Below are 230,686 nucleotides of genomic sequence, written 5' to 3' on the forward strand. Positions count from 1 at the left end.
AGAATTAGTTTAAGTAATGCTGTTAAAGGTTCAAGTGATGCTGTCAATCGTATCTTCAGTGTGTAGGGAAAAAACAGGCTCTTTTGCTTGCGAAGCGTCAGCCTTTAGCGCTGGGGCAAGCAAATGTGCCTGTTTGAGCGTTGGCTTTTTAAATGGGGCACAACGTTAGCTATCGTGCACTTTTATGCACGATATAAATCATATAATTTAATATTTATGCACGATAGCCATGCATTTCTGATGGCTATCGTATGTTTTCAATTTAGTCGTCCAGGTTTAAATTATCTAAAGGTGACTGTATTTTTCCCAACCCTTATGTGTTATATGTGTATAAATTTCTGTGGTCTGACTTGAGTTATGTCCCAATAAAACTTGGATATACCTGATGTCCACTCCTTTTTCTAAAAGATGTGTTGCAAAACTATGGCTTTGGGAATGTAGACTTACCGATTTGTTAATACCCGATTCTCTAATAGCAGAATGAAATACTACCGAAGCACATCCAGAGCCTTTTGAGAAAGTATATTTCACTCACTCGGGTATTCAGATAACCCCTTTCTCTAGGCATAAAGTAACTAGCTCGGCTGTGTTTTTTGTTCCTAACTTGTGCATGATATTGCGCCTGTGCGTTTTTACTGTATGAGGACTTATAAATAGTGCTTCCGCCACTTCATTACCTTTTTTACCAAGAGACAGCTGCTTAATTATCTCAACTTCTCTTTCCGAAAGCTGATTGACAAGATCTGAATCCGTACTCCCTCTGTTGCCTCGCAAAAATTCAAAAAGCTGGTCATTGACCTTTTTATGAAAATAGTTTTCTCCCTTCGACACATTCTGAATAGCTTCTACCAGTTCAGTTTTAGAAGCATCTTTGAGTATATAACCTCTTGCGTTATGTTCCAGAGCACGTTTTATCTGCCTTATGTCCTGATGCATAGTGAGCATTAGTGTAGGAGTGGCATACCCTGCATCTTGTATCAGTTTCATTGTGTCTATGCCATCAATTACTGGCATGCTGATGTCCATGATGACTACATCCACGTCATGGCGTTTGAGCAGGGAAAGAGCTTCGTGTCCGTTGGTAGTACTAGCCACTATATCTATACAGTCCTTGGGCTGAAACATAGTTTTGAGCCCGTGGGCAAACAAATGGTGATCATCAACTACTAAAACTTTAATCATCGTATGTCAGTTCAGGTTGGGTAGATAGCGGTAGGTCTACCAAAATAGTTGTTCCTTTGCCCAGTGTGCTGTCAATAGTAATTTCTCCATCAAACCCTTCAATACGTGTTATAAGGTTTTTTAAGCCAATACCTTTGTGTTTGACTGAAGCATCGTCCTTGTTAAATCCTCTGCCATTATCTTCTACAATTATACTAACAAGTTCTTCCAAACTGGTAAGCTGAATGGAGACAAGGCTTGCCTGAGAGTGTTTTAGGGCATTACTCAATAACTCCTGAACCATACGGTAAATAAAAACCTCCATGTTAGAGTCAAAACGATCGGTACTGTTAGTGGCGGTTACCTGTACGGTAATGCCATTAGTACTAGATACTGATTGAGCCAGATCTTTGAGTGCGCTGACAAGACCAAAAGATTCGGATATGCCCATATGCAGGTGATGTGCAATACCTCTCACATCTTCACAGGCTTTATCTACTAGGGTATTCACTGTTTGTACTTGTTCGTTCTCTTTCAGTGACTTTTCTCTGTCAAAAATACCTTGAAGGTTAACTTTGACAGTTGCCAGTATACTGCCAAGGTGATCGTGCAGGTCTTTGGCCAATCGCTGGCGCTCCTGCTCTTCACCTGCTATGCGAGCTTCTAGGTTTTTGGTGCGCTGCTGATCCAAAAGAGATTCTATATTGCGTTGGTGTTTAGCCTGCTCTTCTTTTTCCTTAAGGCTGGCCAGTGAAAGGCGCTGCCTATAGTAAAGAAATAGTCCTAAGGCCAGTGTAAATAGGGCGATAGTAGCCACCAAGTAGGTTGTCTTTTTGGCTTTTTGCTGCTCAGCTATCGCCTCGTTCTTTTCAATTTCTGTTTTTGCTAGGTCGTTTTCTAAGGCCAGTTCGCTAATGCGTTTGTCTTTCTGTACCGATTCGTATTGCTCTTGTAGTTCTGCTATCTGTCTGGCTTTTTCCAAGTTATCCAGGCTGTCTTTTACAGTCTCATACTGAAGCCTAAAGTCAAGTGCTTTTTTAGGGCTTCCAAGTTGCTCGTACACTTCTGATAGCCCGAGTAGGTTGGCGCGAGATAGCTGTGGTAGTTCGTACTTTCTAGCAAGTTGGAGTCCTTGCTGGTAATTGTTTAGTGCATCGTTGTATTGACCATTTTCGTATTGAAATACTGCTAAGCTAGTGAGTACCTTACCCAAGTTCAGATCGTCTTTGATTTCTCTTTTTAGTTCTAGGCTCATTTGAAAATATCTCTCTGCCAGTGCTGTTTTTCTGAGACCGGCAAAGGAACGCGCCATTCCGAAGTAAGACTCTGAAAGATCTTGTACTCTTTGCTGTTGTTCATAAATGGTGGCAGCATTTTGAAAAGATTCTAGTGCCTTCGGCCACTCATTGTTGATCTCCAAGACTTCTCCAAGGTTTCTATAAATATTTGCTTTCGTGGTTATTTCCCCAATTCCTGCTTCGCTTTTCAAGGCCTGTTCATAATAGTCTTTTGCCTCAATGGTTCTGCCCAAATCTTTCAATACTACCCCAAGGTTGATTAGAGTATTGATGCGCATATCATCAAGTTGCAGTGAATCGTAAATTTTTAGGCTCTTAACATAGTGGGATGCTGAAAGAGTATAAAAGCCCAACTTATAATAGGTTGCTCCCAGATTATTGGCCAAGCGGCCGATTCCTTCATTATACTCAGCTTCTTCATAAAGCGGTATTGTACGCTGGTAATAATCAATGGCCTTTCGGAATTCACCAACAGCGAAATAGTAGTTGCCCAGATTGAGTGTGGTCTTAGCTGTAGAAAGTGGGTCTCCCAAGAGCTTTTTGATAGCTATACTCTGTTCGAAATAATATAAAGCTCTGTCAGCCTGTCCTATTTGTCTATACACATTTCCCATGTTTTGTAGGGCCTTGGCCCAGGTGACCGAGTCTTTTGCAAGTTGTGCATAAACCATGCTTTGATCGTATTGACCAAGGCTCTTTGTAAATTGGCCTTGTCTTTTGGCTAGAACTCCCAGCAAATTGTGGATGGCCGATAGTGTTATATGGTCTTGAGTCTCTTTGCCAAGGTTTATAGCTTGGTGGCCGTAATAGATGGTGCTGTCATAGTCTTTCTGAAGGTACATGGTCTTAGCTCTGAGCCAATTGTTTACCGCCATTACTGTCTTGAGCTTTCTTTTCGGGCTAAGTTCTTCTGCCTTTTCTAGCAAAAGAAAAGTAGAGTCGGGGTGTGATTGAGCTAGACTTTCGGCTTTCTGCTGAAGCAAAGTAACCTGCCCGGGAATGTCCTGGGCAAGTACAGTTCGAGTTAAGCTTACCCCGATGATTAATAGTGTTATATGAAAATATAACTTTGATAAGTTCACTTTTAATGTTAATGAATTATGAGATTATATCATATTTCGTCTTCGTCTTCCACAATTACTTTAGAAGCGTCACCTTCTTCAGGATCTCCCGAAGCGGTAACAATGATTATCTCTTTTCCTTTGATAAAGCTGTTGTAAGACTCGTTGAACTCAATGCAGAAACGATAATTGAGGTAATTTGTGCTCTTAATGGCATCACCAATTTGGCTGAAGTTAAGGAACACTAGAATGTTCTTACCTACTGTTTTACATTCTACAAAGTTGTTTTCATCTGGTAAATGATGTGTATCTGCGAGCACGTTGATGTTGAGCTCATAGTTGCCTGCATTTGATTCAGTTGGTGATTTGAAACGAAAATGTGAAAGCGGTTTTAATATGAGGTGTGAAAGCGATAGTTTATCTTCAGAAGAGGGATAAACCCCTACACTATTGCCTGCTGATATGGTATTGTAGGTAATATTGACTGAAGCAAGCTTCTTCATTTTGGATCCTATTTTGATAGAATTGCTCATAATTATTTTGGTTTTGGTGTTAATGATACATCAAAAATAGAAGAGCCGCCCGGTTTACTACTACCCCCATGGGGGTATTCATCAAATACCACTGCCTAGCCCCATAGGAGTACTTTTAATATTCGCATTTGGTGGTATCAAACCCTCTTTTTAATCCTTCACCTTTGAAATGTCAACAGCGACAAAAGGAGTATCTCGAAAATCCTGAACAGAGTAGAGCACAATAAACAAATACAATTACAATGGACTTAAGACAGTTTTTTGGTGAATGGAGAGAAGGACAACCCATTCATGCAATGCAAGAAAGTAAAGAAGGTGCGAAGCCTTTTGTTTTGGAAGTGGTAGCTTTTACCCCTGACAGGGTTACGCTGCGATCAATCGAAGGTAGCGAGCCACTCAATATTCTGGTTGAAAGCGCGCCTAAGAATAACCTGTCAGCTTATTCTCTTGAAATCGACTCAGGAAGCAATCTGACACCAACTGATTTAACAGGTAGAGCTTTGCCTGGTGCGGTTTTGGTGAGCCCTCCAGCTCCATCCAAATTGATGATTCATGGTGAAATGGTTTTGTCTTCGAATACACTTTTCACCAAAGTGAATGGTCAGATCGCTTTAGTACGAAACTTTGTTGACTCCTCGGAAAGTTCGCTTTTCGTAGACTTGCGACAAGGTGGGACTAGTGTGAAGTACTTCTTTACAGGTATGGAGAAAAAATAAACATTCAGACAAAATGTGGAGCAGCACCCACTTGAAAAAACGGCCTTTTCCCGAAGGTTAATTGGGAAGGTGTATGCCGAAAAACCTTATGAGTAGGCACAAAACTAAACTTTAATAAACATGCCTTTTTTTCCAATTAGAAATTTACCAACAAACTCCCAACGTACATTACCAACTTTGACTTACACTAATCCGGATGAATTCGTAATTGCCGGAATCCATACGGATGGACAGGTTTTTATCAGAAAAAGTATGGATGCGGGGGAGACTTGGAGTCCAGAAATCCCTGTCACCAATGCTACATCAGGTCAGATGCCCGCTGTGGCCAGTATAGGTGAAGGACTTTTCATAGCATGGGTTGCTAATGATAGCTCTAACCGACTGTGTTACACGGTTTCTATTGACGGTGGAGATACTTTTTGTAAGGTTCAACCAGTGGATGGAGCTTTTACTAAGCATGCGCCTAACATGTCTGGCGGTGGGGCTGTTTTAGTTAGCTTCTTAGATCTAAATGGAGAATCGCAAATGGTTATTCCTCCATTAGAGATCAATTGAAGGTCACGCAAGCAAACTCTTCAGCTTTGAGTGTCTTTACTCCTGAATGATTGTATGTTTCAGTCAACCTTTCAATGAAGGAGTAGTGATCTTCTTAAATCTTAAAGCAGATGCCAATGTGAGGCCCCTGTGATTTAATGAGATATGAAATGTGGAGCAGAACCCACTTAAAAACAACGGCCTTTTCCAGAAGGTAAAGACCTGGAAGGCGGAAACCGAAAAGCCTTAAGAGTAGGTAATTTAAACCCAATAAACATGAAAATTCAATATCAACAGGTAGTAGCGATTCAGTCTTCCGAATACTGCAATTTCATAAGCGCAAACGGAAGTAAAAAACAAACCCTTTGCATGACAAAACCATGGCTTAATATAAATGAGCAGTGGAAAACTGAGCTAGTGAGTGACAACAGTTCAACAGCCAATATAAAGTTTGGTGATTACGTCAGGTTTAGCAGCGAACGATATGATTCGGCTTACCTTTCTGGTTACAATGGCTATTCACCTATGGCACTCACTACTATGAATGCCCCTCAAGATTACGAGCGTTTTAAGCTAGTTGATCCGAGCAATCCTTCATCTACTGCAGAAATTACAACCAACGATGAATTTGAGTTGTGGCTAGTCAATGGTGACAAGTACAGTGTTAAGGTGAGCGGCACCGAATTTGAAAAATCAATCCCGTTCGTTACCTCTGGCGGATCTACCTTTAGACTTATTCAGATCACCGTGAATGCTTAAGATAGAGGAGAATTATAAAGAGCCATGATCTTCACCATGGCTTCTCTTACAGGCCTTAATGTATCATTAAGGCCTGTTTCATTTTACACCTTCTCAGCTACCCAATTCTTAGCATTGATAAATGCCTGAATCCAAGGGCTTAGTAAGTCTGCTTTTTGCTCCGCAGGGTAATTACCCCAGTTCCAAGGGAAGATAGAACGCTCAAAGTGAGGCATAATCGCTAAGTGTCGTCCATCTTTACTGGCCAAACCTGCTACATGGTAGTCAGATCCGTTAGGAGAAGCAGGGTAAGCCTCGTAGCTGTATTTAGCAATTACATGGTAATCGCTTTCAGCTTCTGGTAGTCTAAAACGGCCTTCACCGTGTGCTACCCAAATACCCAGTCTTGTACCAGCTAGTGAACCAAGCATCACAGAGTTATTTTCAGGAACGGTAACGTTCACAAAACCAGACTCAAACTTATGAGCAATGTTGTGGTCTAACTTCGGATGTACTTTGTGTTCAGGGTAGAGCAAACCGAGTTCGCCCATCAACTGGCAACCGTTACAGATACCTAGTGAAATGGTGTCTTCGCGTGCATAGAAGTTGTCTAACGCAGCTTTTGCCTTCTCGTTATAAAGGAAGGCGCCAGCCCAACCTTTGGCAGAACCTAATACGTCTGAATTTGAGAACCCACCTACGAATGCAATGAAGTTTACATCACTCAAATCTTCACGACCTGCAATCAGGTCAGTCATGTGAACATCTTTTACATCAAAACCAGCTAGGTGCATGGCATAGGCCATTTCTCTATCGCCATTTACTCCTTTTTCACGAATAATGGCTGCTTTGATTCCGGTAGAAGACTTTCTATTCGGGTCTAGCCCTAGCGCCTCATATTGACCGCTGAAACCTTCAGGGAATTTAAACTGAAGTGGTTGCTTTTTATAGTTCTGAAAACGCTCGGTAGCCAGCTCCTTACCAGACTGCTTTTGGTCTAGCAGGTAGGAGGTTTTGTACCAAGTGTCTCTCAATGACTCAATGTCTAGCAAATAGCTTTGCGTGTTGGTCTGAACGGAAAGAATTGGTTCTCCAATTGGGCTCCCTAGTACATAGTGCCCAGAGCCTAGTGTCTGGAGTTGGCTTATAATTCCATCTACATCTGAATTAGCAACCTGAAGTACTAAAGCTGGTTTTTCTGAGAAGAACACCGAGATATCATCAGCACCTTTAATGTCTTTTAAGTCGGCTGAAATACCCAAGTCTACTTGAGCGAAGGTCATTTCGAGCAATGCAGTAATTAAACCACCAGCAGATACATCGTGACCGGCCAATACTTTACCTTCTTTGATTAATTGCTGAATGTAGTCGAAGGTTGCAGCAAAGTTGCTAGCACTCTTAATGCTTGGTGCTTCGGTTCCGATTTTACCCACTACCTGAGCGAAAGATGAACCTCCAAGCTTGAAGCTATCACCCGACATATCGACATAAAGCAAAGTCGACTCAAAGTTAGGTTGAAGTACAGGCTCAACTACTTGTTTCAGGTCGCTTACTTCGCCTACGGCAGAAACGATAACCGTTCCTGGGGCATAGACCACATCGTCTTTGTATTTCTGCGTCATCGACATGGAATCTTTTCCAGTCGGAACGTTGATTCCCAATTCACAAACAAAGTCAGAGAGCCCTTTAACACCTTCGTAAAGCCTGGCGTTTTCTCCTTCGTTCTTCGCTGGCCACATCCAGTTAGCAGATAGGGAAATACCTTTAATGCCATCAGAAATAGGAGCGAAGATGATGTTTGTTAACGATTCAGCCACAGAAAGCTGAGAACCAGCAACTGGATCAATCAAGGCTGAAACAGGTGCATGACCAATGGTGGTGGCAATTCCTTTTTCACCACGATAATCGAGCGCCATTACACCTACGTTATTCAGAGGTAACTGAATTGGTCCTGCAGTTTGTTGCTTAGCCACTCTACCAGTTACACAACGGTCTACCTTGTTGGTTAACCAGTCCTTACAGGCGACAGCTTCCAGCTGAAGAACTCCGTTTAGATACTCCTGCAGTTTCTTAATATCGTAAGTAACCTCAGCGTAATTGGCTTTGGCCGATTTGTCTTCCAAAATGGTTTTTGGAGAAGAACCAAACATGTGCGCCAAGTCCCAATTGATAGGGTGCTGGTTAGTTTCTTTATTCTCGAATTTGAATTTATGGTCACCAGTGATGTCGCCCACCACATAGATAGGAGCTCTTTCACGCTCAGCTACTTTTTGGATGTAGTCAATGTCTTTTTGCTTCATCACAAGCCCCATTCTCTCCTGAGACTCGTTACCGATAATCTCTTTGTCAGAAAGGGTAGGGTCGCCCACAGGCAATTTCTTCACATCTATTACTCCACCAGTTTCTTCCACTAGCTCAGATAGACAGTTAAGGTGTCCACCGGCACCATGATCGTGAATTGAAACAATTGGGTTTTTCTCCATTTCGGCCATGGCTCGAACGGCATTGTAAACCCTTTTCTGCATTTCTGGATTGGAACGCTGGATGGCATTTAGCTCAATACCAGAAGAGAACTCACCAGTGTCTACAGAAGAAACAGCACCACCACCCATTCCAATGCGGTAGTTGTCGCCTCCCATCACCACTACTTTATCGCCAGTTTCTGGGGTGTCTTTTAAGGCATCATCTTTTTTACCATAGCCAATTCCGCCAGCCATCATGATCACCTTGTCAAAGCCTTGCTTCTTTCCGTTCTCCTCATGCTCGAAAGTGAGTACAGAACCAGCAATAAGTGGCTGACCAAATTTGTTACCGAAATCGGAAGCACCGTTAGATGCCTTGATCAGAATGTCCATTGGGGTTTGGTATAACCAATTGCGCTCAGGCATGTTGGCTTCCCATTCTCTTCCTTCCTCCAAACGAGAGTAAGAAGTCATGTAAACAGCGGTACCAGCTAAAGGCATAGATCCTTTTCCACCAGCCATTCTATCCCTTATTTCCCCACCAGAACCAGTAGCAGCACCATTAAATGGTTCAACTGTAGTAGGGAAGTTGTGTGTTTCAGCCTTTAGAGAGATTACCGATTCAAAATCTTTAGTTTCAAACCAGTCGGCTTTGTCTTGTGTCTTTTGTGCGAATTGCTCAACAACTGGGCCTTCAATAAAGGCAACATTGTCTTTATAGGCAGAAACTAGCTTGTTAGGATTGTCTTGTGAAGTTTTCTTGATCAGCTTGAACAGCGATGATGGCATTTCTTGCCCATCGATTACAAAAACTCCATTAAATATTTTGTGTCTACAGTGCTCTGAATTCACCTGAGAGAAACCGAATACTTCACCATCGGTTAGGTTTCTACCCAATTGAAGGCTAACATCTTTTAGGTAATCAATTTCTTCTTCGCTTAGCGCTAGTCCTTCCACCGTATTGTAGGTGGCAATATCTTCTATATACCTTACTGGCTCTGGCTCAACGTTGATGGTGAAAAGATCTTGATCTAACGACTTATACAATACCTGGAGCATGGGGTCATAGGCCACATTGTCGCTTTCCACCTGTTCGAACTCTTCAATTCTCTGGATTCCAGAAATGCCCATATTCTGGGTTATTTCTACCGCATTGGTACTCCAAGGGGTAATCATCTCTTTTCTTGGGCCAATAAAATTCCCATTAAGGGTTTGACTGTCTATGGTTTTGGCATTTCCGAAGAGCCAAAGTAGTTTGGGAATATCTTGTTGAGGAAGTTCCTGAGAGAGACCTACAGCGTAGATTTTGCCGTGTCCGGCATCAAAAAACTGAATCATTTGAGCGATTGCTTTTGGGTACGAATTACCCGCGCAAAATTAGAAAAAGATTTGGGTTTAAGTGCAGCTAGTTTACCATGATTTGTCATTTGTCTTGAGCATAGAAGCCTGAAAATCGATATGCGTAAAAATACGTGTTTGTAAAGAACAGGTAAATTGGCTCTGCTAGACCAATTCAAAACCTGCCACCTTTGAATCACAGTCTAACAGTTCTGGTCTAGGTGACTAGGAGTTTCTCTCAATGATGAATACGCACGAATAACACACATACAGCCATGTCGGTCCTTTTAGGAGCGATAAATTATAATTGAGAGAAACATAGCCCTGTCCTGAAAAGGATGGGGCTTTAATTTTCATTGACGAAGAACTTTGAGGCCACTATGAATTGAAACTATATTTAAGCATCAATATTAATAGCACCCACAGTCAATAAAAATCAGATTCAACTATAACCAAACATCTCAACCATGAAAGTTATTTCAGAGAAAGAAGCCACGCTTATTAAGACTAACTGGCAAAGACAAAGGCAAGAACACATTATTTCCTCTTTTGAAGTATTTAATGAACAAGAGGGTGAGTACGACAGAATTACCGCTAGAGACTTCGGTGCTATTACGCAAGAATTCATGGATTCTATTAAAAAATTAGGAGATTCTCCTTCTGATGGACTCTCTTTAGTGTTGGGTATTGATGAGAATACGCAACATGCGGAGGTTTTTTGGGAGTTTAGACTAGGAAACGAGAAAACCTACATCAAGGGTGATGGCGATAGGTTTCTGACTTACATCTCTTCTAACTATAGACCAACTCAGCCAAGAATGGGAGAGTCGGTTAATTATAAAAATGAGGTTTGCTGTAATTGGGCCAATATCTCTTATTTTGAAATGAATGCCATCTTTTTTGTAGAGATGGAAAACAACAACTTTAAATCACATGGCTCTGAGTTGTTTTTGCGTAGACCGAGAAGAGTATTGAGCTTTACTATACCTCAAGATGATATTGATGTAATGAAGAAAGTTTGCTCTACCGAGAAAAGCTTACTTGTACACTACGGTGTGAATTACGGAGATGCGGCAAGACAAATGGTTCCTTTTGTGCCGTTGATTCAAGTTTATACTCCAATGTTAGAAGGTACTACAGATGAGGATGATCCAGGTTCTACATACCTAGACTTTGTGGACCCATGTCCTCCAACTTGCCCAGACGGAGATTTGTGATCTTTGATGATGTATAAGGATGAGTGAATTATTCAATGAGTCTACTAGAAGTCTAATGGTGGCCATTTATGGCTGGTATGTATTCGTGCCTGTTTTAGTCGGACTTATTTTTTTCAAAAAATTGAATAAGCCACAAGTCCTTATATTCTATATTACTTTACTTAGCGGTCTTAATCATTTGGCCTCCAAGATAGTAAGAAGTGTAGCCACTGATCATAATAATGCGTGGGTTTTTCATGTCTATGTACCATTAATATTTTGGTTAACATGGAGGCTCTATAAGGCCGAACTAGAGAAGATTTTTTTTAGAGGTTTTTTCAATCTTTTATTAGGCGTTTGTTTTAGTTTTTTTATTGTCAATAGCCTATTTATACAAGATTTAAAGACTGTGCCATCCAATGGGATTTTTGTTATCAGTGGTGTCTTTATAATGTTTGGTTTCTCTTACTTCTACTCCCTTTTAAAGCAAACCCAGTTTAAGTCATTAGAGAAGGAGCCTGTGTTTTGGTTTACTTCAGGTGTGATAATGTATTATTCAAGTACAATTTTAATTTTTCTTTTAGTTTTCTCAAATTTGGAGGTGTCTTATAGGTCTTTGGAAGAAGAAAAGTTGGCCACTGTGATCGTTTCGATTTTAAATGTTTTCTTTAATCTAGTTTTAGTTACATCTTATCTAATAGCCTTATGGGTGAAACCTCCCCGATTAGTGCTGAACAACTTCTCATAGGCTCCATGCTGGGCATGTTTCTACTGTCCCTGAGTATTGTAATTTTCTTTGTAGTGTATCAGAGGAGGTTGTTGAGACAGCAACAGAGTCACCAACAGAAAGAGGCCGATTACCAACAGCAGTTGCTTAGGGCCAACTTTCAAAGTCAAGAAAGAGAAAGAAACAGAATCGGAAAAGATTTACATGATGAGGTTGGCGCCTTGTTAACTACCACTAAACTCTATTTTCAACATTTAGATAGGAATACGCAGGAGGAGAAGTTTGCCGAAATTAAAAGTAAAGCCTTTAGCTTACTGGAAGAGACAATGACCACCGTACGTAGGGTCTCTCACGATCTTAGGCCAGTGGTTTTGGAAAGACTTGGACTAGTTGAAGCTATTCTTAATGTTGTAGATAAAATAAATCAAAGCGATCAGATTAAGATCGAATTTAAGCACTCTCTTTCAACAGAACCAGATGCTGAGTACTCATTAAATTGGTATAGAATAGTTCAAGAGTTAATCAATAACACGCTTAAGCATGCCGATGCTACTTTGATAGTTTTAGACTTGAAAACACTGCAAGGAGAACTTTGGCTAACTTACTCAGATAATGGTAAGGGGCTAACTCCTGAAAGTGATACCGCTAGCGGTTTAGGAATGCAAAATATTAGGAGTAGAATAGGCCTGATGCAGGGAGAGATGAATATTAAACAGAAAGAACAAGGCTTTGAAGTAGTCTTGAAATCAAAGTTAAAACCGTAAACACATGATTAAAATTGCTATAGCCGATGATCACAAACTTTTCAGAGAAGGCTTACGCTTTCTAATGGATCAGATGGATGATTTGGAAGTAGTTTTCGAAGCATCTAACGGAAAAGAGTTGTTAGAGCAAATGGAGAATCATGAACCAGATGTACTCCTCTTAGATTTGGATATGCCAGAGGTAGATGGGCTAGAAGCTTTAAAGCAGCTGAGGCCAAAGTTTCCAAACCTCGGCATCATTATACTTACCATGCATAGCGACTCTAAAATGGTAGCCTATTTAATGGAGTTGGGTGCTAATAGCTACCTGCTTAAAGATACTAGTCCAGAAGAGTTTCGAAAGGCTATATCTAGTGTAATTCAGGAGGGTTTCTACTTTAATAAAATGGTTTCTCAAGCAATGTTGACGGGCTTAAAGGGCCAGTCTAAGAAAAAGCCTACCCTTAACGATACTGAAACGCTAACCACTAGAGAGATAGAGGTGTTAGAGTTAATCTGTCAAGAGTATACAGCTAAGGAAATTGCGGAGAAGCTTTTTATTAGTCATCGTACGGTAGAAGGGCACAGAAAGAACCTAATTGAAAAATTAGGGGTGAAAAATACGGCTGGGCTAATTGTTAAGGCTATCAAGGAGGGCATTATTGAAGTCTAAAGAAGCCTTTTTTCGCTCTGTTATAGACTTATAGTTAAGTTCTATTGTATAAGTCAATGGTTTTTTTGGGAAAGCCATCAAAAATATTCTAACTTATTTAAAATTTAAGTAAAACTTTAAAACACCACAGTTATGGCCATCAAACAGAGTCTAGAGGCTAATAAAAACTTCATTTTAGACAGCTTACCAACTCAAGAACTTAAAGACGACTTTCTTAAAAGCCTTGAAAATGCCCCGGAATCAGTAGAGGCGCCTAGCCTTGAACAACAGGTAAAGGAGGCAGAGGCTCCAGATTATATTACTGAAGAAATGTATGCTGGAATTAAGACTGAATTAGAAAACATGAAACCAGTTCCTAAAATGACCCCAGAAGAGGAAAAGGCGGCTATTGAGGAAGGACTCAAAAATCCTCCAAAATCAGATGCTAACAATGAAGAAGAATAAACTCAACTAAACCGGTAATATCAAAAGGTCACTTGTCTTAAGTGGCCTTTTCTTATGAATTCAATAATTTCAATAAAACTCCATTTGTCCATCCAAACCCATCTTGTACTGGGTATTCTCCGCCACCACTCAGTAAAGAGGTGTCTACTACGTTGTACTTCTCCATCAGCTTGCCAGTGTTTTTAAACACTTTGATGTTAAGAGATACCCAACGGTCTTTAATTTGATTAGCCAGACCATTTATGCCGTAGTTCCTTAAGCCCCAAATAGCCATCCATTGTAAAGGCGCCCATCCATTTGGAGCATCCCACTGTTGGCCAGATTGGTAGTTTGTAGTCAATAAACCACCTTCCATTAAAAGTTCGTTTTCTAAAACAAGAGCAGTTCGTTCGGCTTGAGCTTTAGAAGCAATACCTAAGGCAAGTGGGAAAGTTGCTGCGGCCGTAATGCTAGAAGCTTGTGCACCTAATTGGTGGTTGAAATCGAAGTAAAAGCCCGACCCTTCATTCCAGAAATACTTCTGGATGGCCTTGGCTCGGTTTTCGGCCAAACTTAAATACATGTTGGCTTCTTTTTCTTCACCTTTGATTCTATAGCCTTTAGCAATCATTTGCTCTAAATGATAAAGCAAAGAATTGAGGTCTACCTGAACCAAGTCTGTAGTTCGAATAGTCCCTAATTCATTGGGGACTTCAAACCAGCGAGAGCTGAAATCCCAGCCAGATTCGCAGGCTGCTCTAATGTTGAGAAGCGTTTGCTCTCCATCACTTCCTTTTTCACGAATTAAGTCTACATCGTCTTGGTACATTTCTGCCCTTGGACTATGCACATTGTCATAATAGCGGTTCAATATTTCACCACTCGAAAGAAGCACTGCTCGCTTGTGATGAGGTTTTTCTTTGGATAGACTTTCTGAGCCTTCCATCCAAAACTCATATTCATGGACCATGGAAGGTAGAAACTCCACAATGCTATCATCACCTTTTTGTTCGGCCAGAAGGGCAACCATCAAAGAGAAAAACGGAGGCTGAGACCTGCCTAAGTAGTAAGTACGGTTGCCGTTCGGTATAAAACCAAAGTTCTCAATCATATAAGAGAAATTCTTCACCATATCTTCTACCAACTGAATTCTCCTACTTTCAACCAGGCCAAGCATGGTAAAATAGCTATCCCAATAGTAGATTTCGTTGAACCGTCCTCCAGGAACCACATATGGGTGGGGCAGAGGGATAAGGGTAGAGAAAAACTCTTGCTCTTCTGGTTGTCTAGAAAGAATAGGCCAAAGCTTCTCAATATGATCTTCTACAGGTTTCGAAGTGTCGCTTTGATAGTTTACCTCTCTGGTTGGAGCAGGGTAAAAGTATGTTTCAAAGAACTTTTTTAGGTCGAAGTTCTTGTTGCTTTTTTGTTTCCGATAGGTTGTAAGAATTTCTTCTGGGCTTTCAATAGTTACAGCATCGGAAAGCTCTTTGCCATCGAGCCACAAGCCAGAAGCATGTAAGTCCGTAAACAGTTCTTGAAAGTCTTTCTCAGAAAAAATAAGTTTATTCATGGTAACTACTGGTTTTACTGCTCAATGCCCGTCATTTAAGAATGGCGGAAAAAGAATCTTTTATACAAACGAATAAAGACCAGCTTTGAGCAATTTTTTAATTAAAAATTTCTAGTCTGTAATAAATCTTCATTTGGTTGGTACTAATGGGTTGACTGATTGAAATGACAAACTCACAGCAACAACAAATTTTTGAAAGCTGGCTCCAAGAGCATAAGGGCATATTCTTTAAAATAGTTCGCTCTTATAGTGCCGTGCCTCAAGACCAAGAAGACTTGTTTCAGGAGATTGCTGTGAACGTATGGAAGTCGGTTCCAAATTTCAGGAACAACTGCGCAGTTTCTACCTGGATTTACAGAATTGCTTTAAATCGAGCGGTTAAGTGGAGCTTAAAAGTAAGAAAGCAACAAGAAAGAGAGTCAGACGAAGAAGCCATTAAGGTGCTTCAACCTGTAGAAGAAAAGCCAGATGAAAGATTGGCTTGGTTGTATGAGCAAATTCAAAAGCTCGATGAGGTTGATCGCTCTCTCTGTCTGCTCATGCTCGATGGCTTTAGCTATAAAGAAATGGCTTCGATTGTAGGTATTTCTGAAAGTTATGTGGGTGTGAAGATTAACAGAATCAAAAAACATCTCACCGAACAATCTAAAAAGATGTAGAACAATGGAATTCGATGAAATGAAAAAAATATGGGATACTCAGAGCAATGTAGCAATGTATGCTATAGATGAGGAAGCTCTTCATAACAGAGTAATTAGTAAAAGGAATAAAGCTGCTAGAAATGCGAGTAAGATGGAAGGTATATTGATTTTTAGTTTACTCTTTGCTAGTGGAATAATTTGGTCTGCAATGATTTTTAAGGCCAACTATGAACTTCCGTCTCTGGTCTTGTCGGGTATTATGTTAGTAGTGGCAGGTGCAATTTTTTTAGGGAGAAGAAAGAGAATGTCTTGGCAAAATGGATTCGAGAATACCATGCTAGGCGATATCGATCAGGCTATTGCCAACGCTAGCTATCAAGTAGCTTTGTCAAAATCGAGCCGATGGTTATACCTGACTGTGTCGGTTTTTGCCGTACTCAGCGTGTTCAATGAGGCCAGTGAATGGTGGAAAGGGTTATTAGTTACGCTCTTCTTTATTCTAGGCTATTTCGCTGCTCGTTGGGAGCATAAAACCTTCTACGTTTCTCAAAAACGTAGCCTCGAATCTGTGCGAAAAAAGCTCCTTCAGTTTCAGGAACAGGGCAATGTAGAAACAGGGCTATAAAGTTCAGGTAGTTATCTAAATCACATAAAATCAATGGGTTAATATTCAAAGTGAAAGCTTTGCCAGATCCCCTATGTCAAAAATCTAAATCAAAATATCATGTTGAAAACTCTAATAACAATCAAACTACTTATTCTTTTCTCAGTCCTTGTGTCGGCACAAGAGATTACTGGAGACTGGAAGGGAGTACTTAAAGCTGGTGAAACCGAAATAGGTTTCATTTTTACCATTCAGGAAAGTGAAAGTGGGCTAGAAGGGAGTATGGCTATTCCTGCTAGAAACCTCAGAAATATGAAAGCGGGTAAGACCACTTTTGCCAATGGAGAATTGTTGATTGATGGAAGTAATAATGGCTGGCAATATAAAGCCACTTATAATCCATCCAATCAAACTTTCGAAGGGCATTTTAAGGAAGGAGTGAATATGCTGCCTCTGAATCTTTCCAAAGGAGCTCTGCTTCCAGAAGTAAAGAAAAAGCGTCCGCAAGAACCAAAGTTGCCCTTGCCTTATTTGGCCGAAAAAGTAAAGTTCGAGAATAAAAAGGCGAAAATTAAGTTGGCCGGAACGCTCACCTTGCCCAAAGTTTCAAAGCCATCACCTGCAGTGATTCTCATTTCAGGAAGTGGTCCTCAAAATCGGGATGAAGAAATCTTTGGACATAGACCGTTTATGGTTTTGGCCGATTACCTGACCAGAAATGGAATAGCAGTACTGCGATACGATGACAGAGGAGTAAATGAGTCTGAAGGTAATTATGCTGAAGCTACAACAGCCGATTTTGCAACAGATGTATCGGCTGCGGTTGAGTTTTTGAAGTCTAGAAATGACATCGATAAAAGCAATATAGGTCTTGTTGGGCACAGTGAAGGTGGAATTATCGCGCCTATAGTGGCTGTAGAGCATCCTGAAGATATTGCATTTATTGTGTCTCTTGCAGGAACTGGAGTCTCTGGTTATGAAACCAATAGGTTGCAAGGTTTACATCAGGTTAGAAACCTTGTTCCGAACCTTGATCAATACAATGACTTTATAAAAGGTGCCCTAGATATTGCATCAAAAGAAGGTGATTTGGAAAGTATTAGAGAGGAGCTTTCTGAGTACTATTTGGCATCTACGTTCTTTAATCAGTCTGTTCCGCCAGATGCAGATAAAGCTGCGATATTGAAAAGTTTGGTTGAACAACGAACCACGGTTTGGGCTAGGTACTTCTATAATTATAATCCAGCCGATATGTTTTCGAAGGTGAAATGCCCTGTTTTGGCTCTTTTTGGAGAGAAGGATACTCAAGTATTTCCAGAGCCAAATAAGTCGGGTCTGGAGAAAGCACTAGAGAATGGCAAGACAGAAAGTTATGAAGTGCTGTTGCTAGAGGGGAAGAATCACCTATTTCAAGATGCGGAAACTGGTGAGATGAATGAATATAATTCAATTGAAGAAACTATGTCTCCACAAGTATTGAACTTGGTAAGTAAGTGGATTCAAGGACAGATCAAGTAAGTAGTGTTTGATCAAACAAACCGCTTCATGAGCAGATCTTTTTGAGATTCATCACCTAGTTTGAACGGGTGATCGGCAAAAACTTCGAAGCCATAGCTTTTATAAAAGGCTATGGCTTTTTCATTTTTCTCCCACACGCCTAACCACAAACACAGCAAGTTTCTTCTTTTTACTTCTGCTATGGAGAAGTCCATCAGCAACTTGCCTATTCCTTTGCCCTGAGCTTCTTGAGTGAGGTATATGCGTTCAATTTCTAGGGAGCTATCCAATACTTGGTCTGTTTGTGCAGTTTTGGTATTCAGCTTTAAGTATCCCAATATTTTGTCTTCTTCTTTAACAAAGTAAAAGAAGGATTCTGGGTTAGATAACTCACTTCTTAACTGATCTGTATTAAAGGCTTTTTCTAGGTAAGCCTTCATTTGGATTTCATTGTTTTGCTCGGTAAAAGTATCGCTAAAGGTATCTACAGATAGCTTTTTTAGCTCTTCTAATTCGTCTGTAGAAACCTTTTTTATCTGATAACTTCTTGATTGCATTGGTGTTAATAATAGTGGTGCTGATAGCTTGAGCCTGCAATTTCGAAATCTTTTTTCAGCCTATATAAAAGAGTCAGAAAAATCACGAATTTGGATATCATATTCGTTAAGCAATGGGATTTGTAACGCAGTTGTCAAACCATTAAATTCCGAAAGCATAACTTTTTATTTATGGAGCCAAATATTCGAAAGTTTAAGAAACTACTTGTTGCCAATAGAGGAGAAATAGCCATTCGTGTATTACGAGCGGCTTCTGAGATGAAGATCAGAACTGTGGCCATGTATACGTATGAAGACCGCTACTCTTTGCACCGTTACAAAGCCGATGAGGCTTATCAGATTGGTGAAGATGACGATCCGTTGAAGCCATATCTAGATATTCCTGAAATAATAGCACTGGCAAAGCGAGAAAACGTTGATGCTATACATCCGGGTTATGGATTCCTTTCGGAAAATGTAAACTTCGTTAGGGCTTGTAAAGAAGCAGGAATCACTTTTGTTGGCCCAGAGCCAGAAGTAATGCAGCGTTTGGGCGATAAAGTACAGGCCAAGATAGTCGCAAGAAATGCCCAGGTTCCTTTGATAGAAGATAGTAAGGTAGATCTTGCAGATAGCTCCATCGCTTTAGCAGAAGCCCAGAAAATCGGTTTCCCAGTAATGGTGAAAGCTGCTGCTGGTGGAGGGGGTAGAGGCATGCGCGTTGTCCGTTCCGAAGATCAATTGGAAAAGGCTTTCAATGAGGCTAAAGGCGAAGCTAAAAAGGCTTTTGGAGACGATACCATTTTTATTGAGAAGTTCATTGATAGTCCTAAGCACATTGAAGTGCAGATTATGGGCGATAATTACGGCAATCTGGTTCATCTGTATGAGCGAGATTGCTCTGTACAGCGAAGGTATCAGAAGGTGGTGGAAGTGGCTCCTTCCATTGGTCTGAAAGATGAAACAAGGGAGAAACTCTATAAGTATGCCCTGAGAATTACCAAAGAGGTAAATTACAACAATGTAGGTACGGTAGAGTTTTTGGTTGATGCAGAAGAGAATATCTACTTCATTGAAGTAAACCCTAGAGTTCAGGTAGAACACACCATTACAGAAGAAATTACGGGTATCGATATTGTTCGTTCTCAGATAGAAATAGCTCAAGGTTACCCGTTAGATCACCCAAGAATATTTATCAAGAGTCAGGAAGATGTTCAAATGAATGGGTTTGCCATTCAGTGTAGAATCACTACTGAAGATCCTGAAAACAACTTTAAGCCAGATTACGGAACCATCATTGCTTACCGCTCTCCAGGAGGATTCGGTATTCGATTAGATGCGGGTAACTGCTATGCCGGAGTTACCATTTCTCCCTTCTTCGACTCCATGTTGGTAAAAATCACTGCCACTGGCCGAACTTTGAAAGGCTCAGCTCAGCGCTTGCAACGTGCACTTTCAGAATTCAGAATTCGTGGAGTGGTCACTAACAAAGGGTTTTTGGAGAATGTGCTGAATCACGAGACATTCTATACAGGAAAGGCTACCGTGAAATTCATTGAAGACCACCCAGAGTTGTTCAAGATGCCTCGTTATATGAACAGGGCAACCAAAATTTTGAATTACCTGGGAGAGGTGGCTGTCAACGGAAACCCGAGCGTAAAAAAGATAGATCCTAGCGTTAAGCTTAGGACTCCTAAAGTGCCCGAATTCGATAGGCTTGGAGAATTCCCTGCTGGTACTAAACAGATTTTAGAGAAGGAAGGACCTGATGGTTTGGCCAAATGGGTTAAAGATCAGAAACAAATTTTACTGACCGATACCACTTGGAGAGATGCACACCAGTCGCTTTTGGCGACAAGAATGAGGTCGCTTGATATGCTCAAAGTGGCCGAAGGCTTTGCCAAGAATCATCCAAATGTCTTCTCTTGGGAAATGTGGGGAGGTGCTACTTTCGATGTAAGTATGCGTTTCCTGAATGAGAACCCGTGGGACAGACTGAAGAAGATGCGAGCGGCAGCTCCAAATACTCTAATGCAGATGCTTTTCAGAGGTTCAAACGGAGTGGGCTATAAGGCTTACCCTGATAACCTGATTGAGAGATTCATTGAGAAGTCTGCTGAAAATGGAATGGATGTCTTCAGAATCTTCGATTCCCTCAACTGGGTAGAAGCCATGAAGGTGAGCATCAGGACAGTTCGAGAAAGGACTAATTCTGTAGCAGAAGCTTGTATCTGCTATACTGGTGATGTGCTAGATAAAAACAGCAAATACAACCTTCAGTATTACATGGATATGGCCAAGGCCTTAGAAGATGAAGGAGCTCACATGCTTTGTATTAAAGATATGGCTGGTCTGTTGAAGCCACTCGCTGCTACAGAGCTAATTGGTGCGCTAAAAGATGCTACCGATCTGCCAATTCACTTACATACGCATGACACGTCTTCCATGCAAGCCACTACATACTTCAAGGCTATTGAGGCAGGGGTAGACATCGTTGATGTGGCGATTGCCTCAATGTCTGGACTGACAGCCCAACCGAATTTTAACTCGTTAGCGGCTGCTTTACAAGGTCATGAGCGCGATCCGAAAATTGATGTTCATAACTTGAATAAATACTCTACTTATTGGGAAGATGTCCGCGAGTACTACTATCCGTTTGAGAGTGGTTTGAAAGCAGGTACAGCGGAAGTCTATGATCATGAGATTCCTGGAGGTCAGTATTCCAACCTTAGACCTCAAGCAGCTGCTTTAGGCCTAGAACATAAGTTCGAGGAGGTGAAAAGAAATTATGCCTTGGTGAATCAAATGTTTGGAGAAATTGTGAAGGTAACGCCATCGAGTAAGGTGGTAGGTGATATGGCCATTTTTATGACTTCGAACAATCTGACACCTCAAGATATAATGGAGAGAGGGCATTCCCTTTCCTTTCCAGAGTCTGTAATTAGTTTGTTTAAGGGAGATTTAGGGCAGATGCCTGGCGGATTCCCTCAAGAACTTTCAAAAATTATTCTCAAGGATAAAAAGCCATATACTGAAAGACCAAATGCACATTTAGAGTCGGTAGATTTCGAAAAGGAATTTGAAGAGTTTCAAAAAGAATTCGATGTGTACTGCGATGAACTAGACTTTCTTTCTTACAAGCTGTACCCGAAAGTATTCAAGGATTTTTACAATAGCTGGTTGAAATATGGAGCTATTTGGCAACTACCAACCAAGGCATTCTTCTTTGCTCTGAAGCAGAATGAGGAGGTCTTTGTTGAAATTGGAAAGGGTAAGCACATCATTATAAAGATGCTCTATATAGCCGATGCTGATGAAAGTGGAATGCGCAAAGTCTACTTCGAGCTGAATGGACAAACCAGAGTCATTGATGTGCGCGACCAAAACCTGAAGTCTACCAAGCCAACCAACCGTAAAGTTGATGGAGAACATCAGGTAGGAGCACCACTTCAAGGCCGAATTGCTGAAGTGAAAGTAAAAGTAGGAGACAAGGTGAAAGAGAATCAAGCACTGTTTGTCATTGAAGCCATGAAAATGGAGACTACAGTTTCTTCGCCAGAGGCAGGCACGGTAAAGGCTGTCTACCTAAATGGTGGAGATATGGTTGAGCAAGATGATTTAGTAGTGGAGTTGGAAGGGTAGTATTGAGTCTGTTTTCCGCTGAGGAGATGTCTGCCCCGATACTTCGGGGGATAGAGGAGGATTTCTGAAAAATGATTTTAATACTGTCAGTCCTCAAAGGGCTGACAGTATTATTTTAAACCTCGTTTCTCGATTTCATTCATTAAGTCTTTGTGCTGTTGCGGCTTCTTCAAGAATTTATAAATCAGAAAGAGGGGAATTACACTGAGAAAGCCCAAAGCGTTTACAATAGCGCCATAAACCACTATGCCAATAAGAAAACCTATGAAAAAGGCATCTATTACAGGCGAGGGTTTATTCTGCTTAGCCAACTCTAGCAATTGCTCATCTGTTAGTTGAGAAAGTTCTTCAGGTTTCATTGTTTGGTTTCTTTCAGCTACTGCTAAGTTAAAACATCAATCCAACTCCTCATCTCTATCAATAATTTGTTTGCGTTTCTTTCGATCGGCTTTTCTCTTCAGGGCTTTTTGCTTCCCTGAGTAAGGGTTCTTATCTGAGTCAAAGTGAATATGGCTTTCGGCTAATGGTGACTTGGGGTGAACCATCAATCCATCATAAGGACAATGAGGTACGCCACAATTATGCTTGGAGTAGGTGCCGAAACTGCGATGGTCAAACCTTTTGTCTTTCAGTATTTGCTCCTGCCGTTGTTCTACCTCATTCCATAAATCCCATTCCTGACCTCTACTGAGTTCTTTGCCCAAATGACTTAGTTGAAACCAAGTGCTTGGGTCTTTGAGTACCAGAAAATCGAAGGTCTTTTGGAAGTGTTTGTTGGCTAATTCAAATACCTCGAACTTCTCGTCAAGATTCAAATTTTCATTTTCTAGAATAGACCTGTAAAGTCCAAGAGTATTGAAGTCAGTGTACTTCTTGTGCTCGGGTACAATTTCCAAATACTCTGTCTTAGAAAAAGTATTAAAAGTACGATTGATCTTCATTGGATAGATAGACTTAGAGAGTTTTTTGGAATCAATTTAAAGTTAAAAATAGTAATAGACTTATCAGCTTAGGTAGAGTAGATTACTCTACCTAGGTGATTCACCAATATAAGGTTTTCTATTTTGCACTTCGCTTCATGATCAATATCTTATCGATAAAATATTTTAAGCAAGAGCTACCTAGTAAATAAACAATTTGTAACTAGCGCGACTTTTTTAAAGGTTGGAAAATTCATCTAAAGACAAACTAAACGTACTTCTCATTTCAGAGGGAACTTACCCTTTTTATGGAGGAGGTATTTCCACTTGGAGTCACATGTTGTGTGAGCGAGTGTCTAATGTAGAGTGGACCTTGTATTCTATCAATGCTGGGTTTGAGCCCAAGCCAATCTTTGACTTAAGCCCATCGATTAAGGAAGTGATTCAGGTGCCTTTATGGGCGCCAGATGAGCCTCAAGACTACATGAGTTTTAGCCAAGACTACTATAAAGTAGTTAACAAGAAGGAACATACTACTCCTATGATTATTAAGGAGAGGTTTGTGCCCATCTTTGAAAGGTTCATTCAGGCCGTATATCATGGAACCCAAGATATGCGAATGCTAGACGTGGTTTTCTATGATATGTGGGAGTACTTTCAGAAGTTCGACTACAAAGAAACTATGCAAGATTATGCGGTTTGGGAGGCTTTTAAAAAAGAGGCTACTCAAGAAACCGAAGCGGACGGCTCTTTTACAGCTACACTGTTTGATATTACTGTTGGCCTGCGGTGGCTTTATCGTTTTCTAATCCCATTTTCTAATCCCATTTTCTATTCCAATTCCCAAGGCAGACCTTTGCCATATTACTCTTTCTGGCTTTCCGCTAATCCCAGCATTGGTTTTAAAGTACAGGTACGGAACACCGTTAATGATTACAGAACACGGTGTATATGTGCGTGAACGCTTATTATATATTAATAGATCTGATTACAGCTACTTTATCAAAGACTTTCTGATTAAACTAACAGAAAGCGTTACCAGACTCTCTTATTATAAGGCAGATAAAATACTTTCTGTCAATAAATTCAATATAACATGGGAGTTGATGTATGGAGCTACAGAAGATAAGATTGAGATAACCTACAATGGTGTAGATCATGAAAAGTTTGCCCCCAGAGAAAAACCAGATCACCTCAAGGCGATACCAACAGTTGTGGCTGCGGCCCGAATTTTCGAGCTTAAAGATGTACTCACTATGATTCGCTCCTGTGCCGTGGTTAGAGAGCAGATTCCTGATGTTCAGTACTTGGTTTATGGAGATAAGAATGCCGTGCCTGAATATACAAAGCAGTGTGAGGAACTTATTAAAGAGCTCAAGTTAGAGAATAACTTCTTTTTGAAAGGTTATCATAGCCAACCACACCTTATTTTTAGTGAGGGCGATATTTCCATATTAACCTCTATATCAGAAGGTTTCCCCTTCACCGTACTAGAGTCAATGAGTTGTGGAGTGCCAGTTGTAGCAACTGATGTTGGAGGTGTGGCAGAGGCCATAGATGAAGGCTCTGGCTTTGTTTGCAAGCCTAGAGACCCTAAGGCAATTGGAGAAAAAGTAGTAAAGCTCTTATCAGACATTGATCTTAGGAAGCGAATGAGTGAACATGGACGACAACGAGTGATTGACAATTTTACTCTAGATATTTTCATAGACTCTTATGAAAAAATATACGAAGGTGTTTATAAGGCCCATCAACGTAAATTGAAGGAGTTGTTGCAATGAACCAAACTCAGAAAATAGAGCAACTTGGTTACGATGTCTATGATAAAATAGGTAAGCCAGTGAATGAGAATGTGGTTCGAGCTATGCTGGAATCTATGAGTATTAGAACCATTGATGCCAAACAAGACTACGGGATAAACGATCTGCAAGACTTGGCAAAGTTGGTATACAATCAAATAACTTCGCCAAGTTTTCTGGAACAAAACCCGAGTGATTTACCAGTCAACGAGCAATTTAGATCAGACCTTACTTCGGCTTCAGACTACCTTAAAATCAAGACTAAATACTTTTTTTATTACTATCCATTAGGCCTTTTTCATGGTGTGCCGGTGTTTTTGCAAATAGCCACAATAATTGCTTTTGGATACTCCATGTGGACCTATACAGGCTTTAATCAACTGCAGTCTACTGCGGTAGTATTAGGGGTGATTTTTGGACTTATAGGAACGGGAGGCTTTGTTCAGGTAATAGGTAGGCAAGTATCTCACTACTGGTTTAGCAATGATTTTCAACAGGCTAAGCGAAGTACCATCATGGTAATAAGAGATGGACTGCTGTTTATGGGGGTATTGAGCTTATTGGCTTTGATACTCAACTTTTTTGCCAATTTCTATCCATATAAATTTCTTTGGCTAGTTTACGCTTATGCCTTTTCAATAGGCACTTTACTTTTGTTATCAGCAGTTTTTCACCCCTTGAAAGAACGCTGGGTTATTACGGTGGCCTTTATATTGGCTGCAAGTTTATCTCTTACTCTTCACCTCTATACCTCATTAGAAACTTATTATACTCATTGGATAGGTATTTGGACTGCTATAGGTCTGATGCTGGCTTATTTGGTGTGGTTTTTCAAAAAGAAGGTAAAGAGTATAAAAACGTTTAGTAGAGCCACCTCTAAAAGTGCGGCTATGGTTTACAGAAACTACCGTTACTTCTTTTATGGCTTGGTGTTCTTTGTTTTCATCTTCACAGATAGATTTTTAGCTTGGTCTACCGCTAATGATGGAGCCTTACCTTACATTCTATACTACGAAAAGAATTATGAGATAGGCATGGATATAGCCATTCTTATCTTCTTTCTACTAGTAGGTGTTTTGGAATTTAGCATTGCCTCATTCAGTACGTTTACGGATATATTACAGAAACAAGTGGCATACAATAAAGCCCACGTCTTTAATAGAAAGTCGCTCAACATGTATTGGGAGCATGTCTTGATTTTGCTAATTGTTGGAGTAGTTATGGTCTTTATCCTTTACCTCATTATTTGGGAAAGATTAGGTTACGAAAGGGCGTTTGATGAAGGACTCAACTACATCAGCGTGAAGGTGAGTATAATAGGAGGGTTAGGTTATATTTTAGTGGCTTGGGGTATGCTTAATTCACTATACCTTTTTACCTTAAATAAACCCGCCAAACCGTTAAATGCTATTCTAGTGGCATGGTTGGTAAATGTGTTTGTAGGTCTGATAGCCAGTCGTTTGATATCATACGAATATAGTGTTGTCGGTTTTGCTGTCGGTTCGGCAGTGTATATGATCATGACCTTGAGGAGTACTCTAAGGTTCTTTAAAAATCTTGATTATTTCTATTATGCAGCCTATTAAAAGAATTGCATCATTGCTGGCGTTATTTTCATTTACCAGCATCAATTGCCAAGAAACTATAGCGCAGGCTACTGTACTTGTTTGCTATGGAGATGTAAACCCAGATAAGATTCGGGGTTATAAATATGTAATACTGGAGTCTGAACATTATAATCCATTCGATGTAAAACTTCTACAAGAAAACAATGAACTGGTTTTAGGCTACATAAGCATGGGAGAGGTGAGCCCTAGTCGGTTTTATTTTGAGAGTATTAGAGAAAAGACAGTGGGTAAAAACCCTATTTGGGATAGCTATTACTTAGACCTAGAAGACTCAACTACTCAAGCGGCTATTGTTGGGTTTGTAGATAAAATAAAGGGAAAGGGGTTTGATGGTGTTTTTCTGGATACTGTTGATGTTTATGGCCCATGGGGCCCACAGGCCAAGCAAGAAGCAGCTTATGCCAAACTCATAAAGTTCATTAAAGAGAAATACCCTGATTTCCATTTAATGCAGAACGCGGGGCTGGAAATAGTGCCACGGGTAAAAAATGAGATAAATTCCATTGCCATTGAGTCGGTTATAACCAACTACAACTTCAATAGAGATCAATACAAAATGCGTAAATCTAGAGAGACTCAAGAAAAGGCTATTGAGTTAAGCACTATTAATGAGAGATACGGTTTGCCGATTATACTTATCGAGTATGCAGATAGTAGGTCTATGTTCAATAAGGTGAAGACACAGGCCATAAACCTTAAGTGGGACTATTTTATTGGAAATATTGGGTTGGAAAGCTTGCCAAAGTTTAAATGAATATACCCTATACCGATACCATTTTTCTCGGAATCATAAGAATGCTCTTATGGATTCTTTTCCTATACGTTCTGAAAAGGCTCTTTTTTAAAGGGAAACCATCTCAGAATCAGGTGAAGACCATGGGTAATCTCTGGGCATTTTACGGTAGTATAGTGCTTGTTGTTATTTATCTGTTGGTACAATTCAATAGCTATGACTTGCTCACAGTAATGGCTTTGATGTTCGTTTTTCTGGTCATGCGGCTAGTGGGTTTTGAAAACCTAAGATTTAAAGGAGAGTCTTGGGTAAGAAAGCGGAGAACTATTTTACTGAACGTTATAGAAAATGTAGAAGATAAAGATCCAATCATAGACGTGAGAAAATCTGAGGCGTCTAAAAGGTTCAGTGTTAAAACAGGGTTTTATGTGGCTACAGCTGCTTCTATTGTGGCAGTAGCAGCACGATTTTACCTAATGCAGTACGATAATTATCAACTTTCTACCGCTTGGTTTCAAGAGTTGAATATTCTAAAAGCTTTAGAAGATCAAGAATGGTTCGGAAGTAACTTGGTGCTTACAGGGCAATATGCCTTCATGAGTTTTTACGGTCTAATTACAGGTATTAGCACAGAAATGGCTTTAGAGTCTTTTGCCTTATTTCAGGTGTTTATTCTGTGTTTTGTCATTTTCTGGTTTATTGATGCTATGACCAACTCATTGGTTACCATTCCACTCTTAGGTACACTGGCTTTTGCACTGTTTTTTAATTTGGCTCCCACTAACATGGCTCAAATTACGCACAGCAAGTCCACTTTTATGGCCATGAGCTTTCTGTTGCCCGCTATAATTTTCATCAGGAAGCCTTGGAAGTTATATAAGGAAAGACCCAATGGCTACTTCTTTGGAATGGTCTGCATATTTGCTGCCATAGCGTTAATAGACCTTTATACACTGGTAATTCTTTTGCCTCCTTTCTTTTTGGTAAGCTTGCCTTTCACTCGAAAACGGTACATTAAATATTACTTTAAAGCACTTGGAGCATACGTTTTGAGTAGTTCACTGGTATTGCTGTCATACGCTTATTCGGCTTATGAGAAAGGTATTGATTACGGCCTTTTCATTAGGTCTAACTTATTGTCGGTTTCGGCTAGTACTACTACCGTAAATATGGCTCTAGATTATGATTCAACTGTTTTTGCCTTTCAGGTTTTAAGCCTTGTGGCCGTTATAGTTATGTTCTTTCTCTACAGAAACAATAGCAGAAAGTGGGTAAGCCCTATGGTATTTATCATTTACGTAAACGCATTAGTGCTTTGGGGGAAAACGGGTTTCATCTATTTCGATAATGACCTGCTCAACGAGATATCACCCATGCTTTTGGCTTGCTCCTTGAGCTTTGTCTTTTATATAGCCTATTATTTTTTGAACTCTAAAGTGATCAGGGTCGAGATCTCGGATGCAGTTTCTGCACCTCTTATATTCATCCTGTTTTTTGCTTTAGCTTATTTCACACAGCAGCCTCTTTTACAGCGAACACAAAAGCGAGGCACGCTAAGTAAGAATATTCTGGAAGCCTACGAGAAGGTGAAAGATAACTATATACCCTATGGATATGCGGTGGTTAATGCTAATAATTTAATACCTATTAGTCGTGGTTCTCATCACTTTATCTCTTACAACGATTTTGTAGAAAACTATCCAGAAAGGGATTCGGTCTACTTTCAGTATAAAGATGATAAAGACTTTTTGGTAAGAAATACAGAATACATTCTCCCCAATAGTCTATTGATTTTTATCTATGAAAATGTTTCTTCAGAGTTTGCAGCTAAAGTAAGAGTAAGTAAGGAAACTAATAAAAATGTACTGATTGAGATCGATAGGCTAAGAAAGAAGGGGAGAGAGGTAAGATTGTTTTATAAGAAAGATAATCTCAGGGTTTATGAAATAGTGAATAACCCAGGTGAAGCCAAAATTGATGAGTTATTATAATGGGTAGAAGTAAGTATAGCTCTTATATATTCTCTTGGTGTGTGTTGCTTCTTGTAACCATGAGTTTTTCATGCTCTTCGGACAATGGACAGAGCGAAGGGGCGGTAACTAAAGCTGCGCAAGATCCGCTCGTAATCTATTTAGTAGATGAGCAAATGGAGTTTAGCTTAAGTTATTCGGAGCACATGGCAAAAGTCTTCGATTACACTAAAATTCCTTATGAAATACAGACAGTTCAGGAGTTTAATAGCTATCCATACTACGAGTCGGCATTAAGGGTAATTTATGTCAATAACACAGAACCACTTAACGCTAAAGCCAAAGATGCCCTTTTAGAGTTTGTTGCCGAAGGAGGAACTCTAGTCTTTCCTAGTGTAAATGAAGATCAAGAAGCAGGGTTTTTGTCAGGCATTAAACCAGATGCTTTTTATATCTACGATAGTGAGGCTACAGGTATAACCTTTAAGGCTAATATTTTGCCAGGAGTAAAAGGGAAATCTATTTACCCACTAAAAACTAACCTGAGTTTTAAGGGAGACAATTTTAAAGAAGATGTAATTGTTTTGGCTACTTCTACATCTGACCCCTCGCACCCTGTAATACTTGAAAATAAAATTGGCAACGGACAAGTAATACACTTTAATACTAGTATTCTTTTTGAGAAGCCAGATAGAGGGCTGCTTTATGCGGCAGCTCTGAAAGGGCTGCAAGGAGTGCCTTACCCCATAGTAAACGCTAGTACCATAATGATAGATGATTTTCCTAATCCAGTGTATGATGTTGAGCCTGAGCCCATAAAATCTGAATTAGGAATAACACAAGCCCAATATGTGATGGATGTGTGGTGGCCTGATATGCTTAAAGTAGCTGAGAAGTTCGATATTGATTATTCCGTATACCCTTGTTTCAATTATGACAGAATAAAGGAGCCTCCATTTGTATTTACAGAGTGGGATAGACACCGCTCAAAAAGAGCTCAAAAAGAGGTGATTAGTTCGAATTGGTTAATGGAACAGGTTCTTGAAAACCAATTCGAAATGGCATTTCATGGCTATAATCATGAATCTCTAATTGATAGTATATGGGGTGGTAAAGAATATATGGAAAGCGCACTTATTGCCGCTAGAAAGAAGTGGAAGGTCAATCGTTTTGGGCCGTTTCCTAAAACTTATGTGCCACCATCTAATGATATTGATAGTATTGGCCTAGTGGCTTTGGCCAATGCTATGCCCGAGATGGAGTTTATGTGTTCTATTTACGAGGGTGAGCTGGCTGAAGGTGGGGGGCGAGAATATGATGTAGACCCGTTTGAACCTAGGCTTTTCGATTTCCCTAGAGTGAGCAGTGGTTATACTTTCAACGATTTTAAAATCTACAATCAAGAATCTCTTTATCTGTTCACAGGTATCTGGAGTCATTTTATTCACCCGGACGATGTATATCAATTGCCAGTTGCGAGTAATACTTCTGCAGGAGATTATGGATATAGAAATGCTCAAAGATTAAATTGGTATAAACCTAATAATGGTAAAAAAGGGATGTTCCATCAGTGGAATGATTACCTACAGTTTGTAGTAGAAACACATCCTTCGACTAGATTTTTAGATGTTTATACTGGGGCCACAATTACCAAAGATTGGCGCCAGAGTGACTATGAGTATGAAGAGAATGGAAGTGTCTTTAATGTAAAAAAGAGCAGTAAGAACCAGTGGAGACATAGAGACTATTTCTGGAATATGTATGTGGAAAAAAATAATGAAACCAAACTTATTCAAGAATTGGAAATGCTTGAGGTTAATTATTCTAGAACCGCATTTTTTGGTGGCTTCTTATACACCATTGAAACACCTAATCCGGAGTTCATCTTCTCCAAAGATCCAGAATTTCAAGGTGGTTCAGAATATTCTCTAGACGAGGTTTATAGCCAAGTGAAGAAGCAACTAGATCAATATGCTATTGATAGGGCAGCCGCATCTAGTGGCGATTTATATGTAGAAACTTACGAGCCAGAGCAGCCAGAAGTGGTGGAAGACTCGGTAGCATGGTTGGTAGAAAACGAAAACCTGAAGGGTGCTACTGATATGCTTTATGAAAGACTTGATAAGCTTGATCAGATGGATACAGCAATATTTAATGACTATACCTTATACCTTGCCTATCAGGAAAGGGCAAACGAAGTTTGGTCATTTTTCGAAGAGGTTTATTCGGAGAAGTCTAAGCAACTGGCCCTAGATTATGTCAATCACTATCTCATTGAAGAGTACTATCCAAATGAAGAGCTGAACAGACTTTGGTTAGGCCGAATGATTGAAAATGATATGGCTAACACTGATTTAGTAAGGCAGTATATCAGCCAGTTTTACTCTACCGAGTATCAGGCAGAGCTAAGGAGAGTTATTCAAAGACATTATGAAGCAACTGGTTCGGCAGAAGCCTATGCAATGTTTATAAGGTATTTGCTAGACTTTGAGGTTGATGAGGTAACGGTAGAATTAAAAAACAAAGCTCCTTCGAGCTATCCTTTATTGTACCCAATGGCCACTGGTATCACTTATGCATTTTCAGATTCAGGAATGATTCAGGAGGCATTAACATGGGCAGATTATAGCTCAGAAATCGATATGAAAACCAAGCTTCAGTGGTGGGTAGATCTGGAAGCTTACAACAAAATGGAATCTGTCTACCTGGAATATATCAAGAACAATCCGTTGGATTATGAGGTAATGGCCTTTGTGAGCAAAGCCTGGTACGACATTGGAGAATATGAGAGGGGTTCGTTGATTGCGAAAAGACTACCAGAAGCTGATACTTCAAAAGTGAACTTTAAGAAGCAGTTCAATACCGATGCCAGATACTTTGAGCCAGATGTTCAGAAATTCCTGATGGTTAAAACACCATCGGTTTATTATCCCGATACGCTCAGTGCCTTACAAAAGGAGATGAGGTATAATGAGAACAATTCTATCCAATACAATACGGACTATGTAGTCGATAATTTTAAGCAGTCGGTTTGGAATAATTCCGTTACATATAATCTCAAGACAAAGAATTTCAATCAGCATAGTCTGTCGGTCACTTACAGTGATATCTCTGATTTAGTGTTGAATAATTTCGATGCGAATAATGTCTCTCATAGCCTTTATGGTTTAAGGTATCGCTACCAAACTAGAGGAAACACTGAGAAACCGATTTTCTATGCTCTAGGTGGCCTTGAGCAGGACGACCTGTCCACTACCTTTTTTACAATTGGAGCAGGGATTTCTAAGTCAAATCAGAAGAATTTTAAGTCTTTAGGTTATACTTTTAGCCCTGTTAAAACAGGCCCTGCAATCAGTAGAGAAGTTTATTGGGGCGAGTTAGTTGGCTACTACGAGAGTGGTTATGGAAAAACTTTCCAGACATCTTTCTCTCCGGTGCTGACTCATTACACAACTGGGGCTGTTGAAGGAGCATTAACAGGTCGCTTTTTCTTCAATACAAAGAAGGGAACGGGCTCAAGATTTTCTCCTTATGCTGAAGCCTTCGTTTCGGGCGCCAATGAAAACCAAGAAGATGGGAATCCATACTGGATCATCGATAGCCGATTCTATGGTGGTGGTGGTCTTGCTTGGACCTATGGTCAAGTTCAATCACGTAAACTATATGTTCGCTTAGAAGCCGGTGCGTTCTATGATTCTTATACTGATAATTTCATCCGTTTTACGGGGAACTTTGCCTTTCCAATCAAGGAATTCACCTACGTAACAGGTCAGTTCGAATACTTTAATCAGGCACTTTATTACTCTAATGGCTTCCAATTTGGAATCAAACACTTTTTCCGAAGAAGAAAGGAGTATGGCTACAAGCCACGGGAATACGAAGAGTGGTATGAAGAGTAGTTAGAATAGTGCAAGAGAGAAAGTCTGTAAAAGGATTAATGCTCTCAAGGGTTACTATCAGAAAGGGAGAGCCGCAACTTTTATAATAAATCTTATTGAATCAGTTTCCTTGGAGCTTGCTTGTATCGGAAATGCATCGTCTAATGTCCTCCTTGGCGAAGGTGGATTAAGAGAAATTCCTTAGCCCTTTGTAGGCTTCCAGGTATTTTTTAGGCAAGAGTTTGATAGCCTCATTTTGTTTATTGCTTCCGTCATCCATGTCAATATGCTCTAGGAAGGATACATAAAAGGCATTGTCAGTTTCAGAGTCAACTTTGTCAATAACTGCATCAAAGAATTGGAATATTCTGGATACTTCATCAAACCTGCTCTTCTGAATGCATTGGTTGGTATAGTCTGCCAAAACCCCAACCTGAAGATGAATTAAGCCTTCATAAATTTCATCTAAAATATCCTCCTTAGTGGGTGGAAATTCCTTGATGATTAGCTCAATGAGTTCTTCCTTGGAAAGTTGTGGTTTGACTATAATGAAGTTCATTTGGAATGGAGCTATTGATATGCTTGATACAACAGATAGTTCTCTTCATCGAAACACACGAAGAGAACTTCTTCGATAATCTCTGATTGATATTCCTCAACTGTCTTTAGAGCTATTCTTGCAGCTTGTTCCTTCGGGTAGCCATAGATTCCTGTACTGATATTTGGGAAAGCTATTGACTTCAACCCATTTTGTTCAGCAAGCTGCAAAGAGTTGATGTAACAATTTTTAAGCTTCTCTGCTTCATTCGAATTCCCTCCATTCCATCTAGGGCCTACGGTATGGATTACCTTGTTGGCTTTCATATTTCCAGCAGTGGTTATAACTGCCTCACCCACGTTGCAACCACCCTGACGGTTTCGAATGGCAATGCATTCCTCTAAAATTGCTTTTCCTCCGGCTTTATGTATTGCCCCATCAACGCCACCACCTCCGAGCAAGGAAGTATTAGCGGCATTGACTATTGCTTCTATTTCGACTTGGGTTATATCTCCTTTTATGATTTTAATTTTCATTTGAGTTACTCTATTACTGATGTGCCCAACCTCAAAAGTATGATTAGATGCTCATTTTGTTCAAGTTTCAACGCCTTCGTTACATAAGTATTATGCCCGAGATATCGAAAAGTAAGTATATACTTTCCCGGAGCTAAATCTATTGAAAACTCGCCTTTGTCATTTGTGGGAGTAGCGGATGACTTATCATAAAAAATAATCGCTTCCTCTAAAAATGTACTATCTGTTCTTGAATAGACAAGTCCGCTGATTTTGGATTTTCCATTAAGTCCCTTATCGTAAAAGGAGGTTTGTTCCATCTTAGTTCTAATATCATATCCTGATCTTTGGTACCTTGTTGGAGAGCAACCAATAAATGTAAGAGCCAAAGCTGTAACGAACAGAAATGTGGGCCTGTGCCAATTCATTATTCAATATATAGCTTGATATGGAAAATACTTAAATAATCTTGTAACTAGAAGACAATAAAAACTACAATTCTAGTTATTAAATCGGTGGGCATTTTTGCCTACCTTGATTTCTCTTAATCGTCCTCCAAATTTTTGTAAAATGCACAGCAAAATCACTTTTGTCCGAACCCTCTGTCTCCTCTCTCTACTCGTTTTTTTAGCTGCTTGTCAAACCCGTAAAAAGGCACCGGATGCCTATGACCGGGTGGCAGATGAGCAGTACTCTCAAGTTATTGCTGCCTACACTTCAGGTAAAATTTCCAGTCGATCGGTGATTACACTGCAATTGGCTGAGAATGTCGAACCTTCTAACCAGAAGAAGGATGTACTCTCTTTCTCACCTTCAATTAAAGGTGAAGTGCGTTGGGTGACACCAAAGGTTTTGGAATACAGACCAGCCAATCCATTGCCTAATGGGGCATCTTATGTCGGCACGCTGAAACTGGATGGATTGGGTATTGAAGAAGCCACCAACCTGAAACCTTTCGAGTTTGTCTTCGACATCATTGAGCAGGATTATGATTTGGACATAACGGGCATCAACAGCGATGAGGCCGATCCTATGCGCAAGCAGGTGGTTAAGGGTACTTTCACCACAGCCGATTTTGCTGATACCATTGCGCTGGCCAAGGCGGTTATTTTTAAGCAGGAGGGGAAGAGCTTAAAGGTTAATTGGGAGTTCGATGAAACCACTGGTAAAAATCACTCTTTTACCGTGCTATCTGTCGATAGAAAGGACAAAGCTTCCAAAGTAGATTTTAAGGTAGATGGTAAAAGCTTTGGGGCGAATAGGAGTCGTAATGGAAGCATTAATATTCCTTCTCTCAACGATTTTTCGGTCATCAGCACCCGGATTCAGAAAAGCGGAGATCCTTATGTGGTACTGAACTTCTCCGACCCGCTCAATGAGCGTCAGGACCTTACAGGACTCATTACGCTGGAAGATGACAACAATCCAAGATTTTCAATTGAAGGCAACGAGGTAAGGGTATACCCTTCCACCGACCTGAATGGAGATAAGTTGGTGCAAGTCTATGAGGGCATTCGCAACCAGCTGGATTTTAAGATGGCGAAGGGTTATCAGCAAGTCGTCAACTTCAGCCAGATTAAACCAGCCCTTAGACTGACCCATTCCGGTACCATTTTGCCTAGTTCCGATGGACTTATTCTCCCTTTTGATGCGGTGAATGTCCGTGCCGTTGACGTGACCATCATCAAGATCAATGAATCCAATGTTTTCCAGTTTCTGCAAGTGAACCAATTAGGTGGAAACGAACAACTAAGAAGAGTAGGTAAACCGATTGTGAATAGGGCTGTCTTGCTAGATGAAGCAGGAGTAACTGATTTCAGTAAATGGAACCGATTTACTCTCGATCTGGCCAATATGATCAACCCGGAGAGAGGTGCTATTTATCAGGTTCGGGTGAATATTCGTAAAGAATATTCTCTGTATAACTGTGGCGAAAAACAATCTGAACTGAGCCTGGAAGGACAAATTGAAGAGGACAACTGGGATGAATTTGACATCTCAGATCATGGAGATTACGATAGCTATTACAACTACAATTACGGAAGAAATTACAACTGGCGCGAGCGGGATAACCCCTGCCATGAGAGCTATTATGCCGGAACCGAAAGGATGGTTTCAACCAATATTCTGGCTTCAGACTTAGGGCTGATCGCCAAATTAGGCAATGACAGAAAGCTCACTGCTTTTGTAACCGATCTGAAAACCACCGAGCCTGTGTCAGGTATTCAGGTGAAGGTCTATGACTTTCAGCAGGAGGTGTTGCAAACCCTACAGACAGATGCCAGTGGAAAGATTGAACTGGATACTGACAGGAAACCATTTTTGCTGGAAGCTATCCGAGGTGTCGAAAAGGGCTACCTGAAACTGACTGATGGAACCTCACTCTCTGTCAGCAATTTCAATGTAGGTGGAGCCAAGGTTGAAAGAGGTATTCAGGGCTTTATTTATGGAGAAAGAGGCGTGTGGAGACCTGGAGACCCGATTTACCTCGATTTCATTCTCGAAGACAAAGACAATAATATTCCCGATGATCATCCGGTGGTACTGGAATTCCTCGACCCATCTGGAAACCTGAAAGACAGAAAAGTCAGCACTCAGTCAGTTGGAGGTTTCTATCATTTTCAGCTACAGACATCAGACGATGACCCGACCGGAAACTGGCTAGCACGGGTGAATGTGGGAGGCTCTATCTTCAATAAACGGGTGAAAATTGAAACCATCAAACCTAATCGACTCAAGATTAATTTCGATTTGGGTAAAGATAAAATCACTGCGGGCACTCAGGAAGTGAATGCTAAACTCAATGTGAAATGGTTAACTGGTGCTACTGCGAAAAGCTTAAAGGCGGAGTTCGACCTCTATCTGAATCCAGCCAAAACTACTTTCAAGGATTTCTCCGGCTACTCCTTTGACGATGAAGCCAAGGAATACTATCCGGAAACAGAGCGCATTTTTGAGGGCAGAGTGGATGCTACGGGCAATGCCAACGTGCCGATTAGCCTCGTTACTCAGCCCAATGCTCCCGGTATGCTGATGGCTACTTTCAGCGGAAAAGTGTATGAGCCGGGAGGAGATTTCAGCATCGATCAGTTTTCGGTGCCTTTCTATCCATACACTCATTTTGTAGGTCTCAAAAAACCTGAAGGCGATAGAAGAGGTCAGTTGCTGACTGATAAAAAACATGTAATGGACATTGTATCAGTAGATGCAGAAGGTAATCCTATAGATCGCTCCGATCTGATTGTCGAAGCCTTCAAGCTGCAATGGCGCTGGTGGTGGGATAGGTCAGGCGACAATCTGGCCTACTACGTGAGCAGAAATGAAAACAGTCCATATTTCAGACAAAAAGTGACTACCAAAAATGGTAAAGCTCAGGTGCAATTGAGCATTCCAAATAATGACTGGGGCCGCTATTATATCCGGGTAAGAGATACCAAATCAGGTCATTCTGCTGGTTCTACAGTCTACTTCGATTGGCCGGGTTGGGCAGAAGCTAATAATCGTCCGGGTGGGGCATCATTGCTTAATTTCTCAACCGACAAGGAAGATTATAAGGTAGGTGAAAAAGTAACCCTAAGAATTCCGGCAAGTACCAAAGGACGTGCTCTAGTCAGCATTGAAAATGGAAGCAAGGTGATTGATGCGCATTGGGTGGAGACCAAGAATGGATCGAATGAATTCAGCTTCGAAGTCACTCCTGAAATGGCGCCCAATGTCTATGTGAATGCCACTTTGCTGCAACCTCATGCGCAAACCAGAAATGACCTGCCCATCCGATTGTATGGCATTGTGCCCATTAATGTAACAGACGACAAAACCGTTCTTCGACCTGAAATATCAATGGCCGATGTATTGAAGCCGGAAGAATCATTCAAGGTGGAAGTAAAAGAAACCAATGGCAAGCCGATGACTTATACTATTGCTGTGGTCGATGAAGGTTTGTTAGATATCACCCGTTTCCAGACCCCAAATCCGTGGAGCACTTTCTATGCCCGTCAGGCTTTGGGTGTGAAGTCATGGGACGTGTATGATGAAGTCATCGGAGCATTTAATGGAGATTTGTCCAGACTCCTGGCGCTCGGAGGCGATGGTTCAGGGGCCAAACCTGAAAGTGCGAAGGCAAACAGATTCAAGCCCGTTGTCAAACATTTGGGTCCATTCAAACTGGAGAAAGGAAAAACCGCAAGTCACACCATCCAAATGCCGAATTACATTGGTTCCGTCAGAACTATGGTGATTGCTGGAGATAATGGTGCCTACGGAAATACTGAAAAGGCTACTCCGGTGAGAAAACCCTTAATGGTACTTGGTACACTTCCTCGTGTGTTGGGTCCTGGTGAACAACTGAACCTGCCTGTGAGCGTCTTCGCTTTGGAAGATTTTGTGAAGGAAGCTGAAGTGGAAGTGAAAGTCAGCGGCCCATTACAATTGGCTGATGCCGCGAAGAAAACTTTGACTTTCGCAGTTTTGGGTGATGAACTGATCGATTTTGGATTGGAAGTGAAGCCTGAACTTGGCGTTGGAAAGGTGGAAATTACGGCCAGATCAGGAAGAGAAGTGGCTACTCACACCATTGAGATTCAGGTGAGAAATCCGAATCCACCAGTTACATATGTACTTCAGGCCTCTATTCAACCAGGGGAGAGCTGGCAACAGACCTACGAAGCGATAGGAATGAATGGTACCAATTCCACTCAGCTGGAACTTTCTATTCTTCCTCCAATTAACCTTGGTAAAAGACTGAATTATCTGATCAGCTATCCGCATGGATGCATTGAGCAGACAACTTCTTCCGCTTTTCCGCAGCTATTCCTTTCAGATATCATGGATCTGAGTGAAAGTAAGCAAAAGGAGATACAGCGAAATATTATTGCCACTATCGACAGACTAAGCAAGTTTCAGACTGCTGAGGGAGGCTTTGCCTATTGGCCGGGTCAGAGCGATGATAATGACTGGGGTACCAATTATGCAGGACATTTTATGCTGGAAGCAAAGGACAAGGGATATAATATTCCCACGGCCCTTTTCAATAACTGGAAAAGCTATCAGGGCAAACGAGCCAGACGCTGGGCCCGACATGGTCAGTATAATGATGACATCGTTCAGGCATACAGACTTTATACCTTGGCCAAGGCACAATCCCCTGAATTGGGAGCTATGAACCGCCTACGTGAAGATTCGAATCTAAGTCTTGAAGCCAAATGGAGATTGGCCGCAGCCTATGCGCTCACTGGAAGAGCTCAGGTGGCCAGGGAGATGATCAACAGCCTGCCTAAAAGTTCGACTAAGAAGGATTACTATTATTACTATGGTTCTGTATTGCGCGATAATGCCATGATTCTGGAAGCTATGGGTTTATTGAATATGCAGCAGGAAGGAATGAACCTTCTCAGATCTGTTGCAGAAGGATTAAGCGAAGACCGATGGATGAGTACCCAGACCACTGCTTATGGATTATTGGGAGTTATCAAGTTTGTTGGCCTGAATGGTTCTGCTTTTGGAAATAGCCTTCAAGCTGAGTACACGGTGAGTGGAGGGAGAAAGGAAACGCTTAACACGGCCAAGCCTATTAAAGTGGCCGAGTTAGCCAATGACCAGCAAAGCGGTCAGGTGAATGTAAAAAACAATGGTCAGTCTATACTCTTTGTCAGGGTGATTCAAAGAGGCCAGCCCCTGACCGGCAATGAGACCAGCGGTAGTTCCGGACTGCGACTTCAGGTCAACTATTTCGATAGAAATAATGTGCCGATTGATCCTTCTAATCTGGCCCAGGGAACTGACTTTACAGCTGAGATCACAGTTTACAGCACCGGCAGTCAGGGAGTCTACCGCGACCTGGCTTTGTCTCAGATATTTCCTTCAGGTTGGGAAATTCTGAATGACAGGTTGAATGAAATCCCAGGTGCTTCAACTGCAAATAACTATACCTACCGAGATATCCGGGACGACAGGGTCTACACTTATTTCGACTTGAGAGCGAATGATTCCAAAACCTTCAAGGTGAATCTCAATGCCACTTATGGAGGAAGGTATTACTTACCTGCAGTATCGGTTGAGGCTATGTATGATAATACTATTTATGGCCGTGAGGCAGGTAAATGGGTTGAGGTGAGAGGAGTGAATTGATTTTGGATTGATGAATGTTGAATGATGAATGTTGAGTTCAGTGCTAGAGTGATTAAGAAAGCCCCCATCCAAACCTTCCCTCATGGGGGAAGGCTTAGCAGACTGCCAGAGTTGATATTATCAGTCAATTCTGGCAGTTGGTAGTGCCCCTCTCCAAGGAGAGGGGTTAGGGGTGAGGCTAAAAACGGAATTGTGATCAAACGAATCAAAAAATATCGAAAAGCATTAATGGTGACCCTGCTCATACTGGGAGTGGGCTACTATTTCTGTTTGCCGAAAACACTGTTCGATGATCCTTATGCCACTGTTGTTAACGACAGAAGTGGAGCGCTGCTCTCAGCCAGAATTGCCAATGACGGTCAATGGCGATTCCCTGAACTGGACTCCCTTCCTCAAAAGTATGTCACGGCTTTACTAAGTTTTGAAGACAAGAGATTTTATTATCACCCTGGAGTTGATCCGCTAGCATTTGGTCGGGCCATTAAGCAGAATGTGCAGGCTGGAAGAATTGTCAGTGGAGGCAGTACGCTTTCCATGCAGGTCATCCGACTGCATAGAAAAGGGAAGGATAGGTCGATTTTTGAGAAGTTGATTGAAATGGTGCTGGCCACCCGATTGGAGCTGCGATACTCCAAAGAAGAGATTCTGAGACTATATGCTTCACATGCGCCTTTCGGAGGTAATACAGTGGGGCTTAATGCCGCTGCCTGGCGATACTTCGAAAGAAATCCGGCACAACTTTCCTGGGCGGAGGCGGCACTGTTGGCGGTGTTGCCTAATCAACCTGCTATGCTCTATCCGGGTAAAAGTGTAGATCCGCTCAAGTCCAAAAGGGATAGATTACTCCAAAAACTATTTGAAGGAGGTGAGATGGATGAAACCGATCTTGAGTTGGCTCTATCAGAACCTCTACCGAGAAAACCCCAGGATTTGCCTCAACTGGCGAGTCATTACACTAATTTCCTGATCAGTTCTGGTCAGGAGGGCAAGCAGATACAATCTGGCCTGGATATTCATACGCAGCGAGATGTAGTGAATATTCTGAATGCGCACCATCAATTGCTGAAAACTGAAGGAATTCATAATGCTTCTGCCATTGTGCTCGATGTTCAAAGGAATGAAGTACTGGCTTATGCCGGAAATGTGATGGGTGCTGGTTCTGAGCATCAGGAATTTGTAGATGTGATTCAGGCTCCTCGAAGTACGGGTAGTTTATTAAAACCCATCCTTTATGCGAGTCTTCTGGATGGAGGTCAGATTTTGCCCCAAACACTAATTCCCGATGTGCCCATGTTCTTTGGAGATTTTGCTCCGCAGAATTTTTCCAGAACCTATGACGGTGCCGTTCATGCCGATATGGCCATTGCCCGTTCCCTGAATATTCCTGCGGTAGAAATGCTGAAGATGTATGGTTATCCGAAATTCCATCAGAAGCTCAGAGACATGGGAATGAGTACGCTCAATCGTCCGGCAGGACATTACGGATTATCGCTAATTCTTGGAGGTTCTGAAGGCACACTTTGGGACCTAACGAACATGTATGCTGGCATGTCCCGCACTTTGAGCCATTTCAATAGAGAGCGGTATAGGGAAGGGGATTTTGAGTTTGCTAGGTTACAGAGTTCTAAGTTCGCGAGGGATTCCGCTCCCGATGCCTCGGGACGTGGGAATGACAAATCAAAAAATGGGAATGACATTCCAAATCATCTTTCTGCCGCTTCCATTTGGTTTGCCTTTGAAGCCATGCTGGAGGTTTATCGTCCGAATGAGGATGCTGCTTGGAAGCTGTATTCCAGCGCCAGCAAAATTGCCTGGAAAACAGGGACAAGCTTTGGGTACCGCGATGGCTGGGCCATTGGTATTACCCCTGAATATGTGGTTGGTGTCTGGGTTGGCAATGCGGACGGAGAAGGCCGCCCGGGTCTCACAGGGATCAAGGCCGCAGCGCCCATTATGTTCGATATCTTTGATCGATTGCCTGAAACCACTTGGTTCAACATGCCGAGAGCGGAGCTGGTTACAGCCGCGGTAGACAGGGAAAGTGGCTATCTCGCTTCGCCTTATTCCAGCCAGATTGATACTGTTTTTATCCCAAAAGTGGGTTTGCGCACTGCTTCTTCACCTTTCCATCAACTGGTGCATCTGGATGCATCACAGAAATTTCAGGTAAATGCAGGTTGTGTGCCTTTGTCAGAAATGGTCACCAAGAGCTGGTTTGAGCTACCGCCTAAGCTGGCCTACTACTACAAGATGAAAAACCCGACTTATGCCGAACCGCCTCCTTTTATGCCGGGTTGCGAGACTCAATTGACAAGACTGAAAGCTATGGAAATGATTTATCCTGAGCCAAATGCTTCATTCTACCTGCCGGTGGAGCAGGATGGTCAATTAGGTAAGATAGTCTTTGAAGCTACCCATCAAAACCGAACCACCAAAGTACACTGGCATTTGGATGGTGAATACCAGGGCTATACCCAAAGTGAGCATGTTATGTCGTTCCAGCCCAACAATGGCAACCACCGACTGGTACTGGTTGATGATTTAGGGAATGAGTTGGTAAGGAGATTTGAGGTGTTGAAGAAAAGTGAAGAGTGATTGGTTGATGAGAAATCTAGTGTTAGTCCACCCCCTGCTTCGCTACCCCCGCCAGCGGGGGACAATGAGCCCGATGCGATGGCCGACTGCAAGAATGTCCTCCTCTGGAGGAGGTGTCCGCAGAACGGAGGAGGATTAATATAAATTCTTTTATTTACCCTTTGCGTTCTCCGCGTCCTTGGCGGTTTAAAATTTACCGCAGACTTCGCTAAGAACGCAAAGAAACTTTCGACCTCAGACTTCGTGTGATTTATTCCTAGGGATAACCTCGTCAGTTCCTTTGGAGACTCTTCGCTACAAGCGGTCTTGCTTATCAGCCGACCGCTTTACGCTCTGAGTGACGCTTACCAGAACTGCATTGACTGATTTCTGTTTTCTGATTTCTCTTCTGACTTCCGACTATTTCACCCCTAACCCCTAAAGGGGAATTACGGCATCGATCCTGTTGGAGACTCTTCGCTACAATCGGTCTTCCTTATCAGCGGACCTCTTTACGTTCTGAGTGACGCTTACAGCGGTCGCCTTCCTATTTTCTGATCAACTGATTTTCGGTCTTCGGTCTTCTGACTTCCGACTATTATCACCCCTAACCCCTAAAGGGGCAGCACTGTAACGGTTCAGATGCAATGACCGGCTTTCAAACTTCCGTCCTCCGTCTTCTGACTTCCGACTTAATCCTTCAACCTATCCTTAAACATCGCTCTTAGCTTATTCACTTTTGGGGTGATGATGGCTTGACAGTAAGGTTGCTCTGGGTTGTCGTTATAGAAGTTCTGATGATTTTCATCGGCTTTGTAGAATGCAGCTGGTCCGGTAATTTCTGTAACAATTGGATCGTCAAAGTACTGAGCCATTTCTGCTTTTACTTCTTCAGCTATTTTAAGCTCCTCTTCATCGGCTGCAATGATGATAGAACGATATTGAGTTCCCATATCATACCCTTGTCTGTTGAGCGTAGTAGGGTCGTGGGTAGAGAAGAAAATTCTCAATAAATCGGCATAAGAGAGTTCTTTCGGGTTGTAGGTAATTTGAATGACCTCGGCATGATTGGTTCTACCGCTGACAACTTCTCTGTAGGTTGGATTACTGATTTGTCCACCAGCAAAGCCCGATTCTACTTTGCTAACCCCTTTTACTCTTTGGAAAACGGCTTCTGTACACCAGAAACAGCCTCCGCCAACAATAGCAGTAACTTCCGTTAGTTCTGTTGAAAGCAATTTCATTGAAGCTGAGTTGACGCAATAACGTAATCCGCTGGGTTCTGGTCCATCAGGGAAAACATGCCCTTGATGAGCATCACATGTATTGCACATGATTTCAACTCGAATCATGCCGTAGGTTGTGTCCTTTTCGTATTTGATGGCATTTTGCTTTACAGGTTGAGTAAAGCTTGGCCAACCGCTACCTGACTCGAACTTTACTCTGGAATCAAAAAGGGCAGTGCCGCAACAAACACAGCCGTAAAGCCCGGGTTCATGTCTCTCACAAAACTCTCCGGTTCCGGCTCTTTCGGTTCCTTTTAAGCGGGCAATTTGAAACTGCTCGGGAGTGAGAATCTCTTTCCATTCAGCATCAGTCTTTTCGACTCTTCTGTCGGGTTGAGGATTTCCATTGTTGGCAAATTTGATAACATCTGACCAGGTAAGCATAGGCAATCGGTTTATGGCAAAAGGAACAAGTACTTTCACCAGAAAGTTTATTGATCGCCCAAATATCGGTTAAACTCTGCAATTAGCTTATCCTTTTCGCTAGGCCGTGGTGCATCTTTATTCACTAGCTGACCATTGTGGTAGATCATATAATGTGGAAGAGCCGGAATGTTAAGTTCTTCCATTTTTGTGGTATATCCTGCATTATCTATTCTAAAATGAAGTCCGGTGTTTAGTTCGTGTCTTTTCATGGAATTTTCCCATGGCAAGTCTTTACGATCGGCAGATAGATAAACATAGATTAATTGATCAGAATCAAATTCAGTTTGAATCTCTTTGGAGTAAGGCATTTCCTTAATACAAGGGGCACACCAACTAGCCCAAAAATCGACATAAATTACTTTATCCTGCTTAGAGGCTACTAAAGCTTCCAAAGAGGTTGATTCCCCTTCTGTGTTTATCAATTTTAAATCGTTATCAATAGAGAATTTGATGTTATACTTATCAATCAAGTGATTATACATGGCTGTATCTTGATATTGATTCTTGAACTTATTGAGGTATTCCCATCGGGTCTCAATTGGGAAATAACCAGCATCTTTGAAGATATATTCGACATAATAATACTGAGCCTTCATCTTTTCTATTTGGCTTAAATGTCTTGCCACCTGAACCGAATCATAGGCCTGTGGATAGTTGGTAATTCTACCTCCGGAAGCTTCAGTTTTATACTCGTAATAATCTGCTTTTTTGTTGAATTCGGCACGTATAGAACTGATAAAGTAAGAAGTGTAGCGGTTGGAGTAGAGCAGCGAATCGTTTCTTAAATTGAAAGAAGTTGGCAGCTCATTTCTTACTCGGTTTATTGCTTCTGTGTATATAGTAGTTGCATTTGCCTCTATTTCGGGATTTAATCTGTTCTCAACGGCTATGATTTCTGCAAGCTGGAAGTATTGATTCAAGACTCGGTATTGGTATTGTCTTTTATCAATAAGCCCTTTCGCTTTAAGAGACTGAAGCATTTCCATTTTTTTATCAAACTCTTGAGTGAAGTTCTTGAGATTGACTTCTTCTTTTTTCTTCCTGATCTGTTTGTACTCTTCAAGATTCTTTCCCTTCTCTCCGAAATAGTTCAGTAAGGGTTGTTTTTCAATGAACATGGCTGCTGTGAATTCTGAAGTCGCAATACTATCACGTTCAATTAAGTCAAAGTTGGTAACACGGAATCCTTCCGATCTATTTTGAACATATGCGATGGGTTTGCTGCCTTCATAATCGAATAAAACGGTGTCTCCTTTTTGGAAAAGATATTTAAGCTGATCTACACCTTTATAGTAGAGGCCTACTTCTACCCATTCTCGTCTGCTGAGAATAATAACTGTATCGATTTCTGCTTCAAAGTCGATATGAAGTCGTTGAGTAATTAGGTTGTCATCTATAAACTCAATCTCATCGCCAGTTTGAGTGGTATAGAAAGAAGGCTTGGTAGCGTTGGGTTTATAATATGCACCATTCTGGACAGGGTTTTTAAAAATTAGAGTGATCTGATTCTGCTTTTCTTTCTCTTCAATGGCAGTTTCTGAAGGCTTGTCAGAACATGAGAACAAAATCAATAGGCACAAAAAAAGGAATGATGTGTGTTTCATTCCTTTAAGTTAGATGTTTTTGTTAACTACCCAATTAGTTGTCTATTTCTTCCAATAGCTTCTCAATTTTTTGGGTTAGCTCTTCGGCCATATCCCTTAAATCTTTAGGAGAATTATTGGGAATAGAATCAAGAGGGCTTTGAATGTCTACGGCCAGACCGTTTTCTTCTTTTCTAATCACCACATTGCAAGGCAACTGAATACCAATGGTCGGGTCTAGTTGAATAGCTTCATAGGCTAGGCTCGGATTGCAAATTTGCAGCTGCTTATAAAGCCCGATGTCTTTCCCAATCTTGTTTTGCAGTGTTTCTTGAAAATCTATTTCATGAAGTACGCCAAAGCCAATCTCTTTAAAATTAGACTTGAGAAGTTCTTCTAAATGTACTTCGTCAAATCCTTCAAAGTTTCGGCTTATGGTGTTCATGACTCTTTATTTTGTGTTAAAAGTTCTGTCTCAATCACTTCTTTCATTGTTGCTTTTGGCAATGCACCAGCTTGCATCATAGGTTCTCTTCCGTCTGCAGGAATAAATAGCAAGCTCGGAATGCTGCGAATACCAAACATGGCACTCAATCGCTCTTCGGCTTCAGTATCTACCTTATAAATGTCTATTTGAGGGTATTCGGCTGCCAATTCTTCTAAAATAGGGGCCACCATTTTACATGGTCCGCACCAGTCGGCATAGAAATCGATAATAGCTGGTTTTTCACCAGCAAACTTCCATTCTTTTTCTGTTTTATAATTAAAGACTTTGGTTTCAAAGTCTGCTAAATTCAATTGTTTCGTTTTCATATCTTCCATTTTCTAAATCAATAAGGAGTATAGAGTGGTTATGGTTCCATCTAGAAATTCGGAATGTAACTTAGGTGACATTCGGCAAAAAGTCTAAAACTATGGTTTGTGGGATAGATTACGGTAGTAAAATGGCAGGTACAACGAGTGTTTGCTATATAAAGGAAGGCGTGGTAAAAATTGAGCGATCGACTAAAAAGCAAGATGCTGATGCCATGATTCTAGCTTTTTGTCAGAGAGAGCAGCCCGAGTTAATCGCATTAGACGCACCATTGTCATTGCCAGGAGTTTATTCCGCAAAAGATGGTTTTCAAGATTACTTTTACCGTGTTTGTGATAAGGAGCTAAAGGCTATGTCGCCCATGTTTTTGGGTGGCTTAACTGCGCGAGCCATGAAATTGAAGGCGATGCTTTCTGAAATTAAGATTATTGAGGCTTACCCAGTGTTTAGAGCGAAGGCTCTGGAGTTGCATAAATTTGGCTACAGAGGCAAAACGCCCGATATTAAGGCCATACTTAACAAATTAGGAGGAGTATTTGCAACAGCTGAAATATTATCTTCTCATGATATGGACGCACTACTTTGCTTAGAAATAGGTCAACGTTTTCTTCAGAAAAAGACTCAAAGATCTGGACTAGTTGAAGAAGGTGTCATTTATTATTGAACGAAGGAATAAAACTTATCGGGTTGTTCTTTTTCAGTCGATGAGCCTCTGCTTCTAACTGCTCTATTTCTTGAATGAATAGCTCTTCATAGCCCTCCATCCATGTTCTGAAATCACTATTTCCTTGATGTTTTCTGGTAATGTAGTTTAAAAGTAAGCCAATGTTGAACTTTCTGGCTTTGATGCCGGCATTGGCTAAACTGGCATCTTCTGCGTTACATGCCTGCTCGTATTGACCCTTTACTGGTACCATCAGTACTGGTTTGTCTAAATACATGGCTTCACAGATTGACTCAAAGCCAGCGGTAGATGCATAGCCAATACAGCCCGACATAAGTTTTAGGAACTTTTGATCATTAATATGATGAAAAGTGAGGTTGGGATTTGGAGACCATTCGTCTGGAAACTCTTTATTATCCCAAAAGCAGTGAAGCTTGATTTTCTTGTTTCGCGAATGCCATTTAATTATTTCATCGCTGTAGCCTTTGTTTACTACATAAGCTAAGATGTAATCTTCGTTTTCAGGAGACAGCTTTAATACTTCAGTCCGTAAAAGTGGAGGTACAATGCTCAGTTTATTATTTGTGCTTTTTAGCTTTCTAAATGAAAGAGCGAGTTTCTTATGAGTATTAAATGAAGTGATTTTGTTGTTGATTCTGTAAGCCCATTTTTGTGTGCTGTAGCCTTTGGCAAATGGAAACTCAGGATGTTCTGCCAAGTATTGATGAGCTATGCTTATGCGTTTGGCTTTTGGTCTGAAAAGAAGGAAGTACCAGCCACCCATAACATCGTAGAAATTGACAATTACATCGGGTTGATGTACGTTTTTTGCTCGATTGATCTTATTGAGCTGTCTAATGAAAACTGGAATTCGAACTAAGTTGAAAAGCAATGACTTCCATACATTAATAGACTTGCTTTTCTTATCGTAATAGAAATTTGGGCTTTTTACTGGGTGAAGTTCAGCAGAGGTTTTTTGTTTGAAAAAGGCTGGTATTTCTCTTCTATTGCTAGTACCTATAACCGTAGCACTTACCGTATGTCCTGCATTTGATAGTATCTGTTCTAGCGCTAATGCTTGAGTCATATGTCCACGGCCTTCGCCCTGAACGATGAACATTACCTTCATACCTAAGCTTTATTTACTTTCAATTCTGATTCTGCCTCACCTTCTTCGAAATAGTCTTTAAGCGCAATGGTTTTGCTTTCAGACTCTTTGTCTTGCTTCTCTTTCTGATCGCTTTCAGTATAATAAACCAAGCTCCATTCGCCTTGCATGTCCTCAACAAGGGCAGTCATAGACTCAACCCAATCTCCTGAATTCATATAGTGAATACCGTCAATCACTTTCAGTGCAGGTTGATGAATATGACCACAGATTATGCCGTTGCAGTCTTTGTAGCGAGCCATTGAGGCCAGTTGCGTCTCAAAATCGTCTATGTACTTAACTGCTTGTTTCACCTTGCCTTTCACCTTTTGAGACAGAGAAAAATAGGGGAGGCCCTTTTTCATTCTTCGGTAGTTGTACTGCCTATTTAGCCAAAGCAGAAAGGTGTAACCAATGTCTCCTAACTTTGCAATCCACTTAAATTGAGAAGTTACCGAATCGAAAACATCGCCATGAGTAATGTAGTACTTCTTGCCGTTAGACTCATAAATCATGTCTCTGGCAATCTTCAAGTTGCCTACAGTGAAGGGTAGAACCTGATCTAGGAAGTCATCATGATTGCCTCGGATGTAAGTGATTTTGGTGCCGTCTTCCTCAATCATTTTGAGGATTTTGGTGAAGAAGCGCGTGTGCTTACGTTTCCACTTACCTGATTTACGAAGCTGCCATCCGTCTATGATGTCTCCGTTCAGGATAAGGTTTTTGCACCGATATTGCTTCAGAAACCTAACCAGCTCCTTGGCTTTGGAGCCTTTGGTTCCGAGGTGCACATCGGACACAATAATGGTTTTACACTCGTTCTTCACTGTCTGGGTATTTGGGGTTCGGGTTAATACAATATCACCCTTTTGTGTGACCCCTCTGTGACCAGTGAATTATTAGAATGTAATAATTAGGTAGAGTAAAAAATACTAAGGTAAAACTGGCTTAATACCAGAAATTATTTGGTTTGCTCTTCTATATATTTGACAGCCTGGCCAACGGTTTGAAGCTTCTCTGCATCACTATCGGGAATTCGTATATCAAAAGTTTGTTCAAACTCCATTACGATCTCCGCATAGTCTAGCGAATCAATTCCTAAGTCTTTTATAAAGTTGGCATCGAGGGTGGCCTCTGTAGGTGCAATTCCAATTTTTTCAACAAGTATTTGAGTAACCTTTTCTAGCGTATTGCTCATTCGATTAGTGGTCAATTAGATGGCGGAAGTTAAGCCATTTCAATAAAAACTAAAACCTTAAAGTAAATTCTGTCCCCTCTTGAAGTACTGAACGGACGGTGATTGCACCTCCATGCTTTCTCATTATTTGTTTAGATAATGACAAGCCAATCCCCGAACCTTGTTTTTTAGTAGTAAAGAATGGAATAAATATTTTGCCTAAAGCTTCTTCATCTATACCAGATCCATTGTCTCTGATTTTCATAGTTGGTCTTCCGTATTCGTTTACAAAAGCGTTAATAATGATCATTTTTTCCTCTTCATTCTCGTTTAAGGCATGCATAGCATTCTGTACTATATTTATTAATACCTGATCTATTAACTCTTTGTCTACATGAATTTTCAGGTCTTTCGGATTAATATTCACGACAAACTGAATACCTCGAGTTTCCATTTCATGAGCCAGAAGCACTTTGATATGGTCTATTACCTTACTGAATTCAATTTCCTGAATTTTAGGCTCTGGAATTCTGGTGAGATTTCTGAAGTCTGACACAAAACGGATTAGTCCTTCGCTTCTGCGCTTAATAGTTTGCACCGCTAGGTAAATATCTTCCAGTTCCTCTTTTTCTATAGGTACATCATCTTCAATGTTATCTACCAGATTTACTTCAACGGTATTTGCCAAAGAGGAGAGAGGGGTAACGGAATTCATGATCTCATGGGTCAGTACCCTAATCAGGTTCTGCCAAGCGTCCATTTCTTTTTCTTCCAGTTCTGACTGAATGTTTTGAATAGATACTAGTTTGAATTCCTCACCTCTTAAAACCAACTCTATCACATAAATGGAGAGCTGAGTTCGGGTACCTTCGTTGGTAAGTTCAATTAGCGCACTACCTCCAGTTTTAAGCTTAACTAGAGATTCAACGAGTTTAGGACTTACTTTGCTCAGCTCAAAGATGCTATTTAATGAGTCTACACCAATCAGTTTTTTGGCCGCACTGTTAATAATCTGAATTTCTCCTAGCTTATTGAATGTAACAAGACCAATGGCTACGTGTTGTACTATTGTTCTGAAATAGTGATAGTTAGCCTCTTTTTCGGCCCTGATTTCCCTAAACTTTCTAATTACTGTATTGAACTCATTATACAGCTCATTCATAGATTTACCTCTCCCTGAAGAGGGGTAAGTTGTTGTGAAGTCATCGTATTTGATTGAGCTCAAAAACGAGGCTATCTCTCTGTTCGTCTTATCCAGTGTTCGCACCAGAAAGTAAATCTGGACAATAATAAGGCCTGCAATAAAAACGGAGTTCACAGTATTAGGAACCTCATATATGATATAGGCCAAAAGAAAGATAGAGAGAACCAGTAGTGCTACTCTAATAAGAATGACAAATCTTAAGTTTTTAAAGCCCATGCTTTTCTAGTCTTCTATACAGAGAAGCTCTGGTTAGGCCCAATTCTTTGGCAGCTTTAGAAATGTTTCCTGAATGCTTGTTGATGGCTCTGAGAATTACATTTTTCTCAACATCATCTAGGTTTAAGTTGTCGGCTGCTTCATTCTGATTATCTGCTTTCTGAACCAAAAAGAAGAAGTCGTCAGGCATAAGTACATTGCCTTCACTCATGATAATGGCTCTTTCTATGGCATGCTGCAATTCTCGGATGTTTCCGGGCCACGAGTACTTAGAAAGCTTTTTATAAGTAGAAGGAGCTATTTTCTTCTGTGGCTTTCTGTATTTCTCTGAGTATATTTTCACAAAGTGGTCGGCCAACAGGTTAATGTCGTCTTGACGCTCTCGTAAAGGAGGTAAATGAATTTCTACAGTATTAATTCTGTAGAGTAAATCTTGTCTGAAAGTGTTTTCAGCCACCATGTCGTATACAGGCATGTTAGTGGCGCAGATCAGTCTGATATTGACATCTATAGGTTTGTTAGTTCCTATTCGTGTTACTTGTCTGCCTTGTAAAACCGTTAATAATTTAGACTGAAGCGGCATGCTCAGGTTTCCTATCTCATCTAGGAAGAGAGAGCCTCCCTGGGCTACTTCGAACCTTCCTGCTCGGTCTTCTTTAGCGTCTGTAAAGGCACCTTTTTTATGTCCGAATAGCTCCGATTCAAAGAGCGTTTCAGTAATAGCACCCATATCAACACCTACAAAAACATTGTCTTTTCGGAGGGATCGTTTATGAAGTGCTCTAGCCACTAGTTCCTTACCCGTTCCGTTTTCCCCTAGAATTAAGACGTTTGCATCTGTTTGAGCTACCTTATCTATAATGCTAAAGACATTCTTCATTGCAGGGCTATCACCAATGATATCACTGAACGGTTTGTTAATATCGTCTTCTAGCTGCTTTTTGGCACTCTTAAGCTTTTCTACCTCTTTATAGCTTTGCTTAAGTTTTATGGCCGATGAAAGTGTAGCTATTAACTTTTCGTTTTGCCAAGGCTTTAATACAAAGTCTGTAGCACCTTCCTTTAGTGCTTTAACTGCCATTTCTACATCTCCGAAAGCTGTGATTAGAATTACTACCGCTTTTGGGTCGGCTTCAAGAATTTGTTGCAACCAATAAAACCCTTCCTTACCACTAGTAGTATCATGGCTAAAATTCATATCTAAAAGAATAACATCGTAAGTTCCATTATTCATTAAGAATGGAATCTTCTTTGGGTTTTTCTCTATTATGACCTCTTTGGCATGTTTCTTCAATAGTAGTTTAGCCGCAATGAGTACATCTTCATCGTCATCGATGATCAAAATTTTTCCTAATTCTTTCTCCACAAGCTTGGGTTTTGCTGTTTATCAACTGAAATAGTGCCAATAGGCATTACGGCTCAATTTAGAAGATTCTGTCTAAAAACTGTCCGAATTAGTACATAAATAAGAACGATATCGTACAGCTAATTGCAGTGCTCATAAAGCCTTCTTCCTTTTTATATAAAGAATGATTTTGAATTAAATTAAGGAGAAGTTTGCTAAAAGTAAGTACAAACATATAAATATGACCCATTGTGTATTAAAGACACACTTATGTTGAAAATAGGTTTTGCAGATGAACTGAAAGTCATTATATTGCACTCGTTGTTTTGAATTAATTGTAAAGATTAATTCAGATATTTTGAGTTTTTGACCTTTGGGCTCAGTGCTGACCACGCTGAGCCTTTTTTTGTGCTTAAGGTTTTCATGGAGACTCTAAAAGTGTTCGATTCCGTTCAATCCTTGTTTTAATACTGTACACTTGCTGGTAGTCTAATTAATATCAGTTGAGTCTATTCTGTTGATTTTTAGTGTTTTATAAAAGTGGCATCCTTGTTGTCAACTGCAGGACGGATTAGAAAACACGACTAGACTAAATAGCAATGGACAGAAAGATTAAGAAAAAGACATGGACTACTAAACGAATAGTAACCATTCTTGGAAGTGGGGGTATCCTTTTTCTGATACTCTACGTGTTCGTCTTTGCAGACAATGCGTCAAAACTCAACGTAGACTTAGAAAAAATCAGTGTGGGTGATGTGGTTGAAGGCCCATTTCAAGAATACATTCCTTTAGAAGGTACCGTACAACCCAAGACAACTATTTTCCTCGATTCTAAAGTGAGTGGAAATGTAGAAGATAAGTTCCTTGAAGGAGGGGTTCAGGTTAAAAAAGGAGATACAATCTTAAAGTTGGAAAATAGAGCCTTGGAAATGAGTTACATTCAAGAGCAAACCCAGACCAATAGATTAAGGAATGACATTGAAAACACGAACAATAGGTTGCAACAACAGCTATTCACTTCTCGTGCTCAAGTAATCAATATCGATTTTGATATTGATGAAGCAAAAGATCAGTTTACTAGAAATGAGCAGCTTTGGAAGGATAAAGTAATTTCAGAACAAGACTACCTAAATTCTAAAAGAAGGTATAATAGACTTAGGGCATCAAGAGAGAATATAGTCAAGCAAATGGAATTCGATTCCATCAATGCTGTTAGTCAGGTAACACAAAACGAACAAAGGTTAATTACTTCAGAGGAGAGTTTGAAAATAGTTCAAGGTCAGTTACAAGATCTATGGGTCACTGCTCCAATTGATGGATTACTTTCTACGGTGAATGCTGAGATTGGTCAGTCTATTGGTCAGGGTACTACTATCGCTCAAATAGATGATTTAGATGGATTCAAAATTGCTGCTAATGTAGATCAGCACTATTTGCCTAGAGTTTATGAGGGCCTGGTAGGTACTTATGATTTCGCTGGCCAAGAATATAGATTGGAGATCAGAAAGAAGTTCCCTGAAATTAATAATGGAACGTTCGTAGTAGAAATGGTAGGGGAGATTCCTGAAGGAGTAAGAAGAGGTCAAACCCTTTCTATTAGACTACAATTGAGCGAAGAAAAGAATGCTATTCAAATACCTAGAGGCAGCTTCTTCCAAACCACTGGTGGTAACTGGATTTTCGTTCTAAATGAAGATCAAACCGAAGCTACTAGAAGAAATATCCGCATTGGAAACCAGACTCCGAGAAACTATGAGGTGCTAGAAGGTTTACAACCTGGAGAAAAAGTGATATTTTCATCTTATGAAGGTTATGACGATAAGGATAAACTCGTCATTAAGAAATAATTAATTCAAACAACTAATTAACTTTTACAATTATGGGAAACAACAAAAGTATCATCACCACTAAGGGACTGAAGAAGTTCTACTACACAGATGAAATTGAAACAACAGCGTTGAATAACGTGAATCTTCAGATCGCTGAAGGTGAGTTTGTTGCTATCATGGGACCTTCCGGTTGCGGAAAGTCTACTCTTCTAAACATCATTGGTCTATTAGATAATCCTTCTGAAGGTGAATTCTATTTCTACGATGAAGAGGTCTCAAAATATTCTGAAAGACAGAGAGCAGAGCTTAGAAAAAGAAACATTGGTTTCGTGTTTCAGAGCTTTAACCTCATTGACGAACTTACTGTATATGAAAATGTAGAGCTTCCTTTAATCTACTTGAAGTATCCTGCTTCTGAAAGAAAGCAAAGAGTAGAAGAGGTGCTTGAGCACATGCAAATTATGCACAGAAAAGATCACTTCCCTCAACAACTTTCTGGTGGTCAGCAGCAAAGGGTTGCGGTGGCAAGAGCTGTAGTTGCTAAGCCAAACCTAATTCTAGCGGATGAGCCTACTGGTAACTTGGACTCAACTAATGGTCAAGAAGTAATGACTCTTTTGAGTGATTTGAATGCCAATGGTACAACTGTGATTATGGTAACTCACTCTGCTACCGATGCAGAATATGCTCATAGAGTTGTGAACTTGTTCGATGGTCAGGTAGTATCTGAGAACATCAATTCAAAAGAGAACTCGCTAGTTTAAGCATTTGTAAAGGTTAAAAGTCCACTTGCCAAAAATGGTAGGTGGGCAAATATTGAAGAGCTTGGGACAGCTCTTCCAGAAAAATATTGCCCAAAGGATAGAAAACATTAGTATGAAACAATTATTCACAATAGCTCTGTTAGCATTGCTTTCCAGTTCAACAGTTTGGGCTCAGAGGGTGCTAACGTTAGAGGAATGTATAGACATAGCATTGCAGAGCAACTTGAGTATAAAAAGAGCTAAAAACCAAGCAGAAATATCCAAAGCTCAATACACCCAAAGTAAGTTTAACTTTTTACCTTCTCTAAGTGCAGGAGCTTCTCACTCTTGGAGGGAGGGACTTCAGTTTGACCAGACTACTGGTAACTTAGTGAATACAACAGCATTAAGTGGAGGGATGTCCATTGATGCAAGTTTGACACTGTTTGATGGCTTCTCTAATTTGTATGGTAAGCAACAAGCGAAAGCTAGTTATCAGGCATCAGAAGAGGCTGTGAGAGGAACTGTTCAGTCTATTCAAGCTCAAATAGTTGGTGCCTTTTTGCAGGTTATAACTATTAAAGAAGGTTTGAAAATGAATGAAGCAACGCTTTCTTTATTGAATGAGCAATTGGATAGAGAAAGGAAGCGAGAAAACGCAGGTGTTGGAAATATGGAGCAAGTCTATAACTTCCAATCTCAAGTTGCTCAACAGCAGCTCACTATTGTAAATCAAAATAATCAGCTTGAATCTGCCAAGCTGAGCCTTATTCAGCTGCTCCTTTTGGATCCTGCTGAAGATTATCAGTTTGAAGGAATTACTTCGAATGATGCTGAACTTAATAAGGAGTTAGAGGATTACAACACTGTTTATAGCAGTTCTATGGATTTCTCGCCTTCTGTTAAATCTGCTGAACTTAATTTAGATGCAGCAGAAAAAAATCTTCAAATATCAAAGTTTAACTGGATGCCTACTTTAGGCTTGAGGTCAGGATGGAGCACTGGGTGGAGTTCAAACCTGAGAAATCAGGGAGATGGCTCGGTTGTAGACTTGTCAACTCAGCTAGATAGAAATAGAGTAAAATCAGCTAGTTTAAGTTTAGGCATTCCTTTGTTCAGTAGGTTTCAAAATAGAACACAACTGCAGACCTCTAAAATTCAGGTCTTAAACTCTCAATTGGCTTTGGAGCAGGCTAAGAACGATCTCACAAATCAAGTCCAGCAAGCCTACTTAGATTTACTAAATGCTAAGACTTCTTATGCTGCAGCTAAAGAGAGTAAGTTGAGTTTGGATCAGTCATTTGATTTTGCCAAAAATAGATATGATAATGGCACAATAGACTTTGTGACTTATTTACAGAGTTTGACTGCTAAGAATCGTGGAGATTTGGAGCTTGTAAGAAGCAAGTATTCCATACTACTTAGGCAGTTCATTCTTGATATTTATAAGGGTGAGTTAATGGAGCCCGGAACTAATTAATACTCAGAATATCTACTCGTTTGCCTGAAATGGCAAACAAAAGGTCGTTTTCCATAAACACAAATTGATAAGGGAGATTAGCGTAGCTGATCTCCTTTGTTTTTTTAGAATAGATATCGGTCAAAACAATTTGCTCAGGAGATGAAGAAATTAACCAGTTTTTACTGAAACTGAAGAACCCGTTATTGGCCGCATTAATTTCTTCAACGAAATTACCAAGATTGTCGAAAACAAGGATATAACCTTTAGAATCGCTTATAAAAAGCAAGTTCTGGTATTCTCTGATAAAGCTAGGGTTGAGTTTCTTGTTTTCTAAGCTTAGGCTGAGAATGTTCTCTAAGAGCAACTCACCGCTATTTACATCAATCTTACTGAGTGTTAAATTACTGGTATTCAATAACCACAGGTTGTTATCTGCTGATAGCGTAGCAATACCATTGATTTGTGAAATGTTGAACCTATTGAGGTTGTATCTTTCTGAGTTGGCTAAGAACCTATTCAAAAATAAATACTCCTGAAAGCCTTGGTAGTAAACAAAAACTCGCAAACCTTGCCATGCCTCTAATAGACTAGGAGTAGCCTTTATCTGAGGCGAAAAGTGGTACTGAAGCTGACCCTTTTTATCGTATTTCTCAATAACTCCATCAGATGATGCAAAGTAGAGGAACCCTTGCCTGTCAATTGATGCGGCTACAGGTTCGAATGGAATGGAAAAACTCTCTAAAATCTTGGCTTCTTGGCTAAAAAGCAAGCAATGAAAGAATAAGGCTGCTATGGTTATTCTAGCCTTCAAATGTTTTTAGTTCTACTTTACCATCTGAATAAACCCCGTAAGTATAATAGTTCAGCCATTCACCTAAATTGATATACCTGCTGCTATCGCCAACTTCTAGGTCTAGCGGAAGATGTCTGTGTCCAAATAGGTAATAATCGTGATGCTTTATCTTTTCTTGTTCTTTAGCAAAAGTCCATAACCATTCTTCCTCTCCTAAAAATCTTTGCTCTGTATTGTTGGCCTGAGCTCTGCTCTTTCCTGACCAAAAATTGGCTAGGCCAATACCTACATTCGGATGTAACCAGTGAAAGCACCATTGAAAGAAGTTGTTTGTGAATACCTTCTTTAGAAATTTATAGCCATTGTCTCCTGGGCCAAGTCCATCGCCATGAGCAACAAAAAGCGAAGTTCCATTTATGTCTAATTCTAACGGCTCTTTGTATACTCGGGCGTTAAACTCCTGCTCAAAATAGCCGAACATCCATAAGTCATGATTACCAGTAAAAACGTGCAGTTCAATACCTTCATCAACTAACTCAGCTAGTTTGCCTTGAAAACGAGAAAAACCTTTCGGGATAGTGGTTTTGTATTCGAACCAGAAATCGAATAAGTCTCCAACTAGAAAGATGGCCTGTGCATCTTTTTTACACTCATCTAACCAGCGAACTATTTTTAATTCTCTTTCTCTACTCTTTTGAGCAGTTGGAACTCCAAGGTGGAAGTCTGAGGCGAAGTATACTTTTTTAGACGCTGCTATATTAAGCTTCATGCTTTCAATTGAATGGTGAAAGATAGCCAATGACCAAAACAAAAAAAATCAGGTCGTTAAACCTGATTTTGTATTGTAGGCCTTATAGACGCTTACTCTTTATTTTCTTGTTCTTCTGAGGTCGTTCCTTCTGATTGTGGCTCAACTACCTCTTCTTGCTTAGTATCAGCATCTGGAGCGGTTTTTTCTTTAACTTTTCCATTGCCGTTAGTGTAAGCTTGGTAGGTAGTCTCCTTTTCAAAAGGTCTTTTTCCAATTAGGTTTTCTAGGTCGGACTGGAAAATGATTTCCTTGTCAAGTAATTCTTTGGCCAGAATTTCTAATTGTTCCTTTTTATCCGTTAGGAGCTGCTTAGTTCTCTGGTAAGCTTGCTCTACCAGCTTTTTAACCTCTTGGTCAATAATTTTAGCTGTATCTTCTGAGTAAGGCTTGTTAAAGCTGTAATCATTCTGCTTAGAATCGTAGAATGAAATGTTACCAATTTTATCGTTCATACCATAAACGCTAACTATGCTGTAAGCCATTTTGGTAACACGCTCAAGATCACTTAATGCACCTGTAGAAATTTTACCGAAAATAATTTCTTCGGCAGCTCTACCACCTAAGGTCATGCACATTTCGTCCATCAGCTGCTCAGTTTGGTATAAGAACTGTTCTTTTGGTAAGTACTGAGCATATCCTAATGCAGCAACACCTCTAGGTACAATCGATACCTTTACCAATGGGTCGGCATGCTCTAAGAACCAGCCAGCTACTGCGTGACCAGCCTCGTGGTATGCCACAATCTTTTTCTCTTCTGGAGAGATGATTTTGTTCTTCTTCTCAAGACCACCGATTACTCTATCAATGGCATCTTGGAAGTCTTGCATGTCTACTGCTTTCTTATCCCTACGGGCAGCGATTAGTGCAGCTTCATTACAAACATTGGCTATTTCTGCACCAGCAAAACCAGGGGTCTGAGCTGAAAGCTTCTTAGGATCAACATCTTTTTCTAGCTTAATAGGCTTAAGGTGAACTTTGAAAATGGCTTCTCTGCCCACAATATCTGGCTTATCGATACTGATTTGTCTATCGAATCTACCCGGTCTTAATAACGCACTATCAAGTACATCTGGTCGGTTGGTAGCCGCAAGGATAATTACACCAGAATCAGTAGCAAAACCGTCCATTTCAACCAAGAGAGAGTTCAACGTGTTTTCTCTTTCATCGTTAGATCCCGGCATTTGACCTTTACCTCTAGATCTACCGATTGCATCGATCTCATCAATAAATACGATACAAGGAGCCTTTTCTTTCGCTTGCTTAAATAAGTCACGAACTCTGGCAGCACCTACACCCACAAACATTTCAACAAAGTCAGAACCAGAAAGCGAGAAGAAAGGAACAGCTGCCTCACCTGCTACGGCTTTCGCTAATAATGTTTTACCAGTACCTGGAGGGCCTACAAGTAAGGCGCCTTTAGGGATTTTTCCTCCTAGTTTGGTGAATTTTGAAGGGTTCTTTAGGAACTCAACAATCTCCGCAACTTCTTCTTTGGCTTCGTCAAGTCCTGCAACATTGTCGAAAGTGATTTTCACTTTGTTTTCAGTATCGAACAAGGCTGCTCTAGATTTTCCAATATTGAAAATCTGACCACCAGGGCCTGCATTGCCTGTCATTCTACGCATCATAAGCCAGAAGAACAGAATAATTAAGATTAGGAAGCCCCAAGTGCTTAGGAATTCAATAATCGTAGTTCTGTTATCGAACTCAATAGATACTTGCTGGTTACTCGGAATGTCAGTGTCGGTGACAAAGTCTTGATAGTAGCCTCTAAAGTCTTCTGCTGAAAAGAATTGCTTTTCGATCTTGTAATGAGGGCCAGTTCCAAAACCTAAAAAGTTTTGGTTCTCTAACTCCGTTTTGTATTTCGCATTTTGAAGTGCCTCTGACTTCAAAGTAATCTCAACAATATTCTGATTTTCTACATAGAGAATTTTAGCAACATCGTTGCTTTTTACCATGTTTTCGAATCTAGCTTTGGTAATTGCTATTCCCCCTCCTGAGTTGGTGAAGAATGAAATTGCGAAAAACAGAATGATTAGGGAAACGAATATCCAAATTTGATTATTTGGTTTTTTGCCTCCTCCTGGAGCTGGTTTGCCCAGTATGTTTTTCTTTCTTGGACTATCTGGCATTATTAAATTTTTTGAGTCTTTTTAAAATCTACATTATAACGCTTTGCCACAATAAAGGTTAATTAAGCGTTGTGAGTTTTAGAAGTAATTATGGCATCGCCCCATAGATCTTCCAAGCCGTAATACTGTCTCTTGTCTTTTCTGAATATGTGGGCTACAACACTCACGTAGTCAATTAGAATCCATTCTCTATTAGTGAAACCCTCTTTTCGCCAGGGTTTTTCATCTTTTTTGTCAACCTCAGATTCAATTGACTTGGCAATTGCTTCAATTTGGGTGTCTGAGTTACCGGAACATATAACGAAAAAGTCACAGATAGAGCCTTTTACTTTACGGAGATCCATAACGACAATGTCTTCTGCCTTTCTCTCCTCCATTCCCTTAACAACTACATTGCTCAGTTCTTCCGAATTCATTAATGAGTTTAGTGAAGTATTTTTGATTTCTTTACGCGTAAAACTACGAAAACTGTTGTACAAAATTCCTGCTAATACCTTATTTGTCGGCAAGGTGGTAGAATATATGCCATCCTGTCACTCTACTAATGACAGTGCTAGAGAATTACTCCTTCAGCATGACACGTCAGAGGGCACTGTTGTCATAACCGATAATCAAACTGCTGGTAAAGGGCAAAGAGGTAACTCTTGGTTTAGTGCCGAGGGTGCTAACCTGACAATGTCGTTAATTATGAAGCCCAATTTCCTTACGGTTTCCAAGCAGTTCTATCTAAATATGATTAGTTCCCTTGCTGTGAAACGTGTTCTGAATGATAGGTTGCCAGATGCTAATAGTCAAGTCAAATGGCCGAATGATGTTCTTTTAAATAACAGAAAGGTCTGCGGTATTTTGATTGAGAATGGCATAAAGCGACAGTTTCTAGAGCATTCCGTGGTAGGGATTGGCTTAAATGTGAATCAAAAGGCATTTGGCTTGGCCACGGCAACTTCTATGTCTAATGAGATAGGAATTGCCTTTTCTCTTCAATCTGTTTTTGAGAAGCTATTAGGTCAGTTTGAAGCATTGTATTTGAAATTGAAAGCCGAGAGATACTCCGAAATAAAAGATGAGTATTTACAAAACCTGATTGGATTTAATCAGTGGCGAAAATATAGATCTGAATATGTATTTGATGGTCAAATCGTAGATGTTCTAGATTCTGGTCAACTGAAATTAGCAACACAGCAAGGAGATAAGCTTTTCGATTTCAAGGAGATAGAATTCATCTGGAATTGACTCAAATTATTGATTTGCAATGCTTGAGGTGTTACCTTTGCGCCTCGAAAAATTGACATTCAATGCAAGAAACAGGAGTAAAATTCAAGGTAAAAGATATAAACCTCGCTGAGTGGGGTAGAAAAGAAATACAATTGGCAGAGGCAGAAATGCCTGGTTTGATGTCTCTAAGAGAAGAGTATGGTGCTAGTAAGCCACTTAAAGGGGCTAGAATTGCTGGGTGTCTTCATATGACAATTCAAACTGCTGTGTTGATTGAAACATTGGTGGAGCTTGGTGCTGAGGTTACTTGGTCTTCTTGTAATATTTTCTCAACTCAAGATCATGCGGCTGCTGCGATAGCTAAAGCTGGAATTCCTGTTTTCGCATGGAAAGGAATGAACGAGGAAGAATTCGATTGGTGTATTGAGCAAACACTTTACGCTTTTGAAGGTGGCGAGCCATTGAATATGATTCTAGATGATGGTGGTGATCTTACCAATATGGTGCTTGATAGGTTCCCGGAGTTAGTACCTGCTATTAAAGGTCTCTCGGAAGAAACTACTACTGGTGTTCATAGACTTTACGAAAGAATGAAGAAAGGCACTCTTCCAATGCCAGCCATCAATGTGAATGATTCAGTTACTAAATCTAAGTTCGACAATAAGTACGGCTGTAAAGAGTCTTTGGTAGATGCTATCAGAAGAGCAACCGATGTTATGTTAGCTGGTAAAGTTGCTGTTGTTGCTGGTTATGGCGATGTAGGGAAAGGTTCTGCAGCTTCTTTGAGAGGTGCTGGTGTTAGAGTAATCGTTACGGAGATTGATCCAATCTGTGCATTGCAAGCTGCTATGGACGGCTTCGAGGTGAAGAAAATGGATGATGCTGTAAAGAGAGCTGATATTGTTGTAACAGCTACTGGTAACAAAGATATCATTGCTGAAAGACACTTCAGAGCGATGAAAGATAAAACCATCGTTTGTAACATCGGTCACTTCGACAATGAAATTGACATGGCTTGGTTGAACGGAACGTTTGGTGATACTAAAGTAGAAATCAAACCTCAGGTTGATCTTTACAACATTGAAGGAAATGACATCATTGTTTTGGCTGAAGGTAGATTAGTAAACCTTGGTTGTGCTACAGGCCACCCTTCATTTGTAATGTCTAACTCTTTTGCTAACCAAACTTTGGCACAAATTGAGTTGTGGACTAATACAGATGCTTATGAGAATGCTGTTTATACTCTTCCTAAGCACTTAGATGAGAAAGTAGCTGCTCTTCACTTGGCTAAGATTGGAGTGGAATTGGATTCGCTTTCAGAAGATCAAGCCGAATACATTGGTGTAACTGTGGATGGCCCTTACAAGCCAGAGCATTATAGATATTAAGTCTTACAAAAGATGATTAAAAGGCTCCAATTTGGAGCCTTTTTTTATGCAAGGGATTTACATAATTACTCTAGTTGTCTTTTTTATAAAAGATATGATGGTGACTTACTTAATGCTCCTTAAGTCAATTCTTACATTTGGCAAAGAGATAATCGAGCCCTGTTTCTCTTGATTGTTTAAATAGATTAGTTCTTTTGCTAATCCATTCTAAAGAGTGTTTTTTTAATCTATATCTTCGTCTTTAATTTTTTATGGAAACACTAGCAAGCATTTACACTAAGGGGACATTAAGAAAGCTCCAGAAATTTTTGGGAATGGATTCTAAGGATCCATACATGAAATATAAAGAGATTGATTTCTTTAAAGAGCTATTTGCCAAGTTTCAACCAAATAAGTGTTTGGAGTATGGTTGCGGAACTAGTACTCCTTATTATATGAGCCATTTGCCAGATGGAGCTCAATGGGTTTCAATTGAACACCATAAAGGTTGGTTCGATAAGATTTCAAAAGTAATCGATAGACCTAATTTATCTTTACATTTTGTAGAAGTTGAAGGTAATGATCCCAAGGTTCCAGAAGATGATTTGTATGCCACTTTCCCTAAGCAATTCGCTCCTTATGATTTTATTCTGGTGGATGGAATAAGAAGAGAGAACTGCATAGAATTAGCGCATGAATTGTTAGATAAGAATGGTATAGTTGTGGTTCATGATAGTAATCGTAAGGAATATCATGATCATATCAAGAAGTTCAAATATTGGTTTATTCTAGAAGATTTTAGAAAAACGGCAGGAGGATTAGGTCTGGCCTCGAATGATGTAGATGTGACTCAATTGGTGAGTCTAAAGCAGCATGCAGCTCTTTGGAAAAAGGATAGTGTGGTTTCAAACTTTTTTAAGTTCAAGTTTCTAATGGGTAAGAAAGCAAAGCCATTTAGGCTGCAAACCTCTTAAGGTTTGTGTATAAGTACGTAGGTTTCAAACTTTTCCGTATTGCCCTTTAATGCTTGATTTACGGCTACTGTAAATTTGAAGAACTGCGATTCTGAAGCGAAGCTGTAAATTAGCCCCTCCCATAGTACGTCATGTTTAAAGTTAATTTCTTTAAGGTGGTCTTTAGGTAATAATGCCAGTGTTTCATTTCCTTCAGCATACTCATTTATCATCGCTGGAGAAAAATCTCTTAAATTCTTTCGTTCGGTATAGTAAGGTAAGTTTTGAATAAGCCAAGCATCTAGTAGCAATGGTGTGTTCTTGTCAATCTGTTCGTTTTCAGTTACAATTCTGCCTATTTCATCATAAGCCCTGAATGCCTCCATTCTCGGAAGAAAAGAAGTGAATACAATCATAAAACCAAACATGGTCCAAAACGGTAAAATTAGACTAAACCTAAATCCGTCTTTCTTCAATATAAATAATATGGTAACTACAACTAAGGTGAAAGGTATAAGATAGAATGCCAAAGATAGATTCAACTCAAAAATAAGGTAGGTCATTCCACTTATCAGTAACGCTGAAATGATGAAATGAATAGTTTTGATTGCTAGTTTCGGTACTTTATCTCCAATGAACATTGGTACAATCATAAGAGCTAAGGCTGGATGTGCTTGTATAATGTAAGTTGGTATTTTACCTTTTGAAACGGTGAAAATCACAAACATTACAGTAATCCATGCAATTGGAAAAAGTACTTTTTTCGATTCCTTTCGGTTCATTATCCAATACACAATGGAATAAAAGAATGTCAACGAATATGGTATAATAGTCCAGCTCAGAACTCCTACGTAGAAGAAGGGCTTCATACCATTTGATTTCTTCTGAAGAGCTCGTCCGAATGTTTCGGTATAATAAATATCCCAAAATTCCTGACCATCTTTTACGTACATAAAAATCACCCAACTCAGGCCAATCACCCCAATAATTAATATTCCTAATGGCAGTTTTAGAAAAACTATATCTCTCCAGAGTTGCTTCCACTGCCCCCAGTTCTTTAGCAATATGTAGAACCCTACAATGCCACCAAGCACAATAATGTATGGAAACCCTTTAGTTAACACGGTGAGTCCTAGGGCAATGTAGCTGAGTATTAAATATTTCGTAGATCGGTCTTCATATCCTCTGTAAAACCAATACATAGTAAGTGTGAAAAAGTAGGTGAGAGGAACTTCTGGTGAGGCATACTGCTTTACTGCAAGGAGTTGTAAACCCAAAGCCATTATTATCATGGCATAATAACCACCAGACTGGCCATACATACGTTTTCCCAGTAAATAAGTAAGCCAGATAGAGCCAAGGGCCATCAAAACAATTGGCAGGCGAATACCAAACTCATTGAGTCCGAAAATGGCACTGCTGGCGGCAATCGCCCAATAGGTGAGAGGAGGTTTGTTATATCGAGGTTCGTAGTTGTATTTAATATCAACAAAATTGCCAGACTCAAACATTTCACGAACAGCTTCTGCATAAAAACTCTCGTTCGGAGTCCATATATCATTAACATGAAAGTTATAGAAGTATAGGAGAGATATGAGTGCAAATATCAGATACGAAGCAGAACGTGAATGAGTCCACTGAAATTCAACTATCTCTTTTTTATTAAGAATCATATCTATTACTTACTATTTTTGGAGGCTTCAGAAAGAACACCCAAATTTAGTTTATATATGCCTGACTCGTACAAGGGAATATTTATAAATACCACAAAAGGTACCCATAAAGAGGTTTATAATTTAATAAAACATGATACAGAGAAATCTGTTGTTGATATTCCATCTGGACGTGGTGCATTTATTCTTCGGTTAAAGGATAATGGCTTTAGCAATGTAACTGGGGTGGATATCGAAGATATTTCACAAATAGAACATGACGATTTTGTTCTAGGTGATATGACTAAAAGATTGCCTTTAGAATCGGCTAGTAAAGACATTGTCGTCTGCATAGATGGAATTGAACACATCTATGGTCAAGCCTCTTTTGTGGAGGAGGTAAACAGGAGTCTTAAAGTTGGAGGTTCAGTTATAATATCAACCCCAAATATATCAAGCATTCGTTCTAGGTGGAGGTGGTTCTGGACAGGGCATCATTATAAATGCAGTTCGCCTTTAGATGAAAGAAATCCGACACCTCTTCATCATGTAGGAATGATATCATTCCATGAGCTTAGGTATCTATTACATACTCGAGGCTTTGAAATTGAGCAGATTTCGACAAATAGAATTAAACTTATTAGTTGGCTATACATGGTCTTTGTTCCTTGGGTTTATTTATCAACAATTTGGATTTATAAAAAAACAGGGCCAAGAGAAGGAACGGTAGAAGTTAACAGGAGTATGCTCTCCCAAGTGTTCAATAAGAACGTTCTTTTTGGAGAAACTTTGATTGTAAAGGCGGTTAAAAGGAGAGATTTAGGAGGCTAATTGCTCTTCAAATTGATCAATTATGTTGTCAAGGCTAAAGTTCTCTTGAACAAATTTGCAGCCTTGGGAGCCTAGTGTTTCTCTTATTTCTTTGTTCTTCGTTAATTCAGCCAGCTTTTCTGAAAATAGTTCTAAATCCTCAAAAGGTACCAGATATCCATTGAAACCTGTTTTTACCAACTCAGGATTACTCGTGATGTTAAACGCAACTACTGGTTTTCTGGCAAACATTGCCTCCGCAATGACATAGCCAAAGCCTTCCCATTCAGAAGTGAGTGCAAAAATATCAATGGATTCCATGAATGAACTCATATCTTCCACAAAGCCGAGTAGTTCAACTTCATTTTGAAGTTCATTTATTTTTATTTCTTTCAATAGTTGCTCTTCTAACTCTCCAGTTCCAGCAATCACAATTTTGAAATTGACTGATTTCTTTTTTAGGATTTTGGCTATTTCTATGAAATGATGTTGCCCTTTTTGAATTGTCAACCGACCAGCGTTTCCAATAATGATTTTTTCACTGTCAAATGAATGTCTATTTATCTTTCTGTTACTCATTTCTTCAAAGTCTAAACCTTGGTAAATGATCTGGATGTTTCGTTTCAACCTATTGCCAAAATTCATTGACATTGTGCGTTTTGTTTCTAAAGAGTTGGCTATCAGATGAGTTATTACATTATTGTACAAATACTGATTAATTTTACTTGCTTTAACGGGTGCTGCCAAAGCCCTGTATAGAACTATCCTTTTTAACCCTGCTAATTTGGCTGTTAAGACACCAACCTTTGTGTCGTGTGACGTAGAAATAATAACTGTATCTATTTTGCTCTTTTTAAAGAACCTATAGAGTCGAATGTATTTAAATGGGTTTAGAAATGATAGGTTTTTAAGCCTCAGGGCAAAAGTGTCAATATTAGCTTTATTTGCCCTAGAGTATAGTTCGTTACGCTTATCTGCTGCAATAAAGACTGTATAGCCTCTTTCTTTAAATTTGCTAGCGTAATCAAAGTGTATCTTTTCTCCACCACCCCAAAAGCTCGTAGTATTTAGAAAACAAATGTTTTTCATTGAACCTGACTTAATCATTTGGCTGGCAAAAGTATGAAATCGAGAGTGTTTGTTGCTCAGAGATCGTTGTTATTTAAGTCTTTTGCTAATTTTGAATGCCATAATTCATTGTACCATGACTTCAACAAGAAATAAAGTAACAGCGATAATACCTACATATAACGAAGAGGTCAATATTGGACAGGCTATTGAATCGGTTTTGTGGGCGGATGAAATTATTGTGGTTGATTCTTTTAGCAAAGATAGAACGGTGGAGATAGCGGAGAGTTATGATAATGTGAATGTTATTCAACATGAGTATGTGAATTCGGCAACTCAAAAGAATTGGATAATTCCTCAGGCTAAGCATGAATGGGTTTTTATTCTAGATGCTGATGAAGTAGTAACTTCTGAATTAGAGCAAGAAATATTAAATACATTGAGAAACCCAAATAAAACAGCCTACTGGATTAAGAGAAGGACTGTTTTTATGGGGGAAGAGGTGAAATATGGGAGTTGGAGAAGTGATAAAGTTGTGAGGTTGTTTTTGAGGGATAAATGCAGATATCAGGACAAAAAGGTTCATTCAGAGATTGAAACGGAAGGGGAAATTGGAATACTCAATAACCATCTGAGGCACTACACGTGGAAAGGAATCAATGAGTTTATTGTTAAGGTAAATTGGTACTCTACCTGGAAGGCCTATGACAAAATAGAAAACGGGAAACCAACCGGATTCTTTGTTACGACAGTGATTAAGCCATTTTGGCGCTTTATTTATGAGTACCTAGTGAGGTTTGGATTTCTAAATGGGAAGGTTGGTTTTCATATCGCAATTTTGAGCGCATATGATGTCTACTCAAGAGGCTTGAAGATTCAGTTGATTAAAAATGGAGAAGCTATAGCGAAGGATAGGATATGATTTTAGTTGATAATGCAGTAATAAGTGACGACATAAAAGAGCAATTCTTTGTTTGCGACTTAGAGAAGTGTAAAGGTGCCTGCTGTGTGGAAGGTGATTTAGGTGCCCCTTTAGAGGAGCATGAGTTAAAAGAGTTGGAAAATGCATACGAAGTAGTAAAACCTTATTTGTCAGCAGAAGGAATTGCTGCTATTGAGAAAGAGGGTACTTATATAATGGACTTTGAAGGCGATTATTCAACCACAACCATTGGCGGTAAGGAATGTGCTTTTGCTATTTATGATGAAAAGGGTATTCTGAAATGTGGTATAGAACAGGCCTATAGGGATGGAAAGACTACTTTCAAGAAGCCAATTTCATGTGAGCTTTACCCAATCAGAATTTCAAAATACGACCACTATGAAGCGCTAAACTACGATCGTTGGGATATCTGTTCTGCTGCCTGTACATTGGGAGAAAAGCTTGGGGTACCAGTTTACAAATTTCTGAAAGACGCTCTGATTCGAAAATATGGAGAGGCTTGGTATGAGGAGTTATGTAATGAGATTGAAGGGAAATAAAAAAGCCGGCTTTTGCCGGCTTTTTTATTTTATAATTTCGAGAAATCGAAGGTTTCTAAGTATTTCGTGGTGAAGTTACCCGATTTGAAGCCCTCATCTTCCATTAATTTAATATGGAATGGAATAGTGGTTTTAATTCCTTCAATAACAAATTCTTCTAAAGCTCTTTTCATTCTCACAATCACTTCTTCTCTAGATTGACCGCTAACAATAAGTTTAGCAATCATTGAATCATAGTTTGGAGGAATAGAGTAACCAGCATATACATGGCTATCTACACGAACCCCATGACCACCTGGTAAGTGAAGGTTAGTGATTTTTCCTGGAGAAGGTCTGAACCCATGAGATGGATCTTCCGCATTTATTCTACACTCCATAGCGAAAAGCTTAGGATAGTAGTTTTTACCTGATATCGGCTCACCTGCGGCTACCTTAATTTGCTCTTTAATCAGATCGAAATCTGTTACTTCTTCAGTAATAGGGTGCTCAACTTGAATACGAGTATTCATCTCCATAAAGAAGAAGTCTCCATGCTTATCTAGTAAGAATTCTACCGTTCCAGCACCTTCATATCCAATGGCTTCTGCGGCTTTTACTGCGGCCTCACCCATTCTGTCTCTTAGCTCTTGATTTAGGGCAGGAGATGGAGTTTCCTCTACAAGTTTCTGGTGCCTTCTCTGAATAGAACAATCTCTTTCTGAAAGGTGACAAGCTCTACCTGTGCTATCTCCAACTACCTGGATTTCTACGTGACGAGGCTCTTCAACGAATTTTTCTAGGTAAAGGCCATCGTTTCCGAAAGCTGCGGCAGATTCCATTCTGGCATCGTCCCAAGCTTTTTGAAATTCTTTGTCAGATTTCACAATCCTCATTCCTCGGCCACCACCACCGGCAGTTGCTTTAAGAATTACAGGGTAGCCCATTTCATTGGAAAGCTTAATGCCTTGCTCAACAGAGTCTAGTAGGCCATCAGAACCAGGGATAGTTGGTACACCTGCTTCTTTCATGGTAGCTTTAGCAGTAGCCTTATCACCCATTTTATCGATCATATCGGGAGAAGCTCCAATGAATTTGATGCCATATTCGGCACAAACCCTAGAGAATTCAGCATTCTCAGAAAGGAAACCATACCCTGGGTGAATCGCATCGGCATTAGTGATTTCTGCAGCCGAAATGAGATGAGGTATTTTTAAATAAGACTGATTTGATGGGGCAGGGCCAATGTTTACAGCTTCATCCGCAAAGCGAACATGTAAACTGTCTTTATCTGCAGCAGAATAAACGGCTACAGTTTTAATACCCATTTCCTTACATGTTCTAATAACACGCAAGGCAATTTCCCCTCTATTGGCGATTAATATTTTCTTAAACACGTTTGCTCTTTTAGGTTGAAAACTCAATAAGCGGTAAGGCTATTTAAGCCGGGTCTACCAAGAACAAAGGCTGATCGTACTCAACAGGAGAAGAGTTATCAACCAATACTTTTACGATTGTACCTGAAACTTCAGACTCAATTTCGTTGAATAACTTCATTGCTTCAACAATACAAACTTTGTCTCCTGCGGAAATAGTGTCTCCAACATTTACGAATGCAGGATCTTCTGGCTTAGGAGATCTGTAGAAAGTACCGATCATTGGAGATTTAATCTCAACGTATTTGCTCGAATCATCTTTAGCAGCTGCTTTTTCAGGAGCTGGAGCAGCTTCAGTTGCTGCTGAAGCAGGAGCTGTCGGTGCAGGAGCCGCTACTGGGGCAGGGGCGGCTGCAGGAGCAGAAGCAATAACTTGTGCTTCAGTGTCTCTTTTTACCTTAATTTTGAATTCTTCCGTTTCAATATTGACTTCTGCTAAACCAGATTTAGCAATAAAGTCTATCATGTTTTTAATTTCCTTCGGGTTCATAATGAGTTAAGGTTTATTTTACACGCTCTCCATAAGAGCGAGTTCTAGTGTCAACTTTAATTTTATCTCCTAAGTTAATGAATAATGGTACTTGAATTTCAGCACCAGTTTCTAATGTAGCTGGTTTGCTGGCATTCGTTGCAGTATCTCCTTTAAGCCCAGGTTCCGTGTAAGTAATTTCTAGCTCAACGTAAGCAGGTAACTCGCACGTGAGAGGCTGCTCAGTCTCGGCATGGAAAAGAATGTCTGCTTCCTGTCCGTCTTTAATTAAGTCGGAATTTTCAATCATCTCTTCAGGTATCATAACCTGCTCAAAAGTAGATGTATTCATGAAGTGAAAGCCGAATTCATCTTTAAACAGAAACTGGTGAGTTCTTTTCTCAACTCTGGCGGTTTCAATTTTGTGTCCGGCAGAGAAAGTGTTGTCTACCACTTTACCGGTTTTAATGTTTTTCAACCTTGTTCTAACAAAAGCAGGTCCTTTGCCTGGCTTTACATGTTGGAACTCTGTGATCATCCACAGGTCATTGTTTATTACAATACAAAGACCGTTTTTAATATCTGCTGTAGTAGCCATGAATAATTTAGGTTAGTCTTTCTTATTTAGGATCGTAAGCCCACTTTAACCAAATAGAACCCCAAGTAAAACCACCACCAAAGGCGGCTAAAATAAGGTTGTCTCCCTTTTTGAGTTTAGATTCATAATCCCAAAGGCAAAGAGGGATAGTTCCACTAGTTGTGTTGCCATATCTGTGAATGTTGAGCATTACTTTGTCTTCTCCAACATTCATTCTTCTGGCGGTAGCATCAATAATTCTTTTGTTGGCCTGATGAGGAACAAGATAGGAGATGTCATCTCCAGATAGATTGTTCTTGTCCATAATTTCAGCAGCCACGTCTGCCATGTTTGTAACGGCAAACTTAAATACTGCAGAGCCTTCTTGGTAAGCGTAGTGCTCTCGGTTGGCCACTGTTTCTTGTGTGGCTGGCTTTCTGCTTCCTCCAGCTTTCATGTGTAAGTGAGGAGCCCCTGAACCATCTGATCTCAGGATGGAATCCATAATTCCATGTTCTTCGGTAGTAGGTTCAAGCAGTACAGCACCGCCTCCATCACCAAAAATTATACAGGTGGTTCTGTCAGTATAATCTACTATAGAAGACATTTTATCTGCACCTACAACAATTACTTTCTTGTATTTACCAGTTTCAATGTACTGCGAGCCCGTAGCTAGGCCATAAATAAAGCCTGAGCAAGCCGCCTGTAGGTCGAAGCCAAAAGCATTTTTGGCACCTATAGCATCACCGATTAGGTTGGCCGTTGCCGGAAAAACCATGTCGGGGGTTGTGGTACAGCAGATGATTAAGTCTATTTCTTCAGGTGTAGTGTTGGTTTTGGCAAGTAGGCCTTGAATCGCTTTGATTCCCATGACCGAGGTGCCCTGATTCTCACCTTTTAAGATTCTTCTTTCTTTGATTCCTGTTCTGGTGGTGATCCACTCATCTGTGGTATCCACCATGGTTTCCAATTCTTTATTGGTTAGTACATATTCTGGAACATAACCTTGGACACCGGAAATTTGAGCTCTTAGCTGACTCATGCTTATTTTTTAGTTAGACATGCAGAGTTGAGATGCAAACATCTGCCAATATAAGGGGAATGCCTACAGAATCATAATAGATTGTTATGAGAAAGGAGCTACACCCTTATAAATGAAAATGCTCCTGAATATCTTAATCCAGGAGCAAATATTGTCAAAGGTAAGCCTTAGGCTAAAACCTCTTTTTCCATCACAACTTTACCTTTATAGTAAAGTTTACCTTCATGCCAGAACGCTCTGTGAGGCATGTGCAATTCACCAGTTGTAGGACAAACCACTAAAGTCTTCGCAGAAAGTTTTTTGTGAGTTCTTCCTTTGTCTCTTCTGGTTCTCGAGGTTTTTCGTTTAGGATGCGCCATTATTATTCTGTTTTAAGCTTTCGCTAATTTTTATTCTTTAAATTCTTTAATGCTGCCCAACGTGGGTCAATGTCTTCTTCTTTTTGTTCGATGTCTTCTTCTGATTCTGAAGTGTAAATCATACTGCCTTCCGACTCATCGTCTTCATCTTCCTCTTCTTGAAACTTCGGATGAAGCTTCTTCATAGGGATTTCTAAGCCAATGAATTCGTACATAATACCCGCTACGTTAAGTGTTTGGGTATTTTTCTCAATCACAAATACATCTTCAGATAGCTCTTTGTCTTCTTCTCCATACTTATAAATCATGTTCTGATCAATATGTATAGGGAAGTCGAATTTCTCCAAGCTTCTATCACATTCCAGTTCCAAAGAACCTTCAATGTTGAAGTCTACCTGAATCATAGAGTCTGACTTGTTGAGACTGACAACTGCATTGAGTTGACCATTTTCAACTAAGTCTCCATCAAACATTTCAAAGAACTCTTTCCCAATTTCAAACTGGTACTCGTGAACGCCATTTGAAAGTTTGTAGATATGTATATCGTATTTCTTTCTGGCTCTCATAGATACCGCCCAAAATTCAGGAGTGCAAAGGTATGGAATTCATTTCGAATAGTAAAAGCATAGCGCATCCTTATTTTGGATAATTAGCTTAAGGTTCAAATATTTAATTGTAACGATAGATTTCTTCTAGCTGATCTTTAGAATCTATGCTATAATTTAGGTCTACCACCTTGCCTTCTTTTAGGCTGAATACCCATCCGTGAATAGATGGGGTGTTCCCTGCAGCCCACTCTTCTTGTATGAAAGCAATTTTTGCCATGTTTTGAACTTGCTCTTTTACATTCAGCTCTACAAAAGTATCAAAACGTTTGTTCTCATCTGAAATAGCTTCTAGTTCCTTTTCATGCTTTTGATACACATTTTTGATGTTTACCAACCAGCTATCAATCATGCCAATGCTATCATTACCCATGGCAGCTTTAACACCACCACAACCATAATGGCCGCAAATAACAATGTGCTTAACTTTTAGCGCTTTCACTGCATAAAATACTACACTTAGTAAGTTAGTATCGGTGTTAACTACCATATTGGCAATGTTTCTTTGAACAAAGATAGAGCCAGGCATAGCACCGGTTACTTGATTTACAGGAACTCTAGAATCTGAGCAGCCAATCCATAACACTTCTGGTGCTTGGCCTTCTGCTAGTCTATCAAAAAATTCAGGGTCAGACTTTTTAATTTCTGCTACCCATTCTTCGTTACCTTGTTTTAGTTTATCTAAAGCTGTCATATTATTTGTCTATAGAGGTAATAACTTTTAATTGTTTTGCGGTTGAAATTTGCTGCACCTCATCTGTGCCAACCACTAATTGTTCTAGCGATTGTGTAAACCCATTAAGGTCTAAATGATTCAGTGGGCTTATTTTGATGTCAATATTTCTGTACTTGGCATTTTCTTTAAAGTCAGCAATGATTTCTAGGACATCGTGCTCTATGAAAACAGTTTTAGAGGCGTCAATATAAAGTTCAGCACCATCAGGAACCTTGTTTAGTTCTCTTAATATTTGGGCCTTATTTAAGAACGTAACTTGTTCTGAAAGCGCAATTTGATAGTGCTTGTCGGCTGTATCGTGCGTAGTTTTCAGAATGTAAGGGTTCTTCAAGTTGGTAACCAAAATGTTGAATACAGCAACAGCCATACCTATTCCGATACCTACTAATAAGTCGGTAAATACAATGGCTAAAACCGTTACCACAAATGGTACAAACTGCAATAAGCCTTTTTTGTACATGTCTTTAAACAATGCAGGCTTGGCTAATTTGTAACCAACTACCAACAGAATTGCCGCTAAACTCGCCAGCGGAATCATGTTCATTACATTTGGTATGGCTAGTGCAGCTAGAAAAATTAAAATACCATGTATGAGTGCAGACATTCTAGTTTGACCACCAGACTGAATGTTGGCTGAGCTACGCACAATTACCTGGGTAACAGGCAAGCCACCAATAAGGCCAGATACAATGTTGCCAATACCTTGTGCTCTTAGTTCTTTGTTGGTAGGAGTAACTCTTTTCTGAGGGTCGAGCTTATCTGTTGCTTCTACACAAAGTAAGGTTTCTAAACTGGCTACAATGGCCATGGTAATACCAATAATCCATACTTCTGGGTTTGTAATTGCAGAAAAGTCTGGTAAAGAGAATTGACCGATAAATCCGCTGAAATCATCAGAGACAGGAATACTCACCATGTGGTCATTGGTTATTTCAAAGTTACTACCTGCGAATATTTTGCCGAAAACTATACCTAGAATAACTACTACTAGTGGCCCTTGAATAATCTGGAATATTTTCACCTTTTTCATGAACTTTTGTTCCCAAAGGATAAGAATTGCCAAAGAGACAAACGATATGATTACAGCACCAGGAGTGATGAAATCTAACATGTTAATTAGCTCAGAAAAAGTATTTTCTCCATCTGCCTGAACGAAACCAAGATCTCCTTCTGGGTCGGCATCATAGCCAAAAGCATGAGGTATCTGCTTTAAGAAGATGATTATACCAATGGCAGAGAGCATTCCTTTAATTACTGATGTAGGGAAGTAGTATCCGATAATACCAGCCCTTAGAATGCCAAGTATTATCTGTATTACACCGGCAATTACTACAGCTACTAGAAATATTTCGAATGAGCCAAGGTCTTCAATTGCTGCCAGTACAATAACGGCAAGTCCTGCCGCAGGGCCTGATACACCTAGGCTCGAACCACTAAAAGTGGTTACAATTATACCACCAACCATACCGGCAATAATTCCGGAAAATAGCGGTGCGCCAGATGCCAGCGCAATTCCTAGACAGAGCGGTACTGCCACTAAGAACACTACCAGTCCGGCTGGGGCATCTGCTTTAAGGTTTTTAAATAAGTCTTTATTCATAGTTATATGTTTTAAGCCAATGGAGTTGGCTCAAATTAAGGTTTGAAAAAAAATGAAGTAATCTTGATGGAAAAGTGTGGGGTTATGCCATTGGAGGCCGCAGCAATATTTGCTGAACATCCAGTTTCCATACGTATTGTCTTTCAGAGAACTGAAGGTCGATCAGATTTGACAGAAAGTCTAAGCTTTCTAGGTAGCTGAAGTATTCGTCTTTTTTAAATTCTTCTTTAGAATCTTCTTCTTCAGCGTCCTGATCTTCTTCAACATCCATTAGTTCATAATTGGCTGTATAATCAAAGCTTGTCTTGGCGTAGACATCTAGTGATAAGGTGCTTGTAAAAAGCATAAGAAGTAAGATTGTTATAAATCCTTTCACTGTACTCTGATTAACCAAAATAAACGGTCGATGCTGCTTAAGGGTTAAGTATATCGATAAAAATAGTATAAACTATGCTGAACAGCATAAAACTAGTCCAAAACTCCTCTAGATGCTAAAATATCTTTGGCCATGTATATAGCCGATCTCATACTTTGCTCATTGGCTAATCCTTTGCCTGCAATATTGTATGCAGTCCCATGGTCTGGAGATGTTCTGACAATTGGTAGGCCTGCAGTAAAGTTTACGCCTTCTTCAAAAGCCAGGGTTTTAAATGGTATAAGCCCTTGATCGTGATACATAGCTAAAATACCATCGAACTTGGTTTGGCTGGCCATTCCGAAAAATCCATCTGCAGGATAGGGGCCAAAAGTTAACTCACCTTTTTCTTTAAAATCGTTTATGAGAGGTCGGATAATTTCTATCTCTTCATTCCCCAAAAGGCCATCTTCTCCAGCATGTGGGTTTAGTCCTAATACGGCCACTTTGGGTTTTTGAATGCCAAAATCCTTCTTCAAAGATTGTAACATCAAATCGAGTTTCTTCCTGATAAGGTCAGCGTTCAGTTTTTCCTGAATTTGAGCTACCGAGATATGTCCTGTAGCTACTCCAATTCTTATTTGTTCACCACATAGAAACATTAGACTGTCTTGCTTGCCAAATGCCTCTGTGAAAAATTCAGTGTGTCCAGGGAATTTAAAATCATCACTCTGAATGTTGTTTTTATTGATAGGAGCTGTCACTACTCCATGAATCTTACCATCCTTAAGATCTTGCGTGGCTCTTCTAAGTGCAGCAAGAGCTAGAGCACCTGCTTCTTTTGTTTCTTCACCTGGGGCAACTTCCACATCTTCTACACAATTGATGACATTCAGTCTATTATGTCTGATCTGGTCTGGCGAATTGGTTTGGTTGAATGAGAATTTGTCAACACCTAAAAGGTTTTTGTAATGAGAGAAAACCTTTCCGTGACCGTAAACCACCAAGTTTACTAGATCGAAAATTCTCTGATTCAATACAGATTTTATAATTACTTCAGGGCCTATTCCATTCATATCGCCAATGGTAATGCCTAAAGTGGGTATAAGTTTGGTCTCTCTGCTATTCTCCTGCATATCAAAAGCCGATTTCGCTTTTCTTATTATTGAAGTTCTAACTTTGGGCGCAAATTACGCTTTTTTAAATATTTGTGAGCATGTCATCAGTAAGACCCAAAAAACATTTAGGCCAACATTTCTTAAAAGATTTGTCAATTGCCGAGCGAATAGCTAAAGCACTCACTGGCCATGGAGAGTACAATTCGGTGCTAGAAGTTGGGCCTGGTACTGGTGTACTCACTCAATTTTTACTTAAAGAGGCTTACGAAACTTGGGTGGTTGATATAGATAAGGAGTCTATAGCCTATCTTCAAGAGAACTTTAAAGCCTTAGAGGGCAGAATTATTGATGGTGATTTTTTGAAATACGATTTTTTAAAAGATACAGGGGCTCCATTGGCCATTATTGGCAACTTTCCTTACAACATCTCTTCTCAGATTTTCTTTAGAATATTGGAGCTCAGAAATGAAGTACCGGAAGTAGTTTGTATGATTCAAAAGGAGGTAGCCGACCGGATTGCCGAACCTCCCGGATCTAAAACTTACGGTATCTTAAGTGTATTGCTTCAGGCTTATTATGACATCGAATACTTATTCACCGTAAAGCCAGGTGTGTTCAACCCTCCACCTAAAGTCAACTCTGGTGTAATTAGGCTAAAGAGAAATAATGTTGAAAGGCTAGACTGCGATGAAAAGCTCTTTAAACAAGTAGTTAAAGCAGGTTTTCAAATGAGGCGAAAAACGTTGCGGAATGCACTAAAACCAATAAATTTGCCTGAAGCATTGGCAGATGATCCAATCCTTAACCTGCGGGCAGAAACACTTTCAGTTAAACAATTTGTAGACCTAACTAATAAAATCTCAGCGTGTCGTTAGAGAGAGTACCATTTGAGCTTTCTAAAGAGTATTTAGACCTCGTTTTACGGGCTGTTGAACAGCGCGATGCTGGGTTTATCAGGGATACTATGGAAGGTGTGAATCCTGCTGATATTTCTGCTTTGCTCGATGAGGTAGAAACTGATGAAGCTCGCTATGTACTCGATGTACTGAATAATGAAGTTGGTGCAGAGGTAATTGAGGAGTTAGAGGAAGATACAAGAAAAGAGTTTCTAGAAGAGTTAGAGCCCCAAGAGATTGCTCAATACATTGTAGAAATGGAGTCTGATGATGCGGTAGATATCATCAACGACCTTCCCGTGAAGACTCGAGAAGAGGTAATTGCCGCAATAGATGATCCTGAAAGCGCAGCTCACATTCAGGAGCTCATGCGCTATGATGAAGACTGTGCCGGTGGTTTGATGGCCAAAGAGATGATTGTGGCCAACATTAACTGGACGGTTATTCAAACCATAGATGAAATCAGGCGTCAGGTAGAAAATGTTGAAAAGATATACTCTGTTTACGTTGTAGACGATAAAAATAAGCTGCAAGGCAAAGTTTCAGTTAAGAAAATTATCCTCTCAAGAGATAATACGCGAATTCTAGATATTTACGATAGTGACATCATTCATGTAGAAACCTATATGGATGAAGAAGAGGTGGCAGACATTATGCGTAAGTATGATTTAGATGCTGTTCCCGTTGTAAACCTGCAAGGCAAGTTGGTAGGTAGAATTACCATCGATGATATTGTAGATGTTATCACTGAGCAGGCAGAAGAGGAGAGAGCCTTAATGTCTGGTATATCTGGAGACGTGGAAGAAGATGATTCCATCTGGGCTATTTCTAAAGCGCGTTTGCCTTGGTTACTCATTGGCCTAGTAGGAGGGACTCTTGGTGCTTGGGCTATTGGTTTTTTTGAAGGAAGCTTAGAGAGAAATGCTGCGTTGGCCTTCTTTATTCCTTTGGTTATGGCTACTGGCGGTAATGTGGGGATTCAATCTTCAACCCTTGTTGTTCAAAGTTTAGCCAATCGTTCTGCATTCGAAGACTCAATCAGTAAGAGAATTGGTAGAATGTTCTTGGTGGCTATTTTTACGGGAGTTGTTCTAGCTATTATTAGTTTCTTGATTGTTTTTCTCTGGAAAGACGATCAAACTCTTGGTACTGTAGTGGCTGTATCGCTGGTCTGTGTAGTTATGCTGGCGTCTTTTATGGGTACTGCTACACCACTTGCTCTCGATAAACTAGGTATTAACCCTGCTTTGGCCTCTGGTCCATTTATTACAACCACAAACGATATTTTAGGTATTATCGTTTATCTGGCAATTGCTAATTTGTTACTTCCCTGAAATGAATAAAAAGTGTCTAATTATAGATGATATGCACGAAAGCATAGTGTCGCTACTTGCCGAAATTGGTATAGAAGCTACTTATGCGCCTGGCATGACCCGAGCTGAAATTCTCAACACCGTTGGTGATTATGAAGGAATTCTGGTTCGATCCAAAACTACTATAGATAAAGAGTTTATAGACCATGCCCAAAAGCTCGAATTTATAGGTAGAGCTGGTGCAGGCTTAGATAAGATCGATGTTGAATATGTAGAAAGTAAGAACATTGAAATACTAAATGCACCAGAAGGTAATAGGGATGCTTTGGCTGAACATGCCGTAGGTTTGTTGCTCAGTATGTTGAACAATATCAATGCAGCAGACCAGCAGGTAAGAAACTGGATTTGGGACAGGGAAGGAAACAGAGGAGTAGAGCTTTCCGACAAAACCGTGGGTATTGTTGGCTACGGATACATGGGGCAGGCATTTGTTCAAAGGTTGCGCGCTTTCGACTGTAGAATTCTTGTTTACGATAAGTATAAGAAGGGTTTCGGAACAAAAAAGGTAGAAGAGGTTAGTTTAGAAAAGCTCTTTAGTAAGACAGATATTCTGAGTCTTCATGTGCCTTTGACACCAGAAACTAGAAGTTGGATAAACAAAGATTTCATTCAGCAGTTTAGAAAAGATATTCATGTATTGAACACAGCAAGAGGAGAGATTTTGCCCATCAAAGATCTATTGGAGTTACTTGATGACGGCAAAGTTTTAGGCGCTGCTTTAGATGTGTTGGAGAAAGAGAAATTCAATCAATTATCTGATGAAGAAAAGACTCGATTCGAAGACTTATTCAGTAGAAAGAACGTTGTGCTTTCGCCACATGTGGCAGGCTGGACTTTTGCTTCGTACAAGAGAATTAATGAAGTATTGGTGAGCAAAATAGCGACTCACTACCGCATAGAGGCTAATTAGGGTAGTTTCCAGTTATCCGAAAAATAGCTTAACTTTGTGGCTACTTAATCGCTCACGAGGCGATTTTATTTGTTTTAAGCGGTTTCGTTTCGAGACCGTTGTTTTTTTGTAGAAACACTAAATAATAGAGATATGTCAAGTGTAAGTTATTACACCGAAGAAGGTTTGAAGAAGTTGAAAGATGAACTTCAAGAGCTAAAGACGAAAGGAAGAGCCGATATGGCCAAGCAAATTGCTGAAGCCAGAGATAAAGGCGACTTGAGTGAAAATGCTGAATATGATGCGGCCAAAGATGCTCAAGGTCTTATGGAAATGCGTATTTCTGAACTAGAAGGCTTAGTAGGAAATGCTAGAATTAAGAAACAAGAAGATGTAGACCTTTCTAAGGTGTCAATTCTTTCTACCGTTAAAATCAAGAACTTGAAAAACGGCATGGAAGTAAAATATACGCTAGTATCTGAAAAAGAGGCCGACCTTAAATCTGGCAAGATTTCTTACGAATCTCCAATCGGCAAGGGGCTATTGAACAAGAAAGTAGGAGAGGTAGCAGAAGTAAAAGCACCTGCTGGCGTAATGGAATTTGAAGTTCTAGACATCACGCTAGACTAAGTTATTATGGCAAGTATCTTCACCCGAATTATTAACAGAGAAATTCCTGGTTACATAGTAGCTGAGAATGAGGATGCCATTGCTTTTTTGGATATCAACCCTCTAAATGAGGGACATACTTTAGTAGTACCCAAAAAAGAAGTGGATAAGCTCTTTGATTTGGATGAAGATACTTACCTCAAATTACAAGCATTCACACACAAGGTTGCACAGGCTATTGAAAAGACCATCCCTTGCCTAAGGGTTGGAGTAGCTGTTATTGGACTCGAAGTGCCTCATGCACACATACACCTTATCCCGCTTCATGGTATGCATGATATTGATTTCGGCAGACCAAAACTTAAATTAAGCCAAGAAGAGTTCGAAATTATTGCTCAGAAGATCTCATCAAATATGGCGTAGCTACCGAGGCCTGAATAAATAATTCAATCTTAATACGCTATTGGCGTCTTTTATAGTGCCATGTTTTACTTTCGGACAAAACATTCTTGGTGAAACAAGAGCAAGCTAAATTAGTATCGGACCGGGAGTTAATCCATTTAATTCAATCTGGAAATAGAATGGCCTTTAACTTATTGTATGATAAGTTTTGGGAAGAGCTCTTCTATTATGCATTCAATGTTTTGAATGACAGGTCTTTGGCAGAAGATGTACTGCATGATGTGTTCACCAATCTGTGGGTTAAGCGTGAATCTTTAGAAATATCAAACCTTAAGAGCTATCTTCTTGTAGCTGTTAGAAATAAGAGTATTTCTCAACTTTCTAAAGTGACCTTCACAGCAATAGACGAAGTCATAATTGACGGACTTTCCAGCGCTCCCGATGGGGAAACTCAGCTCAATGAAGAAGATTTAAGAGCCGTTATAGAAAGTGCAGCAGCGTCTTTACCTGAACGCTGCAAAGAAATTTTTCTCATGAGTAGGTTCAAAGAATTGAGCAACTCTGAAATAGCTGAGTATTACAATATTTCCGTTCGCACCGTAGAAAATCAAATCTCTCTAGCACTAAAACATATTAGAAAGTCGGTACGCGATGTGGGTTTTATAGTGCTTTTTCTATAACTGTTAGTGTCTACAGTCACCCCCCCCTCGGTACTTTACTCTGAGTTAACATCTAAGCACTAAAGTGACCGATTCATATCCCAAAAGTTACCCTAATATTAAATAGCAAAAACCTTCAAAATATCTGTGTGAGTTCTTGTCGCTAGCTCAGTCCTTATTCTGAAAAGCAGAAGAAATGACCAAGCGGCAATTTTTAGAATTGGTAAAAAAGTATGACGAAGGCAAGTGCTCTCCGCAAGAAGAGGCACAGCTAATAGCATACTGTGAGAAGGTGCAAGTTAAGCAGAGGCTTAAGATCAATTCCACTTTAGGTGAATCAGAGAAAAATAAAGTAAGAGTTAACCTCTTAAAGCGAATTGATAAATCTATAGACCAAATTGATTCGAAAAATAGGTCTGGTTGGCTAAAGTGGGGTTACGCTGCAGCATTATTCTTAGTGCTTGCTACGGCAGTATTTTTAGTTAGGCAGTATTCGCAGCCTACATTGTCCGACTTCTCAAATCAGATTACCCTTAAAATGGGAACCGAAGACTTGCTAGTCTTGAATAACTCAGACGAAAAGCAACTTATTGAAGTCAACGGTGAGCTTATAGCTTCTGTAGAAGATGGGGTGCTGGTTTATGAAAACAAAAGTTTGCCAATCGAGACCCATCAACTAAATGTCCCTTACGGTAAAACATTTCAGGTCAAATTATCAGAAGGTTCCCAGGTTCATCTTAATGCAGGAACATCTTTTAGCTATCAAACTAGTTACTTGCCTAGTCCGAACCGATTGGTGTCCGTCAACGGAGAAGCATTTTTAGAGGTAAGCAAGAATGCAGATCAACCCTTTGTAGTTCAAGCAAATGGTTTCAAAGTAAGAGTACTGGGTACAGCTTTCAATATCAATACCTATCAGGAAAATGAGGTTGACGAAGTTGTTCTGATTGAAGGAGAAGTTGGTCTGTATACAGAGACTAGTTTTTCCCGTGACAAAAGCACCATTCTAAAGCCTGGGTTCAAAGCCACTTTCAATAAAGATAGCCTACTATTTTCTACAGAACCTACGGTAACTGCTCCCTACACGGCTTGGACAAACGGTGAATTGATCATCAGGAACATGGCGTTTAGTGGCTTGCTCAAAATTCTTGAGCGCAGGTTCAACATAGAAATAGAGAATACTAATGCGGAGTTAAACGGAGAGCTTATTAGTGCCAATTTCGGCCAAAATCCGACTCTAGAGCAAGTGATGAACGATTTAGCCGTGCTCTATAAAATTTCATTCGAAATCAACGAAAACCAAATAACGATCCAATAACCAAAATGAAATATGCCTATGTAAAATCAGGAAGACCATCAGACAGCATATCCCTAAAAAACAAATCGGAAAATGTGGGGACATCTTCCGACTCAGGGATGTGAAGAAATTTCTTTCAACCACCAATTACGAATTATAAAACTATGAAAAAAATCAAATCACCTTGTAAGCTCAGGCCAAAATTCAGCTCAGGCCTGTTATTACAGATACTAGCTATGGTGTTGTTCTTTGGCTTTTCAAAGGCCAATGCCTCCAATATAACCTGGCAAGGCGCCAAGGTTACTTTACACTTAGAAAGCATACAAGTAAACAAGCTTTTAGATGTTCTAGAAGACTCAACAGACTACAGGTTCATTTATAAAGTGAGTGATGTAGATCTGGATAGAAAAGTATCGGTCAATGTTCAAGATGAGCCGATAGAAAAGGTACTCAAGTCTATCTTTAAAGGTACTTACACTGTTTTTAGAATTGTCGAGAATAAGGTTTACCTCACTAAATCCGATGAAGCCGAGGTTGGTAATGAATCTAAAGCGTTAGCCACAACTATTAGTGGTAAGGTTAGAGATACGGAGAATAATCCTCTTCCAGGTGCTTCGGTTCTTCAAAAAGGCACAACGAATGGTGTAATAGCCGATGCAAATGGTAACTATAGTTTAACTGTACCAGTAGATTCGTTCACCGTTAGGGTGTCATTTGTTGGTTATACCACTGTAGAGAGAACTATTACGGCATCATCTTCCAAACTAGATTTTGTCTTGAAAGAAGAGAGCCTAGGCTTAGAAGATGTGGTGGTGATAGGTTACGGAACCAACTCTAAAGAAAAAATGACTGGTGCTGTTTCTAGTGTAGATGCTACTGCTATTGAACAATATACTAGTACTAATGTAGATCAAGCGATTGTAGGTCGGGTTGCTGGAGTAGATATCCTTACCAACGCCAGAAATCCAGGTGATGGTAACACTATAACTATTAGAGGAGCAGGGTCTATCACGAGAGAAACGAACCCGCTAGTGGTGGTAGATGGCTTTCCCTTAGCGGAAGGTAGTTCATTGAATATTATTAATACCAATGATATTGAGCGAGTTGATGTGCTAAAGGATGCTGCCTCTACGGCTATTTACGGTTCTCGTGCGGCCAATGGGCTTATTATGATTACTACTAAAAAAGGTAAGAAAAGAGGCCCGACTATTAATTTTAGTTCTGTTTTTGGTTTGCAAGAGCGTTCTGGTTCTTATGATTTGCTGAATGCTTATGATGCAGCCAAGTTTTTTGCCGATGGCCGAAACAATGCATATCTAAAAAATCACCCTGATGCTGATATCAACGATACAGAAGCTGAGCGTCTGGCAAAAGGAGCCAATGTAAGAGAGCTTTTACTCGATTATACTTTGCCATACTTGAATGGCGAACAAGGGCTTACCGATTTCGATTGGGAAGATGCTGTTTACAGAACTGGTAATATTCAGAACCATTACTTAAACATTTCTGGAGCAAATGATGGTACGGATTACTCGGTTTCCTTAGGCTACAGCGATGAGGAGGGTATAGTAATTACTGCAGATCAGAAGCGATATACACTTAACCTTAAAACCAACACAGACATCAGTGATCAAGTGAGATTTGGGGTGAACGTAAATGGCATGTATGCAGAAAGAGGACTTACCAACGGAAGTAACAACTATCGTTTTCCGATAGACCCCGCTGGAAGAGCCATGGTTTATATGTTCCCATTCTTTTCGGCTTACGATGCTGAAAACGGAGCTGCTCATGGTTATAGTGTAGAAGAGCAAATACTGGCTAACCGTCCATACAATGCTAACATGCAGGAGAATCCGGTAGCTATGGCAGAGCTCTCTAAATACAAGCGAGAAGAGTTCAATACCTTTGGGAACGCCTATGTAGAGTTTGAGCCTATCAACAACCTAAAGTTGAAGTCGTCTTTGGGTTACCTTTACAACAACAAGTTTACAGATCAATTTGCGCCTATGCTTACAGGTTCTTACCGTAGGCTAATTAGCGAGCGAGATACTCGCCAAGGTTCTGAATCTAGAAACGACAGGTTAGATGTACTTTGGGAGAATACCTTAGACTATAAGTTCGATGTTAAGGAGCATTCATTCAACGTGCTTTTGGGGCAGAGTTACCAAAGCAGCGCATACAAATCCTTGAGTGTAACGGGTGCTGATTTCCCGAACGACATTATCCAGAACATAGATGGATCTACAATTCAAACAGCCGATGCCTCAAGAAGCAAGTGGGTGCAAATCTCTTATTTCTCAAGGTTGCTCTATAACTTCAAAAACACTTACTTCTTAACAGGTTCTATTAGAACTGACGGTTCTTCCCGCTTTGGAGAGGATAACCGATTTGGAACTTTTGGTTCATTCTCTGCTGGTTGGGTTTTTACCAACGAGAGTTTCTTCCCTCAAAACGATATCTTAACCTTTGGTAAGCTGCGCTATAGCTGGGGTACAACGGGTAATAACCAGATCGGGAATTACGCTCAGTACGCGTCAATCGGAACTGGGCGCGATTATCCTTTTAATGGAGCACTTCATCCAGGAGCAAGTCCATCTAGTGCGCCATCTCCTGGTCTTACATGGGAAACCAATACTTCGCACAATTTTGGGGTAGATTTCAGTATTTATGATGTGCTAGATGTAGAGGTGAATCATTACATCGCCAACATTAGCAATCTTTTGCTAGATAGACCTGTGCCAACACATACAGGCTTTAGTAGCTCACTTCAAAATGTTGGTGAGATGGAAAATAAAGGTTGGGAGTTTATCCTAAACACAGCAGGGCTTAAAGTTGGTGAGCTAGAGATTGGTTTGAATGCCAACCTTTCAACCAACCAGAATGAAATTATTTCATTGGGTGGTGCCGAAGAACTGTATGAAGGTGGAAGCCAAAGATTTATTACGCAAGTAGGAGGCTCTTTAGCCAACCTTTACGGGTACAAAATAATTGGCCTTTTAAAATCACAAGAAGAGGTAGATGAATATTTATCTAGAAAGTCTACTACACTTTCGGCCGAAGTAGGAGACTACATTTTCCAAGATACCGATGGCAATGATGTAATTAACGCTGATGATAGAGTCTCACTAGGCGATTATAATGCTGAAGTAAGCTATGGCTTCGGTTTAGACCTTGCCTACAAAGGTTTTGACTTTAACATGACCTTTAACGGAACGCTAGGTAGAGTGGCTTTCGATGAAATGACTTCTCGCTATTTGGAATATGGGGAAGCATTCTCAAACACAAACTACCATTATTTCAATAATTACTGGGATCCGGTTACCAATCCTGATGGTTTCTTGGCAGCACCAGATGCGTACGGAAATACTGAAACAAGGCAGGCTAGCCGTAACCCAACAAACTACAATGTCCTAGATGCAGATTATTTCAGAATTAGAGGGCTGCAGGTGGGCTACACTTTCCCATTCAGCCTATTAGACAGAGTTGGACTGAAACAAGCCAGAATTTATTTCTCAGTAAATAACCTGCACACTTGGACAGACTATAGAGGAATGAACCCTGATGGCGGAGATAATGGAAACCCATTGAACAGAGGCCATATTCACGGAACTACTTCCGTACCGCGCATTTATTCTACCGGAATTAACCTCACATTCTAACAGAAGAAATCATGTTAAAAAGACTATTCGCATTTACAATGGCGGTATGCTTATGCCTATCGTGCCACGATGATTTAGATCAATTTCCTGAAACAGGAATACTAACAGAAAATTACTACAATACTCCAGAAAGCGTGGAGTCTACAGTTACAGCAAGCTACAACAACCTGCAAGGACTTTATAGCTACTATATGATTCTTTGGGGAGAAGTGACTTCAGATAACGCTTATGTGCAAGCTCCAAACTCAAATGGTGGAGTCAGCTCTTTAGAAGACTTTTCATGGAGTACCACTACTGGGTTTGTTAACAGTATATGGAACAGTTCCTATGACGGAATTTTCCATACTAACATGGTCTTAGAGGTAATTGATGAGATTCAGTTTAGTAGTTCGGAAGTAAAGAATGTTAGAAGAGGCGAGGTGCTGTTTATTAGAAGCTTCTTGTACGACAACCTGACCACCATTTATGGTGATGTGCCTTTACTGACAAAAGTGACGGATCCATCGTATGCTTTTGATGATATAAGAACTTCTAAGGCTGAAGTTTACGATCAGATTGAAGCGGATTTATTGGAGGCTATAGACTTATTGCCTGTAACAAATGCTGCGGGTAGAGCAGATAAACAGGCCGCAAGAGCTATTCTCGCTAAAAACTATATGAAGCGAGGTATGTTTGCTCAGGCAGCTCAGCAATTACAGCAGATTGTTGGTAGCGGCAAATATTCGTTAGTAGATCTAGATGACCTTTACGGGGTAGAAAATGAAGGTAATGCTGAAGATGTGTTTAGCATTCAGTATGCTTCGGAATTGGATGGAAACAGTGAAGGAAGTGCTTATTACTACAATTTCACGCAACCAGATAATCAGGGAGGTAGAGGGGCAATGGCCATGGAGCCTGCCTTCTATAATTTGTTCGATGCTGCTGATAAAAGAAGAGACTTAATCAATGTTTCGGATAACGCCTACTATGCCAATAAATGGACACCTTCTCCCAACAACAATACTGGCGATGGTGGCGATAACCATTATGTGGTAAGATATGCAGATGTGCTATTGATGCTTGCTGAAGCACTGAACGAAACAGGCGGTTCTGCCGAGGCATTAACCCACTTAAATACAGTTAGAACCAGAGCAGGGTTGTCAGGAATTACCACTACCAATCAAGCTGTTTTAAGAGATGCCATTGCGCTAGAAAGAAGATTCGAGCTTTTTGGTGAAGGCCACAGATGGGCAGACCTATTGCGTAGCGGTAATGCCGTTAGCACTATGAACAACTTCTTTGCTAGTGAGGGTAAAAACATTGTAGTGCAAGACTTTAGGGTTTTGGCTCCTATTCCTCAGTCTCAGGTAGATATTACTGCTATGCAGCAAAATCCAGGTTATTAATCTTTATAACTGAAACTCATGAAAAACTTAAATAGAATATATCAATTCATTTTGTTTACCGTGGCCTTGACCTTTTTTGGCTGCGATGTAGATAGTACCGATTTCGATATTGATGATCGCGATGTATACATCGAGTCGATATTGATTGAAGCTAAGAATAATAGCTTTTTAGAAGCCGATATCGAAGCGGCAGTGGTTAACCCTTCACGATTAATTACGGCTTCTTTACCACCAGAGGCAGAAGGTCAACAAGTGGTGTTAACCATCAATTTGCCTAGTGGAATTGAAAGTACTCCAGCTTCAGGCCAAAGTGTAGCTGCTGGTGAGTCTACTCTTTTGGCCTATGGTTTTGGTCTGGAAGAAGAGTTCGATATTCAGTTAAATGTGCTAGCTCCATTTCAATCGGATAAAGAGTTTGTTTCTGTTTGGAGGGTAGATGCTGGGGGAGAGATAACCCTGCCACTTGAAGAAGATGGTGAGTACAATTTTAAAGTGTTTTGGGGAGATGGTGAAGAAGATATCGTAGCTGGCTACGATCTGTCTTCTGCCTCTCATACTTACGCTGAAGCTGGAGATTACCAAGTAGTTATTTGGGGAGATATCAACGGATTTAATTTTGATGCTACTAAAGCAAGCAGAGACAACATCATTGATATTACAGACTGGGGTCAGCTGAAGTTAGGCAACAATGGAGGCTACTTTAGAGGTTGTTCGAATTTACAGGTTTCCGCCACCAACGCCCCTGACTTGAGCGAGACGACAAACTTCCGAACCATGTTTAGAGAAGCTAGCTCTTTCAATAGTAATATTAATCATTGGGACGTTAGCGGAGTAACTAGCATGTGGGACATGTTCTATAAGGCAACAAACTTTGATCAGCCTTTGGACAATTGGGATGTTAGCAATGTTGAGACTTTCGAAACTATGTTTAGTGAGTCAGCTTTTAATCAAGATATCTCTTCTTGGGATGTAAGCAGTGCTACAACCATGAAAAACATGTTCAGAAAGTCACCTTTCAACCAACCAATTGGTAGTTGGAATGTGGCTAATGTTACTTCTTTCCAGTCTACTTTCAGAGATAACAAAGTCTTTGACCAAGACCTTTCAGGATGGGGAAATAAACTAGGTAAAGTAGTTACCATGAGAGAGATGTTCCGTGGTTCTAGCTACAATGGCGACCTTAGTGCTTGGGACATGTCTAAAGTGGAAAGTATGTGGGACATGTTCAAAGATGCGGAGTTTAATAATGCATCTATTGCCAATTGGGACCTAAGTAGCATGGACAATATGGAAACCATGTTTGGTGGTAAGAACTGTAAGTTTAACCAAGACATTAGCTCGTGGGATGTAAGCAATGTGGTTAACATGCAAAACTTGTTCAAGGAGAACCAGGTGTTTAATCAAGACCTTTCTGGTTGGGACGTAAGCAACGTGAAGTGTAACCTAGACTTCGATACAGATTCCCCTAACTGGGAAGATGCTCACAAGCCACAATTCTTAGTGAGTAAATTCGATAATAACGCTTTCTGTAGCAGGCCAAATTAGATTAGTTGTTTTAGAGAAGAGGGCTTTTTTACCCTCTTCTCTTTTTTGCTTCCATTTTTTATGAAAAGTCTAACCATGAAAATTCTTGTAGTATTTCACTTACTCTCTTGTTTGTTAGGAGCGTCTTCTTGCGAGTCTGAGGAGGTGAACCCAGACGCTGAGCCAGACCCGGCAACTCCTGTAGAGACAAGAGACTCAACCAACGCCATCTATCGGCAATTCTTTTTTACCGGGACTCACAATTCATACTCTGGTAACCAAAATGGATTGAAGAGGGAGGGAATTAAAACTCAGTTGGCCAAAGGGCTTCGGTTTTTTGAATTCGATATGTTCTCTTTTTATACCGAAGAATTACTTTCTACGGAAACCACAACAAACTTTAAGCACCTAACACTAGAGCACAATGAGAAAGCATACCTCTTTTCGCTAGATAAAACCACTGGCCTGGTAAGCATAAAAGACATAGCAACTGGTCAGCAGGTTTATGAGAATTCTAGTGCCCTATGGACCGCAGGTGAAGCGGAGGTTATTACTTATAATTTTCAAGGCAGAACTTATTTGGTAGTTTATTATAGTCAGTCGGGAGAGTTGATGGCTTATGACTTTTCTGACAACGGTTTAAATTTGGTGAAGCAGCAGCGTTTAACACCTTCAGATTCGGAATTAAGATTGTTCGCCTTTCAAAATCAGCTTTACTTATCTCTTCACAATCAAGATGATCAAACTGTTTCCTTGTATCCGTTCAGTACTCAGGGAGCAGAGCCGCTAATAGGAAATCGGAAGCTCATTATCGATGGGGTTAGTGCTGATATGACAGTTACTCCTTTCGTACAAAATGAGCAGCTGCATATATTTAAGCACAATCAGAAGTACGTTTCGAGCTTTAGCATTACACCGATTGAAACATCTACTTCTACTTGGTCACAAAAAGGTGAAGTAAGCGGTAATTCTTCTAAGCTTGTGGGTAAAGTAAATGCTATTTATTCCGGTGAAAAGCTGTTTTTGAATGCGTATTTGGCGAGCGGGCAAATGAATAGTTTTCAGTTTATTCTTGATAATGGAAAGCCCAATGTTGTGGAGGAATACAATGGGGAGATAGACTTTTTAGCTGGAGCTAATGTTGAGCTTTTCGCTGCTAACAGTGGTTTTTATGCACAGTTAAAGCAGTCTAACAAAATGCAACTAGCAAAATTGAATATTGGAGATTTGGTTCTTGGTCATGATGCGCCAGGAGATGAGGTAGACCTTACCGTAGATAACCCAAGTTCAATTTTACTGAAAGATTGGATCAGCTATATGGCCAATTGGAGCGATGAAAATCCTAATCATGAGCCGCTCTTTATCATGACAGAGCTGAAAGAATATGAACACTGGATGGCCGGTGCCAAATGGCAGAATATTATAAAGTTAATGCAAGAACAGTTTGGTGAGAAGTTGAGGTATCATAGTTCAAGCGGTTTTTACAATGAAGAGCTAGTGGAGGCCAGTAAGATTGTAGATGGAAAGACTTTGTATTATATGGATGAGAACGGGTCGAAAGAAGGTGGACTACTAGGGAAAGTGATTCTATACATTCAGCCGAATAACAACATCACTAAAAGTGATCATACCAATGATTTTAAGCCTTTTAATACTACAGACGGCATCTTACAGTCCAACTTTATTCAACTTAAAAATTATAGGGTGAATAATAAGCTGGTTTCACCAGACTGGAGAAAGCCAGGTAACTATGGGAATGATGTCGGTAGATTTATTGATGCTAAAGATGACAGCTATATCAGCAGAATCTTTCACATGCAAAGTTCAGCTGGCAACAGCCAGTATGCCAATATTAGATGTACAGATGTAATGTTTGCTGTAAGTGATCGGCCTTTCGACTCTGGTCCTTATGCTAATTATGTGAAAGAACAAAAAGCAAAGAACTCAATGCAGCCTTTGGTTGGTTGTAGTAAATGATATTTATCTCGTTGAGCAGGTACATGACATCGCAACTCTTAAAGAGTAATTAGATTAGGTTTAGGATAGTAATTCTATAGCGATGTTATGTGCTCTGTTCTCTTATAACTACACTTTGTATTTAGTTAATTGACTCAACTAAAACAAAAACAGGGCTATTTCTTGTAGCCCTGTTTCCTTTAACAATAACGTTTAATCTGATTACTCTTGTAGTAATACTTTGTTGATTACGTGTACAACACCATTTTTACCTTGTACATCTGTAACTACAATTGTAGCCACTGCACCAGATGCGTCCAAAATTTGTGGGTTAGCACCACTCAAATCTATGGTGAAAGTGTTTTCGTTAAGAGCCTCAACAGACATATCGTCTGATAATTGAGACGATTGAAAGTTTCCTTCCACAACATGATAGGTTAGCACGTTAGCCAATTCAGCAGCGCTTAACTGTGCAGTTACACCAGCAATGGCCTCAAAAGCATCGTTAGTCGGAGCAAATACTGTAAAAGGACCATCAGTTTGAAGAGTAGCTACTAAGTTACCCTCAGCTGCTTGAAGTGCACCAACTAATTCGCTGAAGTTAGAGTTCTGCATAGCAATATCTACAACGTCTACATCGGCACTGATCACATTATCAATTACGTGAATCACTCCATTACTAGCCATTAAATTTGGAGTGGTAACAGTTGCGTTATTGTTCACAACAACTTGATCACCATTATTTATATATAATGATAGCTTAGTTTCATTAGGGCCAGTGGCATTCTCTGAACTCACATAGTTGTCACCAGCTTGTAAATCGGTAGATAAAATAGTGCCGGCCACCACATGGTTCAATAAGATCGGTCTTAAATCTTCAGCGCTTAGATTATCTAGGTTGGTAATACCTGCTTGCTCAAAGGCATCATCGGTTGGGGCAAATACTGTAAAAGAACCGCTTCCGTCAAGTACTCCGTCAAGGTCTGCTTTGATCAATGCAGAAGTTAATATGGTGAAGTCATCGTTCGATGCTGCAATTTCTGTAATGGTCTGTGATTCTGAACCTGGAGTAGACGGATCATCATCGTCACAGGCAACTACAATGAACACTAGAGCTAAAAGGAAAGACCATATTTTAATATTTATTTTACTTGTTTTCATAATAATGCATTTAGTTTTATAGATGTCCTGTCAACAAGATGTATGTACATATGTTTGGCTTTTTTAGCACATTTTTTTTAGAATGAATAGACTGTAGTTAACATGTTTTATTCTGTTTTTTGAATTAGACTGATCTGTTTCGGTTTTAGAGAATCTTAAACAAAAAAGTTTTTAGAGGGGATAGAGCGATCAAGTTATTATAGTAGTCTTACTGCACATGAGAAGTTTTCAAATTCTATTTGGTATTCCTTCATCATCACCAAATTCGCATGTGTTTTATGTATAAAAGTTAAATGTTCTGAGTGATATAGGGAGGTTATTAACAGGGTAATGAAGAAGGTTCAGGAACTCTTTGTTTAATTTCTACATTTTCAATCGTTTGCTTAAATAGTATTTTATCTACCATCAATTTATATACTCTTTCAGACTATATTTAGCCAATAGTAACCGAACTGTTCTTGCAGGTTTTCAGTTGTAGCATACATTTGCACCAATAATGGTTAAGGCATTCATAAAATACTTCCTTGCAGTATTGATCCTCTTTCTGAGTGTATCTATTTATGCTTTGCCACTAAATCAGAAAGCTCCTGCTGATCAAACAGATCAAGCGTCTGTAGAAGAGCAACATCTGCTTCATAATGTATCCGATGAAATAGCTGCCACACTCTATGTTTCTAAGTCGAAACATCATTTGGAACCATATGAAATTGAGCTGGAAGAAGATGATGATGAACGGTCAAGTCTGTTAAAAAGAGCATCTAGCACGAGTAAATATCTTCTAGTGCTATGTTTAGCCCTTCTTCTGGGGTATTACCACAATCCAATTAAGCTTCGCTCGCCTTCTAACGAGCAATCCTACCATTTTTCATTATTCAAATGGTGTGTTCTGTTCCAAGTGTTCAGAATATGATACCATTTAGAAATTGAGAAGCTCTTTCTGAGTACTCAATAATCCCGAATTATTGCTAAAGCCTAAGATTAGTGTGCTTGGTCACACCCTATCTCTTGTGTTTACGCAATTCTAGAACCCCAAAATCAAAATCATTTAAAAAAGTAAAATAATGAACAAGAGAATTCTCTTTGTCATAAGCCTGTGTACCATGGTTTGGTATACAAGCTGTGAATCAGAAAAACATGAAGAAGGGCATCATGGCCACCTAGATGCGACATTTCAAGTGACTAGCCCTGTTCGAATGGACACCACGCAAACGTTAAACTATGTCTGTCAGATTCATTCTATCAGACACATTGAGCTAAGAGCCCTGGAAGAAGGTTATTTGGAAGAAGTCTATGTCGATGAAGGCCAGTTTGTTAAGAAGGGCCAGAAGATGTTTAAGATTATGCCAATGCTTTATGAAGCCGAGCTGAAAAAAGCACAGGCAGAAGCGCAAGTAGCCCAAATTGAATATCAGAATGCTAAGTCTTTGGCCGACCAAAATATCATTTCTCAGAATGAGTTGGCCTTAGCAGAGGCACACTATAATAAGGCAAAAGCTGAAGTTTCCTTAGCAGAAGTACACTTAGGGTTTACTGTTATTAAAGCTCCTTTCGATGGAATTATGAATCGTTTGGAAGCTAGAGAAGGTAGCCTTTTAGAAGAAGGCGAATTACTGACTTCTCTTTCTGATAACAGTAAAATGTGGGTTTATTTCAACGTACCTGAGGCTGAATATCTAGATTTTCAGACCAATGCTAAGAAAGGCAATATGGCTGAAGTCAATTTGTTAATGGCCAATGGAAAAGTCTTTGCTGAGACAGGAAAAGTGGAAACTATTACCGGAGAATTCAATAATGAAACGGGTAATATCGCTTTTAGAGCAACCTTCCCTAATCCTGACGGGCTTTTGAGACATGGAGAAACTGGCTCCATACTTATGAGAGTTCCTCTCGAAAATTCGCTGCTAATTCCTCAAAAATCCACATTCGAAATATTGGATAAGCGATATGTGTATGTAATAGATCACGAAAACAAGGTGCGTTCAAGACAGATCAGTGTTTTGGCAGAATTACCACACTTGTTTGTGGTAAATGGTGGTATAGCTGAAGATGAGAAAATATTGTTTGAAGGGCTGAGATTAGTTCGTGAAAACGATGAAATCCACTTTGACTTTATTGAGCCAATTAAGGCCATATCAAACCTGGAACTCTATTCAGAATAATTCGGAGACCAAAAAAGCTTAAAGATGTTTAATAGAATATTACACAGGCCGGTTTTCGCTGTCGTGATTTCGGTCGTAATACTTTTTGTTGGGTCTCTGGCAATCAAGCAATTGCCCATTTCCCAATTCCCGCAAATAGCACCAACAACTGTCAGTATTTTCATAGCCTATCCGGGCTCAAGTGCCGATGTTTTGGTTCAGTCTACTCTGATTACGCTAGAGAACGCCATTAATGGTGTTCCTGGTATGCGATACATGTCTACAGATGCCACCAGTGCAGGTGAGGCAACACTGAATGTGATTTTTGAACCGGGCACCGACCCCAATATGGCTACTATACAAGTCAAGACACGGGTAGATCAGGTAATGCCCCTCTTGCCGGAACTAGTTCAGCGAGAGGGGGTAATCATCACACCGATTCAGCCAAGTATGCTTATGTATGTGAACTTGTATGCAGATAATGAGCAGATAGACGAGAAGTTCCTTTTCAACTATGCTACAGTATCCATGATTCCTGAAATTCAGCGGATTAATGGTGTGGCTAGAGCTCAAATTTTGGGTAGCCGTAGGTACGCTATGCGTGTTTGGCTGAACCCAGATAGGATGAGAGCTTATAATATCTCTGTTGAAGAGGTAATGGAGGCCATGCAAGAACAAAGTATTCTTGGTAGGCCGGGTAGAATAGGGCAAAGCTCGGGTATTGAAGCACAGTCGCTAGAATATGTACTGACCTATAAGGGTAGATATAATAAGCCGGAAGAATACGAGAGCATTATCATTAGAGCCAACTCGGAGGGGGAAAGTATTACACTTGGCGATATCTCGGAGATTGAGTTAGGTAGTGAATTCTTCGATATCTATTCAAATTTGGATGGTCACCCTTCAGCCGCAATTGTACTGAAGCAGAACTATGGTAGTAATGCCAGTGAAGTAATCGATGAGGTGAAGGATCTGCTGGAAGAAATGAAGGCAACGTTCCCTCCGGGTGTTGATTATAAAATCAGTTATGATGTTTCTCAGTTCTTGGATGCCTCTATAGAAAAGGTAATTCATACCCTTGGAGAAGCCTTTATTTTGGTGGCAATTGTGGTATTCGTCTTCCTTGGAGACTGGCGTTCAACCTTGATCCCAACCTTAGCGGTGCCCGTTTCGCTGGTAGGAGCCTTCTTCTTTATGCAGATGTTTGGGCTGTCCATTAACCTAATTACACTTTTCGCTCTGGTCTTGGCCATTGGTATTGTGGTAGATGATGCTATTGTAGTAGTGGAGGCTGTGCATGAAAAAATGCATGCTAAGAACCTGAGTCCGTATAAGGCCACGCAAGAGGTTCTCCATGAAATTAGCGGAGCCATCATAGCCATTACCATGGTAATGACAGCGGTGTTCGTGCCATTGATTTTCATGACAGGTCCGGTTGGAGTTTTCTACCGTCAGTTCTCAATCACTATGGCTTCTTCTATTGTATTATCATGTATTGTAGCCCTTACTCTTACTCCAGTATTGTGTGCTATGATTCTGAAAAACAATCATGGAAAAGAGCGGAAGAAAAGTCCTATGGCCAAAGCTTTCGATGCTTTCAATAGACGATTCGATAGGTTTACCGGTAGATATGCCGGCTTGCTAAAGAATATTGTGAGTAAGCGAATGGTTACTTTCATTATTCTAGTTGGCTTCTGTGCTGGAGTATATTTTGTGAACAACTCTTTACCAGCAGGTTTCATTCCGGGAGAAGATCAAGGAACAATTTATGCTATTATTCAGACACCTCCGGGTTCAACACTTGAACGTACCAACCAGGTAGCTCAACAGCTGCAGAAGATTGCCGAGGAAGTTGAAGGCGTAGAGTCGGTTTCCTCACTGGCTGGTTACGAGATTATGACTGAAGGTAGAGGTTCTAATGCCGGTACCTGTTTGATCAACCTGAAGAACTGGTCGGATCGTGAACATTCCGTGAAGGAAATTATGGAAGAGCTGGAAGAAGAGTCTAAAGGTTTGGGTGCCATTGTAGAGTTCTTTGAACCGCCAGCCGTACCTGGCTTTGGTTCATCGGGTGGTTTCTCCATGAGGTTGCTAGATAAGAACATGAATACAGATTATCTGGACTTCGACAAGATCAACCAGCAGTTTCTGGAAGACTTAGGGAAACGACCAGAATTGACAGGTTTGTTTACCTTCTTCGCTGCTAATTATCCTCAATATGAGTTGGTTATAGACAATAAAGCTGCTATGCAGAAAGGTGTGTCCATCGGTAGAGCTATGGAGAACCTGAACATTATGATTGGTAGTACCTATGAGCAAGGCTTTATTCGTTTTGGCCGATTCTTTAAGGTTTATGTGCAGTCCGCTCCTGAATTTAGAAAGCTTCCTTCTGATGTATTGAATATGTACATCAAGAATGAAGAAGGAGAGATGGTGCCTTACTCTTCGTTTATGAAGCTGGAGAAAAAGCAGGGACCGAATGAGATCACTCGTTTCAACATGTATAACTCAGCGGCCATTAGGGGGCTTCCGGCTAAAGGCTATACAACAGCTCAGGCTGTAGCCGCCATTAGAGAAGTTGCTGCTGAGACCCTGCCAAAAGGTTATGACATTGCCTGGGAAGGTCTTTCTTACGATGAAGCAGAGAGTGGAAATCAGTCGGTTTACATCTTCATCATCGTACTCATATTTGTTTATCTGGTTTTAGCTGCTCAGTATGAGAGCTTCGTTATTCCTTTGGCAGTGATCTTCTCACTTCCGGTTGGGGTGTTTGGCTCATTCTTATTGCTAAAGCTTATGGGCTTAGATAACGACATCTATGCTCAGATTGGACTGATTATGTTGGTTGGTCTCTTGGGTAAAAACGCAGTATTGATTGTGGAATTTGCTGTTCAGAAACACAGACAAGGTTCTACCATTTTTGAGGCTGCCGTAGAAGGAGCTAAGGTACGTTTCCGCCCAATTTTGATGACATCATTTGCCTTTGTGGCTGGTCTTATTCCTCTGGTTAGAGCTACAGGAGCTGGAGCTATTGGAAACAAAACCATTGGTGCATCAGCCATGGGCGGAATGTTGTTCGGTACCATTTTCGGAGTCATCATCATTCCGGGTCTCTATTACATTTTCGCCAAAATGGTTGAGGGCAGAAAGCTCATTCACGATGAACATGACAGACCATTAACTGAAGAGAGATAATCATGAGTAATAAGTATATAAATAAATGTGTAGGAATAGCCTGTCTGACCTTAGTCTTATCGGGATGCGGGGTTCCTGCTTTGGTCGAAAAGACGGCTAATTCGTCAGTTCCTGAGAGCTTTGTAGGCTCTCAGGATACTACGAATACCGCTCAAATGAAGTGGAAGGAGTTCTTTACAGACCCTTATTTGGTCTCGTTGATTGATACAGCACTGAACAATAATCAAGAGGTGAACATTATGCTTCAGGAAATTGAAATTTCCCGAAACGAAGTAAGTGCCAAAACGGGGGAGTATCTGCCTTCTGTGAGTTTAGGAGCAGGTTTGGGAGTTGATAAAGTTGGGAGATATACCCGTAATGGTGCTGTTGAACATAATTTAGAAGTAGATGAAGGAGAGGAGTTTCCGGAACCACTTGGCGATTACATGGTAGGCGCTTTTGCCAATTGGGAAGTAGATATCTGGAGAAAACTCAGAACTTCTAAGAAATCTGCATTAACCAGATATCTGGCTTCTGTTGAAGGCAGAAACTTTATGGTGACCAATCTAATTGCAGAGATCGCTAACTCTTATTATGAGCTATTGGCTTTAGATACGCAGTTGGATATTGTGAATCAGAACATCCAGATTCAAAGTAACGCTTTGGAGATTGTGAAATATCAGAAGCAAGCAGCTAAAGTTACGGAGTTGGCGGTGAAGCGATTTGAAGCCGAAGTTTTCAATACGAGAAGCTTGCAATTCGATATTAAGCAGCGAATTGTTGAAACGGAAAATAAAATCAACTTTCTGATTGGGCGATTCCCTCAGTCAGTTTTGAGAAGTACAGCTGATTTTAACGAGTTGGTTCCAGCGACTATTCAAGCTGGGGTTCCTGCCCAGTTGCTTCAGAACCGTCCAGATGTTCGTCAGGCAGAATTGGAATTAGAGGCAGCCAAGCTAGATATCCAAGTAGCTAGAGCTAACTTCTACCCATCGCTTGGAATAACAGGAGGTATCGGTCTCAACGCGATCAGTCCTAAACATCTGATAAGCTTTCCGGAGTCCATGATTTTTGGATTAGCAGGAGACTTAATGGCCCCATTGGTTAACAAAAAGGCCATTAAAGCTGAATATCAGAATGCAAATGCCAAGCAGATTCAGGCCATTTATGAATACGAGCGAACAATTCTGAATGCCTATATAGAAGTGGCTAATCAGCTGTCCAACATTTCGAACCTACAACAAAGTTATGACTTGAAGGAGCAGCAGGTGAATGCACTTACAGAGTCTATCAGCATTTCGAACAACTTGTTTCGATCTGCTAGAGCAGACTATATGGAGGTTTTGCTGACTCAAAGAGATGCCTTGGAGTCAAGATTCGAGTTGGTAGAGACTAAAGTAAGGCAAATGAATGCCGTAGTTCATGTTTACCAGGCACTGGGAGGTGGCTGGAACTAAGAAATAGTTATAGTTAGTAGTTTAATTTTAGTTTGTTTTGGTTGGAAAAGCCGTTCTGCATTCGTGGAACGGCTTTTTGATTTTAAGATTAGTCGGCTTTTGCAAGTCCCAAGACTATGGCTAAATCATTGGTGATATTATATGACCAGATTTCAGGCTGCTGAGAGGATCAGGGTTCAGATTTAGTACTTCTTATAAACTCCTCTTTAACGATTTCCTTTAGCACGGTTATGCGGCTTGCAAAGCATTTCGCAGTTCTTCGTATCTGTTGCACCGCCTTTGCTCCAAGCTGTTACGTGGTCGGCATCCATGTCTTTGAGCGCCCAAATCTTGGTCTTGTTAGAGTCATGACCAATGGCACAGTAAGAACAGTTGCTCTGGCCATTAGCTTCCGCCTTTTTGGTCTGAGTAGCATATACTGATTTCTTGGTGGCCTCACTGAATACACGCACGTTCAGTAGTTTGGTGTCTTCTGAACCGCCAAGAATGTATTCAAAAATGCCACGTTTATCGGTAATGAACGAATCTTCAATAAGTGCTTGTACTTGCTCGGATACTTTCTTCGGGTCGTAGGGCTTTTTGTGGTGTTCTTCATAAAGACGACCCCATTCCAAACCGCACATTTCCTTCTCTACATCTATAAAGATAGTACTGACCCAATCGATAACGCTGTTGAAGTAGGTCTTCAGTTCGTTGATATTGGTATCCTTACGGTGGCGGCTCATGTAGTTGTCTATGTTGCCCTTGCTCACCCAATCGAGTGCGCATTGCAAAAACTCCTGCCTGTTGGCACTGCCCTTTACATAGGCCGACCATTTCTGAATATTGGCGTTCTGCGTATTGCTGAATTCTTCCTTAGCCAATGTGACGAAAGGCCCTGAATAGATGGCATTGAGCAACTCTTGTGCATTGAGCGGAACACCCGCAATGTTAATAGTCTTGAACCATTCCTTTATCTCGCTTTCCTCGCCTTCGCACACATAAATGGTGAGTTTGGTATTGAGAATTCGCTCCTGCTTGTCTTTGGAAATGCCGCTGAAGTACTGCTCCATGCCATTCTCGTCCTTTACGGCAAAGCGGTTGGTAACATACCGCCCGAAACTGGTAATGCGCTGTTGTCCATCCAATACTTCATACTTGTCTTCGGCCACCTTTACAAAGTAGATGAGCCCCAAGGGGTATTCCTTCAATAAGGATTCTATAACGGCTACATCTCGTTTGCCATCTGCATAGATATAGTTGCGTTGGTATTCGGGCTGTATGGTCAGTTGGCCTGCCAAGCCGAAAAGCCCCTTGCCTTCCAGTTCGTTATAATGGAATCCCTCGCAAATGGCGGCTATGGTAATATCGGTTTTGAGTGTGGTTTTCATTTCACTGGTTTTTTGTGTTTGATAACGATACGGTCGTACATCCTTCGATATGTGCCATCGTCATTTGGGATATAAAAACGTGGGCCGCCTTGCATGTAGGTGCCTTTTTCGGCTATCTGTGAGATTGGTACTCCAAGTGTTCGACTTGATCCAAGTATCTCAAACTGATCGGGGTTATACTTGTCAAGAAAGCTGATTGGAACTCCCATAGCTCCTTTAAAATCACTTGGAATAGCATCAGTAAAAGGCACTTCAATAGCATCAAAATTTGCGTATCTATCATATGCCTCTTGGCCTTTCAACTTCTTGTGAAATTTCAAATTGTCCGTCATGCTCATCAATTGTAATGGTTGATGACGTTTTCCATGGTCAATGGTAGTAAACCAGCAAACATTGCGGAATTTGACCAATCCTGTCTCAGGATAATAAACACCTTCTCCATACTCCTCAGCAAATGGTGTTGCAAAAAAAGCGTTGCCTGCATGAAAGCCATTTCCTAACCACATCTTGTTCTCCTTAATCAACGGAAATACCTCTTTGTAGGTAATGGCATTCATATTTCCAATGATCACGAACTGCTTATCTGCTTCCCGTATCCACTTCAAAAAATCACGAAACAGTGAGAAAGGCGGGTTGGTAATGATGATGTCGGCCTCATTACGTAGGGTTTTTACCTCAGGGCTGTTGAAGTCGCCATCACCTTTCAAGTAATTCCATTCCAGATCGTCCACATCTATTTTGCCATCTCCTGAAATGTCGCGAGTTAGCGTAAAGATCTTGCCCTTTTTTCGTGTCTTCTTGCTGTCATATTGAGGGGCGCTTTCCTCAAACATAGTCACTTGGTAACCGTTCTTGTAGAGTTTGCTATCTACTGCATAGCTGGTGCTAATGAGTTTCTTAAGCCCAAAACGCTCAAAATTCTGCGCAAAGAACTTGGTAAAGTTGCTCCATTCAGGGTCATCGCATGGTAAAAGAATGGTCTTGCCCTTGAATACATTGGGGTTGTAATCGAGGTAGGCATTTATTTCTTTTTCTATATCGTGGTACTGCGTATAGAACTCATCGTTCTTGGCTTTCTTTGCAGCTGTAAGGTTGGTATTGGCCATAGTCTTATTCTATACAGGTTTCGATAGTAGCGTTTAATTCAGGGTATTTGCTAAAAATATTGCTCACCATTTTTCCAGTTCCTTTTCCATGCTGGTTGCTAAAAGCATATGTTTTACCATCAAATATTAATAATTGATCATCTCCATTAAACCACCGAGCTGGATCATATTTTCTCTTATTTAACCCAATATATTTCTTTTCAAATTCTTGGGTTGACTTACAAATTTTATCCACAGAAATCCATCTTCCCTTTCCGGTAAACTCAATGAGTAGAGCTGGTGCAATTCCCGAATCAACACAGTGCCTTATTGCTAAGATCATTGTTTCTCGTTTATTCAAGCTTTTATGAATGACTCCATTAAGGTTGAGATTGAATTTGGTATAATCTCTATTGCTTTCACGTCTGGCCTGTCTTTGTTCTGTTGTCTTTTCTCTTAGTTTAACTTGATAGTCTGCAGTTTCTGGGGGTGGAATGATCTGCTGAATATCTAGGTACAATCGATCTCCGTCTTTTTGAGGAGTGATGCGGATACATTTAATGTCTATTTCAAAATCTATAAGCCAAAGCACCGAGTTGGTGATTTCTTTTGAAAAATCTGCTGAGACAAGGATGATTCTTACTTCATTTCCGAAGGCATCTTCATTACTCTCATCCCACTCTAAAAATTCCAATATGGCAGCCTCAGCATTAGTTTCATGGTTTCCTTTTCTTGAGAGATAACTTTGGTGAGCCTTTACAGCTTTGTCAAAAGTTAAGTGAGCCACCATTGAGGCATATCGGATGGATTGTAATTCCATATGGCCGCCATCTTCTGTGCGTTTTAGTTCAACTACCACCAAGTTCGCTGCTTTATCCAGGCATAGAATGTCTACCTTTCTTCTACTGTCTTCCCAATCTCCAAATTCGCTCGCTAACACATAGAGTCCTGGCTCTATTGCATCAATTGAATTGATGATGAATTTTTGTAGATCCCTTGCCTCTAGAATGTGCTCATTGGCAAAAGAGGTCTTTTCTAATTCTATTAATTTCTCATCGCTGAGTTTGAAGATGGCCATCTTGTGTGATTCTTTTAAATGAAAAGGTCAATTCGCTGCCTTTCATGATTAGTTGAAGTTTAAAATAAAATTAAAGTCTGAGATTTTTCAACCCTAATCTTTTAAATAGGTAGAAAGGAGTTTAGTATGATGTAAACACTTATGATGCTCTTCTCAGTTTGCGAATGAATATATACCGGGAACTGCGCTTTGCTTGCAGAATGGCTTGCAATAATTATTTACATATGATATGATGAAAATAGACTCTTAGAATTAATCGAGGAGTAATTGACTAATGACCAATCAACTAATGACCAATTTCCTACTTCACCCTTCCCGGATTTTCGCTGATAAAGCTTTTCCAACTAGCGGAACGAGATTGAGCATTTCCGTTCTGAAAGTGATGACAAATAGCAACGCCTAGCGCATCGGTAGCATCGAGCATTTTCGGGAGCTCTTTAATGTTGAGCAAGGTTTGAAGCATGGCTGCTACTTGCTCTTTTGAGGCATTTCCATTTCCGGTAACTGATTGCTTTACCTTCTTAGGAGCATATTCAGTAATAGGAATGTCTCTGGCCAAAGCGGCTGTCATGGCAACTCCTTGCGCTCTGCCTAGCTTCAGCATAGACTGAATGTTTTTTCCGTAGAAAGGTGCTTCCAGAGCTACTTCATCCGGGTGAAATTCTTCTATAATGGAAGTGACACGCTCAAAAATCTTCTTGAGTTTGAGTTCATGGCCAACGTATTTCTTCAAGTGAATGACGCCAAATTGAAGCAGTGAAAGCTTTTTTCCTTCTACTTTAATCACTCCATAACCCATTACACTGGTGCCGGGGTCAATACCGAGAATAATCTTTTCCTGAATCGCTTTTGCCATTGGTGGCAATATAAGCAAAAGCCTAGGTCAATGCTTTTTCCGATTCATTGAACTTCTCTTCCATCGTTAAGTAAAGCTTAATGGCAAAAAACATAAGGATTGAAGGACCTAACCCAGAAAACAGTGCCACGTATAGCTGGTTCCACTCCGAGAGTTCTGCGATTCCAGTAATACTATAAAGCAACTCACCATAAGGTTGGTTGGGCAGAAAAAGACTAAGGAAGAAATTGGATCCTAAATGCATGCCAATGGCCATTGTCATGGAATTGGTTTTGTGGTAGGCATATGCCCAAACAAAGCCAGCAACTCCCGTGATAAGCAAGATGTAAATCATCGGTACAATAGCGCCACCAAACATGTTGTAGGAAAACCAGTGATAGACTCCAAAGATCAACGAAGTAATCCAGATGGCTTTTTTAGGCCCTATCCGCTGAATTAGAATGTAGAGAAGTGCACCTCTATACATCAGCTCTTCTGTTAAAGCCGACTTGAAATGATACCAAAATGAGCTGAATAACTCTTCTGGATTAAATACCGGGTTAGCGGTAAACTCAAAGGACTTGAACTGCGCTTCAAAAAAGAGAATTATCGCGCGAATAAGCATGACCGAGGCCAGTCCATAGCTGAACTGTATTAGAGCTTTCTTAAGCGGAAGAAAACCTAAAACCGATAAACCCTTTTCTTGAATAAAGACTAGTAGAAGCCAAGAGACCCCCAGAATCACCACAATACCAATCATTGTCAGAATATTTTAAGCTACTGTTTTTTTCTCCACAGAAAGAGTAAGCCAAGGCTTAAGACAATTAGTATTCCTGTATAGAAAAGATAGAGTTCAAAGTTCGTTTCTGGAAACTGACTCGATTGCGCTAAAAAAGCAGCCGATAAAAGGATTGTGCCAAGTACAAAAGCTAAGCTGATTATCCTTTTTTTAGCCAGATTTCCTTTAGCACTAGGTTCAACAGGCTTTTCCTTCGAGCTTAAAATATCTAAAGAGAAGTTCAGGTTTTTAGCCAACTCATTTAAAGTGTACTGTCTCGGATAAACCTCTCCATTTTCAATTCTCTGAATAGACCTAAGGCTAACCTTGCATAAATCGGCCAGCTCTTGTTGCGTGTAGTTAAGGTCTGTTCTCTTTTCTTTTACTACAGAAGCAATCATCTTATGTTTTTCTGTCTGCATTGTAAAAGTATCTAGTAAGCTCTTTAATTAGGGTTTTCTCCGCACGACATTCATATGACATTTGCCTGTCATGCTTCATTCTGAACTGAAAAGCGAATATACAAACTGACGAATTTTCAATTTGGTATTGAAAGCTCTTTCTTCGCACATGCTTCTTATTTATTCGGTTTTGTTCCTTTGGTCGGTGCTACTCATCGTAGTGCTTATACTATGGGCTAAGCAGAAAAATAAGTTCGAATTGGTAGATAAGCCTTGTTCGGTAATTATTCCTTTTCGAAATGAAGAAGCTACACTCGTCAAGCTGGTAAAAGCATTTTCAAGGCAGTCAGTTAAAAGTGTCGAATTCATTTTTGTGAATGACCATTCGGAAGATAGGAGTGTGGAGCTGCTTCGCGAAGCACTCAAGAAGTATTCTCTACAAGCTGAAGTTTTGGAAGTAACCGAAGGTGAGGGGAAAAAAGCAGCGCTTAGTTTAGGGATTAGCGAAGCTTCGAACGAGTTCATAATAACAACGGATGCCGACTGCCAAATGAATGAGCATTGGTTGTCTTCACTTTTAAGCCAGTTTGAGGAGGAGGAAGTCAAGATGGTTTTGGGACCTGTAGTTTTAACTGGTGAAGGTTTTTGGCAAAAGTTTCAAAGCCTTGAAATGTCTGCCTTAATGGGCGTAACGGCTGTAAGTGCATATCTGAATAAGCCTACTATGGCCAACGGAGCTAATTTAGCTTTCCGAAAAATAGTTTTTGAAGAACTGGATGGCTATAGAGGGATAGATCAGATTCCAACGGGTGATGATGAGCTTTTCATGCACAAGGTTCAGCTTAGTTACCCAGGGTCGATTCGTTTTACTAAAGATTCTCGGGCGGTGGTTTTGACAGCAGGGGCTGAAAGATTGAGCTCAATGATCAATCAAAAAAAACGCTGGGCTAGTAAATGGAGATTCAATAAGCGATGGAGTACAATTGTGTTGGCTTTGTTTATTCTGCTGGTCAACTTGGCTCAATGCTTCTTGATTTATAACTTTTTAACAGACCCGATGGCTTCAAGGGTGAGTATTTGGGTACTTTGGCTCAAGTTTATGTCGGAGATGTTTTTGCTGCTTCAAGTAAGGCACGATTTAGGGCAGCGAACTAATTTTTTGTCGTTCATAATTTCCTTTTTATTCTATCCCCTTTATGCCATTTATATAGGTATAGCTGCTAACTTTGGTTCATATCAATGGAAGGGTAGAAAGTATTCTTGACTATGACAATGACGGATCAGGAATTCGATGTGTTAGATGAACTTTACTTTGTTCAGCCATTTTCATTTTTAATTGAAGAGTTAGAAATGGAGGAGGAAGAATTGAAACAGGTGCTGTTTTCACTTCTCCAGAAAGGCTATATCAAATGCTTATTCAATATGAATGATGAAGTGTTTGAAGACAAACTGAATTTTGAAGTGGAGTTTAAAGACTACTATTATCTGGCAAGTAAGAAGGGTTTGTTGGCGCATAACGGGAGATAAGAATGGATCAGAATTCATTACAGACTAAGTTTTTTCAGAAGGAGCTCGAAGTAAATGCCTTGATGGAGATCACTCAGGCGGTGAATAATAACTTACCGGAAGAGGATCTTTATAAAATCTTTGAATTTACTCTAAGGGCGAACCTTCAAATGGAAAAGCTCTCTCTGTTTGTAATGGAAGAAGATTGGGAGTGTAAGGTGCAGTTCGGTACTTCCCAAGATTTTACGCAAGTGAAAATGGGGCAAACTTGTTTGAGCGCTCGAAAAATCACTTACATCGACCAGATGGATTTAGATGTTTCTTGCTTCGAAGAGTTCGAGATCATCATTCCTGTATTACATAAAGATAGGCTTTTGGCTTTCGTATTTGTGAAATCTAAAGGACCTGAAATCAATGTCGACACCACCTTTATTCAGGCCTTGAGTAACATCATGTTGGTGGCCATTGAGAATAAACGATTAGCCAGAAAGCAGTTGGAGCAGCAGGCGCTTCAGCGCGATATGGAGATTGCCAAAAACGTTCAGAATTACCTCTTCCCTAAAGATCTCCCTAATAACGATAAGATTCATATCGAGGCTTACTATCAGCCGTGCCGTACGGTAGGGGGCGATTATTATGATTATATAACGCTAGAGCAAGACGATCAGTTTGTGGTGTGTATTGCTGATGTATCCGGTAAAGGTATTCCTGCTGCTATTTTGATGTCTAACTTTCAGGCCGTTTTAAGAACCATTTCAAGAACAGCCGATAATCCTGTTTCTGTTGTTAATGAGCTGAACTATCACCTATGTAAAAATGCCAATAGAGAGAATTTCATTACTTTCTTTTTGGCAGTTTATGACTACAAAAAGAAAGACCTGAGGTACATCAACGCAGGTCATAACCCTCCATTGTTAATGAATGGCAAGCCAGAAGTTGAAAAACTCACGGTGGGTACAACGGTACTTGGCGCCTTTGAACCACTTCCTTTTATAGAAATGGGAAGGGTAGAAGACTTAGATAAATTCTCACTTTTCTTGTTTACTGATGGTCTTACCGAAACCTTTAATAAGGCGGAAGAAGAGTTTGGTAGTGAAAGATTAGAAGAGTTTTTACAGGCAAATTATAATACTCCATTATCAGAGCTACACTCTAAGCTTTTGGCTGAGCTTTATAACTTCTCTGAAGAGCGCAACTTTACTGACGACCTGACTTTCTTATCTTGCAGGGTCAATAATGCTTCCGTTTAAAACTCCATTTGTAGCCAAGTACATTTACCCCAGATTGCTCTGGAAAGTAAAAACTACTGAAAAAGTAATTTACCTCACTTTCGATGATGGACCTATTCCTAATCTAACGGAATGGGTTTTAGATGTACTCCAAGAGTATGGCGCTAAGGCTACTTTTTTTTGCGTTGGAGAGAATGTCCTAAGAAATCGCTCTATATATAATAGAGTATTGGCTGAGGGGCATAAAGTGGGAAATCATACTCAACATCATATTAATGGTAAGCGAAGCAAAGCAGAAGCATATCTGGCAGATGTTTTGGCTTGTGATGAAGCTCTGGATACTGATAAGTCAAATTCTAGTTTGTTCAGGCCGCCTTATGGTAGACTTACAAATGCTCAACGTAAAGCGCTACTCAAAAATAAGACAATTGTAATGTGGGATGTGCTCACCCAAGACTATGATCAAACCATCGATCCAAGTATAATTCTCAGAAAATCCATTGCGGCCACCTCAAAGGGGTCAATTGTGGTTTTTCACGACAATGTAAAAGCAGAGGCAAACCTGAAAGCCGTTCTGCCAGCCTATCTGAGACATTTTGAAAAAGCGGGTTATCGATTCGAAGCATTATGAGCGTGGTAGGAGGTGTTTTAGTTTCAATTTATTCAGTACTGTTTACAGTTGAGCTAATCCTTATGCTGTTCTTTAGGTTGAAGTTTAAGACTTCGACAAAAGCTGAAAGTGACCTCCCTAAAGTGACTGTTTTAGTCTGTGCAAGAAACGAAGAACATAACCTTAGGCGTTGTCTCGATTCAATATTAACACTCAATTACCCACAAGAAACGATGCAGGTTTTGGTGGGAGATGATAATTCCGAAGATGGCACTTGGAATATAATTGAGCATTTCGAAAAAAGGCACAACCATATAAAAGGAGTAAAGGTTGAAAATGAAAAGGAAGGACTGATTGCCAAGGCCAATGTGTTAAATCAGTTGATCGATCTGAGTAATGACGAGTTTCAGGTAATCATAGATGCAGATATGGAGGTTCAGCCTGACTGGTTAAGGACTATGGTTGGTGCCCTAAAAGAGAGTCAGTTAATTAGTGGTTACACTCAAATTGCCTCGGTTGGTCGTTATAGTCATCTTCAGTTTTTCGATTGGCAAATTGTGTTGCACAGCATGAAAGCTATGGCCGATGCCATTAGGCCTATTTCAATTCTTGGTAACAACATGGGCTTTCGCAAGTCGGCCTATGATCAAGTTGGTGGCTTTCGAGCTTTAGGCCCAACCGATGTGGAGGATTTAGGCTTGCTGCAGCGGTTTCAAAAGGCTGGACTACAAACCAGTCAAGTGATAGAACAAACAGGGTTTGCGGAAACCCGGCCACAACTCACTTTTTCGGAAATGATTACGCAACGCTGCCGATGGATGAATGGAGTTTTTACTCACCACTGGATATTGGCCGTTCCAGCCTTCTTCGCAAGGCTTTGGGTAGTACCTTTTTTACTGACTCTATTTGTTGCTTATATCGACCTAGCCTTATTCATTTTGAGCTATGCCTACTTTACAACTTGCCTTAAATATTGGCAGATGCACAAACACACCAATAGAAAGTTCAAACTCTTTTTGTACGAACCTTTTTTTATCAGCCTTTTAGATACTTTTGCGTTGCTGAGAATAATATTTAAAGGAAAAGTAAGCTGGAAAGGAAGGAAGTTCTGATATGATTGAAACTCACGCCCATATTTATGCAGAGCAATTTAAGGAAGATATAGACCACGTTTTGGAGCGGTCTCAAGAGGCTGGCATAGAGAAAATTGTTATGCCTAACATAGATCACACTTCTATAGATGGAATGATGGAGCTGGAAGAGAGAAACCCTAGTTTCTGCTACGCTACCATGGGGCTTCACCCTTGTTCGGTTAAAAAGGACTTTGAAAAAGAGCTATATATAATAGAGGAGTGGCTTGGCAAAAGAGAATTCGTAGCCATTGGCGAAATGGGTACCGATCTCTATTGGGATAAAACATTTCAAGATCAGCAGGTTGAAGCCTTTAAGATTCAGGTAGAGTGGGCAAAGCAATTCAAAAAGCCCATCATTATTCATTGTAGAGAGTCACTAGACTTAACTATTGACCTTGTAGAGTCTCTTAAGACCGATGAGCTTACAGGAGTTTTTCACTGTTTTAATGGTTCAGCAGAACAAGCCGAAAGAATTGTTGGCTTAGATTTCTACTTGGGTCTAGGTGGGGTAACTACATTTAAGAATGCAGGAATGGATAAAGTAGTGCCCGAATTAGATTTAGAAAGAATAGTACTCGAAACGGATAGTCCTTACTTGGCACCAACACCAAACAGAGGCAAAAGAAATGAGCCTGCGTTTTTAGAGTTGATTGCTCAGAAAATTGCCGATTACCGACAAATGTCATTAGAAGACCTAAAGACACAGACAACATCTAACGCCATTAAACTTTTTCAATTCAATGATTGATGTAAAACCAATTGAGCATTTCGACTTCCATAAAAGTCCCAAAGGCAGAGTTTTAACAATCTATACTGGTGGTACTTTAGGAATGGACTTCAATGACTCAGGATCTTTGGTGCCTTGTGGCTTCGAGCAAATTCTAGAGAGAGTTCCTGTTCTAAAAGAGCTTCAAGTCAATATTTCTGTAATCAGTTTTCAGGAGCCAATAGATTCTTCTAATGTACATATAGAGCATTGGCAGCTTTTAGCGTCATTGATTTATGACCATTACGATCAATTCGATGGTTTTCTTATTCTTCACGGAACCGATACTATGGCTTATTCTGCTTCAGCGCTGAGCTTTATGTTAGAAGGAGTGAACAAGCCAATAATTTTTACAGGAGCTCAATTGCCAATTGCTTCGCCACGCTCAGATGCCACTGAGAATTTGGTAACCTCATTAGAGATTGCTGCAGATAAGAAGAATGGCAAACCAATTATTACAGAGGTATGCATTTTTTTCAACCATGTATTGCTAAGAGGGAACCGTGCAAAGAAGGTTGAGAGTCAACATTTCGATGCATTTGAATCTGAAAATTACCCGATTTTAGCAGAAGCTGGTATTTCAATAGATTATCAATGGTCGTATTTAAAGCCATACGCCAAAGACTTTGTAAGGGTAAATCCTGAAATGGACAATAATGTTGTGGTGTTAAAACTGTTTCCAGGATTAAATAAAATTACCGCTGCTAGTATTCTTTTAGCCGATGCTGTAAAGGGTGTTATTATTGAGAGCTACGGATCTGGCAACGTGCCAAATGAGAAATGGTTTCTGGATTTGCTAAGAGAAAGTGCCAAAATGGGCAAGCTTATACTCAATGTTTCTCAGTGTAACGGGGGTAGAGTTATGCATGGTAAGTATGAGACAAGCAGCGAGTTAGATAAAATTGGAGTGGTAAGTGGACACGATCTTACCTCTGAAGCAGCCACCGCAAAGATGATGTATGTGCTGGCCAGGTTCTCTAATCTGCGCGATGCAAAAAAATGCCTGAGGACTCCCATAAGGGGCGAAATGAACTGATTTTTTGTGTCTTACAAAAACAAAAATGGGCTTGCATGGACAGATAATTATTAATTTATTTGTTCCCCTGCGAGAAGCGTCAGAAGATTAAGGGAGAGGTGTCCGAGTGGTTGAAGGAGCACGCCTGGAAAGTGTGTATACCTCTAAAGGGTATCGAGGGTTCGAATCCCTCTCTCTCCGCAATTAGAGGAGAATTGGCGGACAAGGTGATAAAGCAGATGTTTTTGGAGCCTTCCCCTCAGTTATCAACTAAAGTTTTAAGTATAATTTCTTTTAATAATAATTATTAATAATTTAGAAACCGTTTTAACCTTTATTAATCAAAACTAGACTATGAAAAAGTTATTCTCTTTACTGATGATCCTGGGTATCTTCGCCTTCGGATTTAATGCAGTTGCTCAAGACGATGCGGACACTACTGCTACTGAAGCTGCTGTTGAGGACACCTACCCAGAATCTCCTAGTTATGACATGGAGTCAGACATGGAAGAGGAAAAATCATTCGATCAAATCGTTAAAGACAAATTCATTGAAGGTGACCCTGCGTTCATGGTTTACCCTCTAATCTGTTTGATTCTTGGTTTAGCAATCGCTATTGAAAGAATCATCAGCTTAAACCTTTCAACTACTAATACTTCTAAGCTTTTGAGCAAAGTTGAAGACGCTCTTGAGTCAGGAGGAGTAGAAGCTGCTAAAGAAGTAACTAAGAGCACTAGAGGCCCAGTTGCATCTATCTTTACTCAAGGTTTGATGAGAATGTCTGAAGGTATTGAAATGGTTGAGAAATCAGTTATTGCCTACGGATCTGTAGAAATGGGTAGACTAGAAAGAGGTCTTGTATGGATTTCCCTATTCATCTCTCTTGCTCCAATGCTTGGTTTCATGGGTACTGTAATTGGTATGATCGATGCCTTCGATGCTATTCAAGCAGCTGGAGATATTTCTCCTTCATTGGTTGCTGGTGGTATTAAAGTAGCCCTTTTAACAACAGTTGCTGGTTTGATCGTTGCGATTATCCTTCAGTTGTTCTATAACTACTGTGTTTCTAAAATCGACTCTATTGTTAACTCAATGGAAGATGCATCTATCTCTTTGGTAGACCTTTTAGTGAAGCACAACCTTTCTAAATAATTTCCATCTTAAAAGACATTAAATATGGATCAGGAACAGTGGATTGATATAGGGCTATATGCGGCTTACATCCTTATTGGAGTAGCCATTGTAGCAGCTATAGTAATGAACCTGGTCAATGCCTTTGGAAATCCTAAGTCATTGATCAAAGGTGGAATTGGAGTATTAGTTTTAGTAGCTATTTTCTTCATCGGGTACAGCATGGCTCCGGCCGAGTTTGGTTCTTCTACAGCAAGTGTTATGGAAGCAGCCAAAATTGATCCGACTAGCGAAAAAGCTGCTTCTGTCTACAAGCTTGTAGGCGGTGCAATGACAACTACTTTGGCACTTATTGTAATTGCCGTAGTTGGTCTCGTATATTCATCAATTGCAAGAATTGTAAGATAAAATTATGGCTAGAAGTAAAAACAAAGGAAGTCAAGAGGTGAATGCCGGCTCAATGGCCGATATTGCATTCCTACTTTTGATCTTCTTCCTTGTAACTACGCAAATTGCCACAAATAAAGGTTTGACTCTTTTGCTTCCTCCGAAAAATGAGGACGATGAGCCATTGGAGATCAAGCAAAATCAGAAAAACGTATTCAAAATTCAGATTAACTCTGCCGACTTACTTCTAGTAGAAGATGAGCCTTTAGATGATGTTACTCTGATCAGAGATATGGTGTATGATTTTGTGTTGAACTTCGGTAACCCAAGCAGTACCAAAAAAGGTAGTGATAATGTAAGTGATGTAGATGTTTACAATTCTTTGCCAGCATCTATGAAGTCTTACATTACAAGAAGCCTTGGCAAAGATGATTCATCTGATGGCCCTGGTGCAGCGATTGTGTCCCTTAAGGCCGACCGTGGTAGTAGTTACGAGATATTCATACAGATTCTAGATGAGCTGAATGCGGCTTATAACAGAATTTACGGTGAAAGAGTAGGTATAACTGATGAAGAATTCAGGAAGTTAAACCGAACCGATCCTAAGGAAAAGGAAATGTACGACAGAGCCCGTATGGGTATTCCTAAGGCAATTTCCATTGCAGAACCGTCAAGTCAAGGAGGTTAATATGTCAAAGTTTAAGAAAAAGAGCGAATCGAGTCAGGATATCCCTACTGCGGCATTGCCTGATATTATCTTCATGCTTTTGTTCTTCTTTATGGTAACAACCGTATTGAGAGAAACAGAGATTAAGGTAGAACAAAGGATTCCTAGAGCTGAACAATTAGTGAAGCTTGAAAAGAAGAAACTTGTGACTTACCTCTATGTTGGTAAACCAAAAGATAAATCAATGGGTACTGAAGCCCTCATTCAAGCGAATGATGCATTTATCGGTATTGATGGTATCATTAACTGGATTAACCAAGAGAAGTCTAACTTGAGTGAAGCAGAAAGAGATCAGATTACTGTCTCTATGAAAGTAGACAATGAAACCAAAATGGGTATTATTGTAGACATTCAGACAGAGTTAAGAGATGCAAATGCTCGTAAGATCATGTATGCGACACCTCAAAAGTCAGAAGATAACTAAACTAAGCGAATAACTTACTTAACTGTTAAAGAGAGACTGTAACTACAGTCTCTTTTTTTATGCCTATTTTTCTGATTATGCAGAAGACTGTACACCTTAATGATAAACGAGTTACCACTGGTTGGTGTATGTACGATTGGGCCAATTCAGTGTATTCACTAACCATTACCACAGCCGTATTTCCTATTTACTATGAGGCAGTGACTACTTCTGAGAGTGGGAATAAGACGGTAGAGTTCTTCGGGTTAACACTACCCAATACAGTACTCTATTCTTATGCATTAAGCGCATCTTTTTTGATTACGGCATTACTCATTCCGTTGCTGTCTGGAATAGCCGACTACTCTGGTAAAAAGAAGCTTTTCTTAAGGGCCTTTGCTTATTTTGGTGCACTGTCATGTGGGGGTATGTATTTCTTCATTGGAGATAATGTTGAATTTGGAATATTGATGGCAGTTTTGGCTAGTATCGGTTACTCAGGTAGCTTGGTGTTCTACGATGCCTTCTTGCCAGAAATTGCTACTGTAGACCAATATGATAAGTTGAGTGCCAAAGGCTATTCTCTTGGCTATATCGGTAGCGTTATTCTTTTAATCTTAAACCTCTTAATGATTGAGAAACCCGAGTGGTTCGGAATACCTGAAGGCTCTTTACCAGCTCGAATTGCCTTTGTTACCGTGGCAGCTTGGTGGATAGGTTTTTCCAATTTTGCGCTAAGGAGACTTCCTACCAATCCTTATAATAAGAAGACTGAAGGGAGGTGGATCTATAATGGGTATCGAGAGCTCAAGGAGGTTTATAGACAAATTAGGCAACTACCAGATATGCAAAGGTTTGTTGTCGGGTTCTTCTTTTACAACGCGGGAGTACAGGCGGTGATGTATTTAGCTTCACTTTTTGGAGCTAAGGAGTTGGAGATGGCTACTGGAGAATTAATATTGACAGTGCTCATTATTCAATTAGTTGCTATAGGTGGCGCCTATGGCTTTGCGTTTCTTTCTAAAAAGAGAGGGAATATTTATTCAATTGCTACCATGATTATAATTTGGGTGGTAGTCTGTTTGCTAGCCTTCTTCGTTTCTACAAGTGTTGAGTTTTACGGATTAGCCTTTTTAGTCGGACTAATCATGGGAGGCATTCAATCTTTGTCTAGGGCTACTTTTTCTAAGCTCATTCCGGCTGATACAACAGATCATGCTTCGTTCTTTAGTTTTTATGATGTAACATTCAACGTGTCTATCGTCTTCGGTACGCTAGCCTATGGAATCATAGAACACCTAACTGGCAGTATGCGATACAGTGCATTAGGTCTCAGTGTCTTTTTTATTCTGGGCTTTCTCCTCGTTCGAAGAACAAGGGTTTCTAGATGAAACCCATAACATGCTATTTCACGAGCTTGTAAACGTGCCGCATTAGTAGCTTCTAATGAAATTATGCTCACTGCTAGCTAATGCCAAACACTTGTATTAGCGCAATTTGAGCCTTTAGATGGAAAACATCGTTTACTCTAGTGGCTTTGGTGAGTGAATTTCCAGTTGGATAGTTATCTCATCACTACCTTCAAGAATATGCTTCATGAAGGTAGTAACGGATCAGATCACTAGGGTTCTACTTTTAAAGTATTGAAGAGTTAAATTACTCGAACCTCATGTGCTTAACTGAGTCTCCGGAGTCTCTTAATTCACGCAGTGCATCGATACCAATTTCTAGGTGAGCATTGACGTAATCTGAAGAAACTTTTTTGTCGCTAGCCTCGGTTTTCACACCCTCAGGAATCATTGGGTTATCTGAAACCAGTAGGAGGGCACCTCTTGGAATTTCATTCACAAAACCTACGGTAAAAAGCGTAGCCGTTTCCATGTCAACTGCCATGGCTCTGATCTTTCTAAGATACTTTTTAAAAGCTTTGTCATGCTCCCAAACCCTGCGGTTGGTGGTATAGCAAGTGCCTGTCCAGTAGTCCCGTTCATGCTTTTTAATCATGGAAGAAACAGATCTTTGCAGGCGGAAAGAAGGAAGTGCAGGAATCTCTGCTGGCATATACTCGTTGCTTGTTCCTTCACCTCTAATAGCCGCGATAGGTAGAATGAGATCACCCAACTGGGTTTTCTTTTTCAACCCACCACACTTTCCTAAAAAGAGTACCGCTTTAGGATGAATACTAGAGAGTAGGTCCATTACGGTTGCTGCCATGGCGCTACCCATACCAAAGTTGATAATGGTGATATTCTCTGCAGTAGCACTTTGCATTGGCCGGTCCTCACCTTTTACCTCCACGCCAAATTGGTCTGCAAACATGTGTACATACGAGATGAAATTGGTTAGGAGAATATACTCGCCAAATTCATCAAGGGCTACACCAGTGTATCTGGGGAGCCAGTTTTCTACGATTTCTTGCTTGTTCTTCATTAATAAATGTTTGGTCTCATTAGATTTGCGGAATGCTGAAACTCAACCTGCCGACTTTTCAATACCGACTTGAGAATAGAGCTGGCAAGTTATTCATTTTCGACCCCATTCGGAAGAAGTTCATTCAATTGACACCTGAAGAATGGGTAAGGCAACATATTCTTAATCATTTGATTAATAACCTTGGCTACCCCGCGTCTAGAACAAAGGTAGAATCGGGGCTTAAATATAATGAGCTTCAGAAGCGAAGTGATATTCTTATTTACGATCAACAATTGAATCCTTCAGTACTGATAGAATGTAAGGCACCAAACGTGAAATTAGGTTATGGCGTTGTAGAACAAATTGGTTCTTATAATCAAGTTTGTAAAGCTCCATTGATTATAGTTACCAACGGAGTGAACACGTATGCCGGAATTTGTAGAGAAGGACAAAAAGTGGAAATGTTAGATCAAATTCCTACCCATCAACAGTTAAAGGAGATGTAGGGAAGCTAATTCTTTGAATATGTTTTATCGCCCTTTAGACTTATTGCCTCAGTGGTAGTTTTGTATATTCATTCCCAAAATAATATCCCTTTCAGCTAGTAGAAAGGATCCCTTCTCTTTTAGTTTGACGATTCCAGAACCACCTCTGTTCCCCATTTTTTCTCTAACCTTCTTCGTCAGTAATTCGTCTTCTTCAAACTGAATAGAGTCTATCCAGTACTCTTGCTTACCAGGTTCTTTGACTGTTAAGTGAACGTGTGCTGGCTCGGTTCTGCTGGGGTAGGTGGCTGGCTGAAAGGTGTAGAAGGTATACTGCCCATTTTCATCTGTCTTTGTCCAACCCCGAATATACCCGTGTCTTCTGGCCCAGCCTTTCTCATCACCTTTAGTTGGGTAAATACCTGAACGGTCAGTGTGATAGGCGTAGATAATTACTCCACTGGCAGGCGTTTTTCCATCCAGTTTATAGACCGTACCAGTAACTATCATTTTGGGTTCGTTTATAGAGTAATCTGGTAAGGTGTCTATAGAGCTGAGTTGCCTGTTACCATACTCTAGAAGAGCTTCGCAACCTTCGCAAGGTCCACCAAGAGTTTGGGAAAAGACTGGAACTGATGAAATACTGAGTACAGAGATTAAGAAGAGCTTTTTCATATCTCAGCTAACGCAAAGAATGGGTATTAAATAAGCTACATCGACCAAAGTGTAGGTTAAATAGATGAAAACCTGAGTGCATAGAACAAATGGAGTCTAAGAATTATTACTAAACCATTGCACTATAGCTGGCATATCTCTTTCGATTCCATCAAGGTTGATAAAGTGGATGTGGTCAGTTTTCTAACCTAGCCATATACGGAGTTCATTTAGGGTCAATTACGGATATGACTATATCAATGCGTTGCTCATTGGTTAGATCGCCAATTTCAACACATTTACAGGCTAATGATTCTGCCCATTTTTTATGTTTCGCTATATTTCTGCCAGAAAATAAGGGATTATCATACTCTCTCGCCCAATCTAGAAAAGCCTTAGATTGAGCTTTTAAATCTGGATCGGAGAAAAGTCGATCTCCGTACCTGTCCAATTCACGATGTTTAAGCCTTTCCATTCTTGTTTCTCTGGGAAGAGTCAAAAATATGGCGAGGTCGAAGGCATCGCAAAAGTAATCACCCCAACTTATCAAAGAACCACTTACCACTGCATTGTCACAAGCCTCCATGGCATTTCGAAGGTTAGCAACCCGTTGGCTTCTGGCAATTTTTATCTGGAAGGGTACGGCTGTTTGCACCCAATAGAAATCATCTACATCTAAATGGCGAAAGCTCAACCGCTCGGCTAATGATTTAGCTAGGGTTGTAGTACCTGAACCGGAAGCACCAAAGACAATAATCTTCAAATCACTAATGGGTTTATTTGTAAGCCCAAGTTGAACTCAACATGAGAATTGACTTAAACAGTCTGTTTTGCAGTATCCATCTAACTTGTAGGCTCTACACTTGAGCAGACTCTCGTGCTTGAAAAAATAGAGCCTACGTCTTAAAATTAGGTATTTAGATGCTAGAATTTAGGTGTTAAGTATATTCTACGAATTTTTGCAGGCGATCGTTTTAATAATTGATGTAACAATAATAATCTAAGGGGTAAAAGCCTAATTATGAGTAATCTTATGAAGCTTGTAATATTTACTTTGTGTACAGTACTTCACTCCTTTTAGAAATTCCATTTTCATCGAATTTCCGCTTTTTTGATTATTACTTTTAGTATTTAACACTAGAATCAATAAAACCACACCTTTATTAGTGTGGCTATAATCATTAAAATTGATATTGTTTTAGCCCATAGATGAGCCTTGTTATTCTTACTTATAAATCGAGCTGCGCCAAAGGCACCAATAACTTGCCCTACAGTTAAAAGAATGGCTGGCCGCCATAGAATATTATCTGTAAAGCTGAAGTATAGTGTTGTGGGCACCGTATAGATTAAAATGATAATGAGTTTGTAGGTGTTAGATTCGTTGTACGGCATTTTGTAAGCGCTCGAAAGAATGGCCAGAATTAAAATGCCTACTCCAATTTGAATGAAGCCACCATAGAAGCCACCAAGGAACAAGCAGAACGCTAAAAGTACTCCAGACTTAGGGAACGATATTTTTAGTTTGCTAAATAAGCTTGCGGGAAAAATGTAGGTAAACAAAAGGCCAAGCATAACCACAGAGGCCACTAGGTTGAACGATGCATTAGAAACTACAGTAGCACACCAAGCACCTGCCATAGCGCCTAAAACAGTTGCTATAACTGGACCCAATTGGATGGTGCTAGTGGTGAAGTTGTTAAACCTTCTTAGTACTAGAATTCCTGTAAGATTCTGGAAAAATACACCTGGTCGTGTGGTGGTGTTGGCCATTACCAGCGGAATACCGGTAAGTGTCATCACTCCCATGCTAAACAGTGTTCCGCTTCCCGAAATAGTGTTTACTATGCCGGCCAAAAGGCCTCCTATAATCAGCAATATATCATTAGACCATTCCACGGTACAATTTAGTAGGTACCTCTGTACTTATGGTCGAACCTAAACCCGGACCCATCGGTTTTTAGTGGAATCTGCATACCGTTGGTTTCATCGAGCCATTGAAAGAGGTCTTCACGGAGTTGTTTTGAAACATCGGCATACTCTGGGTTTCGAATTAGGTTATTCATTTCCCAAGGATCGTTTTCAATGTCGTAAAGCTCATTAATGTCCCAAATACCATAGTAACGAATGAATTTGTACTTGTCGGTTCTTACTGCATGAACTGTTGGGGTTTGAGGAAATGGTCTTTCCCAGAAGTATTCATAATAGATGCGCTCTCTCCAATCAGCTGGATTTTCCCCTTTCAGAATAGGTAAAAAGCTTTCGCCATCCATATTCTCGGGAGTCTCCAGACCTGCCATTGCCAGAATGGTTGGGCCAATATCTATATTTTGGATCATCTGCTTTACCCTGTTTTGCTTGATTAGATCTTTGCCGCCATAAACTAAAAGTGGTATTCTTATTGATTCTTCATAAGCTTGTCGCTTATCTATAAGGCCATGCTCACCAAATGAAAAACCATTATCGCCCATGTAGAAAACAATAGTGCTTTCTATTTGACCGCTTTCTTCCAAAAAGTCCAATACCTTTCCAATGCTCTCATCTACTGAAAGTAATGTTTCATTATATAGCTGATAGAACTCATCGAAGTTAATTTGGCCGTGGTACATATAGTCTACACCATGCCAGCTGTAGCGCTGTTTTTTTACCCAATCCGGAACATCTTCATAGTTGTAATCAGGGTTTTTTTCAGGGAACATGGTAGGAGGGTAGCTAGGTTGCCCACTAGCATATACCCCCTGATGACGTTTGGCCGGCTTAAAATCGGCATGAACTCCTTTATGAGACAGGTATAAGAAATAAGGTTTTTCGCCCTTTCTTTCACCTAACCAACGAAGCGCTTCTTCTGTCAGAAGGTCGGTTATATAGGTGCTGTCTCCAAATACCTTTTCTTCGCCATTAACATTGATCAATGGATTGTAATAGTTGCCTTGCCCTTTTAGGCTAAACCAATGATCGAAACCTTTACGAGGGTCTGCATGATGTTCTCCCATGTGCCATTTTCCCATAAAGGCTGTTTCATAACCTGCTGCCTGAAGGTATTGAGGGAAGAAGCGCACGCTGTCTGCTATGAGAGACTGATTGTCTACCACTTGATGGTGATGAGAAAACTGACCTGTTAGAATGGAGGCCCTGCTTGGAGAACAAAGTGAAGTAGTAACAAAGGCATTCTCAATGTGCGAGCCTTCTTTGGCCATTTTGTCCATAGCTGGAGTTTCCAAGAAGGGAACCTTACCAGTGAAACCCATAAAGTCATACCTATGATCATCGCTCAAAATGTAAATAACATTCAACGGTTCGGTACCTTCAATTTGATCGAGCTTTAATACGTCTGCTTCTGAGTTGGTATCTGGAGTTGTACAAGAAGATGCAATAAAGATGAGGCCAATAAGAAAGAAGGAAGAAATGCTTTTTTGACTGGTCATGAGGTTGATGGTTTAGAAATTCAAATAATCATAATGGGAATGTCAATGGCTTCCTGCGCGTTGGAATTGCCATCGACTATTCCCAAAAGATGTCCCTAGTGTATTTCGCCTATTATTCTTTGATATATCTTTCTTGTCATGCCCATCGACAAAAAAGAGCACAAGTAAACTTAACAAGGGTCAAATGATTGCACGACCTGAAATACGGGACATTCTCTTTATTTAAGTACAAAGTCTGCCTCTAGCGTTTCCGCAGAGTTGGTTCCCACAAAAACCTTGAAATCACCTGGTTCTGACTTAAAAGTCATATCACGCGTATAGAATTCTAGATCCTTGTTAGTAATAGTAAAACTCACTTGCTTAGACTCACCTGGGGCTAAGCTTATTTTTTCAAAACCCTTCAATTCTTTCACAGGTCTTGTAACACTACCCACTAGGTCTCGGATGTAAAGCTGTACCACTTCTTTACCTTGATACTTGCCAGTGTTTTTCACCGTAACATTGACGGTAATAGAGCCTTCGGCTGAAAGTTCATTACTGCTTAAGTTGAGGTTAGAATATTCGAATGTGGTGTAGCTTAAACCATAACCAAATGGATAAAGTGGCTCGTTCGATACATCTAAGTATTTACTTGTGTACTTGTTATTAGCATCGAAAGGACGGCCCGTATTCTTCATGTTGTAATAAACAGGAATTTGGCCTACGTTTTTCGGGAAAGTGATGGTCAGCTTTCCTCCTGGGTTATGGTCGCCAAATAGTGTTTCTGCAATGGCTTTACCAGACATGGTGCCTAAATGCCAAGCATTCATTACTGCAGGAATGTTCTCATCAATCCAGTTAATTGTTAACGGACGGCCAGCCATAACAACAGCAACTATTGGCTTACCAAGCGCATGTATTGCCTCGATTAATTCTTGCTGAGGCCCAGGCAAGCCAATTTCAGTTCTACTGGCTGCTTCGCCACTTTGGGTGTAGTCTTCACCAATGGCCATAACTACAACATCAGATCTTCTGGCTGCTGCAATGGCTTCAGCAAAACCTGACTTGTCGTCTCCATTGAAACCTGCTCCTCTGGCATAATTGATTCTTACATTAGGAGCAGTTTGCTTAATTCCCTCCAATAGAGTCACTACTTTACTTTCGTCTCCAGCAACATGCCATGTACCTAACATGTCTTTCTGATTGTCGGCCAATGGTCCGATAAGAGCTACCGACCTCGTGTTTTTTGAAAGTGGAAGAAGGTTCTCTGAATTTTTACCAGCAGGCTCATTTTTGAGCAATACTATTGACTCTTTTCCAGCCAAAAGTGAATGATCCATTAGCTCCTGAGCGTAAAGCGTAGATTGCTCTCTCTCTTTATTCAGGTATCTGTAAGGGTCTTCGAAGAGGCCTAGCTTATACTTCATTTCCAACACTTGGCGCACATAGTCATTTAGGTCTGACTCTTTGATTTTTCCTTCCTCAATTAATTCAGGAATATACTGGCTGTAAACTCCGCCCTGCATGTCCATTTGAACACCAGCATTAAAGGCTAATTCTGCAGCTTCTTTCAAATTAGCTACTGCACCATGTGGCACCATTTCATTGATAGAAGTATAGTCGGTGACAACAAAGCCATCAAATCCCCATTCATTGCGAAGAATTTCAGTCATTAAGTACTTGTTTCCCGATGCTGGCACACCATCTACTTCATTGAATGAAGTCATAACAGTAGTTGCTCCAGCATCTAAGGCTGCCTTGTAAGGAGGAAGATAATTCTGTCTCAATTCTCTGTCAGACATATCTACCGTATGGTAGTCTCTGCCTGCCTGAGAGGCTCCATAGGCTGCAAAGTGTTTTACACAGGCAAGAATAGTAGTAGGGTCGCTTAAGTCGGAACCCTGAATGCCTCGCACTTTGGCTGCTCCTATAAGTCCGCCTAAGTAAGGATCTTCACCGCTGCCTTCGGCAATTCGTCCCCAGCGAGGGTCTCTGGCAATATCTACCATAGGGTTGTATGTCCAGTTAACACCTGCAGATGCGGCTTCTTTTGCTGCCAAATGCGCAGATTTTTCAATTATATCCATGTCCCAACTAGCGGCTTCGGCCAGAGGAATTGGGAAAGTGGTTTTGTAACCATGAATTACATCTAGACCAAATAGTAGGGGAATACCCAACCTGGTCTCTTCTACGGCAATTCTTTGAAGATTTGTGGCGTAATCTACAGTGTGAGCATTGAATAAATTACCAGCTCTGCCAGCCCTTAATTCATCCATGTAATCATCGCGCAACACAGGGCCTGTAACATCCCAGCCACTTGTGTATAGGGTGAGTTGCCCTGCTTTTTCTTCTACAGTCATTTCATTCATCAAAGAATCTATGAATGCATCCATTTCGGAATTGCCACTGCTGCTAGAAGAAGAGTTGCAGGCAGTGAATGAAACTGCTGCTAGTGCAAAGATTAGCGCTAGGTTAGTAATTGATTTTATCTGAATTCTAAGTCTTTTCATTATAGCTTTCTATTGCTTTGTTTTAGAGAATAGCCATGGTAGAAGCTCTGGTTCTGCAAATGCAGGGTCCCAACTGTTGTGGTTGGCATTTGGATATAAAGTAAGCTTTACTTTACCACCCTTGGCCTCTATGGCTTTGGCCATGTCTTGAGAAAAATGTGGAGGAACCACATCATCTTTTAGTCCGTGGAAAATCCAGAACGGAACCTTTTTTGCGTATTTTTTGGCACTCTTTGGGTTGTCTCCACCACAAATAGGTGCTGCCGCAGCAAAGGTTTTAGGCATTCTGCTCACTAGCTCAAATGTGCCCATACCACCCATTGAAAGACCCATCACATACATTCTTTCGGTATCTATGTGCGATACGCTACTCAGAGAATCTACCATAGACATTAATCCTTTCATAGATTGATGAGGCTTTTTACTTGTTTTGAAAAAGGTGAAATGTCTTTTACCATTTTCATCTAAAGGTCTATGAACATTGGCCCAATAGTCATCTGGTGGGCATTGAGGAAAAATGACTACCGCAGGAAAGTCCTTTCTGTTCTGAGCATCCAGGAAAAGTTTGCTTCCATGAATCAGTTGCTTTTCATTGTTCTCGCCTCTTTCTCCAGCCCCATGAAGAAATAGCACTAAAGGATACTTCTTAGAAGGATCGAACCCTTCAGGATACAGCACGCGATAGTTCAGGCTGCCTTCTTTAAATTCATGTTGCCCATGTTCAAAAGCATCTTTTGGATTTTGCGCATGGGTGATATTGATAGCACAGATTAGTGCTATCAATACTAGAGATACCTTATTCATAAGTAAAGCCTAATTTGTCTAGTCCAACTTTGATTTCTGGAGCAGACATAAATAGCTCCCAGATTAAGCCAGATCTGTAGTTTTCAATCATTACAGGAATTGGACCTTGGTCAATAGCCAAGTATCTAGGTAAGTGCCAATCTTCTTGTAAGCTGAATGCATCGTAAGGACCGAACTCTCCAACCAAAGTATCTAAGTCGGTATATAAGTGCTTAAGCATAGCCATGCTCTCTTCAGGTGTATATGGGAAAGAAGAAAGCGCAGCGGTAGGAGAGATTACTCCTAAGTCTCTGTCTGGTCGGTGGCCTGCGTAGCCTCTCATAGAGTAGCTAGAGGTAAAACCCCAAAGGTTTGGTCCATAACCTTCGAACTCGTTAGGGTTGTCTACAGCATATTTGTAATGGATCATAGCATGGTTCTGGTTAAGCTTCCAGTAATCAGCATATTGATCTTTAAGTCCTTTAGGGTTTAGGCCTAGGTACGAATAGTGAGCCCAGAAAAGAGGACCAACAGGCGAATCGTTAGTTTCGTAGTGATTTAACTCGGTTTCAAGACCATAGAATACGGTATCGTTGGCAATCTCTCCATTCATTGCCCAACCTTCATGATAAACCGCAGGGTCAATGCTGTGATCTGGAGAAGCTGCTGCCAATACATACATAATCAAACATTCGTTATAACCGCGAACGTCAAAGTTCATCTCCCAGCCGTAATTAGGAGACCAGTGCCAGTAAAGTACGTTTTCGCCTCTGGTGTGCCAATCGAACTCAATGTTCTTCCAAATAGCATCCATGCGGTCTGCTAGTTTAGCTTCTCTATCAATGTTTTTATCTAAGTATTGTCTAACAGTCAATAAGCCAGCGGCTAAGAATGAGCTTTCTACAAGGTCGCCACCATCATCCTTTTGGCTGAAAGCTTTCGCTTTACCTGTCTTACCATCCCACCAGTGAGGGAAAACCCCATGAAAGGTGTCTGCATTTTCTAGGAAATCTGTGATTCTCTCAAATCTTTCAACTCCTTGCTCTCTGGTGATAAAGCCTCTTTCTATTCCAACAATAATTGCCATAAGGCCAAAGCCAGAACCACCTGAGGTAATAATGTCTTTGTCATGGCTAGGGTAAATATCGTCCATATGGTATCTCTCTCTGGCCATACCACTGTTAGGTTCGGCACCTTCCCAGAAATACTGAAAGGTTTGGTATTGCACCAAGTTGAGTAGAGAATCTTCTTTCGATTCGCTTTTGCTAACATCTGCATTACTTGAAGCACTAGACTGGCCACAAGAAATGATGACCGCACAGAGGGTCAATGCCAGAATGCTTTGTAAAACTGTTTTTTTGTTCATCGTATTAGTAAGGTTATGTCTTTTATTTCAATCAATAACTTGTAAATCCTAGTTTGTCTAGCCCGTCTGAAATCTCTTCGTTTTTCATAAAAAGATTCCACAATAAGGCCGATCTGTAGTTTTCTATCATTAGAATAATTGGCCCTTGGTCTATGGCCAAAGTAGAGCTTGCATACCAGTTTTCCGTGAGGTTAAATGCATCGTAAAAACCGTATTCGCCCCAAAGTTTATCTCCCATTATGTAGTAGAAATGTTTAAGGGCAGTCATAGATTCTTCTGGTGTATATGGGAAAGAAGAGAGGGCTGCGGTTGGTGTTATTACACCCAAGTCATTCGTAGGTGAATGAGCAGAATAGCCATTGTGGTTATCGCTGGCCGTTAGCCCCCAAGCGCCTTCTCCATAGCCAACAAAGTTTTTAGGATTAGCCACCGAATAAGCGTGGTTAATTTTAGCATGAGCTACATTCTGATTCCAATAGTTGGCGTACTGATCTTGTAGGTTTCTCGGGTCTAAGCCAAGGAATGAATAGTGAGAGAAGAATAGCGGACCCCCAAACGAACTACCCAGCGGTAACTGAATATTATAGTATTCATTATTATTGGCCATATCGCCATTTCTGGCCCAACCCTCATTATATACGCTAGCCGAAATTGGATGGGTAGGAGAGGAAGCGGCCAAGACATATACAATTAATGATTCGTTCCAGCCACGGATTTTAAGGTTCTTTTCCCAACCATAGTTTGGCGACCAATGCCAGTACAGCACATCTTGCCCGCCTTGAGTGTACCAATCCCACTCAACTTCTTGCCAAAGTTGGGTAATGGTGTTTCTAATGCTTTGTTCTTGAGTATTGCCCGGGTTAAGGTATTCTCTAACAGTTAGGAGACCTTGAATCATAAAGGCCGTTTCAACCAAGTCGCCCCCATTATCATTAGCGCTGAAAGGTACAGTTTCACCAGTGTTTCCATTCATCCAGTGAGGCCAAACCCCGTGGAATCGGTCTGCTCCTTTAAGAAAGTCTACAATTTTTTTGAGTCGGAGAACACCTTGTTCTCTGGTAATGAAGCCTCGTTCTATTCCTACAATGATACTCATTACGCCAAAGCCAGAGCCGCCAATGGTTACGGTGTTGTCCGAAGAGTTTCTTTCTCTGGCCAAACCAGAATTTGGGTGGGCAAAATCCCAGAAGTATTTGAAAGTTTGTTTCTGTACTTTAGTCAGGAGGTCTTCCTCAGATATCTGAGGAAATTTAAATGAAGGATCTAATTTGGTGTAGAATTCTAAAGAATAGCCATCGAAACCACGCCCCTCAGCACTTTCTAAATCGTCAGAAATGCTGAAGTTGTATTTTTTGATGTAGTCTAATGATGTAGTTGGAGTAACAGTAATTGTTTTGTCTTCATTAGAACTGACAATGTTTACCGACTTGCCTTGTAATCTAAAGGCCGTTTCAAAGGTTGAAACATTAATGGGTGTACTAAACTCAAAGGTGAGCGTAAGTTGAGGGTCTACATTTTGAACCCTTGGATTATTGCTAATGGCTTCTCCATTCATCAATACGGAAACTAGCTCTAGCTCTCCGGCTTGAGTTCTGAACTGAAACGAAGTAGGAGTGATGGTGGCACCATCGGCACTTCTTAATTCATCGGTTAAGCTAACGGTATATATGGTATTGTTTTCTAAAATTCCGTTTACCGAAAGCAAGGCAGATTTACCTTGAGCAGACAGTGATACGGTTTTAGTAATTTCTTGTGTTCCTGCTAACAATTTAATGCCTGTGGCAATAGTGGCAGGGTCTAAAGCTGTGGAGAATAAAAGGGAAATGCTACGGTCTACAGGAATAGACGCTGTAATATCTCCTGTGAGGTTAAGTTGAAGGGAACCAGCGAAAGCAGACTCCAATTGGAGTGCCTCGGCCGAAGGTTCATCAGATTTACAGCCTAAAAGGCTAGTAATTAATAAGATGTATAATAGCCTAATTCTCATTAATTGGTTGGGGTTTTAGAAACGATTGGGGACTCTAGCTGAAGCCAAATTCCCCAATCGACTCTTAATTGATAGTCAGCTGCTTAACGCGCTGCTTTAATTGCATCTACTTCTGCTTGAGTAAGGGCTTTGTCGAAAATTCTAAGCTCATCCATTAAGCTTAGGTCAGACTTATGACCCCATTCGTTAAATCTAGGCGCACCAGAACCAATAGACATGATGTCACAGTTGGCCCAGCTGAAGCCTTCAGGTAAATCAGATTCTGAAACCATTACGCCATCTATGTATACTCTTGCTACGGAGCCAGAGATAGTAAAGGCCATATGAATCCAGTCGGTTTGTGTAGTAGGGTCTACATCTGCAGCTGCGGCACCGTCTACCCAAACTTCTCCAGCACCAGTTCCTACATTTAGTTTGAACCTCTGCTTGCCACCAGCATTTTCTCTAAAGAACCTAAAGCCACTAGTTCGCAAGTTTTGAGTGTTAGGATAGTCAGCGTTTTCAGTATGCGGAGGGCCAACCACTAGAATACCAGCTCTGTCTGGAGTAGCATTTACTTTATACCAGAAAGAAGCGCTGAATTCATCAAATTCAATTCCGTTAGATGGGAAGGTTGCGTAAGCATCGGTAGCAGCTTGGAAAGCTCCACTGCCTCTTAGGCCTTCACCAGCAAGGTTGATTGAACCTACTTGAGTAGCAGCCAATCCTGAAGCAGCGTCTACGTAGTTGCTTTCAAAGTCCATGTAGAACTTTTCGCCAAACTCACCATTATAGACGGTTCCACCTTCATCGTTAATGATGGTAAGAATTTCTGTCTGAGAAAGGCTTTTGTTGAAGAGTCTTAGCTCATCCATTAAGCTTCTGTCAGATAGGTGTCCCCATTCGTTAAATCTTGGAGAACCAGACATAATAGAAAGGATGTCGCAGTTGGTCCAATCTACACCAGAAATAGCAGTGTTTTTAACTGGCTGACCGTTGATGTAGACAATCGCTTCGCTGTTCGATATAGTGAAGGCAAAGTGTACCCACTCTCCTGAGTTAGGTGCTACATCTGCAGCAGCTCCACCGTCTATCCAAGCATCGCTAGTTCCATTTCCAACATTCAGCTTGAAGCGTTGTTTACCAGCTACATTTTCTCTGAAGAATCTGAAACCACTTGTTCTGTCGTTCTGAACATCAGGGTAATTTGCATGATCTGTGTCTGGCGGGCCTACAACTAATATACCTGCTCTGTCAGGGTCATCGTTCACCTTCATCCAGAATACAGCACTAAACTCGTCATCCAAAATATCGCTAACTGGTATGGTTAGGTAAGAATCTGTAGCTCCAGCCAAGGCATTGCCACCTACTTTACCTTCTCCTGCAAAGCCCATATTTCCTACCTCAGTAGGGAACCTAACATTTACAAGTTCAACATTGTCATTGTCGAACGGCATGTAGAAGATCTCTCCATCATACTTAGTTACATAAGGAGGAATCTTAGAGAAGTTAATGGTTTCAGTAGTAGACTTTCCATTAATATCAGTTGCAGTCACCACTAAAGTATGGTCACCATCTGCTAATTCTGAATAGGTATATTCACCAACGAATTTCCTGTAATCTACAAAGTCTGAGAAGCTAGCTATTTCAGCACCATCTAAGGTGAGGGTAATGGTAGCTAGTTCTATATCGTCAGTAGCTTCAAATTCAATATTAACTGAAGTTACACTCTCGTAAACCTGTATTTCAGTACCATTTGCAGGGTAGTTTACGGTTACTTCAGGAGCAGCAGTGTCTTCTCCTGGTTCAACCGTTTTTATTTCGTCTAGAAAGGCATCCTTACACCCAGCAATTAAGAAGATGAGTAAGGTGCTTAGAAATAATGATTTTATAATTCTCATATCGTTTATTCTTAATTGTCAGATAATTGAGTTAACAAGTCTAGTTGAGCCAATGGGTAAGGCAAATACTGATCGTCAGTACCGAAGGTTCTTCCATCTCTGTTCAATTCAGTAGTACGACCGTTTCTTACTACATCGTAAAAACGAATTCCCCACTCAAGACCAAATTCAGCAAACTTCTCGTTCAGTACATCGTCTAGCGTTACTGTGGCAAGGTCTGTAAGACCAGCTCTTCCTCTTACTTCGTTTACTGCGTCTACAGCGCTCATTGCAGAACTGGTTGCACCACTTACTAGTGCTTCTGCATGCATTAGTAGAATTTCAGAGTATCTGATCACCAATACGTTTTTGTTTTCACCGTATCGAACTCTGCCTGTAGTTAACTGATTAGATGGAAGGTAGTGCTTACCACTAGAGAATTTAGCTCTTGGGTTTGGCTGAGCGTCTGTTCTACCTATTACATCACCATCGCGAGTTGTGTTAGACACAAAAGCAGGAAGGTTGGTGTAATTAGGGTCTGACTGAATCATTTCAATTCCTTCTCTGGTAAAGAGTACACTTGTTTCTAGTCTGACAGTCTCATTTCTATCTAACATAAACTTGATGTACTTCATAGAAGGCTCCCAGAAACCCCAGCCTGCGCCAGAACCAGCTACTGCTGGAGTCCAGTTATTAGGGCCGAAGAATTGGTGTAGATAGTACTCTGCATTACCTGAACTCTGACCAAAGTCTGAGTACTGGAACTCTAAAAGGCTCTCATTGCTAAGCTTACCAGGAACCTTGAATAGTTCGTAGTAGTCATTGTAAAGCTCAAAAGCACCTGAGCTAATGATTTCGCCAGTAGCATCTGCCACACCCTGGTAGTTTTTCATTTCAAGGTTAGCCATAGCTTTTACTGCTAAAGCTGTGTACTTGGTTATTCCACCTTTGATATCAGTTCTCTGGTTAGGACGAATGCTTGCTAATAATGGAGCAGCTTCATCCATTAAGTCTGAGATGTGTTGCATCACTTCTTGCTGAGAAGAAACAGGAGTGGTGTAAAGATCATCAGTTTGAGAACTTGTAGGAATCAATATATCTCCCCATAATCTTGAAAGTTGGAGTAACTCCCAACCAATCATTACCTTGATTTCTGCAATGTATTGATCTCCTTCTGCTGGGTTAGCAGCATTGGCCTGATACTTGGCAATTTCTTCCATAGCGCCATGCCATTTTATGATGTCATCATAGAAGTTCAACCAAGTAGAGTTGTACATCCAGAATGAACGATCGTATCTGAACTGGTCAGTTTCAGTTAAAGGAAACTGATCTCCCGCAGGGTTAACATCATCACCTCTTACAGAGATAATAGGGAAGGTTTCCCACTGAAGGTCGTAAAGCAAATCGTATGCTCCAATGCGCAATAAAGGCATGTTCTCGGTTAAGGTGTAATCTGTACCTTCAACAAGCACTTGACCTTCCAACGGATCGTCCAATGAATCATCGCAAGCCGTTGCAAACACTAATGTGAGCGAAAGGGCGAATAGACTTTTGAAATATTGTAACTTATTCATTTTCAATCTCTTTTATCTTAAAATTTGATATTTAAACCTAGGGTGTAAACAGCAGGGATTGGATATGTCTGTCTATCGATTCCGTTAGCTACTTCTGGGTTGAAACCATTGTAGTTAAACAGGGTCAACGGCTTTTCTGCCGTGAACGTGATGCGGGTTTCAGGTATTTCTGTACCTAAAACAGTCTGGTTGATTAGGTTATAAGAGAGTCGAATGTTCTGGATTCTGAAGTATGAGCCATCTTCTACAAAGTAGTCGCTCATGCTCTGGTTCCAACCTTTTCTTAGACCAGCAGCAGAAGGGTATTTGTTAGAAGTTCCTTCACCTGTCCAAAGGTTTTCGGCAAGCTCAGCATCAATGTTAGTATCTGTAGTAAAGATGATTTCACCTCTTTTTCTATTCAGAATGCTATGTCCAGACATTCCTTGGAAGTCTGCAGAAAGGTCGAAGTTCATGTAGCTTACTGCAAAGTTGAACCCGTACGTTAAAGTTGGTAAGTAAGAACCTAGAACAACTCTGTCTTGGTCGTCAATTACACCATCTTGGTTCTGATCTTTGAATTTGTAGTCTCCTGGCTCAATGCCTGAGTCTGTTACAAATTCTGAAGTGTAACCATAGTTGTCAATGTCTGACTGATTTTGGAAAATACCGTCTGTCTCATAACCAAAGAATGCCTGTAATGGCTGACCAATAATTGATCTTTGACGGAACTCAGCAGAACCAGCATCTAAGTATTGTGGGCCACCAAGGCTCAATACCTCATTGTTCAACGTAGCTAGGTTACCACCAACGCTATATCTTACATCACCAATTTCGTCAGACCAGTTAAGAGCCAATTCGAAACCTTCGTTTCTGAAGCTACCTGCACTACGTCTTACATTAGATCTAATAAGAGGAAGAATAATAGTTACTGAAGCGTCTTTAGTATCTCTCTGGAAGTAGTCAGCCTCTACAGAAAGTCTTTCGTTAAACATTCTAGCACTCACACCAATGTTCAACTCTTCTGTAGTTTCCCATCTATCTACATAGTCAAAGGTTGGGATTACTACGTTTCCAGATACTCTTTCGCCATCAATAGCAACAAATCTCTGATCGATAGTTGGCTCACCAACTGATGCAGCAACACCATCGTTACCAAGCTGACCCCAACCACCTCTTACTTTAAGGAAGTCTACAGCAGATACATCGAAGAAGTCTTCTTCGGTAAGTACCCAACCAGCACCAACTGTGAAGAAGTCACCCCATTTTTGCTGGAATTTGTTGTTACCATCTCTTCGGTAAGTTCCATAAAGTAGGTATCTGTCGTCAAAGTTATAGGCTAGTCTAGAGAAGTAAGAAGAACCGTAAAGCTTGCTTCCGTAGTCACCATAAGCAGTTTCATCTCTAGTTTGAGTTAATGAGATATACCATAACTCTTCATTTAATCTGCTAGGAGAAGGGAAAAGCTCGGTACCACCGGCAAACACACCTTCGCTTGTTTCAGATCTGTAAGAATAACCAGCTACTGCAGTTACGTTATGCTTTCCTGCAAACTGCTTATTGAATGTTAAGTAGTTGTCGGAGATTTGGTTAAAGCTGGTTGCGTGGCTTCTATTAATTGAAGAAACGCGCTCAGTTACACCATCATTGAAGTCGAAATTTAAGTTTCTTGAGTTTACCTGAGAGAAGCTGTAGTTATAAGCTGTTCTGAACTTTAAAGTCTCAGGGATAATATCCAATTCTGCATAGAAATTGGCCAAGAACTTGTTGATTTTGTTTCTGTTGTCATTGTAGTAGAGGTCGAACAAAGGGTTTTGAGAACCTCTGTAGCCTAATACCTGAGCGTTACCAAACCTGTTAGGAGAGGCTGCCGTGTTTAAGTCGTCATAAACTGGTAGAATAGGAACAGCAAAGAAACTCTTGAACCAAACCGAGTTTTCGCCAACATATTGAGTTCCGTTACTAATGTTGATGTTACCACCAACTCTGAAGTTTTCACTTACATCATAGTCGATTTTAGAACGTAAGTTTACACGCTCATACTCGTTTCTAGTAAACTTCATTAAACCGTCTTGCTTAAAGTAGCTCACTCCAAGAGAGTATCTGGTGTTGTCGCTACCTCCGTTTACAGAAAGCGTATGGTTTTGCTGAGGGGCGTAAGACTCCATTACTTCTCCATACCAGTCGGTATTAACGTTTGGAATGTTCGGATCGATTCTGCTTCTACCGAACCTCTGTAAGGCATTGTCGATAAATGCAGCATCGGCACTAGAGCCTGTAGCTAAAGCATAGTTAGTGAATTGCTGAGCGTTAGCCACTTTCAATACGTTTTGGGCAGTTTGAATACCGTAGTATCCGTTGTAAACGATTTCAGCGGGCTTATTATAACTTCCTGATTTAGTTTCGATCAGGATTACACCGTTTGATGCTCTTACACCATAAATAGCGGAAGCAGATGCATCTTTCAATACCGAGATTGAAGCGATGTCGGAAGTGTTTAGAAAGTCGATGCTGTTAAAAAACATACCATCAACCACATATAGAGGGGCTGCATTACCTTCTAAAGATCCAACTCCACGAACTCTAACTGTAGGAGCTGCACCAGGAGCACCGCTACTTACAATCTGCAGTCCTGGAACTTTACCTTGAAGCGCCTGCATGGCTTGCGCAGTTGGTACTTTAGCGATTTCTTCGCTTTTCACAGTAGAGATTGAGGAGGTAATGTCTTTCTGTTCTTGGCTACCATAACCAACTACTACAATTTCTCCCAATTCACTCACATTTGGAGAAAGCGTAACATTGATTGTGGTCTGATTGCCCACAAGAACTTCTTGCGTAACAAAACCAACGAAACTAAATACGAGAACCGCTTGATTGTTAGATACCTGAAGTCGGTATTTACCATCAAGGTCAGTAGTCATACCATTGTTAGTGCCCTTTTCGCGGACAGTAACACTTGGTAGAGGTTGTCCATCTTCTGCAGACAACACAGTTCCTGATACCTGTACAGTCTGCGCACTGAGAGGTTGGCTCAGGGCAAACAGTAGAAGTAAAGGAAGTACTTTAAAGTACGAGCTTAGAGTTTTCTTCATGCCTTATTCATTTGTTTTGGTAATAGGTAAAGTCGTGCGAGTAAATCGTTTGAATTACACTATGTAATTGTAATCGTTGTGTTAAAAACTGTCAAGAAGTGGAAAATAAAATCGCTTTTTTATGCGCTTAAAACGGCCTTTTTGGGAGGTGTTTTTTGCGCCTTAATCTCATTAAAAAACGGCCTTTAATTTGGTTTAAACAGTGAAAACGTTTGCATATCCCTCTTTGGTAACAAGATTGAATTAGGGGCTAATTTATGTGTGAGCTGAATAGGTTGTGAACCAAAACTGTTGTTGAGTTTTTGGCATCGCCATCGTAAACGTTTTCAATCTTCTTTTTAAAATTCCAGATGGTGTTACGCCTTAAGTCTAACATTTCTGAAAGCTGATCTAATGTGTATTCCTTTTGTCTATTATTTGTGACGTACAGAATGAAGAAGGCTTTGTCTATTGGAAAACGAATGCCGTGGAAAATGGAGTTACTGGTAACCGATTCATTGTAGCCGCACTTAGTGCACCTTCTCATAAATTTAGTCTTTCCTTCATTGTATTTTGTGTTGCTACACTTGGCACAATGGTAGCCATCGCCCCACTTAAGCTTTTCTAGAAACCTGTAGCAAGTAGGCTGATCTGGAAATATTTTCTGAAACTGCTCATAGCTCAGATTCTTGTTGATAAGTCTGTCTTGTAGAATTTCTTTTATATTGTTCTTTAGCTTCCAGTTGTCTAAATCGAGCTTTGAATTGATTGCGTTGATGTCTTTAGTTTGCTCAATTAGCTTTTGATTGGTAGAGGCCAAGAGAAGGTTTTTCTCTTCAAGCTGGCGAGTCCTTTCCTTGATCTTCTCTTCCAGTTCTCTGTTTACCTTGTCTTTCAGCTCTGCATTCTCCTTTTGTTGGTTTATTATTCTCTGTAATGCTCTATCTCTGTTCGACTTAAGAATTCTAACTCTATCGCTGAGTGCAAACGTTAGGAATATCATTTCTAGCAAAAAGCAAATATGAAGGCTGTAATAGCTTATGGTTACTAATGGTATAACGGATAGGTAGATGAGGGCCTTAGTTAAGAAACCTAGAAAGAGAATACCATAGGCCACCACAAAGAACCTTGCAGGTTTAAAGCCTTTTAACCATACCCGAATGCCAGAATAGAAGATTAAAGAAAGGGGAATGATTTCTATGTTGCGATATTCAAAAATTGAATGGTCGAAAACTAAGGCATATAGGAATATGAGGCTTCTTACTGCGAGCGTACCCAGTAGTAATTTATCTAACTGAGGTGCTTTGGTGCTGGTGGTTAAAAACCTTCTAGAAAACAATAAGGACCAAAAGATAAGCGAGAATAAGGCCGTACCGTAAGCAATTTGGTTCCACTGAGGCCAATTAGGCCATAGATATTGATAGGCTATGCCGTCTACGCACATGGCATAGACGCCCACACTCAAAATATAGAAAGTGTAGAGGAGGTATTTCTGTTCTCTTATGGCAAAGAAAATCAACATGTTATAGATGGAAATGATGAAGATCATTCCATAAAAGATGCCGTATAAGAAGTATTCATTTAGAGCATATCCGACAAACTGGTTAACTGTTCTGATGGAAACCCTTAGGTCAGCATACAGGTGAGATTGAACCCTAAAGTAGACTTCCTGCTGACCTTCTAGTTCTGAATCTATTATCCATTGAAAGTTTTTGTGGTTGAAAGATTTGTCTTTAAAAGGGATGGCATCTCCTACATGGTACTGTTTGTAGGTTCCGTCTTCTTGAGGAAAGTAAGCCCAGATGTGGTCTATGGTTTGGTCATAGAATTCTATCATCCATTCCTTTTCAAGGTCTCTTGCTACAAGCAATGGTACCTTTATCCAATAGGTGCAGGTGGTGCAGTAATCTTTTGGTTTGTAGCCAGGAGTTATTAGAAACTGCTTCTGAGAGTTTCTTACTAACTCAAAAGACATAGACCCAGTGCTGTCTATGAGAATGGGTAAATCATTAAATGCGAGGAGAAACCTATCGCTAGAATCGTCTATAAATATTCTTTCCCTTGAGTTTTGGTAGGGGCTAAAGAAGTTTAGCAACAAGGAAATAATGAAAGCTTTTACAAATAGCATGGGTCCAACAGTAGACTCTCTTTTATCTAATGTACAAAATTAGCAACCAAACGATTGGTTAAGGTGTGTCTACTGTCTTTTAAGAACTTAAGAAGCTTTTTCTAAAGAAATTGGTTCGGCAGCTTTTCCGTCTATGCGTTTAGCATGGTTTTTTCGCTGAATATTGCCGACCATATTGGCCACTCTGTTTCTGCTTAGTAAGCGTGGTAAAAAAGCACTCAGCTTATTCCAGAAGCCTGGTATTAAGACAACTTTTCCACTCATTAATCCTTCATAGCCAAATTCAGCAACGCTCTTTGCATCGGCAATATTGAATTTTATGTTCGGGTTTTCATTTCCATTAGACTTTGCAAAGTTAGTCCTTGTCATACCGGGGCATAAAACAGCCACATGAACGCCATTAGCCCTAACCTCGTTTGCTAATGCTTGTGAGAAGTTCAATAAATAGGCTTTAGAGGCATGATAGGTAGACATAAGTGGCCCTGGCACAAAAGCGGCAACTGATGCATTATTCAGAATGTAGCCTACTTTTCTTTCTACCATTCCTGGCAATATCCTTTTCATTAACTCTGTGGCTGTAACCATATGAACCTGAAGCATGGCTTTGTCTTTTGCCCAGCTACTTTGAGCGAAATAACCGAAATTTCCGAAGCCGGCATTGTTGAAAAGGAGCTCTACTTCAATATGCTCTCTATCTATAAAGCTACAAATGCTATTAGTTGCCTCAGGGTCTGATAAGTCTTGAGAAAAGATTTTGATGTCTACTGAATACAATGATTCAAGACTACTTTTAGCAATTTCTAGAGACTGAAAGTTGATGTCTATAAGGAGTAGGTTGTAACCATTGAGGGCACAAACATTGCAGAACTCTAAACCTATGCCACCAGCAGCTCCTGTTACAAGTGCTGTTTTCTTCATCTCGGAAATTTAACAAATAAAAAAAGGAACCCAACTGAGTCCCTTTTCAATCTCTATAAGTTGAACCCTTAGGCCAAGTATTTTTCTACTGGAACGTAGTCTAAATCGAAAGCCTCAGCAACCGCTTCATAAACTACATCACCGTTAACTACGTTCAAGCCTTTTTCTAGCTCTTTGTTTTCCTGACAAGCCTTCTTCCAGCCTTTGTTAGCTAGCTGAATAGCGTAAGGAAGTGTGGCGTTAGTAAGAGCAATGGTAGAAGTATAAGGTACAGCTCCTGGCATGTTTGCAACACAGTAGTGCACAATATCATCGATAATAAAAGTTGGATTTTCGTGCGTTGTTGGAGTACAAGTCTCGAAACAGCCACCTTGATCTACAGCAACATCTACCAATACAGTACCTGGTTGCATTTCTTTCAACATGTCTCTGGTGATTAGCTTAGGCGCTTTAGCACCAGGAAGAAGTACAGAGCCAATGATTAAATCCATGTGAGGGATAAGCTCACGAATGTTTACTTCATTAGAGTATCTTGTAACCACATTAGGAGGCATAACGTCATTAAGGTATCTCATTCTGTCTAGGTTCACATCCATAATGGTTACTTGAGCACCTAAACCTGCAGCCATTTTTGCGGCTTGAGTTCCTACAATACCGCCACCTAGAACTAATACTTTACCAGGAGAAACACCAGGTACTCCTCCAAGGAGAACACCTTTACCCATAATTGGCTTCTCTAAGTATTTTGCACCTTGCTGAGTGGCCATTCTACCTGCTACTTCAGACATAGGAATCAACAGAGGAAGGCTTCTATCTGCTTTTTCAACTGTTTCGTATGCCAAACAAACAGCACCACTTTCAATCATGGCGTGTGTTAATGGCTCGTAAGATGCGAAGTGGAAATAAGTGAATACCAATTGATCTTTCTTGATGAGTTTGTACTCAGGCTCAATAGGTTCTTTCACCTTCATGATCATTTCGGCTTTGTCATATACAGCCTCAATGCTTGGTAGTATATTGGCACCAACTTCCTCATAAGCTTCATCAGGGAAACCGCTGTTTAAGCCGGCATTAGTTTGTATATAAACTTCGTGACCACGTTTGATCAACTCTAGTGCTCCACCAGGGGTTAGAGACACTCTATTCTCGTTGTTTTTAATTTCTATTGGAACGCCAATGATCATGTCTAATGAGTTTAAAATTTTGAGTGGCAAATATAGTAAGCGGATATTACAAACGTTTGCCGTTCGGCCTAAAAACGCCCATTTTACTGAGAATCAGAATGATGTATTTCGAAAGTTGAAAACTATGAAATTTTCTTTTACAGCCTAATATTTAAAAGAAATAAAATTTGTCATAGATTCGTTTTGGCCAATAAAAATGATGAAAAATTACGCTTTGCGGTATTTTATTCTAAAAATGTCTCGAAAAATAAGGGTTTGCCAAATTTGATTTGTCTCTTATTCTGGTTACATTTGTTAGACGTAATAGTACGTAGAAATTTAAAATTTCATGCTTGTGGGAGAATCAAAGACTGTTAGTAAGAAGAAAATAAACGCGCAGGAAGTATTAGAAGATTATAAACTAGCGGTTGAAAGTAGGGAAGCCAGTATAATTGGTAGAAAAGAGGTCTTTATGGGTAAAGCCAAATTCGGAATTTTTGGCGATGGTAAAGAGCTCCCTCAGATTGCAATGGCTAAGGTTTTCAGAAACGGAGATTTCCGTTCTGGTTACTACCGAGATCAAACGTTTATGTTCGCTATTGGTGAGCTTACAGTTCAGCAATATTTCGCGCAGCTTTATGCACATACTTCTGTAGAGGCAGATCCTGCTTCTGGTGGTCGTTTAATGAATGGTCACTTTGCTAACAGATTGCTAGATGAGCAGGGCAATTGGAAGTCTCAGACTTCTATGAAAAACTCAAGCTCAGATATTTCTCCAACAGCAGCGCAAATGCCAAGATTAGTTGGTTTAGCGTATGCCAGCAAGCTCTACAAGCAAAATCAAGACCTACACCAGTTTACCGATTTCTCTATAAAGGGTAATGAAGTTGCCTTCGGTACTATCGGAAACGCTTCAACTTCAGAAGGGCACTTCTTTGAATCTATTAATGCGGCTGGCGTGCTACAGGTGCCAATGGTTATGGCCGTTTGGGACGATGAATATGGTATTTCGGTTCCACAGGAATATCATACCACCAAAGGCAGTATTTCTGAGTTTTTAGCCGGAATTCAGAGAGATAAAGACAATAAGGGGTACGAAATAATAAAGGCTAAAGGCTGGGATTATGAAGGGCTCAAAGCTGCTTTCCAAAAGGCAGAAAAGGTGGCTCGCGAAGAGCATGTTCCAGTATTGGTGCACGTTCAAGAGGTTACTCAACCACAAGGACACTCTACTTCTGGTTCACACGAGAGGTATAAGACTAAAGAAAGATTAGAGTGGGAAAAAGCCCACGACTGTCTAGTGAAGTTCAAGGAGTGGATCTTAGAAAACAATGTAGCGTCTGAGGAAGAACTAAAGCAATTGGAGAAAGAAGCAAAAGATGCGGCCAAGTCGGCAAGAGTGGCTGCATGGAATGCTTTCCTACAAGATATTAAGAAAGACCAAGAAAAGGCGGTTGAAATTATTGAAGCGCTGGCTCAAGAAAGTGAGCATGGTGGTCAAATAATTCAGATCGTTTCTGAGCTTAAGAAAACCCTAAACCCAATTCGTTTAGATACTTATAAGGCTGTAAAGAAGGTTTTACGCCTAACCAGAAATGAAAATACTTCTTCTAGAGCTTCTCTTGTTGCTTGGTTAAAGAAAAGTGATGAGGAGAATTATAGAAGATTTAGCTCTCATGTAATGAGTGAGTCTGAAGAGGCTTCTCTTAAAGTTGAAGAGGTAAAGGCATCTTTCTCTGAATCTTCTCCTTTGGTAGATGGTAGAGAAGTTCTACAAGCCTGCTTTGATGCTGCGTTAAGCAGAGATCCACGAGTAATTGCTTTTGGTGAAGATGTTGGTAAGATTGGCGATGTTAACCAGGCTTTTGCTGGTCTTCAGGCTAAGTATGGTGAACTAAGGGTTACTGATACTGGTATCCGTGAGGCCACCATTATTGGTCAAGGTATTGGGGCGGCCTTAAGAGGCTTGAGGCCAATAGCTGAAATTCAGTATTTGGATTATTTGCTTTATGCCATTCAAACCCTAAGTGACGATTTGGCTACTCTGCAGTACAGAACTGTAGGAGGTCAAAAGGCTCCTTTAATTATTAGAACTAGAGGACACAGGTTAGAAGGTGTTTGGCACTCAGGTTCTCCAATTGGAATGATTTTGAATAGCCTTAGAGGTATCAATGTGTTGGTGCCGCGAAATATGACTCAGGCTGCTGGTTTCTACAATACAATGCTCAAGTCGGACGACCCAGCATTGATTATCGAATGTCTGAACGGTTATAGACTTAAGGAGAGAATTCCAGATAACATTGGTGAGTTTACCGTGCCTGTTGGTGTGCCAGAGGTGATCAAAGAAGGTTCAGATGTTACCGTAATTACTTACGGTTCTATGTGCAGAGTTGTTGAGCAAGCTGCTGAAGAACTGCAAGAAGTAGGAATCTCGGTTGAAATTATTGATGTACAATCTCTTCTTCCTTTCGATGTACATCACTCCATTGTTGAGTCGTTGAAGAAGACTAATAGAGTAGTATTTGCCGATGAAGACGTACCAGGTGGTGCTTCTGCTTACATGATGCAGAAGGTACTTGAGGAGCAAAATGGATACTTCCACTTAGATTCTCAGCCTGTTACTATTACCGCAGCAGAACATAGACCAGCTTATGCATCTGATGGCGACTATTGGTCTAAACCTAGCGTAGAGACGGTCTTTGAAAAGGTGTACGATTTAATGGGCGAAGTAGAGCCAGATAGGTTCCCTAAGCTTTACTAAAGTTTAGGGGGCTTAGTTTACCTCTCGTCTAATACTTTGAAGAGTAAATTCAGGGCTCTCACCTACATTGCTAGTGTTCAGAGCCCTATCTCTTATCTTAAATTCCAGTTTAATGGTATCTGTTCTAAACAGAGGTAGAAATATGCCAGAAACCATATCATAGGTGATAACTCCCTCAATAGGTCGGTTTGAGTTTCTAACTATAGAACAAGGATTGTCTTCAGAAGATAGACAAGGGAATCTACCATCGAAAGATATACCGCAGAAGGTGTTCTCGTTGGCGCTTCCTGCAGGCTGGGCTCTTAAATCTACTTCTTCAAAAGTTCCATTCCGCTTTACAAAAAAGTCTACTTCAATATTGAATTGATTTTCATTGAAGTTTATCAACAAGGTGTCGGCAAAATCACCATCGCCATTTACATCTAAGTTCTCCTTATCTTCAACTATGTAATCTAGACAGGTGAATGGTGGGTCTTCTGGGCGTTGACCAAACTGGACAAGTTCGCCATTTTCTTCAACCAAGTTATATGGAGCATAAGGCCCAGAAGCTTCTTCTCCTGAAAGGCCCAAGTCACCATCGCCATCTTGAATGTTGATAGAAAGTTTTAGGGTGTTTTCCTCAAATAGTGGGTCTCCAGCATTTTTTACTTCAAATACCACATCGGCAAAACTAACCTCAGGTGTTACTGGCAAATCGGGTGGTCTGTTACAGGCCAAAATGGCCATACTAAGAAGAAATGCAAAAACTAACGATTTCGAGAAGCTTAATCTCATGGATTACCTTTATATGAATACAATTATAATAATATTTGCCCTAAGTGAATCATCACCTCAGGCTGTATAACGAATGCTCCAATTCAATAGTTTAATAGACAGAATAAAAACAGTTGGCCCAAATACCTTTGAGGCGCTGGCCATAGATATCTTTAAGCTTCAGTATACCCATAATCTGGTTTATAAAGAGTGGTGCGATTCTTTAAAGAAGACACCTAACTTGGTTGAGCGGTTGGAGCAAGTTCCTTTTCTTCCTATAGAGTTTTTTAAATCTCATGATATCCGAACAGGAAGTTGGAATGAACAATTGGTATTTGAGAGCAGTGGTACTACTGGTTCAGAAACTAGCAAGCATTTCGTACACAGTGAGTCTTTGTATCTAGAAAACTGCGTTACTGCTTTTGAAAAGGAGTACGGTGAATTATCTGATTATGTGATTCTGGCCTTGCTTCCCTCATATTTAGAGAGAGGTAATTCTGGCCTAATTTCAATGGTCAATCATTTTATTCAGAAGACGGAATCGGAAGAGTCAGGGTTTTACTTAAACGAGTTTCAGCAGTTGTATGATCATCTCTTAAGCTTAAAAGAGACTGGTAAGAAAGTAATTTTGTGGGGTGTGACTTTCGCCTTGTTGGATTTTGCTGAAGAGTACTCCATAAATTTTCCAGATCTAATTATCATGGAAACCGGTGGAATGAAGGGTAGGAGAGAAGAGCTAGTGCGTTCGGAAGTTCATAATAGGTTGCAAGATGCTTTTGGAGTGGTATGTATTCATTCAGAATATGGTATGACGGAACTGTTTTCTCAGGGCTATTCTAAAGGACAGGGTGTGTTTCAGTGCAGTAATACTATGGCTGTAATGGGAAGAGATATGAATGATCCCCTTAACTATCCTTCTAAGAACAAAACGGTGGCCCTGAATGTGATTGACTTGGCTAACATTTATACCTGCTCATTCATTGAAACCAAAGACCTAGGCTCTGTATATAGTGATGGTAGTTTTGAGGTAAAGGGAAGGTTAGATAACTCCGATATTAGAGGGTGCAACCTTTTAGTAGTTTAAAATAATTGGAAGTTCAGCCCGTTAAATCAAAGATTATATTCATCAACAAGGCTGAAAAATAATTTGAATTTTTATCTTTAAGCCACAATTCTAGATCATGAAGAAGAAACAACTGATCATTTTGCTAGTATCTCTGGCCTTCTTAGGAATCACTTCTTGCGCTCAAGAACTATGTCCTGCTTACGTAAAAGTAGATAAGCAGGAGAAAAAAGAAGAAAAGAAAGAGGGTCAGTTCTGATTAAATCAGGTACTTCTTTACATCTTCTTCACCGATTTCCTCTCCGCACATTATCACAAGCCTTTCTGTTACGTTGCGTAACTCTCTGATATTTCCAGACCAATCGTAGTCTTGTAAGGCTTTAATGGCTTTTTCGTTCAACGACTTCTTTTTGGTGCCATATTCTTGGGCAATATCTTCTAAGAATTTATCGACCAATAAAGGAATGTCGTCTTTTCTGTCTTTCAAAGGTGGAACCTGAATGACAATTACGCTTAGTCTATGATATAAGTCTTCTCTGAACCTGTTCTCTGCAATCTCCTTTCTTAGGTCTTTATTGGTTGCGGCAAATACACGCACATTTACGTTGATGTCTTTATCTCCACCAACACGGTTGATTTTATGCTCTTGTAGTGCTCTAAGAACTTTAGCTTGAGCAGAAAGGCTCATGTCTCCGATTTCGTCCAAGAAAAGCGTTCCCTCCGTGGCTTGTTCAAATTTTCCAATTCTTTGTTTGTGGGCTGAAGTAAACGCTCCTTTCTCGTGACCGAAAAGCTCACTTTCAATGAGTTCGGCAGGAATGGCCGCGCAGTTCACTTCAATGAACGGGGCAGAGGCTCTGTTGCTTCTTTCATGAAGACCTCTAGCCACCAACTCCTTACCACTTCCGTTGGGGCCTGTAATCAAAACCCTAGCATCAGTAGGACCTACCTTGTCCATCATTTCTTTTACTTCAGACAAAGCAGCAGTCTCGCCAATCATTTCATACTTCTTGGAAAGCTTCTTTTTAAGCGTTTTAGTCTCAGTGACTAAAGATGACTTGTCCAAAGCATTTTTAACCGTAAGCAGGAGTCTGTTCAAATCTGGTGGCTTCGGCACAAAGTCGAAAGCGCCCATTTTGGTAGCGTCCACAGCTGTTTCAATAGTACCATGCGCAGAGATCATGATGAACTGAGTATCTATGCCTGCCATCTGAACGCGCTCAAGCAATTCAATACCATCCATCTTTGGCATTTTTACATCGCAGAGAGCAATGTCAAACTTATCTGAAATCAGTTTTTCAAGTCCCTCCTGGCCATCTTTGGCTTCATCGATAGTGTACTTCTCGTATTCGAGAATTTCTCTGAGTGTACTTCTTATGCTTTGCTCGTCATCAATGATCAGGATTTTTGCCATATCTCTGGTGAATTAGTGGATTAGTAAATTGGGTAATTAGTTTGTGCTTTACTCTTCTAGCGAAAATAGTGCTAAAATTGAAAACAGGTGAGTGTTTATGCTGTGAATTACCAATAAACTGGTTTTACTTCACCAAACACAATAAAAAGAAAAAGATATAGACCTGTAAGCCGGGTTCTGTCTACTCCCTTTTGGGATGATCTTATCATTTATCTAGTCCTGACATTACTATCAGGATCAATCTGCCTACCCTCTTGTATCGGGCGGGTACCCTCAAGCACAAGTATACGTGGCATTTCACCGCATAGAGTTTACCTGATTTCACTACAGCATTACCTGTACATTCTTTCTGTTGCACTTGTCCTCTCCGTCAGTTGACGAATGACGGCCGTTAGCCGCTATGCTTCCCTGTGGTGCCCGGACTTTCCTCCCTTCTGATTACTCAGAACAGCGATAAGACGGTCTATATCGCTGCAAATATAGTTGAATGGTTGGGTTTACAGTATGGCAGAGAGGTCAAAGCTTTTCTGATTGTTGTCAATATCTGTAATGAGAAGACTGTAATCACAAGCTCCCGATCCAAAATCAATGGTGGTGGTTTCTTTTTGAGCTACTTCTTGAATAGAAAAAGCTCCACTTTTCGGGAAGTACGTTTCATTCAGCCAGCAGTTAAATGTGTTCAACAAAGTGGAAGGTGTACTTAAGTTGAATGCTTTCTGACCAGAGATTTCGAACCTGTAATTATTTGAAGCGAAGTAATCGAGCTCAGTAGTTTCGAATTGGCTGCCATTTTTCTTAGCGTAGTTAACTTCACGGTTACCTGTGAAAATGGAGCTTTCTGAATTTATAGTTAGCTCTAGGTTCGAAAAAGAGAGACTGTATCTTTTGGTATCAGTTGAATTGGTTTGAGATATATTTTCAATCCTTATTTGACCATGCAATCCTAAACCATTAAGATGATAGTTTCTTAAAACGACAGTTACAACGTTACCAATCTTGTCATCAGGATCTGAATAGTTCAGCTCAATCTGCCCTCGTCTAATCTTTTGAGAATCATCAGTACATCCGTTACCATAGTTTAATAGTAGAATGTTTAAGTCGGTATCAAGTTGTTGGTTGGCACATTCACCTCTCCCTGCGAATACATTGTAGTCTTCATGGGTAGAAACCACACCTTGATCACGCTCATGAAGAGAGTGGAGAAGGTTAAAGACAATTCCTTCAACATCGTGAATCATAAACTCAAAGGCTAATGGCTCTTTCACTCCTTCAGGAATGTCGAACTGTTCTTCTACGGTAGGGATAGGGTTTACCTTAGAGCAGCCAAAAACAAGTATGGAAACAATGATGAACTTTACTGAAGACTTAGCTTGCATGTGTATTTAGATTGAATTCAGATGGAATAACGTAAGTAAGAACAGCTTAGTGTTAGAAATAAAGAATGTGGCCAGTTACTTTACCTTGACTCAATTGCAGAGTTGGGGCTGGTAGTCTAATGAAATCGGTTAAGAAGAGAACAGTTTTCAAAAATCTACTGCTGGTTTGAATGTGGCTTAAGTCGAAATCTAAACCCAAATAATATTGTCTATAGTTATTGAAGCCAGCAGCTTCATTTTCACGGTTTCGGGCAAAAATCATTTGATGTGCCCCATAACCCAAGGCCAAGTTTATCCATTTGGGCCATTTGGATTCTTTGGCGAATGCATGGATATCGAAAGAAAGCCAATAGCTCTGTCCATTATAATCTTTGAGTAACCTTTCTGGAAAATTACTCCCTAATGTTTCTGGTCTTAACTCCGCTAGACTACTTGGCTGAAAGCTAAACTTGAATTTTATACGTTGTTCGTTCCATGCCTTCTGTTGAAAGTAGAACATGCCAGATCCGGCAGCATTGGCAATTATGTCTCCGTATGAAAAGCCGTAATCAGGAGAGAAACCGTCAAGTATTTCAATAGGGAGAAATAGGGCTGAGCTTAATACTGAGCTCCAAAGTAGTGCTTTGTTATCGCTTAATTCAGTTCTTCTTAAAAGCTCATAATTGATTCTAGACAAATGATAAGTGCCGTAAGTATGCCCAAGCTTGTCTACTTGGAGCCACTCGGCATTGTCATTAAAGAATTTAAAGTGCTCTAGACCATTTTCTGCATACCAGGCTTGGCTGAGTACTAGCATTCCGGTAGCGTAGCCAATTCCTCCGTAAAGTTTCACCTTTTTAAGGTTGATTGGATAATCAACTTCCACCGGGTGAGCAATCCCACTTTGTCCTAAGAGTTGAGCATAAGTACATATTAGTAAGCAGATGAAAATGGCAAATCTCCGCATGCCGAAATATACTTATTCTATTTGTCCAAAGCTTTTTTGTAAGTGTCAATTGCCCGTTGCCTAGCCGATTTATGTTCGACTATCGGGTCTGGGTATTTATCTGTGCCGTATTCTGGAACCCATTTTTTGATGTATTTCAGGTCTGGATCGAATTTTTCGGTTTGGGATTGTGGGTTGAATACTCGGAAGTATGGCTGTGCATCAGTGCCAGTTCCTGCAGCCCACTGCCAGCCACCGTTATTAGAGGCTAGATCGAAGTCTAGCAGTTTTTTGGCGAAGTAAGCTTCACCCCATCGCCAATCTATCAGTAAGTGTTTGGTCAGGAAGCTGGCGACAACCATCCTTACTCGGTTGTGCATGTAACCGGTTTTATTTAGCTGGCGCATTCCGGCATCTACAATTGGGTAGCCAGTTTTGCCTTTACACCATTTCTCATAGCCTTCTTCATCTTGTCTCCATTGTATTTGATCATACTCTTTCTTAAAGGCGTTGTCTACAACCTTTGGATTATTTGCCAGAATCATGGCGTAAAAGTCTCTCCAGATCAGCTCGTTTAGGAAAGTCTCATTCAAGGAGATGGCTTTCTCGGCCAATTGTCTGATGCTAATAGTTCCGAACCTTAAATGTATGCCTAGTCTAGAGGTAGCATCTTGCGCAGGGTAGTCTCTTTTTTTATCGTAATGTTTGAGTACTTCCTCTTCTACATTCGATGATGGTATCTTGACCTCGGTAGGCTCAAACCCCATGTCTTCTAACGAGTGGACTTTGTTGTTTTTAAGTTTCACCCAATTTTCGAAGCGCAATGCACTAGACTTAATTTCAGGTTTGTTAGCCTTGTATTTCTCTTTCCAACTTTTACTGTAGGGGGTGAATACCTTATAAAAGCTTCCTGAACCAGAAACAATTTCTTCGTATTCGTAGATGACCTGATCTTTAAAGGTGAAGAAGTCTATGTTGTTTTCTTTCAATAGAGATTCAATCTGCTTGTCTCTGTCTTTAGCGTAAGGCTCATAGTCACGATTGGTGTAAACAGCCTCGATTTCATATTCATCAATAAGCTGTTTATATGCTTCGAGTGGGGTAGAGTAGAAGGTTTTAATTCCACTGCCTTTCGAAGCTAAATCATTGTTCATGGCTTCAAGTGTAGATTGAATAAACTCTACTCTTGCATCGGCTTTGTCTTCTAATTTATCCAGAATGTTTTTATCGAAGATGAAAACAGGAAGCACATCTTTCGTCTCTTTTAATGCATAATAAAGCCCTGTATTATCTATAAAGCGAAGGTCTCTTCGGAACCAAAAAATTGAAATTTTAGACATTGGATTGTAATTCTCTAAACCAAACTATCGCTATCTAATTTAGTTCGATCCTCTGGAATTATTCTCTTTAGAATTATCACTTTGTCTTTCCTGACGTTTTCGATTCACTCCCTGAAAAAATTCCCTTAGCGTGTTGAAGCTGGTGGTTTGCGAAATGCTGGCTCCGGTGGTTTGGTTGGTGGCGTTTCTGTTAACCGCCAAATTGGCCAAATCGTAATTGGTTTGTGAATAAACTCGCACCTTGTATTTTCCATCAGGTGTAAGGAGGTATTCGGCTGTCCAATCACCAGCAATACTGTTAATATCTTGCAGGCCGCTAATACCACCTTCTCGAGTAACTCTTAGTCGACCATTGAGAAAGGTGTAGCTTAGCCTTAAGCGGAAGGTGTTGAAGCTATTTTCGTCTAAATCTGCGAGGTCAAAATTCACCTCCAGATTCTCGTCTAATTGCGCGACTAGCTGGCTCAACTGATTAGAAAGTAACTGGCTTACGTTTTGGGTAGAAGATCTTCCGCCCACTGTCAAACCTCCTTGTGCTTGAAAGTTATTGAGTACAATTAAACTTAAAACCTGACGGTTCAACTCCTGTTCATCTCCGTTTATTCTTGCTTCAAATGCATTTAAGGCGGTGGTTACATTGTAGTCGTTAATGTTGGCTTCGCTAAAATCTATATCAAAGCTGATCTCAGGGGAAAGCATTGGACCAGTGAGGAACAATAAGACTTTGGTTGGAATTCTTCTGGAAGAGGCCGATGAGCTACCATCTTCATTGGTTTCTACAAAACCAGCATCAACTAAAAGTGGGGCAATTGAGGTACTTTGATTGTACGAACCCTTAATGTCTACAATAGCCTCATACGGGTCTCCATACCAAGTGATGGTGCTCGGTTGTTCTATATCAAATTCTTTGGTTATGAGGTTGTAAAGTGAAAAGTTGTAGGCTCCTTCAGTAATGTCTAAGTCACCAGTCATCTGGAATTCTCCCTGTGTATCGATCAAAAGCCTTAACTGCCCTTCTCCACGCCCTCTAATAATATCACCAGTCTTTGGGTCTATAATTATTTCAACATAAGCGTCTGGTGTTACCTCAATATCAAGGTCTAGTTTTAGCCCTTCTATTTTAATCTTGTTTACATCATCTAAATCTATGATGCTTTCGGTAGAAGTGGTGTCTTGAACAGTTCGGTCTACGAACGTTATGTATTCGGGGACATCGTTGTCTTCAATTTCTTCAGTAATTGGAATGTAGATTTTAGTATCGGCTTCCGTTCTTACATTAGCCGATATGGTGAGGTTAGAAGCTTCTCCTGTTAAAGAGACTTGGCCTGTTGCGTAGGCACCTCCATAATAGACATCTCCAACATCTTGATTGGTATTTAGTACTTGGAACTGATTCAGTTGACCAATCAAGTCAAGCCTAAAGTCTCTGAAATAGTTGTGACTGACTCTCCCACTAAATTGGGCTTGTCTACTTCTTGCGTCTAAGAATTGAAGGTTTTCAAGTGAAATGTATCTTTCTTGAAAATCAACATCTCCATTAAAGCTGTACTTTGTATTGAGGTAATTGATCTTCATCTGGCCATTTTTGATGGCTCCCAGCCCCTTCATTACTGGTGCATTGGTGTTACCTGTAATTTTATATCTGCCATCTATAAAACCTCCTAATTCAGAGAAGTAATCATCTATATAGGGCTCGGCAATATTGATGTTGGCTTCATTTAACAGTAAATCTATGTTTAGTTGCTCTTCATCTCTGGAGGGGTAGAAGGCTCCTGTCATGGAAATAGTATTTCTGCCAAGTCGATCTACATCAAAATCTATGTCGAAACGTTCTCGATAATCGTTCCAGCTCATGCTTCCTTCCAAATCACCCACCAAGAAATTGTTGATTCTGAATTCTTCAATGGATAGGTCTCCAAAGATTAATGGGTTGTAGTATAAGTTTTGTGCCTGAATAGAGCCATTCACCCTTCCAGTATAAGACTCATTAGCCAGCGGGTTAATATTGGCTACCTCTACCTCTTGAAACTCTATTGATAAGCTTTGAGCGGTATCTTGGGCAATAGCAATATTTCCGTCAAAACTTATGGATTGGTCTGTGTTGAAAACACTGAGGTTTTCTATGGTTATTTTTTCATCTCCGAATACTACCACGTTGTTATCAGTGATTTGCCAGGTCTCTTCCAGAATGGTAATGTTGGAATTACCAAAACGCAGTTCGGTTCGGTCTGGGAAAAAGTTTAAGTCGGCACCTATTTCAGCATAATTACCACTGCTTAGCTGTGTTACGTTTTGGCGTAAGTCCATGTGTGTTCCGTCCCAAACAGCTTCAAAAACCATTTTATCTGTTTCTGTAGAATTGGCGTAAACCTGTTTCTCACTAGAAATGTAACCTAAGGCAAGCACTTTCTCTTGGTCTCGAATATTAGTGGCGTTAATGTTTACTTCATTGTCATAGAAGTTGATTTTGCCGAATTGTACGGTATCGATCTTAGTATTAAGTACTATCGATTCATTATTCTCATTGGTGAAGCGCCCATCAATGTTGGTGTTTTTAGATACATATATTGTGCTATCAAATATGTGAATGAGCGGGGTAATGTCGTACAACTCAAACTGATAGTTCATGTTGAAGTTATTACTCGTTCTAGGGTTTCTACGAATGAATTGTGCTACCTCATCACTTCTAGAGGAGAACTGAAGTCTGTACTGTTCGCTAATGTTGGAGAGCTCACGCGAAATTTCTGAAAACTCGAAATCACCATTGAAATCAGCATAGAATAAATCGGAGGAGACGGTTAATTTTCTGCCTGTGGCCCCTCTAGATGCACCAAAGTAAACTGAGTCTAAGTCAATACTTTGGCTTTCATATCTGTAGAAAGTTTCGGTGAGGTCTATTTTCCCTTGAATACTATCGAGTTTTAGGCCACTGATGTCTAGGTCGAAGCTAGTAGAAAGCTCCATGTCTTCTTCCGTTAGTTTTACTTCTTTTAGCAAGGCTGTGTCGAGCCGACCGCGAAGCTTGAAGATTTTATTGTTGTCTCTTAAATCTACAGACCCTGTGGCAAAGAGTTTAAACATGGGGTCATTAACATCTACCTGTCCATTGAAAAACGATTCAGCAAAAGTGCCATCGGTTTCAATGTTGGTATAGTTGTAGCCATTAATGCCAACCTTTGGAATGAGCGCATCTAGTTGAAAGTTGGCTGTTTCAAGTGTAAAGCCCTTGCCTGCTAAGCTTCCATCTAAATCTACCCTTTGAAAGTTAGGGACTTCCGTGAATCGGCCTAATTCAAAGTTTTTGAGGAAAAGCTCACCAGAATATTGCGGCAACTCATTGTCCTCAATTTCAATCTTAATGTTCGATTCGATATGCCCCATTCGGGTGTCGAAAATTCCATCGGCCACAAAGTTGTTGAGTAGCCCATCAAAGTTGCCAGACATTTTAATCAGGCCAAATTTATTGGAAATTCGGAATGTCTGCTGACCCATGTATTGCCGCAGGTCTGTGGCTTTAAGTGTAGACTCTCGCAGGTTTAAACTGAAGATGGTTTGGTTGATATTCGGCAAGCCTTCAATATCAATAGAGCCTTTGAACCGAGAATCGTTGCCAAAGGCAATGGCGAAATTATCGGAGTAAAAACGATTAACTGTTCCTTGAAATAGCCCTGAAATGTCTACTGCCTGATCATATTTTTTTAGTTCTGGTACAAAATAGCTGAGTTCATTAGTGTGAATGATGGTGTTGTCAAAGTCGGCTCTTATAGCAACGCTATCTATAAAAGAGGCCATTTGACTCGGTTTATCGCGTTTTAACTCTACAAAGTCTTTGATGTGGGTTTTACCCATTTGAAGGTCTAAATCGAAGAAGGTTAAGCCATACCTAGAGTTTCTGAAGAAGGTTTCTAGGTTGTCAATGCTGAGGCCAGAAACTGAATCTCTCGTCCTGAGTTGTTTTACGTCAATCTGAAATGTGTCTCTGACCGTTTTAAGGTTTAGTAGGTCTGCATTAAGGTCTAGTAGTTGAAAGTGATTGTAGTCGAAACCATCTTTTATACTATCCTTTCTACTGTCAGAAATACTGAATTTCGAATTGATCAGCGTGATTTGATCGATAGAAAACATACTTGGTTCCCCAGGTTGGGTGTTTTCAGATGCTAAAAGCGCTGAAATTCTATCGGCCCATTCGTCAATATTCAGTCCGCCACTGGCATGGTTTCTCAGGTTTACATCTGCTCCATTGAGCCAAGCCTCTTTAGTTTTAATATTTTTTTTACCCAGAATGTCGCTGATGGAAAAGGAAAGAGCCAACTCATCAATGCCAACCATGGTTACTCCATTTTCATCGTAAATTCTGGTGTTATCTAAAGCTATCGAGTTGAACCACTTGATGTTAGCGTAGCCTATTTCTGTTCTATAGCCCGTTCCCTCCGTGAGGTAAGTAGTGGCTTTGTCTATTACATAATTCTGAATTGGCGGTAGGTTAATGAGTAGCGCAACTAATGCCAATAAGATAAATGGGGAGGCTATGATCCAAAGGATTGATTTGACAATCCGTTTTTTAATAACTTGCGATCTTTTAATATTCTCCTTCAATGCCTTCCTCTGATATCAAAATCCTGGCCATCGAATCATCTTGTGACGAGACATCTGCGGCTTTGGCAGTCAATGGCAAAGTACTCAATAATATAGTCGCAACGCAATCGGTGCATGAAAATTATGGAGGTGTGGTGCCAGAATTGGCAAGCCGCGCTCACCAGCAAAATATAGTGCCAGTAGTAGATCAAGCGCTCAAAAATGCTGCCATTTCTCCAGAAGAAATTAGTGCTGTAGCTTTTACTCGTGGCCCAGGTCTTATGGGGGCGCTTTTAGTAGGGGCTTCTTTTGCGAAAGGACTGGCTTTGGCTTTAGATGTACCACTGATTGAAGTCAACCATATGCAAGCGCACATTTTGGCTCATTTCATTGACGATCCTAAACCGAAGTTTCCATTTCTATGCCTTACGGTAAGTGGAGGCCATACTCAAATAGTATTGGTCAAAAGCTTTATGGATATGGAAGTTGTTGGAGAAACACAAGATGATGCTGTGGGCGAAGCCTTCGATAAAGTGGCTAAAATGATGGGTTTGGGCTATCCTGGAGGGCCCATGGTAGATAAGCTGGCTCAGCAAGGTAATGCCGATGCTTTCTCATTCCCAGAGTCTGAAATGGCTGGTCTTAATTATTCTTTCAGTGGAATTAAAACTGCAGTGCTCTATTTTTTGCGAGACAAACTCAAAGAAAATGAGAACTTTATAGAAGAAAATAAAGCCGATTTAGCAGCGAGCATACAGAAGACTCTTATTAATATGCTTCTGCAAAAGCTAAGGAAAGCTGCTCGTAAATATAGAGTGAATCAGTTAGCTATTGCGGGAGGAGTTTCAGCCAATAGTGGTTTGAGAAATAGACTTACTGAAATGGCCGTTGAAGAAGGTTGGAAGGTATTTATTCCTGCGTTTGAGTATTGTACAGACAATGCAGGTATGATTGCCATGGCAGGCCATTATAAATTCTTAGAAGGTGTATTTGTAGACCAAAGTGTAAGCGCATTACCAAGAATGAAGTTTTAATAGAGCTTATGTCATTCCTGCGCAGGCAGGAATCTCCTAACATCTTAGAGATTCCCGTTTACACGGAAATGACATTTTAAAGAAACATGAAAAACATTTTTAAGCCAGGAGATATTAAAACCCATCATTTCACCGTAAAGAGTGAAGATGTAGCCAAGTTTGTGGCAGGTGAGGTTCATCCGGTATGTTCAACATTTACCTTGGCTCGCGAAATGGAATGGTCTAGCCGATTATTCGTGCTAGAAATGACCGAAGATCATGAAGAAGGTATCGGTACTTTTGTAAATGTTTCGCACAGGTCTCCAGCTTTGGTAGGTCAGAAGATTTCGGTCATAGCAAAGGTTAGTTCTTTCGAAAGAAATGAACTCATTTGCGAGATTGAGGTTAAATGTGGAGATCGGCTAGTAGCGATCGGTTCAACAGGACAAAAGATTCTGCCCAAAAATAAGATAAAAGAGATATTCAGTAGTTTAGAGAAGGATGGCGAATAAAGATAAAAGTAGGTTTTCTAACAGCATCAATATTAAAAACAGGCGTGCGAGCTATGAATACGAGCTTATTGACAAGTACGTAGCGGGTATGCAGTTGATGGGAACTGAAATAAAATCGATCCGTGAAGGTAAGGCCACTTTGGCCGATGCTTATTGCTATTTCAGAAACGAGGAGCTTTGGGTAAAGCAAATGCACATTACGCCTTATGCCCAAGGAACCCACTATAATCATGATCAGACTCGAGAAAGAAAGCTACTGCTCAATAAGAAAGAGTTAAGTAAACTGCTGGCAAAGACTGAGGAGAAAGGAATGTCGATAGTGCCGACTAGGCTGTTTATAAATGAAAGAGGTTTTGCTAAATTAGAAATCGCTTTGGCAAGAGGTAAAAAAATACACGATAAACGCGATTCTATCAAAGAGAAAGATGTGAAACGCGATTTACAAAGAATGAAGTTCTAATGGATGCAATAGATTACGGTGTTCAGCGCTTGAGTTTGGTGCCAATGAGGGCAAAGCCTTCCGATGCATCCGAAATGATTTCTCAATTACTTTTTGGTGAACATTACGTGGTTTTAGAAGAGTCTGAAGATAAGAAGTGGCTCAAGATCAGTAATGTCTATGACAACTATGAGGGCTGGATTGATAAGCAGCAACACCATCATATTTCTAAAGAATACTTCGACCAGATAAGCGAAATCGAGTACAAGGTTTGCATCGACTTGATTTCGAAGATTCTTTTCAAGCAGCAAATCAATCACATTGTAGCTGGTTCTGTATTGCCACTGCTCAACAACCCTATATTTAAGGATGAGGAAAATGTTGCATTTAACGGCATGTCTAAAACTCTATATCAAAAATGGGGAGTAACAACTCTGCTTAATCAAGCTACTAAATATTTGAATACCCCGTATTTATGGGGCGGTAAATCACCTTTTGGAATTGATTGTTCTGGTTTTACTCAAGTTGTTTTTAAAACTGGTGGTCATAAGCTTCCTAGGGATTCGTCACAGCAGATTTTAAAGGGGAAAGAAATAGGCCTTGAAGATAGGAGAGGAGGCGACTTGGCTTTCTTTACCAATACAGAAGGTAAAATGAATCATGTAGGAATTCTGATGGATGAAAATAGAATAATCCACGCTTCCGGTAAGGTTCGCATAGATGAGTTCGATGAGAAGGGAATCAGAAATGTGGAGAAAAATGCGTATACTCATCATTTCTATAAACTCAAACGGATAATCACTTAAAGTATGAGACGGGTATTGGTATTGAATCAAGACTATTCACCAATATCTGTTTGTTCAGCAGAAAGAGCCTTCTTGCTGCTATATCTGCAAAAAGCTGAACTGGTTCATGACGACCCGGAAACTAAGCTCCGCTCTATAGATGCAGAGCACCCAATGCCTTCAGTTATTCGTCTTCAGAAGTATATTTTTATTCCCTTTAAGAGTGTAATTCTCACACGCCAAAACGTTTTTAAGCGTGATCGACAGCGGTGTCAGTATTGTGGAAAGAGTAAAGACTTAACTATTGATCATGTAATGCCCAAGTCGCGCGGAGGGAAATCTACCTGGACTAACCTAGTGGCTGCTTGTAAAAAATGCAACTCCCTAAAGGGCGATAAAACTCCAGAAGAAGCCCAAATGCCTTTGGCTGCTAAACCCTTTAAGCCTTCTTACATTATGTTTGTAAGAAACTTCAGTGGCTTCACCTCTGAAGAGTGGTTAAAGTATTTGGGGGTGAATTGAGGTGTAGAATGCTCAAGGATCAATAGTGAATGGGGCTGTTAAGCTAAAGTGCTCACTACTCCGCTGTAGTATCTGGTCTTTATCTGTGACCAGTGCTATCTTCGGTAATAGACTTTGTACTAATTAGAAAACGTAAATTAAGATCAGTCCATACTGATAGTACGGACTAGAACATTGGTGCTGCGCTTTCTGAAAGAAGAGTTTCCTCAATTGTCCAGCCGTCAGAAGACCCTTCAAACATTCCCATCTATTAAATTTTACAACACAATCATTCCCTTCATTATTTAGGGGTGAAATTCGTTTTTGTGGGTGTATAATTTGGGGATGGTGAGTATCTAAGCTGTGTTTATACTTTTGTTAAAATGTTTTGTTTGGAAAATAATCCATTTTTTTTCTTCAGGCTGAAAACAAAACATCAAGAAACGCACTTACAAAGAGCATAACACATGAAGATGAAACGTGTAAAGCTTCTCTTGATCGTTGCGTTGATAACGTTAATGGCTGTACAAAGCTCAGTATTAGATGCTCAGAGTTTTGAAGGTAGAGTTATTTACCAAGTGTCTTATGAAAGTAAGATAGCTGAAGTTAGTAATGAGGAGATGAATGCCTTTATGGGAGGTGATCATGAGTACTATTTAAAAGGTGGAGACTATAAAATGTTGAGCAATGGAGAGTTTTTTGAGTCGCAACTTTATATCCATGCTGAGAATAGCGTTTACAATAAAACTGCGCAATCCGATACACTTTATTGGATTGACGGATCTTTCGAAGATACTGAAGTGAAATCTTACAGGTTTCTAGATGAAACAGCTAATGTATTAGGTTACGAGTGTAAGGTGCTTGAGGTGATAGAATCTACCGGAAAAACCACTTATTACTTCAATGAACAGTTCGCATTAGACCCTGAGTATTATAGCAATCACAGTTTTGGCAATTGGAGTTTTGTTATTGGGAAAACGAAATCTCTCCTTCTTAAATTCGTATCAGAAAGAGAAGATTACACTGTTACCAGTACAGCTGTTCGTATTGAGCCTATGAAACTGAGTGAATCTATGTTCCAACTGCAGGGCAAAAATCCAGTAAAGCCAATGCCTGGTTTCTACTGATTTACAAAGGCGTGTTGTTTTCGGCTTATGCCTTTCTGACAAATTCAGACTTTAAAGCCATAGAGCCAAAACCATCAATTTTGCAGTCAATGTTATGATCGCCATCCACTAACCGAATGTTCTTTACTTTGGTGCCGGCTTTTACAGGTTTGGGAGCTCCTTTTACGGGTAAGTCTTTGATTACTACCACAGCATCACCATCTACAAGAATGTTGCCATTGGAGTCCTTTACTACATTTTCATCTTCCGTAGACTCTTCACTCGGTTTCCATTCATAACCGCATTCTGGACACATAAGTGATTGTCCGGTAGGGTAGGTATAGGGAGATTTACATTCTGGACAAGGAGGAAACTCTGACATTACTATAGATTTGAATGCGCAAAATTAGAGAAATTTAGTGAATGAGATTGAAGGATTAAGAATTGAGAGTATAGTATTAGATCCTTCAACTATTCTCAGGATAGGTAAGAGAAACTGCTATGGGCTTCTGGCATCTTACTTTTTCACTCCTGACCTCTGGCCTCCGTCTTCGGACTTCCGACTTCGGACTTCCGTCTTCTGACTTCTGGCTTCTTACTTTTTCACCCCTAACCCCTAAAGGGGCAACACTTTATTAGTTGTTTGTAGTATTTGTGCTTATTGCTTTCGTCTTCCTGCTTCCTGCTTCCGACTTCCCGCTTCCCGCTTTTGGCTTCTGGCTTCTCGCTTCCAGCTGTTACTATCAAGTCAACAAATTATCTGATTATCAAATTAATCCTTACCTTTGCAGTCCGTTTCAGAAGAGGCGGTTCCGAGTAGTTGGAAATGTAGAACAAAAATCCTTCGCTGAGCGCTCTGGGCAGCGAAATGGAGTAATCACAGAGCGATAATATCATGTCAGAAGAAAAAAAAGCACCTGAGGCAGTAGAAGAACAAGCTACTCCTCAAGCCGCAGCTGAAGCGCCTGCTTCTAAAGAAACTGCGAAAGAGTCAAAACCAAAGGCTGCTAAACAACCAGAAGAATTCAACTGGGAAGATTTTGAAACTAGAGGTTTTGGTGAGGGCTACTCTAAAAAGAAAAAAGAAGAGTTGGCTTCAATGTATGAAGACACTTTGAACTCTATCGAAGAAAAGCAGACCATTAAGGCTACTGTTGTTTCTATTGGTGACAGAGACGTTGTGTTGAACATTGGTTACAAATCTGATGGTTTGGTAAGTGCCTCTGAATTCAGAGATACTCCAGATTTGAAAGTTGGTGACCAAATTGAAGTATATATCGAAGAGCAAGAAAATGCTCTTGGACAGCTTGTACTTTCAAGAAGAAAAGCCAAAATCGTTAGAGCATGGGAGCTTATCCAAGATGGTCTAGATAACGATAAAGTAATTGAAGGTTTCGTGAAGAGAAGAACCAAAGGTGGTTTGATCGTGGACATCTACGGTGTAGAATCATTCCTTCCAGGTTCACAGATCGATGTGAAGCCAATTAGAGACTTCGATGTTTTCGTAGGTAAGAAAATGGAGGTTAAAGTTGTGAAAATCAACTACTCTAACGACAACGTTGTAGTATCTCACAAAGTATTGATCGAGAAAGATCTTGAGCAACAAAAAGCTGAAATCCTTGAGAACCTTGAGAAAGGTCAGGTACTAGAAGGTGTGATCAAGAACATGACTAACTTCGGTGTATTCATCGATCTTGGTGGTGTTGATGGTCTACTTCACATTACTGATATCTCATGGGGTAGAATCAACGATCCGTCTGAGGTGTTGAGCCTTGACGAGAAAGTGAACGTTGTTGTTCTTGACTTTGATGATGATAAGAAGAGAATCTCATTGGGTATGAAGCAATTGACTGAGCACCCTTGGGATAAATTAGAGTCTACTATCGAAGTAGGTTCTAAAGTGAAAGGTTCTATCGTAAACGTTGCAGATTACGGTGCGTTCCTAGAGCTTCTTCCTGGTGTTGAAGGTCTAATCCACGTTTCTGAAATGTCTTGGTCTCAGCACTTGAGAAATCCACAAGACTTCATCAGCATTGGTGACGAACTAGAGGCAGTAGTATTGACTCTTGATAGAGAGGAAAGAAAAATGTCTCTTGGTATCAAGCAATTGACTGAAGATCCTTGGACTAAGTCTGATGTATTGACTAAGTACGGTGTTGGAACTAACCATACAGGTATAGTAAGAAACCTTACTAACTTCGGTTTATTCATTGAGCTAGAAGAAGGTATCGATGGTTTGGTACACGTTTCTGACCTTTCTTGGACTAAGAAAATCAAGCACCCTTCTGAATTCGTGAAAGTAGGTGATGAGCTTGAAGTTCAGGTTCTTGAGTTAGATATTGAAAACAGAAGATTGGCTCTTGGTCACAAGCAGCTTGAAGAGAATCCTTGGGATACTTTCGAAACAGTATTCACTCCAGGTTCTGTTCACAAGTCTACTGTTATCTCTAAGAACGATAAAGGTGCTACTCTTGAGTTGCCTTACGGTCTTGAAGGTGTTGCAACTAACAGAAACCTTAAGAAAGAAGACGGTTCTATGGTAGAAGTAGGAGAAACTCTAGACTTCTCTGTAGTAGAATTCTCTAAAGACGATAAGAGAATTGTAATGTCTCACACTAACATTCATAATCCTGAGGCTGCTGAGAAACCAGCTCCTAAGAAGAAGAGTGGTGGTGGAGCACCTAAAGCTAAGATGGCTCCTGTAGAGCAGGCTACTCTTGGTGATTTAGATGCACTTTCTGCACTTAAAGCTGAAATGGAAGATAACACCAAGAAAGCTAATGAGAAGAAGGCTGCAGAGGCTAAAAAGAAAGCTTCTGAGTCAGAAGACTCTGCTGAAGGTTAATCTTTTTGAATATATAGAAGCATCCCGCTTGGTCGGGATGCTTTTTTATTTGACATAGTTCAACTTTTATTGGCGCAATTGATGAATATCCCTAAATTTGCGCTTCCAAAATATGGCGCTGTGGCCGAGTGGCTAGGCAGAGGTCTGCAAAACCTTGTACAGCGGTTCGAATCCGCTCAGCGCCTCAATTCCAAAAGCAACCCCCAAAGGGTTGCTTTTTTGCTTACAGTCTCATTGAGTGGATGAGAACCGCGCGGTTCGAAAGCTATCCCGATTGTTCGAGATAGCTTCGCGAGCACCTTTGAAACACTAAAAGCATAGCGAGCAATCCGCTCAGCGCCTCAATTCCAAAAGCAACCCTAAAAAGGTTGCTTTTTTGTTTTCAGACTTCTTGAGTGGAAAAGGACCGCGCGGTTCGAAAGCGATCCCGATTGTTCTGGAGAGCTTCGCGAGCACGAAAAGAAAATTATTGAAACAGCGAGTAATCCGCTTATGGCCTCGCCTTCAAAGGAGCATACTCCAAGCTGTTAAGGGTCTTCATTCTTTGCTATTGAAAACGTTTGCTATCTGCTCTGTTGTTAACCTTTCCATCTAAGTTTTAATTTGATTTTGGATTATGTCCTTCCACCAAAGAATTGCCGTTTAATTGCGTTGCTCTTTCTGAAAATTATTTAAGGTTAGTTGATCTGTCTCTATTCAGAAAGTACTGTACGGGTTGTTTATGTGATCTAAGAAAGCAGTAATGATAAAATGGAAAGTAAATTCCGCCCAGCAATAAGTAGGTCTAGGTTTTTTTGGCTAATGAACCTACATGATTTCTGATTTTAATTGGGTTGAGTTTCTCTTAAGTCAAGTCATTCATGCACAGTATACTTAGCTTAATTAGAAATATTTTCTATAAAAACTTTGAATATCTGCCCCTCTTAACAGTTGAAATAGGCGGATTTGGAAAGGTTTCACTCTATTGCATTGAGTGAGTTATTTAAATTGATTCTAAATAAATTGATCTTCTGAAACATGTATAGTAAATTACTGTTATCCAGATGGTTAAAGGGGTGTTAAGAGACTCTTAAATCAAGTTTCCATCAGTAAAAATTTATTTGAAATAAGGGCTTCCAATACTACCTTTGCCACGTGTTTCTACAACTGAGACAATCTGTGATTAAAAAAAGACTTTACATGGTAGCCAAAACAACCATTGTCCGTTATGCGACAGCATTCTTTCTTGTATGCTGTTTTGTTTTTTCTGGGAAGCAGGTTTTCGCCCAAAGAGATGCTGTTCCGACAGATCCTGAGATAATCTCTCAGGGAGAGCAGCTGTTTAATGAGTATCAATGTAATACCTGTCACAAGGTAGACTCTAAACTTGTTGGTCCGGCCCTGGCTGGAGTATACGATAGAAGAGACCTTGAATGGATTTACTCATGGGTGAAAAACTCACAAGCTTTAATTGCTTCTGGAGACCCTCAAGCCACTGCACTCTACAATGAGTTTAATCAGTTGGTAATGGCTCCTTACGATCTGGAAGATGAGCAAATTCTTTCAATTCTAGCCTATGTTAGAGATGTTGAGGAGAACCCTCCAATGCCAGAAGTTGCTGCCACAGGTGATGGTGCTGCTGCTGGAGGAGATGGTTCAGGGATTCCTTCCAGCTATTTGAACATCATTGTTGCAGCCTTGGTGGTTGTACTCATTCTTATTTTGGTAGTACTAGTGATTATCATTGGTGTGCTCAAAAAATACCTTCAGGATAAAGAAGGATTGGATGAGGCCGATAAGGATGTAGTAAATGAGAAATTCAGCTTCTCAGCTTTTGTTAAGAGCCCTACAGTAATTGGTATCATTACATTCTTGGTTATTGCCTTGGCAGCGAAGAATGTTATTGATGGTCTTTATACTATTGGTGTTCAGCAAGGTTATCAGCCAGAACAGCCAATCGCTTTTTCTCATAAGATTCACGCAGGTGAGTATGAGATTGCTTGTCAGTATTGTCACACCGGTGTAGAAATTGGGAAGTCAGCAAACATTCCTTCAGTGAATATTTGTATGAATTGCCATAGCCAAATCAAAACGGACTCTCCGGAGATTCAAAAATTATATGCTGCTCAAGAGAGTGGAAAACCAATAGAGTGGGTAAGGATTCACAACCTACCTGACTTGGCTTACTTTAACCACTCACAACACGTGAAGGTAGGTGGCATTGAGTGTCAGACATGTCATGGTGAAATTCAGGAAATGGAAGTTGTTAAGCAACACGCTCCTCTTACTATGGGATGGTGTATTGATTGTCATAGAAATACAAGCCTAAATACTCAGGGCAATGGTTACTACGACAAATTGGTAGAACTACATAACAAGACTTCTGGTACTCCAATGAATGTTGAAGATATCGGTGGTTTGGAATGTGCTAAGTGCCACTATTAATTAATTGAATTCGCGATTTCTGATTGATATACAATGAAAGAAAATCAAAAAACATACTGGAAAGGGATCGAGCAGCTATCTAATGATGCTGACTTCGTGAAGAAAAACGAATCTGAATTTCCAGAGTACCTTCCAATCAGCGAGACCGGTGGAGAGTCTAGCAATAGAAGGGACTTCCTTAAACTTATGGGCTTTGGTATCGCAGCAGCTAGTTTAGCAGCTTGTGAAGCTCCTGTAAGAAAGGCTATTCCTTACTTGAATAAACCTGTAGATGTAGATCCTTCTGTACCTAACTACTATGCTTCTACCTATGTAAATGGTGGTGATGCAGTTAGTGTTGTTGTGAAAACCAGAGAAGGTAGACCAATTAAGGTTGAAGGCAACAAGTATAGCTCTATTACTAAAGGTGGTTCTTCTGCCCAAGTTGAGGCTTCTGTTCTTTCTTTATATGATAAAGAAAGACTAGTAGGGCCAATGAAAGATGGTGCAGAAACAGACTGGGCTACCCTTGATAAAGAAGTTACTTCTCAACTGAACAAAATTGCTGCTCAAGCTCAAGGTTCAGGAATCAGAATAGTTAGTAACACGGTATTAAGCCCTACTACTAAAAAGGCGGTTGGTGAGTTTATTGCAAAGTACCCAACTGCGGAACACATAACTTACGATCCTATTTCTTCTTACGGTATTACGGAAGGAAACAGAAGATCTTTTGGCGCTGCCATGATCCCTTCTTATGATTTCAGTAAGGTTAAAACTGTAGTGAGCGTAGGTGCAGACTTCTTAGGAACATGGATTTCTCCAATTGAATTCTCTAAGCAGTTTGCTCAAACAAGAAAAATCAATGAGCATCACAGAGAGATGTCTAGACACTATCAATTTGAGTCTAACCTTTCTTTGACTGGCTCTAATGCTGATTATAGAACTCCAATTCTTCCATCTCAGGTTGGTCCTTTAGTTGCTGCAATGTACAATGCAATAGCGGCTAAGGCAGGGCAAGCAAAAGTTAGTGGCGGAAATGCAGGTGATGTTGCTCACCTAACAGCAGCAGCTAATGAGCTTTGGGCTAACAGAGGAAAATCTCTAGTAGTTTGTGGTTCTAATGACCCTGCGGTTCAAGTATTGATTAATGGTATTAATACAATGCTTGGCAATTATGGAACTACAATAGATACTACTGCACCAGTGAACTATCGTCAAGGAGACGATATGGCAATGTCTAACTTTGTGAAGGACTTGAATAGTGGTAGAGTAGCTGCGGTTATATTCCTTAATTGTAACCCTTTATACAATTCTGCTGAAGCTTCTGCATTAACTGCAGCGCTAGCGAAGGCTTCATTAACTGTTTCTACTTCTGATAGAATGGATGAGACGGCTGCTGCTGTTAAGTATGTAGCTCCAGATCATCACTACCTAGAGCAGTGGAATGATGCTGAGTTGAGAGAAGGTCACTTGAGTCTATCTCAACCATCTATTGCTCCATTGTTCAGCACTAGACAGACTCCAGAGTCTTTCTTGAAATGGGCAGGGCAAACAGTTGAGTACTATACTTACCTTCAGAACAACTGGAAAGAATCTTACTTCACTCAACAATCTGAAATTTCTAGCTTCCAGACTTTCTGGGATAAAGCTTTATATGATGGTATTGTTGAACTTGGTGGAAGCGAGAAAGCATTTACTTATGATTTTGCAGCTGCATCAGTAGCCGCAACAAGCATAGGTCAGAATTATAAAACTCAAGGATCGGGACTACAACTAGCACTTTACCAAAAGTCTGGTATGGGAGATGGTTCTCAGGCCAACAACCCATGGTTGCAAGAAATGTCAGATCCTATCTCTAAGGCTACTTGGGATAACTACTTAACCATTTCATTGGCTATGGCTAATGAACTAGGAATTAAGATGACAGAGGGTGAAACTCAATTGGTGAACCTAATGGTAGGTGATCAATCAATTGAAGTGCCTGTCTTGGTTCAGCCTGGTCAAGCTCCTGGTACTGTAGGTCTAGCAGTAGGTTATGGAAGAACTAAAGCTGGTAAGGTTGGTAATGGAGTAGGTGTAAACGCTTATCCTTTCATTACAAAACTGAACGGTGCCAACACTATGGATGTGTTAGCGGGTGTTTCGGTAACTACTACTGGTAAAGCATACAGAATTGCCCAAACTCAAACTCACCAAACCTACATGGGTCGTGAGAATGTTATCCAAGAGGCAACTCTAGATGAGTACAAGAAAGATGCAGGTGCAGGTAGATGGCATCCGCATATTTATAAAGAAGGTGAATTTGTTAAGCCTTCAAAAATCACCCTTTGGTCTGGTCACGAGTACAATAACCACCATTGGGCAATGACTATCGACATGAACTCTTGTACTGGTTGTTCTGCCTGTACAGTGGCTTGCCAAGCGGAAAACAACATTCCTGTAGTCGGTAAGGAAGAAGTTCTGAATAGAAGAGAAATGGCTTGGATTAGAATCGACAGATATTATTCTGCTGCTAATCCTGCTGGAAATAAAAAGGAGTTGGAAGAAGCTGCGGCTAACCCTGAGGTTACTTTCCAACCAATGATGTGTCAGCACTGTAATAATGCACCATGTGAGACAGTTTGTCCTGTGGCTGCAACAACGCACAGTACTGAAGGTCTTAACCAGATGACTTACAACAGATGTATCGGTACAAGATATTGTGCTAACAACTGTCCTTACAAAGTGAGAAGATTCAACTGGTTCAAGTACCACGATAACACTCAGTTCGACAAAAACTTATCTATGAACAACGATTTGGGTAAAATGGTATTGAACCCAGACGTAACTGTTCGTGCAAGAGGTGTGATGGAGAAGTGTTCTATGTGTGTGCAGAGAATTCAGTCAGGTAAATTGGCTGCTAAGCGCGAAGGTAGAAGACCAGTTGATGGTGAAATCAACATGGCTTGTGAGTCAGCTTGTCCATCAGATGCAATCACTTTTGGCGACTTGAACGATCCTAAGTCTAAAATTTCTCAACTACTTCAGATCGAAGAGAAGAAGGAAGGCGAGAAGGCTACCGAAAGAGTTGTTAATGAGGAAAGGGCATACCATGTATTGGAAGAACTAAATGTGAATCCGAATATTTGGTACATGACCAAAATCAGAAACAAGGTTAAAGAATCAACAGAAGCATAATATAAACCGAAAGAACATGCAGGTTACTTCATCCGTAAGAAAACCTTTAATCACTGGCGGTAAGACCGTTCATGATGTTACCGAAGACATCTGTAAGCAGGTAGAAGGCAAGCCTTCTAAGCTTTGGTTGATGGCTTTTGGTATATCAGTTGTAACACTTCTAATTGGTCTCGTGGCAGTTGTTGCTACAGTATGGGAAGGAATTGGAATGTGGGGACTGAACAAAACTGTAGGTTGGGCATGGGACATTACTAACTTCGTTTGGTGGGTTGGTATTGGTCACGCAGGAACCCTAATTTCTGCCGTACTTCTTCTCTTCCGTCAGAAGTGGAGAATGGCTATTAACAGAGCGTCAGAGGCGATGACTATCTTCGCTGTAATCTGTGCGGCTCAGTTCCCAATCCTTCACATGGGTAGACCTTGGTTGGGTGCTTATTGGGCACTTCCACTGCCTAACACTTTCGGTTCGTTGTGGGTAAACTTTAACTCTCCGCTTCTGTGGGACGTTTTCGCTATCTCAACTTACTTCTCTGTTTCATTGGTGTTCTGGTACTTGGGTCTTGTACCTGACTTTGCTACCATCAGAGATAGAGCAGATGGTATTAGAAAGAAAATTTATGGTGCATTGTCGTTAGGTTGGGATGGTGCAGCTAAAACTTGGTCTAGATACGAATCAGTATCATTGATCCTTGCTGGTTTAGCTACTCCACTTGTACTTTCTGTACACACCATTGTATCGTTTGATTTTGCTACTTCAGTAATTCCTGGGTGGCACACCACTATCTTCCCTCCATACTTCGTTGCTGGTGCAATCTTCTCAGGTTTCGCCATGGTACTAACGTTGATGTTGGTAACAAGAGCGGTGTTCAAACTTCAAGACTATATTACTATTGAGCACATTGAGTTGATGAACATTGTAATTATTGTTACAGGTTCAATTGTAGGTATTGCCTACATCACTGAGTTCTTTATTGCATGGTACTCTGGTGTGCCAGCTGAACAATATGCCTTCTATAATAGAATGCAAGGGCCTTACTGGTGGGCTTACTGGTCTATGATGACTTGTAACGTAATTTCACCTCAGCTCTTCTGGTTCAAGAAAATTAGAACAAGCATTGCTGCTACATTTATCCTTTCAATCATTGTAAATATTGGTATGTGGTTCGAGCGTTTCGTTATTATCGTAACCTCACTACACAGAGACTTCTTGCCTTCTTCATGGGCTATGTTCTACCCAACCATTTACGATGCAGGGGTATATTTATTCACCTTCGGATTGTTCTTTACTTGTTTCTTCCTCTTCGCGAAGTTCTTCCCAGTAATTAACATGGCTGAAGTTAAAAGTATTGTGAAATCATCATCTGAAAAAACTGCTGCGTAATCATGAGTGACTCTAAAAAATTCGTACTAGGCATCTTTGATGACGAAGATGTATTGTTGAAAGCAGTAGGAAAGATTCGTGGAGCTGGTGTAAAGATTCATGAGGTTTACAGCCCATTTCCGGTGCACGGTCTTGACGAAGAGTTAGGCTATAAGCGCTCTAGATTGCCAATTGCTGCCTTTATGTTCGGTGCTTTAGGTACCACATTGGCCTTGGTAATGCAAATCTGGATGCTTGGTGTAGACTGGCCAATGATTATTGGTGGTAAGAACCATGTTGCACTTCCAGACTTTGTTCCTGTAACATTTGAGCTTACTGTATTACTTGCTGCTTTTGGTATGGTGGGTACCTTCTTGGTGTCTAGCGATCTTAAGCCTTGGAAAGACCCTAAGCTTTTGGACATCAGAATTACTGATGATAAGCACGTAATGGCTATCGATCTTGGCACCAACAGAGCTGTAGAGGTAGCCTCAATCAATGCACTATTGAAAGATTCAGGTGCTGTTGAAGTAAATAATAAAGACGTTGATGAATAAGCCTTCTAGAGATATGATTCAGAAATTGAAAGTTATTATTCCGGCCATTGCAGTGGTGGTTCTTTCTGGCTGTACTGCCAATGGAGACAACCCTGGTTTGGAATATGCCCCTCAAATGTATCATTCAGTACCTTACGAGCCTTTGACACAAATCAAGGACGAAAGTGCTGGGTCTTGGTTGAGTAATAGAGAGGATGAAAGAGGAGAATTTTTTAATTCCAACATAAACAATCCTCACTCACAAAATGTCAGACAACCAGTAGAAGGTACAGTGAGAAGAAATAATCATGACATAATGCCTTACAGACTTGGTAAGGACGATGTTGCTGAGGCAGCTTTAATTGAAAACCCTTTTGAAGCTACTCCAGAGATCATCACTGAAGGACAAAGACTTTACAGTCAATTCTGTCAGCATTGTCATGGTGCAGGTGGTAAAGGAGATGGTAAAGCCGGTATTGCATATGCTGGTGTACCTTCATACACTGCCCCAGCACAAGCTAATCTTTCTCAAGGTCACATTTTCCATGTTATCACTCATGGTATTAGAAGAATGGGAGCTCACGGTTCTCAGATGAGTGCCGATAAGAGATGGAAAATTGCTCGTTACGTTCAAACATTACAACAACAATAACCGGTAAACTTTTAAGAAATGGCAAACGAAAAATTTGATTTTAGCGCTGGTCTTAAAAAGAAAGTATTCATTGCTTTCGCAATAGGAGCGGTTATGTTGTTAGTAGGAGGGTTGTTCCCTCAGACTAATGAGCACCACGGTGATGATCATGGTTCTGACCATGCCACTGAGGAGCACCACGATGCAGGTAGCGATAGCCATGGCGATGATACCCATAGCTTTAATGGTGCTGAAGACTTTGAGGCTGTTACTGTGGCCGATTCAGCTGAGGCTGGTGAAGAGCACGGTGCAGGTTGGTTTAAAAGATTCAAAGTAGATCTTTGGATCAACAATGTTTACTTTACAGGACTTGCCTTAATTGGTATTTTCTTCTTTGCATTGCAGTATGCAGCGCAAGCAGGTTGGTCTGCTTACATCGTTAGAATTCCTTTGGCTATGGGGCAATGGATTGTTCCTGCTGGTATTTTAATGTTATTGACTTGGTTCTTTGTAAACCATGATGTGTTCCACTGGACTCATTCTAACCTTTACGACCCAACTGATAGTCATTATGATGAGCTAATTGCAGGAAAGAGTGGTTTCTTCTTCTTCGGTGAAGGAGGTGGATTCCCTACTTTCTTTATTGCTAGAATGGTAATCTTCTTTGTGCTATGGGCTTGGTTGTTTACTAAGTTGAAGAACTTGTCTTTGGCAGAAGATGAATTAGGTGGTGACGGCTACTGGTTCAAGATGAGAAAGTGGTCTGCAATATTCTTAGTGATCTTTGCGGTATCTTCTTCAGTATCAGCTTGGGATTGGGTTATGTCGGTAGACACGCACTGGTTCTCAACTATGTTCGGTTGGTATGTATTTGCTAGCTGGTGGGTAACAGGTTTGGCATTCATTACTTTAGTAACTGTATTGTTGAAAGAAGCAGGTTATTTGCCACAGGTTACATCTAACCACTTACACGACTTGGGTAAATTCGTGTTTGCATTCAGTATTTTCTGGACTTACGTATGGTTCTCACAGTTCCTACTTATCTACTACGCTAACATTCCTGAAGAGTCAGTATACTTTGTAGAGAGATTCTTGAGCGATAAATACTCACCATTCTTCTTTATCAATATTATTCTAAACTTCATTTTCCCATTCCTTGTGTTGATGACAAGAGATGCAAAGAGGTTGAATGTATTCTTGAAGATGGTATGTATTGTGGTAATGTTTGGTCACTTTATTGACTTCTACCTAATGATGACTCCTGGTACTATGGGTCAGAACGGTTTCTTCGGATTCACTGAAATTGGTATGTTCTTAATGTTCGGATCAGCATTCGTATTTGTAGTACTCAGAGCGTTGTCTTCTTATGCCCTTGTGCCTAAGAATCACCCAATGCTTGGAGAGGCAAAGCATCATCATATTTAAAAAAAATTAGAGACTAGATATGTTCGGTTTTTACATTGCACTTGCAGTATTCTTAGTAGTCGCTATTCTGTTGTTAATCTTCAGAATATCTAGACTTGTTAATGTTGTTAAGGGAACGGGAGAGGAAACAACGAAGAGTGACAACAACTTTAACGCTATCATGATGGTGGTGTTTATGGTCTTGTTCTTCGGACTTGCTGGATGGTATTCATTCGCAAACTTCGATGCTTACGACCCTCCTGTAGCCTCAGAACATGGTGAATTGACAGACAAATTGTTCTGGAGAACCATGTGGATCACTGGTATCGTTTTCATGATCACTAACATCTTGCTATTTGTATTCTCTTATAAATACAGATACGACAAGAATAGAAAGGCACTTTTCTATCCTCACAATAACAAACTTGAGTACTTATGGACTGGTGTTCCAGCCATTGTTTTGACTTGGTTAGTTATTTCTGGTTGGATGGCTTGGGATGGCATTATGAGCGAAGCTCCAGAAGATGCTGAGCAAATTGAAATCATGGGTTATCAGTTCCAGTGGTCTATCCGCTATGGTGGAATGGATAACAAGGTTGGAGACTATGACTACAGACTTATTGATGCTGTGAACGATCATGGTATGGATATGTCTGACAGAGCCAACTACGATGATTTCAAGAATATCTCACTAGTTATCCCTAAAGGAAAGCCGGTCTTGTTGAAGATTAGAGCAAGAGATGTACTTCACTCAGTGTTTATTCCTCACATGAGGTTGAAGATGGATGCTGTGCCAGGTATGCCAACTCAGTTCTGGTTTGTAGCAAATAAAACTACTGCTGAAATGAGAGTTGAAGAGGGTAACCCTGACTTCAACTATGAATTAGCTTGTACTGAAATCTGTGGTGAAGGTCACTTCTCAATGAAGAAGATTGTGACGGTGCTAGAGCCAGAAGAGTATGAGGAGTGGAAGGCAGAGCAGAAATCTTGGTTGTCTAAGAATCCTGACTTTATGGCTCAGGTGCCAGAAGACATGAAAGAGTTAGCATTAGTAACAGCAGGTATTAACGAATAAGAAATTAACATCAAAAAGTATGGCAACAGCAGAAGCACATATTGATGTACATGCCCATGATGATCATCATGATGATCACCACGAGCAGTCATTTATTTCAAAATATATTTTCTCAATGGATCATAAAATGATCGCTAAGCAGTACCTGATTACAGGTATTATTTGGGCGATCATTGGAGCGGCTCTTTCTGCAATCTTCAGATTACAGTTGGGTTTTCCAGAAGCTGACTTGGGTTGGTTAAGACCAATCTTAGGAAAGTGGATTTCGGCTGAAGGTGCTTTAGATCCAGAATTCTATTTAGCCTTAGTTACAATGCATGGTACTATCATGGTATTCTTTGTATTGACAGCGGGTTTAAGTGGTACTTTCTCTAACTTCTTAATTCCTCTACAGATTGGAGCTAGAGATATGGCCTCAGGCTTTATGAACATGCTTTCTTACTGGTTCTTCTTTATTGCCAGTGTCATCATGTTGATTTCGCTTTTCATTGAAACAGGGCCTGCATCAGGTGGTTGGGTTGTTTATCCTCCACTTTCAGCATTGCCTCAAGCAATGTCTGGTTCAGGTTTAGGTATGACTATGTGGTTAGTAGCTATGGTGTTCTTCATTGCATCTTCTTTGCTTGGGGGGATCAACTACGTTTCTACAGTAATCAACTTGAGAACAAAAGGTATGACCTTCTCAAGATTACCTCTTACTATTTGGGCGTTCTTCCTAACTGCAGTAATTGGTATTTTGTCATTCCCTGTTCTATTCGCAGCGGCTTTATTATTGGTATTTGACAGAAGCTTTGGTACTTCTTTCTACTTATCAGAAATCTATATTCAAGGTGAGGCATTACCAAACGTAGGTGGTAGCCCAATTCTTTACCAGCATTTATTCTGGTTCTTGGGTCACCCAGAGGTATATATTGTACTTCTTCCAGCTTTAGGTATCACTTCTGAGATTATTGCTACTAATTCGAGAAAACCAATCTTCGGTTATAAGGCAATGATTATCTCAATGATGGGTATTACATTCCTTTCGTTCATTGTATGGGCACACCACATGTTCGTGTCTGGTTTGAATCCTTTCTTAGGTTCAATCTTCATGTTCCTTACTTTGATTATTGCCGTACCATCGGCCGTAAAAGTATTTAACTACCTTACTACCCTATGGAAAGGTAATATCATATTTACACCGGCTATGTTGTTCTCAATAGGTCTGGTGTCGGTATTCATTTCTGGTGGTATTACAGGTATTTTCTTAGGTAATTCGGCTATCGATATTCAGTTGCACGATACTTACTTTGTAGTGGCTCACTTCCACTTAGTAATGGGTGCTGCTTCATCGTTCGGTTTATTGGCTGGTGTATATCACTGGTTCCCTAAGATGTTTGGTAGAATGATGGATACTAAGTTGGGTTACATCCACTTCTGGTTAACCTTCATTGGTATTTACTCAGTGTTCTTCCCAATGCACTACATTGGTATTGCAGGTTTCCCAAGAAGATATTATTCATTCACCAACTTTGATGCATTCAGTGGATTCACCGATTTGAACATGTTCATTTCAATAGCGGCTATTGCAACATTCATTGGTCAATTCATCTTCTTGTTTAACTTCTTCTACAGTATTTTCAGAGGTAGAAAAGCTCCTGCTAACCCGTGGAATTCTACTACTTTGGAGTGGACAACCCCAAGAGTTCCTGGTCATGGAAACTGGCCTGGTGAAATTCCTAAGGTATATAGATGGCCTTATGATTATTCGAAGCCTGGTGCCGAGGAAGACTTTATACCACAAACTGTACCTTTCTCTCAAACTATGGAGTCAAATCTACCTCATGAGAATGATGAGATTGCTTTAGAGAAGGAGATGGAAGCAGAGGAGATAGTTGTGGTTGATGCAAACAAACACTAAAGACAGATTATTTAGACGGTTTTCAGCCGTTACAATCATAGCCGTCTACTTGCTGATAGCAGTAGGCGGTATTGTAAGAAGTACTGGCTCAGGAATGGGATGTCCCGACTGGCCAAAATGTTTTGGGAGTTGGGTTCCACCTACGGATGTAACTCAGCTCCCAAATGATTATAAAGACATCTACGTTCAGCAGAGGGTTGAAAAGAATGTAAGGTTCGCTAATTACCTTACTAGTTTTGGATTCGATGAGTTGGCTCATGAAATATTGAATGATCCTCAGATTTTAGTTGAAGAGGACTTCAATGCGGCCAAAACCTGGACAGAATATGTCAACCGCTTAATTGGTGCGGTTATAGGTATTCTAATTTTTGGCACAGCTGTGTTGTCTATTAGGTACTGGAAAGAAGATAAACTAATTACCGTTCTTTCATTTGTTGCATTTGTATTGGTAGGTTTTCAGGGATGGATAGGTTCCATTGTTGTGAGTACGAACCTACTAGAGTGGATGATTACGATTCATATGTTACTAGCCCTTGTTATAGTGTGCTTGCTCATATACGTTTACCATAGGTCTAAGAATAGAAACACCGAGTATAGCTCGGCTCGACTAGGTAAATTAAAATGGATTGTAATGTTATGCTTAGTGTTTACTGTTATTCAAATAGTATTAGGAACACAAGTAAGAGAAGCTATTGACACACTATCTAACGCTTTGGCCAGATCCGAATGGATCGACAACCTTGGTTCTAGCTTCTTGATTCATAGGTCTTATTCGCTGCTTTTATTGGCGCTTCACGTTTATTTATTGTGGAAGCTTATGAAGGAAGGAATTAGAAGGAACGAATTAGTGAATCCGACCAAATGGCTTTTAGCCGTTGTAGTGGTGGAGATAGTAAGTGGTGCATTAATGGCATACTTTGGAGTGCCAGCATTCATTCAACCAATACACTTGTTATTAGGATCTGTAATAATAGGAGTCCAGTTTTATTTGTGGCTCTTACTAAGAAATAAAGAATTGAAGTTAGCCTGAAAATGGTTGAGAATTCGGTAAATATTAACGTTGGAATGTCAGTTTCTCAAAAGATTAGGTCTTTTGTAGAACTGATGAAGATGAGACTATCTCTGCTGGTAGCTTTTTCTTCTGCTTTCGGCTATACTTTAGCTATGGGAGGAAGGGTTGACTGGTTGCAGTTAGCAGCACTCTTTGTTGGAGGTTGGCTCATTAGTGGAGCTTCTTGTACTGTAAACCAAGTGCTCGAAAAAGATTACGATAAGCTGATGAAGAGAACTCAAACCCGTCCGTTACCTACGGAAAGGTTGAATAACTCTGAATCGCTTTGGTTTGCATTGTTTACGGCTATTGCTGGAATCTCATTATTATGGGCTTCCACAAACCTACTAACAGTTGGTTTGTCAGTGCTTTCTATGATATTGTATAGCTTTGTTTATACTCCCTTAAAAAGAGTAGGGCCAATAGCTGTTTTTGTCGGTGCTTTTCCTGGTGCACTGCCTCCTTTATTGGGTTGGACAGCTGCCACGGGTACCATTTCTCATGAAGCATTAATCATCTTCGGTATTCAGTTTGTTTGGCAGTTCCCTCATTTCTGGGCTATTGCATGGGTGGCCGATGAAGATTATAAGAAGGCTGGTTTTAAACTTCTTCCTGTAAAAGGTGAGAAAGATATGAAAACCGCTTTCCAAATAATGACCTATACATTATTCCTCATTCCGCTAGGCTTGTTGCCAACGTATTTCGGATTGACAGGAATAAATTCTGCTGTGATAGCCACGGTATGTGGGGTGCTTTTCTTAGCATCCACTATTAAGTTAATGAAAGATCAGTCTCGTAAGTCAGCCCTAAGAATCATGTTTGGTTCTTTCTTGTACTTACCGATTGTTCAGATTGCGTATTTGTTGGATATGGTAAAGTGATGATGGCAGAAAATTACAAATTGGTAGATGCTCCGGTAGAACAACCGCTTTCAATGCACCCTAAGAAGTTTGCATTGTGGCTGTTCATTGTTACCGTAGTGATGATATTTGCGGCATTTACAAGTGCCCATATTGTAAGACAGGCGGATGGAGATTGGTTGATATATGACCTGCCTTCCATGCTTTGGTACACTTCAGGAATTATCATTTTGAGTAGTGTATTTATGCAGTGGGCTTACATTGCAGCTAAAAAAGATAAGTTGGAGCAGGTAAAGCTTGCTTTAGGAATAACCACCATTCTAGGAATTTTATTCCTGTTTGGTCAATTGAAAGCTTGGGAGCAGATGGTAGACGCTAATGTTTACTTTACTGGAAACCCTGCAGGAAGCTTTTTATACATATTCACAGGTATACACGCTTTGCACCTAATTAGCGGTGTGATATATCTGATATATATGCTAATTTCGTCCTTAAGAAATAAAGTGCATTCTGAAAATATGCTCAATATGGAGATGTCTTCTACGTGGTGGCATTTCTTGGGAGGACTTTGGATTTATTTGTTCATATTTTTATTGCTGAATCATTAATAACTAACCCAAACTATGGCAACTACTGCTACAATGAGTAAAAGATCCCTATGGGGTGGTGGAGCTGTCCAGCCGCTGAAGGCGAGTTACGGAAAACTGATGATGTGGTTTTTCCTCGTGTCTGATGCCTTCACCTTCTCTGGATTATTAATTGCTTATGCTTTCTTAAGATGGAGTGCTCCTGCGTATAATGGAGACCCTGAAGCATTTACTTTCTCTACTGAATACTGGCCTATACCTGAAAAAGTATATGAGGCTTTCCCTGGTTTTCATGGGGTTGAACTTCCTCTAGTATTCGTTGGTCTGATGACCTTTATTCTCATTTTATCTTCTGTAACTATGGTATTGGCTGTAGAAGCAGGTCATAGAATGGATAAAAAAGCGGTAGTAAAGTGGATGCTTTGGACAATTATTGGTGGTTTCGCTTTCTTGAGCTGTCAGGCTTGGGAGTGGTCTCACTTTATTTCAGGTACCGATACTGCAACTATCAGTGATGTGATGGTTAATGGTATCTGGAAAGAAAATTATGAGATTTTCGGAGCTAACTTAACTTTCAATCAATACGGACCGCCAGCATTTGCTGCTTTATTCTTCTTCATTACTGGTTTCCACGGTTTCCACGTATTCTCTGGAGTTGTATTGAACGTAATTATTTTCTTCAATGCTGCTACAGGAGTTTATGAAAGAAGAGGCCATTATGAGATGGTTGAAAAAGTAGGCCTTTACTGGCACTTTGTAGACCTCGTTTGGGTATTCGTATTTACTTTCTTCTACTTGATCTAAAAGACTTTTTATAATGGAACAAGCAACAACTAACGTACAAGTTCAACCTGTTGATAAGGCTAAAATCTGGGGTATCTGGAAAGTTGCTCTTATCTTAGCAGTGGTTACTGGTATAGAATATGTCTTCGCCTTTCAAATGGAGGCAGGCGCATTAAGAAACGTTATCTTCATTGGCTTAACAATTGTTAAAGCATTCTACATTGTAGCTGAGTTTATGCACTTGGGTCATGAGGTAAAGGGTCTTGTGTATTCAATCATTCTTCCAATGATTTTCATTCTATGGCTTATCATGGCCTTGGTGAATTTGGAAGGCGCAGCTATTAAAGACGCTCGTGGTATTGTAGACTACGAAGGCGATGGTATTGAGCATGTAGATGAAGAACACTAAGCGAAATATTAGATTTATATAAATCAAAATCAGGCTGAACACATTGGCCTGATTTTTTAGTTTATACAGTATGCGTAAAAAGTCTGTCTTTCTCTTCTTACTTATTGCCTTGCCGGTTATCATCTTTCTTTTTTTAAAGTCATTCGGCAGAAATGAGTTTACAATACCTGTCTATTACGAACAAGGACTTGGAGACTCACTAAGTACCCCTTGTTTAGATAAGGCTAAAGAGCAGTATGTGGTGAACAACCCGTTAGTTCAAAAAGGAGAGATTAACATAATTCATTTTGAAAGATTGGATGGGCCTGTGTTAAAGACTCGGCTGGAGGAATTAGAACGGGTTCAAGATGTGTTCTTTAATGATGACGAAATTAACCTGAGCACATATCTTAATGGTTCCAGTATTGCGTTAAGCGATATCACGGATTATGACCGGAGAATTCAGTTTCAAGATCAATTCTGGAAGATTAATGAAGTAGACTCCACAGCTTGGGCTAACCTTAAATATTGCTCAGTGGCTATGACCAACCTGGATAATAGAGTTGTTTTGGTAGATAAGCAGAACCGAATAAGGGGATATTACAATATTATTGAGCGTGAAGAAACAGACAGGCTCATACTTGAGTTAAGAATTTTAAAAACCGAAGAAGATAATGTCGGAGCAGTTGGAGAGTAAGAAGTCTATGCTATGGATTAGGGTTTTATCTATAGCTATCCCATTGGCTGTAGCAGTATTGCTATCGTTACCCACCAAGTTAGATTTGGGAGACTGGGTATATAATTTGCCACATGCTATTGGAGCCATTAATACACTAACTTCAATTTGTTTAATAGTGGCTTTTGTGGCTATTAAGAAGAAGAATATCGCACTTCATAAAAAGATGAACAGTGCAGCTTTTATTCTAGGAGCAATCTTCTTGGTGTTATACGTAATTTATCACGCAAGTGCTGAATCAACAGCTTTTGGTGGAGATGATACAACCAAGTACATCTATTATTTCTTCTTAATTACTCATATTCTACTTTCGATAGGAGTTGTACCATTGGTGCTTTTGGCTTTCTTCTATGCTTTAAATGGAATGATTGAAAGGCATAAGCGAATTGTGAAATACACCTTTCCTATTTGGCTTTACGTTTCTGTAACTGGAGTTACAGTATACTTAATGATTAGCCCTTATTATGCACATTAATCGGATTTCAGTGGTTTAAAACTTACCTTTGAGCGATGTTAAAACGGATTAAAAGATACTTGTTGACCTTGACTTTGCTAGTATTAGCAGCAAGTCAAAGCTTTGCACAATGTGCAATGTGTAGAGGCTCTGTAGAGTCTTCAGTGAGTGCTGGAGATACCTCTATGGCGGCCAATCTAAATCTTGGTATACTATATCTATTTTTTGCGCCTTATGTTTTAGCTGCGGTAATCGCTTATATCTGGTACAAAGCGAGTAAGAAAAATGTCAAAAAGACCCAAGCTACTGGCAGTTTTGCAGGGTAGATGCCCTCAATGCAGAGAAGGTAAACTTTTTCCGCATGCTGCTTATAACCTTACCAAATTCACAAAGATTAATGAGCATTGCTCCTCTTGTGGAGTTAAGTTCGAAAGAGAGCCTCGTTTCTTTGATGGAGCTATGTATATAAGCTATGGCTTATCGGTAGGTCTTTTTCTTGTATCTGCATTTATCATATATATGTTCTTTCATCCTGTATCGGAAAACGTTTATATGATAGCCATCATTTCAGAGGTGGTTTTGCTGTACCCAATCATGTTTCGCTCTTCACGTGTTTTCTACCTCTATATTTTTGGAGGATTGAAGTACGGAGGAAAGAAGAAGTAAATTTGTTGTTAACGTCTCCTTCCTTCTTGATCGCCTTCCAGAAAGGCTTGTGCATTGTCGACCCAATTCAATACAGCATCAATAATAAAGATTAATACCCCGCTTTCGTTTATTCTTTACTTTACTCGAATGATAGTAGTTTAAAACTGAGCTTATACGGAGTCATCATAATCTTTTGTGATTATTTAAAGAACCTATCGTTCACATTGTTAATTCATCCACTATAAATCCAATCAGATTACTAATAGCATGTATGAGGGTTACACTCCAGAAGGCACTGCTTATGCCTTTCCATTTCGATATAAACCAGTAAACCCAAGCAAAGTAAACCCCAATCACTATCATTACTAGAACATAATAGATATTGTAATTATGAGTTAAACCGAACAGTATACCTGCGACTAAAATGGAGACATGTTTTATGTATTTGGTTTTATTAAGAGTGAATTGAAAAAACTCTATAAGGAAAAATTGAAAAATAAAGGTTTCAACTATTGGAGCTATAATTACACTAAGAATAAAAATATTCACCAGTGATAGGTTCTGTAGAAAATCAACTTCTGTTAAAGAGTTATCTATTGATTCTAGGATGTAAGAGAATAAAAATATAATTCCAATTTGGAATATTGAAAGAATTGATACTACACGGCTTAAACTAAATGACTGCAGTCTATATTCTACCCTATCTATTTTCATTCTTAATAAGAATTAAGGGCCGTCAGTGTATTTTATTATGGATTTTGAAAAATAAGAAAATACAAATACCACCTATGCAAAAATCTATTATAAAATCTTTAGATACGCCTTGGGTGAAAAAAATACTAATTGAATTGATAAGAAGTATTACTCCAATTATCAAAAGTGTTTTTATCCAAACCTTCATTAAAGTAGTTTTTAAATTTTCAAAAAAATACTGTCTGACAGTAAGCTCTTAATTTCTAAATGAACTATGTGCCCCTCAAAAAAACATCTTCAGCAGCCCTAAGTAATCCAGCAGCTATAGCAATTCTACCTGCAATCGTCCAAAAGTCAACATTGCTGTGCTTCAGATCAGATGAGTTCAGTTCCCTGATTTGATAATTTTCGCTCTTCACGTGTTTTCTACCTCTATATTTTTGGAGAATTGAAATACGGAGGAAAGAAGAAGTAATAAGAAAGATGCTATTAGAAAGTAAGGTAGTTCTCACCGTAACTTCAGAGTTCTAATATTGGCCTCCTACGTGATGATTTAGTCTATATGCTTAGAGCTCTAACCTTTTAATTTCCTAGCATCGGCTCACCTTGTAGACCAGCTAAGAAGCTATCCCATTCTACTATTACACTAACAGTAATCAACAAAAATGCAGCTATACCAATGTATAGTAAAACCTTCTTTGTTTTAAGTCTTTTTAACCTGCTCATATTTAATGTTTATTGGTTTTATATGATTCGTTAAATATATAATTTTATTTAAATAGTAATAAAAAAGAGGGTGATTATGTGAGGGACAAAGTATCAACTCTCGTGTTTGTAGTTTCAATCATTCGCTTTTCTCTCTGAGAACTTCATTTAGGTAGTATTTTTGCTATGAATGTGCTAATTCGCATCAAGCGAGAAATTATTAGTAGATTCCCATATCCCTAAAGGCAAAGCAGACTTGAATCAAATCCGTCAGTTCATTTTTAAGCACAAGGCTTTTTTGCTCAGTATTTTACTGGTGGGGCTCACCCTCATTATAGATGAGGCAATATTTTCAGATCAGAAGAGAAGGGTCAACCCCGACCAAACCATAACTGATAATCTTCATCAACAGCTAGATAAGTTAGAGCAACAACTGCAGCAGATCAGTGATGTGGCTGTGGTAGACCTCAGTAGGTTGTTTAATCGTTTCGCTAGTAATGAAGAGTTCCCTTACTTTATTTTCGAGGATGGAGAGGTGATTTATTGGAGTACTAATCGGTTTGTACCGAAGTATGGTACGCTGGATGGTACCTATATTTATAAATTCCTCGACCTCAAAAGTGGACAATATATTGTAAAAAGGAAGGTGATTAATAGCGCCCAAAATAGGGTGGTAGAGATTTATGCCTTGTTGCCACTGAGTTCAGATGTTCCTCTTAATGATTCTTATCGTGATTATGGACTTAACGGGGAAATATTCGGCAGGTCTACTTTTACCTTTACTCAGGTAGAGTCTCCAGATAAGTCAAAGAATATTTATTCACCCGAGGGTATTTTCCTTTTTTCATTTGAGGGTACGCAACGAATGAAGATTGACTACCCCAATTATGCTATTTTCATCGTGCTGTCGTATATGATAGCCATTTACTTTTTCCTGAAGGGAGGGTATCAATATGCAGGAGAATTAGGCAGTAGAAAGCTTGTTCTTCCATCTATACTACTTTGGGGTACCTTTCTTGGAGTAGCTCGCTATTTCATGTTGAAATATGAATATCCATTGAGTGTTGTAGAATGGAAGTTATTCGAGCCAGATTACTTTGCGGCTAGTATATGGCAACCTTCACTTGGAGATTTCCTCTTGAACCAGCTCGCCATATTGAGCTTTGTTATTTATGCTTTCATTAAGCTTACTGCCTATCAGCAGATGAGAGCTTATACTAAATGGTCTAACCTGATAATATCTGTACTGCTGCTAATATTAGGTATGTACTATTTCACTGAGCAGGTACAATCACTTTACGCCAATTCTCAATGGTCTTTCGATGTAGGGTCTGATATTAATTTTTCCTCCTTCAAGCTAATGGCCTATTTAGGGATCTTTTTAATTGGTGTAATCCCTTTCTTAATAGCGCAATACCTGAGCATAGAATTGAGGAAGCTCAAACAGAAGAAGCCTGCAATCATAGTGTTTATTCTCATTGCGCTGGCCTTGGGCGTAACTATTTACTTGATTAGAAGCGAATACCTTATTGTATTACTGGTGCTGACAATATACCTGTTGGTTGTGTTCAGTTTTCGTTTTGCCGAACAGCTTTATCAAGCCAATTATGCCACTTTTCTTTACTTGTTTACTACAGCCTTATTGGTTGCCACTATTTGTAATGTGCTTCTGGGCGAACATATTAGAAAAGAGCAGTTGCAAGATAAGCGCAGCTTGGCAACAAGGCTTTTATCAGAGAATGATTTTGAGGCGGAATATTTACTGTCTCAGGCTAAAACAAGAATTGAATCTGATGTGCTGATTCAAACGAACATTGCCAATCCGTTCTCATCTAAAGACCTTATTAGGCAGAAAATACAGCGGGTTTTCTTGGGCGATTATTTCGATAAATATGAGATTGAAATTCTCATTTTCAACGGTAGCGGCAATCCTGTAAATAGTTCTACTAGCCTGAACTATGATGTGCTGAAGTCGGAGTACGGAAAACCAGAAAATCAGACGGCTATAGAAGGGTTGTTTTTCTATAGATCTAACTATCCGGTGGCCCTAAACCAGTATTATTTATTCAATGAGATTAGAAGATATGATGCCGTAATTGGCTATGTATTGGTTAGGTTGGATAGAAAGGAAATTCTCAATAATAGTATTTTACCCCAGCTTTTGCTTTCAGATTTTGGCCTTTCCACAAACCTTCAGCATTTAGATTATGCGGTATATGATGGAAGGCAACTGACCAATAGTGTAGGAGATTTCAACTACAGGAGAGATTTTGATGTGAGTCAATTAAGTGAAGAACTCATTTATCAACGGCCTGTGCCACTTTCTGGGTATGATCATTTGGCGGTAAGAAATCAGGGCAATGATCAGGTTTATGTAGTCTCTAGCCCGCATTATCCATTACAATATGTAATCACCAATTTCTCTGTCTTTTTCTTATTTACTGTAGCCATGATAATCCTGATTTTTGGGATTTCTACTGGCTATTTCAACTCCAAAAAACAATCTGTTACACTATCCGCAAAGATTCAGATTCTATTGAATTTTGCCTTCTTCCTGCCTCTTATAATTGTCAGTATAGTGGTACTTAGATTGGTAAACACTACGGTAGAAGAAAATATTGAGAATCAATATTTGACTACAGCAGAAAGTGCAGCTGAGAATCTGGCAAATCAGTTGCAGTTATTTTTAGAAGGAAGAAATGAGAATAACGAGGTGCTCGAAAACCGAATTTCGGAGATAAGTCAGTATGCTCGTGCCGATATAAACCTATTCAATAATAGCGGAAGGCTGATAGCAACCAACCAACGACTGATTTTCGACAATGAGTTGTTGGCACCATTTATTAACCCTAAGGCCATGGCCAACATTGTTGAGTCGGGAGTAAAAGAGGAGCTTTTTACAGAGCGTGTCGGGAATTTAGATCTGAGTTACAAGTCTACTTATTACGGTATTCGATCTAACGAGAATAATGAGCTGCTAGGGGTGCTTAGTATGCCATTTTTCGACTCTGAGGAACAATTGAAGTCTGAACAAAGAGATATACTCTCCAATATTCTCAATTCTTTTACCTTTATTTTTGTCATTTTTGTAGTGCTTTCATTCTTGGCTTCAAGAATACTTACTTACCCGTTCAAATTCTTAACTGAAAAGATAAAGACCACCACTTTATCCAACTTAAATGAGCCATTGGCTTGGCCTGCCGATGACGAAATTGGCCTTATGGTAGGGGAGTATAATAAAATGCTTGCCAACCTTGAGAAGAGTAAGAGAGCATTGGCTTTGAGTGAAAAGGAAAGTGCGTGGAGAGAGATGGCTCAACAGGTGGCTCATGAAATAAAGAATCCGCTTACACCAATGAAACTGAAGCTTCAACACTTAAAGCGTGTTTTAGCAGAAGCACCAAATCTTGGAATAGATTTTAACAGACCCATTGATAACTTGTTAACTCAGGTAGAAACTTTGAGTGATATCGCCACTTCTTTCTCGTCATTCGCGAAAATGCCAATGCCTAAGAGTGAGCGGATTAATCTAGTAGAAGTACTTAAGAAGTCGGTGCGTTTGTTCAATGAAGATAGCATCGAAATTAAGACCAATATTCCGAAACAAGCTGTTTGGGTGATGGCAGATGATCAATTATTGGGAAGGATTTTCAATAACCTTATTTTAAATGCTGCACAGGCCATGCCTGATAATGAGATCTGTATGTTAGAAGTTGAACTTTTGGTGACGCATAACAAGGCCAGAATTACCTTTGCAGATAACGGAGAAGGTATACCAGAAGAAATCAGAGAGAAGATTTTTATACCTAAATTTAGCACCAAAGCAGAAGGGTCAGGAATTGGTCTGGCCATAGCCAAACGTGGGGTAGAACACGCAGGAGGGAGTATATGGTTTGAATCTGCCGCTGAGGAAGGCACAACCTTCTTCTTAGAATTTCCGCTAACTGATTAAGTGTGCAACGTTGGTCACTGGTTCTTTTACTCACACTCATAGGCTCGGCTCTGGCTGCTCAGTCTAGTTCAGAAGCCTGTAAATGGGTGAAGACTGATTCACCGCAAATTCTAGATTCTCTAACTGTTTTCCCTGAGTCAATTCGAATAACCGAACCAGATTCCAGTCAAGCATTTCAGTTCGACCTCAATACCAATACCATCAGTTTTCAGAATAGCCCTTTCGATTCGGTCAGGGTTTGTTACAGAACCTTGCCCTTTGATTTGCATTCTACCAAAGCCAATAAGACACTCGATATTTACGATTCTACCGCTTTGTTTAAAGATGTGGTGCTTTATCAGCAGGCTTTGGCAATACCTAAAAGGGAAGAAGTGATTAGTACAGAAAACATTTATAAGACAGGAAGTATCTCTAGAGGCGTTTCTTTCGGAAACAGGCAAGATGTATTTGTCAATTCGACCCTGAACCTTCAAATGGAAGGGCAACTTACAGAGAATGTAAATCTGAGGGCTGTTATTACGGATAGGAATGTTCCTTTTCAGCCTGAAGGAAACACTCAGCAAATTCAGGACTTTGATAATGTGTTTATTGAGTTATTCAACGAGGATAAATGGAGACTGAAAGGTGGAGATGTGGTACTTCAAAATGGGGAGTCGAATTTTCTAAGGTATTATAAGAATGTTCAGGGAGCTCAATTCACTACAAAGTATAAGATGGCTGGCGGGTTTGAAGCGGAAACAACAGTGGCTGGCTCTGTAGCCAAAGGCCGCTTTGCCTCTGTATCCATCGATCCTATTGAAGGAGTTTTAGGGCCGTACCGAGTAAAAGGGCCAAACAACGAAAGGTTTATCATTATTCTGGCTGGTTCGGAAAAGGTGTTTATTGATGGGGAACAGATGACTCGTGGCTTCGATAATGACTATGTGATAGATTATAATCTCGGAGAAATCACGTTTACTAACGAAGTACTGATTACCAAGTTTACCAGGATTAGAGTTGATTATGAGTATTCTGATCAGAATTATTCACGTTCAATTATTCAGGCAAGTCATTATCAGCGAAACGATAAGTTGAATTTTGCTTTCAATTATTACAATGAAAAGGATAATCGAAATCAGCCGCTCTTATTTGATTTATCGGATGAAGAAAAGGTCATTTTGGCGAATGCTGGTGATGATTTGGACAATGCAGTAACCTCTCGTGTCGATAGTGTAGAGTACAATCCTGACCTAATCCTTTATCGTAAAACAGAGGGGCAAGATGCACTAGGAGTCAATTATGATATCTACCAATATTCGACAAACCCGGATAGTGCCTTCTTTGATGTCAGGTTTACTGAGGTTGGTTTTGGTGGTGGTAATTACGTGCTCAGAAACACAACTGCCAATGGTAGAATTTATGATTGGGTTGCTCCTGTCAATGGGCAGGCACAAGGCAATTACGAACCGATTGCTATTTTAAATGCTCCCAATCAGAGGTCTATGGTGACTTTGGCAGGTGGAGTAAAGCTCAATAAAACGGATGAGCTCCAAGCAGAGGTGGCTTTTTCTAAAAACGATGTTAACCTGTACTCAGAACAAGATAGTGAAGATGATGACGGTTTGGCTTACAAAGTATCCCACGAAACAGAAGGACGCTCAGTTAGCTTTCTGCCTAACTATAAGCTTAACTCCACACTTTCTTATGAGTATAACAGTGAGTCATTCTCCTTTATCGATCGTCTGAGGTACATAGAGTTCGATAGAGATTGGAGCTATAATCCGGAAGATTTCAATCAGAGTTTCACAGAGAACATATTCAATGCTGGCTTCGATTTGAGCAAGGATGCCTCTAATAATCTCTCCTATAAATTGGTTAGGAGAAAAAGGGGCGAGGCAGTAGATGGTTTTCAGCAGTACCTGAATCTATCTAAAAGACTAGGGAGGTTTCAGCTAAAGTCAGATGCTTATCTGATGAATAATGATCAGCAGATTTTGAAGTCAGAATGGAACCGATTCAATCTGGACTTTTCTTATCGGAGTAAGTGGTTGATTCCCGGCTACAAGTACCGAATAGATAGAAATTCTGTAGTCAATTCAACTACAAGTGAAGTGGTGCGTTCTGCCATGAACTTTGAAGAGTATTCATTCTATTTGAGGAATTCTGACACGTTGCGAACTACCTACGGAATTGAGTACCAATTGAGAGAAGACCGATTGCCAATTAATGGAGAGTTGGTGGATAATAACCAGTCTAGGACCTTCAATGCATTCTTCAGAACTAACATCGATAATACCAATCAACTCTATATGCTCTTCACTTACCGTAACCTAGAGAACCTCAACGAAGCTGGAGAGGATAGAAATGATGAAACCATTATGGGAAGAATTGATTGGTCAGGTTCATTTTTCGATGGAATCATACGGTCTGATTTAAACTATAACTTGGCTAACAGTAGAGAGTTGAGAAGGGAGTTTATTTTCATTCAAGTACCTACAGGAGAAGGAACTCATACCTGGAGAGACGATAATGGTGATGGTGTTCAAGATTTGAATGAATTCTACCTTGCTGTGAACCCAGATGAAAAGAACTATGCTAAGATTTTTGTGCCTACCGATACTTTTGAGGAGGCTTTCAATACCATCATCACATATCGTTTTAATCTAAATTTCCCACTTCAATGGTCTTCAGAGAAGGGTATTAGGAAAATGCTTTCACACTTTTCAAACACAACGGCATGGGGTTTAAATGCTAAAATTACGGACGATGACCTAGGCCAAAGACTTTTACCTACCAACGTGCCCGATGCTGAAGTGCTGGGGTATAATGAAAACCTACGTTCTACCTTGTTTTTCAATAAATCTAACGCTGTATTTGGTGCCGATGTAGGCATTGCTCGATTGGAGAATAAGCAACTTCTCGTTAATGGTTTTGAGGACAGGCTTAGCGAAGATTTTCGATATCACTTAAGGTGGAACATTAATAGGGGACTAAACCTGGATTTGAACTTTGTAGATGGTCAGCGAGTCAGTCGTTCTGATGTGCTAACACAGAGAAACTATCGGGTGGTTTCAGAAAACTTTAATCCCTCATTAACACTTCAACCTTCTAGAAATTTGAGATTTACAGCTTCTTATGCTTTTAAAGATAAGGGTAATGTATTTACAGAAACTTCTACAGAAAAAGCAGAATTAACAGAGTTAGGCTTGGGGGCTAGATTTTCAAAGGCAGTTCAAACAAGTATTACCGCCAATTTTAAGTATATCGATATCAAATTTGAAGGAACGGAGACCTCGCCTGTTGGCTATGAATTACTGGAAGCTTTAAGGCCGGGTACTAACTTAACCTGGAACCTCAATTGGCAACAAAAACTTGGTAGTGGGCTGCAACTGTTGGTTCGCTACGATGGTAGAAAGTCTGAAGGAAGCCCAGTTGTTCACTTAGGAAGAGTGCAAGTGACGGCACTTTTTTAGAGACAGTTGTTGATTCTAATGAATAGCTTAGGCATTATCCATTCATTGCCTTCACCTTGCGCATTAGCTTATTGGCGAAAACAAATTCATCTAGTTCCTGAACCCCAGAATGTATAATATCAGAAGAGGTGCCTTCCCAAAGTTTTTTAGAGTTGGAGATAAATAGAATATACTCACCAATCTCCATTACAGAGTTCATATCGTGCGTTACAATGACGGTTGTAATCTGATATTCATCGGTAATTTCTGCAAGCAGCTGATCGATCTTAATCGAGGTCATCGGGTCGAGACCAGAGTTAGGCTCATCGCAGAAAAGATATTTGGAGCTATTCACTAGTGCTCTGGCAATACCTACACGCTTCTGCATACCACCACTAATTTCAGATGGCATTCGCTTATTCGTGTTTTCAAGTTTTACCTTCTTAAGCATGGTGTTTACTCTGTCCAGCTTTTCATCTTCTGGCATTTTAGTCAACACATCTAGCGGGAATTTTACGTTCTGTTCAACATTCATGGAATCGAACAAAGCTCCGCCTTGAAACAGCATACCAATCTCCCTTCGGATATCAGTTTTGGTGTCTCTATCTGCATTCACGAAGTTCCTGCCATTGTAAAGAATCTCACCAGAATCTGGCTTGAACAAGCCTACAATGTTCTTCAGCATTACACTCTTACCAGAGCCACTGGCACCAATAATCAAGTTAGTTTTGCCTTGTTCAAAGGTTCCTGAGATATCTTGAAGAACAGTTTTATCTCCAAATGATTTCGTTAAATTCTTTACTTCGATCATCTTACTAATAGGAGTTGAGCTAAAACAAAATCACTTAAAAGAATAGCAATACAGCTTACCGTTACTGCTTTTGTACTCGATTGGCCAACTTCTAATGCACCACCTTTGGTGTAGAAACCCATATAGGCAGATATAGAAGAAACTAGGAAACCAAATACAACGGATTTAATAAGAGCGAAGGTGACACTGAACTGATTGAAGTTCATTTTCAATCCCATTAGATAGTCTGCAGAACCAACTACGCTTGCTAACTCTGCTGCCAGATAACCACCACTAATGGCCAGGGCTCCAGCAAGAATTACCAAGAACGGATACATTACAACCGATGCGAATATTTTAGGAAGTACCAAATAAGATACAGAGTTGATCCCCATTACTTCTAGAGCGTCAATTTGCTCGGTAATTCTCATGGTACCCAAATTGCCAGCTATACTAGATCCTACTTTCCCTGCAAAAATGATAGCGGTAATAGTAGGTGCCAGCTCCAAAATAGTGAGGTCTCTAACTACTAAACCAATAACACTATCAGGGATAAGTGGGCTAATTAAGTTATAGGCAGTTTGCACTGTTGATACTGCACCCATAAAGACCGATACAATAGCTACTAAAACAATACTATTCAGTCCTATGTAAGCACACTCATCGAAAATGAGTTTTACGTAAGTTCTAAATGACTCAGGATTAGTAAAAAGTTTGCCAAGAAATATAATGTACCTTCCCAGGTTGCTCATAAGGCTCTAATGCTGCGTGAATGCCTGTCTAACAACGGCAAAATAACAAAACTTGTACGAATGGCTTTATGTTCCCTCAAATAAAGCTTTTGTTCATTTTCGTTTTAAAGAAAGAACTTACTTATGATGGTCGGCTGCATTTATTGCCGCTCCGATTATACCAGCATTATTAAGCTTTTCAGAAACCACATAGGGTGTTCTAATCTTAATCTGATCGCGGAACTTGTGAATATGCTTGCTTACTCCACCACCTAGAATAATGTAGTCTGGGGTAATAATGCGCTCTACATGCTTGAGAAACTTATTTACGCGTTTGCCCCAAACTTCAAAGCTGAGATCTTCCCTTTTTCTGGCCGAATCTGCCGCAAAGTACTCTATCAGATCACCGGTTTTATAGTATAAACGACCTAATTCAAAGTTGGGAATAATCTGGCCATCATAGAAAACGCCACTGCCCAGCCCTGTGCCAATAGTAATGACTATTACAAGTCCGGCTTTATGGTGTCTGCCAGCTCCAAAACGCATTTCGGCAATTCCTGCAGCATCGGCATCGTTGATAACGGTTACAGTTTCTCCCGAAAATTCACACAGTAGATCATCTATTTGCGTGCCCTTCCAGCTTTTATGTAAGTTGCTGCTATACATAGCTTTGCCATTGACAATTACCGTAGGAAAAGCCACACCAATATTATCTTTCCAATTGAGTTGGTTTTTGATGTCTCGAATTACTTCTGCAACAGCCTCTGGGGTAGAGGGTTGAGGAGTCGCTATTCTAATTCTGTCTGATATAAGTTTCCCTGTTTCGGTTTCTACAATAGCGCCTTTTATACCGCTGCCACCAACATCTATTCCAAGAATCTCCATACAATTGTTTAAATAAAGGGCATCAAGATATTGTAATTCTCATTAGTCTGCAATCATTGATAGCTCTAATGATCTAACTCTTGTAAAAGGCTGCTTAGGTTCAATGCTTTGGTGAACATATCTATTTCGCCATTCGCCTTTAATGGCCAGTCCTCCTTAGGTCTATCCCAATATAGTTCTACTCCGTTGCCATCGGGGTCGTCTAAATAGAGTGCTTCTGAAACCCCATGATCTGCAAATCCGGTAAAAGGATACTCTTCATCCTGAAGCCTTTTGAAAATTGCTGCTAAGTCTTTTCTGGTAGGGTAAAGAATAGCAGTGTGAAATAAACCAGGGTGATGTTTAGGAGCAGGTGGTTGGCCTTGGCTCTCCCAAGTGTTCAAACCTATGTGATGATGGTAGCCTCCGGCCGAAATGAAAGCCGCCTGATTGCCATATTGCTGTGTCAACTCGAAGCCAAGTAAACCGCAGTAAAAGTCGAGTGACCTTTGTAGGTCAGAAACTTTAAGGTGTACATGTCCTATTCGGGTTTGTTCAGGAACTTGATAGTCTTTCATAAATGTAAATAGAAGTCTTTAAGCAGTGCCGAAAAGGCTTGGCTATAACTTCCGTCTGATTCTTTAATAAAGACATCGGTGGTGTTTATTAGGTTCACTTCTGCTTTTCTAAACTGAGCTATTAGTCTAAAAACCGGACCACCTTCTTTATTTCGAAGCACGTGTTTTTCGGATACTTTGAACCCAATGGATTCAGCTTTTGATATGAATTGCTCCATTTCAGCTGCTGGATACATCACCCAAAACTCTCCATCTTCCTTCAATAATCGGGAAGCGTGAAAGGCCAAGTCTTCCATGCTGAGTGTTTCTGCATGAACTGCTTGGTTCTTATTCTTCGATTGTCCGGCCTGTGAGTTCACAAAGAAAGGCGGATTACAAATGATCTGATCGTAGGTGATCGCTGCTTGAAACTCTTGAAGCGATGTATGAAATATGGAAAGTTGTTCCGGCCAAGGTGAACTGTTGAAATTTGCCTTGGCTTGATTATAAGCGTCAGCATTAAGTTCTAAGGTATCAATATTTACTTCAGTCCTTTGTGCAACCATTAAAGAGAGGAGGCCTGTGCCTGCCCCAATGTCAAGAATTCTGCCTGTAGAGTAGGGCCTAAAAACTGCACCAAAATAACAACCATCAGTAGTCACCTTCATGCCCACATTGCCCTGCTCAATCAGAAACTGCTTAAACTGGAAGTAGGTGTTTGCCATTGGAATGTTGAAGGCTTAATTATGAATGTTGAATCAAGTCTAATTCAACATTCAACATTCAAAATTAATCATTAGGAATAGAGCCCCGACTCGAAGCCTTCATCGACCAAAAGGTTGGAGCCTTCGGCAGCATCTACGGCCAACTGGTCGCAACGCTCGTTTTCAGGAATTCCTGCGTGACCCTTTACCCATTGAAATGTAACTCTGTGCTTGTTGTAGATGTCTACAAACCGAAGCCAAAGATCTTTGTTCTTCTTCCCTTTAAAATCTTTTTTAATCCAGCCCCAAAGCCAGCCCTTGGTTACAGAGTCTATAACGTATTTAGAGTCTGAGTAAATCTTTACTGGTGCATTTGGCACCTTAATGGACTCTAGCCCAACAATAATGGCCAAGAGCTCCATTCTGTTGTTGGTGGTTTTGCGATATCCCTGTGAGATTTCTTTTCGGTGTTCTCTGAACTTCATGACCACTCCATAGCCTCCCGGTCCGGGGTTGCCTCTAGAGGAGCCATCTGTGTAGATGGTAATCATAGGTTCGCAATATTGTCTTTAAACAGCTTGATGGCAATGGAAAGCAGAATAATTCCGAATATTTTCTGAATAATGCCAATACCGCCTTCTCCAATTTTCCTTTCTAGCCAGTTGGTAGACTTCAGTACCAGATACACAAATGCTAGGTTGATGATAATGCCTACCAAAATGTTCAATTCATCATATTCCGCTTTGATGGAAATTAGAGTAGTCAATGTTCCTGCGCCAGCAATAAGGGGGAAAGCAATAGGAACTACAGAGGTATTATTAGAGGCTGTTGGCTCATTTTTAAAGAAGTTGTGGCCCAAAATCATTTCCATACCAATAATGAACATAATAATGGAACCTGCTATGGCAAATGACCCGACATCTATACCGAATAACCCTAGCAAATTATCTCCTGCAAAGAGAAATAGAATCATTAAAACTCCGGCAACCAAAGTGGCTTTACCAGATTGAATATGACCTACTTGTTTCCTCAAGTTGATGATGATGGGAATGGAGCCCAGAATATCAATTACCGAGAATAGAATAAGTGTTACGGATAGAATTTGTGTGAAATTCAGCATAGCCTAAAAATTTTGCGCGAATGTAGGAAAAGCATTGTCTAATATAACATTACAGACAGTATTTGTTAGTTTAGTTCCATTACCGAAAAGTTTTTAGAAAAGGAATGGTGTATAGTAATGATAAAGCGATTTTTTAAGTTCCTTTTACTCGGAGCTTTACATAGGCAAAGGGGAGATCATAGTAATATTTTCTTCTCTAGAGCGGCATTTTGGGTAGCACTTTCTACCAGTTTGTACATTACCAGTTTGGCGCATTGGGTTTTGAAAGATCAGTTTATTGCTTTTAGTAAGTTAGAGGGAGAAGGCCTTTTTTCAATCAAGAATTTTGATGGCAGTTACCTATCTGTTGGCCTACTTACTGTAGGCTTATTTATTACCTATTTCTTTATTTTTTGGCCCAATATAGTGGTGGAGTTTAAAGAGTCTACAAAGAAAGGAATGAGGTATAGTCTTTTTCTGCTCTATTTCTTGCCGAGTTTTCTAGCTTTTGTCTACACTAGAGGGTTTGTAACAGAGGCTAGTGCTTTCTAGAGGCGTTGTTAGTCTTTGTTAGCCTGCTAACACTTTCGAAAAACGAATAAAACAATCAGAGAACTTCTAGGTAGCTCAAGAGACCTAGGATCAGAACACCAACACCGATATAGATAAAAAGCATTGGCCCGAGACTAAGAATGGACTGTTTTGCCTGTGTAACATTTGAGGGGTCGTCTGGGGCGTAGAGAACTTCAAATTTCTCTCCCTTGTGCCAAGGCTTATAAGAAAAGCCAAAGCTCAACTCTTCTTCATATATGTTTTTCTCTTGGTCGTAGTAGCTAATAATTGGATAGAAAATTTTGGTCGAACCACTTTTAGACTCTGTGTAACCTCTAACTCTGGCTTCGGTTCTTACCCCATGCTTTTGTAAGTACTTATAATTTGAGTTGAATTTGATTCCAACGATAATAAAGACAGTACCTATGAAAAAGGTAATGAACAGAACCGTCATTTATCTTGAAGGTAGAAAAGCCCCATTTCATAGCCCTTCAAGCCGAAGCCAGTGATCATGCCTGCACAATTAGCAGTAATAAGACTTAGGTGTCGATACTCCTCTCGGGCATGAATGTTCGAAATATGAACCTCTACAACCGGAGTTTTTATACCTGCCACAGCATCAGAAATGGCCACAGAAGTGTGAGTGTAAGCCCCGGCATTTAGAATGATACCGTCATAGGAGAAGCCAACTTCGTGTAGTTTGTTAATCAACTCACCTTCAATATTGCTTTGGTAGTACTCAAAGTCAACTTCCGGATGTTTCGACTTTAGTCCTTCAAAGTATTCTTCAAAGCTTTGGTCGCCATAAACGCTTTTTTCTCTTACTCCTAGCAGGTTCAGGTTTGGTCCGTTGATGATGATGATTTTCATGAGGCTAAAACTACATGATTATCTCCAATTCTCTGCAATAAACGCAGTATGCCGTTTTCAGGCTGCTAACCTTTGACAAACTTAAACTAGGTAAGACCAGGGAGCTCTTAGGTTTTTGCAGGTTTGGGAGGCTAATGTTTGTCAAAGGTTTGTAATTCGCTTTCGGAGAATGCTATTATACACCTCCATCTTTAAATTACCACTCATAATGGCCATCAGAAGAGGTAGGAGGTGGACGTTCAACAAATAAAATACGGAGTTTGCCATATTAGAATATCCTAATTCACTAAACTTGAAAATGGCTTGGGATATTTACATTCAGGAATATGAGAACTACTTAAGGCTAGAGCGTTCGCTTAGTGCAAACTCGGTGGAGGCCTATGTTCGTGATGTTTCCAAGCTCAAGCAGTTTCTAGAAATTTCTGGTTCTGATATTACGCCTTTGCAAGTAAGCATGGTGGAGCTACAGAACTTCATTGAGTACATCAATGAGTTGGGCATGAGTGCTTTTTCTCAGGCAAGGATCATTTCAGGGCTAAAGTCTTTCTACAAATTCTTGCTTTATGAAGGTGAGTTGGACTCTGACCCAACAGAACTTTTGGAGGCTCCTAAGTTGGGTAGAAAACTCCCAGATACTTTAAGTGTAGAGGAAATAGATCAGATTTTAGCTGCCATTGACCACTCCAAGCCAGAAGGAATGCGAAACAGAGCCATGCTCGAAACCTTGTACAGCTCAGGTCTTCGTGTTTCTGAATTAATTGGACTGAAAATGTCGAATGTGCATTCTGATGTGGGCTTCTTGAGGATCTTCGGAAAGGGGAGTAAGGAGCGTTTGGTGCCTATTGGTAAGGAGGCGCTGAAATACATTAAGATCTACCAAAATGAAGTTAGGGTTCACTTAGATATAAAGTCGGGCAATGAGAGCTTTATGTTTTTGAATCGAAACGGTAGGCAGTTAAGTAGGCAAATGGTTTTTATTGTGATTAAAACTTTGGTTGAAAAAGCCGGAATCAAAAAGACCATCAGTCCGCACACTTTCAGGCATTCATTTGCTACTCATTTAATAGAAGGCGGGGCTGATCTCCGGGCAGTGCAGGAAATGCTAGGTCACGAATCCATCACCACCACAGAAATATACACGCACCTAGATAGAGATTACCTAAGACAAGTGATACAGGAATTCCATCCTAGAAGTTAGTTTAAAGTTCAAGGTTCAATGTTTAATGTGACTCTGACTTGAAACATTAAGCATCAAACTTTCATCTCCATTAGAGTCTCTCACAGAGGACTCTGATGATTCAACATTCTCAGAGTCCCTTTCAGGAGACACTGAGATTGAGGATAGCAAGACCGAACTTCCGAAATCAGATGCAAGAGTGAATTTCGATTCTCAGACCACTAAGGGTTCTTTAAAAAATGCGTTTATAGTAGCTCAAAGCTTTTCCTCGTATGGATGTTTGTCTTCAATCGGCACACCTAAAAGACGTGATATGGATTTTCCTGCTTGAATAACTTCAGAATTCAAACTAGCATCAGTTTTGTCAATTTCAATTCTCTTGCCATCTGATAGTATTAAGTTCAGAGTACATTCTTGTGTATCGAATGTGTTAGGGTAATCGATTACCACTTTTTGCACATCTCCAAAATCAACCTCTTTATGATAAGGTACTTTTATCGTTTTCTGCTTTTTAGAAAAAATGATTTTTATTGGAGAAATGCCTCCTTTTAAATACTTGAAAATTCGAGGAATGACTAGGAGCGGTAGAAGGTAAAACAGATAGATTAGACTGCTTACATCGCTTTTATGGTTGTTAATTAATACGGCATACCAAATGACAAGAATTAAAACTGATATGTAAAAGTTGGTCTTTGCTCTTGTCGGGTTTTTGGTGATTACAAACTCAGTATCAGTGTCAGAGATATTGTAGCGATTTAACATTATATCCTCTCAAATCATCAAATTAACTTATTATCAAATCAGAAATCAAAACCATTTTCAACTCCATCAGAGTCTCTCACAGAGGACTCTGATGATTGAGCTTGCCGTTCTCAGAGTCCCTTTCAGGAGACTCTGAGAGGGTGTAGTTGGTTTATGGTTCTAATGTAACTCCGACTTCGAACATTAAACCTGAAACTTTGAACTGGTTACAGCCAATTCTTCCGTTTGAAATAATAGATCATTCCTAAAGCCACTATAACAATGGCTCCCCAGAAAATAGGGTAAGAGTACTCGTAACTCAGCTCAGGCATATGTTCGAAGTTCATTCCGTAAATCCCAGCCATAAAGGTGAGAGGAATGAAAACCACCGAAAATATGGTCAAAACTTTCAGTACATCATTCAACTTATTGGTCATGTGCGTGTGGTAGGTGTTGAGGTTGTCATTGATGGTCTCCCTATAAACCTCAATGGTTTCAGTCACATTCGTAATGTGGTCGTGGAGGTCTTTGAGGAACGGACGTGTCTTTTTGTCTATAATCGGAAGGTCTGATTTGTTAAAGCCGATTACTGTATCGCGTAAAGGTCTGGCGAAACGTCTCAGGTAATTAACCTCTTTCTTACTTAGGTTCAAATCGCCTAAGATGTCTTTCCTAAAATCACCTAGCAGCCTAGCCTCCTGCTCATTGATTTCGTCTCCATATTCTTCGATAATACCTAGATAATGGTCTACAATTACATCGAGCAGAGCAAAAGCCACATAGTCAGACTTTCGGGTTCTTATTCGGCCCTTCGCGTTTCTGAGTCGCCCGCGCACACCATCGAAAATATCCCCCTCTTTTTCCTGGAAAGTAATGATGTAGCCGTTGCCCACAATCATGCTGAATTGTTCGGAGATAATAGTTTCTTCCGAGGTTCGGAACATTTTTGCTGCTATAAAGAAGTGGTCGTCATACTCATCGAAAGTAGGACGCTGGTTAATATTGAGGATATCTTCTAACGCCAGATTGTGAATATTAAAGCACTCACCAATTTTCTGAACCACGCTAATATCATGCAAGCCAACAACATTCACCCAAGTGGTAAACTCTGGTTTAACCAGTTCAGCCAAATGGTCTAATGTAATGTGCTCATCTCTTAATTCAGTTTGATTAAACTGAATTAACTCTAACCTTACATTCTCTACATGCTGCTCACCAGTATAGATGAGCGCTCCGGGCATTTGGTTAAGCTTTTTAGAGACCTTACTAGGTTCAGCTTTCTTTTTTCTTCGCCTCCTTATAGACAATAGTTCGGTGGGGGAAAGGTATTTCAATTCCTTCACGGTCGAATCTTTCTTTAATTGACTTATTAATATCGCACTTTAATTCGAATCCCTTTCCAGGGTCCTCAGCCCAAACCTGAGCCCTGAGATTGATGCTAGATTCGCCAAAATCTAATAATCTAACAATCACTGCTGGGTTGCCTTTATCTTTTTCTTCATCAGTTCTTTTATCTATGAAGTTAGGGTGAGCCATGGCTTCTTCCTGAATAATTTTCATAGCTAAATCTATGTTAGAGTCATAACTGATGCCATAGAATATATGATTGCAGACCATTTCATCAACTATGTTAAAGTTGTGTATGGTTTCGGCACTTATAACGGAGTTGGGAATGATTAGGCGCTTATTTTCGAAGTCTTTGATAACGGTGTGCCGCAGGGTAATGTCTTCTACTGTTCCAGAATATAGGTTAGATATTCTTACAATGTCTCCAACTCGGAAAGGCTTGAAGATAACAATGAAGATACCACTTACTATGTTGGAGAAAGCAGCTTGAGAAGCAAAACCTATAATGGCTGCTATGATACCAGCAGAAGCAAACAGAGTTACTCCAACTGTTCTGAACTGTGGTATTGAAATGAAGATTAGAATAGTAGCAACAGTGTAAATAATAAAGCCTAAAGCATTGCTTAAAAACTTATACTTGGTTGGGTCTACTCTAATTTCATCAGACGACTTATTGATTGCTTTCTTTAGAATGGCTCTTAAAATTCTTAAGAGTATATGTGCCAGTGCAAGAATGGCGGCAACATAAGTTATCAGATTAAGCGCTTCATAGCGCGTGTAGTGTAAAAAATCAAAAGGCAGATTTACCTCCATTATCCAATATTGAGATTAAAAGTCATTACTGGAATATCTGAACGAGTAATCAGATACTCGGTGATATTTCCTTTAATTAAGTCCTTGATAGACTCCGAATGTTTAGAAAAGAGAGCAATCATATCTGACTCGTAAAAATCGGCTGCATTAAGAATTCCTTTTTGCAATTGTTTGGTGTTAAAAACCTCTATTTCGTACCCTTTTAGACCGTTTCTCTGAAACCATAAATGGCTCTTCTTTCTAATTTGGGGCGAAGTATGGAAAAATGCTGGAGTATTTACATATACGAACTGAAGTTCTGAGTTAAATTTTTCAGCGAGCGCCAAGAGGTCGCTCATTCTCTGACTACAGTCGTCTTCTAGGTTAGTTGGGATAAGAATTTTATTAGGTGCAAAATCTTCCTTGTTCTGGTTTACCGTTATTACAGGGTTCATGGCCAGTTTTGCTATTCTTTCTGGGTGAGTTCTTTTCAAGAATTCATCGAACCTCTGATGTTCATAGTTGCCTACTATGGTTAGGTCAAAACCTTCTTCAGCCACTAATTCGGCAATTTTATCTGGAGAGCTATCAACCTTAAGTTTGTAAGAGATTTTAATGCCTTCATTGGAGAGCTTTTCTACATACCTCTCCATCTTCTTTTCATTTTTCTCAATTACTTCATCTAAAAACTTCTGCCCACCAGGGGCTTTGCTTTTATACAAACCCAATTCATCTAGATAAACTGTAAGGGCCGCTTTAACTACATGAATTAGTGATATTTCTGCTCCGGTAACGGAAGCAATTTGTTTGGCAACATTTAGAGCTTTAGACGTTTTGTCCGTAAAGTCTACAGGAACAAGAATCTTTTCGTACATCTCGTTTTAATTTAATTCAAATTCAGACATATCTCAATAAGTGACAAGTCTAAGCAGATAAATAGTTGAAAGGGCGGTTTAAAATTTCAATTCTTAGAGTTCTGAATTATTTTTGCTCGAAATCTGCACCCTTGTATAAGTTCTTAATCCGTCCGTTCCTTTTTCTAAAAAATCCTGAGCCAGCTCATTATTTTACTTTTGGTCTCATTAGAAAGCTTTTTAAAGTACCAGGTGCTGCATCTGTAGCCAAAGGTTTGTACAACTTTCAACATCCAGAACTAGCAGTAGAGTGTTTTGGTTTGAAGTTTCCAAACCCAGTTGGACTTGCTGCTGGCTTCGATAAAGACGCTAAACTTTTCAATGAGCTATCAGCATTTGGGTTTGGCTTCATTGAAATCGGTACGCTTACACCCAAAGGTCAGGATGGAAACCCAAAGCCTCGTCTATTTAGGTTGCCCGATGATATGAGCCTGATTAACCGCATGGGTTTTAATAATGAAGGGGTGGAAGTGGCTGTAGAGCGACTAAAAAAGAAGCGAACGCAAGTGTTGATTGGTGGAAACATAGGGAAGAATAAAGTCACTCCCAATGAACAGGCCGTTGACGATTATGTGTACTGCTTCCAAGCCTTGGAACCTTACGTAGATTATTTTGTGGTGAATGTGAGTTCACCAAACACGCCTAACTTAAGAGAACTTCAAGATAAAGAGCCGCTAACGGCACTCTTAAATACACTTCAGCAGAAGAAGAAAGAGCTAAATGCCAAACAACCAATTCTATTGAAAATTGCGCCAGATCTAACTGATTCTCAGCTTGACGATATTGTAGACATAGTGAAAGACACAGGAATTGATGGACTTATTGCTACCAATACTACTATTTCTAGAGAAGGCTTAAAGACGCCAAAGCAAACTGTTTCGCAAATTGGGGCTGGAGGCCTAAGTGGTGCAGCTGTAACTGATAGATCTACAGAGGTTATCCGTTACTTACACCAAAAATCTGCAGGGGACTTTCCTATTGTTGGAGTAGGAGGAATACTTACCGCAGAAGATGCTATTGCTAAATTAGAGGCGGGGGCTTCATTGGTTCAGGTATACACAGGGTTTATTTACGAAGGCCCAGCCATGATTAAGAAAATTAACAAGGGAATTCTTCGTTGGAAAAAAGCAAAGCACAAGGCCTAGTTGGCTTATGCGGTTTCTAAAATTCATTTAACTTCGTACAAACTGGTTTAAAATTTTTCAATGGCCCAAAACACCTATAAGTCCAATACCTTTAAAAGTAACCAGGGCAAAAAACCCAAAACCAAAAGAAAACTCTCCTTTAATCTGAGTATGCCTTTTCTAAAGGATAAAAGGGTGCAGCTTTCTGTGGGCTTTTTCCTATTGCTGGCATCGGTGTTTATTTTTCTAGCTTGTTTTAGCTATCTATTCACAGGTAAGGCAGACCAAAGTGTGGTTGAAGCTTTCTTCTCAGATGGTGAAACAGTTCAGTCTCTAGGCAGAGAAGCATCTAACTGGATGAAATTACTAGGTGCCTTAACAGCCCATAAACTTATTTTTTCATGGTTTGGAATTGGGGCATTCCTTATTCCTCCGTTTCTGTTTATTCTAGGGTACAAGATTGTATGGGGCAAAGCTTTGATGAAACTTTCTAGGGCTTTTGCGGCTACCAGCTTTTTTCTGGTGTGGATTAGCCTGCTTATGGGCTCCATGATTAAAGGAGACGACTCAGTTTCCGAATGGAGCTTCTATTCTGGAGGCTTGGGTTATGAGCTTTCTTTGTTCTTCGATAGTCTTTTGGGCTACGGAACTATCCTTTTCTTAGCTTTTACATTACTGGTCTTTGTAATATTCTTCTTTAACATCACTGAAATTTTAAGCCTGAAAAAGGCTACTGTAGAACCATCTGTACTAAAAGAAGATGAGGCTAAAAAACAGCAGGATTCAGAGCCAGTGAACCAACCTGTTGAGTCTACATCAGATGAGAGTGAAGAGGTTGATGAGGAAGAAGAAATTGATGACTCAGATTGGGTGGTAACAGTTAAAAATGAAGAGTCTGAGCCAGAGGAAAGTGAGTTGGAGCCAGAGTTAGCCTCTGCCATTAACTTGAGTACCGCACCATCTACACCTAATAAGGTCGAAGAGAAAAAAGAAGATGATGGTGCTATTGAACTAGAGGTTGAAGAGCCGGTTAATAAGCCAGTAGCACAAGAGCCTGCAAAAGAAAAGGAGCCAGCTTTTGAAGTAGAGATTAAGGAGGCTTCTGAAAAACTTGTTGAACAGGCAGGCCACTATGACCCTACTTTAGATTTGCCAAAATACCAGTTTCCAAAAGTAGATTTGCTGAATGAATACTCTACTGGTAGAGTTCAGGTTACAAAAGAAGAACTTCAGGCCAACAAAGACAAGATCGTTGAAACCCTAACCAATTTCAAGATTGGTATTGCTAGTATTAAAGCAACTATTGGCCCTACGGTTACGCTTTACGAGATTGTGCCAGAAGCAGGGGTGAAGATTTCTAAGATCAAAAACTTGGAAGATGATATAGCCCTGAGTTTAGCTGCTTTAGGAATTCGTATTATCGCTCCAATCCCGGGTAAAGGAACTATTGGTATCGAAGTGCCAAACACCAATAAAGAAATGGTGTCCATGAGGTCGGTAATCTCTACTGATAAATTCATGAATTCCGATATGGCTTTACCAATTGCTCTTGGAAAAACCATCACCAACGATATTTTCGTTACCGACCTAGCAAAAATGCCTCACTTATTGATGGCAGGTGCTACGGGTCAGGGTAAATCGGTTGGACTAAATGTAATACTAACTTCACTTTTATATAAGAAGCATCCTTCCCAGCTGAAGTTTGTATTGGTAGATCCGAAGAAGGTAGAATTAACCCTTTTCAATAAAATTGAGAGACATTACTTGGCTAAGCTTCCTGATAATGAGGAGCCAATTATTACCGATACTAAAAAAGTAATCCATACGCTTAATTCACTCTGTATTGAGATGGATCAGCGTTACGACTTATTGAAAGATGCTGCTTGTAGAAACCTAAAGGAGTACAATAAGAAATTTATGGATAGAAAGCTGAATCCTGAAAAGGGACACAGATACCTTCCATACATTGTATTGGTTATAGATGAGTTAGCTGATTTGATGATGACGGCAGGTAAGGAGGTGGAAACTCCAATTGCTCGTTTAGCTCAGTTAGCACGTGCTATTGGTATTCACTTGGTGGTAGCAACTCAGAGACCATCTGTAAACGTAATTACTGGTATTATAAAGGCTAACTTCCCTGCAAGGCTTTCATTTAGAGTAACTTCTAAAGTAGACTCCCGAACCATTCTAGATGCTGGAGGGGCCGATCAACTGATCGGACAAGGAGATATGCTGCTTTCAATGGGTTCCGATATCATAAGAATTCAGTGTGCATTTGTAGATACGCCAGAAGTAGACGAAATTTGCGAATTCATTGGTAACCAAAAGGGTTATTCAGACGCTTACTTATTACCAGAATATGTTGGTGAAGATGAAGGAGGTAGCCGAGCAGATGTAGATCTTTCTGAAAGAGATGCATTGTTCGATGAAGCTGCTAGGCTCATAGTATCTCATCAGCAGGGAAGTACCAGTTTGATTCAGCGTAAACTCAAATTGGGATACAATAGAGCAGGCCGTTTGATAGATCAATTAGAGGCGGCAGGAATTGTCGGGCCATTCGAAGGAAGTAAGGCAAGAGAGGTGTTGGTGCCCGATGAATATAGTTTGGAACAGTTATTGAATAACCTGGATAACTGATTTCAGTAATTAAGAAAAGAATGAAAAGAATATTAATTGTGATGTTTTGGATGGCTGCCTCGTTGGTGGCTGTAGGGCAAGAACAAAATCCAAAAGCAATTTTGGATAAAATGAGTTCGGTTTATAAGGCAATGCCGGGTTATGAGATCGGATTCGTTCAGAAAATTTTAAGTGAGTCTGAAGTGGTAGATAGGTTAACTGGCGAAGCTTCTGTTTCTAAAGATAAGTTTTTGATCAAGTTTCAGGCACAGCATATTTACTGTAATGGAACGGTGCTTTGGACATATTTAGTAGAATCTCAGGAGTTGACAATCACTAATTTTGAACCAGATGAGGCAGTAATAAACCCATCGAACGTTTATGATATCTACAAAGAGGGTTTTACCTATGCTTATAAAAGGCAGGATAACATTAAAGGAGAATTAGTGCACGTGGTAGAATTAACTTCTACGGATGATGACTCTGATTTTACTAATGTTATAATGTACATAGGCCAGAAAGATTCATATCTAAAGGCTTGGGATTTGATTGATTATGCTGGTGCTAAGACAGCTTTCGAGGTATCTTCATTCAAACCAAATGTTACTTTTCCTCCAGGTTTCTTCGAGTTTGACGAAGAGAAAAACCCTGTTCAATACAAAGAAGACCTCCGTAATTAATGAACAAAAAAGACTTATTCGGTCAAATCAAGGCTAAATCATCTTACCTATGTGTTGGCCTTGATACTGATATTCAGAAAATTCCTGAACACCTCAAAAAAGCGGACGATCCGCTTTTTGAGTTTAATAAGCAAATTATAGACGCTACCATAGATTATGCGGTGGCCTATAAGCCTAATATAGCTTTTTACGAAGCTCACGGTCTCAAAGGTTGGGAGAGCTTAATGAAAACCATTGAGTATATCCCCAAAGAGGCCTTCGTTATTGCAGATGCTAAACGTGGCGATATTGGGAATACCTCAAAAATGTATGCTCGTGCTTTCTTTGAAGAAATGAATTGCGATGCCATTACGGTGGCTCCTTATATGGGTGAAGACTCTGTAAAACCTTTCTTAGATTTCAAGAATAAGTGGGTTATTCTTTTGGCTCTTACTTCTAATGCGGGTGGAAAGGACTTTCAGAATCTCACATTAGATTCTGGGGAGGAAGTTTATGAGCGAGTTCTATCGAAAAGTCAGGAGTGGGGTTCTTCAGAAGAGCTGATGTACGTGGTTGGAGCTACAAAAGCGGAGGCTTTAAAGAATATCAGACAGATTGTGCCAGATCATTTCCTTTTAGTACCTGGTGTAGGAGCTCAAGGCGGTAGCCTTGAAGAGGTTTCTAAGTATGGAATGAATAGTGAGTGTGGACTGCTTGTAAACTCTTCACGCGGAATCATTTATAAAGACTCCTCTGAAGCATTTGCCCAAGTTGCGGGTCAAGAGGCTAATACTCTGCAACAGGAAATGTCTAAATATTTAGAAAAATATTGCTAAATTATTTGGTGTAAACACGCACCAAATGATTCAAGAAGAGTTCCTACATTTCGTCTGGCTACATCAATATTTCAATCCGAAACAGCTAATTACTACCGATGGTAAATCGGTAGAAGTATTGAAGCCTGGATACCATAACCATCTGGCAGGCCCAGACTTTAAGGAGGCTAGTATCAAGCTTGAAGGAATTCTTTGGGCAGGTTCAGTAGAAATTCACGTTAAGTCGTCTGATTGGAGTGCGCATAAACATGATGGAGATAGCAACTATGACAATGTTGTGCTCCATGTGGTGTTTACACATGACCGTGAGATATTGAATGCCGATGGGCAGCCCATTCCAACATTAGAACTCAAAGGTCTTGTTAAACCAGGCCTCCTTTCTAGGTACAAAACTATTGTAGAAAGTCAGACCGATATTCCATGTGGCAATTCATTTCATAAAGTTAAGGCGGTTACCAAGCTCTCTATGTTAGAGTTTACTTTGGTAAGAAGGTTGGAACGTAAGGGAGATCTTTTCAAGGAGATTCTGGAAAGCAATAATCAAGACTGGGAGCAAAGCACCTACCAATGGTTGGCGAGCGGATTTGGCTTTAAAACAAATTCAGAGAACATGCTGCAACTGGCTAATGCTGTGCCCCTCAAAGTTTTGCAAAAGCATGCAGATTTAAAACAATGGGAGGCATTGTTGTTCGGTGCTAGCGGCTTGTTAAATGCTTCTGACAATGATGCCTACGCTAATGAATTACGTAGAGAATACGCTTTTTTAGAACGTAAGTATGAAGTGAAATCAAGTCTTAGCTATAATCAATGGCACTTTTCAGGAGTGCGTCCTTCTAACTTTCCTACAGTAAGAATTGCTCAGTTCGCAGCGTTGGTTCATAGCCATCCAAACTTATTTAGTCTATTTACCCATTTTACAGATTTAGTTAGTCTTCAAAAACTGCTTCAGGTTAGTCCGTCTGAGTATTGGAAATCGCATTTGAATTTTGGGGCGAAAAGCAAGTTTCAGAATAAGGCAATGTCTAAATCTGCTGCTCAAGGACTTATGATAAATACCATTGCCCCATTACTAGTGGCTTATTCGGAATATAAAGATGATGCTGATATGTTAGATCGGGCCATGAATATCTTAATGACCCTTCCTGTAGAGCAAAATCATATAATTCGAAAGTGGCAGACTTTAGGGTGGAACGTAAACTCTAGTTTCGATACTCAGGGACTAATCGAGCTTTATAACGAGTACTGTTTAACTCGTAAATGCATGAAATGTAAGATTGGTATTGAGTTGGTAAAGGCCTGAATACTTATTTTTTGATACGAAAAGGCTTAACTTTGCACCCGCAAAAAGAGCTATGGAGAATCCTGTAATCATATTTGGAGCAAATGCACTCGGTAGAGCTGCAAAAGAGATTTTTGAAAGTAATGATATTATCGTTTATGGTTTCTTAGACGATAATGAAGAACTGCACGGACAAACGCTTGGTGAGCTAAGTATTTTGGGCAGAACTGACGATGATGGCTTTCTTAAACTTATCGGTAAAAAGTGTGAAGCCTTTATTGGAGTTGATGACCGTCAGCTAAGAAAAGGCTTAGTAAAGTTGATAAAGGAGAGAAGAAAGATGATGCCAGTGAATGCTATTCATAGCAATACTGAAATAGCACCGTCTGCCAGTGTAGGTCATGGAGAATTTATAAATAGTGGAGTAATCATTGGCGCAAATGCTAAAATTGGCGATCACTGTATGATCCATACAAACGCTACTATAGACTTCAGCGCCAAACTTGGAGACTTAGTTCAGGTTGGACCTGGTAGTGTTGTGGGAAGCGAGGCAGAAATTGGCGATAACGTATTCATTGGTTCCGGAGTAACCATTGTACCAGGAATAAAAGTTGGTAAAGATGCTAGAATAGGAGCAGGGTCGGTGGTAATTGCCGATGTTGCTGATGGAGAAACAGTATTCGGAAATCCAGCTGCTAAAGTTTAGAATTCAGATTGAGAATGCTCTGATAATCTTCTTTAGGAGGAGGAGCCCGCAGGGCGGAAGAGGTTTCTGATATTCAACTAGAAATTCACCCTACAAGCAATAGGGCAGAACATATGGAAAAGAAGTATTCAATTTTATTGTATTACTGCTACGCGAAAATCGAGGATTATGAAGCGTACAGAGAAGAACATCACCTTTTTTGTGTTGAAAACAACTTAAGAGGTAGAATCATTATTTCACCTGAAGGACTTAACGGAACTGTTTCGGGCTTAAAAGAAGACTGTGAGAAGTACATGGCTTATGTACATTCCGATGCTCGATTTGCCGATACGGAATTCAAGGTTGAGGCACATGAAACCATGGCTTTCGCCAAACTTCATGTGAGAGTAAAACCAGAGATAGTTCACTCAAGCTTGAGGCATATAGATCCAAGGCAAAAAACTGGGACTTACGTTGAACCGCAAGACTTTAGAAAAATCCTTGAAGAACAACCTGAGGATACCGTTATTCTAGATGTTCGGAGCAACTACGAGCACAATGTAGGTCGATTCAAAAATGCCCTAACCTTAGATATAGATAACTTCCGAGACTTTCCCGAAAAGGTGAAGGAGTTAGACCACCTTAAAGGTAAGAAAGTGGTTACCTACTGTACAGGTGGTATTAAGTGTGAAAAGGCCAGTGCCTACTTATTAGAGCAGGGTTTTGATAATGTCTATCAGCTTCATGGTGGGATTATTAAATACGGAATTGAGGCTGAAGGAAAGGATTTTGAAGGTAAATGCTACGTTTTCGATAACCGTATTACTGCCGATGTAAATCATGTAAATCCAAGCATTGTTTCTAAGTGTTTCATCACTGGTGAACCTACGGATAGAATGGTGAATTGCGCCAACCCGGAGTGTAATGCGCATATTCCTATGACTGAAGAAGCTGGATGGTTAATGGATGGATGTTGTTCCGATGAGTGTCGAAAAAATCCTGCAAGAAGACCTTACGATGGTACTGGATACTATCAAAAGAATACCAATCACTATAACCCTTTAAAGGGTGTGAAAAGAGAGCCAGCTAAAATCGACTAATGGCTGCCAGAAGAATTCCAGAATCAGAACTAATTCTGAACGATGGAGATAGAATCTACCATCTCAATCTAACCGCTGAGATGGTAGCGGATACCATTATTGTTGTAGGTGACCCTGATAGAGTATCGAAAATAAGTAGGCACTTCGATAAAATTCATTTCCAAGAGTCTAATAGAGAATTAGTTACTCATACTGGTGAAATTGGAGGAAAACCGCTTTCTATTATTAGTTCTGGAATGGGAACGGATAATGTTGAGCTACTCATGACTGAGCTAGATGCTTTAGTTAATATTGATTTTAAGTCTAGAAAGGTAAACCGAAGGTTAAAGAAGCTCAATATCATTAGAATAGGTACTTCGGGTTGCATGCAAGCTGATATTCCCCTAGATGCGCTGTTGGTTTCAAGAGCAGGTTTAGGACTCGATACGCTCATGAGCTTTTATGATCGTAGTCTGAGTGAAGATTTAGCTGTAGTGGAGAATAAAATTCAGCGATTGTTAGAGTTACCTTTTAAGCCATATTTTGCCAAAGGGTCCGATCAGCTATTCGATCTATTTAAAGATGATATGCACCATGGTGTTACCGTTACTGCTCCTGGTTTTTACGCTCCACAGGGAAGAGAAATAAGGCTTAAACCAAAAATTACAGGCTTTATTGATACTCTAGCCAATACCCCAACCAGTTTCGGAAGGTTTACAAATTTTGAGATGGAAACTGCTGGTTACTATGCAATGGCCGAGCTGTTAGGACATGAAATGATAAGCCTGAATGCGCTAATAGCTAACAGAGCCAATCAGACTTTTTCATCCAATCATGAAAAAACTGTAGAGCGACTTATTCAGCTAGTTTTAGAGAAGCTTACTTATTCTTAGGTTTTAGGTTTCCTTGAATTAACAAATTGAATTCAACACAGGTGAGTACTCCGTTGTGAGAGTATGGACACGTTTTGTAAAGCGTTTCACCGAACCTATTCTTTGTGGTAATTACATCATCGCCCTTGCAGACGGGGCAAGTAATCAAATCATCGCTATCGCACTTTATGGTATTTAGGTAAAAGAATTTAGAGTTAACATCTGCGCTAGATGTGGTGCCTCTGTTGTTTCTAAATGCTTCTTCGGCCAGCTCCAATAAGTTTAGCGTTTCTTTTGAGAACTGTCCACGGCTTCCCTTCAGTTCAAGGTACTTATTCAACCAGTCAATACTCTGAGTATGCTTATTCATGTAATATGAATTCTTACCGAAGTAAAAACAGAAGTCGGCAGAGAGTACGTCTATCTTATCTAGCGCAGCCATAAAATATCCATCGGCCTTGCTATACTGCTCAAGGTCCATGTAATGCACTGCACTATCTATATATCTTCTGGGGTCTTCCTTCTGTTGGGCATTGGCTATAAAAGAGCAAGATGCAAACAGTACTAAGAGGAATGTAAGTCTCTTCATAAGTAAATATCAGCTCAAAAATAATAAACTCTGGAAACTAAAAAGCCTCGGTTTTTCCGAGGCCTAACTACTTAACAGTATTTAACGCTTTTGGTGAAGTAATTTATTTTGTCGCACCTTTCTTCTTAGGTAACGCAATTTTCTTTCCTGCCAGACTATAAATACCGAGACCGGTGGCAACAACTGCAGCTGTGAGTAAAATAGTTTTCGTTTTCATTTTTCTTGTGATCTCCCTGTTTAAGACAATGATTGTACCAAGTTTGTTACAGTCGTCAGATATTATTCTTTTGTCTTAGAAAAGTCTCATCATTTACACACTTAATGAACGTAAAACCCCTATCAAAAGGATTCAGTTTTTGAATAAAAATTTCCACTGGTCATTTAACAGTTTTGACGGCTTAGAATCTTTAGTAAATTCCCAAGAATATAACCTGATGAATATGACTAAACTACTTACAATATCCTTATTCGGCTTCATGTTGCTAGGAGCCATGAGTCTACCAGCGCAACAAGCAGCTCCTCAAGTAGACACTAGAATGTACGAAATTATCAATGGTGTTTCTGCTCAGAGAATTGAAGCAGATATAAGAACATTGGCTGGCTTCGGTACTAGAAATACCTTTTCCGATACGGTTTCTAAGACCAGAGGAATTGGTGCTGCCCGTAGATGGCTGAAAGCGGAGTTCGAGAAAATCTCTGCTGAGTGCGGGGGGTGCTTGAAGGTTTTTTATCAGAAAGATTTGGTAACCAAAGAAATGGGTGGAAGAGTGCCTCATGACGCTTATGTGGTGAATGTAGTGGCTGTACTTAGAGGAACAGACAACCCAAATAATTATGTGATGATGTCTGGAGATATCGACTCCAGAGCATCTAATACAATGGATTTTACAACCGATGCTCCTGGAGCCAATGATAATGCCTCAGGTATGGCTGGTACTATAGAAGCGGCTCGGGTACTCTCTAAATATAAGTTTAAGAATAGCATTGCTTTTGTTGGTCTTTCTGGAGAAGAACAAGGCCTTTTTGGAGGTGCTGGTTTAGCTAAGTACGCCAAAGAGAATAAATGGAATATTCTTGGTGTGTTGAACAACGATATGATTGGAAATATTGAAGGTGTAGATGGTGTAATAGATAACAGAACCTTTAGAATATTTTCTGAACCTACTCCAGCAAATGAGTCAGATAGAGCTAGAGCTTCTAGAAGATTTACTGGCGGTGAGGTTGATGGAAACTCTAGACAACTGGCTAGGTACATTCACAACCAAGTGTTGACCTATATGCCAGAAATGAACCCTATGATGATTTACAGGTTAGACCGATTCGGAAGAGGAGGGCATCATCGACCATTCAATGATTTAGGTTACCCAGGTGTGAGAATAATGGAAGCACATGAAAATTATGTGCGCCAGCACCAAGATATAAGGGAAGAGAATGGTATAAAGTATGGTGACGTAATAGAAGGAGTGAATTTTGAGTACGCTAAGAAACTTACAGCAGTTAACGCTATTTCTTTAGCAGGACTTGCATGGGCTCCTCCTGCTCCAGAATATGTGAGAATTGGTGGAGCTGTTCAGCCGTCTACCACATTGCAATGGCCAGAGTCTAACGATCCTGACATAGCAGGTTATAAGCTATACTGGAGGCTAACTACTTCTCCTACTTGGGATAATTTTATTTACGTAAGCGGAACGAATGAGTATACTTTAGAAGGAATAGTGATAGATAATTATTACTTCGGAGTTGCAGCGGTAGGTAAAGATGGAAATGAATCTACAGTGGTTTTCCCGTATCAGCAGCTAAGAATGGGAAGAAGGTAGATCGAAAGGTTGATTACAAAAACACCAAGGGACTATATCTCCTTTGGTGTTTTTTTATGCGTATTAATTTTATCTGCCTCTTCCTGAAAGAAATCTTTAAGCCGATGTACACCATACCGTGGTGCAATATTGTCTTGAGCCATCATACTCAGAAAAAACTCGTAAGGTCCGTAGGTTTTGGAGGTGGTAAAGGCTCTAAGTAAGGCTAATATGCTCTTCCTAACCCAGTCGGGTATATGGCTTATTTTTATTTCAAACTTGAATGCTTTTAGTGCTAACTCAGCTATTTCTTCTTGAGTTAAAATATCCGGACCTCCTACTTCAATTTCATTTGTAGAAGTTTCGATAGAGTCAACCACAACCCTAGCTAAATCCGCTCCATGAATTGGGTTTAGCATAAACTGACCTTTCCCGAATAAGAATACTTTACCTTTTCTAGCCATTTGTAGAAAGTCTTTCATGTCAGAGAAAAATCCATTAGGTCGAATGACAGTGTAGTTGAGAGTTGACGTTTTTAAGTAATCAACAAAAGCCTCTTTTGCTTCAACTAGCTTTAGGTGGCGCATCAATTCTCCATTCAAAACGGAGATGTAAACCACTTTAACAGCTCCAGATGCTTTCGCCTCATTTAGTAAGTTGACATTAGCTTGAAAGTCTACATCTTTATAAGTTAAGCCATCCTTTTGACGGGTAATACCTACACAGCTGATCAGTACGTCTCCATTATTTATGATGCCGCTTAGCGTGTTGGGCTTTGTTACTTCTGCTTCAATCAGCTGTTTGTCGGTTAGGTTTAGTTCATAAACGCTTTCCTTCTTTCTCACAATTGCCCCGAACTCTATCTTTCTAATTTGTAACTCCCTTATTATATGCTTTCCTAAATACCCAGAGGCTCCAGCTACAATTACTCTTCTTCCTTCCATTGTTTTTTCTGTAAAGATGAGCTACTGACAGTAGGCTTTCGTCCGGCTGTGTAATTCAGAACTGCAAAGTGAGTTTCCGGACTTTTTTCGGAGCTTTTAAAAGGCTTGTTTGCTGGTCTGTAGTTTAACCCAGGCCTTTGGGGTGGTGCCAGTGTTTTTCTTGAAAAACTCATTGAAAACTGACTTGGAGTTGAAGCCACTTTCATAAGCAATGCCCAATATAGAGAGGTGTTGTACTTCAGGTTTTAACGCTATTTTTTTGAAGTGGGCTAAACGATGTTGATTAATGAATTCATTAAATCCCTTGCCAATTCTGTTGTTTAGCAGCCAAGAGAGTTTATTTGGGTGTAGGTTTAGTTTTATGGCTAACTCACGTAAGCTTAAGTGAGAGTCTAAATAAAGCAAGTCTTTACTCATAGAGCTATTTAGCAATTCTAAATAGTCGGTTACTTCTTCTTCCGATAATGTCTCACTTTTACTTTCCTTTATCTCTTCATGTAAAGAGTTTACAGAATCAAGGGAATAGGTAAACTTTAGTTTTTTCACCTCGTCTGTTTGCCTTAAAGGGGCAAGGAGTGGATCGAATCTGAAATTAATATGCTGACCAGATTTGTCGTAGAAGGCATTTATGAGAAGCTCAATTGCTTTGTCTTTTGTACCGCCATACCAGGCTAAATAGGTACAAACGGGTAGGTGAAACGTGGAACTTTCGTTCAAACTTAGGCCTGATTGTTCTCCTTGTTTTATCGTCTTCCATAGGTGGAGTAGCGTTTCTCTTTTATCGGAAGCGAATTGCTTTGTTGTATTTATGAACTCATTTTCTTCATTCTGTTGTATTTGGCAAATAGCTTTTAACTCTAGTGCCATTTCCCAACCTTCATTGATGCTTAAGCCCTTGTCTATACTTGTAATAGCCTCTTTGTATTGCTCTTGTAGATAATGATTCCAGGCAAGGATGTAAAAGTGATTGGGAGAATTTGGGTTCAATTCAATAGCTCTATCTATGCTTTGTTTGGCTTCGTCAAAATGTCCATTGGCATTAAGTAGTTCTGCTTTAAATTCTAAAGCATCTGAGAAATTTGGGTTAATCCTCAATGCCTGATTGAGGTGTGATTGGGCTTTCTCAAAGTCCCAATTACCAATGAAGTGATACAGCCCCTTGGTGTAATGATACTCAGCGAGTTCTGTTTGTTTATCTCCTAATTTCTTAATGAAGTGGTGGGCCATGTAAAGCGCTTTCATTCTATCGGCCAAATTCCAAGCCGCCTGATGGACAAAGCTCTGACTTAAACCTAGATATGGTAAAGGATATTCTGGGTCTAAAGAGATGCTCTCTTTAAAACTCTCTTGCGCTTTCTGAATGCTCTCAACGGTCCATTGTAAAAGAAAGAACCTTCCCTTGAGATAGGCTTGGTATGCTCTAGTTTCTGAAGTTTTAGGAGTTTCAAAATCGTCCTGTATATCAAAGTGGCCAAACTGCTCTCGAATTCTGTCTGCGATTAGTCGGCTTATTTCGTCTTGAAGATTGAAGATGTCTGTCAGTTCTCTATCAAAACTCTCAGACCAAATATGAAAACCAGTGTCTGTTCTTATCAGCTGGGTAGATATCCTTACTCTATTGGCTGCTCGCCTTATACTTCCTTCTAAAACTGTGCTTACTCCCAAATCATTTCCGATATGTCTAACATCTACCTGTCTGTCTCTATAGCTAAAAGAAGAGGTCCGGGCTGTCACTTTAAGCCCTTTAATTTTGCAGAGGGTGTTGATTATTTCTTCCGAAATGCCATCGGCAAAGTATTGATTGTCAGGGTCTCCACTTATATTGTTGAAGGGTAATACGGCTATAGATTTTTGATTGATCACAATTAATTAGTAGAGAAGTGTAATTACATGCTTATTATTGAAGTAGCGCTAAACACAAACCAATGAAAGTCGACCAGTTCCTGTTTAAGGACGATGAATTTAAATACTCTCATGAAAATATAGAAGATAAGAATTCGGTTTCTTTTGTTCTTGTTTTTGCCCCTAGGCAGGAGATGGAATCTCAAGGTTGGTTAAAAGGTATTAGTGAAAAGTATCCGCAGGCAGATATTGTTAGTTGCTCTAGCTCTGGAGAGGTTTACTTATCTGAAGTTTTAGATAATTCAGTTACAGGAATGGCCGTAGCATTACAGAAGTCTTCGGTAGAAATCCACTCTATGAAACTTGAAGATGGAGATAGCAGTAAAGCACTAGGGGAGAGGCTTTCTGCTGGTTTTACTTCGACCGACCTCAGGCATGTTTTGGTCTTTAGTGATGGCTGGCTCATTAATGGAGTAGAATTGCTTGAGGGAATGTATGGGGCTTTAGGTAGAGATGTTCTAATCAGTGGAGGTTTGGCTGGAGATGGAGCCAATTTCTCAAAAACATTGGTTGGGCTAAATGGAGAAATTGATGAAGGACAAGTTGTGGCAATTGGCTTTTATGGTCAGCAGATTGAAATAGGCTTTGGCTCGCACGGAGGCTGGGATGTTTTTGGAGATTCTCATATTGTGACGGCCACAGAAGGGAGGGTGATAAAGACTTTAGATGGAAAGTCTCCATTAAGCTTATACAAACAGTTTATGGGAGATGATGCGGATGGATTGCCAGGGGCTGCATTGTTATATCCATTATCTGTTGTTATTCCTGAATCAGAATCGCCCTTGGTAAGGACGGTTTATTCAGTAGACGAAGTTTTAGGTCATTTAATTGTTGGGCAAGAAATTCCTGTTGGTACAGAAATTCGCTTTATGAAGGCTGAGTTCGATGACTTACTAAACGGCTCATCTCAGGCAGTACAAAAGGCGCTGAGCACCCTTAATGGAGTACCAGAGTTTTGTCTAGTAATAAGCTGCATTGGGAGAAAACTTTTATTCGATAGAAAGATAGAGGAGGAAATAGCATCGACTCAATCCGTATTAGGAAATGAAGTGCCTATTGGTGGTTTTTATAGCTACGGAGAAATATGTCCGGCCAAACGTGGTTTAGCCGAACTTCATCATCAAATGTTAGCTGTTACTTTGTTTCGGGAGAACTAGAGCTTAATGCCTAGCTGGTCAAAAATAAAGTAGTATTTAAACAGTATTTTATCTGTAAAGTCATTTCGAGTTAATTCTCCTCCGTGTCCAGACTTTGGCGTTACATACACATGATATAGAGATTCGTTACTTGCCTTTTCTTGAATGGTCGCAAGAAACTTGTAAGTATGCTGAGGTACGACTCTATCATCAGTTTCGCCCGTCATCAATAATAGGTTAGGATATTCAACACCCTCTTTAATATTATGAAGTGGAGAATAGGAAATCAGATTTTCGAAATCTTCCACGTACTCTGCTGAGCCATATTCTAACAAATTGATACTTGTGCCAGCTGTTGTGAACAGGCTTTTTCTAAGCATATCGGTTGGTGCTGCTTCTGCTATTACTGCTTTGAATAATTCAGGTCTTTGAACCATAGCAGCCAAGACCAACATTCCTCCATGAGAACCTCCATTGATAGCCATTCTACCACTTGTTGTGTACCCTTTTTCTATAAGGTATTCTGAGGCTGAAATAAAGTCGTCTATAGCATTTTGCTTTTTCAATCGCCTTCCCTCTAAAGCCCACGAGTCACCTTCTGCTCCTCCACCCCTTATATTAGGCATTGCTAAAACACCTCCATGGGCTAAAAATAATGCTAAGCTCTCATCATAGCCAGGTTCTACAGTTATTCCATAACCTCCGTAACCGTATACTAGAGTAGGGTTTTTACCATCCAGTTTCGTCTCTTTAGAGCAGGTGATATACATTGGTACTTCGGTGCCATCTTTAGAATGAAACTTTACATACCTAGTTTCAATGTCATTTACTTTGTAAGGAACCGTTATTTCTTCTATGGGGACAAACTCCAGAGTTTCTAAATCTAATTTGTACCAAAGGTCTGGGTGGTAAAAAGAGCTGATATTGAATAGCGTATAATTGGTGTCAGTCTTTGGTTTAAACGGGCCGTTAATCCTTTTACCCTTAGGAACATTGATAGTCTTCAGTAGCTCTCCCTTTAGGTTATAAATTAGTGCAAGAAACTGATCGTCTTGTCTGTAAATACAGGCTATTTTATCGGTGTCTATTTGATTAATTTCTCGAAGGTTTGCATCGAATTGAGGTACTAACTCCCCCAATTGATTCACTTGGTTAATATCTGCCACTAAGACCTTACCATTGGGAGCACCTAGTGTAGTTCTGATGATGGCCTGACTTCCTATAACCTCTTCAATTGTAAAAGTAGATTGGTCGTTAGGGATAGCTAAAAAGTTGTTTAAAGAAAATCCTGAGTTGCTTCTTTTTCGGATGTATGAAATGGCTTTAAAAGCTTTTCCAGATCTATACCCAAAATGATTCATAATCAGCACATCATCATTGGCTTCAAAAAAGTTGAAAGAATTAGTACCTGTTCTATCTGGGTTTAGATAGATTAATTCGTCTTTTTCCTGACTTTGATTAATATGATGAACGTAGAGTGCTTGTCCTGTAGCTTTGTCTAATAACTCTCTACCTTCAGCTGGTGCTGAATAACGATCGTAGAAGAAAGATCGGCCATTCCATACTATATTGCTGCTCATCCTTAAGAACTGTAAATTTTCTGGAAGCATCTCTCCTGTGAGCAGGTTGAAGACATACGCTTTTCGCCAGTCAGAGCCATTTACAGAAACTGTTACAGCAACAAGGCTTTCTTCTTCATTGAGGTAATAATCATCTACAGATACAAATTCACCTTTTGTTTCCTGCTGATCTCTTGCTTTAATTAGATACTTCCAGTTGGTTTCATTTCCTCTTTTGTACAAGAGATCAGCAGACCTGAACGACTCTTTAGCTTCAAATTTGAATTGAAACTTCTCAACGCGTTCCTTTTCAATCAATTGTTTGAAAGACTCTGTAGACTCTTCTTTTACATCATAGTAAATGCTTCCAATCTGAGCCTGAAGAGTTCTTTTGTAAGTTTGCTGCCTGCCTTCCTTATCAGTTATTTTCTTTTGTTCACTTAGCCATTCTGACAACCTAGGATCATTAGGATTTTCCATCCATTGATAAGGATCGTAGATTAGAGTATCAAAGTATTTATCGAAAATGCTGTCTTTTGGTGCAACCGGATAGCTATAAGTCTGTGATCTAAGGTTTGCAGAAAAACAGATTAGGAAAGCGAAAAAAGTGAATGTTTGCTTAAGCATTGTGGAGTTAGAGGATTTGCGCGTGAATTAGGGGAAATCAAAGTAGGGAAACAAAGATTTTTTTGATAGCGGTTAGCTATTTCTTTATGGGGTAGATCAAAACAAAAGCCATTCAATTTGAATGGCTTGCTATATTCTTAAAATCTACGGCTGTTTAATTTTCTAAACCATTGGGCCGGGTTTTTCCAGCCTCAACCATGGTTGTAATAATTACCACTCCATTTACTGCTCTAAAGCCTAATGGAGCACCATCCTTCATTACATTGACTGAAACTATTTCTTCTGGGGCTAGAACAGATATGTCTTGCCAAATTTGCCCATCTACCATGTAAAGAGCAGTGTTGTCTTTACCACTGAGGTATCCTATGTCTCGTATTACAACTCTTTTTTGACCTAGCTCGGTGTAAACTTTAACACCAGGAAATTTACCCTGTAAAAGAGTGAAAATGTCTGGGTAGGTATGATAGTCATTGTTATACTCTAAAAAGTTAGACTTAGAATAGAATAAAGATTCTTCGGTAAGATGCCCTGATCCGATGGCTATTTTTTCATTGTTTTCGCCCTCTAAGAATAACATTTTTACATCGAGCTTTTGGCCTTCTACCACTTTTCGAACTTCTTTTCGAAATCCATTTCCTTCAAAGACCAGTTTGTCTTTTGCATTGATTTCAATGGAGAAATTCCCCATTTCATCGGTGGTGACGGTTTGCTTAGACTTCTTCGAAATAATTTCGATGTTGGCAATAGGAGTATCCTTAAATGCAAAGACTTTCCCGGTAACTCGTTTGGTTTGAGCAAAGGTTGATGTAGCCAAAAGTAGAATTACCAGCGCGAATAATGAGGTTTTGAGCTTGTTCATAGTCTTACAAGATAGGTATAAAATTTATGTAATGAAATTAAAGTGCTGTAAGACAAGGGGTTGTTGAGGCTAAGACCACCAACGCTCTGTAAAGTTTTCCGAATAGTTACAAAGTTCACCTACTTGTGGGGTGAGGTTTGTTAACTTGATTTGAGCAGCTTCTGAAAACCGTTCTATTGGTTCTTGCCAAGTATGTTGGGCCAGTTTAAAGCCAGCCCAATGTACCGCCATTACTTTTTCAACCTTGGCGTCTTGTGCAGCCTGAATAGCTTCTTCTGGGTACATGTGAATCTGATGCCACTGTTCATTGTATTGGCCGCATTCCATGAATCCAAAGTCGAATGGTCCGAGTCTTTCTCCCACTTCTTTAAAGTGTTTGCCATAGCCGCCATCTCCACTGAAGTAGATGTTTTCACTTTCTGTTTTGAATGCCCATCCACCCCAAAGTGATTTAAACCTATCTGTTAGTCCTCTGCCAGAAAAGTGCCTAGAAGGGGTAAAGGTGATTTCAATTCCCTCAAATTCGCTCGTGTCCCACCAATCGAATTCTTCGATTATACTTGGGTCAATTCCCCAATGCTCTAAATGTCTACCACAGCCAAGGGCAGTATAATATTGCTTTACTTTTGGTCTCAGCCTTTCAATGCTTGCTAAATCAAGATGGTCGTAGTGATCGTGTGAGAGTAAGAGTAGGTCTATCTCAGGGAAGTCATCGATTAAGTTGAGCGTGTTTTTCGAAAACCTTGCGGTTTTGAAAGGAGCGATTGGTGCAGCATCTGGCCCGAGCATCGGATCAATAAGAATGGTTTTGTTATTCATTCTCATCAGTATCGCAGAGTGACCATACCAGATAAATTTAGCTTTGTCTGAAGGTTTTAAAAATTCCTGTTTATTGAAGGGAATGACGGAAATTGGTGTTTCTGGCATTCTACCCTTATTCTCGAAAAACTGCTTGTAGAGTAGCTTAGGCATAGATGCCAAGCTGATGCTCATGTTAGTATCTTCTAGGTTTTCGAATTTTCCGTTTTTCCAGTTGGGTGACTGGCTATACCTTTCAATCAGCTCTTTTGTGAGCTTACCACCAAATTGCTTTATCATACACTAATTTCTCAAGCCGAAACAGAAGTTTCAGGTCAGTCGTTCAATTCGATCAAAATTAAGTGAGCAGCTTCTTAACTATGCTGAAGTGCTTGAAAGGAGCATACCTGAAGGGCAGATCTATCCAAGTTGGCGATTTTACAATCGAACGTTGATGTGAGAAAACCTCAAAGCTATACTTGCCATGATAATGCCCCATTCCGCTATTGCCAACTCCTCCAAACGGTAGTTTGTGGTTAGAAATATGCATAATAGTATCATTGATACATGCCCCACCAGAGGTGTTAGCATTTAGCATTTGCTTGGCTTTTGAACTCGCCCCGAAAAAGTAATAGGCCAATGGTTTTTCTTTAGCATTGACTAAATCAATCGCCTCCTGAATATCTGTGAATGATAAAATGGGCAAAATAGGTCCGAATATTTCATCCTCCATTATCGGTGCTGAAATATCAATATTGTCCAACAATGTTGGGCTAATGAACTTGTCTTCTCTGTCCGTTTTTCCGCCATAAACAACTCTGCCTTGGTTGAGATACCCTGAAACTCTATCGAAAGCCTCTTGAGTAACCATTCGTGGCAGCCAGTCACTTTCTTGTGGGGTTTTTCCAAATGTTTCTTCCCAATAATGAATTATTCTGTTTTGCAATTCTTCTTTTACATCGGTATGAACTAGTAAATAGTCTGGGGCTATGCAGGTTTGCCCGAGGTTAATGGTTTTTCCCCAAGCAATGCGTTTTGCCGCAATGTCTATATTGGCATCTTTGTCTACAATACAAGGGCTTTTTCCTCCAAGCTCTAGCACAACAGGAGTAAGATGTTCTGAAGCAGCTTTCATGACTATTTTGCCAAGCCTCGGACTGCCAGTGAAGAAGATTTTATCGAACTTATGAGAGAGTAACTCTTGGTTGGCTTCTTTCCCGCCATGAACCATAGTTACATGCTCCGTATCGAATGCCTCCTCAATTATTTTCTCCATCACCGCATTGGTATGAATACAGAATTCGGAAGGTTTAAGCATAACGCAGTTGCCAGCTGATATTGCACCAACCAAAGGATTCATCAAAAGCTGAAAAGGATAGTTCCAGGGGGCAATAATCATGACCACACCCAGAGGCTCATGTTTTAAATGACTAGAGGATGGGAGTAAGTATAAAGGTGTCGAAACTCTTTTGGTTTTCGACCACTTTCTTAGGTACTTAATGTGGTGATCAATCTCCTTAATGACGAGGCCAATTTCAGTAAGCAGTGTTTCTTCTTCAGACTTTCTTAGGTCTTTGTAGAGGGCTTCATAGATACTAGACTCATTCGAAAGAATGGCTTTTTTGAATCGTTTTAAGTTCGATATTCTAGAGTCAACCGACTTGGCTGATCCTGTTTTATAATGTTTCTGAAGCTTTGAAACCTTACGGTCGATTAGCTCTTTTGAAGTTGCTTCCATACGAACAGTTTTCACCACTTGGCTTAAGTTAATAATATTTGTGAGAGCTGTCTTTCCTGATACTCCCTGAATTATTACTACCTTCTGATTTAATTTCAATTCGTTACATGCAAAGGAACAGACTTTTCGTATCTGGAGTTTTTATTGTTTTGGCTCTCTTTGTTATTATTCACTTTCTACTCAATACTGAAATTAAGGTAGAGTTCGAAACTTATTTTAAGCCGGAATACTATCTGAAATTTTCTGCCATTCTAATTGCATTTACATTACTTAATGCCGGTATTTTGCTTCTGAAAGGTTTACCTAAGGCTAATTTAATGTTGGCAATCTTCGGCTACATGCTGGTTTTAGAAATTCTCTTCGACCTCATAGGAATCACCTTGCCGAATATCTCAACCATAGCTACGGTGGTTTTGCTCACTGCTGCAATCCCTGCCTTGTGGATTGCCCATTCTAATTTATTCGACACACAGAAGTTGTCTTATAAGGGCTTGGTTATAAGTCTATTAATTGGAGCTGTTGAAAGCCTAATTCCTATTTGGCTTTAATCTTTTGCCCGTCTTTTTTGACCTATCTTCAAAGACTCTATTAAAATATTTATTTGTTCTACAAGAATAGAGATAATATATTTGTTCTATGTTTGTAGATATTAATTATGAAAGGAAAAGGTAATTATATCGGTGAGTTAGAAGAGCTGGTGCTTCTGCTGGTGGGTATTTTGAATGATGATGCCTATGCTGTTTCTGTTCTTCAAGAAATGAAAGATCAAACTGGAAGGGAGCTGAATATTAGTGCCATACATGCCGTGCTTAATCGCTTGGAAGAAAAAGGATGGCTGTCTTCTAATATGGGAGGAGCAACAGAAGAAAGAGGAGGAAGAAGGAAACGATTTTACCAACTCACGGCATCAGGTAAGCAAATGCTCGATGAGGTGAAATCTCAAAGAGATCAATTGTACGGTCAGCTTCCGGTAGGTGTGTCTTATTCTTTTTCATCATGAAAAAGAAGCCTGTAAAATCTCCACCCAAATGGGCAGATAGGTTTTTGGCTTGGTACTGCAACCCTAAACTGTTAGAGCAGATTCAGGGCGATGTTCACGAGCTCTATCATTGGAGAATCAAAGAAAAAGGAGAGAGCAAAGCCAGGCGGTCATTTATCTGGGATGTTCTTCGCCTCTTCAAATGGTCAAATATTAAACGGTCAAATAAATCTCAAAATCGAAACAACATGGGAATCTTTAAAAACTATTTCAAAATAGGGCTGCGCAATTTATGGAAGCAGCGCATGCCTAGTGCTATCAATATTATCGGACTTTCACTGGCCATAGGTTGCTCTATTGTAGCTTTTAAGTTTGTAGAGTACAACTACGTGAAAGACGATTTTCACGAAAATAAAGACGATCTCTTTCTGGTAACTCACTGGGAAGAATTAGAATCTAACAAGGGTCGAAATGGTGGGACAGATAACCAGTTAGTCGGAGAAATTCTTAAGTCTGTTCCGGGAATCAAGGCGTCAACCAGATACAATTATCGACAACCTGAAGTACGCTACGGGAATAAGACCAAGTATGAAGCAGCACTCTTTGTGGATGAAGCCTTTATGGACATGTTTTCCTTCGATTTACTCTATGGAAACCCCAACACGCTTTATAATGAGGGTGAGATAATCATAGATGAAAGCACTTCAATTAGTCTATTTGGTGATGCCAACCCGGTTGGTGAAAAAGTGGATCTAAAGATTCGTGAAAATTGGAAGACCTTTACCATTGGTGCGGTTTATCGCGATAAGCCAAACAACTCTAGTATTCAGATTAATATGCTTGTCAACTATGTTCACTACGAGCAAGAATTTAGAGACCGAGCTACATGGAATACGAATTTCTTTATTCAGCGTGAAGATGGCGTTGAGCCCGCCAGTCTGCTTAGTGCAATGGATCAGCTTTTGCCAGTCTATAACAAGAATAACGAAGAGTATGCCATCACATACTTTGAGCTAGAGCCATTATCTACTATGGCCAATAATTCATATGAAATGATGAATGGTGTTGGTTCTGGGCCAAATATGGCTCCAATTATTACACTTTCAGCTATTGGAGTTTTTATGCTTATTCTTTCCACCCTCAACTACGTTAATATTTCTCTAGCCATGATTATGAAAAGGCTGAAGGAGATCGGGATCAGAAAGGTAATTGGTAGCAAGAGAAAGCAGTTGGTCACTCAGTTTTTGATTGAAAATTTTCTGCTTTGCAGCTTTTCCATGTTTCTAGGTGCCTTGCTGGCTCATTCATTTTTCTTACCAGGCTTTAATGAAATAGCAGGTGGAGACTTTAAGCTAGACTTATGGAGCCATCTAAATTTTTGGTATTTTCTCATTGGATTGCTCTTGTTTATCACTCTGGCGTCAGGCCTGTATCCAGCTGTGGTAGCTTCTTCTTACAAGCCGATTTCCATTCTTAGAAAAGCCACTCAAAAGAGTGGTAGAAGGTGGCTTAGTAATATTTTCCTCACCTTCCAGATGATTCTGGCCATGATTACCGTGGTAACGGCCATCATGTTTGTGCACACCAATAGAGTCAATGAAAGCATGGACTGGGGCTACGATCAGTACAATAAACTTGTGATGGGAATTCCGGGTGAGGTGTATCTTGATGCATATAGAGATGTGCTAGAGGCTGAGCCAAATATTGCGAGATATGCGGGCACCAGGTCGAATATTGGTCAAGATTTGAACGGAGTTCAGTTTAAAAATGGTGAAGTAAAATCTTATGCTGAGCTTTTTCAGGTTGGGAGAAATTACCCAGAGCTTTTAGGCTTGAGTTTGGTGGCCGGCAGAATGTTCGATCCAAGTTTGGAAAGCGACTTGGATAGGAAACTGGTGGTGAACGAATCTTTTTTAGAGCAGTATCAGCTTGAGTTTAATGCCGATGGAATTCAGATTCTTCAAGATTCTGTGGAGTATACCATTATTGGGGTGGTTGAAGATTATCATTATATGGACCCAGGGCAGAAAATTAGAGGGGCCGCTTTGAAAGCGATTCCTGCCAACGAGTTTACTTCTTATCTGGTGGAAATGAATGAGGGTAATATTTTCGATCAAAGAGATAAGCTACAATCACAGCTTCAAGAATTGGTTGAAGAAAAAACAGTTTACGTGGGAATCCAGGAGTTGATTTTTGAAGGCTTTTATGAAGAAATGAAGGGCATTAGAAACATAATGTTGTTTACGGCATCAGTTTCAATTCTTCTGGCAGCAATGGGACTTTATGGGTTGGTAAGCATCAACGTATCGAGTCAAATCAAAGACTTTGGTATTCGAAAAGTATTGGGCGCTTCAGGTATGAATTTGACATCTACCGTAGTGAAGAAATTCAGGTTTGTGTTGCTCTTTGCTATACTCATCGGCTGTCCTGTCGCAGTACTATTGGTCGATATGCTGATTAACGACATCTATGCTTATGCTCCAAATATAGGGGCGGGGCCTTTGAGTATTGCGGTACTAATTTTATTGCTGGTGACCTTCTTTACACTGAACCTGCAAATCCGAAGAGTGAAGAGAATGAATCCTGCTCAGACCTTACGCACAGAATAATTGAATAAAGCCTTCTCTTTTATTGAAGAGGAGGCTATAAACTGCTCCAAAGGTAGAATACCAGATAGGCTTCCCAACCGGAAAAATCTTCGAAAAACCTTTCCATCGATTTGATGTCTTTTCTGTCGTCAATGATGCCTAGGTTAAAGAGCGCCTGACTCAACCCAGTATCTCCATAGGGGACTGCCTCTGGCTGATTCAAGGCTTTCATTAGCGTATAATTGGCCGACCAAACCCCAATGCCTTTTATTGAGGTGAGCAGATTTTGTCTTTCTTCGAAGGTCGGGAGTGAAAGTAGTTTCTTCCTGCTGATTTCTCCTGAGCTAAAAGCCTCAGCTACATTTTTAAGGTACTTGAGTTTGCTGCGCGAAAATTGTTGAGTGCTATGCAAATATACTTCATCAATTTCCATCATGGCTTCAGGGCTAGGGAAGTGGTGAAGTTCTATTCCATTCCACTGCACCTTGGTTCCGTAATGCTCGACAAGCCGCCTTTTTAGTTTGTGTGCAAAAGTGAGATTAATCTGTTGGCCAATAATGCTCCAGCAAATGGCTTCAAAAACATCAGGGATTCCAACAATTCGCAAACCATGCAATTGCTCAGGCAGATGAGCTAAACGATTATCCTTTTGAAGAAGCTGATAGAACGGAGTGAGGTCTTTATTTAGATCGAACCAGTTTTGAACGTAATGAGTCAGATAGGAAATCTCTGTCTCTTTCATTTCATGTTCTGTTTCCACAAGAATATGATCAGCACTTTCTGATATTACTAAAGTAATGTAATTTCCGCCAACATTGATCAGCCTGTAGATTCTTTGATGCTCTAGTCTGTAAAGAATTTCATCTTCCGACCGGTAGAGCGCATTAAAGCACTTTTCATAACTGAAAGGCTCGGTGTAGCTAATTTGGAATGATTTGGCCATTGCCCTGATTGTATGAAGTTTCATTAGCAATGTACAAAACAGGTGTAAATACGGTGTCTTCCAGTATACGAAACCTGTAACTTTTGGAATCTTTTAGAGGGGCAAAGGCCTCTCATCAAATCAATTTCCAACTAAACAAAAACACATGCCTTGGTTAATTCCCAATCGATCGATTAAAAAAGACACGCTTGCTGGTAAGGCGGCAAAGCTCATGTTGGCTGCTGATACTTCAGCAGAAGAAAAAATCTATTACAAATATGTAGATACTCCCGACTTCTCATACGGACTATGGAAACATAAAGCGGGTGGTAGTATAGCCACTTTTGACACTAAGCCAACCGAGAAAGTAGCAATTATAGGTGCTGGTTTGGCTGGTCTTTCTTCGGCTTATGAGTTACTGAAATGCGGAGTGGAAGTTTCGCTTTTTGAAGCTAGTGATAGAATTGGCGGTCGCTTGTATAGCAAGAAATTCTCCAAATCAGATCCTGAAATAGCGGAGCTCGGTGCCATGAGATTTCCTCCTTCCGAAGAGCTATTGTTCGATTATTTCAATCAGTTCAAGATTGCCACTACTCCTGATTTTCCAGATCCGCTAACGGTCAATACGCTCATTAGCTACAAGAACAATACTTACAATGTGCCTGCTAATGGAGATATTCCGGCTGAGTTCGATACGGTTCATGCAGGGTGGAATGACTTCGCTGAAAACGGAGCCACCATTGAGTATACCGACCATACAGGAACTCAAAAAAAGGTGACTTTAGCGGCTCCTAATGATATTGCAGATGCCTTAATGATTGATGCAGATGGAAATCCGAAAAGCACCAAAGTTGATCCAGTGGAGGCTTGGAAAAGCTACATGGAGGTATTTCTGAATAAGAGTCTGTTTGATGGATTAGTAACCATTTTCAACGGATCAAATCCTCCAGGAGGTAAAGCTTGGAATTATCCTGAAGACTACGAGCGATTCGCGTCTTTGGGAACCGGTTTTGGTGGCTTCGGTCCATTGTATCAGGTAGGTTTCTTAGAGATCATGAGGTTGATCACTAACGGGCTTGAAGTAGGTCAGGTTTTCGTTCCGAAAGGCATTGAAACGGTGGCGCATAGACTTTATAGTGAAGAAGTGGTATTGCCAGATGGCACAACAGCTAAGGTGTCAGATAATACAACCAGAAACTGTCCAATTGGAGGGGTATATAAGTCTGGTGATAAGATTGTGGTGTTAGACAAATCGGGCAAACAAGTACCTGGTTCTCCTTTCGATAGAGTTATTGTGGCCACTACTCAACGCTCTATGGAGATCGATTCGAATCTCGGTTTATTCGATCCATTTACTTTGCCGGAGGTTGGTAACGTAGAACCGACTATGCCGACAGAAGTGGCTCAGTCAATTCGAGATATTCATATTATGAATTCATCGAAGGTATTTATTCGAACCAAAGACAAGTTCTGGACCAGTTTGAAAGAAGGTACGAGATGTATTTTGAGCGACTCGCTTTCTGCTAACCTTTATACGCTGGATTATGGCGGGGACTATGGTGTAGTGTTGGTAAGCTATGTTTGGGGCGATCAGTCTATCAAGCAGATTTCTTTCCAGAACCCAAAAGAGAGATTGGCCATGTTGAAGGAGGCTTTGGCGCCTTTCGCTCCTGATTTTATCGAGCATTTGAATCCTTTGAATGACGATTACGATCAGAATGTACAGTTTATAGACTGGGAATTGAAGCCACATTACTATGGTGCTTTCAAGTTGACAAGACCAGGGCAAGACCATTATGTGCAGTCGGCCTTCTTCCATTATTTGGAGAAATCAGACTCAAATGCTGGTCAGGTGTATTTGGCTGGAGATTCTATTTCCTGGACAGGAGGCTGGACAGAAGGAGCCTTGCAGACAGGAATGAATGCAGCTTGCTCACTGATTCAATCAATAGGAGGGACATTGAATTCCCCAGGTTATAACCCTATGGTCAGCATCAAGCCAGATTTATATGATTATAATCAAGCGAATGGCTAAAGTCATTCGAGACATATAGTATATGAATTAGCACCTGACCGCCTTTGTGGTCAGGTGTTTTTATTCTTCTGATTCGAAGTTGTTTTGGGTTGAAGGAAGTTCCAGTACCTCACTAGCTTCTATAGCCTCAATAGTACCCACATCTTTTAGCTTTCTACTCATCATATTGGTTCTGGTTAAACGGAGATCATTCAAAGATTTTGAAGCCGTATTGAGCTGCTTATCAACCTTGTCCAGTTGCTCAGAGAATTTGTTGAACTCAGTTTTAACCGCCTCTAGAATCTTCCAGACTTCACTGCTTCTCTTTTGAACAGCCAAGGTTCGAAAGCCCATCTGTAAACTATTGAGTAGTGCAGAAAGTGTGGTTGGCCCAGTAATGGTAATTCTATACTGACGTTGAAGCTTCTCAAATAAGCCAGGATGGCGCAATACTTCAGCATAGAGGCTTTCCACAGGCAAGAACATAATAGCAAAATCTGTGGTATGCGGAGGGTCTAGATATTTGTCGCTTATGTCTTTCGCAAAACTCTCCACAGATTTTAAAAGTAGTTTTTGAGATCCCTCAACTTTGGTTTTGTCTCCCTCTTCATAGGCGTCTAGTAGCAACTGATAGTTCTCTATTGGGAACTTGGAATCCACTGGCATCCATACGTCTTCATCGCTTTCTTTGCCTGGTAATTTGATGGCGAACTCAACATGAGCCTGACTCCCTTTTTTGGTTGGTACATTCTTAGCATACTGGTCAATGGTGAGCAACTGTTCGAGAATGTTCTCAAGTTGATATTCTCCCAAAACACCTCTAGTCTTTACATTAGAAAGTACCTTTTTTAGATCACCAACTCCGGTAGCCAATGTCTGCATTTCTCCCAAGCCTTTATGAACTTGTTCCAATCGTTCACTTACCTGTTTGAATGATTCTCCCAATCGTTTTTCAAGGGTGGTTTGCAGCTTCTCATCAACAGTTTTCCTCATTTCTGTCAACTGCTGTGAATTATCTTCTCGAATGGCTTTTAACTGTTTTTCAATTGTTTCTTTGACTTCCTTTATGCTCTCGGTCGACTGTCTATTGAGCTCTGTCTGTTGCTTGCTGAAATCGCTGAATTTCTGACGAATCAACTCATTCAGCTCTTTATTATTGGTGCTATTGATTTCGGAAAACGACCTAAGATTTCTACTTAGTTCTTCTCTATTTTCTTTAGCGGCCTGACCACTTTCGAGCCTATTCCTTTGAAGTTCGTCTTTAACGGACTTCTCATTTTTATCTAGAGATGCATCGAACTTAATGATGGCGTTTTCAATGCTTTTTAGTCTTTCATTTTGACCACTTTTATCCGACTTCTTTCTGAAGTGCAGGGCTATATTGATAATAGAAAGAACGATTAGGCCGATCAGTAATTCTTCAGTCATTGCTTAGTGTTTAGGGGGATCTATATTATTGAGATTTATCTCAATGTAAACATTCGACTCCTAGTTCATTGTCAAACTAATGAAGAAGATTGTTTTTTGAAGTTGGAAGCTTCAACCTTAAAGCAAAAGACTAGAAATCTGAATTCTGAAACCTGTAGTCTTTCTTACCTCACATTAAAGCTCGCCTGCCCAATTTCATAGTTGTCGGCCCAGATAATGATTTTATGATCTCCAACCTCAAAGTCAGAACCTTTATCGTATACGAAGCTCAGTTCTTGTTTTGAGTTATCGAACACAATTTGTTGCATAGAGGTGTAGAATTGCTCGCGACCATCAATCTTGAAAGAGCCAGAGCCACGAGCCACATCGAACACTACATTGCCAGCAGGGTCAACTACTTGAATCATTATTTTGTGTCCTCCAGCAGGAGCTACTTCGTTTTCAGCAAGGTTGAAAGTCACTTTCACTTTCTGCGCTTGGCGTTGTCTAAAGTCACCTTCACGTTCTCTACCTCTGCTATTTACATTGAACACCTGAATGTTTTCAGCCTGTAACTTTGCAGCAAGATTAATGCGTTGTTGAAGTTGCTCTTGTTTTTGTTCGGCCTCATTGATTGTCTTATTCAGAACGTTTTGCTCTTCTTTTAGCGTATTGTTTTCGTCCAACAGTTGCGTATTGAGCTCTTTCAGTTCGGCAATCTCATCGTCTTTAGCAATTAGCAATTCTTCATAGCCAGTTACTTTTCTATCTAGTCTCTGAATCAAGGCTTTATTGGCCATTCTAGTTCTTTGGAGCTGGTCTCTTTCAGAGGTGATAGAGTCTTTCAGGGTAACTAAAGAGTCAATGTTTCCTCCTAGTCGGGCAATTTCTGAGATACGGTCACTTAATTGACCTGAAATACTGTCGAGTTTGGTTGTCAGCTGAGTTCTGGTTGCATCATATTCAGCTTGTAAGGCTTCTTTGGCTTGATGATCAGTGTAAATTTTGTAAGCAGAACCTAATACAATAATTGCTATTGCAGCGATTAGTATAATTCTAATCTGATCTCTTTTGCTTTTTCCCGATGATGCCTCACTCATGCTTTCCCTAAATTTGAATCAACTTTTTAACGACCTTGCGGTTAATTATTGGGCGAATTAGCTAAACTTTTTTAAAATATTCAATTTGAGCGGGATGGATGATCAAATAGTGTTAGAAGAAAACTACTGGACGGAACGTTATGGAAAGGGAGAAACTGGCTGGGATATTGGCCATGTTTCTACACCGATTAAGGAATATGTCGATCAATTGGAGGATAAAGAACTTAAGATTCTTATTCCAGGGGCTGGAAATGCCCATGAAGCGGAATACTTATGGAATAATGGCTTCAAAAATGTATGGGTGCTCGATATCTCCAAACCTCCATTGAAGCACTTGCAAGAAAGGGTTCCTGAGTTTCCATCTTCTCAACTAATTCATGCAGACTTTTTCGACCATAAGGGAGAATATGATCTTATTATTGAACAGACTTTCTTTTGTGCTTTACCACCAAGGCTGAGGAACGATTATTTGAACAAAATTGCTGAACTCTTAAAACCTGAAGGTAAGTTGGTTGGTCTGCTATTTCAAATTCCTTTAAATGATAATAAGCCACCTTTTGGAGGAAGTAGAGAAGAATACCTCAACCTGTTTGAGAAATCATTTCAGAACATCAATATGGAGACAGCTTATAATAGTATTCCTCCAAGGCAAGGGAGTGAGTTGTTCATAAAAATGTTCAAAGTTTAAAGTTCTAGGTTCAATGTGATTTGACACCCTTAGATCCCCTAAAGGGGACTTAAAATATCAACGTTAGTTGTTTTTAGCACACTCTTGATAATGCGGATAAGGCAGTCACCCTTCTCAACCTCTCAACCTCACAACTTCAAAACCTCAGGACATAATCTCCACGGGTGAGCTTAGGGTCGAAAAATAGCAGGCCACCTTCAAAAAGGTCGATAGAAACAATGACCTCTGGTCGGCTTTTAATCTCAGTCCAGGCTTGGTTCATTTCTTTCGACCAATGAATGTCGTCCAGAACAATTAGGCTGCTCTCATTACATTTGACTAGAATGGTTTCGTAATAGCGTAGAGTTGGCTCATATCTGTGGTTGGCATCAATATATGCCATGTCAATTCGGTCGATAGAATTAATCTCAGAAGCTAGAGTCTTATCAATATCGCCTTCGATTAGTCGGATATTGTGTTTTCCTAAATCTGAAAAGGTTTTTCTAGCCTTAGTTGATAAGGATGGGTCGCCTTCAAAAGTTGTGATTTTAGAATTTTCCACTTCACTTAAATAGAGCGTATTCAGACCTAGTGAAGTGCCAAGCTCCACTATATTCTTCAACTCTAAGTGTTCGGCAAGTGACTTTAGTAAGGCGGAGAATTTAGGTGGAGTGCTTGAGTTTTTTGCGATCTCTGAGACCGTTCGTTGATTGCCTGATTTAACTCTTGAACCTGCACCAAAGTCGACTAATTCAATAGGGGTTTGGTCAGTCAAGAAGTTATTTCTTAGTTCTTCTATTTTCGGATTTACTGATCGAGAGGCAGTTTTAATGACATTGTTGTATAGGTCAAAAACAAACGGAGAATGAAGCGAGTGCTCATCTGCCTGAAGCAACCAATATTTTAGAAATGCTAGAACCTGAAACAAAATGGAGTAAAAATTAGCTCGAAATTAATGAATTGGCACCTGAATGGCTATTAAGCAAACGCTCAATAAATCAACTTTTGACCCCTGAACTTCCCGAGACATCGGGAGGGTGACCGAAAGAGATCCGTTTCTGAATGACAAAAGTCCCCTTCAAGAGATTTAGGGGTAGAAAATATTAATAGGCTGTGAAAACTTAATTAAGTAAGAATGGAACCACCATGTTGAATTCAGGAATCTTGACTTCGAACTCACGTCCGTCAGCTATTTTCTCCATTAAATAGGTACCATACATTTTGCCAAAGCCAGATCGAAGGTTGCAACCCGAGACATATTCATGTTTTTCACCAGGTTCTAATATTGGCTGTTGACCTACAACGCCTTCACCTTCTACTTCGCGAACGGTGTTGTTCGCATCGTGAATAAACCAGTGCCTACGATGAAGTTTGATGGTAAAGTCACCGTTGTTTTCTATGGTGATGCGGTAAGTAAAGACAAAGTGCAACTGCCCAGGACTGGAGTACTCCGGTTGATAGGTGGTTTCTACACAAACCTTTATGCCTTTTGTTGTTGCAGTTACAATCATTGCTTATAAAGCTCTCAAGTAAGAATATAGCTTGTTACCTCTAACTCTAAAGGGAGCAAGCGAATTTTCAATTCCACCCTCTCGATGTCTCGGGAAGAGTTGGGAAAGAATTGAAAACCATATTTGATTGAATATCTCTTTCAAATCTCTTACTATCGTGTTTCAAAGTAAAGGATTCGTTTTAAAATTGCTAATACCAAAATTGAATTTTAGATGGCTATAAAGATTGAGGAGAGTTGGAGTAATGTACTTAGTGAAGAGTTTGAAAAGCCTTATTTTCAAGAACTTATAGCTTTTGTAAAAGCCGAATATGCAAGCCAAACTGTTTTTCCGAAAGGGAAAGATATTTTTAGAGCTTTCGATGAATGCCCATTCGATGAGGTTAAAGTGGTGATACTAGGGCAAGATCCATATCATGGCCCTGGGCAAGCAAACGGACTTTGTTTTTCGGTACATGAAGGCATTACTTTTCCTCCTTCATTAGTAAATATATTCAAGGAGATAAAGAACGATTTAGGCAAGGAC

The 230,686-nt window shown here is 40.1% G+C and carries 198 protein-coding genes, 2 tRNA genes and 1 other RNA gene (2 of these 201 only partly in view); 107 read left to right on the forward strand and 94 right to left on the reverse strand.

Annotation, left to right across the window (positions count from 1 at the left end):
• Positions 1–66, forward strand: partial view of an N-6 DNA methylase gene (locus tag AWW68_RS09700; protein WP_068220070.1) — the 3' portion only. The gene continues 2,574 nt to the left of window position 1, outside the view; only the last 66 of its 2,640 coding nucleotides appear in the window; its start codon lies off the left edge, out of view; the stop codon is at positions 64–66.
• A 219-nt stretch (positions 67–285) separates the two neighbouring features.
• Here AWW68_RS09700 and AWW68_RS19930 read toward each other — a convergent pair whose 3' ends face one another.
• The 4 genes from AWW68_RS19930 to AWW68_RS09715 are packed head-to-tail and all read right to left on the reverse strand — an operon-like array spanning position 286 to position 4,023.
• The gene (locus AWW68_RS19930; RefSeq protein WP_157717595.1) at positions 286–531 is read right to left on the reverse strand and encodes a tyrosine-type recombinase/integrase; all 246 of its coding nucleotides are present in this window, start codon (positions 529–531) and stop codon (positions 286–288) included.
• A gap of 12 nt (positions 532–543) precedes the next feature.
• Positions 544–1,182, reverse strand: a complete 639-nt coding sequence (locus AWW68_RS09705; protein ID WP_068220073.1) for a response regulator transcription factor — start codon at positions 1,180–1,182, stop codon at positions 544–546.
• The gene (locus AWW68_RS09710) at positions 1,175–3,541 is read right to left on the reverse strand and encodes an ATP-binding protein (protein WP_157717596.1); all 2,367 of its coding nucleotides are present in this window, start codon (positions 3,539–3,541) and stop codon (positions 1,175–1,177) included. The genes AWW68_RS09705 and AWW68_RS09710 overlap by 8 nt, the downstream gene beginning before the upstream one ends.
• A gap of 29 nt (positions 3,542–3,570) precedes the next feature.
• Positions 3,571–4,023: a hypothetical protein gene (locus tag AWW68_RS09715; RefSeq protein ID WP_157717597.1), complete on the reverse strand. Its 453-nt coding sequence runs from the start codon at positions 4,021–4,023 to the stop codon at positions 3,571–3,573.
• Positions 4,024–4,295: 272 nt separating this feature from the next.
• Here AWW68_RS09715 and AWW68_RS09720 point away from each other — a divergent pair, with 272 nt between their 5' ends.
• The 3 genes from AWW68_RS09720 (at position 4,296) to AWW68_RS09730 (ending at position 6,062) form a co-directional block, all read left to right on the forward strand.
• On the forward strand, positions 4,296–4,769 hold the full coding sequence (locus AWW68_RS09720; RefSeq protein ID WP_068220082.1) for a hypothetical protein: 474 nt from the start codon (positions 4,296–4,298) through the stop codon (positions 4,767–4,769).
• A gap of 120 nt (positions 4,770–4,889) precedes the next feature.
• Entirely contained in the window at positions 4,890–5,324 is a 435-nt protein-coding gene (locus AWW68_RS09725) for a sialidase/neuraminidase family protein (protein ID WP_157717598.1), read from the forward strand.
• A 255-nt stretch (positions 5,325–5,579) separates the two neighbouring features.
• The gene (locus AWW68_RS09730; RefSeq protein WP_068220088.1) at positions 5,580–6,062 is read left to right on the forward strand and encodes a hypothetical protein; all 483 of its coding nucleotides are present in this window, start codon (positions 5,580–5,582) and stop codon (positions 6,060–6,062) included.
• 83 nt (positions 6,063–6,145) lie between these two features.
• Here the strand turns inward: AWW68_RS09730 and purL are convergent, their stop codons facing one another.
• Positions 6,146–9,841: a phosphoribosylformylglycinamidine synthase gene (gene purL / locus AWW68_RS09735; RefSeq protein ID WP_068220092.1), complete on the reverse strand. Its 3,696-nt coding sequence runs from the start codon at positions 9,839–9,841 to the stop codon at positions 6,146–6,148.
• Positions 9,842–10,308: 467 nt separating this feature from the next.
• Here purL and AWW68_RS09740 point away from each other — a divergent pair, with 467 nt between their 5' ends.
• The 4 genes from AWW68_RS09740 (at position 10,309) to AWW68_RS09760 (ending at position 13,624) form a co-directional block, all read left to right on the forward strand.
• Entirely contained in the window at positions 10,309–11,058 is a 750-nt protein-coding gene (locus tag AWW68_RS09740; protein ID WP_068220095.1) for a hypothetical protein, read from the forward strand.
• Between the two features lie 684 nt (positions 11,059–11,742).
• On the forward strand, positions 11,743–12,528 hold the full coding sequence (locus AWW68_RS09750; RefSeq protein WP_084375642.1) for a sensor histidine kinase: 786 nt from the start codon (positions 11,743–11,745) through the stop codon (positions 12,526–12,528).
• A 4-nt stretch (positions 12,529–12,532) separates the two neighbouring features.
• Entirely contained in the window at positions 12,533–13,180 is a 648-nt protein-coding gene (locus tag AWW68_RS09755; RefSeq protein WP_068220104.1) for a response regulator transcription factor, read from the forward strand.
• A 132-nt stretch (positions 13,181–13,312) separates the two neighbouring features.
• Positions 13,313–13,624, forward strand: coding sequence for a hypothetical protein (locus AWW68_RS09760; protein WP_068220107.1), 312 nt, complete (start codon positions 13,313–13,315; stop codon positions 13,622–13,624).
• 52 nt (positions 13,625–13,676) lie between these two features.
• Here AWW68_RS09760 and treF read toward each other — a convergent pair whose 3' ends face one another.
• Entirely contained in the window at positions 13,677–15,176 is a 1,500-nt protein-coding gene (treF, locus tag AWW68_RS09765; RefSeq protein ID WP_068220110.1) for an alpha,alpha-trehalase TreF, read from the reverse strand.
• A 164-nt stretch (positions 15,177–15,340) separates the two neighbouring features.
• On the opposite strand from treF, the gene AWW68_RS09770 reads away from it, so the two are divergent.
• The 3 genes from AWW68_RS09770 to AWW68_RS09780 all read left to right on the forward strand — a co-directional run bounded on the left by AWW68_RS09770 (position 15,341) and on the right by AWW68_RS09780 (position 17,939).
• A complete protein-coding gene (locus AWW68_RS09770; protein WP_068220113.1) occupies positions 15,341–15,835 on the forward strand; it encodes an RNA polymerase sigma factor in 495 nt (164 codons plus the stop codon).
• Positions 15,836–15,854: 19 nt separating this feature from the next.
• Positions 15,855–16,442 (forward strand): hypothetical protein, encoded by a 588-nt coding sequence (locus AWW68_RS09775; protein WP_157717599.1) that lies wholly within the window; start codon positions 15,855–15,857, stop codon positions 16,440–16,442.
• Between the two features lie 99 nt (positions 16,443–16,541).
• Positions 16,542–17,939 (forward strand): alpha/beta hydrolase family protein, encoded by a 1,398-nt coding sequence (locus AWW68_RS09780; protein WP_084375643.1) that lies wholly within the window; start codon positions 16,542–16,544, stop codon positions 17,937–17,939.
• 11 nt (positions 17,940–17,950) lie between these two features.
• On the opposite strand, the gene AWW68_RS09785 is transcribed toward AWW68_RS09780, so the two are convergent.
• Entirely contained in the window at positions 17,951–18,475 is a 525-nt protein-coding gene (locus tag AWW68_RS09785; RefSeq protein ID WP_068220123.1) for a GNAT family N-acetyltransferase, read from the reverse strand.
• 171 nt (positions 18,476–18,646) lie between these two features.
• Between AWW68_RS09785 and AWW68_RS09790 the strand changes: the two genes are divergently transcribed.
• Entirely contained in the window at positions 18,647–22,096 is a 3,450-nt protein-coding gene (locus AWW68_RS09790; protein ID WP_068220126.1) for a pyruvate carboxylase, read from the forward strand.
• 110 nt (positions 22,097–22,206) lie between these two features.
• Here AWW68_RS09790 and AWW68_RS09795 read toward each other — a convergent pair whose 3' ends face one another.
• Together AWW68_RS09795 and AWW68_RS09800 are read right to left on the reverse strand one after the other, a co-directional pair.
• On the reverse strand, positions 22,207–22,455 hold the full coding sequence (locus tag AWW68_RS09795; protein WP_068220131.1) for a hypothetical protein: 249 nt from the start codon (positions 22,453–22,455) through the stop codon (positions 22,207–22,209).
• 36 nt (positions 22,456–22,491) lie between these two features.
• Complete coding sequence (locus AWW68_RS09800) at positions 22,492–23,037, reverse strand: hypothetical protein (protein ID WP_068220134.1); 546 nt, start codon at positions 23,035–23,037, stop codon at positions 22,492–22,494.
• Between the two features lie 223 nt (positions 23,038–23,260).
• Between AWW68_RS09800 and AWW68_RS20360 the strand changes: the two genes are divergently transcribed.
• Genes AWW68_RS20360 through AWW68_RS09825 form a run of 6 tightly spaced genes read left to right on the forward strand, consistent with a single transcriptional unit; the run spans position 23,261 to position 33,045 of the window.
• Positions 23,261–23,977, forward strand: coding sequence for a DUF3492 domain-containing protein (locus AWW68_RS20360; RefSeq protein ID WP_221405987.1), 717 nt, complete (start codon positions 23,261–23,263; stop codon positions 23,975–23,977).
• On the forward strand, positions 23,904–24,797 hold the full coding sequence (gene pelF / locus AWW68_RS20365; protein ID WP_337957269.1) for a GT4 family glycosyltransferase PelF: 894 nt from the start codon (positions 23,904–23,906) through the stop codon (positions 24,795–24,797). Before AWW68_RS20360 ends, pelF begins: the two co-directional genes overlap by 74 nt.
• Positions 24,794–26,401: an exopolysaccharide Pel transporter PelG gene (locus tag AWW68_RS09810; RefSeq protein WP_068220137.1), complete on the forward strand. Its 1,608-nt coding sequence runs from the start codon at positions 24,794–24,796 to the stop codon at positions 26,399–26,401. The genes pelF and AWW68_RS09810 overlap by 4 nt, the downstream gene beginning before the upstream one ends.
• Positions 26,388–27,197 (forward strand): endo alpha-1,4 polygalactosaminidase, encoded by an 810-nt coding sequence (locus AWW68_RS09815; protein WP_068220140.1) that lies wholly within the window; start codon positions 26,388–26,390, stop codon positions 27,195–27,197. Before AWW68_RS09810 ends, AWW68_RS09815 begins: the two co-directional genes overlap by 14 nt.
• Positions 27,194–29,167: a hypothetical protein gene (locus tag AWW68_RS09820; RefSeq protein WP_068220143.1), complete on the forward strand. Its 1,974-nt coding sequence runs from the start codon at positions 27,194–27,196 to the stop codon at positions 29,165–29,167. The genes AWW68_RS09815 and AWW68_RS09820 overlap by 4 nt, the downstream gene beginning before the upstream one ends.
• A 59-nt stretch (positions 29,168–29,226) precedes the next feature.
• Positions 29,227–33,045 carry a DUF2194 domain-containing protein gene (locus tag AWW68_RS09825; RefSeq protein ID WP_185101245.1) on the forward strand — a complete coding sequence of 1,273 codons (3,819 nt, stop codon included), beginning with the start codon at positions 29,227–29,229 and terminating at the stop codon, positions 33,043–33,045.
• Between the two features lie 166 nt (positions 33,046–33,211).
• On the opposite strand, the gene AWW68_RS09830 is transcribed toward AWW68_RS09825, so the two are convergent.
• The 3 genes from AWW68_RS09830 to AWW68_RS09840 are packed head-to-tail and all read right to left on the reverse strand — an operon-like array spanning position 33,212 to position 34,397.
• Positions 33,212–33,583, reverse strand: a complete 372-nt coding sequence (locus tag AWW68_RS09830) for a DUF7674 family protein (protein WP_068220150.1) — start codon at positions 33,581–33,583, stop codon at positions 33,212–33,214.
• Positions 33,584–33,594: 11 nt separating this feature from the next.
• Positions 33,595–34,098, reverse strand: a complete 504-nt coding sequence (locus tag AWW68_RS09835) for an O-acetyl-ADP-ribose deacetylase (RefSeq protein ID WP_068220153.1) — start codon at positions 34,096–34,098, stop codon at positions 33,595–33,597.
• A 5-nt stretch (positions 34,099–34,103) separates the two neighbouring features.
• Positions 34,104–34,397 carry a carboxypeptidase-like regulatory domain-containing protein gene (locus AWW68_RS09840; protein WP_157717600.1) on the reverse strand — a complete coding sequence of 98 codons (294 nt, stop codon included), beginning with the start codon at positions 34,395–34,397 and terminating at the stop codon, positions 34,104–34,106.
• Positions 34,398–34,647: 250 nt separating this feature from the next.
• Between AWW68_RS09840 and AWW68_RS09845 the strand changes: the two genes are divergently transcribed.
• Together AWW68_RS09845 and pbpC are read left to right on the forward strand one after the other, a co-directional pair.
• Positions 34,648–40,203 (forward strand): alpha-2-macroglobulin family protein, encoded by a 5,556-nt coding sequence (locus AWW68_RS09845; protein WP_068220159.1) that lies wholly within the window; start codon positions 34,648–34,650, stop codon positions 40,201–40,203.
• 192 nt (positions 40,204–40,395) lie between these two features.
• Positions 40,396–42,798, forward strand: a complete 2,403-nt coding sequence (pbpC, locus tag AWW68_RS09850; protein ID WP_068220162.1) for a penicillin-binding protein 1C — start codon at positions 40,396–40,398, stop codon at positions 42,796–42,798.
• Between the two features lie 671 nt (positions 42,799–43,469).
• On the opposite strand, the gene AWW68_RS09855 is transcribed toward pbpC, so the two are convergent.
• From AWW68_RS09855 to trxA, 4 genes are read right to left on the reverse strand one after another with little or no spacing between them, the layout of a single operon-like run.
• Positions 43,470–44,447 carry a bifunctional methionine sulfoxide reductase B/A protein gene (locus AWW68_RS09855; protein ID WP_068220164.1) on the reverse strand — a complete coding sequence of 326 codons (978 nt, stop codon included), beginning with the start codon at positions 44,445–44,447 and terminating at the stop codon, positions 43,470–43,472.
• Between the two features lie 47 nt (positions 44,448–44,494).
• Complete coding sequence (locus AWW68_RS09860; protein WP_084375645.1) at positions 44,495–46,093, reverse strand: TlpA family protein disulfide reductase; 1,599 nt, start codon at positions 46,091–46,093, stop codon at positions 44,495–44,497.
• 34 nt (positions 46,094–46,127) lie between these two features.
• Positions 46,128–46,517 (reverse strand): DUF302 domain-containing protein, encoded by a 390-nt coding sequence (locus AWW68_RS09865; RefSeq protein WP_068220169.1) that lies wholly within the window; start codon positions 46,515–46,517, stop codon positions 46,128–46,130.
• On the reverse strand, positions 46,514–46,885 hold the full coding sequence (gene trxA, locus AWW68_RS09870) for a thioredoxin (RefSeq protein ID WP_068220810.1): 372 nt from the start codon (positions 46,883–46,885) through the stop codon (positions 46,514–46,516). The genes AWW68_RS09865 and trxA overlap by 4 nt, the downstream gene beginning before the upstream one ends.
• Positions 46,886–46,959: 74 nt before the next feature.
• Here trxA and AWW68_RS09875 point away from each other — a divergent pair, with 74 nt between their 5' ends.
• Positions 46,960–47,550, forward strand: coding sequence for a DUF429 domain-containing protein (locus AWW68_RS09875; protein WP_157717601.1), 591 nt, complete (start codon positions 46,960–46,962; stop codon positions 47,548–47,550).
• Here the strand turns inward: AWW68_RS09875 and AWW68_RS09880 are convergent.
• From AWW68_RS09880 to AWW68_RS09900, 5 genes are all read right to left on the reverse strand, one after another.
• Complete coding sequence (locus tag AWW68_RS09880) at positions 47,537–48,679, reverse strand: glycosyltransferase family protein (protein ID WP_068220175.1); 1,143 nt, start codon at positions 48,677–48,679, stop codon at positions 47,537–47,539. The two genes, AWW68_RS09875 and AWW68_RS09880, sit on opposite strands and share 14 nt — an antisense overlap.
• Positions 48,680–48,681: 2 nt before the next feature.
• Positions 48,682–49,524: a UDP-2,3-diacylglucosamine diphosphatase gene (locus tag AWW68_RS09885; RefSeq protein WP_068220178.1), complete on the reverse strand. Its 843-nt coding sequence runs from the start codon at positions 49,522–49,524 to the stop codon at positions 48,682–48,684.
• Positions 49,525–49,658: 134 nt separating this feature from the next.
• The gene (locus tag AWW68_RS09890; RefSeq protein ID WP_068220180.1) at positions 49,659–49,895 is read right to left on the reverse strand and encodes an acyl carrier protein; all 237 of its coding nucleotides are present in this window, start codon (positions 49,893–49,895) and stop codon (positions 49,659–49,661) included.
• Between the two features lie 49 nt (positions 49,896–49,944).
• The gene (locus AWW68_RS09895; protein WP_068220183.1) at positions 49,945–51,294 is read right to left on the reverse strand and encodes a sensor histidine kinase; all 1,350 of its coding nucleotides are present in this window, start codon (positions 51,292–51,294) and stop codon (positions 49,945–49,947) included.
• Positions 51,284–52,660: a sigma-54-dependent transcriptional regulator gene (locus AWW68_RS09900; protein WP_068220186.1), complete on the reverse strand. Its 1,377-nt coding sequence runs from the start codon at positions 52,658–52,660 to the stop codon at positions 51,284–51,286. The genes AWW68_RS09895 and AWW68_RS09900 overlap by 11 nt, the downstream gene beginning before the upstream one ends.
• A gap of 578 nt (positions 52,661–53,238) precedes the next feature.
• Between AWW68_RS09900 and AWW68_RS09905 the strand changes: the two genes are divergently transcribed.
• The 3 genes from AWW68_RS09905 to AWW68_RS09915 all read left to right on the forward strand — a co-directional run bounded on the left by AWW68_RS09905 (position 53,239) and on the right by AWW68_RS09915 (position 56,691).
• Positions 53,239–54,486 carry an efflux RND transporter periplasmic adaptor subunit gene (locus AWW68_RS09905; protein ID WP_068220188.1) on the forward strand — a complete coding sequence of 416 codons (1,248 nt, stop codon included), beginning with the start codon at positions 53,239–53,241 and terminating at the stop codon, positions 54,484–54,486.
• A 50-nt stretch (positions 54,487–54,536) separates the two neighbouring features.
• A complete protein-coding gene (locus AWW68_RS09910) occupies positions 54,537–55,232 on the forward strand; it encodes an ABC transporter ATP-binding protein (RefSeq protein ID WP_221405990.1) in 696 nt (231 codons plus the stop codon).
• Between the two features lie 112 nt (positions 55,233–55,344).
• A complete protein-coding gene (locus tag AWW68_RS09915; RefSeq protein ID WP_185101247.1) occupies positions 55,345–56,691 on the forward strand; it encodes a TolC family protein in 1,347 nt (448 codons plus the stop codon).
• On the opposite strand, the gene AWW68_RS09920 is transcribed toward AWW68_RS09915, so the two are convergent.
• The 4 genes from AWW68_RS09920 to rsfS all read right to left on the reverse strand — a co-directional run bounded on the left by AWW68_RS09920 (position 56,684) and on the right by rsfS (position 60,828).
• A complete protein-coding gene (locus tag AWW68_RS09920; protein WP_068220197.1) occupies positions 56,684–57,484 on the reverse strand; it encodes a hypothetical protein in 801 nt (266 codons plus the stop codon). The two genes, AWW68_RS09915 and AWW68_RS09920, sit on opposite strands and share 8 nt — an antisense overlap.
• The gene (locus tag AWW68_RS09925; RefSeq protein WP_068220200.1) at positions 57,474–58,235 is read right to left on the reverse strand and encodes a UDP-2,3-diacylglucosamine diphosphatase; all 762 of its coding nucleotides are present in this window, start codon (positions 58,233–58,235) and stop codon (positions 57,474–57,476) included. The genes AWW68_RS09920 and AWW68_RS09925 overlap by 11 nt, the downstream gene beginning before the upstream one ends.
• Before the next feature lie 92 nt (positions 58,236–58,327).
• Positions 58,328–60,412: an ATP-dependent zinc metalloprotease FtsH gene (gene ftsH, locus AWW68_RS09930; RefSeq protein WP_068220203.1), complete on the reverse strand. Its 2,085-nt coding sequence runs from the start codon at positions 60,410–60,412 to the stop codon at positions 58,328–58,330.
• Positions 60,413–60,474: 62 nt separating this feature from the next.
• Positions 60,475–60,828 carry a ribosome silencing factor gene (gene rsfS / locus AWW68_RS09935; RefSeq protein ID WP_068220813.1) on the reverse strand — a complete coding sequence of 118 codons (354 nt, stop codon included), beginning with the start codon at positions 60,826–60,828 and terminating at the stop codon, positions 60,475–60,477.
• Positions 60,829–60,883: 55 nt separating this feature from the next.
• Between rsfS and AWW68_RS09940 the strand changes: the two genes are divergently transcribed.
• From AWW68_RS09940 to AWW68_RS09950, 3 genes are all read left to right on the forward strand, one after another.
• A complete protein-coding gene (locus AWW68_RS09940; RefSeq protein ID WP_068220206.1) occupies positions 60,884–61,645 on the forward strand; it encodes a biotin--[acetyl-CoA-carboxylase] ligase in 762 nt (253 codons plus the stop codon).
• Between the two features lie 62 nt (positions 61,646–61,707).
• On the forward strand, positions 61,708–63,015 hold the full coding sequence (gene ahcY / locus AWW68_RS09945; protein WP_068220209.1) for an adenosylhomocysteinase: 1,308 nt from the start codon (positions 61,708–61,710) through the stop codon (positions 63,013–63,015).
• A gap of 314 nt (positions 63,016–63,329) precedes the next feature.
• Positions 63,330–63,968 (forward strand): O-methyltransferase, encoded by a 639-nt coding sequence (locus AWW68_RS09950; RefSeq protein WP_185101249.1) that lies wholly within the window; start codon positions 63,330–63,332, stop codon positions 63,966–63,968.
• On the opposite strand, the gene AWW68_RS09955 is transcribed toward AWW68_RS09950, so the two are convergent.
• Complete coding sequence (locus AWW68_RS09955; RefSeq protein WP_084375647.1) at positions 63,965–65,620, reverse strand: ArnT family glycosyltransferase; 1,656 nt, start codon at positions 65,618–65,620, stop codon at positions 63,965–63,967. The two genes, AWW68_RS09950 and AWW68_RS09955, sit on opposite strands and share 4 nt — an antisense overlap.
• Positions 65,621–65,677: 57 nt before the next feature.
• Here AWW68_RS09955 and AWW68_RS09960 point away from each other — a divergent pair, with 57 nt between their 5' ends.
• The gene (locus AWW68_RS09960) at positions 65,678–66,430 is read left to right on the forward strand and encodes a class I SAM-dependent methyltransferase (RefSeq protein WP_068220216.1); all 753 of its coding nucleotides are present in this window, start codon (positions 65,678–65,680) and stop codon (positions 66,428–66,430) included.
• On the opposite strand, the gene AWW68_RS09965 is transcribed toward AWW68_RS09960, so the two are convergent.
• Positions 66,419–67,498: a glycosyltransferase family 4 protein gene (locus AWW68_RS09965; protein ID WP_185101251.1), complete on the reverse strand. Its 1,080-nt coding sequence runs from the start codon at positions 67,496–67,498 to the stop codon at positions 66,419–66,421. The two genes, AWW68_RS09960 and AWW68_RS09965, sit on opposite strands and share 12 nt — an antisense overlap.
• Before the next feature lie 115 nt (positions 67,499–67,613).
• Here AWW68_RS09965 and AWW68_RS09970 point away from each other — a divergent pair, with 115 nt between their 5' ends.
• Together AWW68_RS09970 and AWW68_RS09975 are read left to right on the forward strand one after the other, a co-directional pair.
• Positions 67,614–68,399, forward strand: a complete 786-nt coding sequence (locus AWW68_RS09970) for a glycosyltransferase family 2 protein (protein WP_068220222.1) — start codon at positions 67,614–67,616, stop codon at positions 68,397–68,399.
• Positions 68,396–68,959: a DUF3109 family protein gene (locus AWW68_RS09975; protein WP_068220225.1), complete on the forward strand. Its 564-nt coding sequence runs from the start codon at positions 68,396–68,398 to the stop codon at positions 68,957–68,959. Before AWW68_RS09970 ends, AWW68_RS09975 begins: the two co-directional genes overlap by 4 nt.
• Before the next feature lie 29 nt (positions 68,960–68,988).
• Here AWW68_RS09975 and accC read toward each other — a convergent pair whose 3' ends face one another.
• The 10 genes from accC to pdxA form a co-directional block, all read right to left on the reverse strand.
• Positions 68,989–70,332: an acetyl-CoA carboxylase biotin carboxylase subunit gene (gene accC, locus AWW68_RS09980; protein WP_068220815.1), complete on the reverse strand. Its 1,344-nt coding sequence runs from the start codon at positions 70,330–70,332 to the stop codon at positions 68,989–68,991.
• Between the two features lie 43 nt (positions 70,333–70,375).
• Positions 70,376–70,861: an acetyl-CoA carboxylase biotin carboxyl carrier protein gene (accB, locus tag AWW68_RS09985; RefSeq protein WP_068220227.1), complete on the reverse strand. Its 486-nt coding sequence runs from the start codon at positions 70,859–70,861 to the stop codon at positions 70,376–70,378.
• Between the two features lie 13 nt (positions 70,862–70,874).
• Positions 70,875–71,438 carry an elongation factor P gene (gene efp, locus AWW68_RS09990; protein WP_068220230.1) on the reverse strand — a complete coding sequence of 188 codons (564 nt, stop codon included), beginning with the start codon at positions 71,436–71,438 and terminating at the stop codon, positions 70,875–70,877.
• 22 nt (positions 71,439–71,460) lie between these two features.
• Entirely contained in the window at positions 71,461–72,459 is a 999-nt protein-coding gene (locus AWW68_RS09995) for a beta-ketoacyl-ACP synthase III (RefSeq protein WP_068220233.1), read from the reverse strand.
• A 167-nt stretch (positions 72,460–72,626) separates the two neighbouring features.
• On the reverse strand, positions 72,627–72,818 hold the full coding sequence (gene rpmF / locus AWW68_RS10000; RefSeq protein ID WP_068220236.1) for a 50S ribosomal protein L32: 192 nt from the start codon (positions 72,816–72,818) through the stop codon (positions 72,627–72,629).
• 23 nt (positions 72,819–72,841) lie between these two features.
• A complete protein-coding gene (locus AWW68_RS10005) occupies positions 72,842–73,384 on the reverse strand; it encodes a YceD family protein (protein ID WP_068220239.1) in 543 nt (180 codons plus the stop codon).
• Positions 73,385–73,487: 103 nt separating this feature from the next.
• On the reverse strand, positions 73,488–74,117 hold the full coding sequence (locus tag AWW68_RS10010; RefSeq protein WP_068220242.1) for a carbonic anhydrase: 630 nt from the start codon (positions 74,115–74,117) through the stop codon (positions 73,488–73,490).
• 1 nt (position 74,118) lies between these two features.
• On the reverse strand, positions 74,119–75,759 hold the full coding sequence (locus AWW68_RS10015) for a SulP family inorganic anion transporter (RefSeq protein WP_068220245.1): 1,641 nt from the start codon (positions 75,757–75,759) through the stop codon (positions 74,119–74,121).
• Between the two features lie 82 nt (positions 75,760–75,841).
• A complete protein-coding gene (locus AWW68_RS10020) occupies positions 75,842–76,135 on the reverse strand; it encodes a hypothetical protein (RefSeq protein WP_157717603.1) in 294 nt (97 codons plus the stop codon).
• 92 nt (positions 76,136–76,227) lie between these two features.
• Positions 76,228–77,250, reverse strand: coding sequence for a 4-hydroxythreonine-4-phosphate dehydrogenase PdxA (gene pdxA / locus AWW68_RS10025; protein WP_068220251.1), 1,023 nt, complete (start codon positions 77,248–77,250; stop codon positions 76,228–76,230).
• Between the two features lie 80 nt (positions 77,251–77,330).
• On the opposite strand from pdxA, the gene rsmA reads away from it, so the two are divergent.
• The 11 genes from rsmA to AWW68_RS10080 all read left to right on the forward strand — a co-directional run bounded on the left by rsmA (position 77,331) and on the right by AWW68_RS10080 (position 91,902).
• On the forward strand, positions 77,331–78,107 hold the full coding sequence (gene rsmA / locus AWW68_RS10030; RefSeq protein WP_068220253.1) for a 16S rRNA (adenine(1518)-N(6)/adenine(1519)-N(6))-dimethyltransferase RsmA: 777 nt from the start codon (positions 77,331–77,333) through the stop codon (positions 78,105–78,107).
• Positions 78,098–79,462, forward strand: a complete 1,365-nt coding sequence (gene mgtE, locus AWW68_RS10035) for a magnesium transporter (RefSeq protein WP_068220256.1) — start codon at positions 78,098–78,100, stop codon at positions 79,460–79,462. Before rsmA ends, mgtE begins: the two co-directional genes overlap by 10 nt.
• Before the next feature lies 1 nt (position 79,463).
• The gene (locus AWW68_RS10040; protein WP_068220259.1) at positions 79,464–80,411 is read left to right on the forward strand and encodes an NAD(P)-dependent oxidoreductase; all 948 of its coding nucleotides are present in this window, start codon (positions 79,464–79,466) and stop codon (positions 80,409–80,411) included.
• Between the two features lie 132 nt (positions 80,412–80,543).
• Positions 80,544–81,020, forward strand: coding sequence for a transcription elongation factor GreA (greA, locus tag AWW68_RS10045; RefSeq protein ID WP_068220262.1), 477 nt, complete (start codon positions 80,544–80,546; stop codon positions 81,018–81,020).
• Between the two features lie 6 nt (positions 81,021–81,026).
• Positions 81,027–81,422, forward strand: coding sequence for an HIT family protein (locus AWW68_RS10050; RefSeq protein WP_068220265.1), 396 nt, complete (start codon positions 81,027–81,029; stop codon positions 81,420–81,422).
• An 89-nt stretch (positions 81,423–81,511) separates the two neighbouring features.
• On the forward strand, positions 81,512–82,081 hold the full coding sequence (locus tag AWW68_RS10055; RefSeq protein WP_157717604.1) for an RNA polymerase sigma-70 factor: 570 nt from the start codon (positions 81,512–81,514) through the stop codon (positions 82,079–82,081).
• Positions 82,082–82,256: 175 nt separating this feature from the next.
• On the forward strand, positions 82,257–83,378 hold the full coding sequence (locus AWW68_RS10060; RefSeq protein ID WP_068220270.1) for a FecR family protein: 1,122 nt from the start codon (positions 82,257–82,259) through the stop codon (positions 83,376–83,378).
• Between the two features lie 143 nt (positions 83,379–83,521).
• Positions 83,522–87,016 (forward strand): TonB-dependent receptor, encoded by a 3,495-nt coding sequence (locus tag AWW68_RS10065; protein ID WP_068220274.1) that lies wholly within the window; start codon positions 83,522–83,524, stop codon positions 87,014–87,016.
• A gap of 11 nt (positions 87,017–87,027) precedes the next feature.
• Positions 87,028–88,401 carry a RagB/SusD family nutrient uptake outer membrane protein gene (locus AWW68_RS10070; protein WP_084375649.1) on the forward strand — a complete coding sequence of 458 codons (1,374 nt, stop codon included), beginning with the start codon at positions 87,028–87,030 and terminating at the stop codon, positions 88,399–88,401.
• Positions 88,402–88,419: 18 nt separating this feature from the next.
• Positions 88,420–89,946: a BspA family leucine-rich repeat surface protein gene (locus tag AWW68_RS10075; RefSeq protein ID WP_068220280.1), complete on the forward strand. Its 1,527-nt coding sequence runs from the start codon at positions 88,420–88,422 to the stop codon at positions 89,944–89,946.
• 75 nt (positions 89,947–90,021) lie between these two features.
• Positions 90,022–91,902 (forward strand): PI-PLC domain-containing protein, encoded by a 1,881-nt coding sequence (locus AWW68_RS10080; RefSeq protein ID WP_157717605.1) that lies wholly within the window; start codon positions 90,022–90,024, stop codon positions 91,900–91,902.
• Positions 91,903–92,103: 201 nt separating this feature from the next.
• Here AWW68_RS10080 and AWW68_RS10085 read toward each other — a convergent pair whose 3' ends face one another.
• Entirely contained in the window at positions 92,104–93,042 is a 939-nt protein-coding gene (locus tag AWW68_RS10085) for a fasciclin domain-containing protein (protein WP_068220287.1), read from the reverse strand.
• A gap of 496 nt (positions 93,043–93,538) precedes the next feature.
• Between AWW68_RS10085 and AWW68_RS10090 the strand changes: the two genes are divergently transcribed.
• The 4 genes from AWW68_RS10090 (at position 93,539) to AWW68_RS10105 (ending at position 99,811) form a co-directional block, all read left to right on the forward strand.
• A complete protein-coding gene (locus tag AWW68_RS10090) occupies positions 93,539–93,952 on the forward strand; it encodes a hypothetical protein (protein ID WP_068220290.1) in 414 nt (137 codons plus the stop codon).
• 151 nt (positions 93,953–94,103) lie between these two features.
• Positions 94,104–95,201 (forward strand): efflux RND transporter periplasmic adaptor subunit, encoded by a 1,098-nt coding sequence (locus AWW68_RS10095; RefSeq protein WP_068220293.1) that lies wholly within the window; start codon positions 94,104–94,106, stop codon positions 95,199–95,201.
• Positions 95,202–95,225: 24 nt separating this feature from the next.
• Positions 95,226–98,375 carry an efflux RND transporter permease subunit gene (locus tag AWW68_RS10100; RefSeq protein ID WP_068220296.1) on the forward strand — a complete coding sequence of 1,050 codons (3,150 nt, stop codon included), beginning with the start codon at positions 95,226–95,228 and terminating at the stop codon, positions 98,373–98,375.
• A gap of 2 nt (positions 98,376–98,377) precedes the next feature.
• Positions 98,378–99,811: a TolC family protein gene (locus tag AWW68_RS10105; protein WP_068220298.1), complete on the forward strand. Its 1,434-nt coding sequence runs from the start codon at positions 98,378–98,380 to the stop codon at positions 99,809–99,811.
• Positions 99,812–100,017: 206 nt separating this feature from the next.
• Here the strand turns inward: AWW68_RS10105 and AWW68_RS10110 are convergent, their stop codons facing one another.
• The 6 genes from AWW68_RS10110 to AWW68_RS10135 all read right to left on the reverse strand — a co-directional run bounded on the left by AWW68_RS10110 (position 100,018) and on the right by AWW68_RS10135 (position 105,379).
• Positions 100,018–101,181 (reverse strand): GmrSD restriction endonuclease domain-containing protein, encoded by a 1,164-nt coding sequence (locus AWW68_RS10110; RefSeq protein WP_068220301.1) that lies wholly within the window; start codon positions 101,179–101,181, stop codon positions 100,018–100,020.
• Positions 101,178–102,287 carry an adenine-specific methyltransferase EcoRI family protein gene (locus tag AWW68_RS10115; protein WP_068220305.1) on the reverse strand — a complete coding sequence of 370 codons (1,110 nt, stop codon included), beginning with the start codon at positions 102,285–102,287 and terminating at the stop codon, positions 101,178–101,180. The genes AWW68_RS10110 and AWW68_RS10115 overlap by 4 nt, the downstream gene beginning before the upstream one ends.
• Before the next feature lie 4 nt (positions 102,288–102,291).
• A complete protein-coding gene (locus AWW68_RS10120; RefSeq protein WP_068220308.1) occupies positions 102,292–103,344 on the reverse strand; it encodes a PDDEXK family nuclease in 1,053 nt (350 codons plus the stop codon).
• Positions 103,345–103,645: 301 nt separating this feature from the next.
• Positions 103,646–104,200: a crossover junction endodeoxyribonuclease RuvC gene (gene ruvC, locus AWW68_RS10125; RefSeq protein ID WP_068220311.1), complete on the reverse strand. Its 555-nt coding sequence runs from the start codon at positions 104,198–104,200 to the stop codon at positions 103,646–103,648.
• A 22-nt stretch (positions 104,201–104,222) separates the two neighbouring features.
• On the reverse strand, positions 104,223–104,939 hold the full coding sequence (locus tag AWW68_RS10130; RefSeq protein WP_068220314.1) for a CPBP family intramembrane glutamic endopeptidase: 717 nt from the start codon (positions 104,937–104,939) through the stop codon (positions 104,223–104,225).
• 17 nt (positions 104,940–104,956) lie between these two features.
• A complete protein-coding gene (locus tag AWW68_RS10135; protein WP_068220317.1) occupies positions 104,957–105,379 on the reverse strand; it encodes a helix-turn-helix domain-containing protein in 423 nt (140 codons plus the stop codon).
• 148 nt (positions 105,380–105,527) lie between these two features.
• Here AWW68_RS10135 and AWW68_RS10140 point away from each other — a divergent pair, with 148 nt between their 5' ends.
• From AWW68_RS10140 to AWW68_RS10200, 13 genes are all read left to right on the forward strand, one after another.
• Positions 105,528–106,622, forward strand: coding sequence for a glycosyltransferase (locus tag AWW68_RS10140; protein WP_068220322.1), 1,095 nt, complete (start codon positions 105,528–105,530; stop codon positions 106,620–106,622).
• 8 nt (positions 106,623–106,630) lie between these two features.
• Positions 106,631–106,885 (forward strand): hypothetical protein, encoded by a 255-nt coding sequence (locus AWW68_RS10145; RefSeq protein WP_068220818.1) that lies wholly within the window; start codon positions 106,631–106,633, stop codon positions 106,883–106,885.
• A gap of 2 nt (positions 106,886–106,887) precedes the next feature.
• Positions 106,888–108,114 (forward strand): GAF domain-containing SpoIIE family protein phosphatase, encoded by a 1,227-nt coding sequence (locus AWW68_RS10150; protein ID WP_068220326.1) that lies wholly within the window; start codon positions 106,888–106,890, stop codon positions 108,112–108,114.
• Positions 108,101–108,724 (forward strand): polysaccharide deacetylase family protein, encoded by a 624-nt coding sequence (locus tag AWW68_RS10155; protein WP_068220329.1) that lies wholly within the window; start codon positions 108,101–108,103, stop codon positions 108,722–108,724. The genes AWW68_RS10150 and AWW68_RS10155 overlap by 14 nt, the downstream gene beginning before the upstream one ends.
• A complete protein-coding gene (locus tag AWW68_RS10160) occupies positions 108,721–109,815 on the forward strand; it encodes a glycosyltransferase (RefSeq protein WP_068220332.1) in 1,095 nt (364 codons plus the stop codon). The genes AWW68_RS10155 and AWW68_RS10160 overlap by 4 nt, the downstream gene beginning before the upstream one ends.
• 1 nt (position 109,816) lies before the next feature.
• Positions 109,817–110,584 (forward strand): TatD family hydrolase, encoded by a 768-nt coding sequence (locus AWW68_RS10165; protein ID WP_068220334.1) that lies wholly within the window; start codon positions 109,817–109,819, stop codon positions 110,582–110,584.
• A complete protein-coding gene (locus AWW68_RS10170) occupies positions 110,577–111,638 on the forward strand; it encodes an asparaginase (RefSeq protein ID WP_068220337.1) in 1,062 nt (353 codons plus the stop codon). Before AWW68_RS10165 ends, AWW68_RS10170 begins: the two co-directional genes overlap by 8 nt.
• 92 nt (positions 111,639–111,730) lie before the next feature.
• A tRNA-Ser gene (locus AWW68_RS10175) sits at positions 111,731–111,818 on the forward strand.
• 153 nt (positions 111,819–111,971) lie between these two features.
• On the forward strand, positions 111,972–112,769 hold the full coding sequence (locus AWW68_RS10180) for a MotA/TolQ/ExbB proton channel family protein (protein ID WP_068220340.1): 798 nt from the start codon (positions 111,972–111,974) through the stop codon (positions 112,767–112,769).
• 24 nt (positions 112,770–112,793) lie between these two features.
• Positions 112,794–113,156, forward strand: coding sequence for a hypothetical protein (locus tag AWW68_RS10185; RefSeq protein WP_068220343.1), 363 nt, complete (start codon positions 112,794–112,796; stop codon positions 113,154–113,156).
• Between the two features lie 4 nt (positions 113,157–113,160).
• On the forward strand, positions 113,161–113,823 hold the full coding sequence (locus AWW68_RS10190; protein ID WP_068220345.1) for an ExbD/TolR family protein: 663 nt from the start codon (positions 113,161–113,163) through the stop codon (positions 113,821–113,823).
• A 1-nt stretch (position 113,824) separates the two neighbouring features.
• Positions 113,825–114,286 (forward strand): ExbD/TolR family protein, encoded by a 462-nt coding sequence (locus AWW68_RS10195; RefSeq protein WP_068220348.1) that lies wholly within the window; start codon positions 113,825–113,827, stop codon positions 114,284–114,286.
• 77 nt (positions 114,287–114,363) lie between these two features.
• Positions 114,364–115,656 (forward strand): MFS transporter, encoded by a 1,293-nt coding sequence (locus AWW68_RS10200; protein WP_068220821.1) that lies wholly within the window; start codon positions 114,364–114,366, stop codon positions 115,654–115,656.
• Positions 115,657–115,921: 265 nt separating this feature from the next.
• Here the strand turns inward: AWW68_RS10200 and AWW68_RS10205 are convergent, their stop codons facing one another.
• The gene (locus AWW68_RS10205) at positions 115,922–116,695 is read right to left on the reverse strand and encodes an AMP nucleosidase (protein WP_068220351.1); all 774 of its coding nucleotides are present in this window, start codon (positions 116,693–116,695) and stop codon (positions 115,922–115,924) included.
• Positions 116,696–116,727: 32 nt separating this feature from the next.
• Between AWW68_RS10205 and AWW68_RS10210 the strand changes: the two genes are divergently transcribed.
• Positions 116,728–117,183 (forward strand): type I restriction enzyme HsdR N-terminal domain-containing protein, encoded by a 456-nt coding sequence (locus tag AWW68_RS10210; protein WP_068220355.1) that lies wholly within the window; start codon positions 116,728–116,730, stop codon positions 117,181–117,183.
• Positions 117,184–117,231: 48 nt separating this feature from the next.
• Here the strand turns inward: AWW68_RS10210 and AWW68_RS10215 are convergent, their stop codons facing one another.
• From AWW68_RS10215 to ald, 14 genes are all read right to left on the reverse strand, one after another.
• Positions 117,232–117,837 carry a dioxygenase family protein gene (locus tag AWW68_RS10215; protein WP_068220358.1) on the reverse strand — a complete coding sequence of 202 codons (606 nt, stop codon included), beginning with the start codon at positions 117,835–117,837 and terminating at the stop codon, positions 117,232–117,234.
• Between the two features lie 205 nt (positions 117,838–118,042).
• Positions 118,043–118,579, reverse strand: a complete 537-nt coding sequence (locus tag AWW68_RS10220; protein WP_068220361.1) for an AAA family ATPase — start codon at positions 118,577–118,579, stop codon at positions 118,043–118,045.
• Positions 118,580–118,959: 380 nt separating this feature from the next.
• Positions 118,960–119,712, reverse strand: coding sequence for a sulfite exporter TauE/SafE family protein (locus AWW68_RS10225; protein ID WP_068220365.1), 753 nt, complete (start codon positions 119,710–119,712; stop codon positions 118,960–118,962).
• Between the two features lie 8 nt (positions 119,713–119,720).
• On the reverse strand, positions 119,721–121,238 hold the full coding sequence (locus AWW68_RS10230) for a sulfatase family protein (protein WP_068220367.1): 1,518 nt from the start codon (positions 121,236–121,238) through the stop codon (positions 119,721–119,723).
• A gap of 218 nt (positions 121,239–121,456) precedes the next feature.
• Positions 121,457–123,727: a glycoside hydrolase family 3 N-terminal domain-containing protein gene (locus AWW68_RS10235; protein WP_084375650.1), complete on the reverse strand. Its 2,271-nt coding sequence runs from the start codon at positions 123,725–123,727 to the stop codon at positions 121,457–121,459.
• Positions 123,728–123,736: 9 nt separating this feature from the next.
• A complete protein-coding gene (locus AWW68_RS10240) occupies positions 123,737–124,531 on the reverse strand; it encodes a carboxylesterase family protein (RefSeq protein ID WP_068220369.1) in 795 nt (264 codons plus the stop codon).
• The gene (locus AWW68_RS10245) at positions 124,524–125,876 is read right to left on the reverse strand and encodes a glucoamylase family protein (RefSeq protein ID WP_068220372.1); all 1,353 of its coding nucleotides are present in this window, start codon (positions 125,874–125,876) and stop codon (positions 124,524–124,526) included. Before AWW68_RS10245 ends, AWW68_RS10240 begins: the two co-directional genes overlap by 8 nt.
• Positions 125,877–125,907: 31 nt before the next feature.
• Positions 125,908–127,863: a glucoamylase family protein gene (locus AWW68_RS10250; RefSeq protein WP_068220375.1), complete on the reverse strand. Its 1,956-nt coding sequence runs from the start codon at positions 127,861–127,863 to the stop codon at positions 125,908–125,910.
• 83 nt (positions 127,864–127,946) lie between these two features.
• The gene (locus AWW68_RS10255; protein WP_068220378.1) at positions 127,947–129,743 is read right to left on the reverse strand and encodes a LamG-like jellyroll fold domain-containing protein; all 1,797 of its coding nucleotides are present in this window, start codon (positions 129,741–129,743) and stop codon (positions 127,947–127,949) included.
• Positions 129,744–129,754: 11 nt separating this feature from the next.
• Complete coding sequence (locus AWW68_RS10260) at positions 129,755–131,296, reverse strand: RagB/SusD family nutrient uptake outer membrane protein (protein WP_068220381.1); 1,542 nt, start codon at positions 131,294–131,296, stop codon at positions 129,755–129,757.
• 17 nt (positions 131,297–131,313) lie between these two features.
• Positions 131,314–134,367 (reverse strand): SusC/RagA family TonB-linked outer membrane protein, encoded by a 3,054-nt coding sequence (locus tag AWW68_RS10265; protein WP_068220384.1) that lies wholly within the window; start codon positions 134,365–134,367, stop codon positions 131,314–131,316.
• A gap of 250 nt (positions 134,368–134,617) precedes the next feature.
• Positions 134,618–136,474, reverse strand: coding sequence for a 7TM diverse intracellular signaling domain-containing protein (locus AWW68_RS10270; protein WP_084375651.1), 1,857 nt, complete (start codon positions 136,472–136,474; stop codon positions 134,618–134,620).
• Between the two features lie 87 nt (positions 136,475–136,561).
• Positions 136,562–137,392 carry an SDR family NAD(P)-dependent oxidoreductase gene (locus AWW68_RS10275; RefSeq protein ID WP_068220388.1) on the reverse strand — a complete coding sequence of 277 codons (831 nt, stop codon included), beginning with the start codon at positions 137,390–137,392 and terminating at the stop codon, positions 136,562–136,564.
• A 68-nt stretch (positions 137,393–137,460) separates the two neighbouring features.
• The gene (gene ald / locus AWW68_RS10280) at positions 137,461–138,576 is read right to left on the reverse strand and encodes an alanine dehydrogenase (protein WP_068220391.1); all 1,116 of its coding nucleotides are present in this window, start codon (positions 138,574–138,576) and stop codon (positions 137,461–137,463) included.
• Positions 138,577–138,904: 328 nt separating this feature from the next.
• Here ald and AWW68_RS10285 point away from each other — a divergent pair, with 328 nt between their 5' ends.
• Entirely contained in the window at positions 138,905–141,316 is a 2,412-nt protein-coding gene (locus AWW68_RS10285) for an alpha-ketoacid dehydrogenase subunit alpha/beta (protein ID WP_068220394.1), read from the forward strand.
• A gap of 12 nt (positions 141,317–141,328) precedes the next feature.
• Here the strand turns inward: AWW68_RS10285 and AWW68_RS10290 are convergent, their stop codons facing one another.
• Positions 141,329–142,090, reverse strand: a complete 762-nt coding sequence (locus AWW68_RS10290; protein ID WP_157717606.1) for a hypothetical protein — start codon at positions 142,088–142,090, stop codon at positions 141,329–141,331.
• 73 nt (positions 142,091–142,163) lie between these two features.
• Between AWW68_RS10290 and AWW68_RS10295 the strand changes: the two genes are divergently transcribed.
• Both AWW68_RS10295 and AWW68_RS20075 read left to right on the forward strand, forming a co-directional pair.
• Positions 142,164–143,153, forward strand: coding sequence for a LuxE/PaaK family acyltransferase (locus AWW68_RS10295; protein ID WP_068220400.1), 990 nt, complete (start codon positions 142,164–142,166; stop codon positions 143,151–143,153).
• Positions 143,154–143,250: 97 nt separating this feature from the next.
• Positions 143,251–143,391 (forward strand): hypothetical protein, encoded by a 141-nt coding sequence (locus AWW68_RS20075; protein ID WP_157717607.1) that lies wholly within the window; start codon positions 143,251–143,253, stop codon positions 143,389–143,391.
• On the opposite strand, the gene AWW68_RS10300 is transcribed toward AWW68_RS20075, so the two are convergent.
• The 6 genes from AWW68_RS10300 to AWW68_RS10325 form a co-directional block, all read right to left on the reverse strand.
• Positions 143,392–144,546 carry a sigma-54-dependent transcriptional regulator gene (locus AWW68_RS10300; protein WP_068220403.1) on the reverse strand — a complete coding sequence of 385 codons (1,155 nt, stop codon included), beginning with the start codon at positions 144,544–144,546 and terminating at the stop codon, positions 143,392–143,394. It lies immediately after the preceding gene.
• 150 nt (positions 144,547–144,696) lie between these two features.
• Positions 144,697–145,016, reverse strand: an RNA gene (gene rnpB / locus AWW68_RS10305) — RNase P RNA component class A.
• Between the two features lie 27 nt (positions 145,017–145,043).
• Positions 145,044–145,922, reverse strand: a complete 879-nt coding sequence (locus AWW68_RS10310; RefSeq protein ID WP_068220406.1) for a hypothetical protein — start codon at positions 145,920–145,922, stop codon at positions 145,044–145,046.
• Between the two features lie 52 nt (positions 145,923–145,974).
• On the reverse strand, positions 145,975–146,868 hold the full coding sequence (locus AWW68_RS10315) for a DUF2279 domain-containing protein (protein ID WP_068220410.1): 894 nt from the start codon (positions 146,866–146,868) through the stop codon (positions 145,975–145,977).
• A 17-nt stretch (positions 146,869–146,885) separates the two neighbouring features.
• The gene (locus AWW68_RS10320; protein WP_068220413.1) at positions 146,886–148,187 is read right to left on the reverse strand and encodes a cryptochrome/photolyase family protein; all 1,302 of its coding nucleotides are present in this window, start codon (positions 148,185–148,187) and stop codon (positions 146,886–146,888) included.
• Between the two features lie 39 nt (positions 148,188–148,226).
• Positions 148,227–152,696, reverse strand: coding sequence for a translocation/assembly module TamB domain-containing protein (locus AWW68_RS10325; RefSeq protein ID WP_068220415.1), 4,470 nt, complete (start codon positions 152,694–152,696; stop codon positions 148,227–148,229).
• 86 nt (positions 152,697–152,782) lie between these two features.
• Between AWW68_RS10325 and tsaD the strand changes: the two genes are divergently transcribed.
• The 6 genes from tsaD (at position 152,783) to AWW68_RS10355 (ending at position 157,139) form a co-directional block, all read left to right on the forward strand.
• Entirely contained in the window at positions 152,783–153,796 is a 1,014-nt protein-coding gene (gene tsaD, locus AWW68_RS10330; protein ID WP_068220418.1) for a tRNA (adenosine(37)-N6)-threonylcarbamoyltransferase complex transferase subunit TsaD, read from the forward strand.
• A gap of 86 nt (positions 153,797–153,882) precedes the next feature.
• Positions 153,883–154,287, forward strand: a complete 405-nt coding sequence (locus AWW68_RS10335; RefSeq protein ID WP_068220421.1) for a thioesterase family protein — start codon at positions 153,883–153,885, stop codon at positions 154,285–154,287.
• Positions 154,277–154,747: an SsrA-binding protein SmpB gene (smpB, locus tag AWW68_RS10340; protein ID WP_068220424.1), complete on the forward strand. Its 471-nt coding sequence runs from the start codon at positions 154,277–154,279 to the stop codon at positions 154,745–154,747. The genes AWW68_RS10335 and smpB overlap by 11 nt, the downstream gene beginning before the upstream one ends.
• Complete coding sequence (locus AWW68_RS10345) at positions 154,747–155,532, forward strand: C40 family peptidase (protein ID WP_068220427.1); 786 nt, start codon at positions 154,747–154,749, stop codon at positions 155,530–155,532. Before smpB ends, AWW68_RS10345 begins: the two co-directional genes overlap by 1 nt.
• 3 nt (positions 155,533–155,535) lie before the next feature.
• On the forward strand, positions 155,536–156,033 hold the full coding sequence (locus tag AWW68_RS10350; RefSeq protein WP_068220430.1) for an HNH endonuclease: 498 nt from the start codon (positions 155,536–155,538) through the stop codon (positions 156,031–156,033).
• A 452-nt stretch (positions 156,034–156,485) separates the two neighbouring features.
• On the forward strand, positions 156,486–157,139 hold the full coding sequence (locus AWW68_RS10355) for a hypothetical protein (RefSeq protein ID WP_157717608.1): 654 nt from the start codon (positions 156,486–156,488) through the stop codon (positions 157,137–157,139).
• Between the two features lie 25 nt (positions 157,140–157,164).
• Here AWW68_RS10355 and AWW68_RS10360 read toward each other — a convergent pair whose 3' ends face one another.
• Positions 157,165–157,500, reverse strand: coding sequence for a zinc ribbon domain-containing protein YjdM (locus AWW68_RS10360; RefSeq protein ID WP_068220435.1), 336 nt, complete (start codon positions 157,498–157,500; stop codon positions 157,165–157,167).
• Positions 157,501–158,013: 513 nt separating this feature from the next.
• Here AWW68_RS10360 and rpsA point away from each other — a divergent pair.
• The 19 genes from rpsA (at position 158,014) to AWW68_RS10450 (ending at position 177,974) form a co-directional block, all read left to right on the forward strand.
• Entirely contained in the window at positions 158,014–159,963 is a 1,950-nt protein-coding gene (gene rpsA / locus AWW68_RS10365; RefSeq protein ID WP_068220438.1) for a 30S ribosomal protein S1, read from the forward strand.
• A 114-nt stretch (positions 159,964–160,077) separates the two neighbouring features.
• Positions 160,078–160,148, forward strand: a tRNA-Cys gene (locus AWW68_RS10370).
• Between the two features lie 994 nt (positions 160,149–161,142).
• Positions 161,143–162,387 (forward strand): cytochrome c3 family protein, encoded by a 1,245-nt coding sequence (locus tag AWW68_RS10375; RefSeq protein ID WP_068220830.1) that lies wholly within the window; start codon positions 161,143–161,145, stop codon positions 162,385–162,387.
• A 33-nt stretch (positions 162,388–162,420) separates the two neighbouring features.
• Complete coding sequence (locus tag AWW68_RS10380) at positions 162,421–165,543, forward strand: TAT-variant-translocated molybdopterin oxidoreductase (RefSeq protein ID WP_068220441.1); 3,123 nt, start codon at positions 162,421–162,423, stop codon at positions 165,541–165,543.
• Positions 165,544–165,559: 16 nt separating this feature from the next.
• Entirely contained in the window at positions 165,560–166,924 is a 1,365-nt protein-coding gene (gene nrfD, locus AWW68_RS10385; protein ID WP_068220444.1) for an NrfD/PsrC family molybdoenzyme membrane anchor subunit, read from the forward strand.
• 2 nt (positions 166,925–166,926) lie between these two features.
• Positions 166,927–167,460, forward strand: coding sequence for a DUF3341 domain-containing protein (locus AWW68_RS10390; RefSeq protein WP_068220447.1), 534 nt, complete (start codon positions 166,927–166,929; stop codon positions 167,458–167,460).
• Positions 167,453–168,091 carry a c-type cytochrome gene (locus tag AWW68_RS10395; RefSeq protein WP_245660227.1) on the forward strand — a complete coding sequence of 213 codons (639 nt, stop codon included), beginning with the start codon at positions 167,453–167,455 and terminating at the stop codon, positions 168,089–168,091. The genes AWW68_RS10390 and AWW68_RS10395 overlap by 8 nt, the downstream gene beginning before the upstream one ends.
• Before the next feature lie 18 nt (positions 168,092–168,109).
• On the forward strand, positions 168,110–169,495 hold the full coding sequence (locus tag AWW68_RS10400) for a quinol:cytochrome C oxidoreductase (RefSeq protein WP_068220451.1): 1,386 nt from the start codon (positions 168,110–168,112) through the stop codon (positions 169,493–169,495).
• A gap of 19 nt (positions 169,496–169,514) precedes the next feature.
• Positions 169,515–170,549 carry a cytochrome c oxidase subunit II gene (locus AWW68_RS10405; RefSeq protein ID WP_068220454.1) on the forward strand — a complete coding sequence of 345 codons (1,035 nt, stop codon included), beginning with the start codon at positions 169,515–169,517 and terminating at the stop codon, positions 170,547–170,549.
• A 19-nt stretch (positions 170,550–170,568) separates the two neighbouring features.
• Complete coding sequence (locus AWW68_RS10410) at positions 170,569–172,449, forward strand: cytochrome c oxidase subunit I (RefSeq protein ID WP_068220457.1); 1,881 nt, start codon at positions 170,569–170,571, stop codon at positions 172,447–172,449.
• Complete coding sequence (locus AWW68_RS10415) at positions 172,433–173,479, forward strand: COX15/CtaA family protein (protein ID WP_068220839.1); 1,047 nt, start codon at positions 172,433–172,435, stop codon at positions 173,477–173,479. Before AWW68_RS10410 ends, AWW68_RS10415 begins: the two co-directional genes overlap by 17 nt.
• 2 nt (positions 173,480–173,481) lie before the next feature.
• Positions 173,482–174,381, forward strand: coding sequence for a heme o synthase (cyoE, locus tag AWW68_RS10420; protein ID WP_084375652.1), 900 nt, complete (start codon positions 173,482–173,484; stop codon positions 174,379–174,381).
• A gap of 2 nt (positions 174,382–174,383) precedes the next feature.
• The gene (locus AWW68_RS10425) at positions 174,384–174,968 is read left to right on the forward strand and encodes a cytochrome c oxidase subunit 3 (RefSeq protein WP_068220842.1); all 585 of its coding nucleotides are present in this window, start codon (positions 174,384–174,386) and stop codon (positions 174,966–174,968) included.
• 15 nt (positions 174,969–174,983) lie between these two features.
• Positions 174,984–175,751 (forward strand): cytochrome c oxidase subunit 3, encoded by a 768-nt coding sequence (locus AWW68_RS10430; RefSeq protein WP_068220459.1) that lies wholly within the window; start codon positions 174,984–174,986, stop codon positions 175,749–175,751.
• Between the two features lie 13 nt (positions 175,752–175,764).
• Complete coding sequence (locus tag AWW68_RS10435) at positions 175,765–176,139, forward strand: cytochrome C oxidase subunit IV family protein (protein WP_068220462.1); 375 nt, start codon at positions 175,765–175,767, stop codon at positions 176,137–176,139.
• A gap of 70 nt (positions 176,140–176,209) precedes the next feature.
• Positions 176,210–176,815, forward strand: coding sequence for a hypothetical protein (locus AWW68_RS10440; protein WP_068220465.1), 606 nt, complete (start codon positions 176,210–176,212; stop codon positions 176,813–176,815).
• On the forward strand, positions 176,793–177,329 hold the full coding sequence (locus AWW68_RS10445; protein ID WP_089082287.1) for a DUF420 domain-containing protein: 537 nt from the start codon (positions 176,793–176,795) through the stop codon (positions 177,327–177,329). Before AWW68_RS10440 ends, AWW68_RS10445 begins: the two co-directional genes overlap by 23 nt.
• Before the next feature lie 35 nt (positions 177,330–177,364).
• Entirely contained in the window at positions 177,365–177,634 is a 270-nt protein-coding gene (locus AWW68_RS19935; RefSeq protein WP_084375653.1) for a hypothetical protein, read from the forward strand.
• Entirely contained in the window at positions 177,594–177,974 is a 381-nt protein-coding gene (locus AWW68_RS10450) for a DUF983 domain-containing protein (protein WP_068220471.1), read from the forward strand. Before AWW68_RS19935 ends, AWW68_RS10450 begins: the two co-directional genes overlap by 41 nt.
• 201 nt (positions 177,975–178,175) lie before the next feature.
• On the opposite strand, the gene AWW68_RS20480 is transcribed toward AWW68_RS10450, so the two are convergent.
• Both AWW68_RS20480 and AWW68_RS20080 read right to left on the reverse strand, forming a co-directional pair.
• Positions 178,176–178,670 carry a CPBP family intramembrane glutamic endopeptidase gene (locus AWW68_RS20480; protein WP_068220474.1) on the reverse strand — a complete coding sequence of 165 codons (495 nt, stop codon included), beginning with the start codon at positions 178,668–178,670 and terminating at the stop codon, positions 178,176–178,178.
• Between the two features lie 561 nt (positions 178,671–179,231).
• On the reverse strand, positions 179,232–179,375 hold the full coding sequence (locus tag AWW68_RS20080; RefSeq protein ID WP_157717609.1) for a hypothetical protein: 144 nt from the start codon (positions 179,373–179,375) through the stop codon (positions 179,232–179,234).
• Between the two features lie 277 nt (positions 179,376–179,652).
• On the opposite strand from AWW68_RS20080, the gene AWW68_RS10465 reads away from it, so the two are divergent.
• Both AWW68_RS10465 and AWW68_RS10470 read left to right on the forward strand, forming a co-directional pair.
• A complete protein-coding gene (locus AWW68_RS10465) occupies positions 179,653–183,306 on the forward strand; it encodes an ATP-binding protein (RefSeq protein WP_157717610.1) in 3,654 nt (1,217 codons plus the stop codon).
• A gap of 2 nt (positions 183,307–183,308) precedes the next feature.
• Positions 183,309–186,758, forward strand: coding sequence for a hypothetical protein (locus AWW68_RS10470; RefSeq protein WP_068220487.1), 3,450 nt, complete (start codon positions 183,309–183,311; stop codon positions 186,756–186,758).
• 34 nt (positions 186,759–186,792) lie between these two features.
• Here the strand turns inward: AWW68_RS10470 and AWW68_RS10475 are convergent, their stop codons facing one another.
• From AWW68_RS10475 to AWW68_RS10505, 7 genes are all read right to left on the reverse strand, one after another.
• Complete coding sequence (locus AWW68_RS10475; protein WP_068220489.1) at positions 186,793–187,548, reverse strand: ABC transporter ATP-binding protein; 756 nt, start codon at positions 187,546–187,548, stop codon at positions 186,793–186,795.
• Positions 187,545–188,279 carry an MlaE family ABC transporter permease gene (locus AWW68_RS10480; RefSeq protein WP_068220491.1) on the reverse strand — a complete coding sequence of 245 codons (735 nt, stop codon included), beginning with the start codon at positions 188,277–188,279 and terminating at the stop codon, positions 187,545–187,547. The genes AWW68_RS10475 and AWW68_RS10480 overlap by 4 nt, the downstream gene beginning before the upstream one ends.
• A gap of 117 nt (positions 188,280–188,396) precedes the next feature.
• Positions 188,397–189,143 carry a polyphosphate--glucose phosphotransferase gene (gene ppgK / locus AWW68_RS10485; protein WP_068220493.1) on the reverse strand — a complete coding sequence of 249 codons (747 nt, stop codon included), beginning with the start codon at positions 189,141–189,143 and terminating at the stop codon, positions 188,397–188,399.
• Between the two features lie 65 nt (positions 189,144–189,208).
• Positions 189,209–189,700 carry a VOC family protein gene (locus tag AWW68_RS10490; RefSeq protein ID WP_068220498.1) on the reverse strand — a complete coding sequence of 164 codons (492 nt, stop codon included), beginning with the start codon at positions 189,698–189,700 and terminating at the stop codon, positions 189,209–189,211.
• On the reverse strand, positions 189,697–190,404 hold the full coding sequence (locus AWW68_RS10495) for a tRNA1(Val) (adenine(37)-N6)-methyltransferase (RefSeq protein ID WP_068220500.1): 708 nt from the start codon (positions 190,402–190,404) through the stop codon (positions 189,697–189,699). The genes AWW68_RS10490 and AWW68_RS10495 overlap by 4 nt, the downstream gene beginning before the upstream one ends.
• 71 nt (positions 190,405–190,475) lie before the next feature.
• Entirely contained in the window at positions 190,476–190,934 is a 459-nt protein-coding gene (gene rnhA / locus AWW68_RS10500; protein ID WP_068220503.1) for a ribonuclease HI, read from the reverse strand.
• Positions 190,931–191,503 carry a MarC family protein gene (locus AWW68_RS10505; RefSeq protein WP_068220507.1) on the reverse strand — a complete coding sequence of 191 codons (573 nt, stop codon included), beginning with the start codon at positions 191,501–191,503 and terminating at the stop codon, positions 190,931–190,933. Before AWW68_RS10505 ends, rnhA begins: the two co-directional genes overlap by 4 nt.
• 117 nt (positions 191,504–191,620) lie before the next feature.
• On the opposite strand from AWW68_RS10505, the gene AWW68_RS10510 reads away from it, so the two are divergent.
• Positions 191,621–192,034, forward strand: coding sequence for a hypothetical protein (locus AWW68_RS10510; protein WP_068220511.1), 414 nt, complete (start codon positions 191,621–191,623; stop codon positions 192,032–192,034).
• 55 nt (positions 192,035–192,089) lie between these two features.
• Here the strand turns inward: AWW68_RS10510 and AWW68_RS10515 are convergent, their stop codons facing one another.
• Together AWW68_RS10515 and aroQ are read right to left on the reverse strand one after the other, a co-directional pair.
• Complete coding sequence (locus AWW68_RS10515; RefSeq protein WP_068220514.1) at positions 192,090–192,488, reverse strand: DUF3592 domain-containing protein; 399 nt, start codon at positions 192,486–192,488, stop codon at positions 192,090–192,092.
• Positions 192,485–192,904 carry a type II 3-dehydroquinate dehydratase gene (gene aroQ / locus AWW68_RS10520; protein ID WP_068220519.1) on the reverse strand — a complete coding sequence of 140 codons (420 nt, stop codon included), beginning with the start codon at positions 192,902–192,904 and terminating at the stop codon, positions 192,485–192,487. Before aroQ ends, AWW68_RS10515 begins: the two co-directional genes overlap by 4 nt.
• Positions 192,905–193,202: 298 nt before the next feature.
• Here aroQ and xerD point away from each other — a divergent pair, with 298 nt between their 5' ends.
• Positions 193,203–194,102, forward strand: a complete 900-nt coding sequence (gene xerD, locus AWW68_RS10525) for a site-specific tyrosine recombinase XerD (RefSeq protein WP_068220522.1) — start codon at positions 193,203–193,205, stop codon at positions 194,100–194,102.
• A gap of 234 nt (positions 194,103–194,336) precedes the next feature.
• Here xerD and AWW68_RS10530 read toward each other — a convergent pair whose 3' ends face one another.
• The 4 genes from AWW68_RS10530 to AWW68_RS10545 form a co-directional block, all read right to left on the reverse strand.
• Positions 194,337–194,843 (reverse strand): hypothetical protein, encoded by a 507-nt coding sequence (locus tag AWW68_RS10530; protein ID WP_068220526.1) that lies wholly within the window; start codon positions 194,841–194,843, stop codon positions 194,337–194,339.
• A gap of 206 nt (positions 194,844–195,049) precedes the next feature.
• Positions 195,050–196,063 carry a magnesium/cobalt transporter CorA gene (gene corA / locus AWW68_RS10535; protein ID WP_157717611.1) on the reverse strand — a complete coding sequence of 338 codons (1,014 nt, stop codon included), beginning with the start codon at positions 196,061–196,063 and terminating at the stop codon, positions 195,050–195,052.
• Between the two features lie 31 nt (positions 196,064–196,094).
• Positions 196,095–196,982: a mechanosensitive ion channel family protein gene (locus tag AWW68_RS10540; RefSeq protein ID WP_068220532.1), complete on the reverse strand. Its 888-nt coding sequence runs from the start codon at positions 196,980–196,982 to the stop codon at positions 196,095–196,097.
• Positions 196,982–197,836 carry a universal stress protein gene (locus AWW68_RS10545; RefSeq protein WP_068220535.1) on the reverse strand — a complete coding sequence of 285 codons (855 nt, stop codon included), beginning with the start codon at positions 197,834–197,836 and terminating at the stop codon, positions 196,982–196,984. The genes AWW68_RS10540 and AWW68_RS10545 overlap by 1 nt, the downstream gene beginning before the upstream one ends.
• 131 nt (positions 197,837–197,967) lie before the next feature.
• Between AWW68_RS10545 and AWW68_RS10550 the strand changes: the two genes are divergently transcribed.
• The 8 genes from AWW68_RS10550 to AWW68_RS10585 all read left to right on the forward strand — a co-directional run bounded on the left by AWW68_RS10550 (position 197,968) and on the right by AWW68_RS10585 (position 207,046).
• Positions 197,968–199,020 (forward strand): quinone-dependent dihydroorotate dehydrogenase, encoded by a 1,053-nt coding sequence (locus AWW68_RS10550; protein WP_068220539.1) that lies wholly within the window; start codon positions 197,968–197,970, stop codon positions 199,018–199,020.
• 60 nt (positions 199,021–199,080) lie between these two features.
• On the forward strand, positions 199,081–201,636 hold the full coding sequence (locus AWW68_RS10555; RefSeq protein WP_068220542.1) for an FtsK/SpoIIIE family DNA translocase: 2,556 nt from the start codon (positions 199,081–199,083) through the stop codon (positions 201,634–201,636).
• Between the two features lie 20 nt (positions 201,637–201,656).
• Positions 201,657–202,295, forward strand: coding sequence for a LolA family protein (locus tag AWW68_RS10560; protein ID WP_084375654.1), 639 nt, complete (start codon positions 201,657–201,659; stop codon positions 202,293–202,295).
• Positions 202,295–203,110, forward strand: a complete 816-nt coding sequence (gene pyrF, locus AWW68_RS10565; RefSeq protein WP_068220548.1) for an orotidine-5'-phosphate decarboxylase — start codon at positions 202,295–202,297, stop codon at positions 203,108–203,110. Before AWW68_RS10560 ends, pyrF begins: the two co-directional genes overlap by 1 nt.
• Before the next feature lie 25 nt (positions 203,111–203,135).
• A complete protein-coding gene (locus tag AWW68_RS10570) occupies positions 203,136–204,410 on the forward strand; it encodes a DUF2851 family protein (protein WP_068220551.1) in 1,275 nt (424 codons plus the stop codon).
• Positions 204,411–204,462: 52 nt separating this feature from the next.
• Positions 204,463–205,095, forward strand: a complete 633-nt coding sequence (locus tag AWW68_RS10575; protein WP_068220554.1) for an acetyltransferase — start codon at positions 204,463–204,465, stop codon at positions 205,093–205,095.
• A 113-nt stretch (positions 205,096–205,208) separates the two neighbouring features.
• A complete protein-coding gene (trhO, locus tag AWW68_RS10580; RefSeq protein WP_068220557.1) occupies positions 205,209–206,174 on the forward strand; it encodes an oxygen-dependent tRNA uridine(34) hydroxylase TrhO in 966 nt (321 codons plus the stop codon).
• Entirely contained in the window at positions 206,174–207,046 is an 873-nt protein-coding gene (locus AWW68_RS10585; protein WP_068220560.1) for a nucleoside phosphorylase, read from the forward strand. Before trhO ends, AWW68_RS10585 begins: the two co-directional genes overlap by 1 nt.
• Here the strand turns inward: AWW68_RS10585 and AWW68_RS10590 are convergent.
• Complete coding sequence (locus AWW68_RS10590) at positions 207,033–207,614, reverse strand: hypothetical protein (protein ID WP_068220565.1); 582 nt, start codon at positions 207,612–207,614, stop codon at positions 207,033–207,035. The two genes, AWW68_RS10585 and AWW68_RS10590, sit on opposite strands and share 14 nt — an antisense overlap.
• Positions 207,615–208,054: 440 nt before the next feature.
• On the opposite strand from AWW68_RS10590, the gene AWW68_RS10595 reads away from it, so the two are divergent.
• A complete protein-coding gene (locus tag AWW68_RS10595; protein ID WP_084375655.1) occupies positions 208,055–209,431 on the forward strand; it encodes a M28 family peptidase in 1,377 nt (458 codons plus the stop codon).
• Between the two features lie 32 nt (positions 209,432–209,463).
• Here AWW68_RS10595 and AWW68_RS10600 read toward each other — a convergent pair whose 3' ends face one another.
• Both AWW68_RS10600 and AWW68_RS10605 read right to left on the reverse strand, forming a co-directional pair.
• Positions 209,464–210,354: an SDR family oxidoreductase gene (locus tag AWW68_RS10600; protein ID WP_068220572.1), complete on the reverse strand. Its 891-nt coding sequence runs from the start codon at positions 210,352–210,354 to the stop codon at positions 209,464–209,466.
• A gap of 96 nt (positions 210,355–210,450) precedes the next feature.
• Positions 210,451–212,217 carry a helix-turn-helix domain-containing protein gene (locus AWW68_RS10605; RefSeq protein WP_068220575.1) on the reverse strand — a complete coding sequence of 589 codons (1,767 nt, stop codon included), beginning with the start codon at positions 212,215–212,217 and terminating at the stop codon, positions 210,451–210,453.
• 62 nt (positions 212,218–212,279) lie between these two features.
• Here AWW68_RS10605 and AWW68_RS10610 point away from each other — a divergent pair, with 62 nt between their 5' ends.
• On the forward strand, positions 212,280–213,413 hold the full coding sequence (locus tag AWW68_RS10610; protein ID WP_068220578.1) for an FIST signal transduction protein: 1,134 nt from the start codon (positions 212,280–212,282) through the stop codon (positions 213,411–213,413).
• On the opposite strand, the gene AWW68_RS10615 is transcribed toward AWW68_RS10610, so the two are convergent.
• From AWW68_RS10615 to AWW68_RS10630, 4 genes are all read right to left on the reverse strand, one after another.
• A complete protein-coding gene (locus AWW68_RS10615) occupies positions 213,410–215,578 on the reverse strand; it encodes a prolyl oligopeptidase family serine peptidase (RefSeq protein WP_068220581.1) in 2,169 nt (722 codons plus the stop codon). The two genes, AWW68_RS10610 and AWW68_RS10615, sit on opposite strands and share 4 nt — an antisense overlap.
• A gap of 154 nt (positions 215,579–215,732) precedes the next feature.
• Positions 215,733–216,437 carry a carboxypeptidase-like regulatory domain-containing protein gene (locus tag AWW68_RS10620; protein ID WP_068220583.1) on the reverse strand — a complete coding sequence of 235 codons (705 nt, stop codon included), beginning with the start codon at positions 216,435–216,437 and terminating at the stop codon, positions 215,733–215,735.
• Between the two features lie 69 nt (positions 216,438–216,506).
• Positions 216,507–217,535 carry an MBL fold metallo-hydrolase gene (locus tag AWW68_RS10625; RefSeq protein WP_068220586.1) on the reverse strand — a complete coding sequence of 343 codons (1,029 nt, stop codon included), beginning with the start codon at positions 217,533–217,535 and terminating at the stop codon, positions 216,507–216,509.
• A 58-nt stretch (positions 217,536–217,593) separates the two neighbouring features.
• On the reverse strand, positions 217,594–218,991 hold the full coding sequence (locus AWW68_RS10630; protein WP_317038755.1) for an aldehyde dehydrogenase: 1,398 nt from the start codon (positions 218,989–218,991) through the stop codon (positions 217,594–217,596).
• A gap of 89 nt (positions 218,992–219,080) precedes the next feature.
• Here AWW68_RS10630 and AWW68_RS10635 point away from each other — a divergent pair, with 89 nt between their 5' ends.
• The 3 genes from AWW68_RS10635 (at position 219,081) to AWW68_RS10645 (ending at position 222,561) form a co-directional block, all read left to right on the forward strand.
• The gene (locus tag AWW68_RS10635; RefSeq protein WP_068220587.1) at positions 219,081–219,521 is read left to right on the forward strand and encodes a hypothetical protein; all 441 of its coding nucleotides are present in this window, start codon (positions 219,081–219,083) and stop codon (positions 219,519–219,521) included.
• Between the two features lie 107 nt (positions 219,522–219,628).
• The gene (locus AWW68_RS10640) at positions 219,629–219,973 is read left to right on the forward strand and encodes a PadR family transcriptional regulator (protein WP_068220590.1); all 345 of its coding nucleotides are present in this window, start codon (positions 219,629–219,631) and stop codon (positions 219,971–219,973) included.
• The gene (locus AWW68_RS10645; RefSeq protein ID WP_068220593.1) at positions 219,970–222,561 is read left to right on the forward strand and encodes an ABC transporter permease; all 2,592 of its coding nucleotides are present in this window, start codon (positions 219,970–219,972) and stop codon (positions 222,559–222,561) included. The genes AWW68_RS10640 and AWW68_RS10645 overlap by 4 nt, the downstream gene beginning before the upstream one ends.
• A gap of 34 nt (positions 222,562–222,595) precedes the next feature.
• Here AWW68_RS10645 and AWW68_RS10650 read toward each other — a convergent pair whose 3' ends face one another.
• Positions 222,596–223,483 carry a DNA-3-methyladenine glycosylase family protein gene (locus tag AWW68_RS10650; RefSeq protein WP_068220848.1) on the reverse strand — a complete coding sequence of 296 codons (888 nt, stop codon included), beginning with the start codon at positions 223,481–223,483 and terminating at the stop codon, positions 222,596–222,598.
• A gap of 145 nt (positions 223,484–223,628) precedes the next feature.
• Here AWW68_RS10650 and AWW68_RS10655 point away from each other — a divergent pair, with 145 nt between their 5' ends.
• Entirely contained in the window at positions 223,629–225,497 is a 1,869-nt protein-coding gene (locus tag AWW68_RS10655; RefSeq protein ID WP_068220596.1) for a flavin monoamine oxidase family protein, read from the forward strand.
• Positions 225,498–225,557: 60 nt separating this feature from the next.
• Here the strand turns inward: AWW68_RS10655 and AWW68_RS10660 are convergent, their stop codons facing one another.
• Both AWW68_RS10660 and AWW68_RS10665 read right to left on the reverse strand, forming a co-directional pair.
• A complete protein-coding gene (locus tag AWW68_RS10660; RefSeq protein ID WP_068220600.1) occupies positions 225,558–226,904 on the reverse strand; it encodes a DNA recombination protein RmuC in 1,347 nt (448 codons plus the stop codon).
• A gap of 164 nt (positions 226,905–227,068) precedes the next feature.
• A complete protein-coding gene (locus AWW68_RS10665) occupies positions 227,069–227,983 on the reverse strand; it encodes a hypothetical protein (protein ID WP_068220602.1) in 915 nt (304 codons plus the stop codon).
• Between the two features lie 94 nt (positions 227,984–228,077).
• Here AWW68_RS10665 and AWW68_RS10670 point away from each other — a divergent pair, with 94 nt between their 5' ends.
• Entirely contained in the window at positions 228,078–228,671 is a 594-nt protein-coding gene (locus AWW68_RS10670) for a methyltransferase domain-containing protein (RefSeq protein WP_068220606.1), read from the forward strand.
• A gap of 136 nt (positions 228,672–228,807) precedes the next feature.
• Here the strand turns inward: AWW68_RS10670 and AWW68_RS10675 are convergent, their stop codons facing one another.
• Both AWW68_RS10675 and apaG read right to left on the reverse strand, forming a co-directional pair.
• Positions 228,808–229,578: an O-methyltransferase gene (locus AWW68_RS10675; protein ID WP_157717612.1), complete on the reverse strand. Its 771-nt coding sequence runs from the start codon at positions 229,576–229,578 to the stop codon at positions 228,808–228,810.
• Positions 229,579–229,771: 193 nt separating this feature from the next.
• The gene (gene apaG, locus AWW68_RS10680; protein WP_394364968.1) at positions 229,772–230,161 is read right to left on the reverse strand and encodes a Co2+/Mg2+ efflux protein ApaG; all 390 of its coding nucleotides are present in this window, start codon (positions 230,159–230,161) and stop codon (positions 229,772–229,774) included.
• 213 nt (positions 230,162–230,374) lie between these two features.
• Between apaG and ung the strand changes: the two genes are divergently transcribed.
• Positions 230,375–230,686, forward strand: the beginning of a protein-coding gene (gene ung / locus AWW68_RS10685) for a uracil-DNA glycosylase (RefSeq protein WP_068220612.1). The gene runs 351 nt beyond the window's last position; 312 of the gene's 663 nt are visible here — the first part of the coding sequence; the start codon lies at positions 230,375–230,377; its stop codon lies off the right edge, out of view.

This window comes from Roseivirga spongicola, assembly GCF_001592965.1.
Lineage (GTDB): Bacteria > Bacteroidota > Bacteroidia > Cytophagales > Cyclobacteriaceae > Roseivirga > Roseivirga spongicola.

Coding starts and splice junctions, on each gene's coding strand:
- AWW68_RS10270 (WP_084375651.1), bottom strand. CDS start 136,474: ATGCTATTTGTAAAAGCTTTCATTATTTCCTTGTTGCTAAACTTCTTT.
- AWW68_RS10495 (WP_068220500.1), bottom strand. CDS start 190,404: ATGGCAAACACCTACTTCCAGTTTAAGCAGTTTCTGATTGAGCAGGGC.
- AWW68_RS20080 (WP_157717609.1), bottom strand. CDS start 179,375: ATGAGCAGGTTAAAAAGACTTAAAACAAAGAAGGTTTTACTATACATT.
- AWW68_RS10115 (WP_068220305.1), bottom strand. CDS start 102,287: ATGGCCAATACCAACCTTACAGCTGCAAAGAAAGCCAAGAACGATGAG.
- rpmF (WP_068220236.1), bottom strand. CDS start 72,818: ATGGCGCATCCTAAACGAAAAACCTCGAGAACCAGAAGAGACAAAGGA.
- AWW68_RS10285 (WP_068220394.1), top strand. CDS start 138,905: ATGCTTGTGGGAGAATCAAAGACTGTTAGTAAGAAGAAAATAAACGCG.
- AWW68_RS09715 (WP_157717597.1), bottom strand. CDS start 4,023: ATGAAGAAGCTTGCTTCAGTCAATATTACCTACAATACCATATCAGCA.
- AWW68_RS10235 (WP_084375650.1), bottom strand. CDS start 123,727: ATGAAAAGACTTAGAATTCAGATAAAATCAATTACTAACCTAGCGCTA.
- smpB (WP_068220424.1), top strand. CDS start 154,277: ATGGCGAATAAAGATAAAAGTAGGTTTTCTAACAGCATCAATATTAAA.
- AWW68_RS10245 (WP_068220372.1), bottom strand. CDS start 125,876: ATGAACAAAAAAACAGTTTTACAAAGCATTCTGGCATTGACCCTCTGT.
- AWW68_RS10375 (WP_068220830.1), top strand. CDS start 161,143: ATGGTAGCCAAAACAACCATTGTCCGTTATGCGACAGCATTCTTTCTT.
- AWW68_RS10610 (WP_068220578.1), top strand. CDS start 212,280: ATGAAAGTCGACCAGTTCCTGTTTAAGGACGATGAATTTAAATACTCT.
- AWW68_RS10560 (WP_084375654.1), top strand. CDS start 201,657: ATGAAAAGAATATTAATTGTGATGTTTTGGATGGCTGCCTCGTTGGTG.
- ald (WP_068220391.1), bottom strand. CDS start 138,576: ATGATCATTGGCGTTCCAATAGAAATTAAAAACAACGAGAATAGAGTG.
- AWW68_RS09855 (WP_068220164.1), bottom strand. CDS start 44,447: ATGCTTACCTGGTCAGATGTTATCAAATTTGCCAACAATGGAAATCCT.
- AWW68_RS10065 (WP_068220274.1), top strand. CDS start 83,522: ATGAAAAAAATCAAATCACCTTGTAAGCTCAGGCCAAAATTCAGCTCA.
- AWW68_RS10475 (WP_068220489.1), bottom strand. CDS start 187,548: ATGATCGAAGTAAAGAATTTAACGAAATCATTTGGAGATAAAACTGTT.
- AWW68_RS10100 (WP_068220296.1), top strand. CDS start 95,226: ATGTTTAATAGAATATTACACAGGCCGGTTTTCGCTGTCGTGATTTCG.
- AWW68_RS10205 (WP_068220351.1), bottom strand. CDS start 116,695: ATGAAGAACAAGCAAGAAATCGTAGAAAACTGGCTCCCCAGATACACT.
- AWW68_RS10155 (WP_068220329.1), top strand. CDS start 108,101: ATGCTTCCGTTTAAAACTCCATTTGTAGCCAAGTACATTTACCCCAGA.
- AWW68_RS10215 (WP_068220358.1), bottom strand. CDS start 117,837: ATGAAAAAGCTCTTCTTAATCTCTGTACTCAGTATTTCATCAGTTCCA.
- AWW68_RS10395 (WP_245660227.1), top strand. CDS start 167,453: ATGAATAAGCCTTCTAGAGATATGATTCAGAAATTGAAAGTTATTATT.
- AWW68_RS10530 (WP_068220526.1), bottom strand. CDS start 194,843: ATGTTAAATCGCTACAATATCTCTGACACTGATACTGAGTTTGTAATC.
- AWW68_RS10660 (WP_068220600.1), bottom strand. CDS start 226,904: ATGACTGAAGAATTACTGATCGGCCTAATCGTTCTTTCTATTATCAAT.
- AWW68_RS20075 (WP_157717607.1), top strand. CDS start 143,251: ATGAAGAAGAAACAACTGATCATTTTGCTAGTATCTCTGGCCTTCTTA.
- AWW68_RS10180 (WP_068220340.1), top strand. CDS start 111,972: ATGAAAAAGTTATTCTCTTTACTGATGATCCTGGGTATCTTCGCCTTC.
- trxA (WP_068220810.1), bottom strand. CDS start 46,885: ATGAAAACGAAACAATTGAATTTAGCAGACTTTGAAACCAAAGTCTTT.
- trhO (WP_068220557.1), top strand. CDS start 205,209: ATGGAAAAGAAGTATTCAATTTTATTGTATTACTGCTACGCGAAAATC.
- AWW68_RS09880 (WP_068220175.1), bottom strand. CDS start 48,679: ATGAAGGTAATGTTCATCGTTCAGGGCGAAGGCCGTGGACATATGACT.
- ruvC (WP_068220311.1), bottom strand. CDS start 104,200: ATGGCAAAAGCGATTCAGGAAAAGATTATTCTCGGTATTGACCCCGGC.
- AWW68_RS10595 (WP_084375655.1), top strand. CDS start 208,055: ATGACTAAACTACTTACAATATCCTTATTCGGCTTCATGTTGCTAGGA.
- rnhA (WP_068220503.1), bottom strand. CDS start 190,934: ATGATTACCATCTACACAGATGGCTCCTCTAGAGGCAACCCCGGACCG.
- AWW68_RS10480 (WP_068220491.1), bottom strand. CDS start 188,279: ATGAGCAACCTGGGAAGGTACATTATATTTCTTGGCAAACTTTTTACT.
- rsfS (WP_068220813.1), bottom strand. CDS start 60,828: ATGAATTCGGAAGAACTGAGCAATGTAGTTGTTAAGGGAATGGAGGAG.
- AWW68_RS10070 (WP_084375649.1), top strand. CDS start 87,028: ATGTTAAAAAGACTATTCGCATTTACAATGGCGGTATGCTTATGCCTA.
- AWW68_RS09720 (WP_068220082.1), top strand. CDS start 4,296: ATGGACTTAAGACAGTTTTTTGGTGAATGGAGAGAAGGACAACCCATT.
- AWW68_RS10275 (WP_068220388.1), bottom strand. CDS start 137,392: ATGAAGAAAACAGCACTTGTAACAGGAGCTGCTGGTGGCATAGGTTTA.
- AWW68_RS09830 (WP_068220150.1), bottom strand. CDS start 33,583: ATGAACTTCATTATAGTCAAACCACAACTTTCCAAGGAAGAACTCATT.
- AWW68_RS09785 (WP_068220123.1), bottom strand. CDS start 18,475: ATGCAATCAAGAAGTTATCAGATAAAAAAGGTTTCTACAGACGAATTA.
- AWW68_RS09760 (WP_068220107.1), top strand. CDS start 13,313: ATGGCCATCAAACAGAGTCTAGAGGCTAATAAAAACTTCATTTTAGAC.
- purL (WP_068220092.1), bottom strand. CDS start 9,841: ATGATTCAGTTTTTTGATGCCGGACACGGCAAAATCTACGCTGTAGGT.
- AWW68_RS10665 (WP_068220602.1), bottom strand. CDS start 227,983: ATGAGTGAGGCATCATCGGGAAAAAGCAAAAGAGATCAGATTAGAATT.
- AWW68_RS10450 (WP_068220471.1), top strand. CDS start 177,594: ATGTCAAAAAGACCCAAGCTACTGGCAGTTTTGCAGGGTAGATGCCCT.
- AWW68_RS10240 (WP_068220369.1), bottom strand. CDS start 124,531: ATGAATAAGGTATCTCTAGTATTGATAGCACTAATCTGTGCTATCAAT.
- AWW68_RS10080 (WP_157717605.1), top strand. CDS start 90,022: ATGAAAATTCTTGTAGTATTTCACTTACTCTCTTGTTTGTTAGGAGCG.
- AWW68_RS09730 (WP_068220088.1), top strand. CDS start 5,580: ATGAAAATTCAATATCAACAGGTAGTAGCGATTCAGTCTTCCGAATAC.
- AWW68_RS09890 (WP_068220180.1), bottom strand. CDS start 49,895: ATGAGCAATACGCTAGAAAAGGTTACTCAAATACTTGTTGAAAAAATT.
- AWW68_RS10335 (WP_068220421.1), top strand. CDS start 153,883: ATGAAAAACATTTTTAAGCCAGGAGATATTAAAACCCATCATTTCACC.
- xerD (WP_068220522.1), top strand. CDS start 193,203: ATGGCTTGGGATATTTACATTCAGGAATATGAGAACTACTTAAGGCTA.
- AWW68_RS09705 (WP_068220073.1), bottom strand. CDS start 1,182: ATGATTAAAGTTTTAGTAGTTGATGATCACCATTTGTTTGCCCACGGG.
- AWW68_RS09845 (WP_068220159.1), top strand. CDS start 34,648: ATGCACAGCAAAATCACTTTTGTCCGAACCCTCTGTCTCCTCTCTCTA.
- AWW68_RS10655 (WP_068220596.1), top strand. CDS start 223,629: ATGCCTTGGTTAATTCCCAATCGATCGATTAAAAAAGACACGCTTGCT.
- efp (WP_068220230.1), bottom strand. CDS start 71,438: ATGGCTACTACAGCAGATATTAAAAACGGTCTTTGTATTGTAATAAAC.
- AWW68_RS10350 (WP_068220430.1), top strand. CDS start 155,536: ATGAGACGGGTATTGGTATTGAATCAAGACTATTCACCAATATCTGTT.
- AWW68_RS10040 (WP_068220259.1), top strand. CDS start 79,464: ATGAATAAAAAGTGTCTAATTATAGATGATATGCACGAAAGCATAGTG.
- AWW68_RS10010 (WP_068220242.1), bottom strand. CDS start 74,117: ATGACAGCTTTAGATAAACTAAAACAAGGTAACGAAGAATGGGTAGCA.
- AWW68_RS10015 (WP_068220245.1), bottom strand. CDS start 75,759: ATGAATAAAGACTTATTTAAAAACCTTAAAGCAGATGCCCCAGCCGGA.
- AWW68_RS09810 (WP_068220137.1), top strand. CDS start 24,794: ATGAACCAAACTCAGAAAATAGAGCAACTTGGTTACGATGTCTATGAT.
- AWW68_RS10085 (WP_068220287.1), bottom strand. CDS start 93,042: ATGAAAACAAGTAAAATAAATATTAAAATATGGTCTTTCCTTTTAGCT.
- AWW68_RS10250 (WP_068220375.1), bottom strand. CDS start 127,863: ATGAGAATTAGGCTATTATACATCTTATTAATTACTAGCCTTTTAGGC.
- AWW68_RS10440 (WP_068220465.1), top strand. CDS start 176,210: ATGCGTAAAAAGTCTGTCTTTCTCTTCTTACTTATTGCCTTGCCGGTT.
- AWW68_RS10540 (WP_068220532.1), bottom strand. CDS start 196,982: ATGGAGGTAAATCTGCCTTTTGATTTTTTACACTACACGCGCTATGAA.
- AWW68_RS10390 (WP_068220447.1), top strand. CDS start 166,927: ATGAGTGACTCTAAAAAATTCGTACTAGGCATCTTTGATGACGAAGAT.
- rpsA (WP_068220438.1), top strand. CDS start 158,014: ATGTCAGAAGAAAAAAAAGCACCTGAGGCAGTAGAAGAACAAGCTACT.
- AWW68_RS09965 (WP_185101251.1), bottom strand. CDS start 67,498: ATGAAAAACATTTGTTTTCTAAATACTACGAGCTTTTGGGGTGGTGGA.
- AWW68_RS09905 (WP_068220188.1), top strand. CDS start 53,239: ATGGACAGAAAGATTAAGAAAAAGACATGGACTACTAAACGAATAGTA.
- AWW68_RS09895 (WP_068220183.1), bottom strand. CDS start 51,294: ATGGGCTTTAAAAACTTAAGATTTGTCATTCTTATTAGAGTAGCACTA.
- AWW68_RS10435 (WP_068220462.1), top strand. CDS start 175,765: ATGGAACAAGCAACAACTAACGTACAAGTTCAACCTGTTGATAAGGCT.
- AWW68_RS09740 (WP_068220095.1), top strand. CDS start 10,309: ATGAAAGTTATTTCAGAGAAAGAAGCCACGCTTATTAAGACTAACTGG.
- AWW68_RS10320 (WP_068220413.1), bottom strand. CDS start 148,187: ATGTCTAAAATTTCAATTTTTTGGTTCCGAAGAGACCTTCGCTTTATA.
- AWW68_RS10105 (WP_068220298.1), top strand. CDS start 98,378: ATGAGTAATAAGTATATAAATAAATGTGTAGGAATAGCCTGTCTGACC.
- AWW68_RS10185 (WP_068220343.1), top strand. CDS start 112,794: ATGGATCAGGAACAGTGGATTGATATAGGGCTATATGCGGCTTACATC.
- AWW68_RS10415 (WP_068220839.1), top strand. CDS start 172,433: ATGCAAACAAACACTAAAGACAGATTATTTAGACGGTTTTCAGCCGTT.
- AWW68_RS10075 (WP_068220280.1), top strand. CDS start 88,420: ATGAAAAACTTAAATAGAATATATCAATTCATTTTGTTTACCGTGGCC.
- AWW68_RS10160 (WP_068220332.1), top strand. CDS start 108,721: ATGAGCGTGGTAGGAGGTGTTTTAGTTTCAATTTATTCAGTACTGTTT.
- AWW68_RS10380 (WP_068220441.1), top strand. CDS start 162,421: ATGAAAGAAAATCAAAAAACATACTGGAAAGGGATCGAGCAGCTATCT.
- AWW68_RS10295 (WP_068220400.1), top strand. CDS start 142,164: ATGCTCCAATTCAATAGTTTAATAGACAGAATAAAAACAGTTGGCCCA.
- AWW68_RS10670 (WP_068220606.1), top strand. CDS start 228,078: ATGGATGATCAAATAGTGTTAGAAGAAAACTACTGGACGGAACGTTAT.
- AWW68_RS10210 (WP_068220355.1), top strand. CDS start 116,728: ATGCTGAAACTCAACCTGCCGACTTTTCAATACCGACTTGAGAATAGA.
- rsmA (WP_068220253.1), top strand. CDS start 77,331: ATGTCATCAGTAAGACCCAAAAAACATTTAGGCCAACATTTCTTAAAA.
- AWW68_RS09950 (WP_185101249.1), top strand. CDS start 63,330: ATGGATTCTAAGGATCCATACATGAAATATAAAGAGATTGATTTCTTT.
- AWW68_RS10060 (WP_068220270.1), top strand. CDS start 82,257: ATGACCAAGCGGCAATTTTTAGAATTGGTAAAAAAGTATGACGAAGGC.
- AWW68_RS09960 (WP_068220216.1), top strand. CDS start 65,678: ATGCCTGACTCGTACAAGGGAATATTTATAAATACCACAAAAGGTACC.
- AWW68_RS10555 (WP_068220542.1), top strand. CDS start 199,081: ATGGCCCAAAACACCTATAAGTCCAATACCTTTAAAAGTAACCAGGGC.
- AWW68_RS10510 (WP_068220511.1), top strand. CDS start 191,621: ATGATAAAGCGATTTTTTAAGTTCCTTTTACTCGGAGCTTTACATAGG.
- AWW68_RS09815 (WP_068220140.1), top strand. CDS start 26,388: ATGCAGCCTATTAAAAGAATTGCATCATTGCTGGCGTTATTTTCATTT.
- ppgK (WP_068220493.1), bottom strand. CDS start 189,143: ATGGAGATTCTTGGAATAGATGTTGGTGGCAGCGGTATAAAAGGCGCT.
- AWW68_RS10150 (WP_068220326.1), top strand. CDS start 106,888: ATGGATCAGAATTCATTACAGACTAAGTTTTTTCAGAAGGAGCTCGAA.
- AWW68_RS10425 (WP_068220842.1), top strand. CDS start 174,384: ATGGCAGAAAATTACAAATTGGTAGATGCTCCGGTAGAACAACCGCTT.
- AWW68_RS10315 (WP_068220410.1), bottom strand. CDS start 146,868: ATGCGGAGATTTGCCATTTTCATCTGCTTACTAATATGTACTTATGCT.
- AWW68_RS10145 (WP_068220818.1), top strand. CDS start 106,631: ATGACGGATCAGGAATTCGATGTGTTAGATGAACTTTACTTTGTTCAG.
- AWW68_RS10625 (WP_068220586.1), bottom strand. CDS start 217,535: ATGATAAAGCAATTTGGTGGTAAGCTCACAAAAGAGCTGATTGAAAGG.
- ahcY (WP_068220209.1), top strand. CDS start 61,708: ATGCAAGAAACAGGAGTAAAATTCAAGGTAAAAGATATAAACCTCGCT.
- AWW68_RS10545 (WP_068220535.1), bottom strand. CDS start 197,836: ATGTACGAAAAGATTCTTGTTCCTGTAGACTTTACGGACAAAACGTCT.
- pyrF (WP_068220548.1), top strand. CDS start 202,295: ATGAACAAAAAAGACTTATTCGGTCAAATCAAGGCTAAATCATCTTAC.
- AWW68_RS19935 (WP_084375653.1), top strand. CDS start 177,365: ATGTTAAAACGGATTAAAAGATACTTGTTGACCTTGACTTTGCTAGTA.
- AWW68_RS09970 (WP_068220222.1), top strand. CDS start 67,614: ATGACTTCAACAAGAAATAAAGTAACAGCGATAATACCTACATATAAC.
- corA (WP_157717611.1), bottom strand. CDS start 196,063: ATGCCCGGAGCGCTCATCTATACTGGTGAGCAGCATGTAGAGAATGTA.
- greA (WP_068220262.1), top strand. CDS start 80,544: ATGTCAAGTGTAAGTTATTACACCGAAGAAGGTTTGAAGAAGTTGAAA.
- AWW68_RS10345 (WP_068220427.1), top strand. CDS start 154,747: ATGGATGCAATAGATTACGGTGTTCAGCGCTTGAGTTTGGTGCCAATG.
- AWW68_RS10190 (WP_068220345.1), top strand. CDS start 113,161: ATGGCTAGAAGTAAAAACAAAGGAAGTCAAGAGGTGAATGCCGGCTCA.
- AWW68_RS10230 (WP_068220367.1), bottom strand. CDS start 121,238: ATGACCAGTCAAAAAAGCATTTCTTCCTTCTTTCTTATTGGCCTCATC.
- nrfD (WP_068220444.1), top strand. CDS start 165,560: ATGCAGGTTACTTCATCCGTAAGAAAACCTTTAATCACTGGCGGTAAG.
- AWW68_RS09725 (WP_157717598.1), top strand. CDS start 4,890: ATGCCTTTTTTTCCAATTAGAAATTTACCAACAAACTCCCAACGTACA.
- AWW68_RS10310 (WP_068220406.1), bottom strand. CDS start 145,922: ATGCAAGCTAAGTCTTCAGTAAAGTTCATCATTGTTTCCATACTTGTT.
- AWW68_RS09865 (WP_068220169.1), bottom strand. CDS start 46,517: ATGAACACCATAAGCCGAAACTTTGAAGGATTTGACGAAGTACATTTA.
- AWW68_RS09800 (WP_068220134.1), bottom strand. CDS start 23,037: ATGAAGATCAATCGTACTTTTAATACTTTTTCTAAGACAGAGTATTTG.
- AWW68_RS10110 (WP_068220301.1), bottom strand. CDS start 101,181: ATGAAAACCACACTCAAAACCGATATTACCATAGCCGCCATTTGCGAG.
- AWW68_RS10200 (WP_068220821.1), top strand. CDS start 114,364: ATGCAGAAGACTGTACACCTTAATGATAAACGAGTTACCACTGGTTGG.
- aroQ (WP_068220519.1), bottom strand. CDS start 192,904: ATGAAAATCATCATCATCAACGGACCAAACCTGAACCTGCTAGGAGTA.
- AWW68_RS09825 (WP_185101245.1), top strand. CDS start 29,227: ATGAGTTTTTCATGCTCTTCGGACAATGGACAGAGCGAAGGGGCGGTA.
- AWW68_RS09790 (WP_068220126.1), top strand. CDS start 18,647: ATGGAGCCAAATATTCGAAAGTTTAAGAAACTACTTGTTGCCAATAGA.
- AWW68_RS10430 (WP_068220459.1), top strand. CDS start 174,984: ATGGCAACTACTGCTACAATGAGTAAAAGATCCCTATGGGGTGGTGGA.
- AWW68_RS10590 (WP_068220565.1), bottom strand. CDS start 207,614: ATGAAGAGACTTACATTCCTCTTAGTACTGTTTGCATCTTGCTCTTTT.
- AWW68_RS10505 (WP_068220507.1), bottom strand. CDS start 191,503: ATGCTGAATTTCACACAAATTCTATCCGTAACACTTATTCTATTCTCG.
- AWW68_RS10400 (WP_068220451.1), top strand. CDS start 168,110: ATGGCAAACGAAAAATTTGATTTTAGCGCTGGTCTTAAAAAGAAAGTA.
- AWW68_RS09925 (WP_068220200.1), bottom strand. CDS start 58,235: ATGAAGCTTAATATAGCAGCGTCTAAAAAAGTATACTTCGCCTCAGAC.
- pdxA (WP_068220251.1), bottom strand. CDS start 77,250: ATGCAGGAGAATAGCAGAGAGACCAAACTTATACCCACTTTAGGCATT.
- AWW68_RS10095 (WP_068220293.1), top strand. CDS start 94,104: ATGAACAAGAGAATTCTCTTTGTCATAAGCCTGTGTACCATGGTTTGG.
- AWW68_RS10195 (WP_068220348.1), top strand. CDS start 113,825: ATGTCAAAGTTTAAGAAAAAGAGCGAATCGAGTCAGGATATCCCTACT.
- AWW68_RS10650 (WP_068220848.1), bottom strand. CDS start 223,483: ATGGCCAAATCATTCCAAATTAGCTACACCGAGCCTTTCAGTTATGAA.
- AWW68_RS10090 (WP_068220290.1), top strand. CDS start 93,539: ATGGTTAAGGCATTCATAAAATACTTCCTTGCAGTATTGATCCTCTTT.
- AWW68_RS10620 (WP_068220583.1), bottom strand. CDS start 216,437: ATGAACAAGCTCAAAACCTCATTATTCGCGCTGGTAATTCTACTTTTG.
- AWW68_RS09955 (WP_084375647.1), bottom strand. CDS start 65,620: ATGATTCTTAATAAAAAAGAGATAGTTGAATTTCAGTGGACTCATTCA.
- AWW68_RS10050 (WP_068220265.1), top strand. CDS start 81,027: ATGGCAAGTATCTTCACCCGAATTATTAACAGAGAAATTCCTGGTTAC.
- AWW68_RS10515 (WP_068220514.1), bottom strand. CDS start 192,488: ATGACGGTTCTGTTCATTACCTTTTTCATAGGTACTGTCTTTATTATC.
- AWW68_RS10300 (WP_068220403.1), bottom strand. CDS start 144,546: ATGGCAAAAATCCTGATCATTGATGACGAGCAAAGCATAAGAAGTACA.
- AWW68_RS10575 (WP_068220554.1), top strand. CDS start 204,463: ATGGAGAATCCTGTAATCATATTTGGAGCAAATGCACTCGGTAGAGCT.
- AWW68_RS20480 (WP_068220474.1), bottom strand. CDS start 178,670: ATGAAAATAGATAGGGTAGAATATAGACTGCAGTCATTTAGTTTAAGC.
- AWW68_RS10490 (WP_068220498.1), bottom strand. CDS start 189,700: ATGAAAGACTATCAAGTTCCTGAACAAACCCGAATAGGACATGTACAC.
- AWW68_RS10355 (WP_157717608.1), top strand. CDS start 156,486: ATGAAACGTGTAAAGCTTCTCTTGATCGTTGCGTTGATAACGTTAATG.
- AWW68_RS09775 (WP_157717599.1), top strand. CDS start 15,855: ATGAAAAAAATATGGGATACTCAGAGCAATGTAGCAATGTATGCTATA.
- AWW68_RS09840 (WP_157717600.1), bottom strand. CDS start 34,397: ATGGAACAAACCTCCTTTTACGATAAGGGACTTAATGGAAAATCCAAA.
- AWW68_RS10005 (WP_068220239.1), bottom strand. CDS start 73,384: ATGAGAGCCAGAAAGAAATACGATATACATATCTACAAACTTTCAAAT.
- ftsH (WP_068220203.1), bottom strand. CDS start 60,412: ATGCCAGATAGTCCAAGAAAGAAAAACATACTGGGCAAACCAGCTCCA.
- AWW68_RS10265 (WP_068220384.1), bottom strand. CDS start 134,367: ATGAAGAAAACTCTAAGCTCGTACTTTAAAGTACTTCCTTTACTTCTA.
- AWW68_RS09860 (WP_084375645.1), bottom strand. CDS start 46,093: ATGAAACACACATCATTCCTTTTTTTGTGCCTATTGATTTTGTTCTCA.
- AWW68_RS10140 (WP_068220322.1), top strand. CDS start 105,528: ATGCTTCTTATTTATTCGGTTTTGTTCCTTTGGTCGGTGCTACTCATC.
- AWW68_RS10130 (WP_068220314.1), bottom strand. CDS start 104,939: ATGATTGGTATTGTGGTGATTCTGGGGGTCTCTTGGCTTCTACTAGTC.
- AWW68_RS10290 (WP_157717606.1), bottom strand. CDS start 142,090: ATGAGATTAAGCTTCTCGAAATCGTTAGTTTTTGCATTTCTTCTTAGT.
- apaG (WP_394364968.1), bottom strand. CDS start 230,161: ATGATTGTAACTGCAACAACAAAAGGCATAAAGGTTTGTGTAGAAACC.
- AWW68_RS10255 (WP_068220378.1), bottom strand. CDS start 129,743: ATGAGAATTATAAAATCATTATTTCTAAGCACCTTACTCATCTTCTTA.
- AWW68_RS09915 (WP_185101247.1), top strand. CDS start 55,345: ATGAAACAATTATTCACAATAGCTCTGTTAGCATTGCTTTCCAGTTCA.
- AWW68_RS09780 (WP_084375643.1), top strand. CDS start 16,542: ATGTTGAAAACTCTAATAACAATCAAACTACTTATTCTTTTCTCAGTC.
- AWW68_RS10120 (WP_068220308.1), bottom strand. CDS start 103,344: ATGGCCATCTTCAAACTCAGCGATGAGAAATTAATAGAATTAGAAAAG.
- AWW68_RS09770 (WP_068220113.1), top strand. CDS start 15,341: ATGACAAACTCACAGCAACAACAAATTTTTGAAAGCTGGCTCCAAGAG.
- tsaD (WP_068220418.1), top strand. CDS start 152,783: ATGCCTTCCTCTGATATCAAAATCCTGGCCATCGAATCATCTTGTGAC.
- AWW68_RS09750 (WP_084375642.1), top strand. CDS start 11,743: ATGGGTGAAACCTCCCCGATTAGTGCTGAACAACTTCTCATAGGCTCC.
- AWW68_RS09755 (WP_068220104.1), top strand. CDS start 12,533: ATGATTAAAATTGCTATAGCCGATGATCACAAACTTTTCAGAGAAGGC.
- AWW68_RS09975 (WP_068220225.1), top strand. CDS start 68,396: ATGATTTTAGTTGATAATGCAGTAATAAGTGACGACATAAAAGAGCAA.
- accB (WP_068220227.1), bottom strand. CDS start 70,861: ATGAACCCGAAGGAAATTAAAAACATGATAGACTTTATTGCTAAATCT.
- AWW68_RS10405 (WP_068220454.1), top strand. CDS start 169,515: ATGTTCGGTTTTTACATTGCACTTGCAGTATTCTTAGTAGTCGCTATT.
- AWW68_RS10645 (WP_068220593.1), top strand. CDS start 219,970: ATGAAAAAGAAGCCTGTAAAATCTCCACCCAAATGGGCAGATAGGTTT.
- treF (WP_068220110.1), bottom strand. CDS start 15,176: ATGAATAAACTTATTTTTTCTGAGAAAGACTTTCAAGAACTGTTTACG.
- AWW68_RS10170 (WP_068220337.1), top strand. CDS start 110,577: ATGATTGATGTAAAACCAATTGAGCATTTCGACTTCCATAAAAGTCCC.
- AWW68_RS09795 (WP_068220131.1), bottom strand. CDS start 22,455: ATGAAACCTGAAGAACTTTCTCAACTAACAGATGAGCAATTGCTAGAG.
- AWW68_RS10640 (WP_068220590.1), top strand. CDS start 219,629: ATGAAAGGAAAAGGTAATTATATCGGTGAGTTAGAAGAGCTGGTGCTT.
- AWW68_RS10570 (WP_068220551.1), top strand. CDS start 203,136: ATGATTCAAGAAGAGTTCCTACATTTCGTCTGGCTACATCAATATTTC.
- AWW68_RS09995 (WP_068220233.1), bottom strand. CDS start 72,459: ATGAGTCAGCTAAGAGCTCAAATTTCCGGTGTCCAAGGTTATGTTCCA.
- AWW68_RS10360 (WP_068220435.1), bottom strand. CDS start 157,500: ATGTCAGAGTTTCCTCCTTGTCCAGAATGTAAATCTCCCTATACCTAC.
- AWW68_RS10165 (WP_068220334.1), top strand. CDS start 109,817: ATGATTGAAACTCACGCCCATATTTATGCAGAGCAATTTAAGGAAGAT.
- AWW68_RS09820 (WP_068220143.1), top strand. CDS start 27,194: ATGAATATACCCTATACCGATACCATTTTTCTCGGAATCATAAGAATG.
- AWW68_RS09835 (WP_068220153.1), bottom strand. CDS start 34,098: ATGAAAATTAAAATCATAAAAGGAGATATAACCCAAGTCGAAATAGAA.
- AWW68_RS10445 (WP_089082287.1), top strand. CDS start 176,793: ATGTCGGAGCAGTTGGAGAGTAAGAAGTCTATGCTATGGATTAGGGTT.
- AWW68_RS10600 (WP_068220572.1), bottom strand. CDS start 210,354: ATGGAAGGAAGAAGAGTAATTGTAGCTGGAGCCTCTGGGTATTTAGGA.
- AWW68_RS10135 (WP_068220317.1), bottom strand. CDS start 105,379: ATGCAGACAGAAAAACATAAGATGATTGCTTCTGTAGTAAAAGAAAAG.
- cyoE (WP_084375652.1), top strand. CDS start 173,482: ATGGTTGAGAATTCGGTAAATATTAACGTTGGAATGTCAGTTTCTCAA.
- AWW68_RS10260 (WP_068220381.1), bottom strand. CDS start 131,296: ATGAATAAGTTACAATATTTCAAAAGTCTATTCGCCCTTTCGCTCACA.
- AWW68_RS10615 (WP_068220581.1), bottom strand. CDS start 215,578: ATGCTTAAGCAAACATTCACTTTTTTCGCTTTCCTAATCTGTTTTTCT.
- AWW68_RS10585 (WP_068220560.1), top strand. CDS start 206,174: ATGGCTGCCAGAAGAATTCCAGAATCAGAACTAATTCTGAACGATGGA.
- AWW68_RS10410 (WP_068220457.1), top strand. CDS start 170,569: ATGGCAACAGCAGAAGCACATATTGATGTACATGCCCATGATGATCAT.
- AWW68_RS10635 (WP_068220587.1), top strand. CDS start 219,081: ATGCAAAGGAACAGACTTTTCGTATCTGGAGTTTTTATTGTTTTGGCT.